The following is a 223,308-nucleotide window of genomic DNA, read 5'->3' as shown; positions in this document are numbered from 1 at the left end:
ATCGTGCGGAAGGGCAGTTCCAGCCGCACCGGCTGGACATGGCGCATGGCGCCGTGATGCGTCTGCGCGAACATGAAGCACAGGCCCGCCTGGGCGAGGCAGCGCGCGAGCGCCGGCGGCGGCAGGCCGATCTTCACGCCCAGGGCGGCGAGCACGTCCGCCGCGCCGGAGCGGGAGGTGGCGGCGCGGTTGCCGTGCTTGGCCACCGGCACGCCGCAGGCGGCGGTGACGATCGCGGCGAGCGTCGAGACGTTGTAGCTGCCCGAATGGTCCCCGCCGGTGCCGACGATGTCGATGGCCTCCTCCGGCGCCGCGACCGGCAGCATCCGCGCCCGCATGGCCGAGACCGCGCCGACGATCTCCTCCACGCCCTCGCCGCGCACCTTCAAGGCCGTGAGGAAGGCGCCGGCCTGGACCGGGGTGACCTCGCCGGAAAGCAGGTCGTCGAAGGCGGCCCGGGCTTCCGCGCGGCTGAGGGCGGCGCCGGTCGCGACCTTGGCGAGATGGGGCTTGAAGGAATCCATCGGATCAGGATCAACCGCGTGTTCCCCTCCCGCGGGGGAGGAGACGGAGGCGTCCTCAATGCACGCCGGGGGCGCCCTTGTCACGGGTGGCCCGCCAGGCGGCGGCGATGTCGAGGAAGTTCTTCAGAATCTGGCCGCCGTGGCGCGACAGGATGCTCTCGGGGTGGAACTGGACCCCGTGCACCGGCAGCGTGGCGTGCTGCAGCCCCATGATCAGCCCGTCGGCTTCCGCGGTGACCTGCAGCACCTCCGGGCAGGTGGCGCGGTCCACCACGAGGGAATGGTAGCGCGTCGCCTCGAAGCCGCCGTTGATGCCGCGGAAGATGCCCTTGGCCTCGTGCGCGATCGTCGAGATCTTGCCGTGCATGGGCGCGGGCGCGCGCACCACGTCGCCGCCGAAGGCCTGGCCGATGGTCTGGAGGCCGAGGCAGACGCCGAAGATCGGGATCTCGGATCCGAGCTCCTTCACCACGTCGAGGCAGATCCCGGCTTCCGTCGGCGTGCAGGGGCCGGGCGAGAGCACGATGGCGTCCGGCGCCCGCTCCCGGATGCCGTCGATCGTGATCGCGTCGTTGCGCTCCACCGCGATCGCGCCGGCGAGGGGCCCGATCAGATGGACGAGATTCCAGGTGAAGGAATCGTAGTTGTCGATGACGAGGACGTTGGACATTCGTTCGTTGCCGCGCGCCGGGCCGCCGGACCCTGCCGTGCTTCCGAGGGGGAGGCGGCGACCGGTCGTGGTGCCGATGGCGTGACGGCGGGGGCGCGGGAAGTCAAGCGGGCGCCCCGGCGCCCGCCGCCTCCCTGCCGCGTCCTCCGCCCGCTCCGTTCAGCCCGCGGCCGTCTCCAGCTCGCGCAGGATGGCGTCGCCCATCTGCCCGGTGCTCACCGGGGTCGCCCCCTCCCCCGCGATGTCGCGGGTGCGGACGCCCGCGGCCAGGGTGCGGGTGATGGCCCGCTCCACGAGATCGGCGGCCTCGCCGAGCCCGAAGGAATAGCGCAGGCACATGGCCAGCGAGCCGATCATCGCGATCGGGTTGGCGAAGCCCTTGCCGGCGATGTCCGGGGCGGAGCCGTGCACGGGCTCGTAGAGCGCCTTGCGGGTGCCCTTGGCGTCGACCGCGCCCAGGGAGGCCGAGGGCAGCATGCCCAGGGAGCCGGTGAGCATGGCCGCGACGTCCGAGAGCACGTCGCCGAACAGGTTGTCGGTCACCAGCACGTCGAACTGCTTGGGCCGGCGCACGAGCTGCATGGCGCAGTTGTCGGCGAGCACGTGCTCCAGCGCGACCTCCGGGTAATGGTCGGCATGGACCTTGGTGACGACCTCCTTCCAGAGGACGCCGGACTTCATCACGTTGTGCTTCTCCGCGGAGGCGACGCGGCCGGAGCGCTTCTTGGCGAGGTCGAAGGCGACATGCGCGATGCGCTCGATCTCGGCGGTGGTGTAGACCTGGGTGTCGACGGCGCGCTTCGAGCCGTCCGGCAGCGTGGTGATCTCCTTCGGCTCGCCGAAATAGACGCCGCCGGTGAGCTCGCGCACGATCATGATGTCGAGGCCCTCGACGAGGTCGCGCTTGAGCGCGGAGGCCTCGGCCAGCGCCGGGTAGCAGATCGCCGGGCGGAGATTGGCGAACAGGCCGAGATCCTTGCGCAGGCGCAGCAGGCCCGCCTCCGGGCGGATGTCGTAGGCGACGCCGTTCCATTTCGGGCCGCCGACGGCGCCGAGCAGGATCGCGTCGGCCGCATCGGCCTTGGCCAGGGTCGCATCGGCCAGCGGCTTGCCGTGCACGTCGATGGCGCTGCCGCCGACGAGGTCGGTCTCGGTCTCGAAGGTGGCGAGCCCGCGCCGGGACAGCCAGCCAAGGACCTTCTCGACCTCGGCCATCACCTCGGGGCCGATGCCGTCGCCGGGGAGGAGCAGGAGCTTGTAGGTGGTCATGGCGGCGTTCCGGCCCTGGGCGGCGTGTCGGGCGCCGGGGCCGCCGGGCGGCGCCCTGGATGGCGCGTCCCTCGGGATGTCACGCCTGACGGTTGCGATGCGAGGGGCGGGTGGCGATACCGCCGGGTCGGGGAGAGTTCAAGCGGGGTGGCGGGTCGGAGGCCGTTTCCATGATCGTCCGCCAGGAGGGAGGGAAGTCTTGGAACCGCCAATCCTCAGTGATCGGCGGTCGATCCCCCGTCGAAGGAGAGACCCGTCAGCGCGAAGCCGAGGGGGCGGAGGTCGAGGCCTCCGCCAGCAGGAAAAGATCCGGCCTGTATCTCATTAAGTGTTAAAAAATATTTTGATATAATTTGAGTTGTTATTCGGGTTTCATTTGAATGATGATGATTCGGTTTGTCTCTGGGTAGTGCTTTTGTACAATGGTCGCCAGCTCAATGGCTCTGAGCGATCCAATTTTGGCATTGGCCGTCTTGAAATCGTAGACGCAGACCGTGCCGGGTCTCGTCCGTTCGAGGACATCAAGGCGAACCGATCCTTTTTCCCCGTACCGTGCCTCTTGCCCGGGAAAGATGCCCCGTGCGGGATTGGGCTCGACGAACGAAGCCTCGGCTTTGAGATTGGGATCGCCTTTTTCTCTGATCCTTCGAGCGATGTCGGCATGTGTCAGAATGCCGAGTTCTGTGAGCGTGCGATACAGGCCGCTGGCCTTGAGGCGGGCATAGGAGTCGTTGGCGATGAACTGGATCTCCCCGTTGCGAGGGCAGGCCTGATCGAGGTCGGCTTGTTCGAGGCGTCCGGTCCACAGGGCCGAGGGGGCTTTGAAGTCGGCGCCGGGCACGATCTGATGCGCGGTCAGGCCGACCACAACCCGGCTGAAGCGGTCCTCGCGCCTGAAGCGGTCCTTGCGCGCGGCCAGGACGACGGCGAGCACGCCGATGAATTCGATCGTCGCCGGGACGAGGAGCGGAGCGGCGAAGAGGAAGGCCGGATCGACGACGGCCTCGGGCTCGGCGCCCCGGGGCGTGAAGGTGCTGCGGCCGAGGATCGCGCCGGTCGCGCCGTCGCGGATGGTCTGCGTCCAGCCGGCGGTCTCGACGATCCGGCTCTCGCCGTCCGGCGCGACGATGAGGTGTTGCTCGTCCCATTCGCGGGCGCCCGGGCGGACCCGGATCGTGAGGACGCGGGTGCCGTCCTCCGTCACCGTCTCCTGGCGTGTCTCGCCGTCGCCGGCCGCGGCGTCCTCGCCGCTCGCGGACGTGTCGGACGATCCTGCGCCGTCGCCCGGGATCCATTGGCCCCCGTTCGGCTCGCCGGCCGGCGCGCGGGGTTGGTCGGGAGAATATTTTCTTTGCACGCTCCGCTGCGCACGGATGAGCCTCAGACCGAAATTCGCCTCGGCGATCAGTCCTCCCGCTCGTAGGATCGCGTTTCCGAGGCTCTCGTTCGCTTGACCTTCGGGCTGCCGCATGCGCCGATTCCCTGGACGGTTTCAGGAAAATTTGCTTAGCGGCGACGATTAAGTTTGTCATCCTATTTATGTAGAAATTCCTATTTCTGTCGTGATCTCCAGGCGGCCTCCGGGTCGTTCGCGGGTCGAGGCTTGCCCATCGTCCCGCGCGATCCGGCCTGTCGGGCGTTCTTCGATGTCCCGCGCCGGTCCCGTCGCGAGTTTTCGCTTGCGATCTGCGCCACAGCCGATCAGCTATCGGTTCTCGTGGCCGACCGGGCCCGCGCGGGCAGGATCCTTCCGATGCAGACGACAGGCGAGCCGCCCGGTGCCGGGCATGTCTGCACGCATCACCGCTCGGAGGCGAGCTGTGCCGAGTGTCAGGTCCGCCTGGTGAGCGTCTGCGCCGCCCTCACCGGCGAGGAGCTCGGCCTGCTGGAGGCGCTGAGTCAGCAGATCCACCTCGATCCGCGGCACGCGCTGTTCCGCCAGGGCGACGACGCGAACGCGGTCTACAACGTGACCGAGGGCATGCTGCGCCTGTCGCGGCTGCTGCCGGACGGGCGACGGCACGTCATGGGCTTCGCGATGGTCGGAGACTTTCTCGGCCTCGCCCTCCCCGCGCGCTTCACCGTCACCGCGGAAGCCCTCGGCCCGGTGCGCCTCTGCCGGTTCGAGAAGCGCTCTTTCGCGGCCCTGGTCGCAGACAAGCCGCATCTGCTGCAGCGCCTGCACGAGCGGGCGGGCTACGAGCTCACCCTCGCGCAGGATCACATGATGCTGCTCGGCCGCCGCACCGCCGAGGAGAAGGTGGCGAGCTTCCTCCTGAGCCTGCGCGAGCGCTACGGCCATCTCGGCCAGACATCCGTGACCCTGGAACTGCCGATGGGGCGCCAGGACATCGCCGACCATCTGGGCCTCACCATCGAGACGGTCAGCCGCATGCTGACCCGCCTCGACCGGGAGAAGGCGATCCTCATCGTGCCCGGCGGCGTGCGCCTGCTCGACGGCGGCCGGCTGGAAAGCCTCGCCGCCGCCTGACGCCCCCCGTGCCGAGGGGGCCGCGCCCCCTCAATGGCACATCAGGCAGGGGATCGGGCTGCGCTGGAGGATGTCGCGGGTGACGCCCCCGAACAGCCATTCGCGCAGGCGCGCATGGCCGTAGGCGCCCATCACGATGAGGTCGGCGTCCTGCTTCTGGGCGAAGCGCAGCAATTCGTCGCCGTCGCTCACGATCGTGCGCAGGAGATGGGTCGTGACGGGCGCGCCGTGCCGGGCGAGATGGGCGGCCACGTCCTCCGCCCCCTCGTAGCGGGCGCCCTCGCCCGTGCTGGCGACGAAGACCTGATCCGCCTCGCGGATGAAGGGGAGCGCCGCGGAGACGGCCCGGCGCGCCTCGAGGCCGTCCTTCCAGGCCACGACGATGCGCGCGCCCCTGAGATGCTCGATGCAGGGCGGCACCACCAGCACCGGGCGGCCGGCCTCCATCAGGATCGGGCCGGGGGGCACCCCGAGCGCGCCGGGCGGTTCGTCCATGGGCCCCCGGCGGCCCACCACGACGAGGTCGGCGGCCCGCGCCTGCTCGACGAGATGCGTGATCGGCCCCGCGAAAGCCGGCCGCCAGTCGGTCCGGGTTCCCTCCTCGACGCAGCGGGCGAACAGGGCCTGGGCCTGTTCCAGCACCGCCCGCACCTCGTCCTCGTTGTCGCGCTCCTGCCGTTCCGCGTCCTGGACGTCCCGCACCAGGGTCGGGGCCGGCACCTTCTCGGCGGCGGCACCGGTCAGCGTCGCCGCGAAGCGCCGCGCGAGCCCCGCGGCGAGCCGGATCCGGTCGGCCGTCGCCCCGTCGAGATCGACCGAGACCAGGATGTTGGCGTAGCTCATGATTGCCTCCCGCAGCCGTGCCTGTCGAACGATGCGGCATCCTCGCCGCCGCGGGGTGCGGGTACCTTGATCCAGCGCAAGGATCGTGACGGTCCGCCGTCAGAGGGCGGGCGCATGCGTCGCGGGGGCCCGGGCGAGGCGCGCGTCGAACACGGCGGCGACGACCCGCACCAGGGGGCGCCCCGCCTCCGTCACGGCGATCCGTTCCCGGTCGCGGTGCGCCAGCCCGTCGCCGCAGAGGGCGTCGAGCCGGGCGAGCTCCGTCGCGAACAGGTCGGTGGCGACGCCGTGCTCCGCGCAGACCGCGTCGAGATCGACCGCGAAATCGCACATCAGCCGCTCGATCACGGCGCGGCGCAGGCGGTCCTCCGCGGTGAGGGCGAGGCCGCGCACGGTCGGCACCCGTCCGGCCTCGATCAGGCGGGCATAGGCCGGCACCGTGGCGGCGTTCTGCGCGTAGCCCTGCGGCAGGGCCGAGATCGCGGAGGCCCCGAAGCCGATCAGGGCCGGGGCCGCATCGGTGGTGTAGCCCTGGAAATTGCGCCGGAGCGCGCCGGCCTCCAGCGCCGCCACGAGCGGGTCGGCGGCCTTGGCGAAATGGTCGAGCCCGACCCGGACGTAGCCGGCCGCGGACAGGCAGGCCGCGGCGGCCTCGAACTGCGCGAGCCGGGCCGGCCCGTCCGGCAGGGCCTCGGCCGGCAGCAGGGCCTGATGCCGCTTCATCGCCGGGACATGGGCGTAGCCGAACAGCGAGACCCGGTCGGGATCGAGGGCGAGCGCCCGGGTCGTGGTCTCGGCCAGGCTCTCCGCGCTCTGGTGGGGCAGGCCGTACATCAGGTCGAGGTTGAGGCGGGCGATGCCCGCCGCCCGCAGGCGCTCCGCCGCCGCACGCGTCTGCGCGAAGGATTGCTCCCGGCCGATCGCAGCCTGGACCTTCGGATCGAAGCTCTGCACCCCGAGGCTCGCCCGGTTGACGCCGATCGCCGCGAGCGCGTCCACGTCGCCGGGGCTGCGCGGGTCGATCTCCACGGCGATCTCCGCAGCGTCCGCCAGCCTGAAATGGCGGCCGATCGCCCGCATGACGCGCCGCAGGTCGCCGCCGCTCAGCAGGGTCGGGGTGCCGCCGCCCCAGTGCAGGTGGGTGACCGGGCCGCGCGGCGCGCCCGCCGCCGCGGTCATCGCGATCTCCCGTACGAGGAGATCGGCATAGGCGGCCACGGGGTCGTAGCGGCGCACCACGGTGGTGTGGCAGCCGCAATAGAGGCACAGCGCCGCGCAGAAGGGGACGTGGAGATAGAGGGAGAGGTCCGTCTCCTCCGGCAGCGCGGCGAGCCAGGCGATCCGCGTGGCGCCGTCCACGGCCTCCGTGAAATGCGGGGCGGTGGGGTAGCTGGTGTAGCGGGGCAGTCGCAGCCCGTCGTAGCGGGCGAGAAGCTCGTCGTTCATGGGCCGCAGGGTGCGCCCCGCCCCGCGGCGACGCCTTGATTCAGCGCAAGGCCGCTCAGGCCCGGAGCCGGTCCATCGGCATCCGGCGGGCCGGGATGGCGAGGTCCGGGCTGTGGCTCGTCAGCACGACCACGCGGGTCTGCCATTGCGCCAGCAGGCGGCCGAGGATGCGCACGGCCTGATCCGCGCCGAGATGCTCGGCCGGCTCGTCGAGGAGGATCACCGGGGCGGGGCTCAGGGCGGCGCGGGCCAGGGCGAGGCGTTGCGCCTCCCCGAGCGACAGGACGCCCTCCGTGATCCAGGCCTCGAGGCCGCCGGCGGCGCGGATGCGGTCGTCGAGCTCGACCCGCGCCAGCGCGGCCCAGATCTCCCGGTCGGAGGCGCCGGGGGCGAACAGGTTCTCGCGCACGGTGTCGGCGAGGATGGCGGCGTCATGCAGGCCGAGATGGGTGCAGGCCTGCCGCTCCGCCGCCGGGACGCCGAGGCCGTCGAGGCGGATCACCTCGCCGGGCCGGTCCTCGCCCCAGCCCGCGAGGGTCTTGAGCAGGGAGGTCTTGCCGCAGCCGCTGGCGCCGACCAGCATCAGGGGCGTGCCCGGCGTCACGACGAGATCCGGCAGGGCGCCGAGATCGCGCCCGTCCGGGGCCCGCAGCCGCAGGTTCTGCAGGGCGAGGGCCCCCGCGGCACGGAAGCTGCGCGCCTCCGGGGCGACGCCCGCCCCGCCCCCCGCCGCGGCGGCGAGGTTGTCGCGGGCGAGCCGGGCCCGGGTTGCGCCGAGGAGCGCGCGGGCGAGGCCCAGCATCGGCTCGGCCAGGGCGATCCAGGCGAAGGCCAGGAAGGCGGCGGGCAGGAGCGCCGTGCCCCGTGCCCCCGCGCTCCAGGCGGACAGGAGCACCGCCAGGGCGGCCAGGGGGCCGGCCAGCGCCGGCAGGGCTTCGAGCCCGGCAAGGGCGCGCCGCCCGGCGGCCGCCGCCTGCTCCGCCTCCCGCAGTGAGTCGAGGGCGGCCCGCAGCGCCGGGCGGCGCCGGCCCTCCGCCGCCAGGGGGACGAGGCCGGCGAGCGCGGCCCCGAGCTCCGCCGCCCCGGCGCGGCGCAGGGCCCGCATCCGCGTCTCGGTGGCGGCGAGGCGCGCCGCCACGCGCCGGGCGAGCGGCACGGAGGCGAACGCCAGGGCGGCGAGGGCGGGCAGCGCGAGGGGCGTGAGGAATGCGGTCAGGGCCAGCAGGGCGAGCAGCGCCGCGCCGGCCGTCGCCAGCGGGAAGTTCGCGCGCAGCCGGGCGTAGTCCACATCCGCGACGTCGTCGATGTAGTCGGCCAGCCGCTCCGGGCGGCCGAGCTGCCAGCCGGCGCCCCGGCTCTCCGGCGCCCGCGCGAGGGCGGCGAACAGGCCGGCCCGCCGGCGGACCTGATCAGCCAGGGCGGCGCGGTGGCCGGCCATGCGCTCGCCGTAGCGCGCGCCCGTGCGCAGCAGCGCGAAGAGCCGCACCAGGGCGGCCGGGTGATGGAAGTTGAACGCGAGCGCCGCCGGCCCGGCTCCGGCGAGGGCCACCCCCGCGAGGAAGCTCACGGCGGTGCCGGCGAGGAGCAGGTTCGCCGCGAGCGCCAGGGCGGCGAGGAGGAAGGCGAGGCGCCACGCTCTGTTGCCCATCCCCTCGCCCTTTCCCCCGCCGCGCGGAAGCGGGAGGGCCAGGCCGATCGATCGCGCGCGCATCATGCGGCCTGCCTTTCGGAGGGGGGAAGCCCGAGGGTGATGTGCCGGTCGGCGAGGGCCACCAGCGCCGGATCGTGCGTCGCCACGAGGATCAGCCGGCGGCGGGCCGCCACCTGCAGGGTGCCGCACACCCAGGCGGCGTTGACGGGATCGAGCTTCGCCGTCGGCTCGTCGCAGAAGCCGATGCCGGGCCGCACGAGCAGCCGCGCCAGGGCGATCCGCACGCGCTGGCCGCCGGACAGGTTCTCGGCCCCGGCCCGCACGGGGGCCTCGAGGCCGCCGGGCCAGTGCGGATCGTCCAGCAGGCCGAGGAGCGCGGCGGCCTGCTGGACCCTCTCGGGCGTCGCGCCGTCCGTGCCCTCCGTGATCGCCCGGCCCAGGGTGCCGGCGGGGATGGGCGCGTCGAGGGAGACCCAGCTGCGCCCGGCCTCGTCCGGCAGCCGCACGCCGCCCGCCAGCGGCGCCTCGACCCCGGCAAGCACCCGCAGCAGCGTCGATTTGCCGATGCCGCTCGGCCCGGTGATGGCGACGAGCCCGGTCTCCGGCAGGTCGAAATCGGCGATGGCGCCGACATGGGGCAGGACGAGGCCGCGGGCGCCGGGCTCCGCCGGGATGGCCCGCGCGGCGACACCCTTCGCCTCCGTCTCGCCCGAAAACGCCCAGGCGAGCGCGACCGCCGCGGCCTCTCCCTCCGCCTTGGCGTGGTAGAGCTCGGCGTAGCGGCGGAACGGCGCGAAATAGTCCGGGGCGAGCAGCAGGATCAGCAGGCTCTGCCAGAGCGCGAGCTGCGCGAAGCCCGGCAGCGCGACGAGGCCGAGATGGCCGAGCCCGAGGAACACCGCCAGGATCGCGATGGCGAGGGAGGAGAAGAAGTCGAGCACCCCCGCATTGAGGAAGGCGACCGACAGCACGCCCATGGTGCCCTCGGCATAGGCCGCGAGCCGGCGGTCGAGCTTCTCGCGCTCCCGGGCGAGCCCGTGCCCGGCGAGGATGGTCGGCAGCGTCCGCACCCGGTCCGCGAACTGGGTGGCGAGGCACCCGAGCGCCGCCTCCTGCGCGGCGGCCCGGTCGCGGATCAGGCCGCCGACCAGGGCGAAGAACAGGATCATCGCCGGGGTGGCGAGCAGCAGGGCGAGCGCCGCCTGCCAGAAGACCAGGGCGACCGCGCCGGCGGTCAGGAACGGCCCGAGCGCCATCATGCGCCGCGCCGCGGCATGGCCGACGACGAGCCGGGCGAGCGCCCCCGGATGGCGCTGCAGCCCGCAGATCACCGCCCCCTGCGGCAGCTCGGCGGCGGCGCGGGCGGGCATGGCGGCGAGCCGCGCCTCGGCCGCCTCCAGCAGGTCTGTCGCCACCTTCGCCTCCAGGGCGGCGCTCCGCGTCTCGACCAGGCCGCCGAGCCCGGCGACGGCCAGCGCCGAGGCCGCGGCGAGGCCGAGGGCCAGGGGATCGAGGCGGCCCTCCTCGATGAGCGGGCCCGCCAGCCGGGCGAGCGCCACGGCGCCGGCGAGGCCCGCCGCGTGGCGCAGCACCTGGAGCGCGAGGAGGGGCCGCAGGCCGGGCCCAGCCGCGCCGCGGGCGACGGCCAGGGCTTCCGGCGCGGGGGCGGACTTGGCGGAGCCGGGCTTCGTTCTGCGGCGGATCATGCCCCTTTGTGCGGGTGCGGGGCCGGACGAGCCTTGATTTGCGTCAAGGCCCCCCGGGGCCGGCGGGACGAAACACGAGCCGGGACGAGAGCGTCGTACCCGGCCTGCCCGGCCGGGGGCGCCTCTCAGCCTTTGCTTTGACGCGCTCTCTCGCCGGACCGGCAGCCGCCGTGGTGCGGAGCGCTCCAGGAGGCCCTCGATGACCGACCCGCTGCTCGTCGATCTGTCGCGCCTGCAATTCGCGCTGACGGCGATGTACCACTTCCTGTTCGTGCCCCTGACATTGGGGCTCTCGATCCTCGTCGCCATGATGGAGACCGTCTACGTCATGACGCGCCGCAAGGTCTGGCGCGACATGACGAAGTTCTGGGGTCTCCTGTTCGGGATCAACTTCGCGCTGGGCGTCGCCACCGGCCTGACGATGGAATTCCAGTTCGGCATGAACTGGGCCTACTACTCCCACTACGTCGGCGACGTGTTCGGGGCCCCGCTCGCCATCGAGGGCCTGATGGCCTTCTTCCTGGAGGCGACCTTCGTCGGGCTGTTCTTCTTCGGCTGGGACAGGCTGAAGCCGCTCGCCCACTGCGTCGTCACCTGGCTGATGGCGCTGGGCACCAACTTCTCCGCGCTCTGGATCCTGATCGCCAATGGCTGGATGCAGAACCCGGTGGGCGCCGTCTTCAACCCCGACACGATGCGCATGGAGGTGACGGATTTCGCCGCGGTGATCTTCAATCCCGTCGCCCAGGCGAAGTTCGTCCACACGGTCTCGGCCGGCTATGTCTGCGGCGCCGTCTTCGTGCTCGGCGTCTCGGCCTTCTACATCCTGCGCCGGCGGCATCTGGAGCTGGCCAAGCGCTCCTTCGCCATCGCGGCGGCCTTCGGCCTCGCCTCGGCGCTCAGCGTCGTCGTGCTCGGCGACGAGAGCGGCTACGCCGTCACCGACCACCAGAAGATGAAGCTCGCCGCCATGGAGGCGATGTGGCACACGGAGGAGGCTCCCGCCGCCTTCACGGCGTTCGGCATCCCCGACCTCGAGACCCGCACCACCCGCCACGCCCTCCACATCCCGTGGGCGATGGGGCTCATCGGCACGCGCTCCTTCGACAAGGAGATCCCCGGCATCACGGAGCTGGTCGCCCACGCCAAGGCGCGCATCCGCAACGGGCTGGTGGCCTACGCGGCGCTGGAGCGGATCAAGGCGAACCGCAAGGACGAGGAGGCCCGCGCCACCTTCGCCCGGACGCAGGCCGATCTCGGCTACGCGCAGCTCCTGAAGCCGATCGTCGGCGACCCGCTCATGGCGAGCGATGCGGAGATCGACCGGGCGGCCTGGTCGACGGTGCCGCACGTGCCCTCGATCTTCTTCACCTTCCGGGCGATGGTGGCCTGCGGCTTCCTGCTGATCGCCCTGTTCGGCGCCGCGCTCTGGTACACGGCGCGGGAGGTCGAGGCGCCCCGCTGGCTGTTCCGGGCAGCGCTGCTGGCCCTGCCGCTCCCCTGGATCGCCATCGAGTTCGGCTGGTTCGTCGCCGAATTCGGCCGCCAGCCCTGGATCATCGAGGGCGTGCTGCCGACGGCCCTCGCCACCTCCGAGCTCGGCGTGACCTCCCTGCTCCTCACCCTCGCCGGCTTCACCCTCGTCTACGGCGTGCTGGCGGTGATCGAGGTGCAGCTGATGCTGCGGGCCATCGCCAAGGGGCCCGTCGCCCTCGTCGAGGATCCGGCCGCCCTCGTCCCCGGCCTCGGCACCGACCAGGGCGCCGGCCATGGCGGCCCGCGCCTCGTCCCGGCCGCGTGAACGCCCCCGCCCCCCGTCCATCCGGCGGCCCCGTTCGCTGAGGGCCGCCGCAGCCAAGGATCTCCCTCGATGCTCACCTTGCTTTCGGATTACGAGACGCTCCGCCTGGTCTGGTGGGTGCTCCTCGGCGTGCTGCTGATCGGCTTCGCGCTCACGGACGGCTTCGATCTCGGCGTCGGTGCCCTCCTGCCCTTCGTCGCCCGCACCGATGTCGAGCGGCGGATCGCGATCAACACGATCGCGGCGACCTGGGAAGGCAACCAGGTCTGGCTGGTGCTGGGCGGCGGCGCGATCTTCGCCGCCTGGCCGGCGCTCTACGCCCTCAGCTTCTCCGGCTTCTACCTCGCCATGTTCCTGGTTCTGTTCGCCCTGATCCTGCGGCCGGTGGCGTTCAAGTACCGCTCCAAGCGCGAGGGGGCGGCCTGGCGGGCGCGCTGGGACGCGGCGCTCTTCGTCGGCGGTGCCGTGCCGAGCCTGATCTTCGGCGTCGCGGTCGGCAACGTCCTCCAGGGCGTGCCCTTCCACTTCACGGGGGATCTGCGCCCGATCTACGAGGGCACGCTGTTCGGCCTCCTCAATCCGCTCGCCCTGTTCTGCGGCCTCGTCTCGGTGGCGATGCTCGTCATGCACGGCGCCGCCTGGCTCGCCTTCAAGGCGGAAGGCCCCGTCGCCGCGCGCGCCAACGCCATCGGCACGAAGAGCGCGCTCGCCACCGCGGGCCTGTTCGCCCTGGGGGGCATCCTGGTCGCGGCGGGCGCCTTCGGCGGCTATCAGGTCGTGAGCCCGCTCGCCGGGGACGGCCCCTCGAACCCGCTGGCCAAGGAGGTGGTCGCCGCCTCCGGCGCCTGGCTCGCGAATTTCCGGGCCCGCCCGGCGCTGCTCCTGGTGCCGCTCCTCGGCATCGCCGGGCCGCTGCTCGCCGCCGCGGGCTTCCAGGCCCGCCGGGAAGGCGCGACGCTGCTCGCCTCGAGCCTCGGCCTCGCCGGCATCATCGCGACGGTGGGCCTGTCGATGTTCCCGATCATCCTGCCCTCGAGCACGCATCCGGGCCACGCGCTCACCGTGTTCGACGCCTCCTCCAGCCGGGCCACCCTGCGCAACATGCTGGTGGCGACGGTGATCTTCCTGCCGCTGGTGCTGGCCTACACCGCCTGGGTCTACCGGGTGCTGCGGGGCCGCATCACCGCGCAGGACGTCACCGCCCCCGGCTCCCCCGCCTATTGAGGCCTTCCCGGAGCCCCGCCCGACGGGGCTCCCTCCCCCCAAGCTTTGAGGAGATGACGATGTGGTACTTCGCCTGGGTCCTCGGCCTCGGCCTCGCCGCCGCCGTGGGCGTGCTCAACGCCCTCTGGTACGAGCTGCGCTGCGTGCGCGAGACGCCGCCGGAGATCGCGCTGCCGCTGCCCACGCCCTGACGCGTCACTGGCACGAGGCGCGGGAGGTCCGCGGGCTGCCCGCGCTCAGATAGGCGAGGATCTCGCCCGCGGGCGCCGGGCGGACGAGGTGATAGCCCTGCATGAACAGGCAGCCGAGGGCCTGGAGCGTGACCAGGTCGTCGGCGGTCTCGACCCCCTCGGCGACCACCTCCAGCCCGAGGGCCCGGCCGAGGCCCAGCACCGCCTGGACGAGCCCCCGCTTGTCCTCGTCGGTCGACAGGCCGGTCACGAGGCTGCGGTCGATCTTGAGCCGGTTCGCGCGCAGCTGGCGCAGGGAGGCGAGCGAGGAATAGCCGATCCCGAAATCGTCGAGCGCCACCTTGATGCCGGCCCGGGACAGGGCGAGCAGCTTGTCGTGGACGGCCTCGATGTCGAGGGCGGTCTCCTCGGTGATCTCGATCTCCAGCCTATCCGCCGGCAGCTGGAGGGTGCGAAGCCGCTCCAGGACGATCTCGTCGACGGCCACCTGCGCCATCTCCCGCGGCGAGACGTTCAGGGCGACGGAGAGCCGTTCCAGGCCCTGGGCCCGCAGCGTGCACAGCATGCGGCAGACCGCCTCCAGGATGAAGCGGAGCAGGGACTCGGTCATGCCGGCCATCGCCGCGGTCGCGACCAGTTCGTTCGGCGGGATCCAGCCGTGGCTGGGGTGGCGCCAGCGCACCAGCGCCTCCAGGCTCGTCACCACCCGGCCGCCCTGGCCGAGGATCGGCTGGAACCAGACCTCGATGTCGCCCTCGGCCAGGGCGTGGGAGAGGTCGCGCTCGCAGTCGCGCCGGATCTCGAGGCGCGTGCTCAGCCCCTCGTCGAACAGGCGGACATGGTTGCGGCCGGCATGCTTGGCCGCGTAGAGCGCCTCGTCGGCGCAGCTCAGCAGATGCGTCAGGCTCTCCTGCGCCGGGGCGTCGCAGATGCCCACGCACATGCCGAGCCGGCCCGCGTCGAAGCCCTCGAAGGGGTGGGCGATGGTCCCGATCAGGCGCTCGGCCAGCGCCTCCGGCGCCTCCGGCACAGGAGCGCGGTCGAACACGACGGCGAATTCGTCGCCCCCCAGGCGGGCGAGGTGGCAGGCCGGCGGCAGGCTCGCCTCCAGGCGCCGCGCCACCTCGACGAGGACGCGGTCCCCCGTCGTGTGGCCGTAGACGTCGTTGACCGACTTGAAGCCGTCGAGGTCGAGCAGCATCAGGCAGAGCCTGGCGCGCGCGGCGAGCAGCTCCTCGGCCTTCTGGGTGAGGCCGGCCCGGTTGAGCAGGCCGGTCAGGGCGTCGTGCGTGGCCCGGCCGCGCATCTCCTCGGCGAGGGCGCTCGCCTTGGTATGGGCGGCCGCATGGGCGTCCGCCAGCGTGGTCGCCTCGTTCTTGAGGCGGCTCGTCTCGCGAAACCCCCGCTCGGTCGCGAGGGTGCTGCGGATCAGGGCGACGAGGTAGAGGAGGACCGTCGCGGCCAGGCAGTCCCGGTCGAAGCCGCCGGCATGGAACAGGCAGGCCGCCACGGAGAGGAGCGGCGGCGTGATGAAGCTGATCGGGATCCGGGCATAGGCCATGCCGTGGGTCACGGCGCCCGCGGTGATGCCGCACACCACGGTGAGGTAGAACAGCGTCTGCGCCGAGGTATAGGCCTCGCACAGGACCGGCACGCAGGCCCAGACCAGCCCGGAGGCGAGCGCTGCGAGGCAGGCGAGCCGCAGATGCCGGTCGATGGCCTGGGCGGCTTCGTCCGCCTGCTCCGCCGGGGTCTCCGGGGTGAGGCCCAGGCCGGGGTTCGGGGCGCGGCAGAGCCCGATCCGGACGAGATTGACCAGGGTGGAGGCCGCGAACCAGAGGCCCCCCGCCCGGCCGTGGCCGGCATGCAGCGCCACCAGGGCGCCCGTCAGTCCGAGCAGCATGTTGACCGGGATCGCATGCTGCACGCTCATGCGCACGGCTTCGAGCTGGTCGCGCCGGATCAGCCTTTCGAGCTGTGGCCCGGCGCTTCGGATAAGGCGCATGGCGAACGAGCCTGGATGGTCGGCCTCGGATGTGAGGCGCTCCCGTCTTATCCGAGAAGCCCCTACGAAGTGTTGAAGTGACGTGCCGGCTCATGACATAGCGCTGCTACGTTCAGCGATGGTTGATCGCATCGCACAGCACGCTTCGATCGGAATGTATCAAAACCCGACAGGAATGATAGCAGGTCACGCCGTATTCAAAGAAGCTCCTCATAATGCCGTGATCGAGACGATGAGGCATGACCTTCGGAATGCTCGTGGCTGCCCCTGGACGTTGGGGCGCTGCTTTCCTTCGTCTCTCAAATGGAATCTTTCTACGATTGCTCAATCACCTGCGCCTCGATGCAAGGCCCTCCCGGCTGGAGGCCCGGGCCGGGCGTTTCGCGGCCTGGCGCGGTGACCTTCCCCCGGCTCGGGGGTTTCCCGGGCATCGGGCCGCGCGGCGCGGCCGAGCAGGAGACCGCGATGCGGGACGATCCGAAGCCGCCCTTCCGCGAGCAGCAGCAGCCCATGCCGGGCTCCACCGGGGCCATGCAGCCGAGACCGGACCATGGGGAGGAGAGCTATCGCGGCTCCGGCCGGCTCGCGGGCAAGGCGGCGGTCATCACCGGCGGCGACAGCGGCATCGGGCGGGCGGTCGCCATCGCCTTCGCCCGGGAGGGCGCCGACGTGCTGATTTCCTATCTCGACGAGCACGGGGACGCCCAGGACACCGCCGACTGGGTCGAGAAGGCCGGGCGCAAGGCCGTGCTGGCACCGGGCGACCTCAAGGATCCCAAGCATTGCCGCGCCGTCGTCACCCAGGCGGTCGAGGCGTTCGGGCGCCTCGACATCCTCGTCAACAACGCGGCCCATCAGGCGACCTTCGCCGGCCCGGAGGAGATCAGCGACGAGGAGTGGGAGGTCACCTTCGCGACCAACATCCACGCGATGTTCTACCTGACGAAGGCGGCGCTCCCGCATCTGCGGGCGGGGAGCGCGATCATCAACACCACCTCGATCAATGCCGATCAGCCGAGCCCGCAGCTCCTGGCCTACGCGACCACGAAGGGGGCGATCCACACCTACACCGCCGGGCTCGCCCAGATCCTGGCGGACAAGGGCATCCGCGTGAACGCCGTCGCGCCGGGGCCGATCTGGACGCCGCTGATCCCCGCGACCATGCCCCCGGAGAAGGTGAAGAGCTTCGGCGGCAACACGCCGATGGGGCGGCCCGGCCAGCCGCGGGAACTCGCCCCGGTCTATGTCATGCTCGCCTCCGACGAGGCGAGCTACGTCACCGGCGCCACCGTTCCGGTCACGGGCGGCCGGCCGTTCCTGTGAGCGGGCACCGGCGGGCTCTCCCTCAGGGGGTGAGCCGCCCGATGCGGCTCGTCAGGGGGATCTGGATCAGGCAGCTCAGGCCGGTCTCCTCCCATTCGAGCTGGGCACGCGCCTGCAGGACATAGGCCAGCGTCTGCTTCAGGACCTCCGTGCCGAAGCCGTGATGGCACGGCCGCGGCAGGCCGCCCGGCCCCCGCTCCCGCCATTGGATCGCGAGCGTGGGCACGCCCTGCCCGTCGGGGGGCGAGACGGACCAGGTCACCCGCGCCTCGCCTTCGGGCGATCCCAAGGCGCCGTGCTCGACGGCATTCGCCGCCAGTTCGTGGATCGCGAGCGCCAGAAGCTCCGCAGATTTCGGCTGGAGCAGGATACGCGGCCCCGAGAGATGCAGCCGCTCGCCCTCGCGCACCAGATGCACGAGCAGCTCGTCGGCGATCAGGCTGTGCAGGTCGTGCTGGTCGCTGCCGGCATTGGAGGCCAGCTGATGGACGCGGGCCACGGCATCGACCCGGCCGATGAGATGCGTCGCGAAGTCGTCCGCCGAGCGGCTCGTGACGAGGGAGTGCCGGATGATGGCGCGGATCACCGCCAGCGTGTTGCGGAACGCCCGTTCCGACTCGGCGACCGACACCGCCTCCCCCTCCGAGGCGGCGAGATCCGCCTCCACCGCGGCGAGCCGGCCGCGCAGCGTTGCGTTCTCCGCCTCAAGCTCGACCAAGCGCGAGCGCTGGAACCGCTCTGTCATGCCGCCACGCCCTCGCCGCTGCCGAAGCTCAATTCGCGCGCATCAACACGTTCGAGTCCAGTTGCACGCTTTCGCGACCCTGGTGAAGGTAGGAAGGATCGAAGATGGCCAGCCTTTTCAAGGCTGTGAAATCGTGAATGGTCAATTGCCGGCCCCGGAGGGTGACAAGCCCGGAATCGCGCATGTCCCGCAAGGTCCGGTTGACGTGGACATTCGTGATGCCGAGCATCTCCGCGATGTCCTGCTGCGTCAGCGGCAGCTCGTATCCGGCTTCCGTCCCGAGCCCGACCGCTTGCAGGCGCAGGGACAGCTCGCAGAAGAAATGCGCCAGCCGCTCCGCTGCCGAGCGCTGGCCGAGGCTGACGATGCCTTCCCGGTGGATCGCGCTGGTGACGAGGCTGTCCCACCACAGGGCCGCCTGGAGCCGTGGGCTCCGCGTGATCGTGTCGATCGCTTCCTCGGACAGGCGCACGATGGAGATCGGGGTGATCGTCGCCAGCGAATGGTCCATCGAGCGCATCACGAAGATGTGCGGGTCGCAGAGGTCGCCCGGCACGAACAGGGAGATGATCTGCCGCCGCCCATCCGCGAACTGCTTGTAGCGGCAGGCCCAGCCGGCCAGGACGAGGTTGACGCAACGGGGCTCGTCGCCCTGCTGGACGATGTCGGTGCGGGCCTCCACGCGCCGGACATGGCGGCAGAGAACCTCGATGAGGTAACGTTCCTCATCGTTCAGCGCGCAGAAATTCTCCAGCTTGCGGATAAAAGGATTGGTCACGGCGCCTCTCCGACCACGTTCGGCACCCTAACCCAAGGTAAAATTCGCGAACTTACCCATGTTGTTGTTCGCCCTGTCTACGCTCATCAATCTGCTTTCAGGCGATGCCCCTTGATCATGGAACATCATCGGCGATGCTTGAGGTCCGGAAACCGCACCGCGTACTCGTTGCGGAAGACGAATATTTCATCGCCCGGGATCTCGTCCGCGCCCTCAGGGCGCTGGCGATCGATGTGGTCGGACCGGTGGCCGAGGTCCCCGAGGCCCTTCTCCTCGCCCGCACCGAAGCCGTCGATGCGGCGATCCTCGACATCAATCTGCACGGGCAGGAGATCTATCCCGTCGCCGACATTCTGCGCCGTCGCGGCGTGCGCCTCATCTTCGCGACCGGCTACGGCACGGCGGCGATCCCGCGGGCCTATCGGGCGGTGCCGCGCTGGGAGAAGCCCTTCGATCCGGACCGCCAGGCCAGGATGATCTTCGCCGCCGCCTGAGCGGCCCGCGCCGGCCCGGGCTGCGGCGGCGTCCCCGGTCCGCCGGGACGGGACACCACCTTCACGCAACTCTCCTTTTTGTCGAGGTCGGGTCTTTCTGGACGATCGAGCCCATGTTGACCGGATCGGACCGCCATCGAGGCCGGGCACCGAGAGGCCGCAGCAGGGCCGCACCGCCTCGGTCGCCCGGTCCCTTCTGCTCCCGTTGATCGGCTCGTCTCAGGCGGCGTGCTGGTTGACCTGCCGTTCGGCCAGCGCGGTGAGCGTCTGGTCGGCGGCCTTCTCCTCGTCGAGGTTCTGCTGGAGCACGCCCGCGCAATCGTCGCGGCCGAGGCGTCGGGCCCAGGCGATCAGGGTGCCGTAGCGGGTGATCTCGTAATGCTCGACGGCCTGGGCCGAGGCGACGAGCCCGGCATCGAGGACGTCCTTGTCGGCGATCTCGCCGGCGACCTCGTTGGCCTCCTCGATGATGCCGTTGATGGCCGGGCAGGTCACCGCCTTCGGCGAATGGCCGTGCATCTGGAAGACCTGCTCCAGGCGCTTGATCTGGTTCTCGGTCTCGGCAAGATGCTTCTTGAAGCCGTTCTTGAGCTCCGGGCTGGTCGCCTTGTCGATCATCTTCGGCAGAGCCTTGGTGATCTGATTTTCGGCGTAATAGATGTCCTGGAGCGTGTGGACGAAGAGATCGTCCAGCGTCTTGATGTCCCGCGTGAACAGGCCCATGGCTTCCTCCTGGAGTGGCGCGTGGTCTCCGGTGCCCGGAGGGCTTCCCCGGGATCCGACCGCCCTGCCGCGATGTCCGGTCGCGTCTCGCCGCCCGGGACACAGCCGGAGAACCTCTCCTCTCCGGCCTTGTTCCCGGCGCGGGCCGCCCCGACGCATCCCTGCAACAGGGAGCGGGCGGACCGCGCGCCGGGCCTGCGGACGCCCTCCTTCGGCGCGCGGCTTCTGCTAGGGACGGGGCATGACGAGCCTCCATCCGCAGGGCCGCGCTCCGGCGCCGCGCCGCTTGGTCGCCCTCCGCGGCGCGGGGACGGCGCGATGATCCGCGCGATCCTCTCCGTCGGCGGCTGGACGCTGGTCTCCCGGGTCACGGGCTTCGCCCGCGACGTGGTGACCGCGGCGGTGATGGGCGCGGGGCCGATCGCCGACGCCTTCGTCGTGGCCTTTCGCCTGCCCAACCACTTCCGGGCGATCTTCGGCGAGGGCGCCTTCAACACCGCCTTCGTGCCGGCCTATGCCCGGCTCGCCGAGGCGGGCGAGCCCGGGGCGGCGCGGCTCTTCTCCGGCCGTATCCTCGCGCTGATGCTGATCGTGCAGCTCGCCCTGCTGGCACTGGCCCTGCCGGCCATGCCCTGGGTGGTGCGCGCCCTCGCGCCGGGTTTCTCCGAGGATCCCGAGCGCTTCGCGTTGGCCGTCGCGCTCACCCGGATCACCTTCCCCTACCTGCTGTTCATGACGCTGGTGACGCTGTTCTCCGGCATCCTGAACGCGCAGCGGAAATTCGCCGCCGCCGCCGGTGCGCCGGTGCTGCTCAACCTCGCGATGCTGGCCGCCCTCGGCCTCGCCTTCCTGTTCCCGAACGCGGCCTATGCCGCCGCCTGGGGCGTGTCGGTCTCCGGCGTGCTGCAATTCCTGCTGGTCTGGGGGGCGGCCCGGCGCGGCGGCTTCAGCCCCGGGCTGATCCGGCCGAGTCTGCGCGATCCCGAGATCCGGCGCTTCTTCAAGGTGCTCGGGCCGGCGGTGATCGGCTCCGCCGGCTTCCAGATCGCCGCCTTCGCCGACACCATCATCGCGAGCTTCCTGCCCGTGGGCGCGGTCTCGGCGCTCTACTATGCCGACCGGCTCTACCAGCTGCCCTTCGGCGTCATCGCCATCGCCGCGGGCACGGTGCTGCTGCCGGAGATGAGCCGGCGCATCGCCGCCGGGGACGTGGCCGGCGCCCATGCGGCCCAGAACCGGGCGGCCGGCTTCTCGCTCGCCCTCTCCGCCCCCTTCGCCGTCGCCTTCCTGACGCTGCCCGGGCTGATCATGGCCGCCCTGTTCCAGCGCGGCGCCTTCACGGCGGAGGATGCCGCCCGGGCGGGCTCCGTGCTCGCCGCCTACGGCCTCGCCCTGCCCGCGGTGGTGCTGGTGCGCTCGGCGGTGGCGAGCTTCTACGCCCGCCAGGACACGGTGACGCCCCTCGTCGCCTCGCTCACCGGCATCGCGGTCAACGTGGCGCTGAAGATCGGGCTCACCGGCCCCTACGGCGTCACCGGCCTCGCCCTGGCCACCGCCATCGGCCAGTGGATCAACCTCGCGCTGCTCTACCTCCTGGCCCTGCGCCGGGGCTGGACGGCCCCGAGCCGGCCGCTCCTCGTCACCGTCGCCGGGGTGGTCGTGGCCTGCGGGCTGCTCGCCCTGGTCGCCCTCGCCGGCCAGCCTTTCGCGGAACGGCTGGTGCCGCCCCTGCCGCATGTCCGGGAGATCGCGGTGCTCGGGCTCCTCGGCCTCGCGGGCGCCCTCGCCTATGCCGGCGCGCTCCTGGCCTGCCTCGCCCTGTTCGGGGTGCGCCTGCGCCGCCGCTAGGGCCGCGATCGCCCCCGGCGGCCGCGCGCGTCGCGGGCGCGTTGGGGGATTGTTAAGCCTGTCGCGTCTTAGCTTCCGCGGATTCATCCGGAGTACGCGATCGTGCCTGCCTCCCTCCTCGGCCAAGCCCGGATCGGGCTCTGCGCGGCGCTCGTCGGCGCCGCCCTCGCCGCCGCCCCGGCCTCCGCCCGCGACGGCCGCAACGGCGCCCTGCTCGGCGCCGCCGCGGGCGTCGTCGGCGGCCTGGCCCTCGGCGCCATGCTGAACAGCCCGCCGCCGCCCCCGGCGCCCTACCGCCCGCGGCCGGTCTACGTGGAGGAGGAGGCGCCGCCGGTCTATGTGCGCCCGCGCCCGCCCGGCCCCGTCTGCCACTACGAGCGCCGCAAGGAGTGGTTGAACGACCTGGAATTCACCTATCGCCGCGTCGAGGTCTGCGAATAGGCGGGGGCGCCTCACGCCGCGACGGGTCCCTGTCCGCGGCGTGACCGCTGGGCTGCCCATTTTGCAACCGCTGCCTGAAAGGGGGCGGCGTGGCCGAAAACCTGTGCTCGTTCGGCTCCGGTGGGCGCGCTAGCGTCGGGTGGTCGTCCCGACCCGCCAGCGTTCCGCGTGCCCGATGCCCGAGTGCCTCGTCTTCCGTGTGCCGACCCGCCACCCGGCCGACACCGCCGGTCTGCTCGATCTGATCCGCTCCGGCGCCGTCGCCGCACAGGAGATCGTCGGCATCTTCGGCAAGACCGAGGGCAATGGCTGCGTCAACGATTTCACCCGGCCCCTCGCGGTGATGGCGATCGAGGCGGCGCTGGCCGGCTGCCTGGGCGTGACGCCGGAGGCGGTCGGCGCCCGCATCGCCCTGGTCATGTCCGGCGGCACGGAGGGCGGCCTCAGCCCGCATCTCCTCGTGGTCGCCCGCCGGGACGGGCCGCAGGCGGAGGGGTCGGCGCTCGCCGTCGGCACGGCCTTCACGCCGGATTTCGCGCCCGAGGAGATCGGCCGGATGGCGCAGGTCCGCGCCACCGCGGCGGCGGTGGCCGAGGCCATGGCGGCGGCGGGCATCACCGATCCGGACGACGTGCATTTCGTCCAGGTCAAATGCCCGCTCCTCACCAGCGCCCGCATCCACGAGGCGGCCGGCCGCGGCCACACGGTGGCGACCCACGACACCTACGCCTCCATGGGCCTGTCGCGGGGCGCCTCGGCCCTGGGCATCGGCCTCGCCCTCGGCGAGATCCCGGAGGCCGCCCTCGACGATGCGGCGATCGGGCAGCGGCGCGACCTCTGGTCCGGCCGTGCCAGCGCCTCGGCGGGCATCGAGCTGATGCGCAACGAGGTCATCGTCCTGGGCAACGCCCCCGGCTGGGGCGGCCCCCTGCGCATCGCCCACCGGGTGATGCGGGACGGGATCGACCTGCCCGCGATCCAGGGGGCGCTGGCCGATCTCGGCTTCGAGGCCGCCGGCCAGCTCTCCCCCGAGGCGGGGGCGCGGGTGCTGGCCCTGCTGGCCAAGGCCGAGCCGAGCCATGACGGCCTGATCCGCGGCAGCCGCCACATCATGAACGACGACAGCGACATCAACGCCACCCGGCATGCCCGGGCGCTGGTGGGCGGCGTGGCCGCCGCCGCCCTCGGGCGGACGGAGCTCTTCGTCTCCGGCGGCGCGGAGCACCAGGGGCCGGATGGCGGCGGCCCGGTCGCGATCATCGCCCGGGTGGCGGCGGCCTGAAGGGCCATTCCCCGACGACGCTTCGACCGAGGCAGGGCGTCTGGCCCACCTCTTGCGGCAGCCGTTGCGGGCATGCCGGCCGGGAGACACGCATGGATGTCGAGCTGATCCGACTGACCAAGCGCTATGGCGGCCAGGTCGCCGTCGACGGGATCGACCTGAAGATCCCCTCCGGCGCCTATTGCTGCCTGCTCGGCCCCTCCGGCTGCGGCAAGACCACGACCCTGCGCATGATCGGCGGCCACGAGGCCGCGACGAGCGGCGACGTGGTGATTGGCCCTCACGCGGTCGGCGATGCGCCGCCCGCCGAGCGCGGCACCGCGATGATGTTCCAGAGCTACGCCCTGTTCCCGCACCTCACCTGCCGGGACAACGTCGCCTTCTCCTTGCGCATGCGCGGCGTTTCGAAGGCCGCCCGGCACGCGAAGGCCGCCGCCATGCTCGACCTCGTGCAGATGGCCCATCTCGCCGACCGCCTGCCCGCGCAGCTCTCCGGCGGCCAGCGCCAGCGCGTCGCCCTGGCCCGCGCCCTGGTCAGCGATCCGAAGGTGCTGCTCCTCGACGAGCCGCTCTCGGCCCTCGATCCCTTCCTGCGGGTGCGGATGCGGGTCGAGCTGAAGCGGATCCAGGCCGAGCTCGGCCTCACCTTCATCCACGTCACCCACAGCCAGGAGGAGGCCATGGCGCTGTCCGACCTCGTGGTGGTGATGAATGCCGGCCGCATCGAGCAGGCGGCGGACCCGCGCACGGTGTTCGAGCGGCCGGCGACCGCCTTCGTGGCCCGCTTCATCGGCGGCCACAACGTGATCGCCCTGCCTGAGGGGCCGGTGGCGGTCCGCTCGGACCGGATGCGCCTCGGCCCCGCGGCCGGCCCCGCCGGCCGCCCGGCCCGGGTCGTCGCCGTCGAGTACCAGGGCGCGAGCGTCCATGTCGGCCTCGAAGCCGAGGGGCTCGGCGCCGCCTCCGAGACGGGATCCGCCCTGACCGCCGTGCTGAGCGACGGCGATTTCGCCGCGCATCCCCTGAGCCTTGGCGACGTCGTCGCCGTCGGCTGGGACGCGCAAGCGGCCCACCGCCTCAACGCCTGACCATCCCTCACCCAGAAAGGGACAGACATCGTGACGCGCGACTTCAAGCCGACCCGCCGGGGACTCCTGCAGGGCGCCGGTGCCGCCGGCCTCGCCCTGGGCGCCGGGCCGATCACCGGCTTTCCGGCGGTCATCGCCTCCGAGCCGGTGACCCTGCGCTATCTCGGCACCGCCGTGAACCAGTCCGCCGACATCGCCCGCAAGGTGAAGGAGGATCTCGGGATCACGCTGGAATACATCCCCGTCGTCACCGACGAGGTGACCAAGCGGGCCGTGACCCAGCCGAACTCGTTCGACATCCTCGACACCGAGTTCTTCAGCCTGAAGAAGATCATTCCCTCGGGCAACATCGTCGGCATGGATGCCCGGCGCATCAAGAACGCCGACAAGATCACCTCCGTCTTCACCAAGGGCGAGATCGAGGGCCGCAAGATCGGCGAGCAGGGCACCGCGCCCAAGAAGGTGTTCTACCTCGAGGGGCAGACGGCCAAGACCTTCGCCGGCGCGCCCACGGAATGGATCACGCTGATCCCGGTCACCTACAACGCCGACACCCTCGGCATCCGCCCGGACCTGATCAAGCGGCCGATCGAGAGCTGGAAGGAGCTGTTCAACCCGGAATTCAAGGGCAAGGCCTCGATCCTGAACATCCCCTCCATCGGCATCATGGACGCCGCCATGGCGATCGAGGCGGCGGGCGAATACACCTATCCCGACAAGGGCAACATGACGAAGGCCGAGATCGACCGCACCATCAAGGTGCTGATCGAGGCCAAGCGCGCCGGCCAGTTCCGCGCCTTCTGGCAGGACTTCAACGAATCCGTGAACCTGATGGCCTCGGGCGAGACCGTTATCCAGTCGATGTGGTCGCCCGCCGTCACCAAGGTGCGCAGCCAGGGCGTGCCCTGCATCTACCAGCCGATGAAGGAGGGCTACCGCGCCTGGGCGACGGGCTTCGGCCTGCCCAAGACCCTGACCGGCCGGAAGCTTGATGCCGCCTACGACTTCGTGAACTGGTTCCTGTCCGGCTGGGCCGGGGCCCATCTCAACCGCCAGGGCTACTATTCCGCGGTGCTGGACACGGCCAAGACCCAGATGGAGCCCTACGAATGGGCCTACTGGATGGAGGGCAAGCCCGCCGAGAAGGACATCAAGGGGCCGGACGGCTCCGTCCTCGAGAAGGCGGGCGCGGTGCGCGACGGCGGCTCCTTCGAGCAGCGCATGGGCGCGGTCGCCTGCTGGAACGCGGTGATGGACGAGAACACCTACATGGTCCGCAAGTGGAACGAGTTCATCGCGGCGTGAGCGGGGCCGAGGCCATCTCCGCGCCGGCGCTGCCCGTTCCGGCGGCGGCCGAACCCGCCACCTCCGCCCGGCCGACCAGGGCCGGGCGGGGGCGTCGGCTCGCCGCGCTCCAGGCGTCGCCCCTCGCCCTCGTGCTCCTGGCCTTCCTGGCCGTGCCCCTGCTGCTGATCCTGATGGTCAGCTTCTGGGAGTACAACGAATACGAGATCATCCCGGCCTTCACCCTGCAGAACTACGCGGACCTGTTCGAGGGCTGCCTCTCGGCCGATCTCTGCACCACGGTGCGGACCTATCTCTCGACCCTGAAGTTCTGCGCCCTGACCCTGGCCTTCACGCTGCTGATCGGCTTCACCGTCGCGTATTTCCTGGCCTTCCACGTGCGCTCGCGGGCGGTGCAGACGGCCCTGTTCCTCCTCTGCACGATCCCGTTCTGGACCTCCAACGTGATCCGGATGATCTCCTGGATCCCGCTGCTCGGCCGCAACGGGCTCGTCAACGAGACCCTGGGCGCCCTGGGGCTGATCGGAGCGCCGATCGAGGGGCTGCTCTATTCCGACTTCTCCGTCGTGCTCGCCTTCGTGCACCTCTACACGGTGTTCATGGTCGTGCCGATCTTCAACAGCATGGCCCGCATCGACCGCTCGCTGATCGAGGCCGCCCACGATGCCGGCGCCTCGGGCTGGCAGATCCTGCGGCACGTGGTGATCCCCCTCGCCAAGCCGGGCATCGCCATCGGGGTCATCTTCGTGCTGACCCTGGTGATGGGCGATTTCGTCACCGTCGGCGTCATGGGCGGCCAGCAGATCGCCTCCGTCGGCAAGGTCATCCAGGTGCAGATGTCCTACCTGCAATTCCCGGCGGCCGCGGCGAACGCGATCGTGCTGCTGGCGGCGGTGATGCTGATGATCTTCGGCCTGACCCGGATGATCGACCTGCGGCGCGAATTGTGAGGGCCCTGCCGTGAGCGACCGTCCCCGGCCCTGGAGCTTCTACCTGCTCGCCGCCTTCTTCGCGCTGTTCGTGCTGTTCCTCTACGGGCCGACCCTGGCGATCCTGGTGCTGAGCTTCCAGGGGCCGCAGGGGGGCCTGACCTTCCCGATGAACGGCGTCTCGACCCACTGGTTCGCCCGCCTCTGGGCGGGCGGGGGCGTGGTCGACATCTGGGCGGCCTTCGGGCGCTCCCTGCGCCTCGGGCTCGCGGTGATGCTGCTCACCGTGGTGATCGCCTTCTTCGCCGGGCTCGCCTTCCGCAAGGGCTTTGCCGGGGCGCGGGGGCTGTTCGTGCTGGCCATCGCCAGCCTGATCGTGCCCTCGATCGTGATCTCCCTCGGGATCGGGCTGGAATTCCGCCTGATCGACGACGGCCTCAAGGCGCTGGCGGCCGCCACCGGCTGGGGCTTCCTGCAGGATCACGGCACCCTGATGGGCCTGTGGACCTCCGCCCTGGGGGCGCATCTGACCTGGACGCTGCCCTTCGGGCTGCTCATCATGTTCGCGGTCTTCAACCGGTTCGATCCGGCCTACGAGGAGGCCGCCCGCGACCTCGGCGCCAGCGGCGCCCAGACCCTGCGCCACGTCGTCGTGCCGATCCTGGCGCCCTCCCTGGTCGGCGTCGCCCTGTTCGGCTTCACCCTGTCCTTCGACGAGCTCGCCCGCACCAGCCAGGCGGTCGGGAGCCGCAACACCCTGCCGCTCGAATTGCAGGGGCTCACCACCACCGTGACCACGCCGGAGATCTACGCGCTCGGCACCCTGACGACGGCGGTCTCGGCGAGCGTGATCCTGCTCGCTTTGCTGGCCGTTCTCCTCGTCCGCCGCCGCCGCGCCTCGGAGGCGTGAGGGCGCGGCTTCGGGGCGCCCCGGCGCCGCCCGGCCCTCAACCCCCTACGCCGCCTGGATCTCCGCGAAGCGCCGGCAATGGTCGAGGTACCCCACCTCATGCCGCCCCGCCAACTCAACCACGCTTGACCAAAGCCAATGGGGCGCATCTGCATCGGATCGACCTTCGGAGACCGTTCGGCGCCAATCGCGTCGGGTTGCATCCTCCATCTGACGTCCATGCGCCTTGCCCACCACGAAGGCGAGGTAATGTGCCGCTCGGATCGCCTCTGCGCGGCTGAACTGCTCGACGTCGAGCTTGAGATCTTGCGGAAGGAGTTCGCGCATGACCACCGGCTTGCCGAGCACATGAGTGGCCAACATGCGCTCGCCGAGATTTGGCGAGAGTGCTCTCGCCCCGTTTACCACGCGCTCGGCTTGATCCTTCGGCATCTGCGCGCCCGGGGCGGCAGGGGCAGCCGCTTCGACCGCCTCCTTCAGGTCGACGAGAGCGAGCCGCCTTTTCTTCTCCGTCCCGCTGATCCGGATGAGGGCGGCATAACGCAGGAAACCCAGAGAGCTGCATCCCTTCATCCAGTAGGCGGCATCAATGAGGCTTACCTTTGCCTCTCCGTCCCCGCCGTTCAGTGCAAGTACGAGGCGGCGTACGGCAGATTCCTGAAACAAGCTCTCGATCGAATCTCGTTCGTCTGGTGAAAGAGCCCAAAATTTTCGGCCGAGAGGGATGTTGGGTTCCACATCCTTCAAGCGTTCGCGGGCGAGCTGCTTCCAGCGGCGGCCGAGCGCGCGGCGGCGCACCGTCTGGACCACATCAGGCTCAGGTGGCGTCTCGTTTTCCTCCGGCCCCGTTAGACCAAGAGCATAGCCCCGGATCATCTGGTCCAGCATATGGGCGGTGACGACGCCCGGCAGGTTGGAGCCGCGCGCGGCGCTGGCCAGCGACAATCCAAGTCTGATGAGGTCATGGACTGGATTACCAATGACGGCTTGATCAAGATCTCGGATCTGGATGTCGACCCGGCCATCGGTATCGGCAAGCGGGCCAAGATTACCGAGATGGCAGTCGCCGCAGATCCAGATCGGCGGTCCCTCAGGCAGGGTGCCCCGGGAGAGGCCGTCGAGCCACTCGTAGAAGCGCAGCGTGTTGCCCCGGACATAGGCATGAGCCGATCGCGCCATCTTGAGTCTGCGCTGGTGCTCCAGCACCGCCGCTCGTTCGTTCGGCTCACACAGGCCGTCGTGACGCATTCCATGACCTTTTTACGCGACGCTGGTTGTGCCTGCGCAGCGAAGCCGTATCCGTTTCCAGTCGAGTGTGCAGGGCAGTAGGAGGCTCCGACACATCACGTTCCCGTCAGCCTGAGTAACAAGGTCCAGGCAACGGCATCGGCGCAGCTCCAGGTGGCACCGAACACATTGGTCTTACAATCGATTTCTCTTCAAAGATTTTTGGTGAGCGCGCTGGGACTCGAACCCAGACCTACAGATTAAATTAATTGTCGATCGGAAAAGCAATTATAAATCAATGATCTGTGTGTCCAAGACGGGCATGACAAACGAGCGAAATCCATATACGAGCGACCTGGGTTTGGACACAGCCTGAGCGCCTCGTAGAGGCCCCTCCCCTACAGGCCGATCCGGTGGCATGGGTCGCTCGCGCGGCGTCCGACATGCTGGGCGGGTTGGGCGCAGGTCAGATCCTGCTGGGTGATCGGGCCTACGACAGCGAGGCGTTGCGCGCCCAGATGGCTGAGCAGGGCGCGTAGGCTAACTTGAGGCCGATGCCCAACCGCAAGCAGGTGCCGGCTTTCAGCCTGTTCCCGTACAAGTACCGCAATCTCGTCGAGCGCTTCTTCAGCAAGATCAATCACTTCCGAGCCGTTGCGACGTGCTACGACAAGGATCCCGAGAACTTCCTGGCCAGCGTCAAGCTCGCAGCCGTGCGGGTCTGACTACGAACTTTATGAGTCCCTTAGCTATTCCACGACCTATGCAAATTTTCTGGCAGTGCCAGCTTGGTTGTCGAAGTCTCGGGGAGACAAAATGGCTCACGCTTCTCAAGAATTTGGCTATATTAAATTTGTATGTTTTGTATTTTTGCTTTCTGGGAAAATGCTTTCTGGAAAATTATTCTGATTATGTTCGGTCATTGTTGTGCATTGCAAAATCGAGATGATTTTTGTCGATATTGGTGGCTTTCGTGACGTTGCACACATCAATTGCGGGTCGAATGATTCAACTATAACGCGTTCGAGCTTAAGCCAGAAATTCGAACGCGTTATCAAAGGAAGAGGTGTTATGAATTATTTTTTAAATTCCCCAGAAGCTTTCGAAAATCTAAACGATGCGCAGCTCGATGGTATCGTGGGTGGATGGTCATTTTTCCATCGCCCAGATATTCACAGAATCGATTGGAAAGACGGAAAATATGTAACAACTGCCATTCATAAATACAAAGATGGTAAATATGAATTAGATAAAAGTGCGCTTGAAGATTTGAAGAAAATCAATGGAGGGATATATACTGGAGCCGTCGGGATATAGATTTTCTACAGAAATATAAGAATAAAAATAAAATATTTCCTGAGTTTGTGGCCTCAATTGTGCCTTGGATCGGGCTTAATGACAGGTTGCTGCATGTGCTAGCTGTAGCTTGCCAAATGGCTCGATCCGAAGGGGCTGCGGTCGACGCCTCGGCTCTCGCCCGATCCGTTATCGCGCGCCTGGAATCCACGACCGTTCAGCACGGGGCGGCCCTGCGCCGCGCCATCCTTGCCGCGCCGGTGGTCCGTAAGTGACGAACCGCCCGCCCAGCGCTTCGAGCGCGCTACATGAAGGATGCGGATCTGGCTTGCCGGAGCGCTATCGCAACCCAGGCCGGCCACTACCTCAATCCGCACCGTTTTGCTTCCGAGCCGTTCTGCGAGCGATGAAGCTCATCAATGCTCTGTGGGTCGGGCTTTTAAAACTTCTCCGAAGATATATCCAATCTCTATGAGTATTTTTCTCACCGGTTCTGCGAGTCATGAATAATTTTTATTTTGAGAAACATTTCGTAGTTCCACTGCTAAATCATGCAACTCAATCAGTGCTTGTTCTGTTTAATCATCTATAAAAAATTTTGAGGGCAGGGTTGTCTGCCTCGACTCGACTTCGCGGGTGGGATGCTGACGGATAAACTTTAATCAGTCCGCGAACTGCAGATTGCGCTCTTCCAGGCGCGCCCGACGATCTGCAAAGATCCATCCGGGAGCAGACATTGTAGAGCGGCTGCCTATGCTCAAGGTGCTCACCCGGGGCGTCGCGCTCGTCATCGGTGGTCAGGAGTACAGGTATCGCCTTCTTAGGGACTTGCCCTCCTCCCTGTTTGACTCCGTCGTCCGGAATATGTGGAGCTAGTCCGTCGTCTCGCAATCCTTGATCTTGCCGACTAAGGTCAAACTCTTGGGCAATGCCAGCTTTCAGCCGCTGTCGCTCTCGAAGCGTGCTTTATAGAGTAGCAGCCCGACGGAAGCGAACGCGTATCCATAAGAGTCTGTCACGATTGCAGTGTGATCAATCGGTCCGCGATCCGCTCGGCCATCTCCGCGTCATGCGTGACGAAGAGGATGGCGAGACCGTCACGCTCGCTTGCCTCGCGCAGCATCCCCGCAACCTGCATCTGGTTGATGGGATCGAGGCGCGACGTCGCCTCGTCCGCGAACAGAAAGACGGGATCGAGCAAGAGCACGCGTGCCAGGGCGAACCTCTGTAGTTCACCACCTGAGAGCTCACCGGGGCGCTGCTTTCGAAGACGAGGCGACAGCTTCAGGCGAGAGAGCAGCTCCTCGACACGCTCCAGGTCCAAGCCATGCCTTCGCGCCAGGTGGTCGAGCGCCTGTCCCATGTTCTGGTGCGGCACGAAAGCCGCCGGAGGATCCTGGTAGAGCTTCTGGAACCTGTTCGGTGCGGCACCCGGTGCGCGTTGGACCCAGCCGCGATCCGGCCTCTCGGTACCGACGAGGATGTTGCCGAGTGTGGTCTTGCCGCTGCCGCTCGGGCCGACCACGGCGACGATCTCGCCCGCACGGACTTGGATGCTCAGGTCCATGAACAGTCGCCGGCGCCCGAACGCTTTCGCCAAGCCCGTCCCATTGATCACGACGGAGCCTAGCTGCCGCGGCGCGCAGTGCGGCCAAGTGCTCGGGTCGGCGTCGATCAGCGCCCGCGTGTAGGGATGGACGGGCGCATCGAGGACCTCCGCCGTCGGCCCCGCCTCGACTGCATGCCCGTCGAGCATCACGCAGGTCGTCCCGCCAAGGGCACGGGCCAGCGCGATGTCGTGCGTGATCGTCAGGAGTAAGCGCCCGGCCGCGACCTCGCGCTGCAGCCGCGCGACGACGTCGCCACGCAAGACGCCGTCGAGGCCCTTGCTAGGCTCGTCGGCGAGAAGGATTGGGGCTTCCGCCGCGTGCGCCATGGCGAGTGCGAGGCGCTGGCACATGCCGCCCGACATCTGGAACGGGTAATGCCCATCCGCCTCGGTGAGGCCGACCTCGTCAAGCCCGGCGGCGGCGTGACGGTCCGCGTTGCGTCGACGGTGCACGTACCGGTGGACCTCGGCGAGTTGCCCCTTAGCCCGCATTGTCGGATCGAGAGCGGTCCAGGGCTCTTGGGGGAGGAGACCGATGCGCCGTCCCCACAGGTTCCGTCGCGCCGCGCCGTCGAGGCGCAGGAGATCCGCGCCATCGAGGAGGATACGGCCGCTCGCGACGAGACCCGGCGGCAAGGTCCCCATGATGGCCTGGGCCACGAGCGACTTGCCCGAACCGGACTCGCCGAGCAGTGTCAGCGGCTCGCCCCGCCCGACCGCAGCCGAGAAGCCGGAGACCAGAACCCGGCCTTCCGTGCGGATCGTGAGATCCTCGATGCGCAGGGCTGTCGTCACCGGACCGTGCCTCCGCGCGCGGTGAGCTGCAGGCCGAGCACCAGCAGGAAGATCAGGATCCCGGGCATCAGCACTGCCAGCGGCGCCTCGGCGTAGTAAGGCAGGAGCTCGACGATCATGCTGCCGAGCTCGGGCGTCGGTGGCTGCAGGCCGACGCTGATCGCCGACAGGGTCGAGATCGCCAGGATGGCCGTGCCCATCGCGAAGGAGGCCAGTGTCAGGAGGAGTGGCGTGATCTCCGGCAGCACGTGGTGGCGCAGGATGTAGAACGTGCCGAAGCCGAGCAGGCGCGAGGCCTCGATCCGCGGCTCGACGAGCAGACGCGCTGTGGTGGTGCGGGCGACGCGGAAGAACTCGACCCAGAGCGAGAGCGACAGGCCGAGGTAGAGCGGAAGGAAATGACCCGGCGCGAACGCCAGCAGGAGCAGCACGAGCAGCAGCCCCGGCAGGGCGAGGACGATGTCGGACAGGGCCACGAGGATCCGTTCCGTCACGCCGCCGCGCCAAGCCGCCAGCACGCCGAGCAGGAGCCCCGGCACCGCGGCGCTCAGCATGGTCAGCAGCGCTGTGCCGAAGGAGAGCCGGGCCCCGTGGGCGAGCCGCGCCAGCAGGCTGCGCCCGTAATGGTCGGCCCCGAGCAGGAAGTCGCCGCCGATCGGCGCCAGGCTCGCGGACAGGTCCTGGCGGGCGGGATCGGCGCTGACGAGGACCGGGCCCAGGAGCGCGAAGGCTGCGAGCAGGGTGAGCAGCCCGAGACCGACGCGGCGCGAGATCGGCCAAGGGTCCGAACGCAGAGGCGCCGTACCGGCGAGGTCCTGCATCTGGATCGTCATCGGGCGGCCCCCAGGCGCGGGTCGAGGAGCCGGCAGAGCAGGTCGACCCCGAGGTTCAGGAGGACGAACATCAGGCCCATGACGAGGGCGGCGCCCTGGACCATCGGCACGTCACGGGCGATGACTGCGTGCACCAGTGCGTGGCCGATGCCCGGATAGGCGAACAGCGACTCGACCACGACGACGCCCTCGATGAGGTAGACCGCCTGGAGGCCCAGGTAGGTGACGACCGGTATGGCGGCGTTGCGCAGCCCGTGCCGAACGAGCACCGCGCCCTCGGGCAGGCCCTTGAGCCGGGCGAAGCGGTAGTAGGTCGTGGCCCCGACCTCCGCGACGGCGTCGCGTGCCACGCGGCTCGACACGGCGGCGAGCCCGAGCGCCAGGGTCAGGCTGGGCAGCGCCATCTCGCGCCAGGTGCCGTAGCCGGCGGGCGGCAGCCATTCGAGCCGGATGCTGAAGACCAGCATCAGCATGAGGCCGAGGACGAAGGGGGGCAGCGCCCGCAACGCCACGGCTCCGATCAGCGCGAGGCGGTCGAGGCCCGATCCGGCCCGCAGGCCACTCACGAGGCCGAGCGGCAGGCCGATCAGCAGGGATAGGATGAGGGTGCAGGCGGCGAGCCACAAGCTGGGCCCGAGTTGGCTCGCGAGTTCTTCCGAGACCGACTCACCGCTGACCAGAGAGTTGCCGAGGTGTCCTCGGGCGAGTTCGCCGAACCAGCGCAGCAGCAGTTCCGGCCAGGGTCGATCGAGGCCAAGTTCCTGCCGGACGGCCTCCGCGGCCTGCCCAGTGAGCGCGTCCGGGCCGTAACGGTCGGCGGCGATGCGGAAGGCCGCGTCGCCGGGCAGAACCCTGACGAGGGCGAAGCACAAGCCGCCGACGACGAGCGCGACGAGCACGGCCTGGACCAGCCGCCCGAGGAGAAGGCGCGTCATGGTGTATTCCAGCGCATCCCGGCGAGCCCGTAGCTCCGTTCCAGGGGGTCGGCGCGCACGCCGGCCACGCGCCGGTTGGCGACCACTGCCAACTCGGCCCAGGTCACCGGGATGACCGGCAACTCGGCCTGTAGAATCTCCCCCAGCCTGCGCTGCAGTGGTGCGCGCTCGGCCGGATCAACGAGGACGGTGAGCCGGTCGAGAAGGGTGGCGGTTTCGGCGCTCGGCCAGTTCATCGCTCCCCAATCACCCCCGTCCGGCCCGAAATCTTGCAGTAGGGTGCCCAGCGGATCCGGGATCATCGCGAAGCTGCGAGAGACCAAGCCAAGATCCAGGCTGCCGTCGCGATGGCGGGCCGGGATGTCCGAGGTGTTGCCGATCGAGACGGCGAGATCGATGCCGACCTCGCGGGCCTGGGCCTGGATGGCTGCCGCCAGGGGCGGCAGCTCGGGCCACGCGGAATAGGTGCGCAAGGTGGCCGAGAATCGATGGCCGTCCCGCTCCAGGATGCCGTCCGGTCCTGGCCGCCAGCCAGCCTGGGCCAGGAGGAGACGCGCCTGGACGAGGTCGCGGGTCAGCGGCGGGAGTCTTTCAGCATGCCAGCCCGCGACGGCGGGCGGGAAGAGCTGGTCGGCCCCGAGGCCGGCGTTGCGCAGCAAGACCTTGGCGAGGCCGGCGCGGTCGAGGGCGAGGCTCAGCGCGTGCCGGGCGCGCGGGTCGGAGAAGAGCGGAGAGCCCGCGTTCAACTTCAGGAGCCGGGTCCGGGGTGGCGTGACCGTCTGCACCACGAGCTTCGGGTCGTGGCGCAGACGTGCGAGCGAGACTGGAAGGATCGAGACCACGACGTCAGCTTCGCCGCTTTCAGCCATCAGGGCGCGCGTCTCGCCCTGGCCGACCGCGAGGTAGCGCGCCCGCGCAATGGGGGGGCATCCGCCCCACCAGCCGTCGAAGCGCTCCAGCTCGATCCGGAGCGGCGGCGTGATCGCGGCGGCGCGATAGGGCCCCGTGCCGATCATGCGGACGACGCGTCCGCTCGGGTCGTAAGAGGCAGGTGCCAGGATGATCGTGGTGTGGTTCGCCAGGAAGGCCGGCAGCAGCGCGAATGGCCGCTCCAGGCTGACGACCACGACGTCGTCCTCGGCAGCGATCGCCGCGATGGGGACGCGGGACAGTGGGCCGACATTCGCCTGCGCGCGCCGCAGGCTCCCGGCCGCAGCATCCGCATTCAGGGGCGCGCCGTCGTGGAACCGGACGCCCATGCGGAGCGGGAAGCGCCACGTGAGACCGTCCGGCGAGACCGTCCAGCCGGTCGCGAGGCCAGGCGCGGGCGCGCCGGCGGCATCGACGCCGACTAGGGTCTCGGCCACCTGCAGGCGTGTGAAGGCGTACCCGTTGCTCGACGGATCGAGGCCCGCAACCTCCCAGGGGCCGACGACGATCAGCGTGCGCTCGGCTGTGTTCCGATCCTTGGCGGTGCCGGTGGCCGTGGGGACGGCAGCGAGGGCGAGAAAGCCGGCAAGCCGGAGCAGACCGCGGAGGACGACGCGGCGCTGCCGGTGCGAGAACATCATGCGGTTCGAGTCTCCACGACGGGAAGCGGGCTTCAGAACCTCGCAGCGACGCCGCCCATGATGGTGCGCGGCGTGCCGGGCGTGGCGTAACGGTTCTGCCAAGCGCGGTCGTAGTAGATTGTGTCGAAGACATTATCGACGTTGAGGTACACTCGCACGTCTGGCGTGATCCGATAGTACGAGATCAGGTTGAGGAGCGTGTACTCTGGCAGGTTGAACGTCGAGACTGCCGTTCCGGCGGCGCGCTGACCGACGAAGTTCACCCCTGCCCCTAGGCCGAGGCCGCGCAGGTCACCCCCCTGGAACTCGTAGACGCTCTGGAGTGCGAAGGCGTTCTCGGGCACGTTGGCGATGCGCGAACCGACCGGGATGGTGTTGTCGCGGGTCACGGCGGCGTCGGCGTAGGTGTAGGTTCCGATCACCCGCCAGCCCGGCGCGAGGTAGCCCGCAACGGTGAGGTCGAAGCCGCGGCTGCGGATCTCGCCCGCCGCGACGCTGAAGTTCTGGTCCACCGGATCGGTGGTCAGGACGTTGGTCCGCTTGATCTCGAACAGAGCGGCGGTGGCATTCAAGCGCCCGTCGAGCAGGTCGAACTTCGCGCCGACCTCGTAGCCCTCGCCCTCCTGGAAGGCGAAGGGCCGGAAGTTGCGGTCCGTGCCGGTGTTCGGCCGGAACGAGCGGGCATAGTTGCCGTAGACCGAGACCGCCTCAAGGAGGTCATAGACGAGGCCGAAGCGCGGCGTAGCGGCCGTGCCCTGCAGGCTCGTGGTGCGGTTGGTGATGTAGGAGGTCGAGACGAGGCCGATATCCTCGACGCGTACGCCGACGAGAGCATGCAGGCGTGGAGTGATGTCGATCTGGTCCTGAACGTAGCCGGCGTAGCTCTGTGTGTTCTCCAGAAGATTGCTGCCCGCCACGGTGAGCGGCGGCAGCACTTGGCCGTAGCGGGGCGCGAACAGATCGAGGAAGAACGGGTTGGTGGTGGGGTTCGAGCGGTTGATCACCTCACGGTAGCGGTAGCTGTCGTATTCAAGCCCGAGCAGCAGCGTGTGGCGGAACGGGCCGGTCTCGAACTTGCCCGCGAGGTTGACCTGGAGGTCGACGTCCGACCACGTCAGCTCGCGATGATCGAAAGTGCGCCGGAGCGTGCGCCCGTCCGGGAGGACACCCACGGTCTGCACGGCGTCGCCCGCGATGTTGCCGGCCAGCACCTGCGTGCCGGCGGTCAGCACCCAGTCGGGATCGAAGCGGTGCTCGATGCGCAACTGCCCGAGGGCATTGTCGTTGCGGAAGGGGGCAAGGCCGGGCTCTCCGATGTAGCGGGTCCGCGGCACGGCGCGCAGGTCGCCACGGAACGGGACGATGCCGCGGTCGAAGATCTGCCCGGCGCTGATCAGTTCGCCTTCGAGTGTGATCGTCGTGTCCGCCGTAGGCTTCCAGGCGATGGCGGGCGCGAGGTAGTAGCGGTCGCTCCTCCCGAAGTCACGGAAGCTGCCGTTGTCCTCCACGGCCCCCGTGATGCGGGCGAGCACCTGCCCGTTCTCGTCGAGGGCGCCGGTAGCGTCGACGGTGCTGCGCTTGGTATTGAAGCTGCCGTACTGCGTATCGACGGTGAAGGAGCGCTCGGCCAGCGGCTGCTTCGAGACGATGTTGAAGGTGCCGCCCGGATCACCCCGGCCGTAGAGGAAGGCGGAAGGACCCTTCAGAACCTCGACGCGCTCGATCGAGGCGATATCGGGCGAGTTCGGGTAGCCGCGGTTGATCGGGAAGCCGTTGCGGTAATACTCGCCTGTGGCGAAGCCGCGGATGGTGAACTCTGTCAGTCCAAGCCCGGCGAAATTGTTGGCCCGACCGACGCCGGCGAGGTTAAGGGCGGTGTCGATCCGGGTCGCGGCGGCGTCTTCGAGCACTTGGTTCGGGACGACGACGACCGCCTGAGGCACCTCTCGCAGGGGGGTATCGGTGCGGGTCGCGCTGACGCTCTGCTTCGCGAGATAGCCATCCGTGACGAGGCGAGGGCCGGATTTCCCTTGGACCGTGAGTTCGTCCAGCTGCACCTCCTGAGTCGCGTCGACGGCCAGTTGCGCAGACGCGGCGATCGGATCGAGGCCGACGGCAAGGTAGGCAGCCAGGGCGACAGTGCACGACCAGGCCTGCTTTCGACTGGGGCCGAACGCGGCAACATGATCGACCCGGCCGCTGGGCTTGCGAGCGGATGGAGATGATTCCGAGAGCGTGAGACCTGACCGGCGCGGCATCGTGGAAGCCCTTGATCGGACAAGGGCAGCTTCAGGCACGCGTGCGCGAGAGCGGGCGGTCAGCGCCTGCCACGGCCATGCGTTCCCTTCGGACACCCCGCCCGAGAAACGAAAACATCGCCAAGGCAGGTCTCCTGACTCGCGGGTCGTCGCCTCTGCCTGACCTTCCCGGCGCGGGGCACCAGTGGCCGTTCTCGGCAGCGGCTCGCCGCTCACAGTTGCGGGGGCAGCTCCGGCCTGACCCTGACGGGCTTCACCGGATTCCCTCTTAGCTCACGGCTACAGGGCCGTGAGAACCTTGACAGTCGCTCTCATCGGTCCTGCAAGGAGGGGAGTCAACCTATCGAACGCGGCTTATCGATACCTCGCGTTCCCGACTGAGGGGCGTCCGTTCCTGTTCGGCAACAAAGAGAGCCTTTGACTGCTGCGCCCCATTCATAAGTCGATACATCAACGGACAAATATCTAGAATGGTTTTTCGTTGATTATTTCCAGACTGCGACGGGATGCATTAGGAATATCAGCAGTATATCTGCGGATTTTATCCATGAAGATCAAAAGAGAACGCAGTGAGGGTCTTTGCCCCGATACCGCGGCTGCCTCCGCAACTGTGAGCGGTGAGCCTTCCGCCGCCAACGTCACTGCATGAGCCTGATCCGGGAAGACGGTGAGAGGGCAACGACCTGCGAGCTCGGAGGGGCGCCGAGGCCTCGTTCGCGGTGACGTGCCAATGCCGGAGGCTTGTCTCCCGTGTCCTTTGCCCTTCGATTCGCTCTGCGGAGCGCACTGGCGCTGTCCTATGCCGGCCCTGCTCGATTCGCCCGCTGTCCAGGCCCAGCAGGTCACCGCACCCTTCGCGAATGAACTGTGCGGCGGCGAGGCCGACGTCTCGCTCTCCGAGATCTCGGTCTCGGCCGAGACGGTTTGACCTGGTGTCGAGGCGCGATCAAATCCATTCATCGGGCACGTAAGCCGCCGACTTGGCAGGTGGCGTTCGCGGGATCGTTGTGAATCGGGATCGGCTGGGCCCGGGCCGCAGCAGGGCTGATAGGATGCAGCCAGTCACTCGCCTCCGCACTCGGCTGCGACTATCACGTGCTGCCCCTGTCCGGAGAAGATGTATGTTCACGCATGTCATGATCGGCAGCAACGACCTGGAACGGGCGCGAAGCTTCTACGATGCCACGTTCGCCGCGCTCGGAGGCAGGTCCGGCAAGATGGATGAGCGAGGTAGGCTGATCTACGCCCACGAGGGCGGCCGGTTGATGATCACGACGCCGATCGATGGCAATCCGGCGACCGCTGCAAACGGCGGGACCATCGGGATCGCCGCCGCCAGCCGCGACCACGTTCTCGCCTGGCATGCGGCCGGCACGAAGCACGGCGGCACTGCGATCGAGAGCCCGCCTTCCGAGCGACCGAACGGGGCTTTCGTGGCCTACCTCCGTGATCCAGACGGTAACAAACTCACCGCGCGGACCGTGCCGGCGAAGTGAGGAGCCCGGCCCTCCCTGCCGCGCCGGCCGTCCGTGCTATACTGCCAAGCAGCGTCGCACCCGATTCAGGCCGCGCGCCAGGCAGGACGAGCCCATGAAGGCGATCGCTCTTGCGGCTCTCACAGCCGCGCTCACGAGTGCAGCACCCGCTGCCGCGCAAACGACGGCCAGCCCCCACGGCTTCACGGTACAGGTCTCCCTCTCGCCCAAGGCGCTGAAGAAGCTGACCGACCTCTCCGAAAGCGTGACCGTGAGCTCGTTCTACTACTACGAGAGGGCTAGGAAGCCGACGCGCGCCGAGATCAAGCGTGCGCAGGCTGATGGCCAAGAGCCCGGCGCGTACGAGATCGCGGGCGACACGGTGACCATTCCGGCCGCCGGTGGCCTTGCCGAGATGCCCGGGTTTGGCGTCAACGCCGCGGATGCGACCTCGATCGACGAGAACCCAATCAAAGTGAACATCAACGTCTACTCCGCCCGCAAGGCGGCGCCGGACAACCTGCTCGACTGCGACCTTTTCTCGGACACAGTGACCGCCGCCAGGGCCAAGCCGATCAGCATCACCTGCCGACTGATCGGCGAGTCATAAGCACAGCCGGTTACTCAGCTCGACCACCTTCTCAGCACTCGCGTCGTGATCTCTTCTCGGGTGAGCTTGGTGCGCTGACAGAACACGCCGCAAGGCGCGTCTCGGTGCCCGTCCACCCGGATGGCCCGCTGCGCTTCCATCACCCTCACGGCCGCGGCCTCGGGATACCGAGGCAGAGGTGTCGGCGATCGTGGAAATGTCGGAGTAGATGGTCCGCCATTACTCGAAGGACGTGAACAAGCGCCGCCTCGCCATCAACGGCATGAAGAAGCTGGAGGAGGCCTGGAAGGAGACCCGCGCCAACCTTTTCGGCTCCCGGATCCGCCTCTCCGCATTGAGGGGTTTGGACACAGGTTGCGGGATCTTGGACACGCGCGGGGATTGGACATCGCCAATCGAAGGTCCAAGCCACTGTAGAACAAGGGTGATTTGGTGAGCGCGCTGGGACTCGAACCCAGGACCTACAGATTAAAAGTCCGTTGCTCTACCAGCTGAGCTACGCGCTCGCATCCCGTGGCACGGTCTCGTGGCCGCGTCGGTCGGGAGCGTGGCTCGCAATAGGGGCTGGGGGGGGACGGGTCAACTCGGGTTCTGTGGCTCCATGCCCGTTCCGTTGCCCTCTTCTTCACAAGGGGAGTTCGAGAGCCGCACGCCCTGCCTTGGCCTTGGTTTCATGGCAGCCGCGATCCTCATGGTGACTTCCGTTCTTAATCCACCCGATACCCCGCCTCTCTGGCGCGAATTCATCTGTATCTTTCTGGCAGGCGGTGGGGCGCTCGCACTCGCGGTGCTCGGCTTCATCGCGTTGCTCGATCCCTACGGCCTCCGGGCGGTGCGCCCGATCATGGATAGCGACCAGCGCTTCATGTATCCGCAAATCGCCCGTTCCGGCGCTTTCGACGGAGCCATATTTGGCACCTCGACCGCGCGGCTGATCGACCCGCGAGCCCTCGGGCCGGTGTTCGGCGCGCGCTTCGCCAATCTCGCGATCAACGCCGCGACGCCCTACGAGCAGATGCGGCTCGCCAAGCTTTATCTCGGTGCCACTGCGCCGAAGGCGGTGCTGTTCGCCCTCGACGGGACCTGGTGCGAGGCGGATGCGGACCGGCGCCGCTTCACCCAGTGGACGTTTCCGGCCTGGCTCTACGACGGCTCGCCCGTCGCGGTGCTGCGGCAGGCGAACTGGCAGGGGCTCGGCATCGCTGCGCAGGGCGCTCTCCACCGGCTCGGGCTCGTCCCGGAGCGCATCCGCGGAGACGGCTACGCCGTGTTCACGCCGCCGGAGGCGACCTACGATGCTGCCCGCGCCACCGCCCATATCCGGGCTGGCGCCGCGCCCGCGGACATCCCAGGCTTCGAGGTCGAGGCGCCGATGCCCGCGCTGGACTGGCTCGATGGGCTGCTCGCGGAAATGCCCCGCTCTGCCGTCGCGCTTATGACATTCATGCCTGTCCACGTGGCCGCCCAAGGCAAACCCGGAACCCGCCTCGGAGCGCGGGAAGCGATCTGCAAAGCCCGCGTCGCGGAGATCGGGCGCCGCTTCGGAGCCACGGTGGTGGATTTCCGCATCCCCTCCCCTGTCACGACGCAGGACACGAACTACTGGGATGCTCTGCATTACCGCTTGCCGGTGGCGGACCGCATCGTGGTGGGTCTCGCCGCGGCCCAGGCCACGGGCCGGGACGCGGAAGACGGCTTCTACCGCGTGCTCGCCCACCCTTGAGGCGACGTCACGCCTTCTGCGCCGCCTCCGCGCGGGCCCAGCCTTCCTTCGTGGCGCCGATGAAGTCGGCGAGCCGGCCCTCCGCGATGGCCGCCCGCAGGCCCGCCATCAGGTCCTGGTAGTAGGCGAGGTTGTTCCAGGTCAGCAGCATCATGCCGAGGATCTCGTCCGAGCGGACGAGGTGGTGCAGATAGGCGCGGGAATAGTCCCGCGCCGCCGGACAGGTGGAGGCCTCGTCGAGGGGCCGGGTGTCCTCGGCATGCCGGGCATTGCGCAGGTTGATGCGGCCGTGGCGGGTATAGGCGAGACCGTGGCGCCCGGCCCGGGTCGGCATCACGCAATCGAACATGTCGACCCCGCGCAGGACCGACTGCATCAGGTCGTCCGGCGTGCCGACGCCCATGAGGTAGCGCGGCTTCTCCGCCGGCAGGTAGGGCTCCACCGTCTCGATCATGGCGAGCATCACCGCCTGCGGCTCGCCCACCGCGAGGCCGCCGATGGCGTAGCCCTTGAGGTCGAGAGCGGCCAGCGCCTTCGCGCTTTCGATGCGCAGGTCCGGCAGGTCGCCGCCCTGCACAATGCCGAACAGGGCCTTGCCCGGCTGCTCGCCGAAGGCGACGCGGCAGCGCTCGGCCCAGCGCAGGGACAGGCGCATGCCCTTCTCGATGGTGGTGCGGTCGGCGGGCAGGCGCACGCATTCGTCGAGCTGCATCTGGATGTCGGAGCCGAGCAGCCCCTGGATCTCGATGGAACGCTCCGGGCTCATATGATGGGCGGTGCCGTCGATATGCGAGCGGAAGGTCACGCCCTGCTCGTCGATCTTCCGCAGGGCGGAGAGCGACATTACCTGGAAGCCGCCGGAATCGGTGAGGATCGGCCCGTCCCAGCGCATGAATTTGTGCAGGCCGCCGAGGCGCGCCATGCGCTCCGGCCCGGGGCGCAGCATCAGATGGTAGGTGTTGCCGAGCACCACGTCGGCGCCGAGGTCGCGCACTTGGTCGGCATACATCGCCTTCACGGTGGCGGCCGTGCCGACCGGCATGAAGGCCGGGGTGCGGATGGTGCCCCGGGGCATGGTGATGGCGCCGGTACGGGCTTGCCCGTCCCGGGCATGGACCGCGAAGGCGAAGTCGGAGGAAGGGGGCGTATCAGGCATCGTTTCGCGGGGATGGGATCGGAACGGCGTCGGCTCAGGCTTGAGGGCGAGGCGCCGATGCGATGATGAAATGCATGTAGGCGAGGGCGGCCCTGAGGCTCGCTTGGCTCGTGCGTTTTGGGCCGCCGTCGTGGATCGCAAGCGCCTCGTTCAGCACGCGATGCCACGACACGGGCGCCGTCCGAAGGCCGAAGCGGCCACCTTCCCTCTTCGAGACGATGTCGTCCGTCGCAAGCGTGCAGGCGCAGCGCCCGATGCCGAGAACGCCCCAGGCGAGCGCGGCAGCGTTGCAATCCTCGCCCGGCGCCTTGGCGGCGAGCGCGGTCTCTGCCTCGGCGATCCAGGAGCGCCAGTAGTCGTGCAGGTTCGCGATCTGGTGGGCCCGCAGGACGTCCGTATCGTCGGCGATGGCGAGTTCGGAGGGCGCCGGCCCCAGGATCCGACGCCCGTACCGGGCAAGGCAGCGCCAGACGGCGGGATTGAGCTCGCGGCAGAGTTCGCCGGTGCGGAAGCGGCCATCGACGCTGAACGGCATGACCGCCTCGCCCGGAGCCGGTTCGCGAAGCAGACGGGCGGGCAGATAGACGCCGTCGAAATGTGGGCTGCTGCCCGACCCGGCCAGACCCCCGTGAACGCGTGCGAGGCGTTCCGAGGTCTCGGTGGACGGCGTCTCGTCGAGGATGGCGACGAAATCGATGTCGCTCGCTCCCGGGCGGAAGTCGCCCAGGGCGATCGACCCGACCAGATAGAGACCGCGCGGAGCCGGGACGTGCTCCGCCGCCAGCCGCTCCAGATAGGTGGCGAGGACCGGCTCCGCCTCGGCGGGCAGGACGCCTGCGCGGCTCACCGGTCTTCTCCCGGGAACAGCAGGCTGGAATCGCCATAGGAATAGAAGCGGTACTGCGCTTCGATCGCGTGGGCGTAGGCGCGCCGCATCGTCTCCAGCCCGGAGAAGGCGGAGACCAGCATGAACAGGGTCGAGCGTGGCAGGTGGAAGTTCGTCATGAGGGCGTCAACCGCGCGGAAGCGGTAGCCCGGGGTGATGAAGATCTCGGTCGGTCCGGAAAAGGGGTGGATCCGGCCCTCGGCGTCGGTAGCGCTCTCCAGCAGCCGCAGGGCCGTGGTGCCCACCGCGACTAGGCGGCCGCCCTTCACCCGGATGGCGTTGAGCGCCTGCGCCGTCTCGGCGTCGATCTGGCCGATCTCCGCATGCATGCGGTGATCGTCCGTATCCTCCGCCTTCACGGGCAGGAAGGTACCGGCCCCGACATGCAAGGTGACGTGGCGCCGCGCGATGCCCGCGGCATCGAGGGCACCCAGGAGCGCATCTGAGAAGTGCAGGCCGGCGGTCGGGGCGGCGACAGCCCCGGGAGCGCGGGCATAGACGGTCTGGTAGTCGGTCGCATCCTGCGCGTCCGTCGGGCGCTTGCCCGCGATGTAGGGGGGCAGCGGAAGCGCGCCCAAGGCGGCGATGGCCTCGTCCAGGGCGGGGCCGGACAGGTCGAAGCGGAGGGTGACCTCGCCGCCCTCTCCCTTGGCTTCGAGGGTGGCCTCAAGGCTCGCCAGCCCGCAGGCCCCGCTCGTCTCCTCGCCGAAATGCAGGCGGTCGCCGACGGCGAGGCGCTTGCCCGGCCGGGCGAAGGCGCGCCAGCGATCCGGCGCCTCGCGCAGGTGCAGCATCACCTCTGTGCGCAGGCCTGCGGCGCCGGGGCGATGGCGGAGGCCGTTGAGCCGGGCCGGAATCACCCGCGTGTCGTTGAACACGAGCACGTCGCCCCGGCGCAGCAGCCCCGGCAGGTCACGCACGGCGCGATCCGCCAAGGCCTCCCCGGGCCGCACCACGAGCAGGCGGCTCGCATCCCGCGGGCTCGCGGGCCGCAGGGCGATCAGGCTTTCCGGCAGGTCGAAATCGAACGCATCCACGCGCATGCGCGCCCTCTGCACGGATTGGGGCGCCGAGGCAAATCGCGGGACCAGCCGACGACCATGGGAACGACGCCCGTGCGGGCGGTCAGAGCGCGGACGCGGCGCGACGATCCCTAGTCACAAACAGGGGGTCGGAAGGTGCGTCGCGCCTCGGCCACCTCCGCGCGGATCGCGCAGCCTTCCGCATGGTCGTTGATCAAGCCCATGGCCTGCATGAAGGCGTAGATCGTGGTCGGACCAATGAAGGCCCAGCCGCGCTTCTTGAGATCCTTCGACATCGCGATAGAGGCGGCCGAGACCGAGGCCGTCTGCGGCACCGCGAGAGCGTCGGCGAAGGGCTCGAACTGCCAGACATAGGCCGCCAGCGACCCATATTCCCGCACCAGATCCTGTGCCCGCCGGGCATTGTTGAGGACGGCCTGGATCTTTCCTCGGTGCCGAACGATGCCGGGCTCTCCGAGCAGCCGCTCGACATCGGCTTGGCTGAAGGCAGCGATCCGATCGATGTCGAAGTCGTGAAAGGCCGTGCGGAAAGCATCGCGCTTGGCGAGGATCGTGCGCCAGCTCAGGCCCGATTGAAACCCTTCCAGGCAGAGCTTTTCAAAGAGGCGGCGGTCATCCGCGACCGGGAAACCCCATTCCCGGTCGTGATATGCGGTGAATTCCGGCGCGGTGGCGCACCAGCGGCAGCGGGGCCGCCCATCCGGGCCTGTGAACGTCGGGAGCATCGCTCAGGCCTTCAGGAAGGCGAGCCGGTCGTCCGTCCGGCCCGGCGCGATCTCGATGATCTCGGCCCCGACCACGCCCTCCGCCACGAACGGGTCTTCGGCCAGCCGATCCTCCAGATCCGGACGGGTCAGGTTATGGGCGAGGATCGCGCCGCCCTCGGGCGGCCGCAGGCTCCCCGCGACAAGGAAGACGCCGTCCTCGAAGCCGCGCCGGATCCAGGCATTGTGCCCCTCCATGAGCGCCGCGGCCCCGTTCCGATGGGCGGAAAATCGCAGGATGACGACGAACATCGGACGGGTTCTCCTTCAGGTGTGGCGGGCATCGGTCCGCGCGGGAGCGGCCGGTGCCAGCGTGGCGAGCCAGGCCCGCATGTCGTCGACCTCCCGGCGGATGAAGCCTTCGTCGCGAAAGGCGGTGGCCAGGGTCGCGACGCCCTGGCTGCGCGCCAGGAGATGCAGGGCCAGCGCATCGGCATCCTCCGGGCGCCCGAGTTGCGCGAAGGCGCATGCAAGCCAGTCGCGGAAGAGCGTGAAGACCTGGTTCGCTCTGTCCTGGGCGATGTGGTCGAGCTTGGCGAGTTCGCTGCACAGGGTGCCGACCGGGCAGCCGTGGAGCATGATCTTCGCCCGGTTGGCGATCAGGATCTCGATGAAGCGACGGATCTTCTCCGACGGAGTGGCACTCTCGCTCTGCCACGCTTCCAGCATCGCTCGCGTCCCGGCGAGGCGGAAATCGATCACGGCGTCGAGAATGTCGTCCTTCGTTTTGAAATGATAATAGAAATTCCCGCGCGAAATCTTCACGGCCGAGGCGATGTCCGAGAACGACGTCGCGTCGAAGCCGCGTTCGTAGAAGAGGCGATCCGCAGCCTCGACGATGTGCTGGCGCGTCTCCATGCTTGTCCCGATCGCGTTGGCTGCCGGCGCGCCTCTCCCGCAATGGGGCTGCGGCGGGGAACGCACGACCTGTTTAGGGCAAGCGTCCTAGGTGCGTTTTTGGACGATCGTCCTAGAGAGGTCAAGCCTACCTTGGATCAGTCGGACGCGCAGGCTTGCGAGGGGCTGGCCGGGTGGGAGCGCTGCGCCAGATCAGAAGGACGAGGAAACCGAACCGGAAAGAACCGACGCACCATGAAATGGTACGCGCTGCGCCCCCGCGATCCCACCGATGCCCGGTGGCCTCTGCCCGATCGGCCGCAGGTGACTCTGAAGGCCGAAGACCCGGCGGATGCGCGCCGGCGCTTCCTGCAGGCCTACAAGAGCGAGCCTTTCGGCAACCCCGTCTCGCCGGTGCCCGATGCCGGCCGCGGCAGCTTCCTCGGAGACGAGGAGGCTCTTCTCGTCGAGGAGACGCATACGCCTGAAACGCCGAAGGCCTGAGTCACGTAGGAACCCGGGCGAACAGAGAGGTTTGGCGAATGACTACGGTTTCCAAGCCGCCGCACGAGACCCTGGACGCCCAGGTCGCCGCTTACTGGGAACGGGAGGCGGCCCGGCTCGACATTCTGGCAGCCCAGGCGAGCTTCGCCTGGATGATCCGGAGCTACGCCCGCAAGGCTGAGCGCGCCCGCAAGGTCGCAGCGCAGGCCCGCGGGCGGGAAGCGGCGCGCGGGCGCGGGCCTGCGGAGGGGGAGACGGCCGAGGGCGCATAGCCCGGGCTAAGACCTTTGCCGTGGCCTTGGGGCCGCTCGGGCGGTTAAGGGGCGGCCCCGCCGGCGCTTGAGCCGGCCTCGTCCCCGATTCCAGCAATGACCCGTACCGAGAAAGCGGCTCTCCTGAGCGCGGCCGTCGGCGCCCTCGTGACGGCGCTCAAGTTCGCAGCCTACTGGCTGACCGGGAGCCTAGCGCTCTATTCGGATGCCTTGGAGAGCATCATCAACGTGGTGGCGGCGGCCTGCGCCTTCGTCGCCCTGCGGGTCGCAGCCCAGCCGGCGGATGATCAGCATCCCTACGGTCACCACAAGGCCGAGTATTTCTCCGCCGTGATCGAGGGCACCCTCGTCATCGTCGCAGCACTCCTGATCCTGCGCGAGGCCTATCACGGCGTCCTCGATCCCAAGCCGCTCGACGCCCCGCTGATCGGTCTCGCAGTCAATGGTGTCGCCACGGTGATCAATGCGGGCTGGGCGTTCTGGCTGATGCGCCGGGGCCGGGTCTGGCGCTCGCCGGCGCTCATCGCCGACGCCAAGCACGTCTTCGCCGACGTCTTCACTTCCGGCGGCGTTCTCGTCGGCGTCGCCCTGGTGCTCCTCACCGGCAACTTGGTGCTCGATCCCGTGGTGGCGGGCCTCGTCGCCCTCAACATCCTGTGGTCCGGCTGGACCATGGTGCGCGACTCGGTGAACGGCCTGATGGACCAGGCCGCTTCCCCCGAGATGGTACAGAAGATCCGCGCACTCATCTCCGGCCACAGCGAGGGGGCACTTGAGGCGCACGACGTGCGCACGCGCCATGCCGGCAGCGCCACCTTCGTCGATTTCCACCTCGTCGTGCCCGGCGAGATGACGGTGGCCGAGTCACACGCCATCTGCGACCGGCTGGAGGCGGCCATCGAAGCTGAGATCGACGGCGCCGTGGTGGTCATCCACGTGGAGCCCGGCGACGAGGCCAAGCAGCGCGGCGTGCCGGTGATCTGAGAGGTTTACCCCTCCTCGTCCTGCGTCGTGCCGAAGATCGGCACGAAGGCGGCGCGCAGGGCCATGTCGACCTCCGGCATCGAGACGATCCGGCCGAGATCGGCCAGGCTCGTCACGCCGTGCCGGCTGATGCCGCAGGGCACGATGCCGGTGAAATGGGAGAGATCCGGCTCCACGTTGAGGCTGAGCCCGTGCAGGCTCACCCAGCGCTTCACCCGGATGCCGATCGCCGCGATCTTGTCCTCGACCGCCTCGCCTCTCTCCGGCCGTCGCACCCAGACGCCGACACGGTCCTCCCGCCGCTCGGCCCGCACGTTGAAGGCATCCAGCGTGGCGATGATCCAGGCCTCCAGGCTCGCCACGTAGGCGCGCAGATCCGCCCGGCGGCGGTTGAGGTCGAGCATCACGTAGGCGATGCGCTGGCCCGGGCCGTGATAGGTGTATTGCCCACCCCGCCCGGTGCGGTGGACGGGAAAGCGGTCCGGCTCGACGAGGTCGGCGGTCTTGGCCGAGGTTCCCGCGGTGTAGAGCGGGGGATGCTCCAGAAGCCAGACGAGCTCGCGGGCCTCGCCCCGCGCGATGGCCGAAGCCCGCGCCTCCATCGCCTCCACTGCCATCTCGTAATCGACGAGGGTGTCGCTCACCCGCCAGGCGACCGGCGGTGCGCCCGGGCGCGGCAAGAAGGTGGTGGGCGCCACCGCGAGCCGGGGCGAGGAGATCGGGCCGTCGTTTACCAAGGCTTCACCATCCACGAGGAATGCTGGCCCGATATCACAGGTGGCGTCCCGGGCGGCAGGCGTGGCGGTTCTCGAAGACCTCAAGGTCGATCTCAAGGTCGTTCTCGGCCGCAGCCAGATGCCGCTGCACATGTTGCTGCGCATGGGCCGCGGCGCGGTGATCGAGCTCGCCGCCACCGAGACGGACATGGTCGAGATCCTGGCCAACGATCACCCGATCGCCCGCGGGCAGATCGTGGTCACCGGCAACCGCATCTCCGTGGAGGTGACCGAGCTGATCCGCAAGGCTGAACTGGTGCGCACCCCCGGCGCGACGATCGGCGAGGAGGCCTCGGCCCTCGTCGGCGAGGTGCTGGCCTGAGCCGGCTGTCCCTGCCTCAGCCTGACAGGGCGGCCGCGAATAGATCTGGCCGGTAGAGCGCCGTCGCCCTCTGGGTGACATCTGCCGTCATCTCGATCTGGCCGCAGGCCGCCATCTGCTCCACCAGCCAGCGCGCCTGGTCGGGCTCGGGCCGGTGGGTCTCGGCGCCGAGGCGGAGATAGGCGGGTTCGGACCAAGTCGTGCCGCCCGCGTCAACGGTCAGCGCCCCCGCCAGCACCCGCGCGAGCAGCGCCGCGTCCGGGCCGAGGCCGGCCCTGTCGGCGAGGAGAGCGGCGAGTTCGGTGCGGTTGCCCGGATCGGCGCACCAGATGCCCGCCCGGTGGACCGCGCGCACCAGAGCGAGTCCCGCCTCCGCCTCCGAGGCGGGCAGGGCCAGAACCTTCTCCGCGCAATCCGGCACGATGGCACAGCCGAGCGCCGCGATCCGCCCGATCCCGGCCTCGACCGCGATGCTGTTCCAGGGGGCGCCGACGCAGAAGCCGTCGATGATGCCGCGCTTCAGTGCCTCCACGGTGTTGGGCGGTGGCACCACGACGAGGCGCAGGGCCCGGCGCAGGTCGAGCCCGCCCCGTTCGGCGAAGAGCCGGAGCTGGTAGGAGTGGCTCGAGAAGGGATGCACCGTGCCGATGGTGAGAGGGCGGCCCTCCTCCGCCCGCGCCCGGGCAATCCCGGCAAAGGCCTGCGCCACGTCGTCGAGGGATTCGCTCGCCGGCGCCATCTCCGCCCAGAGGGGATTCGACAGGGTGATGGCGTTGCCGTTGCGGTTGAGCGCCATCGGCACGCAGAGATCGGCCTGCGGCCCGGAGCGCCCCAGGGCGCTGGCGATGGCCAGAGGCGCGAGCATGTGGGCGGCATCGAGATGGCCGAGCGCCAGGCGGTCGCGCAGGGTGGCCCAGGACGGCTCCTGCGACAGGGTGATGGTGAGGCCCTCCGCCCGAGCGAAGCCGCGCTCCGCCGCGGCGATCACGGGCGCGGCGTCCGCGAGCGGGACGTATCCGACGACGAGGCTCATCCGAGCAGATCCGCCGCCGTGACGATGGCGCGGGCGATGTCCACGATCTTGCGCTTCTCGTTCATGGCCTGTTTGCGCAGGAGCTTGTAGGCGTCGTCCTCCGAGAGGCCCTTGCGGGTCATTAGGATCCCCTTGGCGCGCTCGATCAACTTGCGGTCGGCGAGCTCGGAGCGCGCCTCCTCCAATTCGCGCTGCAGCCGCGCGAAGGCGTTGAAGCGCAGGATCGCGATATCGAGGATTGGCCGGATGCGCTCGGAGCGCAGGCCGTCGACGACGTAGGCCGAGATCCCGGCATCGACTGCCGCCTGCATCATGCTCTGGTCGGAGCGGTCGACGAACATCGCCACCGGCCGCTCGACATGGCGACTGAGGCTCGACATCTGCTCCAGGATATCCCGGCTCGGGCTCTCCAGATGCATCACGACCACGTCGGGCTTGAGGGCGGCGACGCGGGCCTGCAGGTCGGTGCCGTCAGGAATGACCACGACGTTGCCGATGCCGGCCGCGCGCAGTCCCTCCTCAAGGATGGCCGCGCGGACGTGGCTCGGGTCGACGACGGCGACGGTGAGGCTGGTCTCGGTCATCGAGGCCGCAAGGCTCGGGGAAAGGGGCGTCCAGGGCGCGGTTAGCGTGCTGCGCCGCGTCCGCGCAAGGTGCCTGCTGCAAGCGATGTGCCCGGCCTGCGCATTCGTTACAAACAGCGACATAACGGCCCAGCTTCCGCCGCAAACGCGTCCCAACTCTTCCTGCACGCAAGGCCAGAGCGGAGGTGGGTACCGATGCGCAGTCCTGGATCGGATCGCTCCGTCACGGAGACGTTCTCGACGGGGCGCACGGCCGCCCTCCCCTTCCTGCCGACGCTGCTAAGCGCGGCGGTGATCGCCGGCCTGTCCTTCCTCTGTCAGGAACCCTCCCGGGAGGCCGGGATGCGCGAGCGGCCGCAGGTCAGCCCCGCTCCGAGCATGACGCTGACCGAGCCGGCTACCACGGGCGCCCTGGCCGAGGTGCCGATTCCGGCGGCAACTGCCTTCGCCCGGGCTTTTCCGGATCCGTCGCCGAGTCTCGCCGCGACGGCGGACGAGGCCGCGGCGCGTCCGGCGCCGGTGCGCACGGCCACGCGGCGCACCCGCCGCAACACCAATCTGGCCCGCGGCGCGGCTCCCAAACCTGCCGCCGAGCCGGCGGCCGAGCAACGCAGCCTCGCCGACAGCGAGCCCGGGCCCGATCTGCCGACGGGCGCCCTACCCTTCGCGCCGACCGCCAGCGCGGTCTGGAGCGCCGCCCGCTCCCTCGGCACCGGTGCGGTCAATCTCGGCAGCGCCGTGGTCGACTTGGTACCGAGCCTGCGCTGAGCAGGCCGATCGCCGCCCGTGACGGTGGTCGGTGTGCGCTAGCGCATTCCCCGCGCATCCGCACGGGAACGTCGCCGCATCCCACGTGTTGCGGCCAAGGCTTGCCGTGTCCGACACCCGTTGCGGCTCGCGGCGCTCCGGGAGACGTCATGGCGGGACGGATCGAGGATTACGCCCTGATCGGCGATTGCCGGACGGCAGCCCTGGTCGGCCGCGACGGCAGCATCGACTGGCTTTGCTGGCCGCGCTTCGACGCCTCGGCCCTGTTCGCCGCCCTGCTCGGAACCGAGGAACACGGCTTCTGGAAGCTCGCCCCGACCGCCAAGGCCGCCGAGCATTCCTGGCGCTACCGTAGCGGCACGTTGGTTCTGGAGACCTACCACAAGACCCACGAGGGCGAAGTCCGCGTCACGGACTACATGCCCGCCGGCGACGGCTCGCACCTGATCCGCCTCGTCGAGGGCCGGAAGGGCCAGGTCGCCATGCGCATGGATCTCGCCGTGCGCTTCGACTACGGCTCGGCCGTTCCCTGGGTCTCGCGCAACGAGCTCGGGGACCTGCGGGCCATCGCTGGGCCCCACAAGGTGGTCCTGCGCACCAATGCGCCCCTGCGTGGCGCAGGCCAGACCACGGTCTCCGAATTTACGGTGCATGAGGGCGAGACCGTCCGCTTCGTGCTGAGCTACGGTGCCTCCCACGAGGAGGATCCGCCCCCGATCGAGCCCCGCCGGGTGCTCGCCGACACGAACCGGTTCTGGCGCGACTGGTCGAACCACTGCGCCGGGGGCACGCCCTGGGACGACCTCCTCAAGCGCTCGCTGCTGACGCTCAAGGCGCTCACCTACATGCCGACCGGCGGCATCGTGGCGGCGCCGACCACCTCCCTGCCGGAGGATCTCGGCGGTGTGCGCAACTGGGACTACCGGTTCTGCTGGCTGCGCGATTCGACCTTCACCCTGCTGGCGCTGATGGATTCGGGCTTCCTGGACGAGGCGCGGGCTTGGCGCGACTGGCTGTTGCGGGCGGTGGCCGGCAACCCGGAACAGGCGCATATCCTCTACGGCATCGCTGGCGAGCGCCTGCTGCCCGAGATTGAGCTCGACTGGTTGCCGGGCTACGAGGGCTCGAAGCCGGTCCGCGTCGGCAATGCGGCGATCTCCCAGTTCCAGCTGGACGTGTATGGCGAGCTGTTCGATGCCCTCTACCAAGCCCGCATCCGCGGCATGCTCGGCGACAAGGATGGCTGGCGGGTGGGCCGCGCCCTGCTGCAGCACTTGGAAACGGCTTGGCGCGAGCCCGACGAGGGGATCTGGGAGGTGCGCGGCGGCCGCCGGCACTTCGTGCATTCCAAGGTGATGGCCTGGGTCGCCTTCGACCGGGCGATCCGCAGCCATAACGAGGACGAGGCGCCCAATGCCCCCGTGGGCCACTGGAAGCGCATCCGCGACGAGATCCATGCCGAAGTCTGCGAAAAAGGCTTCGATACGGAACTCAACAGCTTCGTGCAGAGCTACGGTTCCAAGGCCCTCGACGCGAGCCTGCTGCTCGTCGCCCATATGGGCTTCCTGCCGCAGGACGATCCCAAGGTGATCGGCACCGTCGAGGCGATCGGCCGCCAGCTCATGCGAGAAGGCTTCGTGCTCCGCTACGAGACCGAGAATTCCTCGACCGACGGCCTGCCGGGCAACGAGGGCGCCTTCCTGCCCTGCACGTTCTGGTACGCGGACAACCTGATCGGGCTCGGCCGCTGCGACGAGGCGCGGGCGATCATCGAGCGCCTGATCGGGGTCTGCAACGACCTCGGGCTCGCCTCCGAGGAGTACGACGTGCGCAAGAAACGCATGGTCGGTAATTATCCGCAGGCCTTCACGCACGTTGCCCTGGTGAACACGATCCTCAATTACAGCCGGGCGACAGGCCCCGCGAAGGAACGCGGCGGTGGAACCGACAAGACAGCCCAGGCTGCGGGGGTGTCGTGAAACGCGGGGCTGCGCTACAGGCGGCCCCAACGCCGTAAGGCAGGCGAAAGACGGATTTTATCGATGAGCGGTGCAGACACCCCCGCGAAGACGGGCCTCAACGAGGCCGATAAGCTGGCGATCGACACGATCCGGACGCTGGCGATCGATGCGGTGCAGAAGGCTAATTCCGGCCATGCCGGCGCGCCGATGGCGCTGGCGCCCGTGGCCTACACCCTTTGGAACCGCTACCTACGCTATGACCCGGCCCATCCGCACTGGCCGAATCGCGACCGCTTCGTGCTCTCGGCGGGCCACGCCTCGATGCTGCTCTACGGCCTGCTCCACCTCGCCAAGGTGGCGGAGAAGGACGGCGGCAACGCCCCGGCTGTGAGTCTCGACGACATCAAGCAGTTCCGCCAGATCGATAGCCGCACCCCCGGCCATCCCGAGTACCACTTCACCACCGGCGTCGAGACCACTACGGGCCCCCTCGGCCAGGGTGTGGCGAACTCCGTCGGCATGGCGATGGGCGGCCGCTTCCTCGGAGAGCGCTTGAACCGGCCCGATCTGCCGCTGTTCGACTACAACGTCTACGCCATCTGCTCGGACGGCGACCTGATGGAGGGCGTGGCCTCCGAGGCCGCCTCGATCGCCGGGCACCTGCGCCTGTCGAACCTGTGCTGGATCTACGACAACAACACCATCACCATCGAGGGCCACACCACGCTGGCCTTCTCGGAGGAGGTCGCGGCGCGCTTCCTCGCCTATGGCTGGCAGGTGCTGCGGGTCGCCGACGCCAACGACGTCGACGCGATCGCCGCTTCCCTGGAGACCTTCCTCCAATCCGCCGACCGACCGACCCTGATCATCGTCAACTCGATCATCGGCTACGGCGCGCCCAAGAAGCAGAACACGGCCAAAGCCCATTCCGACGCCCTCGGCGAGGACGAGGTGAAGGGCGCCAAGCGCGCCTATGGCTGGCCGGAGGATGCGCAGTTCCTGGTGCCAGACGGGGTCTACGACACCTTCGCCGAGGGCATCGGCAAGCGTGGCGCGGCTCTCTATGCGCAGTGGGACGGCTTCCTGACGGAGGCCAAGCAGGCCGATTCCGCCCTTGCGGAGGACCTCGATGCCTTCTTCGAGGGCCGCCTGCCGGCAGGTTGGGACAAGGACATCCCCGTCTTCGAGGCCGACGCCAAGGGCCTTGCCACCCGCGAATCATCGGGCAAGGTGCTCAACGCCATCGCCAAGCACGTGCCTTTCCTCCTGGGCGGCTCGGCGGATCTCGCGCCCTCGAACAAGTCGAACCTCACCTTCGAGGGGGCCGGCTCGCTCACGCCCTTCGAGCCGGGCGGGCGCAACATCCATTTCGGCGTGCGCGAGCATGCCATGGGATCGATCGTGAACGGGCTCGGGCTGGTGGGCCTGCGGGCCTATGGCGCGACCTTCCTGGTCTTCGCCGATTACATGCGGCCCCCGATCCGGCTCGCCTCGCTGATGGAGCTGCCGGTCTTCCACATTTTCACGCACGACTCGATCGGCGTGGGCGAGGACGGACCGACCCACCAGCCGGTGGAGCAGATCCTCTCCCTGCGGGCGATCCCCGGTCTGGTGACGCTCCGCCCGGCCGACGCCAACGAAGTGGCCGAGGCCTACCGGGTGATCTTCACGCTGAAGAACCAGCCCGCAGTGCTCGCGCTCTCGCGCCAGCCGCTTCCGACCTTCGACCGCTCGAAGTTTGGAAGTGCCGCGGGCGTGGCCAAGGGCGCCTACGTGCTCGCCGACTGCGAGGGCACGCCGGAGATCATTCTGATCGGTACCGGCTCCGAGGTGCAACTCTGCGTGGGGGCCTACGAGACTCTGAAGGCGGAGGGCGTGAAGGCCCGCGTGGTCTCGATGCCGTCCTGGGACCTGTTCGAGCGCCAGGACGAGGCCTACCGGAATTCCGTGCTGCCTCCGGAGGTGCTGGCCCGCGTCGCGGTCGAGCAGGGCAGCGTCATCGGCTGGGACCGCTACGCCGGTTCCTCCGGCGCGATTGTCGGCATGCACACCTTCGGCGCCTCGGCCCCGATCAAGGACCTGCTGACCAAGTTCGGCTTCACCGCCGAGAAGGTGCTGGAGGCGGCGCGCGACCAGCTCGCCCGGCACAGGAAATAGGACGCGCGAAAGGCCCTCCCCCTCCGCGGGGGAGGGCGATGCGCGGCGGTCCGCCCCTCTCTACGGGCGGGAAATGCAAGACACGATGCGAGGACGACCGAGATGAGTGCGTTGAAGGCCCTCTTCACCGAGCACGGACAGGCGGTCTGGCTCGATTTCGTGGCTCGCGGCTTCCTGGCTAAGGGGGAGCTGAAGGCGCTGGTCGAGAAGGACGGCCTGCGGGGCGTCACCTCCAACCCGGCGATCTTCGAGAAGGCGATCGGCCATACGGCCGAGTACGACGATGGCCTCAAGACCGTCCTCGATCAAGGCGATGCCCGGGTGATCGACCTCTATGAGGGGCTCGCCATCGAGGACATCCAGAACGCGGCCGATGTGCTCCGGCCCGTCTACGAGGCGAGCGACGGCGCGGACGGTTATGTCAGCCTGGAGGTCTCGCCCTACCTTGCCCTCGACACGCAGGCGACCCTCGACGAGGCGCGCCGGCTGCACGCGGCGGTGAAGCGCGACAACCTCATGGTCAAGGTGCCGGCCACGCCCGAAGGCCTGCCGGCGATCCGCCAGCTCACGGCGGAAGGCATCTCGATCAACATCACCCTGCTGTTCTCGCAGGAGACCTACGAAGAGGTCGCCAACGCATTCATCGACGGCCTCACCGAGTTTGCCGGCAAGGGCGGCGACGTTTCTCGGGTCGCGAGCGTGGCGAGCTTCTTCATCAGCCGCATCGATAGCCTCGTCGACAAGAAGCTCGACGAGAAGGGCGGCTTCGACGACCTCAGAGGCAAGGTCGCGATTGCCAACGCCAAGCTCGCTTACCAGCGCTACAAGCGCCTGTTCTCGGGCGAGCGCTGGGAGGCGCTGGCCGCCAAGGGCGCCAAGGCGCAACGCCTGCTCTGGGCCTCCACCGGCACCAAGAACAAGGCCTATTCCGATGTGCTCTACGTCGAGGAGCTGATCGGGCCCGACACCGTCAACACCATGCCGCCTGCGACCATGGATGCCTTCCGTGACCACGGCAAAGCCCGGGCCACGCTGGAAGAGGGCATCCCGGAAGCCGAGGCGGTGATGGCCCGACTGACGCACGCCGGCATCGACATCGAGGAGGTCGCCCGCCAACTCGTCGAGGAGGGCGTACAGCTTTTCGTGGACGCCGCCGACAAACTGCTCGGTGCGGTCTCCGACAAGCGCGCCGCCCTGCTCGGATCCCGCCTCGACAGCCAGGCGCTCGTGCTCCCCGAGCCGCTGCAGGCGGCGACCGACAAGGCCCTCGAATCCTGGCGCGAGAGCGGCGCGATCCGCCGTCTTTGGGCGCATGACACCTCGGTCTGGACTGGCCGCGACGAGGACAAGTGGCTCGGTTGGCTGCGCATCGTCGAGAACGAGCTGGAGAATGTCGGCGCGTACGAGACCTTCGCCGCCGAGATCAAGGCCGAGGGCTTCACCGACGCCGTGGTGCTCGGTATGGGCGGTTCCAGCCTCGGCCCGGACGTGATCGCCGCGACCTATGGCGCCCGCGAGGGCTTCCCCAAGCTCCGTATCCTCGACTCGACCGACCCGGACGAGGTCCGCGCTGTCGAAGCCGCGGTGAACCTGGAGACGACGCTCTTCATCGTCGCCTCGAAATCCGGCTCGACGCTGGAGCCTAACGTGTTCCGCGACTACTTCTTCGGCCGGATGAAGGATGTCGTCGGCGAGAAGGCCGGGCGCCATTTCGTCGCCGTGACCGACCCGGGTTCCGCCATGGAGATGGCAGCTAAGGACGACGGCTTCCGCCGCATCTTCTTCGGCGTGCCGCAGATCGGCGGGCGCTATTCCGTGCTCTCGGCCTTCGGGCTGGTGCCGGCGGCGGCGAGCGGCATCGAGATCCGAACGTTTCTGGAGACGGCGCGCGCGATGGTCCGCTCCTGCGGCCCCGCCGTGCCGCCCGCCCACAATCCCGGCGTGATCCTCGGCACCGCGCTCGGCACGGCCGCGGTCGAGCAGGGCCGCGACAAGGTGACGGTGATCGCCTCCCCCGGCATCGACAGCTTCGGCGCCTGGGCTGAGCAGCTCATTGCGGAATCGACTGGCAAGGAAGGCAAGGGCCTGATCCCGGTCGACGGCGAGCCCGTGGACGTTCCCGCCGTCTACGGTGAGGACCGCTTCTTCGTGTATCTGCGCCTCGACCGCCGGGCCGACGCCCGGCAGGACGAGGCCGTGAAGGGGCTGGAGCGCGAGGGCCATCCGGTCGTCACGATCAAGCTCGTCGACGAGGAGCAACTGCCGCAGGAATTCTTCCGCTTCGAAATCGCCACGGCGGTCGCGGGTGCGATCCTTGGCATCAATCCCTTCGACCAGCCCGACGTCGAGGCGAGCAAGGTCGAGACGAAGAAGCTCTTCGCAGCAGCCGAGGAGACCGGGGCGCTACCGCCCGAGACGCCGATCTTCGAGGACGAAACCATCGCCCTCTACGCGGACGCCGCCAATGCCGGTGCGCTCTCCCAGGCGTCGGAGGGGCTGGAGGCGGCCCTCGCCGCTCATCTCGCCCGGGTGAAGGCCGGGGATTATGTCGCGCTCCTCGCCTACGTGACCCGCAACGAGCGCCATGCCGGCATCCTGCAGGAGGCGCGCCTTGCCGTGCGCGATGCGAAGGCGGTGGCGACCTGTCTGGAATTTGGGCCGCGCTTTCTCCACTCGACTGGCCAAGCCTATAAGGGCGGCCCCGAGAGCGGTGTCTTCCTGCAGATCACCGCTGATCCGTCCAGCGACTTGCCGATCCCTAGGCGCAAGCTCGGCTTCGGCACGGTGATCGCGGCCCAGGCCCGCGGCGACTTCGCGGTGCTGGCCGAGCGCGGCCGCCGGGCCCTGCGCGCCCATATCAAGGGCGACGTGGAAGCCGGGCTGAGGCGCATCGCCGCCGCCATCAAGGAGGCCGTGGCGTAGCTTCACGCATCCCTCCCCGCCGCGGGGAGCGACCGAACAAGGCCCTCTGCATATCCGGACAGGAGCGAGACGCGATGCAACTCGGCATGATCGGCCTCGGCCGTATGGGCGGCAACATCGTCCGGCGTCTCTTGCGGGACGGGCACACGGCGGTGGTCTATGACCGCAATACCGAGGCGGTGGCGATGCTGGAGAAGGAGGGCGCTACCGCGGCCACGAGCCTTGAGGATCTCGTCGCCAAGTTGGAGACACCGCGTGCCGCCTGGGTGATGCTGCCCGCCGGTGCCATCACGGAGGAGACCGTCACGCAGCTCTCCGGCCTGATGGCCGAGGGCGACACGATCATCGACGGCGGCAATTCATTCTGGGGCGACGATGTGCGTCGGGCCGCCGCGCTGAAGGAAAAGGGCCTGCATTACGTCGATGTCGGCACCTCCGGCGGCGTCTGGGGCCTGGAGCGTGGCTATTGCATGATGATCGGTGGCGACAAGGAAGCCGTCGACCGGCTCGACCCGATCTTCCGGACCCTCGCACCCGGCCTCGGCGATGCGCCCCGCACCAAAGGCTGGGACAAGCACGACCCCCGTGCCGAACAGGGCTATATCCATGCCGGCCGCAGTGGCGCGGGCCATTTCGTGAAGATGGTCCATAACGGCATCGAATACGGGCTGATGCAGGCCTATGCGGAGGGCTTCGACATCCTGAAGAACGCGGCCAGTGAGGCTCTGCCCGAAGACCGCCGTTTCGACCTCAACGTGGCCGAGATCGCCGAGGTCTGGCGCCGAGGCAGCGTCGTCTCCTCCTGGCTCCTCGACCTGACCGCCGAAGCGCTGGCTGCGGATGGCGAACTGGAGCATTTCACCGGCAACGTCCAGGATTCCGGTGAGGGCCGCTGGACCATCAACGCCGCGGTCGAGGAGGCCGTACCGGCACCCGTGCTCTCGGCGGCGCTCTATGCTCGCTTCCGTTCCCGCGAGAAGGAGGTCTTCGCCGACAAGCTTCTCTCCGCGATGCGGAAGGGCTTCGGTGGCCATGTCGAGCCGAAATGAGGCCCGCATGATCCCCCTGCCCGAGAACACCCAACTCCTACCCGATGCCGAGGCGACGGCGCGGGAGGCGGCCGAGCGCCTGCTCGCCCTCTGCGTCAATGATGGCAGCGAACGCCTGTCGGTCTGCCTCTCCGGTGGCTCCACGCCCAAGCGTCTCTACCAATTGCTGGCGAGCCGGGAATTCCTCGGCCGGGTGCCTTGGCGCAAGATCGACTGGTTTTTCGGGGACGACCGGGTCGTGCCGTGGGACGACCCCCTGAGCAATGTCCGCATGGTGCGCGAGGCCTTCGGCTCGGGCGAGCCGGTCTCGGCGAGCCGCTTTCACTTCATCCTGACCGAGAAGGGAGCCGAGGCCGGCGCCCGCGCCTACGAAGGAACCCTTCGCGGCCATTACGGCGCCGACCGGCTCGATCCGCGACGCCCGCTCTTCGACCTCGTGCTGCTCGGCCTCGGCACGGATGGGCACACGGCTTCCCTGTTCCCCGGCAAGCCCGAGACGGAGGAGCGCGATGCCTGGGCTGTGGCCGTGCCCGAAGCCGGCATGGAACCCTTCGTGCCGCGCATCTCCCTCACCTTTCCGGCGCTCGCTTCGTCACGGGAGGTGCTGTTCCTCGTCAACGGAAAGGGCAAGCGCGAGACCCTGCGTCGCTTGGCTGAGGGCGAGGATCTCCCCGCCCGTCACGTCATGAGCCAGGGCAGGCTGACTTGGCTGATCGATCGGGATGCCGCGGACGCCTGAACAAGGACCGACGCCTCCCTGACGCACCTTTCGCACGGGACGCGATCCTGCCCTGGTGTGCTGCCCATCGAATCCGTCAGGCCGCATTCACTTCTCAGCTTTGAATTGCGGGGGAAACTCAAGGTCGAGGCTGGGTTGCCTCATTTTCGCCGCGGATCCTTCCAGCTCGTGAACGGCTTTCGGCGATTAGGAGGCCGGGCCATGGGCATCGGAGATGAGGAAGCCGCTCACGGGGGCGGAAGGCGGATCGGCGGCCTCCGTCTGACTCGTCGACGTGGCCTATACCCGGGGCCGCTGCGCTCCCTGGATGGAAGCGGAGCGATCCGGGCGAAGCGCTGGCTTGCTGCCCTGCTCGCGGTGACCGCGGCAACATCCAGCTTGCTGGTCGCCTTGCTGCTCCAGAGACAGCCTGTTCCCCGTTCGGCGGCCGCGATCCCGACCCCGAAGGTGGCGGTGGCGCCCATGCCCATGCGGATCGTGGCGCCCCCTCCCCCGGGGTACGAGATGTCCCTGGCCCCGATGCAGCCCGAGACTCCTGCCGCTCCGATATCGGTTCCTGCCCCCGTGGCTTCGGATCCTGCCGTGGCCGAACCCGCGGCGATCTCCGCGGAGCCGGCGAGGCCGTTCCAGCTGGAAACCCTTCCCGTCCTCGAGCAGGATCTCACTGAATTCGATCTCCAACGGCCCGAGACCGCTGTCGCGACGAAGAAGGCTGCCGCGCACAAGCGGCCGCAGCCGCCGGTATCGGTTCGCTAGAGGGGCCGGCGAAAAAGGCCGAAGCGCCGAAAGACGATGCATCGGGATGAGGATCCGACGCTACAGCCTGATGCGGCCGGACCGGATCGGCTCTCACCGCAGAAACGGGGTTGATCGGACCGCAGAGCATGCGCTCGCGCTGACCCAAAAGAGATTGCAGCCCCCTCGAAACTGGGCAAACTGACGCGTGTTTCGGACGGGGGAGTTCAATTTCGAATGGAGCGGTCGCTCACCGTCACGCGCAAGCCAAGAGTGCTGATCGTCGAGGATGCCGACCTGCTCCTGGAGGTCACGATCGCCGCTTTCGGAGATGCCGGTTACGAGACGGTCTCGGCGAGCGATGGGGAGCAGGCCCTCGCTCTCTTGAATGGGCCGACACCCATCGACCTCCTGCTCACCGATATCCGCCTCCCCGGTTCGATCGACGGCTGGGACATTGCCGAGCGGGCGCGGGAGGCCCGGCCCTCCCTGCCGGTGATCTATGTCACCGGCTATGACAACAAGGCGCCCCGCCCGGTCGAGAACAGCCTGCTCTTCCTGAAGCCCTGCCGCTCGATGAAGCTCCTCGACGGCGCGCGGAGCCTCGGCGTCGGCAATGGCTGGGAAGGCCTGAGCTGACGGGGATCACGGTGATGGCGGCTACGCTCGCCCTGGCTCCGCCATGCCACGTGCTCTAGCATCCGCCCGCGAGGAAACGGACCAGAGGCGGATGACGATCGGGATCGGAAAACGGGGCGGTCTGCGCTGCCTTTTGCCGGCGTATGCATGCGCCGCGATCCTGCTTGGCGACGAAGCTCCTCGCGCGGCGGAGGCCACGGACAGCGTAGGTACCGCCCTCGTCGTCTCGGTCGACGTCTCGGGCTCGGTGGACGAGACCCGCTACCGCCTGCAGATGGAGGGGATTGCTGGGGCTTTGGAGGACGCGCAGGTCCTGGCTTCGATCGAGGCGAGCGGCGGCATCGCCTTCGCCATGGTCGCCTGGGCCGACACCGCGAGGCTGGCCGTGGGCTGGCGCCGGATCGCCTCGAAGGCGGAGGCGCAAGCCGCCGCCCGGCTGGTGCGGGCGGTGCCGCGTCAGCCGGGGGAATTCACCTGCATCGGCCGGATGATGCGCACCGTCGCCGCGACGGTCCTGCCCGCCCTGCCGGTGCCCGCCGACCGCACCGTCGTCGACGTGTCCGGCGACGGCATCGACAACTGCACCGACACGGACGACATCCGCGAGCAGCGCCAGAGCCTGGTCCAGGCCGGCACCACCGTGAACGGCCTGCCGATCCTGGTGCCGGGGGAGAACGACGTGGTCGGCGTCGGCGCCTTCCGGGCGCCGGGCTATGGCCTGCGTGAACTCCCGAAGCAGGCCGATCGGGACGGCACCACCCTCGACGCCTGGTACCGCGAGCACGTGGTGGCGGGTCCCGGCGCCTTCCTGCTCGCCGCCCAGGGCTACGGCGATTTCGCCCGGGCGCTGCGCCAGAAATTCGTCCTGGAGATCAGCGGGCTTAAGATCGCCCCCGATCGCGGCCTCCCCCCGACCAACGTGGTGAGCCGCTGAGCGGCCGCGGGTCGCCGGGGAAGGAAACAGAGCTCGGGAGAGGCCGATGCCCCATGTGAACGTCGTCATCGCCGGAAAGACCTACCGCATGGCCTGCGGCGAGGGAGAGGAGGAGCACCTCGCGGCGCTCGCCGCCGGCTTCGATGCCCGGGTCGCCGAGATGCGCAAGGCCTTCGGCGAGATCGGCGACATGCGCCTGCACGTGATGGCGGCGCTCACCGTCTCGGACGAGCTGGCCGAGCTGAAGCGCCGGATGGCCGCCCTCGAGGCGGAGGCGAAGCATCTGCGCGGCGCCGCCAAGGCGGTCGAGGCGGCGCAGGAGGCCGAGCGGGCGAGCCTCGCCGAGGGGATCAGCGGCACGGCCGAGCGGATCGAGCGCCTTGCCCGGGCCCTCGGGCGGACACAGCCGGGAAATTCCGCCGCATGAGGCCCGCCGCCCCTGGCGCGGGACGGTCCGCGCGTCTACATCTGCCGGGCGGGGCTGCAGAGTTCGTCAGGAGAACTTTCCCCGGGGCCTTATCGACTCCCTAGGGAGCTGTACCTGGCCTCGTCCGTGGACTTGGCCAACACGGCGCCCACCTACTCTGTAGGTTTCCCGGGATCGACACTCCAACGGCTCACGTGGCTCCGCACACCACCTCCCCCCACCGTTCCCGCAAGGCCGAGCTGCGCAAGGCGGCGCTGGCCCGGCGCGATGCCCTCGATCCGGAGGCACGCGCGGCGGGCTCGGTCGCCGTCGCCGAGACGGTGATGACGATCCCCGCCCTGGCGGAGGCCGCGATCGTCGGCGCCTTCTGGCCGATCCGCTCCGAGATCGATCCCCGCCCCCTGATCGAGCGGCTTTTCGCCCGCGGCCAGCGGGTGGCGCTGCCCAAGGTGACGCCGGACGGCCTCGTCTTCCGCGAGTGGAAGGCCGGCGAGGCGCTGGTGCCCGGCGGCTTCGGCCTGAGCGAGCCGCGGGACGACCTGCCGCCCCTCGATCCCACCGCCCTGATCGTGCCCCTCGCCGCCTTCGACCGGCGCGGACAGCGCATCGGCTACGGCGCGGGCTATTACGACAAGGCGATCGCCCGCCTCTCCGGCAACGGGCCGGTGCTCACCATCGGCGTCGCCTTCTCCGTCCAGGAGATCGAACACGTGCCCGCCGAGCCGCATGACCGGCCCCTCGACCACATGATCACCGAGACCGGGCCCGTCCCGCTCCAGCGGGACTGATCCCATGCGCCTCCTCTTCCTCGGTGACGTCGTCGGCCGCCCCGGACGGCGGGTGGTGGCCGACCGCCTGCCCGCGCTGCGCGAGCGCTGGCGCCTCGACTGCGTGGTGGTGAACGGCGAGAACGCCGCCGGCGGCTTCGGCATCACGGAGGCGATCTGCGACGAGATCCTCCAGGCCGGCGCCGACGTGGTGACGCTGGGCAACCATTCCTTCGACCAGCGCGAGGCCCTCGTCTTCATCGAGCGCCAGCCGCACCTGATCCGCCCGGCCAATTACCCGCCCGGCACGCCCGGGCGCGGCGCGGCGGTGATCGAGACGGCCAAGGGCGCCCGGGTGCTCGTGGTCAACGCCATGGGCCGCATCTTCATCGATCCCCTGGACGACCCCTTCACCGCCGCCGACAAGGCGCTCTCCGCCTGCCCCCTGCGCGAGGCGGCGGATGCGGTGATCGTCGATTTCCACGCGGAGGCGACGAGCGAGAAGCAGGCCTTCGGCTATTTCCTCGACGGGCGGGCGAGCCTGGTGGTGGGCACGCATACCCATACCCCGACCGCCGACCACCGCATCCTGCCGGGCGGCACCGCCTATCTCTCGGATGCCGGCATGTGCGGGGACTACGATTCCGTGCTCGGCATGCAGAAGGACGAGCCGATTCGCCGCTTCCTGCAGAAGACGCCGGGCAGCCGGCTCGAGACCGCGCAGGGCGAAGGCACCCTCTGCGGCATCGCGGTCGAGACCGACGATTCCACGGGTCTCGCCAAGGCGGTCTGGCCTGTGCGCCTGGGGCCGCACCTCGCGGAAACCTGGCCGGAAGCCTGGGATTGAGCCTTCCCCGCGGCGATGCGGAAGGCCGGGTCGCTTGATCGGGCGGGAGGCACACGACAGAGTGCGCCCCGACCGAAACCAGGAGCGGCGGCTCCCCGCGAAGCGGCCCGGACGAGAGTAGCAACCCGATGGCGGCCCGTCCCGCGTCCTCGCCCCTCGCCAAACCCACGATCTATCTCGTGCGGATGCTGGTGTTCCTGATCCTGGTCGGGTTCCTGGCCTTCGTCCTGTTCAAGCAGATCACCCCGGCCTTCCTGGCCAATCCCGGCCTCAACGGCCTGATCCTGGGCGTGCTGCTCATCGCCGTCCTGCTCGCCTTCGGGCAGGTGGTCCGGCTCTATCGCGAGGTCGGCTACGTCAACGCCGTCGCTTCCGGCGCGCCCACCGACCGGGCGCGGCCGGCGCTGCTCGACCCGCTCAAGCCCGCGATCCTGGCGCGGCGCGAGGGCACCACGCTCACCGGCACGCGGGCGCTCCTCGACACCGCCCATGCGCGCCTCGACGAGGGCCGCGAGATCCTGCGCTACATCGCCGGCATCCTCATCCTGCTCGGCCTGCTCGGCACCTTCTGGGGCCTGATCGACACGCTCTCGGCGGTGGGCGGGGTCATCACCTCGATGCGCGGCGGCGGGGACGCCGCGGTGATGTTCGACGAACTCAAGAACGGCCTCGCCGTGCCCCTCTCCGGCATCGGCCTCGCCTTCTCCGCCTCGCTGTTCGGCCTGTCGAGCTCCCTGGTGGTCGGCTTCCTCGACCTGCAGGCGGGCCAGGCCCATGCCCGCTTCCACAACGAGCTCGAGGACTGGCTCGTCTCCGGCGAGCCGCAGGTCGCGCTCTCGGCCGGCGGCGGCGTCTCCGCCCAGGATCCGGAGGCGGCCCGCGCCCTCAAGGAGGCGGTGGACCGCCTCTCCGCCGTGGTGGCCGAGGGCACCGGCGGCCGGGCCGCGACCCAGGCCATGACCAACCTCGCCGAGGGCATCCAGGGGCTCGTGCAGCACATGCGGGCGGAGCAGCAGATGATCCGCGACTGGGTCGAGGCCCAGGCGACCCGCGAGCGCGAGCTGAAGCAGGTGCTCGACCGCCTCGCCCGCGAGAAGGTCGAGTAGCGCCCATGGCCTCCGCCCGCGCGCGCTCCCATCGCGGCCTGAACGTCTGGCCGGGCTATGTCGACGCGCTCGCTACGCTGCTGCTCTCGGTCGTGTTCCTGCTGACCATCTTCGTGGTCGGCCAGTTCTTCCTGTCGCAGGAGCTGACCGGGCGGGACGCGGTGCTGACCCGGCTCAACCGGCAGATCGCCGACCTCACCGATCTGCTCGCCCTGGAGCGCTCGAACCGGCGCGCCAAGGAGGACGAACTCGACCAGCTGCGCTCGACGCTGACCGGCACGGAGAACGAGCGCGACCGCCTGCAGGCCATGGCCGATGCGGCGAGCGCCGCCCAGGGCAGGTCCGAGGACGCGGACAAGCAGCTCGCCGCCGAGCGGGGCGCCACGACGCGGGCGCAGAACCAGATCGACGTGCTCAACGAGCAGATCCGGGCCCTGCGCCGGCAGCTCGCCGCCCTGGAGGACGCGCTGGCCGCCTCCGAGACCCGGGACCGGGAGAGCCAGGCCCGCATCGCCGAGCTCGGCAGCCGCCTGAACGTGGCGCTCGCCCAGCGGGTGCAGGAACTGGCCCGCTACCGCTCCGACTTCTTCGGGCGCCTGCGCCAGATCATCGGCAGCCGCTCGGACATCCGCGTCGTCGGCGACCGCTTCGTGCTGCAATCGGAGGTGCTGTTCGCGGTGGGCTCCGCGGCGCTGAAGCCGGAGGCCGGGCCGGAGCTCGACCGGATCGCCGGCGCCATCCTCGACATCGCCAAGGAGATCCCCGCGGACATCCCCTGGGTGCTGCGGGTCGACGGCCATACCGATGCCCGGCCGATCCAGTCGGCGCAGTTCCCCTCGAACTGGGCGCTCTCCGCCGCCCGCGCCATCGCCGTGGTGCAGTATCTGCGCGGCCGGGGCATCCCGCCCCAGCGCCTCCTGGTCGGCGCCTTCGGCGAGTTCCAGCCCCTCGACACCGGCACGACGGACGAGGCCTATGCCCGCAACCGCCGGATCGAGATGAAGCTCACCGAGCGCTGAGAGGGGTTCCGGGCGCCCGGAACAGTCGATCCGGGCTCCCTTACCCACGCGGCTCTCGGAGACGCGGATCTCCGCGCATGCCGGACGGGGCGCCTTTCCTCGCCCCCTGGCTGGGTGAGGGGGACCGCGCGAAGCTTGGTGGAGTGGGTGGGCCGAGGGCGATGCTGGGAGCCTCGCTGCCCTCTCCGTCCGCTTCGCGGCCACCTCTCCCAGGGGGAGAGGAAAGGCGCCGCGGACCTTGCCGATCGACTGGAAAGGCTACGAGCGCGCACGGCAGGGCCATGGGATCGACACCTGCCCGCGTGCGTGGGCATTATTCCCACACAATCGGGAAACAATCGGGCGGCAGAACGCGGGGATCGGAAGATCGGAATCGCTGCTGTGCCCGAGAAGAGCCCCTCGCCGCGCCCGCCCTCGCCGCGGGAAATCGCCGGGATCGTCGCGATCCTGATCTGGGTCGTCGCCGTGCTGACGATCGATCGCAGCCCACCCCTGGCGCCGCCGGCCGTGCCCTATGGCAAGAGCCCTGTCAGGATCGGCACCGAGACGGCGGCCCTGCGATGATCCGGATCAGGCCGCGTCCGAGGCGGATGATGCGTCTGCGCCGGGCGTGCCGGATATGGGCCCTCAGGGCCGACGGGCCGGCACCAGGGCGGCCAGGATCGCGAGCGCCCAGGCGAGCATCAGGATCACCCCGCCGCTGGGTGCCGCCATCGGAAAGAGCGGCGAACCGGAGAGCGCGCGCAGGGACAGGTCGCCCGAGAACAGGGCGAGGCCGAGGAGCAGGCCGGCCGCCGAAGCCCGGGCCAGGCCGGCCCTGACGGCACCGCCGGCGCCGAGCGCCACGAGGCCGATCACGGCCGGCGCATGGAACAGCAGGAACTGCGCGGCGGTGCGCAGGGTCTCGCCACCGGCCGTGTGGGCCGCCGCGGCGCTGGCCGCGACGCCGAGCAGCCCGGCGAGGCCGGCCAGGGCCAGGAGGGCGCGGTCGAGCCCGCTCATACGCCGCGCTCCGCCAGCAGCCGCGCCACGCTGGCCCGCAGCTCCGGGACGCCCAGATCCGTCCGGCTCGAGGTGAGCAGCACCTCGGGATAGGCGGCGGGCCGCTTGGCGAGCGCCGCCTTGATGCCGGCGATGCGGGCCTCCACCTCGGACTTCTTGAGGGCGTCGCCCTTGGTCAGCACGAGCTGGTAGGACACGGCCGCCTTGTCGAGGCCGTCGAGCAGATCGGTGTCGATGCCCTTCAGGCCGTGGCGCGAATCGACCAGCACGAAGACGCGGGCGAGATTGGCGCGGCCCTTCAGATAGGCGTGGACCAGCTTGGTCCAGGCCTCGACCTTGGCCTTCTCGACGGCGGCGTAGCCATAGCCCGGCATGTCCACCAGGGTCAGCCGGCTGCCGATGCGGAAGAAGTTGAGCTGCTGCGTCCGCCCCGGGGTGTGCGAGGTGCGCGCCAGGGTGTTGCGCCCGGTGAGCGCGTTGACGAGGCTCGACTTGCCGACATTGGAGCGCCCGGCGAAGGCGATCTCGACGCCCTCCATCGGCGGCAGGGCGCCGAGCGCCGGGGCGGCCGCGGTGAAGTCGGCGCTGCCCGCGAAGAGGAGGCGGCCGGCTTCGAGGAGATCGGGGGAAGGCGCGTCGGTGTCCGACAAGTTCATCACCGAACGGTTCGTCGACGCCTCGTCCCGGAGGGCGAGGCAGGATCGGGGGCTCAAACGAGGGAAAGGGGGCCGGGGCCCCCTCACCGTTTCACGCGGTTCCGGTGCGGGCTCTCGGCGTCAGCCTTTGGCCGCGGCGCTCTTCTCGTTGCGCTTGAAAGTGTTCCTGAGGTTGTCCCACAGCTCCACCTTCACCCCGTTGCGGCGCATGATCACGTATTGCTGCAGCACCGAGAGGGTGTTGTTCCAGGCCCAGTAGATCACCAGGCCGGCCGGGAACGAGCCGAGCATGAAGGTGAACAGGATCGGCATGAAGGTGAAGACCTGCGCCTGGACCGGGTCCGGCGGCGCGGGGTTCATCTTCATCTGGACGAACATCGTGATGCCCATGATGATCGGCCAGATGCCCAGGTGGATGAAATCGGGCGCCGCGAAGGGCAGCAGGCCGAACAGGTTGAGCAGGCTGGTCGGATCCGGCGCGGCGAGGTCCTGGATCCAGCCGAAGAACGGCGCGTGCCGCATCTCGATGGTGATGAACAGGACCTTGTAGAGCGCGAAGAAGACCGGGATCTGGATCAGCACCGGCCAGCAGCCGGCGACCGGATTGATCTTCTCCTTCTTGTACAGCTCCATCGTCGCCTGCTGCATCTTCAGCTTGTCGTCCTTGTACCGCTCGCGGATCGCGGCCTGTTCCGGCTGCACGGCCTTCATCTTGGCCATGGAGACGTAGGAGCGGTTGGCGATGGGCAGGAAGAAGATCTTCAGGATCAGGGTGACGACGAGGATCGAGACGCCGAAATTGCCGAACAGGTGGAAGAAGAAGTCCAGCGCGCGGAACATCGGCTTGGTGATGAAGTAGAACCAGCCCCAGTCGATCATCAGATCGAACTGCTTGATGCCGAGGTCGCGCTCGTAGGCGTTGATCTGGTTGACCTCCTTGGCGCCGGCGAACAGACGCTGGGTCGTGGCCGCGGAGGCGCCGGGCGCGACGGTCGCCGCCTCGCCGCGGATGCTGGTCTGGTAGACCTTGGTCGCGCCTTCGCTGCGCTCGGTGAAGGAGCCGGTATAGGGCTTGTCCTGGTCGGGGATCGCGGCCGCGGCCCAGTACTTGTCGGTGATGCCGACCCAGCCGCCGGTCACGTTCGCCCAGGCCTTGCCTTGGGTGTTCGCGCCGCCATAGGCGGGCTCCTTGGCGATCTTGTCGTAGGTGTATTCCTGCAGGCCGTCGCCGCCGAGCACGCCGATCAGGCCCTCGTGCAGCACGTAGTAGCCCTGGGTGACCGGCTTGCCCCAGCGCGAGACGAGCCCGTAGGGATAGAGCGTGACGGGGTTCGCGCCCTTGTTCTCGACCTCGTCGCGCACCGTGAACATGAACTTGTCGTCGACGGCGACGATGCGCTTGAAGACGAGGCCGGCGCCGTTGTCCCAGGTCAGGGTCGCGGGCTTGCCGGGGGCGAGCACGTCGGTATCGGCCTTCCACACGGTGTCGCCGTTGGGCAGCGGGCCGGCATTGGAGCCGACCCAGCCGAACTCCGCGTAATACGGGTTCGCGGTTCCGGTGGGGGAGAGCAGCACGATGCGCGGGCTCTCGTCGCTGACCGTCTCGTGGTAGTTCTTGAGGCTCACGTCGTCGATGCGCGCGCCCTTGAGCGCGAGCGAGCCGTAGAGGGCCGGCGTGTCGATGCGCAGGCGCGCCGAGCGGGCGAGCGCCTCGTCGCGGGAGACCGGGCCCTGGGCGCCGAGGCCGGGCAAGGTGCCGGGCGCGGGGGCGGCGGGGCCGCCCTCCTGCGGGCTCGGCGCGGGCATGCCGTCGGGACCGGCGGTCTGCCCGGCGGCGGCCTTGTTCTGGATCGCGGCCTGGCGCTGCTTCTCCGTCATCGGCGCGGCGACGAAGTAGTTCCAGCCGAGCAGGACCGCCAGCGACAGCGCGATCGCGACGAACATGTTCGTCTTGTCATTACCCATCGGTCGATCCGTGCGGCAGGTCTTGGGAACGGGCGGGGCGTCCGGAGGGACGCGTGGAAGCGCCGCGCACGCGGGGGGCGCGTGCACGGCTGCGGCCGGCATCGGAGCCGGGCTGATCCGAGGTTGAATGCGGCGCGGCCGGGCGGTCCTGCCGGCCGGCGGCCTTCGGCTTGGTGACGGCGCCGAAGGCGCGGCGCAGATCCTCGACGATGGCCGCGAAGGGCGCGTCGAGAAGCGGCCGGCGTCCGACGATCACCACGTCGGCGGGGAGCGTGGCCGCATCGAGGGCCGCGCGATCCACGGCGCCGCGGAGCCGGCGGCGGATGCGGTTGCGCTCGGTCGCGTGGCCGACGCGCTTCGTCACCGTGAAACCCACATGGAGACCCTCGGCGGTCTCGCCGCCGCGCGTCTCCTCGGGCGCACGGACACGGCCCTGCGCCGTCATCCGCTCGGTATGGAAGCGGCGCCCGGCGGCAGCCGCCAGGAAGTCGGGCCTGCGCTTGAGCCGCCGAACCTTCACGACCGCTCCGATCGGCCTCGAGACGGGATCAAAAGGCGCCGCGCGAGGCGACGCCCGACGGCCTCAGGCCGAGAGACGCTTGCGGCCGTGGGCGCGGCGGGCCGCGATCACCTTGCGGCCGCCGGCGGTGGCCATGCGGGCGCGGAAGCCGTGACGGCGCTTCCGGACGAGCTTGCTCGGCTGATAGGTTCTCTTCATCGTCAGTCTCCAACGGAGGGTGATCGGCCGGGCGGCGCTCGACGCGCCCAGACCTGCACCCCGCCTCTCGAAATGATTGCAATCACGAAGCGCGCGCGGGATCTCCGGCGGCGCATCACGTCGGCGCGGCTTATGGCGGATGGGCCCCGTCAAGTCAATTCGGAAGGCGGGGCGGAATGCGCCTCGGGTTAACCGGTCATTAACCTTTCCTGGTTACCAAGAAGACATGTCCAGGTTTCCTGGATGTCGAGTGGGATTGCTGTCCACTCTGTTTTGATGCCTCCCTGTTGACTCGGTCAAGCCGCCCTCCGGGGCGGCTTTTTTCTGGCCGCTGTCCGGCCCTCATCCTCCCCCTGCGCGGCCGCATCCTTACTGCCGCACGACGCAACCTTGACCGTTCTGGCGCATTCTAAAGGCCGGGTAAGGTTAACAGAACGTCAACGGCGCGCGGCCGTGGGATCGGCGCTAGGCTTGCGCCATCAATGCGGAAGACGCCGGCGCGGTCCTGATTCGGGACGGTTTCGCTCCAGGCGCGGCGCAGGAGGCAGGATGAGCGAGCTCGACGTTATGTTCCGGGACGAGCCGGACTGGGTGAATTTCGGGGCGACCTATGTCGGCTCCGAGGCTTTCCGGGCGCTGTTCAAGGAAGGCATGATGTTGGTGGAGGAGACTGCGGCCTATCTCGACGGCGACGGCCGCACCGAATCGCGGCTGGTCTCCCGGGACGCGTCCCTGGCCTATGCCAGCGAGAGCATGCGGCTCACCACGCGGCTGATGCAGATCGCCTCCTGGCTGCTCGTGCAGCGCGCCGTCTCGGAGGGCGAACTCACCCCCGGCCAGGCGCTGGAGGAGAAGACCCGGGTGAAGCTCAACGCCGCGGAGACCCCCTCCCCCATGGCCGACAGCTTCTCCCTGCTGCCCCTGCGGCTGCAGGAGCTGGTCCAGCGCTCCCGCCGTCTGCATGCCCGCATCCTGCATCTCGACACGCTGATCGCCGACGACCGCCCGGCGCCGATGGCCGCGCCGAGCCCCGTCGCCGCCCAGCACGGGCTGCTGATGAGCGCCTTCGGGCGCTGAACCAGAGCGGGACGGCGCCCCTCGCCGCGGGGGCTGTCCCGGTCTTTCCCCTGGACCCGCAAAGAAAAAGGCGGCGCCCGAAGGCGCCGCCTTTTCTCTATCTCGCGGCAGAACGCGGCGCGGGGCGCGCCGCCGATCTCACTTCTTGCCGAAGGCGAGGCCGCCGAAGCGGGAGTTGAAGCGGGACACGCGGCCGCCGCGATCCAGCATCTTCTGCTCGCCGCCGGTCCAGGCCGGGTGGGTGGTCGGGTCGATGTCCAGGTTGAGGACGTCGCCCTCCTTGCCGTAGGTCGAGCGGGTCATGTACTCGGTGCCGTCGGTCATGACGACCTTGATGAAGTGGTAGTCGGGGTGCTCGGTGCCCTTGGCCTTGGCGGCTGCGTCTTTTGCCATAACGAAATCCTTGCTCTAGCACGCCGAACGAGACGGGCCCGGCGGGCCGCGGCCATAGATCGCGCGAAATCGGATAAGGGCGGGCCTATACCCCAGGCCTGCGACACGAACAAGTGTAGGGACGAAACGGATGACGAGGGACGATGGCCGCGCGTGACAAGGCTCGCGGCGCCGGCCGCGATGGTGTCGAGAAAGCCCGGGGACGGGCGCCCCTCGGGGCCCTGAAGCCGCTGATTCCCTTCGCCAGCCGCTACCGCGGGCGCATCGCCGCCGCGCTGGTGGCGCTGGTGGCGGCCTCCGGCGCGACGCTGGTGGTGCCGGTGGCGATCCGCCGCGTGATCGACCACGGCTTCTCGCCGGAGGGACAGGCGCTCATCAACAGCTACTTCGTCGCCCTGCTCGGCGTCGTGGCCGTGCTCGCCCTCTCGAGCGCGGGCCGCTACTACACGGTGGTGACCCTGGGCGAGCGCGTGGTCGCGGACCTGCGCAGCGCCGTGTTCAAGCGCCTGACCCTCCTCGACCCCGCCTTCTTCGACCGGGCCCAGTCCGGCGAGATCGTCTCGCGCCTGACCGCCGACGCGATGCAGGTGAAGTCGGTCTTCGGCGTCTCGATCTCGATCCTCCTGCGCAACGCCTTCCTGTTCGTCGGCGCCGTGGCGATGATGGTCTGGACGAGCCCGAAGCTCTCGATCCTCGTGCTCGGCGCGATTCCCCTCATCGTCTTCCCGCTGATCCTCTCCGGCCGCGGCGTGCGCCGCCGCTCCCGCGCAGCGCAGGACAAGCTCGCCGAGGCCACCGCCTACGCTACCGAGGCCATCGGCGCGGTGCGCACGATGCAGGCCTTCGGCATGGGGGCGAGCACGGCGGCGCGCTTCGCCGGGGCGTCCGAGAACGCCTATCTCGCCGCCCGGGCCTCGATCACCGCCCGCGCCCTGCTCACGGGCGTGGCGATCTTCCTCATCTCCGCCAGCGTGGTGGGCGTGATGTGGTACGGCGCGCAGGGGGTGCTCGCGGGCACCATGAGCGCGGGTCAGCTCTCGCAATTCGTGCTCTACGCGGTGTTCGGCGCGAGCGCGCTGGGACAGCTCTCCGAGGTCTATGGCGAGCTCGCCCAGGCGGCCGGCGCCGCCGAGCGCCTCGGCGAGATCCTGGCCACCGAGCCGGCGATCCACGCTCCGGCCCAGCCCGTCGCCTTGCCGGAGCCGGCCCGCGGCGAGGTCGCCTTCGAGGAGGTGCGCTTCGCCTACCCGACCCGGCCCGAGCATCCGGCGCTCGCCGGCATCTCGTTCAAGGCGGAGCGGGGCGAGCGAATCGCCCTCGTCGGCCCCTCCGGCGCCGGCAAGACCACGGTGCTGCAGCTCCTCCTGCGCTTCTACGACGCGCAGGGCGGGCGCGTGCGGGTCGACGGGGTCGACGTCACCGCCGCCGATCCCGATTCGCTGCGCCGACGCCTCTCCCTGGTGCCGCAGGATCCGACGGTGTTCTCGGGAAGCGTGATCGACAACATCCGCTACGGCCGCCCCGAGGCGAACGAGGCGGAGGTGGTGCGGGCGGCGGAGCTCGCCCATGCCGACGGCTTCATCCGGGCCCTGCCCCAGGGCTACGCCACGGCGGTGGGGGAGCGCGGCATGACCCTCTCCGGCGGCCAGCGCCAGCGCATCGCCATCGCCCGCGCGATCCTGAAGGATGCGCCGATCCTGCTCCTCGACGAGGCGACCTCCGCCCTCGACGCGGAGAGCGAGCGGGCGGTGCAGGACGCCCTCGACCACCTGATGGAGGGGCGCACCACCCTGGTGATCGCCCATCGCCTCGCCACGATCCGGCAGGCGGACCGCATCCTCGTGTTCGACGAGGGCCGGATCGTCGAGGAAGGCACCCACGAGAGTCTGATCGCTCGCGGCACCCTCTATGCCCAGCTCGCCCGCCTTCAATTCACCGACGCGACGGACGAGGCCCTGCGCCCGCGCCCGAAGCTCGCGGCCCTTCCGGCGGAGTGAGGGCGCCCCGCATGCCCCGCGCGGCGACGGGGCATGCGGGAACCGGGCCGGCCCGGTGCGTCTTGATGCTGCACCGGCCGAGCTTGGCCGTGGGAGCGCCGCCATGACCATCACCGTCTCGCATCTCCAGCCGCTGATCGCGATCCTGGCCGGGATCCTGATCCTGATCGTGCCGCGGCTGCTCAACTACATCGTGGCGATCTACCTGATCGTCGTCGGGGTGATCGGGCTCGGGCTGTTCCGCGGCCTGTCCTGAGTGCGCGCCCGACCGGAACCGGCGTCGTCGCCGAGGGATCGACCGCTGCCCGGACGCGGCTCGCGGGCGATCCCGCGGGCTTCCAGGGGGCGGTCCCCTCGCGCACAATCGGCGATGACAGAATACAATCTCCGTCAGTACCCCCGCTTGCGGGAACGGATGTTCATCTTGCGTTGCGGTGCGGTATGTTCCACGCCCTGACGCAAGGGCTCTCGCCGGGTCGCCGGCCGCCATTTTCCCGTGAATGGAACGAGACAGATGACGAAGTGGGTCTACTCCTTCGGTGACGGAAAAGCCGAAGGCGAAGCCTCGATGCGCAACTTGCTCGGGGGCAAGGGCGCCAATCTCGCCGAGATGTCGAACCTCGGGCTGCCGGTACCGCCCGGCTTCACCATCACCACCGAGGTCTGCACCTACTATTACGACCACGAGAAGTCCTATCCGCCGGAGCTCCGGGCTCAGGTCGAGGAGGCGCTGAAGAAGGTCGGCGGCCTCACCGGCCGCAGCTTCGGCGACGCGACCAAGCCGCTCCTCGTCTCCGTGCGCTCCGGCGCCCGCGCCTCGATGCCGGGCATGATGGACACGGTGCTCAATCTCGGCCTGAACGACGAGACCGTCGAGGCCCTGGCCAAGGATGCCGGCGACCCGCGCTTCGCCTACGATTCCTACCGCCGCTTCATCACCATGTACTCGAACGTGGTGCTGGGCGTGGAGCACCACGCCTTCGAGGAGGCGCTGGAGCACTACAAGGAGGAGAAGGGGCTCAACCTCGACACCGAGCTGAAGGCCGAGGACTGGAAGCACCTGATCGGCGTCTACAAGGGCATCGTGCGCGCGGAGCACGGCGCCGACTTCCCGCAGAAGCCCGAGGACCAGCTCTGGGGTGCCATCGGCGCCGTGTTCAGCTCCTGGATGATCCCCCGCGCCAAGAAGTACCGCGAGCTCAACCGCATCCCCGAGAGCTGGGGCACGGCGGTGAACGTCCAGGCCATGGTGTTCGGCAATATGGGCGACACCTCGGCCACCGGCGTCGCCTTCACCCGCAACCCCTCCACCGGCGAGAGCGCGCTCTACGGCGAGTTCCTGATCAACGCCCAGGGCGAGGACGTGGTGGCGGGCATCCGCACCCCGCAGGACATCACCGAGAAGGCGCGGATCGAGGCGAAGTCGGACAAGCCGTCGATGGAGACGGCGATGCCCGAGAGCTTCGCCGAGCTGACGCGGATCTACGGGATCCTCGAAAAGCACTACCGCGACATGCAGGACATGGAGTTCACCATCGAGAATGGGAAGCTCTGGATGCTGCAGACCCGCAACGGCAAGCGCACGGCCAAGGCCGCCCTGCGCATCGCCGTGGAGCTCGCGGGCGAGGGCCTGATCTCCCGCGAGGAGGCGATCAAGCGCATCGAGCCGGCCGCCCTCGACCAGCTCCTGCACCCGACCATCGACCCCAAGGCCGCGCGCAAGGTGATCGCCACCGGCCTGCCCGCCTCTCCGGGCGCGGCGGTGGGCGCCATCGTGTTCTCCTCCGAGGAGGCCGAGGCGGCCCGCAAGGCCGAGCGCAAGTGCATCCTGGTGCGCATCGAGACCTCGCCCGAGGACATCCACGGCATGCATGCCGCCGAGGGCATCCTCACCACCCGCGGCGGTATGACCAGCCACGCGGCGGTGGTGGCCCGCGGCATGGGCAAGCCCTGCGTCTCCGGCGTCGGCTCGATCCGGATCGACTACAAGGCCAAGACCCTCTCCGTCGCCGGCAAGACCCTGAACGAGGGCGACGTCATCACCATCGACGGCGCCACCGGCCAGGTGATCGAGGGCGAGGTGAAGATGCTGGAGCCGGAGCTCTCCGGCGATTTCGCCACCCTGATGGGCTGGGCTGACGAGATCCGGCAGATGAAGGTCCGCACCAACGCGGAGACGCCGAACGATGCCCGCACGGCGCGCAACTTCGGCGCCGAGGGCATCGGGCTCTGCCGCACGGAGCACATGTTCTTCGAGGGCGACCGCATCGTCGCCGTGCGGGAGATGATCCTCTCCGACGACGCCGAGGGCCGCCGGGCGGCGCTGGCGAAGATCCTGCCCTACCAGCGCCAGGACTTCGTCGAGCTGTTCACGATCATGTCCGGCCTGCCGGTGACGATCCGCCTGCTCGACCCGCCGCTGCACGAGTTCCTGCCGCATGGCGAGGCCGAGCTGAAGGAGGTCGCCGATTCGACCGGCGTGCCGGAGGAGAAGCTGCGCCGCCGCCTCGCCGAGCTCGACGAGACCAACCCGATGCTGGGCTTCCGCGGCTGCCGCCTCGCCATCGCCTTCCCCGAGATCGCGGAGATGCAGGCCCGCGCCATCTTCGAGGCGGCGGTGCAGGCCGCCAAGGAGACCGGTGCCCCGGTGACCCCGGAGGTGATGGTGCCCCTCGTCTTCACGAAGAACGAGTTCGATCTCGTGAAGGCGCGCATCGACGCCATGGCCAAGGCGGTGGCGGAGGAGACCGGGGCCACGGTCGAGTATCAGGTCGGCACCATGATCGAGCTGCCGCGGGCGGCCCTGCGTGCCAAGGAGATCGCCGAGACGGCGGAGTTCTTCTCCTTCGGCACCAACGATCTGACCCAGACGGCGCTCGGCATCTCCCGCGACGATGCCGGCAGCTTCCTCGGGCCCTACACCCAGAAGGGCATCATCCCCTTCGACCCCTTCGTCACCATCGACCAGGAGGGCGTGGGCGAGCTCGTGCGCATCGGCGCGGAACGGGGGCGGGCGCAGCGGCCCAACCTCAAGCTCGGCATCTGCGGCGAGCATGGCGGCGATCCCGCGTCGATCGCCTTCTGCCAGGATGTGGGCCTCGACTACGTGTCCTGCTCGCCCTTCCGCGTGCCGATCGCCAAGCTCGCCGCGGCCCAGGCGGCGCTGGGCGTGACTCACGCCGGTGAAGGCTAGGACGGTCCTGGAGCGGCGCGGAACCACCGGTTCCGCGCCGCAACCGTTTCGGGCCGGAACGGCCGTTTTCCGTTCTGTGACGCGGTGCAAGAAACGAGAGGGTAGAATAATTTAAGTCCGACTCTCGCGAACCGTTGTCGTGCCCGGGCGTTCAATGATAGCGGAAGTCTGGAGCGCTCGGGGCGCTGCTGGTCGTCCGGCCAGGGTCCCAGCGGGATTTCACCGATGACCGATCCCAGCCCCTCTTCCGCTCTCCTCGTCGCGCGCGCGCCCTTCCTCGCCCAGCGGGCCGGCCAGCAGGCCCTGATTTGGATCGGGGCGGTTCTCTCCGTCTCCGTGACCATCGTGGCCGTGGCCTATGCGATTGCCCTGCGCAGCGACCGCGAGGCTGGGCGGATGATCATCGCCTCGCAGAACGGCAGCGGCTATGCGCGCATCGTCGTGAACGGACTGGCCCTGCGCCAGGCCCAGCCGCTGCCCTGAGACGCTGCACTCGCGGCGGCCTTAACGCCCCGGCAACCATACCGCGCGATACCTGAAGCCGTGCTCGTGCACGGCGTGTTTCCGCCATCCTGTGCCGCGAGCCTCTGGCATCGGGTACGGGTCGCGTGGCGTGAGGACGAACCGGATACGACGGAAACGGCGGTCGGGTCGCAGCCTGCGCTGGCTGGGGGCCGCGGTGGCGCCCTGGGCCGGGGCCCTGGGCCTCGTCATCTCCTTCACCGCCGATGCCGGCACCGAGAGCGCGATCGGCTCGAGCCTCGTGCGTGCGCTGGATGCGCGCATGGCGCCCCCCCTCCCCGCCGGCACGGTGCTGATCGGCGCCCTCGACGCCGAGGCCCTGGCCGCGCCCCTGCGGCTCGATGCGAGCCTGCTGCGGGACGATCTCAAATCCCATGCCCGGGTGTTTCCCGTGCCCGCCCGGGAGAGCAAGGGCGATGCGGCGGTCGCGATCGGTGCGAGTTTCGAGCGGGCCGCCGTCGCCCTGCGCGAGCAGCGCTCCGTCGGCCTGATCACTGGAGAGGGCGAGGGCATCGCGGGGGTGTTCAGCGCTGGCGCCGCCACCTGGAACCCGGATCTGGAGCCCGAGGGCTTCACCGCCGTGCCGGATCTCGGCCTCGGTCTCGCTCCCGGCGCCGAGGGCGACACCCCGGGCGAGGACGACCTCGCCGCCTCCGACGGCGCGACGCCGACGGTGCCCCGCGCGGTCGCCCTGTCTTCCACGACGCCGGCGCCGGCCGATGCCACCCCGATCGAGGTGGCCGCCGCGAGCTTGGCGCTGCCCGGCTATTCCCCGCGCCTCGATGCGGCCCCCTCCCCCGCCCTGCCGGAGAGCGCCCGCCACCGCTATGCCGACCTGATCGCCCCCGACGCCATGGACCGGGAGCAGCGCTGCCTCGCCGAGGCGGTCTATTTCGAGGCCCGCAGCGAGCCCGAGGAGGGCCAGGCCGCGGTGGCGCAGGTGGTGCTCAACCGCGTGAAGAGCGGGCTCTACCCGAGCAATGTCTGCGGCGTGGTCTACCAGAACCGCCACCGCTACATGGGCTGTCAGTTCTCCTTCGCCTGCGAGGGCAAGTCCCTGCGCATCACCGATGCCGGCTCCTGGCAGACCGCCACCCGCATCGCCAGCGCGGTCATCGAGGGCCGGACCTATCTCAGCGAGGTCGGCGGGGCGACGCATTACCATGCCGACTATGTCCGCCCCGGCTGGTCCCGCCGCCTGCGGAAGATGGACGTGATCGGCCGTCATATCTTCTATCAGCTGAAGCGCGGGCAGACCTGAGCGGGCGCAAGGCGTCCCCGGTTTCGCCGGGGGCGGGGAAGCGCATCATGAAGGGGCGTTTCCGGGACGAGGCTACGCCGGCCGAGCCGGGCCATCGTCCCGAGGGACCGACCCAGCCATCGTTACAAGGCCCCAGATCAAGATGATGTGCCGGCTTGTGCGGTGCCCTTTCACGGAAGTTATTCGACAACCACAGATTCGGCGATCACTATGCAATTCTGCGTAGTCTTAGTCATTGGTTAATTTTACCGTCTTCCCGAATACAGCTTGAACCATCGGCAACTTGACGGCCTCCTGCACGTCGAAGGAAGGCGCGCTGCCGGGCAGCCCGCGTCCCTGTCCGTGCAGCGTATCTTTCCGAGGACTCCCGTCATGACCGCGCCGGTCGCCCGAACCGCCTTCCTGTCCGCCACCCTTCTCGCGACCGCGTTCCTGGCGAGCCCCGCCCTGGCGGGCGGCGGCTGCTTCAGCAGCGAGTGCTATCGCCGCGTCACCACCCCGCCGGTGTTCGACACCGTTTCCGAGCAGCGCCTCGTGGCGCCGCCGCGCACGGTCTACCGCACCGTGCCGCCGGTCTACGACACGGTGTCGGAGCGGGTGCTCGTGGCCCCGGGGGGCCGCCGTTGGGAGACGCGTTACGACGCCTATGGCCAGCTCGTCGGCTGCTGGGTGACCATTCCGCCGCAATACGCTGTGCGCACCCGCCGGGTCCTCGTGCGTGAGGCTCAAGTGATCCCGGAGACGGTGCCTCCGGTCTATGCGAGCTATCAGCGCCGGGTGCTGGTGCAGCCCGCCCGTTCCGCGTGGGTGCCCGCCGGCCCCGCCTATGGCGGCCCGGGCCCGATCGGCGCGATCGGCGCCGGCATCGGCTCGATCCCCGACGCGATCGGCATCGCCGGCGCCTCCTCCGCGGATGTCGCCGTCGGCCTCGGCTTCTCCACGGGCAGCGTCTACGACGGCTACTGACAGCGACCGGACTTGTTCACGGCCCCGGAGGCAGCCGTCTCCGGGGCCGTCTTGATTCGAGGGGCCGCCGCCGTAGCTCACCCCGCAGAAAACGGGAGGATACGATGGCGACGTTCAAGGCCTGGGTGGTCGAGAAGGGCGAGGGCGGCCAGAGCCTGGCCTTCAAGGATTTCGACGAGGCCGACTTGATGGACGGCGACGTCACCGTCCGCGTCACCCATTCCGGCCTGAACTACAAGGACGGCCTGGCGATGACCGGCCGGATGCCGGTGGTGCGCCGCTTCCCGATGATCCCCGGCATCGACTTCGCCGGCGTGGTCGAGCGTTCCGAGCATCCCGATTACAAGTCGGGCGATGCGGTGGTGCTCACCGGCTGGGGCGTCGGCGAGACGCATCTCGGCGCCTATGCCGAGCGCGCCCGGGTCAAGGGCGACTGGCTCGTGCCCCTGCCGGAGGGCCTGAGCCCGGCCCAGGCCATGGCGATCGGCACGGCGGGCTATACGGCGATGCTCTGCGTGATCGCCCTCGAAGCGCACGGTCTTTCCCCCGAGGCCGGCCCCGCCGTGGTCAGCGGCGCGGCCGGCGGCGTCGGCTCGGTCGGCGTCTCCCTGCTGGCCAGGGCCGGCTGGCATGTCTTGGCGGTGACCGGACGTGGGGACGAGGCGGAATACCTGAAGGGCCTCGGCGCCGCCGAGATCCTCGACCGGGCGGAGCTTGCCGCCGATCCGAAGCCGCTCGCCAAGGAGCGCTGGGCGGCGGGCATCGACACGGTCGGCTCGAAGCCGCTCGCCAACTTGCTCGCCATGACTAAGGCCGGGGGGGCCATCGCGGCCTGCGGCAACGCCGCCGGCATGGACCTGCCCTCTTCCGTCGCCCCCTTCATCCTGCGGGGCGTCTCCCTCTTCGGCATCAACAGCGTGACCACGCCGCAGGGGCCGCGGCGGGCGGCCTGGGCACGGCTCGCCCGGGATCTCGACCTCGACGCCCTCGCCCGCATGACCACGACGGTGGGGCTGGAGGAGGTCGGCCGGCTCGGCGAGACGATCCTGGGCGGCAAGGTGCGCGGGCGCACGGTGGTCGCGATCGCTTGATCGGCACCGGCGCGCCCAAGCGGAACCGTTCTCCTAGCATCCGTGTTGCTCATCGTATGAGCATTGCATTCGTCCGTGAGAAAGAGGGTGGCGAGGCGTTCGAGGATCTGCCCGACCGCCCCCTCTCGCCGCACACCAATTTCGTGACCCGGGAGGGGCTCGCCCAGATCGAGGCGGAAGTTGCCCGCCTGGAAAAGGAGGCCTCGGCCCTCGACCCCGAGGACAAGGCGGAGAATGCCCGCGTCTCCCGCGATCTGCGCTACTGGTCCGCCCGCAAGAATTCCGCCCAGCTGGTCGAGGATGTCGAGGGCGATACCGTGCATTTCGGCGCGACCGTCACGGTGATCCGCGAGGACGAGACCGAGCAGACCTTCCGCATCGTCGGCGAGGACGAGGCCGATCCCGCCAAGGGCTCGATCTCCTACGTGGCGCCGCTGGCCCGGGCGATCACCGGCAAGAGCGTCGGCGACGTGGTCGAGGTGAACGGCCAGGAGGTCGAGATCACGGCGATCAAGCGGTAGGCTGCCGCCCCTCCAGGCGGCTGCGCAGGGGCACCATCGCCTCCGCGAAGACTTCCATGAAGGCCCGCACCCGCGCGGCGTGGCGCAGATCGGGGTGCGTGAGGATCCAGAGGCTCGAGGCGAGCTCCGGCAGGGGCTCCGAGAGCCGGCGCAGGCCCGGATGCCCGTCGCCGCTCATGCAGGGCAGCGGCCCGATGCCGAGGCCGGCCGCCACCGCCTCGCGCAGGCCCAGCACGGTGTTGGTGCGCAGCGCGATCCGCTCCGGCGGGGCCCGCCCCGTCACGAAGCGCCCGAAGGCGCCCCCGCCGACCCCCTCCCCCGGGCAGACCCAGTCCCGCCCCTCGACCGCAGGTCCGTCGGCCTCCCGGCCGTAGAGCGCCCAGGCGATGCCGGCGAGCCGCCGCCCGAACAGGGTCGGCGTCGGCTCGTTGGTGGCCCGGATCGCCACATCCGCGTCCCGCCGGGACAGGTTCAGGGCCTCCTCCGCCACGACGAGATCCACCTGCACCGCCGGGTAGAGGCTGCGGAAGCGGGCGAGAACCGGGATCAGCAGATCGGTGGCGAGGGTCGCCGCCGCGGTGACGCGCAGTTCGCCCGCCAGCGTCTGCGTCTTGCCGGCCAGCTCGCGGCCGAAGCCGACGACGTCGGCCTCCATCCGCGCGGCCGCCGCGATCATCGCCGCGCCGGCCGGCGTCGGCACGTAGCCGGAGCGGTGGCGCTCGAACAGGCGTGCATCGAGGGCCTCTTCGATCGCCGCAAGGCGCCGGAAGGCCGTGGAATGGTTGATGCCGAGATGGGCGGCCGCCTGGGTGAGGCCGCCGCGATCGGCCACCGCCTTCACGAGGCGGAAATCGTCCCAGGGCAGCGGCATGTCGGACCTTTGCAAAACGGCAAGGTCGTTCTTGCAGAGCGGGGCATTTTCGCAAGGCCCGAGAGAGGCGATGTTGCCGCCACAATCGTCTTCAAGGAGAGGCCACGATGGCGAAGATTCTGGTGCTGTACTACTCGTCCTGGGGCCATGTGGAGCAGCTCGCCTACGCCGCCGCCGAGGGCGCCCGCGAGACCGGCGCCGAGGTGGTGGTGAAGCGGGTGCCCGAGCTGGTGCCGGACGAGGTCGCCAAGCAGTTCCACTACAAGCTCGACCAGGGGGCCCCGATCGCCGACCCGAACGAGCTTGCCGAGTACGACGCGATCATCTTCGGCACGCCGACCCGCTTCGGCAACATGGCCTCCCAGATGAAGCAGTTCCTCGACCAGACCGGCGGCCTCTGGGCCAAGGGCGCCCTCGTGGGCAAGGTCGGCTCGGTCTTCACCTCGACCGCCTCCCAGCATGGCGGCCAGGAGACGACGCTGACGAGCTTCCACACCGTGCTCCTGCATCATGGCATGGTGATCGTCGGCCTGCCCTATTCCTTCCCCGGCCAGACCGGCCTGGAGCAGGTGAAGGGCGGCACCCCCTACGGCGCCACCACCATCTCCGATGCCGACGGCTCGCGGCAGCCCTCGCAGGTCGAGCTCGACGGGGCGAAGTTCCAGGGCCGCCACGTTGCCGGCATCGCCGCCAAGCTGGCCGGCTGAGCGGGGCATCCGCGCGGACAAGAAAAAAGGCTCGCATTGCTGCGAGCCTTGGAAGGAGAAAGGCCATTGGGGGCTGAACTGGCCTTCGTGATCGGACAACCCCCAGGCCCCTGACCGGTTCCACGGTCGATGCAAAAAAGTTCAGCGAGGCGCAGCGGCTCGGGCGAGCCGGTCGTTGATCGCCTCGCCGAGCCCCTCCGCCGGGATCGGCGCCACGGCGATGGTGCCGGCTCCGCTCGCATCGAGCCGCCGCAGGCTCTCGAAGAGTTGTGCTGCGGCCTCGGCGAGATCGCCGGAGGCGCTGAGATTCACGACGGCCCTGGCCTGATCGAGGCCGGGCAGGTCGGCCCGGCCGAACAGGAGCGCCGCCTCGCCCGGCCGGATCTCCTCCGCATCGAGCCGCACGTGCGCCTCCGGGGCGTAATGCGAAGCCAGGAGGCCCGGCCCGATCGGGCGTTCGCCGTCCCCGCCGCTCTCCACATCGCAGCCGAGCACCCGGGCGAGCGCCGCGCGGGTGACGCCCCCCGGGCGCAGCAGGCGGGGCGGGCCGCCAAGGCAGGCGACGACCGTCGATTCGACGCCGATGGCGCAGGCGCCCCCGTCGAGCACGGCGGCGATGCGGCCGTCGAGATCGCCGAGCACATGCGCGGGCGTGGTCGGACTCACCCGGCCGGAGCGGTTGGCCGAGGGGGCCGCGATCGGCCGCCCGGCCTTCGCGATCAGTGCCCGGGCGAGGTCGTGGCCCGGCACCCGCAGGGCCACGCTCGGAAGCCCGGCCCGGGCAAGGTCGCAGACCATCCCCGAGGCGAGGGCCGGCACCACCAGCGTCAGCGGCCCGGGCCAGAACGCCGCAGCGAGCCGCGTCGCATGCGCGTCGAAGGCGCCTTCACGGCGCGCCGCCGCCGCGTCGGGCAGATGGGCGATCAGCGGGTTGAAGCGAGGCCGCTCCTTGGCGGCATAGATGGCGGCGACAGCCTGCGGATCCGTCGCGTCGGCGCCGAGCCCGTAGACCGTCTCCGTCGGCAGCGCGACCAGGCGGCCGGAACGGAGCAGGCCGGCGGCCGTCTCGATGCCGTCCGCATCGGCGGTGAGCCGCAGGGTCGCTTCGCCTGCGGACGCGATTGACCCGGGTTCGTTCATATGTGAACTATCTTCCCTGACATCGGAGCGGGCGTAGCGAGGCGCCGACTTCGATCGTATGAAGCGGCAGGCCGTAGCCGTCCGTGCGACGCGCCGTCAAACGTCGGGGTCGCGCAGAAGTCCGCGGCACCCGCTTCATATCCTGGGGAGGATCGGATGACCTATCGCGCGCCCGTGGCGGAGATGGTCCACACCCTGCGCAACGTCGCGGGGCTCGACGCGATCCTCGCGCAGTCCGGCCAGGAGATGACCCCGGAGGACGTGATCGCGATCCTCGAGGAGGCGGGTAAGCTCGCGGGCGAGCGGATCGCGCCCCTCAATCGGGTCGGCGACCGCCACGGCACGCCCCTGAAGGACGGTGCGGTCACGACCCCGCCGGGCTGGAGCGAGGCCTATCACGCCTTCGTGGAGGGCGGCTGGAACGGCCTCGGCGCCCCGGTCGAGCAGGGCGGCCAGGGCCTGCCCCATCTCCTCGCCGCGGCCTGCACGGAGATGTGGAACGGGGCAAACCTCGCCTTCGGCCTCTGCCCGCTGCTCACCGCGGGCGGGATCGAGGCGCTCTCGGCCCACGGTTCGGAGGCGCTGAAGGACCGTTACCTCGAAAACCTCGTCACCGGCGAATGGACGGCGACCATGAACCTGACGGAGCCCAATGCCGGCTCCGACCTCTCCGGCATGCGCACGCGGGCCGAGCCGAACGGCGACGGCAGCTACCGCATCACGGGCAACAAGATTTTCATCACCTATGGCGAGCACGACCTCGCCGACAACATCGTCCACCTTGTCCTCGCCCGGCTGAAGGATGCGCCCGCGGGCACACGGGGCATCTCGCTCTTCGCCGTGCCGAAGATCCTGCCCGATGGCAGCCGCAACGACCTGCGCTGCTCGGGGATCGAGCACAAGCTCGGCATCCATGGCTCGCCGACCTGTTCCATGGCCTTCGGCGACCAGGGCGGTGCCATCGGCTGGCTGATCGGCGAGGAGAATCGCGGGCTCGCCTGCATGTTCACGATGATGAACTCGGCGCGCCTCAATGTCGGGCTGCAGGGCGTCGGCGTGGCCGAGGCCGCCACCCAGAAGGCCCTCGACTATGCCCGCGAGCGCCGCCAGGGCCGCGCGCCGGGCGCCTCGGAGCCGGTGAGCGCCATCGTGGCCCATGCGGACGTGCAGCGCACGCTCCTGACCATGAAGGCCTATACGGCGGCGGCCCGGGGCATCTGCTACCTCACCGCCGAGGCGCTCGATGCCGCGGAGGGGCCGGAGGGCAAGGCCGCCTTCGAGCGGGCTTCCCTGCTCACCCCCGTGGCCAAGGCCTTCTCCACCGACATCGCCAACGAGGTCACCTCCCTCGGCGTGCAGGTCCATGGCGGCATGGGCTTCGTCGAGGAGACCGGCGCGGCCCAGCTGATGCGCGATGCCCGCATCCTGGCGATCTACGAGGGCACCAACGGCATCCAGGCGATCGATCTCGTCACCCGCAAGCTGCCGCTGAGCGGCGGCGACACGGTGCGCCGGCAGATCGCCGGTTTGCGCCGGATCGCGGAGGCGCTCCTGAAGGAAGGCTCGCCCGCCTTCGGCCACGCCGCTCCGCGCCTGCGCGACGCCATCGGCAGCCTTGACCGGGCCACGAGCTACCTGCTCGGGGCGCTGGCCTCGAACCGTCCCGAGGAGGCGCTCCCCGGCGCCACGCCGTATCTGCGTCTGTTCGGCCTGGTGCAGGGCGCCGGCTGCCTCGCGACCGCCGGCCTCGCCTCGGCCGCGGCGCTGAAGGCGGGCGAGACCGAGCCGGCCCATGCCGCCCGGATCGCGCTTGCCCGCTTCTTCGCCGAGAATCTGCTGCCGGCCGCCTCTGGCCTGGAGCAGGCCATCCTGGAAGGCGGCGGCTTCGCGGACGAGGCCGCGACGGTGCTGGCGGTCTGAACCCGGCTCGGCGGCATCGGAGAGGGCGAGATCCGGTGACCGGCGGATCTCGGGTGAGGCGGATCGTTCGAGGGCCTGAACCATGACAGACGCGATCACCATCCAGGACGCCCCCGGCGGGGTCCGCCTGATCGGGTTCAACCGGCCCGAGAAGAAGAACGCCATTACCGGTGCCATGTACGACGCCATGCGGGCCGCGCTCGAAGAGGCGGATGCCTCCGAGGCCGTCGGCGCCGTGGTCTTCGCCGGGATGCCGGGGGTGTTCAGTGCGGGCAACGATCTCGCCGATTTCCTGGCGGGTGCCCGCGACAGCTTCCTCGACGCGCCGCCGCTGCAGTTCATCCGCCAGCTCGCCCGCACCCGCACGCCGATGGTGGCGGCGGTGGATGGCATCGCGGTCGGGATCGGCGCCACCCTGACCCTGCATTGCGATCTCGTCTTCGTCGGGTCCTCCGCGCGTTTCCGCATGCCCTTCGTCGAGCTCGGCCTCGTGCCGGAGGCCGCCTCCAGCTACCTGCTGCCGCGCCGGGTCGGCCGGCTCAAGGCCACGGAGCTGCTGCTGCTCTCCGAGCCCTACGATGCCGATGCGGCGGTGGCCCTCGGCCTCGCCAATGCCGTGATCCCCTCCGACATGCTGGTCGAGCATGCCCTCGCCCAGGCCGCCCGCCTCGCCGCCCTGCCCCGCGGCGCGCTCGCCGCCTCGCGGGCGCTGATCCGCGGGGATCAGGCCCAGGTCGAGGCCGCTCTGGAAGCGGAGGCGCAGGCCTTCGAGGCGCGGCTGCGCGCGCCCGAGGCGCAGGCGGCCTTCCGCAGCTTCCTCGCCCGCTCGGCCAAGCCGGGTTCCGCCGCGTGAGCCCGCCCGACCTGCGGGGAAAGGTCTGCCTCGTTGCCGGCGCCTCCCGCGGCGTCGGCCGCGGCATCGCCCGGGGGCTCGGCGAGGCGGGGGCCACGGTGATCGTCACCGCCCGCTCCAGCGAGACCGGGCCGCGCACGGAATCGCGCCCCGAGACCATCGAGGACACTGCCCGGGCGGTCGACGCGGCCGGGGGCGAGGGGCATCACTATCTCTGCGACCATGTCAGCGAGCGGGCCGTCGACGAGCTGGTCCGCTGGGTCCTGCGCCGCTTCGGCCGCATCGACGTCGCCGTGGCGAGCGTCTGGGGCGGCAACGAGGGCTATGACGGCGAGCGCTATCCCGACGGGGCCAGCTGGGGCGCCCCGTTCTGGCGCCGCTCGGCCGAGCCCTTCGCCGGCTTCCTCGGCGGTGGTCCCTATCCAGCCCTGCTGCTCGCCCGCGCGGTGGCGCCGGCCATGGTCTCGGCCCGGCGCGGGCTCCTCGCCTTCGTCTCCTTCGGGACGCAGGAGAGCTATCTCGGCGACATCTACTACGACCTCGCCAAGGCCACGACGAACCGGCTCGCCTTCGCCTGCGCGGCGGAGCTCGCACCTCACGGGGTCTGCGCCCTGAGCCTGTCGCCGGGCTTCGTCGCCACCGAGCGGGTGCGCGAGACCGGGCAGGAGGCGTTCGCCACCGAGAGCCCGCTCTATGCCGGCCGGGCCGCGGCGGCGCTCGCCGCCGACCCGGAGGCCCTGCGCCATGCCGGGCAGACGCTGCACGTCGCGGACCTCGCCCGCACCTACGGCTTCACCGACGCGGACGGCACGCAGCCGGAGCGGTTCCGGATCCAGGGGACATGACCATGGCCAAAGATCTTGCCGGCAAAACGCTGTTCATCACCGGCGCCTCCCGGGGCATCGGCCTCGCGATCGGCCTGCGGGCGGCCCGCGACGGCGCCAACGTCGCCATCGCCGCCAAGACCGCCGAGCCGCATCCCAAGCTGGAGGGCACGATCCACACCGCCGCGGCGGCGATCGAGGCGGCGGGGGGCAAGGCCCTGCCGATGGTCGTCGACGTGCGCGACGAGGAGGCGGTGAAGGCGGCCCTCGCCCGGACGGCCGAGACCTTCGGCGGCCTCGACATCGTCGTGAACAATGCGAGCGCGATCTCGCTGACGCCGACGCCGCAGACCGACATGAAGCGCTTCGACCTGATGCACGGGATCAATGCCCGCGGCACCTACATGGTCTCGAAATACGCGATCCCCTATCTCCAGAAGGCGGAGAACCCGCACATCCTGATGCTCTCCCCGCCCCTCGACATGGCGGAGAAATGGTTCGCGCCGCATCTCGCCTACACCATGGCGAAGTTCGGCATGTCGCTCTGCGTCCTCGGCCTCGCGGGCGAGCTGCGGCCCGCCGGCATCGCCGTCAACGCCCTGTGGCCACGCACCACCATCGCCACCGCGGCGGTGAAGAACCTGCTCGGTGGCGACGCGCTGATGCAGGCGAGCCGGACGCCGGAGATCATCGCCGATGCGGCCCATGCCGTCTTCGTGAAGCCCGCTCGCACGTTCACCGGCCAGTTTCTCATTGACGACAGCTTCCTGGCCGGGGAAGGCGTCACGGACTTTTCAAAATACCGCGTCACACCCGGCGTCGCTCTTGCGCCGGACTTCTTCGTGCCGGATGCGAGCATACCGCCGCGCGACGCTCTCGCGTAGCCTCTCCACCCGAGACTGCCTTTGATCTTCATCCACCAGCCCGTCGCCGGCGCCAGCCAGATGATCCTTGAGCGCCGTCCGCTCGAATTGCAGGAGGCCATCCCCGAGGATTCGATCTGGATCGACATGGTCCGGCCGACGCGGGAGGAGGATCTCAAGGTCGAATCCTTCCTCGGCATCACGGTGCCGACGCGGGAGGAGATGAAGGACATCGAGCCCTCCGAGCTGCTCTATGTCGAGGCGGGCGCCCGCTACATGACGGGTCGGGTGCTCTCCAAGGTGATCGATTCGGACGAGCCGGGGCTCGCCGGCATCACCTTCATCCTGCGCGAGAACCGCCTCGTCACCGTGCGCTACGAGGATCCGCAGGCCTTCCGGATGTATACCCAGCGGGCCGGGCGGGCGACGGGCAACGGCCCGGCCATCGCCGCCACCGGCGAGACCATCCTCGCCGGGCTGATCGAATCGGTGATCGACCGGGCGGCGGACGTGCTGCAGCTCCAGGGCGAGCGCATCGACCGGCTGTCGCGCAAGATCTTCGAGGAGAAGGGCGATCCGACCACCCGCAACACCGCCCTGCAGGAGACCCTGCGGGCCCTGGGCCGCCACGGCGACCTGATCTCGAAGCAGCGCGAGAGCCTGGTCTCGATGGAGCGCATCCTGCTCTCCCTCTCGGCGACCTACCGCACCAACAAGGCGCCGCGGGAGCTGCGCGAGGACATCCGCTCGACGCTGCGCGACCTCCAGTCCCTGGAGGAGCACGCCACTTTTCTCTCGGCGAAGATCCAGTTCCTGCTCGACGCGACGCTGGGCCTGGTCAATCTCGAGCAGAACAACATCATCAAGCTGTTCTCGGTCATGGCGGTGGTCTTCATGCCGCCGACCCTGATCGCCTCGATCTACGGCATGAACTTCAAGGCCATGCCGGAACTCGAATGGAGTTACGGCTACCCGCTCGCGGTCGGCATGATGGTGGTGGCCGCGGTGCTGCCTTACGTCTTCTTCCGCTGGAAGCGGTGGCTGTGAGTCGACCGTCGGAAATATAAAGCTAATACGACAGGCGCGGTGACCAAAAATTAAGCGAGACCCGGAAGGGTTGTACCGGAGCCGCCATAACGCGCGGCTGCGGATCGCTCCCTATGCGCCTCTCTCTCAAGGCCGTCCTCGTCGCTTCCATCGGCGTGCTCGCCCTGGCTGCCTCCGGCCAAGGCGTCGTCAGCATCGTCAAGCTGTCCGAGATCGAGGCCAATGCCTCGGCGGTCAAGGACAACTGGCTGCCCTCGGTCAGCGTGCTGGGGGCGATGAACACCGCCGTGCGCGACACCCGGGTCAAGCTCTACCGCCTGGTGACGGCCTCGGACGACGACCGGATCCTCGCCGAGAATCGCAAGGGGCTGGAGACCAGCCTCGGCAAGCTCGCCGCCCTGCGCGCGGCCTACGAGCCGCTGATCAACTCGCCGGAGGAGCGGGCGCTGTACAAGGACTTCTCGGAGGCCTGGGCGCTGTACGACAAGGGCCAGGCGCGGGTGGTGGCACTCATGCAGGCCGGCGACAAGGCGGCGGCCTTCGAGCTCCTGAAGAGCGCCGAAATGGCCCGTCTCAACAACGGCGCGATCCAGATCCTGCAGAAGGACGTGGACATCAACAGCCGGGGCGCGACGGCGACCATCGACGCCACCGTCAACGAGGCGATCACCGCGAAGTTCGCCGCCTATCTCGGCATGGCCATCGCCATGCTGGCGGCGCTCGGCGCCATGCTGTTCGCCTGGTTCGGCATTTCCCGGCCGATCGAGCGCATGACCGCCGCCATGGGGCGGCTTGCCGGGGGCGACGCCACGGTCGCGGTGCCCGGCCAGACCCGGCGCGACGAGATCGGCGCCATGGCCGCGGCGGTGCAGGTGTTCAAGGAGAATCTCCTGCGGACGCGCGCCCTTGAAGAGGAGACGGCACTGGCGCGGGCGGGTGCGGAGGCGCAGCGCAAGGCCGGGATGCAGGCCATGGCGGCGGGGTTCGAGGCGGCGGTGGGGGGCATCGTCGGGCAGGTCTCGTCGGCGGCGACGCAGCTTCAGGCGACCGCCCAGGCGATGACGGCGACCGCGACCCAGACCGCGGGCCAGTCCTCCAGCGTCGCGGCGGCGGCGGAGGAGGCGGCGGCCAACGTCAACACGGTGGCCGCGGCGGCCGAAGAGCTCGGCTCCTCGGTGCAGGAGATCGGCCGTCAGGTCGACGGCTCGGCGGCTCTGGCCCAGGCCGCGGTCGGCCAGGCCGACCAGACGGCGGCCCTGGTGCGCGAGCTCTCGGACGCCGCCGCCCGGATCGGCGACGTGGTCGGCCTGATCTCGACCATCGCCGGCCAGACCAACCTGCTGGCGCTGAACGCCACGATCGAGGCGGCCCGGGCCGGGGAGGCCGGCCGCGGCTTCGCGGTGGTGGCCGCCGAGGTCAAGGAGCTCGCCAGCCAGACCGCCCGGGCCACCGACGAGATCTCGGCCCAGATCGGCCGGATCCAGGGCTCGACCGACCAGGCGGTGGCGGCGATCGGCGGCATCGCCGACCGGATCCGCGAGATCAGCGGGGTCGCGACCTCGATCGCCGCGGCGGTGGAGCAGCAGGGCGCGGCCACGCAGGAGATCGTGCGCAACGTGGCCCAGGCCTCGACCGGCACGGCCGAGGTGACGACCAACATCAGCGGGGTGGCGAACGCGGCGGAGGAGACGGGCGCGGCGGCCAACCAGGTGCTGGGCGCCGCCTCCGAGCTCTCGCGCCAGTCCGAGCGCCTCTCATCCGAGGTCGCCCACTTCCTGGACACCGTGCGCGCCGCCTGAGCGCGGAAGAAACCCCTCCCGCTCTGCGCTCTCCGGCGCGTTCGGCAGAGCGCTTGAACTGCGCGGGACGGGCCCGCGCTTTCAAGCGCTACAACACCTTCGGCAGGGCCGATGCGAGCAGGGCGATGCCGGAAGCGGTCAGGAGGCCCAGGACGAGCTTGCGGAAGGTGGTGTCGCCGAGGCCGACATAGGCGCGGGTTCCGAGGAAAGTCGGGATCAGCATGGCGGGCAGCACCACCGCGAAGGCCGGCAGCATGGTCGGGGTGACGAGGCCCGTACCCAGATAGGTGAGCATCGTCACGAGGAGCATCGCGAGATTGAAGTTCTGGATGACCGCGCGCTGAACTTCCCGCTCGTAGCCGCGCAGGGTGCACCAGAGCGTCGGCAGCGTACCGGTGAAGCCGCCGAGGCCGCTGAGCAGGCCTCCGCCGAGCCCGACCAGCGAATCCGCCAGCCGGCCGCCGACGGTCAGTCGCGGACCATCCTTCGCGACGAGCATGGCCGGGCACCAGACGACGAGCAGGGTGCCGAGCATGACCTTGAACAGCTCGATGTCGAGCCGGGGCAGCAAGGCGACGCCCAGGGGAATCCCGGCCAGTCCGCCGAGCACGAAGGGGGCGAGGCGGCGCAGGTCGAACCCACGCCGCACGGTGAGCGCGGCGACGATCTGTCCGGTCAGGGCGCCCGACACGGCGAGGGGTGCCGCGAGCTTCGGGTCGATCACCCAGGCCCAGACCGACATGGCGACGAGGCCGAAGGCGAAACCCGAGAGGCCCTGGACGAAGCCGGCGAGCCCTGCCCCGAAGGCGAGGATCAGATAGTCCGAGAGGGACATGGACCCTGTTTCCGCTCGCGTGCCGTCCCGCTCAGATTCAGCCTCTCAGGCCGACTCGATGAGGTGAAATTCGGGGATCGGGCACGAAAAAGGGGCGCCCTGCGGCGCCCCTCTGGTTCGACCTCGACGGCGTCTCAGCCCTGAGGCTGCGGCTCCAGGCCGCCGTCGCTCTCCCGAGGCCGGCCGCGACCGGCGGAGGGGACGGGCGAGCCGCGGGCCGGGGTCGGCGGAACGTCGCCGGAATCGCGCACCGGAGGCTCGCCCTGGAGCAGCTTGCGGATCTCGTCGCCGGTCAGGGTCTCGTATTCGAGCAGACCCTGGGCCAGGGCCTCGAGATCCTCCTGATGCTCCCGCAGGATGCGGCGGGCATCCTCCAGGCCGGTCTCGACGAGGCGACGGACCTCGGCGTCGATCTTCTGGGCCGTCGACTCGGACACCGTCTGCTGGCGGCCCATCGACATGCCGAGGAAGACCTCGTCGTTGTTGTCGCCATAGGCCACGGTGCCGAGCTCGGGCGAGAAGCCCCAGCGGGTGACCATCATCTTGGCCAGACGGGTCGCCTGCTCGATGTCCGACTGGGCACCGGAGGTGACCTTGTCGGGGCCGAAGGTCATCTCCTCGGCCACGCGGCCGCCCATCATGATGGCGAGGCGCGAGGTCATCTGCTCAAAGGACATCGAGAGCTTGTCGCGCTCGGGCAGCTGCATGACCATGCCGAGGGCGCGGCCGCGGGGGATGATCGTCGCCTTGTGAACCGGATCGGTCGCCGGCACGTTGAGGGCGACGATGGCGTGGCCGCCCTCGTGATAGGCGGTGAGCCGCTTCTCGTCCTCGGTCATGACCAGGGTGCGCCGCTCGGCGCCCATCATGACCTTGTCCTTGGCATCCTCGAATTCGTGCATCGTGACGATGCGCTTGCCGCGCCGCGCCGCGAGCAGGGCGGATTCGTTGACGAGGTTCATCAGGTCGGCGCCGGAGAAGCCGGGGGTGCCGCGGGCGATGGTCTTGAGGTCGACGTCCGGGGCGAGCGGGACCTTGCGGACATGGACGCGCAGGATGCGCTCGCGGCCGGTCACGTCCGGGTTCGGCACCATGATCTGGCGGTCGAAGCGGCCGGGACGCAGCAGCGCCGGGTCGAGCACGTCGGGGCGGTTGGTCGCCGCGATGATGATGACGCCCTCGTTGGCCTCGAAGCCGTCCATCTCCACGAGGAGCTGGTTGAGGGTCTGCTCGCGCTCGTCGTTGCCGCCGCCGAGGCCGGCGCCGCGATGACGGCCGACCGCGTCGATCTCGTCGATGAAGATGATGCAGGGCGCGTTCTTCTTGGCCTGCTCGAACATGTCGCGCACGCGGCTGGCGCCGACGCCGACGAACATCTCGACGAAGTCCGAGCCGGAGATCGTGAAGAACGGCACGTTGGCCTCGCCGGCAACCGCGCGGGCGATCAGCGTCTTACCCGTGCCGGGGGGGCCGACGAGCAGCACGCCGCGGGGGATGCGGCCGCCCAGGCGCTGGAACTTCTGCGGATCGCGCAGGAACTCGACGATCTCCTGAAGGTCCTCCTTGGCCTCCTCGACGCCGGCGACGTCGTCGAAGGAGACGCGCCCATGCGCCTCGTTCAGGAGCTTGGCCTTCGACTTGCCGAAGCCCATGGCCCGGCCGGCGCCGGATTGCATCTGGCGCGAGAGGAAGATCCAGGCGCCGATGAAGACGAGGATCGGCAGCCAGCTCACGAGAAGCTGGATGAACCAGGGGGTGTTGTCGGAGGGCGGGCGCGCGGTGATCTGCACGCCCTTGCTCTGGAGCTTGGAGACCAGGCTCGGATCGTTCGGGATGTAGGACGTGAAATTGCCGCCGCCGACATAGGTGCCGCTGACGTCCTGCCCGGAGATCACGACAGACTGGATCTTGCCGGAATCCGCGTCGTTGAGGAGCTGGCTATAGGCGATCTCGCTTCCGCCGCCGCGGTGACCCGGATTCTGGAACAGGGTCACCAGGGCGAGAACCAGAAGGAAGATGACGACCCAGAGGGCAAAATTCCGGAAGTTCGGGTTCATCGATCGGTCCTGGGAGGCGTGCGAGCATCATCCCGCGGCTGCGGGTCGGCTCCACGCGCTCGTCGCCAATGTAGGCGTCGCCCAACCCCTTGCCAAGTAAATCGGGCGTTGCTGGGGCAATCTGGTCAACGCTCTTGGTTGCTGCGATGTGCCAGCGCACGTGCCCGGCGCGGCGGCGCCTGCGCGAGGCGGATCCGTCCGCTCGGGCCGAGGCTGACTAGGACGCCCCGCAGGGTCCGGCGCAGGGCCCGTCCGTCTTCGAGGGCCGGAAGCAGCTCCGCGAGGACGAGCTGCTCCAGGCGCTCCAGGCGGCGCGGCACCGGATCCGGCTCCCCCGATGCCACGGCTTCGAGCGCCCGGTCGAACAGGCGGAGCAGGATCGCGGCGGGCTGGCCGCGCAGGACAGCCCCGTCGAGTTCGAGGCGGCCTTCGAGGGGACGGCCGGCGGGCTGCCGCTCCGCCCGGGCGAGCAGGGCCGCGGCGGCCGTGCCCAGGGCGGCCTCGTCGCGGGCGAGGCGCTCGGCGAGGCGCGCGAGGCGGCTCGTGCTCAGGCCCTCGGCTGCGAGGGCCGGCATCAGGGTCCGGAGGCGGGCGCGGCCGAAGCGGGGATCGCTGTTGGAGGGATCGCGCAGGAAGGGCAGCGCCCAGGCCTCGCAATAGGCCACGAGATCGGCCTTCGCGATCCCGAGGAAGGGCCGGCCCAGGCCGATCCCCTCTCCCGCTGCTGCCCGCAGCGGGGCCATGCCGGCGAGCCCGGCCGGGCCGCTTCCGGCGAGGAGGCGCATCAGCACCGTCTCGGCCTGGTCGTCGCGGGTATGGGCCGTGAGGACGAGATCCGCCCCGATCGCGGTGGCCTGGGCGAAGAGCAGGCGGTAGCGCGCGGCACGGGCCGCCGCCTGGAGGCCGCCGCCCTCTGGGGGATCCTCCCAGACCAGCACCCGGTGCGGCAGGCCGAGGCTCGCGGCGAGGCGCCCGACCGCCTCGGCCTCGGCCGCCGCTTCGGGCCGCAGGCGGTGATCGACGGTGGCGACGTGGAGTTCGGCCGTGCCGCGATGGCGGGCGGCGGCCTGGAGGAGCGCGGTCGAATCCGGGCCGCCGGAGACGGCGAGCAGGATCGTCCGGGTGGTCAGGAAGGGCGCGAGGGCGCGGGCGAGCCGGGCGTCGAGATCCGGCGCCGCGCCGTTCACGTCGTGCAGCGCGCGCGCTTCTGCTCGCGCTCGACGCCCTGGCGCACGCCGGCGCCGGCGCTCGGGAACTTGCGCTCGACCTCGGCCAGGGTGGCGCAGGCCTGGGCCTTGGCGCCGAGCGCGGCCAGCGAGGCGCCGAGCTTCATCATCGCCTCCGGCGCGACGGGCGAATTGGCGTAGTCGGTCGAGACCTTCAGGAACTGCTCGGCCGCCTCGCGGTTGCGGTTGCGCTGCAGGTAGCTCTCGCCGAGCCAGTAGGTCGCCCTGGCGACGAGCTTGTCGCGGGGATGCGACTGGATGAACTGGCGCAGGCTCATCTCCGCCTGCTCGTATTGACGCTCGCGCACCAGGGTCGAGGCCGCCTCGAAATCGGCTTCCGCGTCGCCGCTGCCCGTGGCGGCGACGCTGGCCTTGGGCGGCGGCGGGCTGATCGCGCCGGTGGTCGGCACCCGGGCCGGGGGCGGCGACAGATCGACCGGGCCGCCGAGGCCCGGCGGGGGCAGATCGCCCTCTTCGTGCTCCGCATCGGGATCGGGCAGGGCGCCCTGCGGCAGGGGCTCGGCCCGGGCCACGGGCGTGGTCTCCAGCGGGGCGGAGGGCGTGGTGGTGCCGAGCTGGCGCGGGGCGCCGGGGGCACCGGGGTTCTGGCCGGGGTCGAAGGCGTCGCCGCGCTTGCCGGGCCGGCCCTCGCCGGGATTGGTGCCGTAGGGGGCGCCCCCCGAAGGCGAGGCCGCCGGGGCCGGCCCCTTGCGCGCACCGCCGCCGCCTTTGCTCTCCTGGAAGCGGAACTCGACATCCTCCTGGAACTTGCGCAGCTGTTCCTTGAGGGAGCGGTTCTCGTATTGCAGCTGCTCGATCTGGCCCGAGAGCTGGCGGGAGACGTTCTCCAGCCGATTCAGGCGCACGATCAGATCGGCGGCATCCTGGGCCGAGGCGGGGCTCAGGCTCGCCCATCCGAGGCAGGTGGTCAGCAGCAGGCGGCGCAGCATGGGCATTGGCACCGTGGATCGTCCGGGAAGGCGGGGCGTCGACCCGTCGCCCCTGCCCTAGCAAATGCCCGCACCGCAGCAAACCCGGTGCGGGCGGGTCGTTTCGGCCTCGGTCGCCGAGGCTTCAGGAGCCGGCGCCGCCGTCGAGGACGCTCACCGCGCGGCGGTTCTGCGACCAGCAGGAGATGTCGTTGCAGACCGCGACCGGGCGCTCCTTGCCGTAGGAGACGGTGCGGATCCGGCTCGCGGCGATGCCGCGGGAGGCGAGGTAGTCGTTGACCGCCTGCGCGCGGCGGGCGCCGAGGGAGAAGTTGTACTCGCGCGTGCCGCGCTCGTCGGCATGGCCCTCGATCAGGAAGGTGTAGCGCGGGTAGCGCTGCAGCCAGGAGGCCTGCTTGTCGAGGGTGGCGGTGGCGGTGGGCGTCAGGTCGGAGGAGTCCGACTCGAAGAAGACGCGGTCGCCGACATTCACCACGAAGTCCTGCGGGCTGCCCGGACGGGCGGCACCGCCGTTGGCCCCGAAGGCGGAGGCGTCGGCGAGGTCCTTGTCGTTGGAGCAGGCGGCGACGCTGAGCGCGGCGCAGAGCGCGGCCGCCAGGGCCATCGCACGGGCATGCGCGGGTCTCGACATGGGCTTCAATCTCCTGGAGGCGGCGGGCGCCGGAGAGGGCCGCCCCGTCACGTGTCTTCGTCCGCGGATTTCTAGTCTTGCACGGTTAAGCGAAGGTTCCGTCAACCTTGACGGTGCGGTGCCATCGCCCACCGGCGCGCTTCGCGAAGTGTTCCCGCACACCACGGTGCCGCCGGTCGCTCCTGTTCGCCCGGCAATTGGGGCGAGGCCGCGGCGGGAGCGGTTCGGGCCGGACGAAGGCTCGGCATCGTTGCGCTGCGGCAACAGCGCGGATCTCAGGCCGCGCGCAGATCCGCGATGGCCCAGGTCGCTGCCTCCGCAGCCGCGACGGCGGCCTCGAGCGGCGCGGACAGGTCGCCGCCGCGCAGGCAGGCGCGTTCGAGATCGGCGCAGGCCTGCGAGAGCGGCAGGAAGCCGAGGGAGCCGCTGACCGAGACCAGGGCATGGGCATCGGAGGAGAGCTGCGCCGTGTCCCGCGCGGCCGGCCGCAGGCGCCCGGCGATCTCGTGATCGAGCCGGGCGAGCAGGTCCATCAGCTTCGTGCGGCCGAACAGCTCTTCCAGCTCCGCCACGACCTCCCCGTCGAACACCGCGCCCTCGCGACGCATCGTCTGCTCCCGATTCCCGAAAGTCGGACTCAGGCGCGCGGGGCATTGAGAAAGGCTTAACCAATCCAGGTTGTGATCGATAAAATCACCTGCCTGCGGATCGTCGCATGTCCCCGCTCGCCAACGTCCTCGTGGTCGAAGACAATTATCTCCTGCTGGAGATGCTGACGATGCTGTGCGAACGGGAGGGCATCGCCGTGCTCTCGGCCTCCAGCGGCGAGGCGGCCCTGACCATGCTGCGCAAGCGCGGGGCCGAGATCGACTGGCTGTTCACCGACATCAACCTGCCGGGCCTGATCGACGGCTGGATGGTGGCCGATGCCTATCGGGCGATCCATCCCGACCGTCCGGTGATCTACGCCTCCACCGCCGCCCGGATGGACCGGCGGCCGGTGCCCGGCAGCATCTATGTCCGCAAGCCTTTCCAGATCCGCGAGATCGTCGAGCTCGCCCGGATGATGGCCGGGGAGGCCCAAGCGCCAGTGCGCCTCAGCGCGGCGGGCTGAGGGCGAGACCCAACCCGATCCTTGCCAAGCGATTCCACCCAGCGATTCCACGCGACCACGTCGCATCCTGCAATCGAGGGGATGGCCTGCTCGGGGCCCGGTGCGGGCCGGCTCTTCTACCGGCCCGAGGCCATGATGGGGTTCGGCGTCAGGGGCGAGCGCTCCATGACCAGCAGGGTCGGCCGCGTCCCCGTGGCTTCCATCGCCTTGAAGACCGCCTGCAGCTCCTCGGACGCCGCGGCGCGCTGGGCATCCTCGACCGTGTCGAATTCCGTGAAGCTGATCGTGTTGGGGCTGCCGGCCAGGGAACGGTAGCCCATGAAGGAGATGGCTCCTGGCATGGACAGGACCCGATCCAGCAAGCCCTGAACCTGCTGCACATAGGCCTCGTCCAGAGTATCCGGTTCGAATCGGTCGTAGAGCAGGACGCCGTAGGCCATGCCACCCTCCCGTAATAGATTCGGTGATTTTGATTTGGCGCGTGAAATCTAATTTGAATAGATTTGATGCACAAGCTTGGCGATTGATTTTTGAGAATTGTCTCGGTCCGTGCGGCGTCGATACGAAGTCATTTGAAAGTGTTCGTCGGTATTGTTTTCACTTTCGCGCCTCTGGGCGGCGTGCCCGGTAGCCCGGCCCATCGTGCCGGTTTGCAAGAGCCGCTGGCGGGCAGGTCGCCCTCCCCTCGCCACCGGCCATGCGCTAAGCCTTCCCGGCGGCCGCCGGGGCCGCTCTGGCACAGGCGTGACCGTGACGAATCCCTATTCCGGCCTGCCGGATGCGCGCTTCTGGCGCCGGGCCGTGGCCGGGCCGGCGCCCTTCGCTCTCGACCCTGCCGGGATCGGACCCTTCCCGATCACCCGGGAGGACCGCATCGCCACCGGCGGCAGCTGCTTCGCGCAGAACGTCGCTCGCGCCCTGCGGGACACAGGCTTCCACTACCACGTCACCGAGACGGCCCCGGAAGGCCTGACCGAGGCGGAGGCGGCGCGGCGCCAGTTCGGTACCTATTCGGCCCGCTACGGCAACCTCTATCACACCCGCCAACTCGTTCAGCTCTTCGACCGCGCCTATGATGCCTTCGCGCCGGAAGAGGCCGCCTGGGTAAGGCCGGATGGCCGCTTCGTCGATCCCTTCCGCCCCACGATCGAGCCCGAAGGCTTCGCGGATGCGGGGGCGGTGGCGGAGGCCGCGCGGGTGCATCTCGCGGCCGTGCGGACCCTCTTCGAGACCCTCGATGTGTTCGTCTTCACCCTCGGGCTGACGGAGGGCTGGCGGGCGCGGGGGGACGGCGCCGCCTATCCCCTCGCCCCCGGCGTGGCGGGCGGTGCCTTCGACCCGGAGCGGTACGCCTTCGTGAACGCCACCGTCTCGGAGACGGTGGCCGATCTCGACGGCTTCCTCGAACGCCTGCGCGGGGTGAACGCCCGGGCCCGGGTGATCCTGACCGTCTCGCCGGTACCGCTGATCGCGACCTACGAGGACCGGCATGTGCTGGTCTCCAGCACCTATTCCAAGGCGGTGCTCCGGGCCGCGGCCGGCGAGGTCGCGCAGAAGCACGCCAACGTCGCCTATTTCCCGGCCTACGAGATCGTCACCGGCGGCCCGAATGCCGGCCGCTACTTCGAGGAGGACCTGCGCTCCGTGACGCCGGCCGGCATCGCCCATGTGATGCGGGTGTTCCTCGCCGCCTATGTCGAGGCGGCCGCCGCCCCGGCACCGGTCGCGCCCGCGGCGCCGGCGGAATTCGCGAGCGTGGCCGGGGTGATCTGTGACGAGGAGGAGATCGAACGGAGCCTCGGCTGATCGGCGGCACGGATCCGCGGTCCCGTCACGAGGGTTGGCACTCCGATCCTGCCTTCCGGAGCCGAGCCGTGCCGCGTGCCCGCCTTCTCGCCCTCGCCCTCTGCTGCGCAAGCTCTCCGGCACTCGCGCGGATCTCGACCCTGGATCTGACCTGCGCTCAGGCCCGCGGGCTGCTGATGCGGGAGGGCGCGGCGGTGCTCGGGACCGGCGGTCAGACCTACGACCGCTTCGTGCGCGACGCGAGCTTCTGCCAGCCGACGGAGGTGGGCCGACGCGCCTTCGTCCCGGCACGCGACACGCGGGCCTGCTTAATCGGCTACACCTGCTACGAGCCGAGCGCGAACGACCGCTTCGGGGATTACTGATACCGAAGCCGGCAGACGCAAAAACGCCCCGGCCTGGCGGGCCGGGGCGCTCTCCTGAAAAGATCGGGCGATTAGGCCGCCTGCTGGACCGAACCCTCGATCGCCGGCTGGCTCGAGGCTCGGCCGGAGGCGATCTGGATCTGGCGCGGCTTCTTGGCCTCCGGGATCTCGCGGACGAGATCGACGTGGAGAAGCCCGTTCTCGAGCGTGGCGCCGGTGACCTGGACATGGTCCGCAAGCTGGAACCGGCGCTCGAAGGCGCGCGCGGCGATGCCCTGATGCAGGACTTCCACCGACTTGTTCTCCACGGGCTTGCGCTCGCCCTTGATCGTCAGCGCATTCTCCTTGACCTCGATGGAGAGGTCGGACTCGGTGAAGCCGGCAACCGCGACGGTGACGCGGTAGGTGGTCTCGCCGGTGCGCTCAATGTTGTAGGGCGGGTAGGTCGGTGCCTGCTCCGCGCTCACGAAGCCGTCGAGGGCGGCGAACAGCCGATCGAAGCCGACGGTGGAGCGATAGAGGGGAGCGAGGTCGAACTGACGCATGACATATCCTCCGTAAGAAGCAACATGTATCGAAGCTGGTCCGCCCTCGGGCCGGACCGTCGCGCCGCCGTATCGGCCGGCGCGTTGCTGATATCGGTCCGGGGAAAGACCTCCGCAAGAGCTTGGTGGCGTCTTCGGACGAAGTTTTTTCGCTTCCCCAATCCCTGCCTTCCCGTCCGGATCCGCCGCCGATGCTGACCTTGAGATCGACGCCCGACAATCCCGTACCGCCGGGCGGCACGCTGGTGCCGGTGCGGACGGCGGATGGTGTGTCGTTGCGGGCCGCGACCTGGCGGCCGACCACCCGCACCATCAAGGGAACCGTCTGCCTGCTGCAGGGCCGAGCCGAGTTCATCGAGAAATACTACGAGACGATCGCCGACCTGCGCCGCCGCGGTTTCTGCGTGGTGGCCTTCGACTGGCGCGGCCAGGGGGAATCGGGCCGGCAGGTGCGCGACCCCCACAAGGGGCATGTCCGCCGCTTCTCCGATTTCCGGCGCGACCTGACGGCGATCGAGGAGGCGGTTCTGGTGCCGCTCATGCCCGAGCCGTATTTCTGCCTGGCCCATTCCATGGGGGGCGCCGTGGCCCTGACCGGCGCCCTGGAGGGGTGGCTCCCGTTCAAGCGGCTCGTCACCGTGGCGCCGATGCTGTCGATCCGGATGGTGCGCTGGCCGACGGTCGCCGCTGTGCTCTCCCGCGGGCTGCATCGCCTCGGTTTCGGCCGCTGCTACATCCCGCTCGGCGGCCCCACCTCGATCGCGACGAAGCCCTTTGCCGGCAACCGCCTCTCGAGCGATCCGAAGCGCTATGCCCGCAACGCCGCGGCGGCGGCGAGCGTCGGCGCGGGCGCGGTGGGCGACCCGACCATCGCCTGGCTGGCCTCGGCCTTCCGGGCCATGCGGGTTTTGCGCGATCCCCGGGTGCCGCCGCGCATCACCCTGCCGGTGCTGGTGGTGGCGGCCGGCGCCGACCCGGTCTGCGGCACGCCGGTGACGGAGCGCTTCGCCAGCCGTCTCAAGGCCGGACATCTGATCGTGCTGCCGGGCGCCCGCCACGAGATCCTCACGGAATGCGACGCGATCCGCACCGATTTCTGGGCCGCCTTCGACGCCTTCATCCCCGGCAGCGAGGCCGCGGTGGAACGGCGGATGGAGCGGGTGGAGGCCTAAGGCCTCACGCCCTGCCGTTGAGCCGCGCCAGGGCCGCCTCGTGCAGGCGGCGGTTGCCGGCGGCGACGATGCGGCCGCCCCCCGTCGCCGGGCTGCCGTCCCAGGCGGTGACGATGCCGCCGGCGCCTTCCACGATCGGGATCAGGGCGACGATGTCGTAGGGCTTCAGCCCGGCCTCGACCACGAGGTCGATCTGGCCGGCGGCGAGCATGCAATAGGCGTAGCAATCGGCGCCGTAGCGCGACAGCCGCACCGCGTCCTCGACCGCGCGGAAGCCCTCCCGCTCCTCGCCCTCCGCGAAGAGCCGGGGATCGGTCGTCGCCAGGATCGCGTCCGCGAGGCGCTCGGTGATCCGGGCCTGCAGGCGGCGCTCTCCCTTGGGCGTGCGGACGCTGGCGGTCCGGCCGTCGCCGGTGAAACGCTCCTGGAGATAGGGCTGGTGCATCATGCCACGCACGGCCACGCCGTGATGGGTGAGCCCGATCAGGGTCCCCCAGGTCGGCAGCCCCGCGATGAAGGCACGGGTGCCGTCGATCGGGTCGAGCACCCAGACGCATTCCGCATCGGTGTTCTGGGCGCCGAACTCCTCGCCGAGGATGCCGTGGGTCGGGAAATGCGCGCGGATCATGTTGCGCATCACCGTCTCGGCGGCGCGGTCGGCCTCCGTGACCGGATCGAACGCGCCGGCCGAGCCCCGCGCCTTGTCGTCCATGCCGAAATGGCCGCGGAAGAAGGGCAGGATCGCTGCCCCGGACTGGGTCGCGAGATCCTCAACGAACCGGGCGAGATCGACGACGCTCATCGGATGGTCCCTGTCGCTTGACGGCGGCAGGAACGAAGGCTCTGCGGAAGCGCTCCCGTCAACCCGGCGAGGGTGACATTCGGCCCGCCGCGACCGGATCAGGCCGGCTCGGGAAGCGCCTGGCGCGGCGGCGTCGCCTCGACCGAGCGCGGGCCGGCTTCCGTGTCCGGTCCGACCGCCGAGCGGGTCGCCGCCAGCACGACCTCGATCGTGTCGCGCAGGGAGACCGTGTGCTCGTCCGCGCCGATCTCCCGGCGCCGGACCGAGTCGGACAGGATCGGATCGTCGAGCCGCCACAGGCCGACCGCGATCGGCACGCCGGGGACCCTCTGCTTCAGCCGGGCGACGAGGCGGCGGATATGGGTCGGCTCGCCACTGATCGCCAGCGAGACCACGCAGATCATCTTCACCGGGCCCGGCTCCCAATGGGCGATGTTGGCCCGCGCCACCTCGGCGAAGGGCACGATGCGGGTGCCGAAGCCGTGCTTGCGGAGGAGCTGCGCGACGATCGCCGTGCCCGGCTCGTCGAGGAAGCCGCGGCCGGCGATGCAGACCACCGCCCCGTCCCGGCGCCATTCCTCCGGCAGCGCCTCCGGATCGTTCTCGACCACCGGCTCGCCGTCACAGGAGGTGTCGCCGGCGCTGCCGGTGACGAGCCGGCGCGCGACGCCGGCGGGGGTGTTGGGCGCCCCGTCCGGCCGGTCCTCCAGATCCTCGATCAGGGCGGTGATGGAGGCGCGGATGTCGGCTTTCTGGTCGGGGGTCAGCACGCCGCGGGCGGCGTCCCGGGCGGCGAGTTCGAGCCCCTTCAGCACGACCTCGTCGTAATAGGCCGAGAGCGAGCATTCCCGCAGGATCAGCTCGGCATGTTCCTGCGCCTCCTCCGGGTCGTCGGCGAGCATGCGCTGGTAGAAGTTCTCCACCGGGGTCAGGGCCGGCCGGTCGCTGAACAGCACGTCGAGGAATTCGAGCCGGTCGACATGGCGGCCGAGCACGACGAGGCAGACGGTGAGCGGCGTCGAGAGCAGGAGGCCGACCGGTCCCCAGAGCCAGGTCCAGAACAGGGCCGAGATCAGCACCGCGAAGGGCGAGAGCCCGGTCGAGTGCCCGTAGACCAGGGGCTCGATGATCTGCCCGACCACGGGCTCGATCACCGCGAACAGGATGAGCGTGGCGATGACCATGCTCCAGCCGGGATCGACGGCGGCGGCGAGCGCGAGCGGCAGGATCGCGGAGAGGAAGGCCCCGATATACGGCACGAAGCGCATGACCGCGGAGAAGATGCCCCAGAGCACCGGGTTCGGCACACCGATGAACCAGAGCCCGACGCAGATCACCACGCCGAAGGCCGTGTTGAGGGCGAGCTGGCCGAGGAAGTAGCGGGACAGGCGCCGGGCCGCGTCGTCCATGGCCACGGTGGTGCGGTGCAGGTCGCTCGACCCGGCCAGCCGGATCAGCCGGTCGCGCAGGTCTTCCCGCTGCATCAGGATGAAGAGCAGCACCACGATCACGATGCCCGAGGTCGCCACCGGCTGCACCACCGGCGCGAGCACGGTGTTGGCGAGCTCGAAGGCGCTCGGCGGCCGGTCCTTCATCTCGACGAGGACGGGCTTGGGCGGCGGATTCGCGGCATCGCTGGGCTTCGGCGCGGGCTTCTGCTCCTTGTTCTCCTCGGGGCCCTGGTGGATCGCCCGGTTGATGTTGGTGATGTAGTCCATGGCGTGGCCGAGACTGCCCTGGCGCAGGTTCTCGATCTTCCGCTCGATCGTGTGCTGGTAGCGCGGCACGTCCCGCACGAGATCGGCCACCTGCACCCCGATCACGGTGGTGAGGGCGGCGATGATGCCGGTGGCCAGGATCACCGAGGCGATCACCGAGAGCAGCCGGCCGAGCTTCGCCTTGCGCAGCAGGTTCACCAGCGGCCCGAGTACGAAGGACAGGAGCACCGCGATGGCGATGGGGATCAGGACTTCCCGGCCGAGATAGAGCCCGGCGACGATCAGCGCTCCCACGATCAGCGAGGAGGCGAGCGGCCCCTTCGGCGTCTCGGCCGCCGGGATGCGGGTGGCACGGGGCGGGACGACGAGACCTTCTGCGCGGGGATTGGGCTTCATGGGGGGCGGCTACTCTCGACACGTCGTCCGGAACGGCTCCGCTTGGGCGCCGTTCGGTCGGGAAACCCCCAACCGCGCCAAAACGATCCCAGCCTGTATTCGTGATGCGAAAGCGTCCGGCTCAGGCGCCGCAGCAGGCTTCGACCGCGATTCCGGCCCGTTCCAGGCCCGCGCGCACCGCCCTCGCCGCGGTGAGGGCGCCGGGCGTGTCGCCATGCACGCAGACCGTGTCGATTCCGACCGGGAGCAGCTGGCCCGAGGCGGTGAGGACGCCTCCCTCCTCCACCATGCGCAGGACGCGGGCTGCGATCGCTTCGGCGTCATGGATGACGGCGCCAGGCGTCCCGCGGGGAGCGAGCTGGCCGTCCTCGGCATAGGCGCGGTCGGCGTAGATCTCGCGCAGGCTGCGCAGGCCGACCGACTCGGCCGCGCGCTCGGCGGCCAGGCCCGGCATCACCATGAGGGCGAGGCCGCGATCGACGCCGGCCACTGCCCGGGCGACGGCCTTGGCGATCTCCGGCTCCGCGTTGGCGAGATTGGCCAGGGCGCCATGCGCCTTCACGTAGCTGACCCGGTGGCCGGCCAGCGCGGCGCAGGCCTGCATCGCCCCGATCTGGTAGGCGACGTCCCGCTCGATCTCCCGCACCGGCTGGCGGATGACCTGGCGCCCGAAGCCGCGCAGATCGTGGAAGCCGGGATGCGCGCCGATAGCCACGCTGCGCGCCTTCGCGGCGGCGGCGGTCTCGACCATGATGGTGGGATCGCCGGCATGGAAGCCGCAGGCGATGCTGGCGGAGGTGACGACATCGAGGAGCGCCTCGTCCTCGCCGAGGCGCCAGGGGCCGTAGCCCTCGCCGAGGTCGGCGTTGAGGTCGATGCGGGCCGTGCTCATCGCTTCGCCCGCATGGATCTCGACGCCCCCTCCTCCGCCTCCGAATCGTCCGTCGCCTCCGTCTCGTCTCGGGGCTTGCCGCGCATCAGGACGCCGTAGCCCTCGTCCGCGTCGCCGATGAAGCGGATCCCCTCCCCTTCGAGCACCTTCCGAATCGAGGCCAGCGTCCTCTGGCGGGGCATCACCTGATCGCTCTCGATCATGTTGAGGGTGACGACGGAGACCGCCGCGCGACTCGCCAACACGCCCTGCGTCCATTTCAGGAGGCCGCGGCCGGCGCGGATCTGCGCGGAGGTGATGGTCGGTGTGGTCATGGGCGGGACATGGTCGAAACTGAAAGAATTTTCAAGTTTCGGGTTGGCGTGGCGCCAGGCTCGGCCTTATCCACACCCGCATCGCGACGCCGCCCCTCCTGGAAGCGGACGGCGTCGCTCTATCGGCGTGGGCCGGTTGGCACTCGGTTATCAACGGCCAGCGAAGCCCCGAGCGCAAATTTATGACACGCCCGCGTCTCCCCTCGGCCCCGTGCATCCGGTGCAGGCGCTGCGGACGTACCGGGAGAAGACAGGCATCGCCGCGAAGCTCGTGGTCGTGGGGCTCGTCTCCAACGGTTTCAGCATCGCCGATCCGGAGGATCCCGGCATGCTCGACGTGGTCGGCTTCGACACGGCGGCGCCGGCGCTGATCGCGGATTTCATCCGCGGTTGAATGACGAGAACGGACGGCGCCGGGTGAGAACCCCGGCGCCGTTTTCATGCGTCCGTACGAGAGGCATCTCGCCGCTCCGGACGCGCCGGGGCTTCTAGACCAGAACCGGCAGGGCCTCCTGGTCCTCCATCCCGAAGACGCGCCGGTAGCGCTCGATCTCGGCGGCCGGGCCCTGGGCCTTGGTGGGGTTGTCGGAGATCTTGACCGTGGGGCGGCCGTCGGCCTCGATCACCTTGCAGACGATGGAGATCGGATCGAGCCGTCCGTCCGGCACGAGGCCGCGGAAGTCGTTGGTGAGCAGGGTGCCCCAGCCGTAGCCGAGGCGCATGCGCCCGTGGAAATGGGCGTGGATCCGCTCGATGCCCTCGATGTCGAGGCCGTCGGAGAAGATCGCGAGCTTGCCCGCCGGGTCGCAGCCGCGGGCGCGCCAGAAGGCCATGGCCTCCTCGCCCCCGGCGATCGGCTCCTTCGAATCGATGCGGATGCCGGTCCAGGCGGTGAGCCAGTGGGGAGCGTTGGCGAGGAAGCCGCTGGTGCCGTAGGTGTCCGGCAGCGCCACCAGGAGGTTGCCTTCGTAGTCCTGCTGCCAGTCGGCCAGCACGGCGTAGGGTGCGCGGGCGAGCGCGGCATCGTCGTCGCCTGCGAGCGCCGCATAGACCATCGGCAGCTCGTGGGCGTTGGTGCCCACCGCCTCGACCTCGCGGCGCTGGGCGATGAGGCAGTTCGACGTGCCGAGAAACTTCGCGCCGAGGCCCTCGTTCATGGCCTGCACGCACCAGTCCTGCCACAGGAAGCCGTGGCGCCGCCGCGTGCCGAAATCGGCGATGGACAGGTCCGGCAGCCGGCGCAGGCGCTGGATCTTCTCCCAGACCCGGGTCATGGCCCTCGCATAGAGCACCTGCAGCTCGAAGCGGCCCATGTCGCGCAGGGTGGCACGGGAGCGCAGCTCGTTGAGGATGGCGAGGGCCGGCACCTCCCACATCGTGGTCTCGAGCCAGCGGCCGTGGAAGGTGAGGACGTATTGCCCGTCCCGCCGCGTCAGCTCGTAATCCGGCAGCTGGAAGGTCTCGAACCAGGCGACGAACTCCGCCGAGAACATCTGGCGCTTGCCGTAGAAGCTGTTGCCGCGCAGCCAAGTCGCCTCGCCGCGGCTGAGCCGGAGGGTGCGGGCGTGGTCGAGCTGCTCGCGCAACTGGCCCTCCTCGATCTCGTCGGCGATCCGGATCCGGCTGGTGCGGTTCTGGATGCCGAAGGTGACCGCGACCTCGGCATGCCGGCGCAGGATCGTCTGCGCCATCAGGAGCTTGTAGAAATCGGTGTCGAGGAGCGACCGCACGATCGGGTCGATGCGGAAATTGTGGTTGTAGACCCGCGTCGCGATGTCGAGCATCGATGCCGTCACGCCTCCCTCGGGCGCAGGGCCCTTCGGCGGCAGAGGCTCACGCGCCGCCCGCCCCTGTCAACCTTGGCGCTTACCCGCCGCCGCGGGCCCGGGGCGCCCTCAGCGCAGGGCTGCGGCGGCCGCGGCGGCCCGGCGGATCGCCTGGGCGTCGGGCGTGCCGGCCGGCACCACCCAGCTGCCGCCGACGCAGAGCACGGAGGGATGCGCGAGCCAGTCCGGCGCGGTGGCTTCGGTGATGCCGCCGGTCGGGCAGAAGCGGACGGCGCCGAACACGGCGGCGAGCGCCTTGAGCGCCTTGAGGCCGCCGGAGGCTTCCGCCGGGAAGAACTTGAAGCGGTCGAGCCCGTGGTCGAGGCCGCGCATGATGTCGGCGGCGTTGGCCACGCCCGGCAGGTAGGGCACGCTGCTGCGCTTGGCGGCATCGGTCAGCGGATCGGTCAGGCCGGGGCTGACGATGTACTGGGCGCCGGCCGAGAGGGCCGCGTCGAGATCCTTCGGATTGAGCACGGTGCCGGCGCCGACCACCGCGCCCTCGACCTTGGACATCTCGCGGATGACGTCGAGGGCGGCCGGCGTGCGCAGGGTCACCTCCAGGGCGGTGAGGCCGCCGCCGACCAGCGCCTCGGCGATGGGGGCGGCATGGGCCACGTCGTCGATCACCAGGACCGGGATCACGGGAACGGAGCGCATCAGCGCGTCGATGGTGCTCATGGCAATGTCCTCAGAGGCGGGCCCTCTCCCCCTTCGGGGAGGAGCGTGACCGGGATGTGTCGTGGGCGCTTCAGAGCCCGGCCGCGGCCAGCATGGCCGAGCCGCCCTGCTCGGCGCCGTCCGCGCCGCGGCGCATGAAGGCGAAGAGCTCGCGGCCGGTGCCGATCCCGTCCGGCGGCGGGGCGGCCAGAGGGCGCGCTTCCCACTCGGCCGGATCGACCTTGACCTCGAGCAGACCCTCCTCCGCCGAGAGCCGTACGATGTCGCCGTCGCGGAGGCGGGCGATGGGGCCGCCGCCGACGCCCTCCGGGCTCAGGTGGATCGCCGCCGGCACCTTGCCCGAGGCCCCCGACATGCGCCCGTCCGTCACCAGGGCGACCTTGTGGCCGCGGTCCTGCAGCACGCCGAGAGGCGGGGTGAGCTTGTGCAGCTCCGGCATGCCGTTGGCCTTCGGCCCCTGGAAGCGGACCACGACCACCACGTCGCGCTCCAGCTCCCCGGCCTTGAAGGCGGCCATGACCTCCTCCTGGTCGGAGAAGACGCGGGCCGGCGCCTCGATGGTGCGCCGCTCGGGATCGACCGCGCTGGTCTTGAAGGTGGCGCGGCCGAGATTGCCCCGGACGAGGCGCATGCCGCCGTCCTTCTGGAAGGGATTGGCCGGGCTGCGCAGCATCGCCTCGTCGAAGCTCTCCGCCGGGGCGTCCTCGAAGACGAGGTCGTCGCCCGACAGCTTCGGATCTTTCGCATGGTCGCGCAGCCGGGTGCCGGCGACCGTCAGGATGTCGTCGTGCAGCAGGCCCGCATCGATCAGGGAGGCGATGACGTAGGACATGCCGCCGGCGGCGTGGAAGTGGTTCACGTCCCCCGCCCCGTTCGGGTAGACGCGGGCGACCAGGGGCACCACCGCCGAGAGCCGGTCGAAATCCTCCCAGTCGATCACGATGCCCGCGGCCCGGGCGATGGCCGGCAGGTGGATGGCGTGGTTGGTCGAGCCGCCGGTGGCCAGGAGACCGACGATGGCATTGACGATCGCCTTCTCGTCGATGCAGCGGCCGAGCGGGCGGTAGTCGTTGCCGTTCCACCCGATCTCGGTGACGCGGTGGATCGCGGCGCGGGTCACCGCCTGGCGCAGCTTCGTGCCCGGGTTGATGAAGGAGGCGCCGGGCATGTGCAGGCCCATCACATCCATCATCATCTGGTTGGAATTGGCCGTGCCGTAGAAGGTGCAGGTGCCGGCCCCGTGATAGGAGGCGGACTCGCTCTCCAGAAGCTCGGCGCGGCCGACCTTGCCCTCGGCATAGAGCTGGCGGATGCGCTGCTTCTCCTTGTTGGCGAGCCCCGAGGGCATCGGCCCGCTCGGGATCAGGATCATCGGCAGGTGGCCGAAGCGCAGGGCTCCTATCAGCAGGCCGGGAACGATCTTGTCGCAGATGCCGAGCAGCACCGCGCTCTCGAACATGCCGTGGCTCAGGGCCACGGCGGTGGAGAGGGCGATGGTGTCGCGGGAGAACAGCGACAGCTCCATGCCGCGCTGGCCTTGCGTGACGCCGTCGCACATGGCGGGCGTACCGCCGGCGACCTGGGCGGTGGCGCCGACCTCGCGGGCGAAGAGCTTGATCTGCTCCGGATAGCGCCCGTAGGGCTGATGGGCCGAGAGCATGTCGTTGTAGGCGGTGACGATGCCGATATTCATGCCCTTGCCGGCGATGATCGCGGGCTTGTCGTCCCCGGAGGCGGCGAAGCCGTGGGCGAGGTTGCCGCAGGCGAGCATCGGCCGGTGCACGCCCTCGTCGCGCTCACGGGCGATCAGGTCGAGATAGGCCTGGCGGGTCGGCTTCGAGCGCGCGATCACGCGCTCGGTCACGGCGGCGATCTCGGGATGAAGCTCCGGCATGCGTGACGGCCTCGTTCGGATTCGGACGGTGCTGGCGCCCCGCAAGAACGGGGCCCGCCATGCCGCCTCTTAACATGGAGCGGTTCCAAAAGGGGATCCCGTCCGCCCGTGCGGGACCATCGGGCGCATGATATGGCGCGACCTCGACAAGCGCTCGTCCGCTCGCCATGTGGACGTCTCGCGAGCTTCCTGCAAACACAGATTGCAGATTCGACGCATCTCTGAATGTATTTTCAGTAGAATCATCGCGCAATAAAAAGTGTATGCGCGATCGAGATTGTGCGTCTTCTATGGATGGGTATGACTTGGCCTCGCTGAAGCGTCGCCACTCCAGTCGTGAAGGCTCGGGCACCGGGCTTGCGGCGGAATAGCCAACCGCCGCCGCCGAAAGGCTGAGCAGGCAGGCTGGAGAGGAGGTGAGTCCATGTGATCGGAATACCGATCCTGACCATCACCGTAACCAAAAACGCTACCGCGTGGTCTCTGACCATCACGGTAGCGCTCTGGTAATAGGCTCTTGAGCAGAGGGCCGACGGGGTGCCACCCGCCGGCCCTCACCACCAATCTAGTACAGTGCGGCCCGCTTGCAAATCTCCGCACGCATCGCGGAGCGTCCTCGCCTCACTCCGAGCGGGACGAGATCTCCGCCTCGACCTCCGCCGGGTCGAGAACGTAGCGCCGCGAGCAGAACTCGCAGGTGATGCCGATGCGGCCGTCATCAGCCACGAGGTCGCGCCGCTCCTGCGGGGAGAAGGAGCGGATCATGCCCATCACCCGCTCCCGCGAGCAGCGACAGGCCTCGATGATCGGCTGCGCCTCGAACACCCGCACTCCGCGCTCGTGGAAGAGCCGGTAGAGCAGCCGCTCGCTCGACACCGCCGGATCGACGAGTTCGTGATCGGCCACGGTGCCCACCAGGGAACGGGCCTCGACCCAGGCATCGTCCTCGGCAAGGCCCGCCTCGTCGAGGCGCGCATAGCCCTCCGGCGCATCGCCCGGCGGCAGATCGGCCTGGCGCATGCGTTCGGGCGAGGTCGGCAGGAACTGCACGAGCAGCCCCCCCGCGCGCCAGCGCGCCGCGCCCCCCTCCAGGGCTTCGGCCACGGCGAGGCGGACCTGCGTCGGGATCTGCTCCGACTGGCGGAAATACTGGTGGGCCGCCTCCTCCAGGTCCTGGCCCTCCAGGGCGACGACGCCCTGGTAGCGGCTCTGGGCGCTGCCCTGGTCGATGGTCATGGCGAGATGACCCTTGCCCATCAGGTCCGGCGCCCGGGCCCGCTCGCCGAGCGTCGCCACGGCCGCCGCGTCGAAGCGTGCGGTGGCGCGCAGGCGATCGGGGGCCTCGAAATCGACGACGATCATCTCGACCGGGCCGTCCGTCTTGGTCTGGAGCTGAAAGCGGCCCTGAAACTTCAGCGAGGCGCCGAGCAACGCCGTCAGGGCCGCCGCCTCGCCGAGCAGGCGCGCCACGGAATCGGGATAGCCGTGGCGCCGCAGGATGGTGTCGACGGAGGGGCCGAGCCGCACGGCGCGCCCGCGCACGTCGAGCGCCTCGACGGCGAAGGGCAGCACGGCATCGTCGCCGCCCTCGAAGGGGGCGACGGGTTCGCTGGGGCGGGTCTCGTGTCCGGAAGCCATGGAAACTCCGTGTCCGGCGCGAACAGGTTCGTCCGGGGCTTGAAACGGGGCCGCCACGCCGACCGCCCCCGCCCCGCTCGAGAGCGGGATAGCGGAGGGGGGCATGTGGGGGCAAATTCGGCGAAGCCCCGATATGGTGATCCCTCGCCGGTTCCGCGAGGGGAGCCCTCAGCCCTGGGCGTCGGCCTCCGCCAGCAGCCCGTCCACGAAGTCGGAGAGGCCGACCCGGCGGGTGCGCTTCAGGCGCTCGGCGGACAGAATGGCCTGAAGCGCCTTGAAGGCGTCCTGCAGGTCGTCGTTGACGAGGACGTAGTCGTACTCGGTCCAGCGCTGGATCTCGACCCGGGCATTGGCGAGGCGCTTCTCGATGGTCTCGGGCGAATCCTCGGCCCGGCGCTCCAGCCGGTGACGCAGTTCCGCGAAGCTCGGCGGCAGGATGAAGACCGTGACGACGTCGTCCTTGAGCTTGGAGCGGACCTGCCGCGTGCCCTGGTAGTCGATGTCGAAGATCATGTCCCGGCCGGCGGCGAGGGCCTTCTCCACGGGACGACGGGGCGTGCCGTAGAAATTGCCGTGCACCTCGGCCCATTCGAGCAGGTCGTCGCGGGCCCGCAGGTCCTGGAAGGCTTCCTGGTCGATGAAGTTGTAATGCTTGCCGTCGATCTCCGAGGGGCGGCGCTGGCGCGTCGTCACGGAGATCGACAGTTCGAGCCCCCAGCCGCCGTCATTGGCGATGGCCCGCGTCAGCGTCGTCTTGCCGGCGCCGGAGGGGGAGGACAGGATCAGGACCAGGCCGCGGCCCTTCACCTTGTCGCCGCGCAGGGGCGCGCCCGCAGACCCGCTCACCGCTTCACCCCACCCGTGTTCGTTGCATGCATCATCGGAAACATCGTCACTCGACGTTTTGAACCTGCTCGCGGAATTGCTCCACCACGGCCTTCAAGTCGAGTCCGATCCGCGAAAGGCTGATGTCGCCGGCCTTGGCGCAGAGGGTGTTCGATTCGCGGCCGAGCTCCTGGGCCAGGAAATCGAGCCGGCGGCCGATGGCGCCGCCCTTGGCCAGCAACTCGCGGGCGGCGTCGAGATGGGCGCGCAGCCGGTCGAGCTCCTCGCGGACATCGGCCTTGGCGGCGATCAGCACCGCCTCCTGGTGCAGCCGGTCGGGGTCGAGGCTGCCGCTCTCCGAAAGGGCCGCAACCGCGGCCGCCAGCCGGGCGCGCACCGCCTCCGGTTTGCGGGCGGGGTTCTCCTCGGCGGCCCGGGTCAGGCGCTCCATCTGCGCGATCTGGCCCTCGATCACCTCGCGCAGGGCCCGCCCCTCGGCCTGGCGAGCGGCCACCAGATCGGCAACCAGGCGCTCGGCGCCGGCGGCGAGGTCACGGGCCAGGATGTCGGGATCGGCGCCGGCTTCCTCCTCGGTCTCGATGACGCCGCGCACGGCGAGCAGGCCGTCGAGGGTGACGGGGCCGATCCCCGGCGGGAGCGGCACCCGCGCGGCGGCGGCGGCGAGGTCCGCGAGCAAGGCCTCGTTGACCCGCACCCGAGGGGTGGATTCGGGCTTGGACAGGGTCAGAGAGAGCTGGCACTGGCCGCGGGCGAGCGCCCTCTGCAGGGCGGCCCGGGCTGCCTCCCCGGCGCCGTCGAGGCCGCTCGGCACGCGCAGGCGGATGTCGAGCCCGCGCCCGTTCACGGAGCGGATCTCCCAGAGCCATTGCACCGGGCCGGTGCTGCCGGCGGCGCGGGCGAAGCCCGTCATGCTCGCGATCATGCGTCGATCCGTAACCTCTGAGGCGACCTGGCGCGCGGTATCACGTTTTCTCCGTCGCTGTCCCTAAGGGCGCTCGCCGTGGCCTGCGGGGGGAGATGCGTACACCCGGATGAGGGATCGGCCGGGACTGCGTTCGATCGGATGGCGCTCCTGTCGCGGAAGGCCCGTGCCGCGCCCGCTTCCCGGGTGAGCCGGCAGGCCCGCTATGCTAGGGCCGACCCATGACCACCCGCACCGCCACCGTGATCGGCTCCGGAGCCATCCTGCTCTGGTCGCTGCTCGCCCTGTTCACGGCCGCCTCCGGTGCGGTGCCGCCGTTCCAGCTCGCCGCCATGACCTTTCTGATCGGCGGTCTTCTCGGTTGCGCCAGCTGGATCGCCCGGCCCTCCGGGCTCTCGGCCCTGCGCCAACCCCTCGCGGTCTGGGCGCTGGGGATCGGCGGGCTGTTCGGCTACCACGCGCTCTATTTCGCGGCCCTGCGCCTCGCGCCGCCGGCGGAGGCCGGGCTCATCAACTATCTCTGGCCGCTCCTGATCGTGATGTTCTCCGCGCTGCTGTCGGGCGAGAGAGGCCTGCGCGCCGCCCATGTCGGCGGGGCCCTCCTCGGCCTCGCCGGGGTCGTCGCGCTGTTTCTCGGCCGCGGGACGCTGAGCTTCGAGGCGAGCGCCGTGCCGGGCTATCTCGCGGCCTTCGCCTGCGCCTTCGTCTGGTCGGGCTATTCGGTGCTGTCGCGCCGGGTCGGGGCGGTGCCGACGGACGCGGTGGCCGGCTTCTGCCTCGCCACGGCGGCGTTGAGCCTCGTCTGCCACCTCGCCTTCGAGCGCACGGTCTGGCCGGAGGGCTCGAGCCAATGGGCCGCGGTCGCGGCTCTGGGCCTCGGCCCGGTCGGGGCGGCGTTCTACCTCTGGGACATCGGCGTGAAGCGCGGTGACATCCGCCTCCTCGGCGTCGGCTCCTACGCCGCCCCGGTGTTCTCGACGCTGATCCTCGTCGCCGCCGGCTACGCCCCGGCGACTTGGCCGCTGGCGCTGGCCTGCGGGCTCATCGTGGCCGGTGCGCTGGTGGCGACGCGGGCCGGCGGGAGCCGCGAGGAGGCGGTCGCGGAAGGCGGGCGTTAGAGAATCTCGGTGACGGCGCCCGATCGGGCGGGGATGCGCTTCGTACCCCTGCCCGAGAACGCGGCCTGCCGTCACCGCCGAGAGCCGCCTCCGAAACCGGAGCCGCGCCCGATCCTATCGCAACGGTCTGCCGGATCAGGGATTCTTGAGCACCGGCACGGTCTTGGGCGAGCCCAGGTCGTAGGTCTTGTTGCGCAGGGGATCGAGCTTGGTGCCTTCGGAGGCGTCGAAGGCCTTCGGACGCGGGGCGTTCGGATCGGCCGGCGCGCCGTCATAGGCCATGGCCGAGTTGCCGCCCGGCGCGTAGGCCGGGGCGCGGCCCGGCGTCCCCGGCTGGGCCGCGGTCGGATCGGCGGTGTTGGGATCGACCTTGTCGACCGGGTTGGCGTCCGGCTGCTGAGCCTGCTGACGGGCCTTCTCGACCTGACGCCAACGGGTCACGTTGCGCTGGTGGGATTCGAGCGTGTCGGCGAAGGCGTGGCCGCCGGTGCCGTCCGCGACGAAGTAGAGGTCCTTGGTCCGCGAGGGATTGGCCACCGCCTCGAGGGCCGCGCGGCCCGGATTGGCGATGGGCCCCGGGGGCAGCCCCTCGATCACATAGGTGTTGTAGGGGGTCGCCCGCTCGATCTCGGAGCGCTGGATGCCGCGCCCGAGGGTGCCGCGGCCGCCGACGAGGCCGTAGACGATGGTCGGGTCGGATTGCAGGCGCATCCGCTTGTTCAGGCGGTTGATGAACACGCCGGCGACCCGCGGCCGCTCGTCCGCCCGGCCGGTCTCCTTCTCGACGATCGAGGCCAGGGTGACCATCTCCGCCGGGGTGCGGATCGGGATCTCGTTGTTCCGGCGCATCCAGATCTGGTTGAGCACCTCGCGCTGCTTGGTGCGCATCAGGTTGAGGATCTGCTGGCGGGTGGCGCCGCGCTCGAACTTGTAGGTGTCGGGCAGCAGCGAACCTTCCGGCGGGATCTCCGCGATCTCGCCGGAGAGCACGTCGTTGTCGTTGAGCCGCACCACGATCTGCTCGGAAGTGAGCCCCTCGGGGAAGGTGATCGAGTGCTGGACCTGCCGCCCGTTCACCAGCGTGTCGATGGCGTCGGTGATGCTGGCATGGGCCTTGAAATTGTACTCGCCATGCTTGAGCGGGCCCTTGCCGCCGAAGCGGGCCGCGAACTCGAACAGGGCGACGTGGTCGATCACGCCCTCCCGCTGCAGGATCTCGGCGATTTCGCTGGTGCCGCTGCGGTTGGGGATGACGACGACCTTGTCGTTCGCCAGCGGCCCGGGCTCATGCGTCTGCCGGTTGAACAGCGTCAGCGCGATCATGGCGCCGATGGCGGCCACGACGAACAGCGTGAAGAAGCCGCTGAGCCGCGCGAGCAGCCCGCCGCGGCTGCGCTCCGGTTTCTCCGGGGGCGGCGGGGCCGCGGTGGGCTTGATCGCCTCGCTCGGCGAGCGCGGGGAGAGGCGGCCGGGCAGCGCAGGCTCGTCCGAGGCGGTCGGCGTCGGCGGCGGCGTGGTGCGTCTGCGGAAGAGCATCGGGATCCTGTCGAGAGCCGAGGCGGCGTCGGTCGGCGGCGCGCACCGCATGGGCCGGGCGCCGAGAGCCTATCCAATTTTGTGGCAAAAATCGCGTGGTCGACGTCAGGGGACCCGCCAGAGGCGCAGGGGGCCGCCGGACGCCCCCACGGGTTCGAGCCAGGCGACGGCGGTTTGCCCCCGCGCGAGACGGGTCGCGAAGGGCGTTCTGTCGTCGAGGGAGGCGGGGGGCGTGGCGGCGCAGAGCGCGACATAGCGGACGCCCAGGGCTTCGACCTGGCGGCGCATCGCGTCCTCGTCCGCCCCGAAGGCCTCCAGCGATGCCTGCAGACCGGCGCTGGCGCGGTGATAGGGAGCCGCGACGATGGAATGCGGCGTGTTGAGGAGGATCGCCGGGCCGAGATCGATCGGGGCGAGGACGAGGCCCGGCGGCAGGCCGGCCAAAGTCCGGAAGGCTTCCGGCGCGGTGCAGGAGCCGGTCTGCGCCGGTGCCTCGGTGGGGGTCGATGGGGCGAGGGCTTTCGCCAGGCTGACCGGCAGGAGCCAGACCGGGCTCAGCAGGCAGAGCGCCGCCGCGACCGGGCCGAGGCGGTGCGCGGGCGGCCGCGTCGTGTCGCCGATCAGGGCGAAGGCCCGGTCGAGGGCCGCCCCCGCGACGAGGGGCACGAAGGCGATGGCGACGAAGAAGCCGCGGAACTGGAAGCCGCTCTGCGCCGCGCCCGTGGCGAGGAAGAGGGCGCAGAGCAGGAAGAGCCGGCGGGGGCCGGGGCCGCGCAGGGCGAAGAGGGCCGAAACGAGGGCCGCCGGCAGCAGCACGAACGCGTAGCCGAAGCCTTCGGCCGGCGCGTCGTGCAGGATGGCGGGAAGCGGCCGCATCTCGAAGATCTTGTGCAGCCAATGCGCGCGCACGACTTCCGGCATCCCCGGAAAGGGGCCGCCGAGGCAGTGCGGGAAGAGCCAGGCGAAGCCGGCAAGGGATACCGCTCCGCCGGCCGCCAGGAGGCCGAGGCGCGCGACAGGCGGCGCCCGCTCCGGCAGGAGCGCGGCGGCGAGGGCGAGGAGGCCCGCGCTGCCGGCGAGCCAGAGCCAGGGCGGCGAGAGGGCATCGCAGGCGCCGACGGCCCAGAGGGCGGGATCGGTCTGCAGGGCGAACAGGCCCCCCGCCCCCAGGCCGAGGGCGAGGCCGAAGCCGAGGAAGCGCGGGAGCGCGGTCCGGCCCGTCAGCCCCCAGGCTCCGAGGACGAACAGGCCGGCGACGGCGATGAGCGGAACCGCTTCGAGCCCGATCGCCAGGGACAGGGCGCAGAGGAAGCCGGCCAGGGCCGCGGGCGCGGCCCGGCGCGCCGGATCCATCAGGCAGAGGCCGACGCCGATCAGGCAGAGGATCTGGACGTTGTGGTGATCGATCCGGCCCGGGCGGAACTGGAGCACGAGGCCGAGGGTGAGGCTCGCGGCGAAGACGGCGAGGATGGCCGCCCGGCGTGAGAGCAGGCGTGCCGTTCCCCGGTAGAGGATGGCCAGGTAGAGCGCGAAGAGCAGGGGCGGCCACAGGGCCACGGTCAGCCCCTCCGCCAGGCGGGGGCCGACCCACGGGGTGAGCCCGGCGATCGCGGCGGCGAGGGGCGCATCGAGCAGGCGCGACCAGTGGCTCTGCACCCCCACGGGCGGCAGGAACCGGTGCTGGACGAGATCGAACCAGGGCTGGCCGTTCACGAGGTCGCGCACCTCGGCGAGCCGCATGGCGTCGTCGGTGTCGGGGAAATGCAGGCCGAGGGCCGCCACGAAGCCCTCCGGCGAGAAGGCGCAGGCAAGGCCGATTCCCGCGAGCAGCCAGAGCAGCGCCGGGCGTTCGAGGAGGCCGCCCGGAGCCGCCTTCGGCGCGGCAGCGAGCCAGGCCGAGCCGCGCATCAGATGTGCCCCGAGACGACTGCCGCGGCGGGCCCGCCGAGAACGGCCGGCCAGTGCGTGGCGATCCTGCGCAGCTGGAGGAGAAAGAGAGCGAGGAGCAACACCGGCGCGATGCCGAGGCCGACCATGTTGACCGGTATCGTCACGGCCGGAATGAGCCAAGCCGCCAGGAGCCAGGCCGAGGCAGCTTCGGGCTCCCGGTCGCAGAACCTCCACACGGCCACCGCCGCCAGCCCGGTGAGGTCGTAGTTGAAAGTATAGGGCGTCAGGAGCGGAACCGCGCAGACGACGATGGCTGCCCGCTGCCGCGGATCGACTGTACGCCGGACCGCCCAGATTGTCGCAGCGAGCACTGGCAGGGCGATGCAGGCTTGCAGCACCAGGGATGCCTGAAGCGGCAGCCCGACGGTGCGTGCCCCGGCATAAACCGAGGTCATCATAACGGGATAGAAGCCCTCGAAACGCTCGATCACAAGCCACTGATAGGCACGCGTCGTGGTCAAGTAGGCCTGCCAGGGCTCGATGCCGAACAAGGCCAGCGAGGCCGCGACGAGAAGCAGCGCGGCGATACAGGCTGAGCGTAGCGCCCGCCATGCCCCGAGCGCGATCAGGACGAAGGGCAAGGCCACGCCGAGTTGCGGCTTGAAGGACAGGAGGCCGAACAGAAACCCGGCAAGGACGGGGCGCCGGTCGAGCCAGAGCAGGCCGCCCAGGAGCAGACTGCCGGTGAGGAAGCCGTTCTGGCCCCCGGCGGTGTTGATCAGGCAGGCGGGCGCGACTGCGAGCAGCGCCAGGGCGCGCGGACGCGCCTCGGGCGCCACCACGCTCAAGGTCACGCCGGCAAAGGCGGCGAAGAGACCGAGGGTCCAGAGCGCCAGGGCTGGGAAATAGGGAAGCGCTCCGAAGGGGGCGATCAGCAACAGCGTCTGCGGCGGATAGCTCCAGACGTGGAACGGCAGGGGTTGCCCGAACAGCCGCCCGATGGATTCGGCATAGGCGGCGATGTCGAACAGCGCCGCGATCTGCCCGTCGAAGGCCAGTCTGGAGCCCGCCCAGACATTGATGAAGTCGCGCCCGATGGGATGGCCAGTGACGTCGAGGCCATCCCCCGCTGGCCGATAGAGGCGGAACAGAAGCGGAGCGGTCGCGATCAGCCCGAGGCTGGCCGCCAAGACCGCGGGCCGAAGCGGCGCCGCCATTTCCCTCCCCGACATCCACGCCCTCGAAGAACCGGCCGGGCGCTTCAGATTCTGAATGGCCGGCGCTCCCCAACTCTTAGAACGGCATGGTTAACGGATCGACGCGGACAGACCGTGCTTACGCGTCGGATGATCGGGACGGAGGTGCCTTGATCTCGGACAGGCCGGCGCCGAAAGGCATCGGAACCTGAAGAGCCCATGCGAGGGTGAGGAACGAGACGCCTCCAACCATGGCGCCCACGATGATGTCGGTCAGGTAGTGACTGCCCTGAACAGGCGTGGCGGCCAGCATCAGCCCATTCAGGGCGAGGGCAGGCCAGCGAAGTGCGGGCAATGACCACGCCGACATGATGAAAATGATGGCTGCGGCAGCATGCCATGAGGGGAAGGTGATCAGCCGAACGTCCCGAAATGGCGGCAGGACCGCTGGAAGTTGTTCCTGTCGAAGCCACAGCATCGGCTGAGTCATGCCATCGGCAAATTCCAAGGCAAGACCCGGATGTCGATCCGGTGTCATGCCATGAAACTGGTATGCACCGAGCGCGGGCATCAACGTAGCGACGATGCAGGTGAGGGCAAGTGATAATGAAAGCGACGTTTGCAGGATCATGAAATTCGGCAGATTTCTGCGCCACATATAGGCAATGAACAGGCAGACCGGTTGAATCCAGATCGATTGATATGCGTAATCAAATATTTGGAAAATAATTCTATGATTAACTGCCCATTCGAAGTATGATGTCCAATCGAATCCTGTATTCGCATCGATTGCGCCAAGATTGCTGTCTATGAAATCGAAGTGTCTGCCGATATAAAATATGACGAATTGTGTTCTGAGAACGGACGCTCCGCACCAGTAAAACAATCCTATCGATAGGATTGCCATGCCGGCTCTGATGTAGTCTCTTACAAAGATGCAGAATATTCCGGAGAAAACGAACGGTGCGCCTGTCAAAAACGCTTGAAGGCCCTCAAGGGCAGCAGCTTTCCCTCCGATAACATCCGGTAGATTGTAGCAAAGAGCGATCCTTCCAATCCCCATTATAACGATCGCACCTAAAGATAGCGCAAATGAATTTTTGCAACTCAAGGTTGAGTATTCGAAGGCCATGTGAAACGCCGGAAAATCAATAATTCCGGGATTGCTATCGGCGTCCTGCTTTCGGCCTGCTTAAGGCTGACTTATGCTCTCTTCCAGGGCGGAAGGGTGTTTCTCCTCGACCGGCCGCAGGTAGCCTTTGCGACCCGGGCTCCGACGCTCCTCCGGCGGTCGGCCTCAGCGCTTCCTTAACCTCGGCTGCGCGAGAGTGGCGCGAGCGGGCTTGGCCCGTCCTGCAGGTTCGATCCGCCGGAGTCGTAATGAGCCACCACACCGAGACCCTGGTGATCGGCGCCGGGCCGGCGGGGCTGACGGCGGGGTATCTTCTCTCCAAGGAGGGGCGCGACGTCACCGTTCTGGAGCGCGATCCGTCCCAGGTCGGAGGCATCAGCCGCACGGTTTCCCATCACGGCTATCTGTTCGACATCGGCGGGCACCGCTTCTTCTCGAAGTCCAAGGCGGTGGTGGATCTCTGGGACGAGATCCTGCCCAACGATTTCATCGACCGGCCGCGGCTGTCGCGGATCTATTACAAGGGCAAGTACTACGCCTATCCGCTGAAGGCCTTCGAGGCCCTGCGCAACCTGGGCCTGCTGCAGAGCGCGGCCTGCGTCGGCTCCTATCTGCGGGCGCGGGCCCGGCCGGTGCGCGAGCCGAAGACCTTCCACGAATGGGTGCGCAACCAGTTCGGCGAGCGGCTGTTTGCGATCTTCTTCAAGACCTACACCGAGAAGGTCTGGGGGATGTCCTGCGACGCGATTTCCGCCGATTGGGCGGCGCAGCGCATCAAGGGGCTCGATCTCGGCGCCGCGATCCGCGACGCGGTGGTGCGTTCGCTGGGCCTGCGCAAGAAGAAGCCGGCGGCGGGCGAGCCGGTGATCAAGACGCTGATCGAATCCTTCCGCTATCCCCGGCGTGGCCCCGGCATGATGTGGGAGGCCGCCGCCGAGAGGATCGCGGCGCAGGGGGGCAAGGTGCTGCTCGACCGCGGCGTCGACGGCCTGCGCTACGACGCGCGTACCGGGCTCTGGACCGTGACCGCGCTGCGCGGCGACGGCGCGCGGGAGACCTTCACCGCCCGCCACGTGATCTCCTCCGCACCGCTGCGCGAGCTGGTCGATGCCCTGCGCCCGACGCCCCTCTCGACCTTCAACGCCCGGGCGCTGGCCTATCGCGACTTCCTGACCGTGGCGCTGATCGCCAAGGCGCGGGAGGATTTCCCCGACAACTGGATCTATATCCACGACCCCGCGGTGCAGGTCGGCCGCGTGCAGAACTTCCGCTCCTGGTCGCCGGAGATGGTGCCGGACGAGCGCTTTACTTGTCTCGGCCTCGAATATTTCTGCTTCGAGGGCGACGGGCTGTGGAACGCCTCGGACGCGGAGCTGATCGCGCTCGCCAAGCGCGAGATCGGCCAGATCGGGCTGATCGCCCCCGAGGACGTGGTCGATGCCTGCGTGGTGCGCCAGCCGAAGGCCTATCCGGTCTACGACGAGGACTACAAGGCGCATGTCGCCACGATCCGGCGCGACCTGGAGAGTGCCTTCCCGAGCCTGCACCTCGTCGGGCGCAACGGCATGCACAAGTACAACAATCAGGACCACGCGATGATGACCGCGATGCTCACGGTCAAGAACATCCTCGCGGGCGAGCGGCTCTACGACACCTGGTGCGTGAACGAGGACGCCGAATACGCCGAGGCCGGCGTGTCGGGCGCGCAGGAGGCCCTCGCGAGCGAGCGGCTCGTGCCGCGCCGGGCGGCCTGAAGGGGCGCCCGCGGCTTCGAAGCGGCGGGCCCCCGGCTTCGGAGCCTCACCCCGCCTGCTCCGAAGCGCCTCCCAAGGCCGAGAAGATCCGGTCGGGTGCGAAGGGCGTCGCGCTGAGGCGCACCCCGGTCGCGTCGCGGATCGCGTTGGCGAGGGCGGCGGCGATCGGGTTGTAGGGCGCCTCGCTCATCGATTTCGCGCCGAGCGGCCCGACCGTGTCGTAGGTGTCGGCGAAGATCACCTGCGTCAGCGGCACGTCGGCGATGGCCGGGATGTGGTAGTTGCGGAAGGTCTGGGTGAGGACGCCGCCCTCCGCGTCGAGCTGCACCTCCTCGTAGAGCGCGGCACCCAGCGCCTGGGCCACGCCCCCCTCGATCTGGCCGCGGCACTGCATCGGGTTCATCACCCGGCCCGCATCGGCGGCGTGGACGCTGCGCAGGATGCGCACCTCGCCGGTGACCGGGTGCACGGCGACCCGGAAGGCCTGGACGTTGAAGGCCACCGAGCGCGGCGTGCCGTCCGAGAAGCCGGCCGCCTCGATCCCCTCCCCCGCCGCCAGGGCGGCCAGGGGAAGAATGCCCCCCGGCACGGCGACGTGATCGGCCGCGATCCGGCAGGATTCGGGGACCGTGCCCGCCCGAAGCGCGGCGGCGGCCCGGATCGCCTCGGCCAGCGCCTGCGCCGCCCGCATCGTCGCCTGCCCGGCCACCACCGTGCCGGTGCTGCCATAGGCGCCGGTATCGTGGCCGACCATATCGGTATCCGATTGCCGCAGGACGATGCGCTCGACGCTGGTGCCGAGGACCGAGGCCGCGATCTGCCGGTGCACGGTGCTGGTGCCGTTGCCGAACTCGGCGGTGCCGACGAACAGGGCGTAGGTCCCGTCCGGTTCGAGCCGGATGCGGGCATCCGCCCGGTGCCCGCGGGGCGGGATCGTGTCGATCATGCCCATGGCCATGCCGGTGCCGACCTGCCAGTCCGGGCCGGGGGACGGCAGGCCGGGATCCTCCGTCAGCGCGACCTGGACCGCGTCCAGGCACTGGTCGAGCCCGTAGCTGCCATACGCGACGTCGTGCGGCTCCAGGCTGGTCGAGACCATGGGATCGCCGGGGCGCACGGCGTTGATCCGGCGCATGGCGAAGGGATCGATCGCCAGGCTGCGGGCGAGCTCGTCGAGGGCGGATTCCATGGCGAAGATGGTCTGGCTCAGGCCGTAGCCCCGGAAGGCGCCGGACGGGACCGTGTGCGTGTAGACCGCATAGCCGTCGACCCGCTTGTTCGGGCAGCGATAGGCAGCGATCGACTCGTTGCAGCCGTGGTGGAGCACGCCGCCACCATGGTTGCCGTAGGCGCCGGTGTTGGAGACGACGTGGAGCTGGATGGCGGTGAGGGTGCCGTCGCGCTTCGCCCCGAGCTTCACCCGCACCCGCATGGGATGGCGGGTGGTCGAGGCGGCGAATTGCTCGGCGCGCGTCATCTCCCATTTGACCGGCCGGCCGGTCTTAAGGATCGCGAGGGCCACGAGGTCCTCGGTCAGCGTCTCCTGCTTGCCGCCGAAGCCGCCGCCGACCCGTTCGCAGAGCACCCGAACCCGGTCGCGGTCGAGGTCGAACAGGGCGCAGAGGGCATCGCGGGTCAGGAAGGGCACCTGCGTCGAGGAGCGGATGACGAGGCGCCCCTCCGCATCGAGCCAGCCCACGGCGCCGTGGGTCTCCAGATGGGCGTGCTGCACCCGCTGCGAGACGTAGGTGCCCTCGTGGATCGCGTCGGCCTCGGCGAAGCCCGCCTCCACATCGCCGATCCGGCCATGGGCCTCCCCGGCGAGATTGGGATGGGACAGGAGCGGCGGCGCGTCCTCGCCGGGGCGGTCGGAGCCGTCATGGACCCGCGGCGCCTCCGGCCGCATGGCGGCGTCCGGGTCGAACACGGCCGGCCGGGTCTCGTATTCGACCACGAGGGCGCGGCAGCCGGCCTCGGCCGCCGCCTCGCTCTCGGCGACGACGGCCGCGACCCGCTGGCCCTTGAAGCGCACGACCGCGTCGAGGATCAGCGTGTCCGCGGGATCGTCGTGGGGATTCTCGTGACGGCCGGTGGAGAAGCGGCGGGCGGGGACATCCTCGTGGGTGAGCACCGCGACGACGCCGGGCACGGCGAGGGCGTCGGCGCGGTCGATCCGCAGGATGCGGGCATGGGCGTGGGGGGCGCGCAGCACCTTGAGATGCAGCAGTCCGGGAATCGCGAGGTCGAAGGTATAGGGCGTGCGCCCGCTCACCACCCCGGGTCCCGCCGGCGCGGGCAGGCTGCGACCGACCGGATCGCCCGCCTCCGACTCGACATGGCCGATGCCGGCGATGGCGTCGCGGATGGCGCGGTAGCCGGTGCAGCGGCAGAGATTGCCCTTCAGCGCGGCGTCGAGATCCTGGCGGCGGCCCTGGTCCAGGGCGGCGGCGGTCATCACCATGCCCGGCGTGCAGAAGCCGCACTGGAAGCCCTGGGCGGCGAGGAAGGCCTCCTGCATCGGATGCATCGCCTCCGGCACCCCCTCCGAGAGGCTGCAGGGTCCGGCCAGCCCCTCGATCGTCGTCACCGCCCGGCCCTCGGCGCGGAAGGCCGGGAGCAGGCAGGAATGGACCGGCTCCCCGTCGAGATGGACGGTGCAGGCGCCGCAATCGCCGGCATCGCAGCCCTTCTTGACGCCGAACCAGCCGAGATCGCGCAGGAAGGTGCGCAGGCACTGGCCGGGGCGCGGCTCCGCCTCGAAGGCGCCCCCGTTCACGCTGAGCTGCATCAGGCGATCTCCCCGGAAAGCTCGGCCCGGATGTCGTGTGCGAGGTGATGGGTCACGCGTTCCCGCCAGTCCGGCGCGCCGTGGACGTCGTCGTACCAGAGGGAGGCGGGGATCGCGGCGGCGAGCGCCGCGGTCAAGGCATCGGCATCCGGGACCGTCGCGAAGGCGATCTTCACCGGACGGCGGGTCGAGGCGGTGACGGTGAGGGCGAAGGCCCCTGCGGCGTCCAGGGTCCCGATCAGGAGGGCGCCGGAGCGGCCGTTCGGGCTCAGGGAGATGCGGCGGAAGGCCGTGCGGCGGCGCAGGGCCGCCACCGGCAGCGCGATGCTGCGCAGGATCTCGCCGGGGGCGAGGGCCGTGCTCTGCGGCCCCGATACGAAGGCTTCGACGGCAAGCTGGCGCTCGCTGCCCTGCGGCGTCCACAGCGTGCAGACCCCGTCGAGGGCCGCCGTCAGCGCGATCATCGGCCCAGCGGGCAGCGCCATGCAGAGATTGCCGCCGACGGTCGCGAGGTTCCAGACCTTGAAGGAGCCGAGCAGCGCCCGGCAGCACTGGCCGACGAGGGGGGCCGCCGTCCAGGCGGGCGGCAGGTCCAGCCGCTCCAGGGCGGCGATGGTGCAGGTCGCCGCGAGGGTGAGCCCCGCCGCGTCGATGCGATGCGTCTCCCAGCCGAGCCCGGTCAGGTCGATCAGGCGGCGCAGGGAAGGCTGCGGCTCGGAGAAGAGCCAGGTTCCGCCCGCGAGCCAGGCGTCGCCCGGCTGCCAGCCCGGCAGATCCGCCTTGTCCCGTGGCTTCACCACCGTCTCGATCGTGTTGAGATCCATCGTCTTCCGGTCCGGCGCCCCTCGCCTCTCTGCACCCCACGCAAGAACGCTTCCAGCTCGGCCGTCGCCGTGGCGGAGCGCGTCATCCTGCGGCGGCCGGGCGAGGGCTGGCCATTTCGCAGGCGGTGTTTCGCGGATTGATGCGTCCGCGATCCCGATGCCGTCCCGGCCCCGCGGCGCTGCCGTCCCGGCCTCGTTCCGGGTCGCCGGGGACCGGCGCAGGGCGGCCAATGTTTGCCGCGCCCCAATCTTGCCTTGAGAAAACGCAGTTCCGCTCAGGATTCGTCAACCTGATGCCGTCACATCGAAGTTGATGGGATGGCCGATCCGGGGAGGCTCGGCGCCTGAACTTCGGGCTTTTCAGAAAATCGGCCGGTCCCGACGACCTGCCTGGCAAAAATGGTGTCCCAGTGAGCTTCATCGTCAATGCACGGACGGGCGCGGGCCAGGTCAGCTTCGAGCGGGATTCGATGCTCTCCGCCCTGGAACAGGCGCTGACCATGAGCGCGGCGGGCATGCAGGGCGTCGTGATCGTCGACAGCCTCGGTGCCCGTCACACGCCGGCCGAGGTAAGCCGCAGCCTTCTCGCCGCCTGGGGCGGTGGCAAGGGCGGCGACGCCATCCGTGTGAAGCGCGCCGCCTGACCGCGCGACCCGTGCCGCCGCGCTGCGGCGGCCGGACGTGGCGAGCTCATCCCATGGGGGCCGACCGTTCGCGGCCCGGTCGCGAGCCTCAGGCGTTCCCGGTGCTCCCGGCCAGCCGCCGCTCCGTGCGGACCGACCGGGCGGACCCGGCCGGCGCGAAGACGGCGCTGCAGGCGACGAGGACGATCGTCTCGGACAGGAGCAGGCCGAGGATCGACCAGGCCGGCGTCGAGACGACGAGGAGCAGCGTCACCGCCGCCATGCCGGCCGCCGCGCTCGCGGCCGAGAGGCCGGCCAGGAAGCGGAAATCCTGGGCCGTCTCCAGCAGCAGGCGCGGCGCCCCGTAGGCCAGGGAGACGGTCACCACCGCCCAGAGCAGGCCCGTGATCAGGGCGAGGGGCTCGTGGGCGTAGCGCCCCGCGAAGAGATGCGCGTCGATCACCGGCATGCCGAGGAGAAGCAGGCCGCCATAGGCGAGGCAGCCGGCGACGAGCAGGAGCGTGGCGCGGCGGGCGAGGCGTCGGGCGCCCGTGAGATCCCCCGAAGCGAGATGCGCGGCGATCTCGGGCTGGACCATGTTCCCGAGCGCCGAGGCGCCGAGGCGCAGGGGCGCGAACAGCACCAGGCAGGCGGCGATGGGGGCATAGGCGTCGGGCCCCGCGATCAGGGCGACCACCAGAACCTGACCCTGGCCCTGCAGCGTCGTGGTGGTGACGCCGAGGAGCGACCAGCCGAGTTTCCCGCGCAAAGCCCCGTAGCGCCGGCGGAACGGCGCGCCGAAGCTGACCCGCACCCGCTCGCGCAGGGCTGCGAGGGAGACCAGGATCCCCGCGGCATGGGCGCAGGCCAGGGCCACGAACACGCCCTCGATGCGCCGGGCATCGTCGCCATGCACCAGCAGGAGCGCCAGCCCCGTGCCGAGTAGGGCGAAGGTGAGGTCGCCGAGACCCGATTCCAGGGGGCGGCGCTTGGCGAAGAAGGCCAGCCGCAGGTAGCTGCGCAGGCACCAGAGCGCGACGAAGAGGCCGCCCGGCAGGGGATGCACCTGCGGCGTGAACAGGAGCGCCACGCAGACGCCGGCCCCGATCAGCACCGAGACGAGGAGCGCCCCGGAGCCGAAGGTCACCTCGATCGCCTTCGCCCCGGCGCGGCCGAGGCGCGGCGGCACGAAGGTGATGGCGGGCACGCCGGCGAGCGCCCGGACATAGGTGAGGCCGATGCCGCCCACCAGGAAGACGATGGAGAAGACGCCGTAATCGTACTGGGTGAGCGTGCGCACCAGCGCGATGTTGAGCGCGAAATGGAACGCACTCTGGACGAACTCGCCGCCGAGGATGAGGACGAAGCGCGCCAGCAGCCCCTTGTCCCGGGTCATCGGTACACCGCGCTGCCGGCCGGCGCCGGGGCGCGGCTCGCCCGCGCGCCGAGCACGCCCTCGAGGGCGGCGCTCAGCGCCTCCGCGCAGGCGCCCTGGGCGAAGATCCGCTCGTAGCGGGCCCGTGCGGCGGCGGGGTAACCGGACCAGGAATCCGGCTCGGCGATGATGGCGGCAAGCGCCTGGGCGAGCGCGTCCGCCCGGCCGGGGGGCACGATCCAGCCGGTGCGGCCATGCTCGACCACCTCCGGCAGGCCGCCGATCCGCGAGACTATCGGGGGAACGCCGTGGGCCATCGCCTCGATCGCCACGCGGCCGAGGGATTCGGGCAGGCGGGAGGGCACGGCGACGACATCCGCCCAGCGGAAATGCGCCCCCGGATCCGGCACGAAGGGCAGGCAGGTCACGGTTCCGGCAAGGCCGGAGGCGAGGATGGTCTCGGCGAGGGCCCGCTCCCGGGCCTCGTCCTCGAAGGCGCTGCCGACGATGCGCACCGCGATCCGGTGCTTGAGGGCCTCCGGCAGCTGCGCCAGGGCCTCCAGCAGCACGTCCTGGCCCTTGATGCGGCTGATCCGCCCGAGCATCAGCAGGCGCAGGGGGCGCGTGCCGTCATAGCCCATGCCCTTCGGGGCGCCGGGATCGGCGATGCCGTTATAGACGACGCGCTGGCCGATCCGCGCCGGCAGGGCGAAGGCGGCCTGCGTCGCCCGGGAATTGAACACGATCTCGGCCCGGCTCCCGCGCAGCAGGGCCCGCAGGCCCTGGCGCACCATGCCCTCCGGGATCTCGTGGACATGGACGATGGTGCGGCCCGGGCTCAGCCCGGCGGCGAGGAGGTAATCCGCCACGACGCAGGTGTTCACGTAGACGAGGTCGCTCCGGCGCAGCCGCCAGAGGGCGCGGCCGACGGCGAGGGGCAGGCGCAGCAGGCCGAGGGTGGCGAGGCGCGGCAGGTCGCGGCGGCGCAGCACCCAGAGCGGAACGATGGTGACCTTCGAGGCGAAGTCCCGCAGCGGGGCGACGATCGGTCCGTCGCTGGGCAGGAGGACTTCGATGAAGGCCTGTGGATAGGAGGCGCGGATCACGCGCACGCTTTCCACGAAGCTCCGGTCCGAGCCGTAAAGCTCGTAGCCCTGATGCACGCAGGTAATGCGGGTCATCCAGAGTTCCCTGTGCTCCCAATCGGCACGATTGACGACGTTGCAACCTGAGAAGGGCAAAAGCCGAGCCGGGTGCGAAGTTTGCTCAACCTTCCGTCGAGGTGGCACGGTGCTGCCGGAGCTGTGCGAAAATCCTTCCGGGATGATTGCGACATCCTTTCGTCATCCCGTTGCGAGACGCACGACGTTTCATTGTGAGACCAGGTATGACCCTGCCCCGACCTTCCGTCCTGATCCTCGGGACGCGCGGCATCCCGGCGGCCCATGGCGGCTTCGAGACCTTCGCGGAGCGGCTCGCGCTGTTCCTGGCCGGCCGCGGCTGGCAGGTGCGCGTCTATTGCCAGCGCGAGGTGGAGAGGGTCGCGCAGCGTTTCGCCACCGAGACGTGGCGGGGCGTCGAGCTGATCCATGTCGAGGTGGCCTCCAAGGGGCCCTGGGCCACCCTCGAATTCGACTATCATTGCGTCGTCGATGCGGCGCGGCGGGACGGCGTCTGCCTCGTGCTCGGCTATAACGGCGCGGTGTTCCTGCCGCTCCTGCGCCTGCGCGGCCGTCCGGTCCTCACCAACATGGACGGCATCGAGTGGCGCCGGCCGAAATGGATGTGGGCCGTGCGCACTTGGTTCTGGGTCAACGAGTGGATCGCCGCCTGGTCCTCGCACCGGCTGGTGGCGGACCATCCGGTCATCGCCGACCACCTCGCGACGCGGCGCCCCCGCAGCGCCATCGCCACGATTCCCTATGGCGGCGACCCGGTCACCGAGGCTCCGGACGCGCCGGTGCGGGCGCTCGGGCTGGAGCCCGGACGCTACCTGGTGTCGATCGCCCGCATCGAGCCCGACAACAACATCCTCACCTTCGTCGAGGCCTTCGCGCGGCGGCGGCGGAACGCGACCCTGGTGGTGCTGGGCAAGCTCGATCCCGCCAATCCCTACCATGTGCGCGTGAAGGCGGCCGCGGGCGACGAGGTGCTGTTCCCGGGCGCCATCTACGATGCCGGCACCGTGAAGGCGTTGCGCTTCCACGCCCGGGCCTATCTGCACGGCCATTCGGTCGGCGGCACGAATCCGTCCCTGGTCGAGGCGCTCTGGGCCGGCAGCCCGATCATCGCCCACGACAACGCCTATAACCGCGGCACCGCCGGCGAGGGACAGGCCTATTTCACGGATGCCGAATCCTGCGAGCGGCTGATCGTCGACATGCTCGAGAACGACGAGCGGGCCGGGGCCGCGCGCCGTGCGGCGCGGCGTCAGGCGAAGCGGTTCGACTGGACCGAAATCCTCGAAACCTACGAGGACGAGATCCGGGCGCTCGGCGGCTACGCGGCGGCACCGACCGGCGGCGGCGCGCCGGCTGCCCTCGGGATGGCGCAGCGCTCGCGATGAGCCCTCCGCCGAAGGACGCCCGCCCGACGCGCCGGGGGGCGATCGCCGGGGCCCTCGCCTGCGCCGCCCTGCCGGGCTCCTCGCCGGGCGCCTGCGCCGCGCCCGAGCCGATCGCCCTGCGCCGGGGCGTCAACCTCTGGCCCTGGTTCGCCCTGACCCGGGAATACCCGCCGCCGCGCACGGATTACGGCTGGCCCGCTTTCCAGCCGGAGCGGCCGGTGCCGAGGCGGCAGGATCTGGCGCGCCTCGCCGCGTCGGGGCTCGACTTCGTGCGGCTGCCGGTCGATCCCGGCCCCTTCCTCGCCTTCACGGACCGGCAGCGCGACGCGCTCTTCGCCGAACTGGACGGTGCGGTCGACGCGATCCTCGGGGCCGGCCTGTCCCTGGTCCTCAACGTCCATGCCAATGGCGCCACGCATCACTACAACCCCGCCGCGCTCTACGGCAGCGCCCGGGCCCCGCTCTGGCCGGACTACCGCGCCTTCGTGGCCGCCCTCGCCGCGCGCTTCGGCCGTCGGGGACGTGTCGCCCTCGAACCGGTGAACGAGCCGCCCCAAGGGTGCGGGGCGGCCGATTGGGACGCCCTGCAGCGAGACCTGCTCGCGGCGGCGCGGGCGGCCTCGTCCGGCCTCACCCTCGTCGCCACCGGGGCCTGCGGCAGCATGGTCCCGGGCCTGCTCGCCCTCGATCCGAAGCGGCTCGCCGCCTTCGCGCCGCTCCTCTACGACGTGCATTTCTACGAGCCTTACCTGTTCAGCCACCAGGGTGCCCCCTGGATGCGCGAGCCGGTCTACCGCGCCCTCAACGCGGTGCCCTGGCCGGGCTCGGCCGGCCGCCTCGACGAGACCCTTGCCGCGGTGCGGGCGCGGATGGCGGCGGATACCGGGCGGAGCCGGGCGGAGAAGGAGGCGGCCTACCGGATCACCGAAGCGAAGATGGCGGAGTATTTCGCCGCGAATCCGGACCGGCGCTTCCTCGACCGCTATCTCTCCGCTGTGAGGGGCTGGGCGGACACGCATGGCCTGCCGCCCGGGCGGATCCTGATGGGGGAGTTCGGGGCGCTGCGCAGCGATGCCCGCTACGTCGCGGCGAAGGCCGCCGACCGTGCCCGCTACGTGCGCGACGTGCGCGAGAGCGCCGAATCCTTCGGCTTCGCCTGGGCCTTCTGGAACCTGTTCGACGGCATGGGCCTGATCGACGACACGACCCGCGCGCCCGATGCGGCGATCTTCACGGCGCTCGGCCTGCGCGTGCCCTCCCCGCGCTGAATCTCCCGCGGTTCAGCGGCGGGCACCGGGGCGTTCGGGCAGGGGCCGATAGAGGGCGAGGAGCAGGATCGCGAATTTCGACAGCAGCGTCGTCTTTCCGCCCAGACTCTCGAAGGTCATGATCAGCATGAGGAAGGCGATCATCGGCAGGGCGATGCCCCGGCGGCAATGCCGGGCGACCTCGACCAAGAAGAGCGTCACGCCGATCATGAGCAGGCCGGTCATCAGCGCGCCCTGGTAGAGCAGCGTGCGGATCACCGGGTTCTCGATGCCCCATTCGAGGCCGTTGATGCGGCGCAGGCTCTCGACCAGGGCGGTGTCGGGGCCGAAGACGAGCTGACGCAGGGGCAGCTTGCCGAACAGCGCGAACATCTCGACGCGGGCATTGGCGCTGCCGCCATCCGAGGAGAAGCGCTGGAGCAGCGCGTCGAAGAAGCCGAAATAGGCGAGCGCGCCGATGCCGAGTGGCACGAGCGGCAGGGCGAACACGGCCGCGGCGGCGGCGAGCAGCGGGATCCGCCCGGCCATCAGGGTCCGGTGAAGCAGCAACAGGCCGTAGCCGCCGCCGAGCACCAGGGTGACGACCATGCCGGAGCGGCCGCCGAAGGTGACGAGGGCGGCCGATTGCAGCCCGATCATGCCGAGGCGCAGGAGCGGCGGCATCGATCCGCCCCCCGCGATGAGGGCGAGGACATAGACCGAGGTGAGCGTGGCGTTGCCGAGCGGGTGCCCCTGCAGGGAGGTCGAGCGCGTGTCGTTCCCGAACAATTCGCCGTCGAGGCGATAGGGGAAGAAGCGCTGGTTGGTGGCGAACTCGACGAGGCCGAGCCCGGCATTGGCGAGCATCACCGCGTGCACCATCCATTCCAGCCGGCGCAGGGTGCGCGCATCCGCGTCGGCAAGCAGGATGCCGACGAGGCCCGGCAGCATGAAGGTGTCGAGGGCGCCGGCCATGCCGGGGGCGCCGCGCAGGACGATGTGCAGGAAATAGACGAGGCCGATGATCGTCATCAGCGCGCTCGCCGGCCGGCGCGCGGCGGCGCTCGCGAGATAGGCGACCGGGTTGCCGGCCCGCAGCATCGCCACGGCGAAGAGGAGGCCGGACAGGTAGGTCGCGGGGTGCAGCTTGTGGATCGCCGAGCCGGTGAGCCCGTCGTAATTGATGCCGACGAGCCAGAGCATGCCGCCGGACACGCCCATGATGATCGCCGCCGTGAGGAGCAGCACCGGCTCCATGCTCAGCCGCAGGCCGCGCCGCCGCGGGGGCGCCCAGGCGGTCTGGCCGGACGGGATCATCGACCCGCCTTTCCGCCCTCGATCATGAGGGTGCCCGCGATCGGGCGCTGCAGCGTGGCGGCGACCTTGCCGAGGTCGATCAGGTCCTTCTGCCGGGTCAGGCCGCCGCGGGCGACCACGAGCAGCCGGTCGACCGAGGCCGCCAGGGCGCCGATGCGGAGATTCTCCGAGAGCGTGCCGCCGTCGAACAGCACCAGATCGTAGCGGCTGCCGATACCGGCGAGGAAGCGGCTGACATTCTCCCGCTCGAAGGCGTCGCGCACCGGCTTCTGGCCGTTGCCGACACCGAGCCGGCGGGCCCCCGTGGCGGTGTCTTCCGCCGAGACGGCATTGAGGCTCTGCTCGCCCCGCAGCACCTCCAAGAGGCCGCCCTCTCCGACCTGGCCGGCGCTGAGATCGGCCTCGATCACCAGGACCCGGTCGCCTCTCGCCGTCGCCACGGCGGCGAGGAGGTCGATGGCCGCCTTGCGCTCGCTCGCGTCGGAGGCGGCGGCCGTCACCATCACCGTGAGCGCCCGCTGGCCGCCCGGGGAGCTGTTCAGGCCGTAGAGCCCGTCCAGGGCGAAGGCGGCCGGGGCGCTCCCCTTGGCGAGGTGCCGGGCCCCGGGCAGCACCGCCAGGACCGGGGCGCCGAGGAGCCGTTCGAGCTGGCGGCGGGAGAGCAGCGTCGGATTCACGTATTCCCGCACCAGGGCGAGACCAGCGCCGCAGCCGAGGCCGCCGGCGAGGCCCGCGCCGATGACGAGCAGGCGCAGGGGCCAGCTCCGCTCCTCCGGCGGGCGCGCCCAGGTGATGACGCGGGCATTGGTGGGATCGACGCCGGCCTGCTCGCCGACCTCGCGGGAGCGCACCAGGAAGGCGTTGTAGACCGAGCGCGCGGCCTCGACCTCCCGCTCCAGCTCGCGCAGCTGCACGCTGGCCTTGCCGGTCTGGACGGACTCCGCCCGCAGGGCGTCGAGATTGCCGGTGAGCATGCGCTCGTTGGTCAGGGCGCGCTGATATTCGATCTCCGCGGCCTGGACGATGCGGTCGAGCTCGGCATCGATCAGCCGCTTCACGTCGGCCTTCTGCGTGCGCACCGCCTGGATGAAGGGATGGCGCGCCCCGAGCTGGGTGCGCAGATCCGCCTCCCGGCTGGTCAGATCGGCATATTGCGAGCGCAGCCGCTCGATCACCGCGGAGGAGATCGCCTCCGGGGCGGCGCCGGGATCGAAGGCCCGGCCGCGGGCGTCGCGCACTGCCTGGAGCCGGCTCTTGGCATCGGTGGTGCGGTTGCGGGCGGCCACGAGCCGGGCGTTGCTGTCGGTGATCTGCTGCTCGTTGACGATGCGGCCCGAGGAGGCGATCAGCCCGTTCTTGGCCTTGAAGGCCTCGAGCCGCGTCTCGGCCTTGTTCACGTCCGTGCGCAGGGCGTCGAGGCGCGCGCTCAGCTCGCCGGCGGCGCGCCGGGCCGCGTCGGCGCGGGCATCGGCCTGATCGGCGAGGTAGCCCTTCGCGATGGCGTTGACGATCCGCGCGGTCTTGTCAGGGTCGGAGGCGGTCACGATCACGTCGATGACGAAGACCTTGTCGGCGCGCTTGACCGCGAGCTTGCGGCGCAGGCTGCGCAGGGCCTTGGCCTTGGCCGCCTCCGGGCTCTCGTCGGCGCTGCCGGTGAAGCTCTGGACGAGGCGGCTCACCAGGCCCGTGCTCGGCCCGCCGAATTCCGGATCGGTCTCGAGGCCGACCTCGGCGATCGCCCGCAGCAGCACGCTGTCGGATTCGATGACGCGCACCTGGCTCTCGACCTGGGCGATGCCGCCATCCGGCGAGAGCGCGGAGGAATTCAGGTCGTTGGACACGACCTGCCGGTCCCGCGGGTCGATCAGGATCTGCGAGGTCGCCGTGTAGAGCGAGGGCGCGAGGAAGGCGTAGAGCAGGGACCCGGCCGTGACGAGCGCGGTGACGAGCAGGATCGTGCGGTAGCGCCGCGCCAGGATGCGCCAGAGATCGCCCACCTCGGCGGTGGTGTCCGGCGTCTCGCTCGCGCCGCGGTCCATGCCCGGGGACATGAGCCACTGCGTCTGGGGAAGATTGCGATCGATCCGTGCCACGCTCGGCCACTGTTGGTTCAAAACAGGTCTCCGTGCCGCCTGCACCGTCCGATCTGCAAGCCGCACGCCCCGGGCTGCTTATAGAGGTCCCGATCTGCGCAGGACACGGCCGCCGGCCGACCATGAACACGTGATCGGGAAGAAGAATTCCATTCGAGACAAGAAAGTAAACAGGGCCCGTCGCTGCGAGCAGGCGCATCGTTTCGTCATGCGGCCCGAGATGAGCCGACCGGATCGGATCCGCGCGGGGGCGAGAGGGCCGTCACGGGCCGGCCTGCTCCTGCGTCTCTTCGCCCGCGGTCCGGCCATCGTCGCGGGCGCGGTGGAGCACGAAGATCGCGATCACCATCGTCAGGATCAGGCCGGCCAGAACGCCGAGCTCGATCATCGAGGCCTGGAACAGCGCCTGCTTCTCCGGCGACCAGTCCTTGGCGTGGGTGATCTCCGAGGATTGCAGGGTGATCACCAGCACCCGTCGGATCGAGGCGATGAGCCCGACGATCAGGAACGGCTCGCAGGTCAGCTTGCCCGAGCGCATCGACACCCGCACCGTGTGCATGATCTCGATGAGCATCAGCAGGAACAGCAACCGGTCCACCACCTCGAGGATCTGGTCGGCGCCGCCCAGGGTGGTGAGCGCCGCCCAGGTCAGCCCGGCGGCATCGATCAGCGCGACGAGGGCGGTGAGGGCGAGCAGCGCGCCGAGCGCCGCGTAGATGGCATGCTCGGTGTGGAGGAAGATGAAGCTCGCCGCGCGCGTGAGCCGGCCCTGATCGTCCCCGTTGCTGGACATGGCGCGCCTTCCCCCCTCTGTCCGGGCGATCTGACAGGATCGGAGCCGACGCGTCCAGCGCCGCGGTGCGCACCCGGCTCGCGGCCCCGGTCCCGTGGCCCGGCTCGCCCTCTCGCTCGCCGCCGGCACCGCCGCCCAGGCTGCCCCCGGCGCCGTCGTCCGCGTGCAGCGTCATCGGCGGCCTCGCCCCATTCCGGCCTTGCTGTGGGCGTGTGGAGAGCCTCCCTCCGCACAAGGCCCGATTCGTGACGCGTCCCGAGACTTCCCGCCTGTCCGCAGCGTTCCGCGCATGAACGCGCCGCTTCCCGCCGCGCGGGCGCCCCTGAGCCAAGTCGAGATCCGCGCCATCGTGATCGGCCTCGTCGCGGCGATGCTGCTCGCGGCCCTCGACCAGACCATCGTGGCGACCGCCCTGCCGACGATCGGGCTCGATCTCGGGGATGCCGGCGACCTGCCCTGGATCGTCACCGCCTATCTGCTCGCCTCCACGGCGGTCACGCCGCTCTACGGCAAGCTCTCCGACATCCACGGCCGCCGCATCATGCTGCTGATCGCGATCGGCACCTTCAGCCTCGGCTCCCTGCTCTGCGCCCTGGCCCCGAGCATGGTGACGCTCGCCCTGGCGCGGGGGCTGCAGGGCATCGGCGGCGGCGGCCTCATCGCCCTCGCCCAGACCATCCTCGCCGACATCATGTCGCCCAAGGAGCGGGCGCGCTATCAGATCTACATCGCCGGCGTGTTCGCCCTCGCCTCGGTGGCGGGGCCGCTGCTGGGCGGCTTCCTCGCCGAGCATCTGCACTGGTCGGCGATCTTCTGGATCAACCTGCCGATCGGGCTCCTCGCCTTCGCCCTCACCAACGGGCAGCTGAAGCGCCTGCCCCGCAACGAGCGGCGCCACCGCGTCGACTATCCCGGCGCCCTGCTGCTGGTGCTGAGCTCCACGAGCCTGATGCTGGCACTGAGCTGGGGCGGCCTGCGCTATCCCTGGGGCTCGGCGCCCGTGCTCGGGCTCCTGGCCCTCGGCTTGGTCGTCGGCGCGCTCTTCGCGGCACGGCTCGCGACGGCGCCGGAGCCCCTGATCCCGACCAGCGTCCTGAAGGATCGGGTGGTGTACAGCGCGACGCTCGCCGCCTGCTTCGCCATGGGCACCCTGATCGGGCTCTCGATCTACGTGCCGATCTTCCTCGAAGGCGTCATCGGCCTCAGCGCCAGCCAGTCCGGCGCGGCGATGGTGCCCCTGATGGTCGGCACCGTGCTCGGCGCGACCGCCTCGGGCCGGGCGATGGTCTCTCTGCGGCACTACAAGCGCGTGCCCCTGGCGATGCTGCTGATCAGCATCGCCTGCTGCGCGGCGCTCGCCGCCGGGAGCCGGAGCCTGCCGCTCTGGCTCCTGGAGAGCCTGTTCGTGCTGCTCTCCATGGGGATCGGCACGGTGCTGCCCCTCTCGACGATCGCGATCCAGAACGCGGTCCCCCGGCATCAGCTCGGCATCGCGACGGCCTCGATGAACTTCTTCCGCTCCCTGGGCGGCGCCCTGATCGTGGCCGTGTTCGGGACGATCGTGCTGGGCGGCGCGATGGCTGGCGACGGTGCGGGCGTCCGGGACATGGAGAGCCTGATCCGCGGCGCCGAGGCGGGGCAGCTCGCCCTCACCTTCCGCTCCGTCTTCGCCGCCGCCTGCCTCGGCCTGATCCTGGCCTTCGGCTTCCTCGCCCTCATGGAGGAGCGTCCCTTGCGCGAACAGGCCGGCGGAAGCGATCAGCCATCCCGAGCGTCGTAACCGGTGCCTGGGCGACGAACTGAGCGTTGGCCTGTTCGGATCGGCCGGTTCGGCGTGATCGGCTCCGCCCGGCGTTGGCGGCCCGGCAAGGCCGGCCTTACCGGCCGTCGACGCACCGTCGGGCCGACATCTCGGCAGTCACGAGGACGCCGGGCTCATTCTTCGGTCTGTCGGACGCCTGTACCCGCGCCGACCAGAACGACTCCGACCGCATCAGCGGGACGACGGCCTCGGCTTTCAGATCGGCCTCGGCGGCGGCATCGAGCTGACGGGCGAATATCAGGCCTATGTCGGCGACCGCTTCCTGTCGCAAACCGGCACCGCGCGCCTCTCCGCACGGTTCTGAAGCAATCATTGTGAAGGCGAGAGGAACTGATCGTTCCGTGACTTCGCGGGGATGGGGTTCGCTCGCGGTTCATTCGGCCTGCTCGGGCGTGAGATAGCCGAGCGCTGAGTGGATGCGCTGCCGATTGTAGTAGCCTCTAGGCAGGGGACTCATACAACCAATTGCTGCTGCTCGCGTTTTCTTCCTGAGTTTGGAGTTTCCAGCGCAGGAGGATCGCGAGGGCACGGTTGTTCTGGCTCTCGGATGAGGCCTGGGCGCGGATCGAGCCGCACCTGCCGCATGGCCAACCGGGCAAACCTCGGGTCGACGACAGGCGGGTGATCAGCGGTATCCTGCACGTCCTGAAGGTCGGCTGCCGCTGGCAGGACACGCCCTCCACCTACAGCCCACACACGACGATCTACAACCGCTACAACAGGTGGTCTCAGCGCGGGATCTGGCAGCGGCTGTTTGCCAAGATCGCAGCCGCAGGCCCCGTTCCCAACGAGTTGATGCTCGACGCGTCTCACGTGAAGGCCCACCGCTCGGCCGCTGGCGGAAAAGGGGGCCTGGAGCCAGGCGATCGGCCGATCGCGCGGCGGCTTCACGAGCAAAGTCCACTGCTTGGCCGATGGTCGTGGCCGACCGGTTGCGTTCGTCCTGGCACCCGGCAACGTGGCCGACATCACCATGGCGCTGCCTCTGCTGCGCGCTGTGGTGCCGCCCAAGCGACTGATCGCCGACAAGGCCTATGACGCGCAGAGCTTGAGGGATTGGCTCAAGAGCCACCGGGTGATCGCCACCATCCCGTCCACGGCCACCCGGACAGTGCCCTACAAGCACGGCCGGATCGCCTACCGGCGGCGCAATCGGATCGAGCGCTTGTTCGGACACCTCAAAAACTGGCGGCGCGTCGCGACCCGCTACGAGCGCTTGGCCTGCAACCATCTGGCCGCCGTCGCGCTCGTTTCCTGTGTCATCGCATGGACCTGATCGAGCACCCTACCTAGCCGGGCGATGCGTTTGCGAGAATGCCGTTCCCCCTGCTCACGCAGTTCGGCGTGGACCCGTGGCACGCCATAGGTCTGGCGCGAGCCGAGATGGATGGTGCGGATGCGCTTCAGCAGCGCGGCGTCTGCCACAGCATGCGCCGAGGGCTGCCGGCTGGCCCAGGCGTAGTACCCGGCCTTCGACACGCCGAGCGTGCGCGCCATGACCGAAATCGGGAAGTCAGCCTGGTTGACGCGCATGAACCGGAAGACCCCTCAGGCAGAACCCCGGTCTCCCGCGCAAACCAGGCTTTCGCGCGAGAGAGGATGTCACGCTCCAGCTTCAGTTGCCGGTTCTCGCGCCGGAGCCTGACGAGTTCGTCGCGCTCGGCTGCCGTCAGGCCGGGATCGGCTGTCGACAGCTTGGTCTCTCGCCGGCCCTCGCTGCGGTCTGCCTCAGCGACCCAATTGCGGATGGCCTGCGCGGAGGGCTCGAACTCGCGGGCCAGATCGGTCGGATCGCGGCCAGCACGGACCCACTCGACCATCTGACGGCAGAACTCGGCCGGGTATGGGGGACGGCTCTTGGGCATCGGAAAAACACCTCACGCCAAAGCGCTCGCGGTGTCCACCAAACCGGGGCAATCCCATGAGTCCCCTACCTAGCTCCCTACGTACCGTGCCCCCTGAGACCGCCTGAAGCCTGAGGTCCCTGTAGGAGGCCACCAGTCCGGTGTGACACGTGTGACAGCCACCTGAGCCATAGGATGGGCTAGGAGGGTCTTGATACGTGATTGCTCTGACCGGCTGCTTCGCTTCTTCGGTATGACCTGGGCTTCATAGCGCCTTAGGAGATCACCGAGAGCACACCCTTAGCGGCCCGATTGCCTGCCGGGAGATGGCCACGGTCGATGTTGTGTTCCTGCTCTCGGCCCCAGGAGACCGCCTCAGCCTTGGCCGGGAATGACCGGGAGAGCGGGGGGGTATCCCTCACGCCTACCTGAGCCTGCCAGGAGCTTCCACGCTTACGAACGGTCGCCATGAGTCGCGCCTTCACTGTGACAGCGGCGTGACAGACGGACCTTTTGGAGACTGAGGGCTAAACCCTAGAAACCGAATCTGCCTTTATTGACAGTAGGTTAACTTGGCGCACCCGACACGATTCGAACGTGTGACCTTTGCCTTCGGAGGGCAACGCTCTATCCAGCTGAGCTACGGGTGCTAGCCGTGGGCGATGGAGTAGCCCAAGCGGGGCGTCGGCGCAATGGTGGCTGTGTGGGCCTTTTTGCTCAAAGGGATGGCTGCGTGGTCCTCCGATAGCAAAGGTCACACGTTCGAATCATGTCGAGGCGCAGGGACGGGCGGAGGAATGCGCGCGTTCCGGACGGTATGTCCGCGAATGCGGACGGCGTGCGGCGCTGTCCAGGGACGTGCGCCGCGATTGTGCCGCGCCTGCGCCGATGCTGGCTATGTCGCGCCCACCGGAATGCGGCGATCTGGATCGATCGGCACTCCCATTAGTCTCGCTGCTTGTTCAAGGCGCTGACGGACTTCGGCGGCTGCCGGGGTTACCATGTAGCCTGAGACCCGATCGCCGAGCATGATCGAGGCGTCTCGCGATGCTACGCGCCAGTGCAGGGCGATCAAGGCGCAGAGCACGGCGTCTAACCGGTCCTGATCTGCTTTTCTTGGCTCGGAAATCGTAGCCAACGCATCGGCCCACTCACCCAGCCTCTCGATGCCTTCGCTATCTGCACGGCGACGGACCGCATCGATCACACCCTGCCATCCGGCACGCGTGAACGTCTTCCGCCGAGCAGGATTATAGCGCGCTCCGAGCAGACGACCGCAGAAGAGGGGCTCGAGGGACGGCAGAGCGAGGGCCGGAAAGACCTCCATCAGGAAGAGGCCCTCCGTCGCCGCACGCGAGGCCTCCGGATCTTCGATCGCGTCAAGTCGGTCCTTGAACCACCAGATCGCGGCCGCGTCGTCGAACATGCCAACCTTCGATCGGTTGGCTGGCTGCACGCCGCCACCGAGCCAGGATATGAGTGAAGCGGCAACTCGATCCACCGGACGCATGCCGGTCGCGTTCGGCACAATCGTTGGCTGGTCAATGGCGACGATGCGTAAAGGGCTGACGACCACCTCCGCTGCGATTGCGACCAACGCTTGAGCGAACGTGACCAACATTGGCGGAATGAGCATGCGGCGACCTGCTGCGTCGAGCCGGATGATGCAGAGCGCACCCGGCGCCTTCGGGTTGTCCGTCCAGGCCGAGTCGAACCCGATGATGCTGACCGCGCCCATAGCCTTCACGCTCAACCTTCTTTCAAGATTGTTATCGCTCGAGCAGCACGTCGCCGAGACGCTTGCGGTCTGTCGTGCGGATCCAGTCCCCGTGTCCCGTTGAGATTGCCCCGTTTTTGTGGACGGTTGAGGGGGGTTGGCTGAGCAGAGTCTCGATTGGCGGTTTTGATCCGACCTCCTGCTCGTAGACGACCGGCGAGCGGTAGCCGAGCGCCGAGTGTCGGCGCAGCGGGTTGTAGAAGCCCTCAATGTAGCTGAAGACGGCCATGCGTGCCTCCGCCTGCGAGCGGAAGCGGCGGCGGGCGAGCACCTCGCATTCGAGGGGCAGGGCCTATGTCGCCGACACTCTGGTGCCTGCACTGAAGCCGGGTGACACCGTCATTCTGCACAACCTGGGCGCTCACAAGGTGGCCGGTGTGCGCGAGGCGATACAGGCAGCGGGAGCTAAGGTGCTCTACCTTCCGCCCTACTCGCCCGACTTCAACCCGATCGAGCAGATCTTCGCCAAGCTGAAGGCAGACCTGCACAAAACCGCCGCCCGCACGCTTCCCGACTTGAAAGCGGCCATCCGCTCAGCCTTCGACAGACTCACACCAAGGGCCTGCCGCAACTGCCTCGCCGCCGCTGGATACGACGCGTACGATCCAACCTGATCGGCAACAGCTCTAACTTGGATTGGCTTAGCAGCACTCCCTGCCAGAGAAGCAATCGAAGAGCCGGAGACTTCGCCGTTACATTCTTCGAAACGAACGAAGCTGTCTCACGCTGGTGCGTCGCACCAGATCCGGGCTCGGCTCGCGATGCCGGCGCGCCGGGTCAGGTCGGCGGCTGCCGCCTGAGCCCGGGCCCGCACTGCCCCCTCATCGGCGCTCAGCAGCTGACGATCGCGCATGACGAGGCGGCCGTCGATCAGGACGTGCCGTGTCTCGTGGCCGAGCGCTGCATACACGAGAGAGGAGACCGGGTCGTGGATCGGCGACGCAAAGGCGTCGCGCAGGTCGACTACGGCGAGGTCAGCTTTTTTGCCGAGCTCGATCGAACCGATTTCGGCCTCGAGTCCGACCGCGCGGGCGCCTCCGATTGTGGCCATCTCCAGGGCGTCCCGCGCCGTCATGATCTCGGGGTCGCGGTGGAAACCTTTTTGGGTGAGAGCAGCGAACTTCATCGCCTGGAACAGGCTGTGATTGTTGCTGCTCGCCGGGCCATCGCTGGCAAGGCCCACTGGTATCCCTGCCTTCCGCATGGCCGGGATCGGGGCGAGGCCCGAGGCGAGATACATGTTGCTGCAGGGATTGTGCGAGACCTTCGCGCCGTGGCGAGCGAGCAGGGCAATGTCTTCGCTGCCGCACTGGACGCAATGCACCGCCAGCACGTCCGGCTTCAGGAAGCCGATATCGCTCAGATAGGCTGTGTCGGTGCGGCCGTAGCGCTCGGCTGCGACCTCGATCTCGAAGGGAGTCTCGGCGACATGGATGGTCACGAGAACACCGAGCTCGTCGGCGAGCGCCCGCGTTGCATGCAGGCTCGCCTCGTCGAGGGACCAGATCATGCAGGGCGCGAGCCCCACCTGCACGCGGCCGCCGGGGCGGTTCTGCGCCAGGATCTGAGCGCGAGCATCAGCTAGGGCCGCCTGCACCGTCTCGATTAGCGGCTCCGGCACACCGTATTGAAGGCCATCCGTTAGGAAGCCGCGACAGACGAAGCCGCGCATGCCTGTGGCCTCGTAGGCCTCGACCACGGCGCGGGTCAGTCCGGGGCGCGGATGGGCATACATGAAGTCAACCAGGGTTGTGACCCCCGAGCGGATCGACTCCACGCACCCATGTGTCGCCGCCGCGCTCACATCCGCCTCCGTAAGGTTGCAGGCCGCCGGTCCGGTCATGCAGGCGAACCACTTCTTGAGCACCATGTCGTCGCCTGGCCCCTTGAGTAGGGTCTGAAACAGGTGCGTGTGCGTGTTCACCATGCCGGGAATCACGATCATCCCGGCGCAATCGAGGATCTCGGCCTCGGGAGCCCGGGCAGACAGGCTCGCCCGGCTGCCGATGCCGGCGATACGATCCGCTTCCACGAGCAGGCTCGCCCGCTCTAAGATCTCCCAATTCGGGTTCATGGTGACGAGACAAGCATCCGCGAGGATGAGGCTCATGCGGCATTGTCCTTAATCGCGTCCTTGGCGGAGGCCGCGGCCTCCCGGATCAGGCGGAGGAGGGTCGGAGGCGTGAACGGACCGTCGCCCTCGATGACGACACCCAGGGGGGCGAGCGCATCGGCCACGGCGCCGGTGATCGCGGCAACCGAGCCGGTGGTGCCACCCTCGCCCGCGCCCTTCATGCCGAAGGGGTTGAGCGGAGAGGGGCTCTCCATCGAACCGGTCCGGATCACCCGCGGCATGTCCGCCGCGGTAGGCAGCAGATAATCGGCGAAGCTCTGCGCTAGGGGGCGACCCTGCGCGTCGTAACGGATCTCCTCGAACAGGGTACCACCGAGCCCCTGGGCGAGGCCGCCGATCACCTGTCCCTCCACGATCATTGGGTTGATGACCGTGCCGCAATCGTGGATCACGGCATAGGTCGTTACCGCGAGTTCACCGGTGCGCGGGTCAATCTCGACCTCGCATAGGTGGGTGGCGTTAGCGAAGGCGATGCCGGTGACCTGATGGTGGGCCTCCCCGGCCAAGTTGAAGGACGTGAGGCCGTCCGGCATCGCGTTCCAGGCCGTGGCCCTCCCGGCAATCGCCGCAAGGCTGGCGCTGGCGCCGTTGGGCGCACGAGCCTCACCCTCGGCCCAGGTGAGATCCTCGGGTTTCGCCTGAAGCATCTCGGCGGCGACGTGCAGCGCCTTCTCGCGGACCTTGCGGGCAGCGAGCCGCGCGGCGGCGCCGGCGATGGCTCCACCGCGGCTCGCGAAGGTGCCGACGCCGTCGGGCAGCAGGTCGGTGTCACCGTGGCGCACGACTACCCGGTCGATGTCGATCTCGAGCTCTTCCGCCACCAATTGGGCGAGGGCCGTGGCGGTGCCCTGGCCGTGAGGCGAGGCGCCGGTGAGGACCGTCACCTTGCCCGAACCGTCGACCCTCACGTTGCCGGTCTCGTAGGGGCCGATCGCGGTCTCCTCCACGAAGCAGGCGAGGCCGACCCCGTGCAGCCGACCGCGGGCGCGCGCCGCCTCGGCCCGGGCGCCGCGGCTCTCCCACAGGCCGAGGGTGAGCGCTTGGTCGAGGGAGGCGGGATAGTCGCCGCTGTCGTAGACGACCTTGCCGGCGAGCACTATGGCCGTGCCGCGGTCGAGCGGCAACTCGGCGGGCGTTATCATGTTGCGGCGGCGCAGATCCACCCGGTCGAGGCCGGTGTCCCGGGCTATGTGGTCGAGCATCAGCTCCATGCAGAGCGTCGCCTGGGGATGCCCGGCGCCGCGATAGACCGCGAGCGGCGTCTTGTTCGTGACCACGGAATGCGACTCTGCCCGGTAGTTCGGGACGCGGTAGGGGCCGCGCAGCATGGCCGAGGAGATCGAGGCCGGAGTCACAGAGAGAGTGGCCGCCGCCGCGCCGTTATCGGTCAGCGAGTGCAGCGTCATGGCGGTGACGATACCATCCGCGTCCAGCGCCGCGCGGACACGGTGAACCTGCTCGCGGGCATGGGTCGTCGCCACGAAGTGCTCCGCTCGGCTCTCGATCCAACGGACCGGGCGCCCGAGGCGCCGGGCGGCCACCACGGCCAAGATCTCCTCAGGATAGAACTCGCACTTCACCCCGAAACCGCCGCCGACATCCGGAGCGACTACCCGCAGGTCCGCCTCGGGCAGGCCGAGCACGCCGGCGAGGAAGCCGCGCAGAAGATGCGGGAACTGGGTCGAGCTGTAGAGGGTAATGCGCTCGCCTTGGCCGGTCGGGTCGGCAAGCACGCCGCGGGTCTCCATCGGGGCGGCGACGTAGCGGTGGATGCGGAAGGTCTTTTCGAACACCCGGTCCGCCGCGGCGAAGGCGGCGTCCGGGTCACCGACCTCCTGCCGGCAGGTATGGATGACGTTGCAGCCGAGCCGCTCGTAGAGCAGGGCGGGGGGAGTGGCAGAGGCGGCGGCTTCCGCGTCGAGCACCACCGGCAGCGGCTGGTAGGCAATCTCGATCAGGGCAGCGGCGTCGGCAGCCATGAAGGGATCCTCGGCGACCACTACGGCGACCGGCTCGCCGACAAAGCGCACCCGGTCGGTGGCGAGCACTCGCTGGAGTGCGGCATTGCCCTCACCCGCGAGGTCGATCGATGGTAGGGGGCCGACGCTATCGGAGAGGTCCGCGCCTGTCAGGACGAGGCGAACACCGGCGGCCGAAGCAGCCGCGGTGATATCGATGCCTTTAATGAGGGCATGGGCGTGATCGGAGCGCACCACCGCCATATGCAGCATCCGCGGCAGGGCGATGTCGGCCACAAAGCGGGCTTGGCCGAGGAGGAGGCGGCGATCCTCCTTGCGGGGCACGGGGGTTCCGACAAGACGGCTGGCTGCCATGGCTCAGACCTCCGGATGCGCGGGAATGGCGAGGGTGGCCAGGGCCTCGGCGATGTTGCGGTAGCCGGTGCAGCGGCAGAGATGACCCTGCAGCATTGCGTCGAGCGCCTCCGGGGAGGGCTGCGGATCCTCCCGGAACAGGGACACCGCGGCCATCACGATCCCCGGGGTGCAGAAGCCGCATTGTAAGGCGTGATGATCCTGAAAGGCCTGCTGGACCGGATGCAGTCCCTCTGGGCCACCGACGCTCTCGATCGTCTCGATGGTCGCGCCATCCGCCTGCACAGCCAGCATCAGGCAAGCGCGCATCGGCGCCCCATCGACGAGCACGGTGCAACTGCCGCAGGCGCCGGTGCCGCAGCCGACATGGGTGCCAGTGAGCCCGAGCCGGTCGCGGAGAAGCTCGCTGAGCAGAAGGCGAGGCGGGACAGTTGCCTCCGCTGGCTCGCCGTTGACGGTGGCAGCGATCCGATGGAGCACCGGCTTGACTGCGGCTGGGAAGGTCGATCCGCTCATGCCGCGTCCTCCTGAAAGCGGTCGGCGAGGCGGGCGAGCGCCCGCTCGAGGAGAATTGGTAGGACGACCAGGGCATAGGCTGCCTCGGGCACGTCGGGATGCAGGGCCAATCCCTCATTGGACCAAGCGGGCACCGGCTCCCCGAGCCGTCGGCCCACCAGCGCAGCCTCGGCCACCGGACAGGAAGCTGGAACGCCGGTCACGCCGCCAACAACGATCCGGACGCCCGCAATCACGCCGTCGGGATCAAGGCTGGCGGCGACCGCCAGGCAGGCGAGAGGCGGTGCTCCGGCCCTCGGGGCGATCTCCTCGAAGGCACCAAGCAGTGCCGGAGCAGACGCAGGCACGGTAATCGCGGTGACGATCTCGCCGGGCGCGAGGGCGGTGCGATGAGGACCGACGAAGAAGTCCTGCGCCGGCAGGCTGCGTTTGCTGGAGCGGCTGCGCAGGGTCAGGGCCGCGTTGAGGGCAACCATCGCCACGGGCAATTCGCTGGTTGGGCTCGCCTGCACAAGGTTACCGGCAAGCGTCGCACGGTTGCGCACGGCCGGGCTCGCCACGGAGGAGAGCGCCTCCCTCAGGAGCGGCCAGGCAGAGAGGTCCGGGCAAGCCAGGATCCGCGACAGGCTCACGCCACTGCCGATCCGCAAACCGGTGGCATCCGCGGTGATCGTCCCGATTTCGGGAAGCCGGCCGATATCCACGACAAGCCCAGGACGCAGCGATCGCTCGTTCAGGAGAGGGATCAGGCTCTGGCCGCCTGCCATGGGGAGGGCGTTAGGGTCCTCGAGAAGGCTCAGCGCCTCGTCGAGGCTTGAGGGCCGCACGTATTCGAAGGACGCCGCTCGCATCAAAGGCTCCCGCTTCGCCCGGATCCATTCGCCCAGATCCTGATGACACAATCAGGATCTAGCATGCTCCATGCCAATGCGGGGATTTGCCGACGGGCTGGCGTTCCGGCGCGCGCCGATAGATGACACGCATGAGGGAACGGAAAGGAGAAGCGCATGGAGGCGACCCGTGCAGCGGCGGCCCAGGCGAAGGCAAGGATCCGGGCTCGCGCAGAGGAGCGGATCCTGGACGCGGCCGCCGAGATCTTCGCGCGGGAAGGACGTGCCGGCGCCACCATGGCTGCCATTGCTGACGCGGCGGCGATGGCAGCGGCCACAGTTCACTATTATTACGGCACCAAGGCTGCCCTCTACGACGCCGTTCTCGACCGAACTTTGAGTCTGTGGCTCACCGAACTCGCCTGCATCGACGAGGAAAAGGCACCAGCGGACGCGATCGCGGACTACATCCGCGCCAAGATGCGTGTGTCCCAGGCTCATTCCGCTGCCTCACGGATCGTGGCAGGGGAGGTCCTGAACGGTAGCCGGCGCATCGCTCAGTTCCTGGAGGAGGAGCTGAAACCAGTCTTGGAGCGCAAGCTCGGCCGCGTGCACACTTGGCAGTTAGGCGGCGCACTGGCACCCGTCGACGCGCGACACCTGTTCTTCCTGATCTGGGCAGCCACGGAGTTCTACGCCAACAGCGCCATCGAGGTCGCGACCGTGCTCGGCCATGGAGCAACCGAAGAGACGACGATGGAACAGGCGGCTTGGGACAGTGCTGCGGAGAGCATCATCCATATCGTGCTTCACGGCGTCAGACACCGGCCGTGATCCAAGGCTTTGCACTCTGATCCCGAGGCTCATCGAGCGCACTGATGAGCGCCACGATACCGAGCCTGCGCGATGTTCCAGGTCGAAGTTCTACGTCAAGCCCAGCAACTCACCGCAGCGCATGCCGGTCTCGACGACAAGTCCAATCATCGGATGAAGATAAGCCGCTTGGCCCCGGTCAGCGGCAGTGCGCGGTCGCTGTTCCTCGTCGCCTTCTATTCGCCCCGTGCGGCCCTTAGGCGGTGATGGTCGTCGCACGAACGCGCACTTGAGGCGCTCAGAGCTTTGGCCTGCTGCCGGTTTGGTAGACACCGTCCTAGGCCAATTGGGCACGGTTTTCGAACTCGACAGGGCTGAGGTAGCCCAAGGTCGAGTGCCGCCGCGCCGGGTTGTAGAAGCGCTCGATGTAATTGAACACGTCCGCGCGGGCCTCGTCCCGCGTCCGGTAGGTCCGTCGGGCCGTGCGCTCGGTCTTCAGCGAGGAGAAGAAGCTCTCCATTGCCGCGTTGTCCCACACGTTGCCGGAGCGGCTCACTTGCCCCTGCGCCAGATCGCCATGACGAGCGCATCCGTGACGAGTTGAGCCGTCATGCTGGCCTGCATCGACCGGCCTACGACACGGCGTGAGAACAGGTCGATGACGGCGGCAACGTAGAGCCAGCCCTCGGCGGTCCAAATATACGTGAAGTCGGCGATCCATTTCCGGTTTGGAGCGTCGGCCACGAACCGCCGCTCCAAGAGATTGGGCGAGGCGGCGGCCCGTTCCCCCTCATCCTTCTGCAACCCGCGTCGGCGCGACCGTGCCCGCAGGGCGTTCTCGCGCATGATCCGCTCGATGCGGTGCAGCCCGCACGAGACGCACTCGGCCAGCACGTCGCGCCAAACGCGCCTCGCGCCATAGGTGCGGTCGCTGGCCACGAAGCTCGTGCGGGCCTTGCCCAGAATCGCTTCATCGTCGCCTGCGCGTTGGCTGGGTTGGTGAGTGAGCCAAGCGTGGAAGCCGGAGCGGCTGTAACCGTAGTCGGAGAGCACGTCGATCACATCAGCAGCCTTCAGCTTACGAGCGACGCGGATCGCCAGACACTCGCGGCTGAACTCGTCGACCACGTTGAGGATCCGGAACCTGCGGCCATCGTGCGTGCGCACCTCGACGAAGTCGTAGGACCACACGTGGTCGCGTCGCTCCGGCCACAGCCGGAGGCAGGAGCCATCGCCGTCCCATAGCCGAATCTGCTTCGACTGGCGCGCCGGCACCTTCAGACCTTCGCGCCGCCAGATCCGCTCGACCCGCTTGTCGTTGACCAGCCCGCCCGCCGCCTTCAGCCGCGCACCGATCTTCCGGTAGCCGTAGCGCCGGTACCGGCGTGCCAGTTCCACGAGGTCGGCGGTCAGCGCGGTCTCGTCGTCTCTACCCCGCGGCCCCTTGCGCTGCGTCGAGCGATACTGGCCGAGCGCGCGGCAGGCGCGGCGCTCGGATACGTACAGGACGTCCATGACATGCGCGATGCAGGCGCGTCGGCGCACGGGGCTGGTCCGTTTCCCCGAGCGGCCTCCTGCAGGATCAGCGTGTCGAGGGTGAGATCCGCAACCGCCTTGCGCAGCCGCTGGTTCTCGGTCTCCAGGTCCTTCACCCGCCGGACCTGATCGCTCTTCAGGCTGCCGTACTCCTTACGCCAGCGATAGTAGGTCACTCCGTCACGCCGACCGCCCGGATCGCCTCGGATACGCTCTGGCCCTGCGAGACCAGAACGTCCACCTGCCGCCGCTTGGCGATCACATCCTCCGGCTTGTGCCGCTTCGTTCCCCTCTGTCCGTCCTCGTCCTGGCACGAAAGCCATACCTCAGGGCAGATCACTCCTCTGGGGGAGGATCACCGGACGGCAGATGTCTGGCTGGCCAAGGATTGCCCCGCCTCAATCGGTGTTGAACCTGACGACGCAGTGCGTTTCAGGGGAAATCAGGGCTCGCTGTCCGTCGCCGTTTCGAACCCCCAATGTCCATCGCGGAGGGCGGGGGCCGTTCGCCGCAAATTCAGCGCGCTGCGCGACAGGTTGATCGGCGTCCGCAGGCCTGGCTGCCCCTCGGGATCGATCCGCAGGCCTCGTGCCGCCACCTGCGGATCGGCCAGCGCCTCCGCCACGGTGTTGATCGGTCCGGCCGGAACCCCCGCCTGTTCCAGAGCCGTGATCAGCTCCCCCTTTCGCCAAGTCCGGGTTCGGCCCGCGATAAGCTCGGCCAGGGCGACGCGGTGGGCGACGCGGGTCTCGTTGGTGGCGTAGCGTGGATCCGTCGCGATCTCGGGACGATCGAGCAAGGTGCAGAGTGCGGCGAACTGGCGATCGTTGCCGCAGGCGATGATGAGATGACCATCGCGTGCCGGGAACACCTGATAAGGCACGATGTTGGGATGGGCGTTTCCCATGCGTCGCGGCACAGTGCCGTCGACGAGGTGGTTCATCGCCTGGTTGGCCAGGACCGCCACCCCCACATCGAGGAGCGACAGGTCGACATGCTGACCGAGGCCGGAACGCTGCCGCTCGGCAAGCGCGGCTTGGATGCCGATGACGCCGTAGAGCCCCGTGAAGATGTCGATCCAGGCGACCCCGACCTTCTGCGGCTCGCCGCCGGGCTCGCCGGTCAGATCCATGATGCCGCACAGGCCCTGGATCATGAAATCGTAGCCCGGCTGCTTCGCCCGCGGCCCGTTCTGTCCGAACCCCGTGACGGAACAATAGACCAAGCGGGGATGGGCCTTCGACAGACTCTCGAAATCGAGGCCGAACTTCCTGAGGCCTCCGACCTTGAAGTTCTCGACGACGACATCGGCCTCGGCGATCAGGCCCTTCAGCCGGGCGAGATCGGCTGGATCGTGAAAATCGCAGGTGACCGAGCGCTTGCCCCTGTTGGCCGCCAGGAAATAGGCGGCGGTCCGCTCGGTGCCGCCTTTCCCGTCCGGGCGCTCGACGAAGGGCGGGCCCCAGGTCCGGGTATCGTCCCCCTCCGGGCTTTCCACCTTGATGACCTCGGCGCCGAGATCGGCCAGCGTCTGGCCGATCCAGGGGCCCGCCAGGATGCGGGCCAGCTCGACCACCTTGAGCCCCGCGAGGGGGGCCTCCCCCTGAAAGGGCATCATCAGAAGGCCTGGAGACCGGTCTGAGCGCGGCCGAGAATGAGGGCATGGATGTCATGCGTGCCCTCGTAGGTATTCACCGTCTCCAGGTTCTGGGCATGGCGCATGACGTGGTATTCGATCTGGATACCGTTGCCGCCATGCATGTCGCGGGCGGTACGCGCGATCTCCAGCGCCTTGCCGCAATTGTTGCGCTTGATCAGCGAGATCATCTCCGGCTCGAAACGATCCTCGTTCATCAGTTCCCCGACCCGCAGGGAGGCCTGAAGACCGAGGGCGATCTCCGTCTGCATGTCGGCGAGCTTCTTCTGGAACAGCTGCGTCTGGGCGAGCGGGCGCCCGAACTGCCGGCGGTCGAGACCGTATTGCCGGGCGCGGTGCCAGCAATCCTCCGCCGCTCCCATCACGCCCCAGGCAATGCCGTACCGGGCCCGGTTGAGGCAGCCGAACGGTCCCCGTAGGCCCGACACGTTCGGCAGGAGCGCCCCTTCGCCGACCTCGACGCCGTCCAGCACGATCTCCCCCGTGACCGAGGCGCGCAGGGACAGCTTCCCGCCGATCTTCGGGGCCGACAGCCCCTTCATGCCCTTCTCCAGCACGAAGCCGCGGATCTTGCCGCCATGGGCCTCGGATTTGGCCCAGACGATGAAGACATCGGCGATCGGTGCGTTGGAAATCCAGGTCTTGGCGCCGCGCAGGCGGTAGCCGCCCGCGATCTTCTCGGCCCGGGTCGTCATGGAGCCGGGATCCGAGCCCGCATCCGGCTCGGTCAGGCCGAAGCAGCCGATCAATTCGCCCGACACGAGGCCGGGCAGATAGGTCCGGCGCTGCTCGTCAGACCCGTAGGCGAAGATCGGATGGATGACGAGCGAGGATTGAACGCTCATCATGGAACGGTAGCCGGAATCGACCCGCTCGACCTCGCGGGCGACGAGACCGTAGGCGATGTAAGAGGCGTTGGCCGCGCCGTATTCCTCCGGCAGGGTGACGCCGAGAAGGCCCGCCTGCCCCATCAGGCGGAACAGGCCGGGCTCGGTCCGCTCCTCGAGATAGGCTTCCTGCACACGGGGAGCGAGTTCGGCGGCGGCGAAGGCGGCGGCGGTGTCGCGGATCATCCGCTCTTCCTCGCTGAGCCGATCCTCCAGCAGGAAGGGATCGGCCCAGGCGAAGGCGCCGGTCCTGGGCGCGGCCGAAGCGGCGTCACGTACGATATCGCTCATGGCAGCGTCCCTGTCCTCCGCGGGAGATGGCGTGCCGGTTTTTTATTGCTGGATCCGCGCGCTCGCCAACGGTATTACGCTCTAAGTTTATGCATAAAATGCATCGATGATCGCATGCGTCCGCGTCGCTTCCTCCCTTCCGTCAGCCAACTCTCCGCCTTCGAATCCGTGCTGCGCACCGGATCGACGGCGGCGGCGGCCCGTGACATGAACCTGGCGCAGGGAACGGTCAGCCGGCTGGTGCAGTCCCTGGAAGGCCAGCTCGGGCGTGCGCTGTTCGTGCGCCGGAATCAGCGGCTCGTGGCGACGCCCGCCGCCCTCGCCTATGGCCGCGAGGTCTCCCGCGCCCTCGACATTCTGCAGCGCGCGAGCGTCGATCTGGCCTCCAATCCGGATGGAGGCGCCCTGTCGCTGGCCATCCTGCCCGCCTTCGGCACGCGCTGGCTCTCACCCCGGCTCAGCCGTTTCCTGGTCAAGCATCCGGGCGTCAGCATCCATCTCGGGACGCGCCTCAAGCGATTCGACTTCGATGCGGAAGCCTTCGACGCGGCGATCCACTTCGGCCACGACGACTGGCCGGAGACCGAGCGGATGGAATTGTTCAAGGAGGGGCTGACCGCCTGTGTCGCGCCGGACCTCCTGGCCCGCACGCCAATCCAATGCCTTGAAGACATGATGAAGCTGCCGCTCCTGCGGATCGAAACCCGCCCGACCGCGTGGCGGACATGGTTCGAGGCGCAGGGGGCGCCCCCACCGGCAATCACCGGCATGCTGTTCGACCAATTCGCTCCCATGACCCAGGCAGCGATCTACGGTCTGGGTGTCGCGCTCCTGCCGCACTACCTGGCGGAGGCGGAAATCGCCGAGGGCCGGCTGGTGCCGCTGTTTCGCCAAGCGGTCCCGGGCTCCGGATCGTATTGGCTGGTCTGGCCCCGGTCGCGGCCTCCCTCCCCTGCCCTCATCGCCCTGTTGGAATGGCTGCGCTCGGAAATCGGCGCGCAGACTTGACCGGGCCCCGAACCGCCGTTCCGACGGTGCCGGCTGTTCGAGCGCCTTACGGCACCCCGGCCGCAGCCCCATCGGCCCGCGGCGTGGCGACGGCATCGTCGGCGTCACGCCGGGCGGCAACCGAACCGGCAGACCCCGGCGTCAGGCGCCGTCGCAGGCGGCGGGGCGGCGGAAGATGAAGCAGGCCGGCCAGCAGACCCTGGGGCGCGAGCACCACGGTCGCCACGAACAGGAGCCCGAGCGCCAGCAGCCAGTAATCGGCAAGGGTCGCCGACATGACGTTCTCGGCCGAGCGCACCAGGAGGGCGCCGAGGAAGGCCGCCATCAGGACCGCGCGTCCCCCGACCGCCACCCAGATCAGCACCTCGGTGGACAAGGCGAACCCGACGAGGCTCGGCGACACGAAGTTGAACTGGACGGCGAAGAGCGCGCCCGCCAGCCCCGCGATCCCGCCGGAGACGGTGAAGACGAAGATCTTGTGGCTGCGGACATTGTAGCCGAGATGGGCGGTGCGGTTCTCGTCGTTGCGGATCGCCGCGAGCACCGTGCCGAGGGGCGAGCGGGTGATGGCGAGGCCGAGGAGATAGGCCGCCAGCGCCGCCGCCAGCGTGGCGTAGGCGGTGCCGATGCCCGACAGCGTGTCGCCCTCGAAGGGGAAGGCCAGAGGCGGCACGCCGAACAGGCCGTTGAAGCCGCCGATGAAGTCCCAGCGCCGCGCCGCCGTCTCGGCGACCACCGCCGCGCAGAGGGTGACGATGCCGAGTTGCGCCCCCGCCAAAGCGCGCCCGCGGAAGAGCAGCCAGCCGATCAGCGCCGCGGCCGCCGCCGGCAGGGCGAGGGCGAGGGCGAGACCGGTCCATTGGCTGGTGCCGAGGGCCGGGAGCTTGCCGAGGGTGACCAGGGCCATGCTGTAGGCGCCGATCCCGAAGAAGATGGCCTGCCCGAAGCACAGGATGCCGGCCGTGCCCCAGAGAAGGCCGAGGCTGAGGGCGAAGATGCCGTAGGTGACGTATTGGGCCAGCAGGCTGGCGTTCCAGTCGCCGAGCATCGGCGGCAGGATCGCGAGCATTGCCCAGCACAGGAGCGTCAGGAGGGTTCCACGAGCCACGCGCATCAGCGCCGACCTCCCGTCAGACCTTGAGGAAAGAAGCGGATCACCACGATGGCGAGCAGGAAGACCAGGATCTGCGCATCGGCCTGATCGAGCCGGGCCGAGAGCAATGTGGTCGTGCCGCCGATCACGCCCGAGCCGAGGGCGGCGCCGACCAGCGAGTTCACGCCGCCGACGAGGACGGCCAGGAAGGAGGGGACGAGGAAGCCCATCCCCATCTGCGGATCGACGCTCATGATCGGGGACATCACGGCCCCGGCGAAGCCGGCCAGCGCCGCGCCGGTGGCGAAGGTCGCCCAGTCCATGCGGCGGGTGTTGACGCCGAGCGAGGCGGCCATGGCCCGGTTGGCGATGACGCCGCGCGCCTGGAGGCCGAGGGAGGTGCGGAAGAACAGCCAGTAGGTGCCGAGGGCCAGCCCCAGACCCATAGCCATGATGAAGAGGCGGTAGGCCGGATAGGCGACGCCGATGAGGTCGATCGTGCCGGGGATCGGATTGGGCACGCTCTGCGAACCGGGGCCGAACAGGATGATCACCCCCTGCTTCAGGGCCAGCGAGAGGCCCCATGTGGCCAGGATCGTATCGATGAAGCGGCGGTAGATGTGACGCACGACCAGCCATTCGATCGCGAAGCCGAGCAGGGCGAGGAGGCAGGGGGCGAGCACCAGGCCGAGCCAGAACGAGCCACCGGCCCGCGTGATCGCCACCACCGCGTAGGCGCCGATCAGGAAGAATTCGCCATGCGCCATGTTGATGACGTTCATCATGCCGAAGATGACCACGAGACCGAGCGTCACCAGCAGCAGGGTCAGCGTGAACGAGAGCGTGTCGATCGAGAGCGCGATCACGGTGGCCATGGGCGCCTCAGATCGAAAGAAAGCGATGGACGAGGTCGGGATTGGAGCGCAGCTCGCCCACCCCGGCTTGCTCCGGCGCGATCCGGCCGTTCTCCATGAACAGGATCCGGCTCGCGAGCTGCTCCACGAAGTCGAGATTCTGCTCGACGATCAGCACGGTCAGCTTCCTCTCGCGGGCGATCCGGCCCAGGGTGACGGCGATCTCGTCGACGATCGAGGGCTGGATCCCTTCCGAGGGCTCATCGAGGAGAAGGAGCCGCGGCTGGCCCACCAGCGCCCGCATGATGGCGAGCTGCTGCTGCTGGCCGCCCGAGAGCGTGCCGGCGCGCTGGGCGCGACGCTCGCCGAGGATGGGGAAGATCTCGAAGGCTTCGGCCGGAACGCTCCGGGGCAGACCCGGCTTGCCGAGGGCCCCCAGCATCAGGTTTTCCTCGACCGTGAACTGCGCAAACACTTCCCGGCCCTGCGGCACGTAACCGATGCCCGCCCGGGCGAACTGGAAGGTCGGTTGGCCGCCGAGGCTGCGCCCTCCAAGCCGGATCGTGCCGGTCTGGAGCGGCAGCTGCCCGCACAGGGCGCGCATCAGCGTCGTCTTGCCCATGCCGTTGCGGCCGAGCAGGGCGACGATCTCGCCCTCCTTCAGCTCCAGCGCGACGCCGTCCAAGATGCGCCCGCCGGACGGATAGCCGGCCGCCAGGCCCTCGACATGCAGCATCATCGGACGCGTCCAAGGTAAGACTGGATGACCGCCGGGTCGCGGCTGACCTCGTCATAGCTGCCGCGGGCGATCACCTTGCCGCGGACCATGACCACGATCGGGCATCCGAGGGCGCGGACGAAGCCCATGTCGTGCTCGATCAGGAGCACCGCCCGGCCGTGCTTGTTCTGAAGCTCGGTCACGAGATCGCAGACCGCCTGCGTCTCCACGGTGGACATGCCGGCCGTGGGTTCGTCGAGCAGAAGGATCCGCGAGCCCCGCGCCAGCAGCATCGCGATCTCCAGGCGCTGGCGCTCGCCATGCGAGATGGTCGCGACCGCCTGCTCCGCCTTGGCGGCGAGGCCGCAGAGGTCGAGCAACTCGTCCCGGCGGGCCCGGCTCGCCGCCCCACCGCCGAGCCGCCGCAGGAGCGCGAGGGGGCCGTTTCCGGCCCCGCCCGCCATGAGCGGAACCTCGAGATTCTCGGCCACGGTCAGTTCGGGATAGATGCCGGGCACCTGGAATTTGCGCCCGACCCCCTTGCGCGAGATCTCGTGCGGAGCGAGCCCGCCCACCTCCGCGCCGTCGACCCGGATGGTTCCCCCGTCCGGCGTGAGGGCGCCGGTGATGAGGTTGAACAGGGTGGTCTTGCCACAACCGTTCGGGCCCAGGATGCAAGCCATGGCGCCGCGACCGAGCTGAAGATCCAGCCCGTCGAGGACGGTCAGCCCGCCGAAGCGCTTGGAGACGCCCGTCAGTTCGAGGGCGGGCGGGAGGCCGGGCTCGCTCATGGCTCTTCTCCGCAGCCGCGCCGCCTCAACCGCACTGGCTCGGGGTTTCGATCCGGCCGAGATCCTTGACGACCTTGAGCTTGCCGGCCTGGGCCTGGACGATCAGGACGTTGAGATCGGCATGCCGGTCGGAGGCGCGCATCACCACCTCGCCGTTGCCGGACATCAGGGGATGGCCGACCATCGCCTGGGCCACGGCCTGCTTGTCGACCGTGCCGGCCCGCTTCACGCCCTCGATGAAGAAACGCGTCAGCGTGTAGTGGGCATCGACGGTGTTGGAGACGACGGTCGACGCGCCGTAGCGCGCCCGCACCTTGGCGACGAAGGCCTGCGCCTCGGGCTTGTCGAGTGTCTGGACGAAGTTGGACGGGGCGACGATGCCCTCGGATTCCTCGGCGGACAGGCCGGCCATATAATTCTCGCCGAAGCCGAAGAAGATCATCCGGATCCGCTTGTTGAGCCCGGCGGCCGTGAACTGCTTGACGAAGGTGATCGCGTCCGCCCCGACGATGGAGACCACCACGACCTCGGCTCCCGAGCTCTCGATCTTGCGCAGGGTCGCCGAATAGTCCTTCGCGCCCCACGGCGTGTATTCCTCGCCGAGGACGCGGCCGCCGGCCTTCTCGGCCTGCGTGCGGAATGCGGCGTTCATCTTCTGCGGCCAGACATAGTCGGACCCGATGAGATAGAATGCCTTGCCGAGATTGGAGAGGGCGTAGGGAACCAGCGGGTTCACCCAATGCGCCGGCAGGGCGCTGTAGCAGAAGACCCGCGGATCGCAGACGCCGCCCTCGTAGTCGGTGGCGTAGAGCAGAAGCGACTGGAAACGACGGACGGTCGGCAGGATCGCGTCCCTGTTGGCGCTCGTCACCGGGCCGACGATCGCGGCGACCTCGTTCCGGCGAATCAGTTCGAGCGTCCGCTCCACGGCCGTTTTCGGATCGGTCCGGTCGTCGGCTCGGACGATCTCGAAGGGACGGCCGCCGAGCACGCCCCCGGCCTCGTTGGCCTCCAGCAATGCCAGCTCGGTCCCTTGCGCGCCCTGCGTGCCCAGAACCTCGAGACCGCCTGAGAAGGGCTGAAGGATGCCGACCCGAATCGGCTCGGCCGCGCGGGCCAGATAGGGCCGCCCGAGGCTGACGGCGAGGGCGCCGGCACTGCCGAGGATGAGGCCGCGGCGGGATATGGGCCGATGCGCGGAAGAGAGAATGCTCATTGTCCGTCCCCCTGTGCCTGAAGACGCGCGAGGCGGGCGGCTTGGCCGCATCCTCGCCTCGCGGCACGGACGCTGTTTGCGGCCATTCCCACCGATGCCCAGCGACGCCTGTTCGATCGTCGCTCCCGCAATCCGGCTCGAAGCGACCTCCGAAACCTAAAAGCGGCACACCAAAATTTGTTGGTGCTCGCATGAGATTATGAGTGGTCTAACAACCTGTCAATCGACTTGACCGGGTCTCCAAGACATGACCCGGCGCTCTTCGCCGGCAAGGATTTGATGGCGCCCCTTCGGCGATCCCTGCTTGACAGCAACCCGATGACAGATTTTGTTTGTGTACCAACGAAAGGGTCATGGAAGGCAGTGGGATGGCAACGCCAAGCGTTCGCAAGTTCGTGACGATCGTGGACGAGGTCTTCCACGAGAACGGTCCGCCCGCGTCGACGCCCCAGCGCCGCGGCGCGATCCTGGCGGTCATCGAGAATCCGTTCGCAGGCCGTTACGTGGAGGAGATCCAGCCCTTCATGACGGATCTGGAGCCCCTCGGCCTCGAGATGGCGCGGCGGCTGATCGAGGCCCTCGGCGGGGCGCCCGAAACCGTGGAGGCTTATGGCAAGGGGGCCATCGCCGGGACCGCCGGCGAGCTCGAACACGCCGCCCTCTGGCATGCGCCCGGGGGCTACGGCATGCGGGAGGCCCTCGGCGGCGCCAAGGCCATCGTCCCCTCTGCGAAGAAGGTGGGCGCACCGGGAACGCGCATCGACATCCCGATCGCGCACAAGGATGCCTCCTACGTCCGCAGCCATTTCGACGCCATGGAGGTCGGCATCAACGATGCGCCCCGGGCGAACGAGCTGGTGGTCGTGCTGGCCATGACGACGGGCGCCCGCGTCCATAGCCGCTCCGGCGGTCTGGAGGCCTCCGCCATCGAGGGCAAGGACGGCCTGCGATGAGCAAGGATATCCGCCGTATCGTCACGATCGTCGAAGAGACGCTGCAGGAAGGCGGACGGCCCGTTGCCTCCCCCATCCGGCGCTGCGCCGCGGTGGCGGTGATTCGCAACCCGTATGCCGGCCGCTTCGTCGAGGATCTGTCCGATCTCACCGCTATGGGCACGGAGCTCGGCCGGATCCTGCCCGAGCGGGCTCTGTCGGCGCTGAAGCTGCCCGGCGGTGCCGTGCAGAGCTTCGGGAAGGCCGCGCTCGTCGGCGCCGAGGGCGAGCTGGAGCATGCCGCCGCCCTCCTGCATCCGACGCTCGGCACGCCGTTTCGGGAGGTGCTCGGCAAGGGAGCGGCCCTGATCCCCTCCTCGAAGAAGCGGGGACGGCCCGGTGCCGCCTTCGACATCCCCCTCGGCCACAAGGACGCGGCCAAGGTGCGCAGCCATTTCGACGGCATGGAGGTCCTCGTGCCGGATGCGCCGCGGGAGGACGAGATCGCGGTCGCCATCGCCATCACGGATGGCGGCCGTCCGCATCCGCGCGTCGGCGGCCTTCGGCTGGAGGCGATCAAGGGCGAGGACGGCTTGGTCTGAGCCGGGCCGATCCTGATCGAATCGGGCCGGAGGTCCGGACAGAAAGTGAAACCCATGGCCTATCCGAACACCGGACTGCAGATCGGTGGCGCCTGGATCGCGGCGGAAGCCCGCGCGGCGCTCCCGGTCGTCAACCCGGCCACCGGCGCGGTGATCGGGGCGGTCGCCAAGGCCACCGCCGACGATCTCGACCATGCGCTGGCCGCGGCCAAGCGCGGCTTCGCGGCCTGGCGGGCCGTCTCCGCCCTCGAACGCGGGCTGATCCTGCGCCGGGCCGCCGATCTGCTGCGCGCGCGCGTCGAGACGATCGCCCGGCTGATGACCCTGGAACAGGGCAAGCCCCTGCGCGAGGCGCGGGTCGAGACGCTGGCCGCCGCCGACACCCTGGACTGGTTCGCCGAGGAGGGCCGGCGCGCCTATGGCCGGGTGATCCCGGCGCGGGCGGAAGGGGTGATGCAGACGGTGATCCGCGAGCCTGTCGGGCCGGTCGCCGCCTTCACGCCCTGGAACTTCCCGCTCAATCAGGCGGTGCGCAAGGTTGCCGCCGCCCTCTGCGTCGGCTGCAGCGTGATCCTGAAAGGGCCGGAGGATACGCCGGCGAGCTGCGCCGCGCTGGTGCAGGCGCTGCTCGATGCCGGCGTGCCGGGCGAGGCGCTCGGCCTGCTCTACGGCGATCCGGCCCCGATCTCGGCCTACCTGATCGCGGCGCCGGAGATCGCCAAGATCTCCTTCACCGGCTCGACCGCGGTCGGGAAGCTGCTCGCGACGCTGGCCGGCACCCACATGAAGCGGGTGACGATGGAGCTCGGCGGGCACGCTCCGGCGATCGTCTGCGCCGATGCCGATCTCGAACGGGCGGTCGAGATCCTGGCCGCCAACAAGTTCCGCAATGCCGGCCAGGTCTGCGTCGCGCCGACGCGCTTCCTCGTCGAGCGGCCGGTCTACGAGGACTTCGTCGAGCGCTTCGCCGCGCGGGCGGCGGCGATCACGGTCGGCGACGGCCTCGACGAGGCCACGCAGATGGGTCCGCTGATCCACGAGCGCCGCCGCCGCGCCGTGGAGGAGCTGATCGCCGAGGCCGAGGCCGCCGGCGGCCGGATCGTGACCGGGGGCCGCCGCCCGCACAACCAGGGCTTCTTCCTGGCACCGACGGTGCTCACCGAGGTGCCGACGACGGCCCGCATCCTGAACGAGGAGCCGTTCGGCCCGGTTGCGACGGTGGCGGCCTTCTCGGATCTGGACGAGGCGCTGGCCGAGGCCAACCGTCTGCCGTTCGGGCTGGCGGCCTATGCCTATACCCGGTCGAGCCGGACGGCGTCGCGGCTGGGGTCCGGCCTCGCCTGCGGCATGCTCGGCATCAACCATCACGGCCTGGGCCTGCCCGAGACGCCGTTCGGCGGGGTGGGCGATTCCGGCTACGGCAGCGAGGGCGGACCGGAGGCCCTGGAAGGCTACCTCGCGACGAAGTTCATCACGATGGCAGCGTAGGGCCGTTTCCGAAGCGGATACCGACTCTGGCCTCAACGGCGCGCCGAAACAGGGGGCGAGATCGGTGCAACCGGTCGAACCAAAGACACTCGGGCTCGTGCGTTCAGGCCCGATAAGCAGACTTGTGCTGTGGTGCAGTCTATCGTGAAGGCCGCACTTTTCATGATTAGTGTCAGATAGAGTACAAATCGTGTTTCCTGCGAAAAATCTACGGATCTATGCCTTTTCTATCTGATAAATAGACAATCAGTAGCTGACTTTGTAGTATGAGGCTGATTAAGATCAGTCGAGGATCCGCGATGGATGCGATTGTATCGAGCCGAAAGAAGCTCGACCTGTCTCAGGCAAATCGTGCCGAGGCGTAAAGGCTTCGGTCTCTACGATGTTGCCCGCTCTAGTTCTGCGGGGCCTCTGCTCTGAGGCAATCATCTCAGTTCGGATTAATTTTCCAAGAGAGACGCTGCGAAGTGATCAGGCCGCAGGTGCCTATGTGCACGTGTGGAGGTGATGTTTCGTGGCTCTATGGGAGGGGGAAATGAGGGTAAATTGGAAGTCTTCTATCCAATTGCTTGCGGCTTCTGCTGGTTTCCTATCAGCCGCCGCTTCGGCGGCTGAGTTTGCGACCCCACTCCTCCCCGGCGCGACCAGTGGCATCCCGGTCGGCGCAGCTGCTCCGGCGGGCCTCTATGTCTCCCTGACGAATTTCTACTGGCAATCCCGGCTCACGAACGAGGCCGGGCAGGATAACCCGCTCCGCGTCAACTTCTTCGAGACCATTCCCACGTTTCTCGTCGTGCCCGGCGTGAAGCTGTTCGGAGCCGATTACAGCTTCCTCGTCTCGCAGGGAATCAGCACGAGCTCGAACAACATCTTCGGGCAGAAGACCGGCGCGGTCGGTGCGTTCAACACCTTCCTCAGCCCCTTCAACCTGTCCTGGGCCCTGACGGACAGCGTCTTCGTCAGCGCCGGCCTGTCCGTCTACCTGCCGACGGGGAGCTTCCGCCTCAACGGAACCTCGAACGGCAATGGGTTCTATTCCTGGGCGCCGACGTTTGCCGCCACCTATCTCCGCGACGGCTGGAACCTGACGGCGCGGCTGGAACTCAATCTGAACACCAAGAACGACGCGACGAACTACCAGTCGGGCAACGTCTACGGCGTCGACTTCACCGCCACGAAGTCGTTCGGGCCCTGGACGGTCGGATTGCAGGGATACTACGTCAATCAGTTCGAGCCCGATCGCCTCAACGGCGCGGTGGTGCCAGCCACGCTCTATAACGGACGCGGCAACAAGATCGAGCAGTTCGCTCTCGGTCCCTATATTGCCTACGACTTCGGAAGCTTCGCGATCTCGGCCTGGTACGACCAGCATATCAGGACGTGGAATGCGGCGGCCGCCAACATCGCCTGGCTGAGGGTTTCGGTGCCTCTCGGCAATCCCTTCACCGCGGAGCCTCAGGCTCCGCCGGTCACCCTGCCGGACCGAAAGGTTCCGTAGCAGACGTCATCCGACTGGGGCATTTTCCGTGATCCGATGATCATCGGAAATGCTCCAGGCGCCCGCCGGCCCCGGCCGGCTCGCGGAGACGGGGCGGCCGCAGCGGTTTGGGGCAGCGATCCTTGACTTCCAGCCGCTTCAGTTTGTATGTGTACGAACAATCTCAAACCGCGCGGGGGAGTCTGCCTTGGTCGAGATGCGAGATGCCGAGCCGCTGTCGGACCAGGCCGGCTCCTCCCCGGATGTGTTCTCCGCCAACCGGTTGCGGGAAACCGTCCGCCTCGATGCGGCCCGGACGGCGGTGGTCGTGATCGACATGGTCAACGACTTCTGCAAGCCGGGCGGCGCGATGGTCCTGCCGGGATACGAGCGTCTCGTCGGCCCTCAACGCGCGATCATCGAAGCGGCCCGCTCCGTCGGTGCGCCGGTGGTCTGGGTGCACGATTCCCATCGCCGGAACCTGCGTCGGGACCGTGAGTGGCTGAAGCGCACGCCGCATTGCGTCGAGGGCACCTGGGGCGTCGAGGTCATCACGGATCTGAACGCCCGCGACGACGAGATCCATGTCGTCAAGCATCGCTACTCGGCCTTCTTCAACACCGACCTCGATGTGACGATGAAGGACATGCTCGTGGACCAGCTGGTCGTGATGGGCGTGGTCACCAATATCTGCGTGCGCTCGACCGTCCATGACGGCTTCTTCCTCGGCTACGAGATCGTCGTGCCCGAGGATGCCTGCGCGGCCACCGGCCCGCGCGAGCAGGCAAGTTCCCTCTACGACATCGCGACCCATTTCGGCGTGGTGAGCGACGCTGCCAGCGTCGCGCACGCCCTGGTGAACGGAGCCGAGATCAGCAGCCGCGCCGATCTCGGAGCCTGACATGCGCCCCGATCACGCAGCGCACGACGCGTTGGCGAACGATCCGCGCTCCCAGGGGGTGGGCGAGCCTACCCGGCGCGAGGAGGCCTTGGCGGTCTTCGCGAAGGTCGGCTACGACTTGGAGCGCCATCCCGCGCATGTGATCCGCCGCGTCCATCAGCGGGCGACATCCTGCTTCCAGCAGGTCATGGCGGGGGAGACGCTGTCCCCGACGCAGTTCGCGGCCCTCGCCACGATCCTGAAGCACGGGGAAATCTCCCAGAACCATCTCGGCCGGCTGACGGCGATGGACCCGTCGACCACCAGCCTCGTGGTGCGCAAGCTCGTCAAGGACGGGCTGATCTCGCGCAGCACCTCCAAGGCAGATCAGCGGCTCACGATCATCCGGCTGACCGACGAGGGGCTGCGATACACCGCCAACCGCCTGGAGCGCAGCCTGGAGGTCGGCCGGCGGCTGCTCAGCCCCCTGAAGCCGAGCGAGCAGAAAGTCTTCCTCGCGTTGCTCGAACGCATCGCGAACGACGAGACCCCGCTTTGAGCGCGCGCCGAAACGCCACCCCCTTCGGCGGAGAGCGCGCCATCGCGTCCCGCCCCTCTCGATGATCTGAAGGACGAGTCATGGCTGCCCCCAGCGCGGAAATCCGGCAACAGGGCCAGATTGCGATCCGCAATATCGGCCTGCTTCTCAGCGGCGACATCTCCCGGCCGATCCTCGACGCCGATACGATCCTGATCGAGGACGGGCTCATCAAGGCGGTCGGCCGGGCCGATGCGATCGATCTCGCAGCCGCCCATACCGTGACCGATGCCTGCGGTGCGGTCGTCACGCCGGGCCTCATCGACAACCACGTCCATACGACGGCAGGCGACTGGACGCCGCGCCAGAACCAGCTCGGCTGGATCGAGGCGAGCATGCATGGCGGCGTCACCACCATGATTTCGGCGGGTGAGGCGCATTATCCCGGTCGGCCGCGCGATCGCGTGGGCATCAAGGCGCTGGCGATCGCCGCGCAGCGCAGCTACGCCAACTTCCGTCCCGGCGGCGTGAAGGTCATCGCCGGCGCGCCGGTGCTCGAGCCGGGCTTCACGGAGGCGGATTTCCGCGAGTTGGCCGAGGCGGGAGTCTCGCTCATCGGCGAAATCGGCCTCGGCGGCATCAATGACGGCCCCCGGGGACGGCAGATGATCGCCTGGGCCCGCGCCCACGGAATGACCTCCATGACCCATACCGGCGGCCCGTCGATTCCCGGCTCCAGCCGGATCGGGGCCGACACGGTGATCGAGGTGGATGCCGACATCGCGGCCCACATCAATGGCGGGCCGACGGCCCTGCCCTTCGAGGAACTCGACCGCATCGTCGACGAGAGCGATCAAGCGCTCGAGATCGTCCACAACGGCAATCTGCGGGCCGGTCTCCACGTGCTCGAGCGGGCGGCGCGGCGCGGTGCGCTCGACCGCATCCTCCTCGGCACGGACGGCCCCGCGGGCTCGGGTGTGCAGCCCCTCGGCATCCTTCGGATGATCGTGATGTTGGCCTCGCTGAGCGAGATTCCCGTGGAGACGGTCTTCTGCTTCGCGACGGGCAACGTCGCCCGCGTGCGCAAGCTGTCCGACCGCGGCGTGATCGAGCCCGGCCGTGCCGCCGACCTGATCGTCATGGATCGCGCCGCGGGCGGCGCCGGGACGACGTTCCGGGAAAGCCTCGCGCTTGGAAACATCCCGGGCATCAGCATGGTGCTGATCGATGGCGTGACGCGAACCACGCGAAGCCGCAACACCCCCCCGGCCGACAAAGTGCCGTCGACCACAATCCCCATAACCTAACTGGCTGGTTTCGGTTCAAGCTCATTAAGGGTTTTAATCAGAGCGATCCGAAAACGATGGAATCACAGTGCGGGCGACCACACTATCCCGGCCGATTTACACTGAGTGGTAGAAGATCCACTTCCGGCTGCCGCAAAGCTACGACTTATGGCGATCATTTGTGAGCATGAGAACTTCTTGCATCCTCCGGTCAGGTGTGAAGAGTCGCTATCGTTCTTCTAGGGTGTCTCTGCAAAGGGGTTTACAGGACGGGTGAGGGGCCTGATGTGGGCGTGATGCGACGCTTTGAACTGACTGACGCGCAGTGGGAGCAGATCGCTCCGCTGCTGCCAGCGCAAAAGCCTGAGAGTCCGTCCGAGAAGTCAGGTTGATCGGGCGAGGCGTCGGACGAGGATCATGACGGCTGCGGCGTAGAGGAAGGCTCGTGCGGAGGCGAGGGTGGCTTCCGGATCCTTCCAGAGGCGTCGGTTGCGACTGATCCAGGCGAAGAACCGTTCAACGACCCAACGGCGTGGATGAACAGCAAAGCCAACCTGATCCGGCGGCTTGCGCACGATTTCGACGGCGATGATCGTGGCGGTCGCTGGCTTGTCGCCGGCATAGCCGGCGTCGGCGAAGGCCTTGGTGATGAACGGGAAGGTCCGGCGCGACAGGCGTAGCACCGGAACGGCTCCGTCCCGGTCCTGCACGTCGGCAGGCTGCGGATCGAGGACGAGCGCACGCCCGTCCGTGTCGACCAGCGCTTGGCGTTTGCGGCCTTTGACCTTCTTACCGGCATCGTAGCCGCGCGGCCCGCCGCTCTCCATCGTTTTGACGCTCTGGCTGTCGAGCACGGCTGCGGACGGCGAGGCTTCTCGTCCGACACGCTCGCGATCGGCCATGACGAGGTGGTGGTTGATCCGGCCGAACAGCCCTGTGTCGCGCCAGCGGCTGAAGGAGCCGAACGTTGTCGAACGCGGCGGCAGATCCTTGGGGATCATCCGCCATGCGATGCCGCCGCGCAGAACGTAAAAGATCGCGTTCAGGATCTCCCGCGGCGTCCAGATCGAAGGTTGTCCGCGCGGCTCAGGCCTCGGCATCAGTGGCGCGATCACCGCCCACTCAGCGTCGGTCAGGTCGGTTTCATAGCGTAGGCCCGTGCGGCTATGCTGCCGCCGGGTGGTCGGGGTCCACATGGCGCTTCCAGGTCAGGCTTCAGCACCCTCCTGGAAGCATCGCCATCCCGGCCACTCAACCCCGCCTCAGATCCTTATCGGACGGGCTCTGAGACGGAGCGACCGGCCGAAGATCACCGTCGGATCCTCAACGGCATGCTCTGGATCCTGCGCACAGGCGCACCCTGGGAGGATCTGCCGTCGCGCTACGGTCCGGTCGGCACGGTGTCGAGCCGGTTCTACCGCTGGCGCAAGGCCGGGGTGTTCGATCGGATCCTGCGGCAGTTTCAGGCACGGGCCGACGCCCGAGGCGAGCTCGATTGGGATCTGCACTTCGTGGACGCCACGGTGGTGCGCGCCCACCAGCACGCTGCCGGCACACGCCGATCTGGCGCCATCGGGGGGGTGAGGGCACGGTCGAGGGCGTGGGCGAGGCACTCGGGCGCAGCCAGGGTGGCTTCTCGACCAAGCTGCCTCTGCGCGCGGAGGGCGGCGGCAAGCCGATCGCCGCGGTGCTGACGGCGAGCGAGCGGCACGAGCAGTTCGCCTTGGACGCGCTGATGGACAAGGGCGCGGTGCGGCGCCGGGGACGCGGCCGTCCGCGCCTGCGTCTGCGCAGAACGGCGGGAGGCCGAGGCTACGCCAGTCCGCCAGCCCGGCGCCGCCTCAAGCAGCGCCGGATTGCGCCGGTGATCCCGACCCGCAAGGATCCGCCGCGTCAGCCTGACTTCGACAAGGCCGCCTACCGCGAGCGCAACAAGGTCGAACGGCTGATCAACCGCCTCAAGCCGTATCGCCGCATCGCCACCCGCTACGAGAAACGCGCCGCCAACTACCTCGCCATGCTCACCCTCGGCAGAACCATGCTCTGGCTCACATGACTTTGCAGAGACGACTTGGTCATTGCACCAAGGCTGAGGCTGCCGCATTGGGCTGACCGGCGCTCACTGCGGGCAACGTTCGTGCAGGGGTGGCTCTGCTCCGCCGCTCGCTTCGCCGGCCAAGGCTGGCGCGAAAAACCTTGGGGATGGGCCGCGGCTGGTTTCGCTCTACGGGCGCATGCCTTCCGTCACGATGCCTGCGACCGCGCCGAGGGATGTGTAGCTGTCCCGCTGGCGCTCGGCCGGGTCGGCGAAGGAGCCGCTCCAGAGGCCTTCGCGCCTGGCCCAGGCCGGGAGTTCGGCTGTTGCGTAGGGACGGTCTCCGGTCCGCTCCGCCATGGCGTGGCCATGCGAGACCATCCAGGCGTTCAGGTCCTCCTCGTCCTTGTGGCAGATGGAGAGCGCGCGGCCCGCGGCATCGATCCCCTGCACGATCTGACAGTGGAGGGTCGCGCCGCGCACGTGGTGTTCGAGCGCCTGGGCCGATTGGAGACCGCACCGGTAAGGAAGGCCCTTCCCGTTCAGGCAGGTTTCCTGGAGGCCTGGCGCGGCGAGCCCGTAGAGGCCGATCACGCGGCCGCCGACGAGAAGCGTATCCCCTTCGAGGACCGTCGCCTTGCCGGTGACGGTCTCGCCGGCCTGGGCCGCACCGGACAAGGCCAGGGCGACGAGACCCAGGCTCCCCCATCCTACGCGCTTCATGAGGCTGGCGCCCTCGCATCGTTGCTGGTCATCGCCGCAGGAGCATGTCTCGTGCCGTTTTCGCGATCGCGCCCCCTTCAGCCCCGGAAAGGGCGCCGGTCTCGGGGGCTCTCAGGTATGGAACAGCCCGTGATCCTGGAAGTGGAAGTCGTCGGCCGTCAGGGAGGCGGCCTTCACGTTCTTCAGCAGGATCGTGTCCGTCGCGCTCAGCTTGATCAGCGTGTCGCTCCCCGAGGCGGTGATCATGTGGCGCGCCTGCAGGTCGGCGAAGCTGGCGGCCTGGGACGCGTCGAGCACGAGCAGGTCGTGTCCGGTCTCGGCGCCGCTCTGGAATCCGGTCACCGTGTCCTTCCCGAAGCCGGCGGCGAAGACGAAGGTGTCGCCGCCCGCACTCTTGAACAGATCCGTCACGCCCGCCGTCGACGTGAGTGTGACGCCGGCTTTGTAGGCCGTCTGTGAGTGGGACTGATCGAGATTCGTCCGATCGAGGAGGACGACCTTGCCGCCGCCGTCGAGGACGCTGTGCTCGGCCGTGTAGCTCTGGCCGGTGATGCCGCTCTTATAGATGTCCTTGGACTTGTCGGCATGGATCTGCGTCTGCGTGACAAGGCCGTTGCTGCCGTAGGCCACGGTGTCCGAGCTGCCATCGGCCTTGACCACCCCATGCGACGTGAGCGTGCCCGCGGCGTCGTAGAGATCGGTGATCTTCGTGCCCGTCGCCGGATCGTAGCTGTAGCCGTAGGCGGGGCTGCCATCGGCATGGGCGCGGGTGATCGCGGTCAGGTTGCCCTTGGCGTCGTAGACGAGATGCTCGTCCGTGTAGTTCTGGCCGGTGATGCCGGTCTTGTCGACGATTTTGGACTTGTCGGCATGGATCTGCGTCTGCGTGACGAGGCCGTTGCTGCCATAGGCGACGGTGTTCGAGCTTCCATCGGCCTTCACCACGGCGTGCGACACCAGAGAGAGGTCCGGTGCGGTTTCCGCCCGGAGCAGCGAGGCGCCGCCGGTGCCGCTGCGGGCATAGCTGAACGTCTCCGAGCTACCATCGGCCTTGACCACCGCGTGGGACGTGAGCGTGCCCGCTGCGTCGTAGAGATCGGTGATCTTCGTGCCCGTCGCCGGATCGTAGCTGTAGCCGTAGGCGGGGCTGCCATCGGCATGGGCGCGGCTGATCGCGGTCAGGTTGCCCTTGGTGTCGTAGACGAGATGCTCGTCCGTGTAGTTCTGGCCGGTGATGCCGGTCTTGTCGATGTCCTTGGAGCCGTCGGCGTGAACCCGCGTCATCGACGACAGGGTTCCGTCGGCCGCGATCACGACCGTCTGCGCGAGGGAGGCCTTGCCCAGGTTGCCCGCGGCATCCTGCGCCCGGGCGGTCAGAACATGCGTGCCCGCCGCGAGCGCGGGAAGGTTTCCGAAGCTGTAGACCCCCGTCACCGCGTTCGCCGTGGTCGTCGCAAGCGCCTTCGTGCCGTCGTAGAGCGTCACCGTGGCGCCGGGCTCCGCCGTGCCGGCGGCCAGCGGGTTCGGCACGGCCTTGCCGATCGGGCCCGCCAATTCGAGGAACGGCGCGGCCGGAGCCACGGTGTCGAGGACGATCGTCACCGCCTTGCTGGTGCCGGTATTGCCGTTGCTGTCCGTGTCCTTCGCCGTCAGCGTATGCTTGCCTTCGCCGGTGAGGGTGACCTTGGCGCTCCAGCTGCCATCGGACTTGACCGTCGTGGTGCCGATCACCTTTCCGCCGTCGAGGATCGAGACGGTGGTCCCGGCATAGGCGGTGCCGACGGTGCCGGTGAGGGTCTGGGTGGCCTTGTTCGTCGTGCCGCCGGAGGTCGTCACGGTCACGACCGGAAGAACGGGTGCGCTGGCCGAGCGCGCCTCGTAGGCCCGGAAATAGTCGACGTAGAGCGACACGTCCTTGAGGTTGGGATCGATCGGCCAGCCGCCGCCTGCGGCGAGGTTGATCATGAACATCAGATTGCTGTCGAGGGTCGCGGGCGTCGCGATCGACCAGTAGGCCCGGTCGTCGAAATAGAACGTCATCCGCTCGGGCGTGATCTCGACGCCGTAGGTGTGCCAGCCCGAGGAGACGACCCCGGCCCCCGGTGTCGCGCGGGCATATTGCTTGGTTTCGCCCTCGAGCGTCTTCCCGGCCCAGTTCCAGTCATGCACCACGCTGGAGAACTGCGTCGGGATCGCCGTGCCGTAATTCTCCATCACGTCGACTTCGACGACATGGTCGCGGTCCGCGGAGAGCCGCTCCGACTCGATCCCCCAGAAGGCCGGCCAGATGCCGGTTCCCTGGGGCAGCCACATCCGGGCTTCGTAATAGCCGTAGGGGTTTCCGTCCTGCGGCGTCTTGCTGGTGCCGTCCGGGAAGGTGTTGGAGATCAGACCGCTCTGCAATTGGCCGCTGGCATCGCGGGTCATGTTGATGCGTAAAGCGGATTCCCCGCCCTGCTTGACGATGGAGAAGGGCGAATTGCTCGCGCTGGCCGACACGAAGCGGGCCTCGCCGAAGCTGCCGCCCCAGGGTTGACCACTGTACCAGTTCGCATCCGCCGTCCGGCTTGCCGAGACGCTCAGGGTGCTGAACTCGTCCGCAAAAACCAGATTGTATCCTGCCGGGGCCGTCATGCCGTTGCCCAATCATCAGAAGATCGTGCGAACAGCAGGATGTATCCAAAATAATAAAACGTGAATTTCGATCTGTTCAGGAATGTTCTCGCGATAAATAGGCGAAGGGGGATTACGAATTTCGAATCACTAACGACAAATATTGCCCGATTTTATAACTGAATATTCATCATGCCTTGAGCGTGCCCTTTGCCTTGGAGAGGATGCCGAGGTGGCGCGAAAGACCGTGACGCAGCAAAGGCTTGAGGGAGGGGCGCTGAGGATCCGATCGGAGGGGCCGTCACCCCGGCGGTCGGCCGGGTTGGCCGCCCGATAGGCGCCGAGACCCCGGCCTTCGTGGCGCTTTCTCGGCTCGCTGAGGTGGCGCCGTTTGACTGCGCGAGAGGGCCCCGTCCGTCCGCGCCCGCAGCCGTCACGGCAACGAGCTGTGCCGTCTGGCTCGTCTCCGAAAAGCTTCCTGGCCTCTCGGTTTTCGCGACCCGACCGCGCGAGGGACGCGAACCGGTTCGGCCGCGGTCCGGAGGCTGCCGGCGGGTTTGCGGGAAGCGTCCCACACAGTCCGTCCTTGGGCGCGAGACCTCCAACGGGAGGGAAATGCCAACGCGGGAGGCGAAATCAAACTATGCCGGTCGCAATGTCAGGATCGACAGATATCAGCGAGTTTTTGCGCGAGGAAAATTTGTACTCGGATCATAATTGCGGCAATGGGCGACTTGGTTCTTCAAGGATTAAAAACGGAATGAAAATGGTTTTCGCGCGTCTTCGGACGTTCCTGAATCCGTCGTGGACGGCGGAGTGTCCAACTGACTTGCGTAGTTCCCCGCTCTTTGCTCGACGGACGAACGCATCAACGAGAGGCGGCTTGTTTTGATGCGCCGCACCATGGGAATCTTGGCATTCTTGTATCGAAAGAGCTTGATCCGATTCGAATGAATACCTGAGAAGGCACGCTTTCTCGAGGGCCGAGAACAATATCTCTACGACTGGTTGCAGGATTGCTCAAGCACGCCACGGGCGGCAAAATTGTGCATATTTTCTGAACGCTCCGTTCTGCTCGATTCTACCTACGTAATACGAAATTACGTCAGGAAGTTCACTATTGCTCTCGTGGTTGGCCTCGAAGGGGGAAATAATAAGCCAGCTTGCCTATTTTTTTGGCTTTTCTTGTGCGCTGCAAACTGGAACACTGAGTTAACGCGTGGTAAATGTCTCGACTAAAGGTTGTGGCGAAAGGGGGACTGAGTGTCGAATCCAAATCTTTTTGCCTTCGGCATGCGTCTCAAGGGGGCTGCCCCCAACGTTCCGAGCCGGACCGCTTTCGCGGCGCGGCGAACGGTCGACCGGGCTTTCAAGCGGAGCTTCGATTTCAGCCTCGCGTTCTCGGTCCTCGCGATCCTGCTGCCGCTCTTCGCCCTTGTTGCGCTGTCCATCTGGATCGTCGATGGCGGCTCTCCCTTCTTCCGCCATGCCCGCCTCGGTCGGGGGCGTTCGAGCTTCGGCTGCCTCAAGTTCCGCACCATTCGCATCGATGGCCAGGAGGTGCTCGCCCGCCATCTTGCCGAGAATCCGGATGCGCTGGTCGAGTGGAACCGGACGCGCAAGCTGAAGGATGATCCGCGCGTCACGCCGATCGGCCGCGTGCTGCGCAAGACGAGCCTCGACGAACTGCCGCAGCTCATCAATATCCTCCGCGGCGAGATGAGCGTCGTCGGTCCGCGTCCGATCGTGGAGGAGGAGGTCGAGCGGTATGGTGATGCGGCGCAGGCCTATTTCGCGGTCCGCCCCGGTCTGACCGGTGCCTGGCAGGTGAGCGGCCGCTCCGACACGACCTACGCGGAGCGTGTCCGGCTCGACCGTCAGTATGTCGAGACCTGGAGCTTCCTGAGCGATCTGAAGATCATCCTCCGGACCATTCCGGTCGTGTTCTTCGTCAAGGGCGCCTACTGACCGCGATCGGGATGCGCGCGATGCGGCTCTCTGGAGTGGCGTCGTCGGTTTTTTGCTGAGGCGCCCTTCGGGCAGGAGCTGGGTTCTGCGCCCGGCCGATGCTCGATGTCCCCTCCCTGAGCGTCGCGGTCCGTAGGGTGGCCGCGCGCCTCGCGGGCGAGGGCCGCGAGGCGTCGGACCGTGCCGATTGCCGAGGCCGGAGGAGTATCATGCGCGTTGCGATCATCCATTACTGGCTCGTCGGCATGCGGGGCGGCGAGAAGGTCCTCGAAGCCCTCGGCCGGATGTATCCGGAGGCCGACATCTTCACGCATGTGGTGGTGCCCGAGGCCCTGTCCGAGGATCTGCGCCGGCACCGGATCCGGACCTCTTTCATCGCGAAGCTGCCCCGCGCGGCGCGGAACTACAAATCCTATCTGCCGCTGATGCCCCTCGCCTTGGAGCAGCTCGATCTCAGCGGATACGATCTGATCATCAGCAGCGAGTCCGGGCCCGCAAAGGGAATCATCCCGCCCGAGGGGGCGGTGCATGTCTGCTACTGCCACTCGCCGATGCGCTACATCTGGAACATGTACCACGATTACCGGCGCACGGCCGGGCGCGTGGCCAAGGCGGCGATGCCGCTCATGACGCATTACCTGCGCACCTGGGACGAGAGCTCGGCGGCGCGGGTTGACCACTTCGTCGCCAATTCCCGCACCGTGGCCTCGCGGATCCGCCGCTATTACCGGCGCGAGTCCGACATCGTGCACCCGCCCGTGGATGTCGGCGCCTTCGCGCCCGTCGGGCCGGAGGAGGTCGGCGACTACTACCTGATGGTCGGCGAACTCGTCCGCTACAAGAGGCCGGACATCGCCGTGCAGACCTTCAACGCCCTCGGCCGCCGCCTGGTGGTGATCGGAGGCGGAGAGATGCTGGCGGAGTTGCGCGCGCTCGCCGGCCCGACCGTGCAGGTGCTGGGCGCTCAGCCCTTCGAACAACTGCGCCATCACTACGCGCGGGCACGCGGGCTGATCTTTCCGGGCGAGGAGGATTTCGGGATCGTGCCCGTCGAGGCCATGGCGAGCGGCCGTCCGGTCATCGCCTACAATCGCGGCGGCGCGACCGAGACGGTGGTGGACGGGCGCACCGGCACCTTCTTCGAGGAGCAGAGCATGGACTCGCTCGTCGACGCGGTCGAGCGCCTGGAGGGTATGCCGCTCGATTCGGCCGAGATCGTCCGGCACGCGCGGCAGTTCAATCCCGAGCGCTTCGAGCAGCGCATGCGCGAGGCCGTCGCGGTGGCCTGGGCGCAGGTTCACGGTCGGCGCCCGCCCACGGAGGCGCTCGAGGATTCGGCGCAACCGCTCCGGTTCGGAAGCCGCCGAGTGGCCTATGCCTGATGCCGTCGGCGGAGGGAGGGGCACCTGCGATGAGGATCACCCGCCAGTTTGAGCGGCCGTCCTCCCGCCCGATCTGGGGCGGGGATCGCCCGGTCGCGGACGCGACGCGGGGGCTCAAGGAGACGCTCCACCTGCTGCGCCGGAACCTGCCGTTCCTGGCCGTCTGGGTATCGGTCTGGTTCGCCGGCGGGCTCCTCTACGTGAAGCGTCTCGCGCCCGAATTCGTGGCCAGCACCCAGGTGCTGCTGCAGCCGCGCCTGATCGTCAACGACGGTCCCGAGGACGTGCGCCACTTCCATCAGTTCACGGTCGACGGCGACCAATGCGAGACGGAGCTGCGGGTGCTGCGCTCGGAGCAGCTGCTCTACCGCGTGTTCAAGATGCTCGATCTTGCGGATTCGCCGGAGAGCCGCAGCGGGCCCAACGGTCTGTGGGCGTTCCTCGCGGCGCAGGCCCACCGTCTCGAAAGAAACAGCCAGCCTTCCGATGCCGACATCGAGGCGTTCTACGCCTTCGCCGATCGGGTGAGAGCGCGCCGGCTCGGCCTCTCCTACGTGATCGAGATCTCCTACCGGGCGCAGAGCGCGGCGCAGGCCGCCCGCGTCGCCAATGCGATCGCGGTCGCCTATGCCGCGCATCGCCTGCGGGGCGTGCTTGCCCGCGAACAGCGGCGCGGCGTCTATCTGGAGAGCCGGCTGAAGGGCCTCTACAGCCAGATCCTGGCCGCCGATGCGGGCGTGCGCTTCGGGACGATCCCCGACGCACGCATGCCCGATGCCGATGTGCGCCTGCTCGGCCCCGCCAGCGTGCCCCTGCGCAGCTCCTACCCGAAGAGCGGCCCGTTCCTTCTCATGATGGCGGGGCTCGGCACCTTGAGCGGCCTGCTGATCATCCTTCTGCCCGGGCGTGCGCCGCTCCGGCCCGCCGCTCGGCGGGGCACTCTTCCGAACTTCCTTCAACGCATGAGGCTCGCGTGATGCGTTATCCCTTCCGTCTGCCTCTGGCCTTTCTCTCCCTCCTCGTCGCCGCCGCTCCCCTCAGGGCCGAGGATGGCTATCGGCTCGGCCCTCAGGACCAGCTCCAGGTCAAGGTGTCGGATCTGCGCGCTGGCACCGGCGAGGCCTATCAGTGGCAGGCCTTCACCGGCGAGTTCACCGTGGCCCCCTCCGGGAAGGTGGCGCTTCCGGTCGTGGGCGAGATCGATGCGAGCGGGCGCACCACCACCGACATCGCCGCCGACCTCGCGGCGCGGCTTCAAGCCAAGGCGGGCCTCGCCGCCAAGCCGGACGCTTCGGTGCAGATCGTCAAGTTCCGGCCCTTCTACGTCATGGGCAGCGTCGAGAAGCCCGGCGAGTACGAGTTCCGGCCCAATCTCAACGTCCTGCAGGCGGTGAGCATCGCCGGGGGGCTTCAGCGGGTCCCGACCGACGTGCTCCTGAACTTCGTCCGGGATGCGGTACAGTCACGCGGCGAGATCAAGGAGCTGAGCGCGACCCGCCTCGCCCTGATCGCCCGCCAGACGCGGCTGGACGCGGAGATCAAGGACATCCCCCTGACCTTCCCGGCCGAGCTGGAGGTCCGTGCCCAGGAGCCCGAGATCGCCCGGATCCTGAGGGAGGAGCGCCTCGCCCTGGTCACGCGGCAGAACGCGGTGAACTCGCAGATCACGAACCTGACGCAGTACAAGGAATTCCTTGGGGAGCAGATCAACTCCCTGACGGCCAAGGACGCCAATACGGCCACGCAGCTCGACCTCATGAAGAAGGAGCTCGAGCGCATCACCAGCCTGGTGACGAGGGGATTGTCGGCGATCCCGCGTCAGCTGGAAGCCTCCGCGACGACCGCGCAGCTCGAATCGAACCGGCTGGATGCGCAGATCGCGATGATCCGGGCGCGCCAGGACATCTCGAAAGCCGATCGTGACATCCTCGACCTGCGGGACCAGCGCCGGAACACGGCGTTGCAGGAGGCTGCCGAGACCCGGATCAAGCTGAACGAGACGGAGGCGAAGCTCGAGGCCGCCAACAACCTGCTCTATCAGGCCGAGATGCGGTCGCCGATGACGGTGCTTGCCAACAGCGAGGCTTACGCCAAGCCCGAATACGTCATCTTCCGCCGTCGCTACGGGAAGGCCGAGACGCTGCCCGCGAGCGAGGACGATCTGCTGCAGCCGGGCGACGTGGTGCGCGTGCGTCCTCGTCTGGCCGCACCGTCTGGCGCGCCGGTTGCAGGCAACGGCAATGCCCGCGCCGCCGCGCAGGCGACCGACTTCTGAGGGTGGCCCGATGCGAGGGGCGGGCACAGGCACGATGCCAGGGGAGACACGCCCGTGAGCTGGCCGGCTGTCGTCCTGTGGCTGCTCCTCTTCGCGGCTACCTTTTCGAGCGGCCCGGGGCTCCTCTACCTGCTGATGGCCTGCGGCGCGCTCGGCTCGTTGCAGATGCTGCCGGGCGACGGAGGCGGCGCGAACCTGCTGCCCCAATCGGCCTGCGCCGCCCTGTTGGTCTGCAAGGTTCTGCTCCAGCGCGGCAACGTCCTGCGGGGGCTTGAGGCCGCGCTCGATCCGCAGCGACTCGTCCTGTTCTCGGCGTTCCTCGTCTACGCCGCCTTCGGCGCCCTGGTGCTGCCGCGCCTCTTCTCGGGGATGATGGAAGTCGTCCCGGTCTCGGCTTTCCGCTTCGGTACGGACGTCCTGAAACCGAGCTCGGGCAACATCACGCAGACCTGCTACATGGCCCTGTCATACGCGACGACCCTCGTCTTCGCGGTGATCGGTGCGACGCAGGCAACGCGCCACCACTACGCGCAGGCCGTGCTGGTGGCCGCCTACGTGCTGATCGCGACCGGCGTGATCGACCTCGTCACCTACACGCTCGGCATCGGGGCCGTGCTCGACCCCTTCCGCACCGCGACCTACGCGATGCTGACCGATGTCGAGGCGGAGGGCGCCAAGCGGGTCGTCGGATTGATGCCCGAGGCGTCCAGTTACGGATCCGCCTGCGTCGGCATGGTCGCCGCGCTCACCTTCATGCGGCACATCTACGGAAAAGGGACGCAGCAGTTGGTGGTGGCCCTGGCCATCGGTCTGCTGACCGTGATGATCCTGCTCTCCACCTCCTCCACCGCCTATGTCGGCTTCGCCGTGTTCGGAGCGGTCTACGGGATGGACCTCATGGTGCGGATGCTCAATCGGCAGAGCCTGCGCCGCGACTACGTCACGCTCGAACTCACGTTGATCGCGTTCGCGGCGCTCGGGGTTTTCGCGGCCTTCGTCATCAAGCCGGACCTTTTCGATCCCATCGTGCAGATGGTCGACAAGATGGTCTTTCAGAAGACGGCCTCCGCCTCCTATGTCGAGCGCAGCTTGTGGACCCGGGTCGGCTGGCATGCCTTCCTCGATTCCGGGGGGCTTGGCGCGGGTCTCGGCTCGATCCGTGTGTCGAACTGGGCGGTGTCCATTCTGGGCAGCACCGGTGTCGTCGGCGCGCTGCTGATGTTCGGCTTCGTGACCCAGATGATCGTCGCGGCGCCCCGCGAGGCGTCGCCTGAAGCCCTTGTCTTCGCGACCGTGACCAAGCTCAGTCTTCTGCCCGTGCTCGTCATGTACCAGCTCTCGGGCACCATTCCCGATATCGGGATCGCCGCCTCCGCCGCATTGGGCCTGATCGCGGCGACGCATATGCCAGGCCTCCGTAGGGATCGGCGGGTCCGGCCGGAGCGCGGCTCGCACGCGCCGCTCGGGCTGTCGGCTCCCCTGTCCGAGGCGCGCCGATGACTGGTCAAGCGCCGTCGGCCCGATCCAAGGCCATTCTTGTGTGCAGTCTGTACAAGTCTATCTACTTAGATCGGCCCGACCCTGTTGCGGACTCTTCCAAGAGGATTGAAACTTGCCGTCATGGGCGCACCGCAATCCTCGTTTGTGGCGAAACGACGCGGTCCGCGTTTCTTCAGGGAGGGGCCGATGGCCCAGGCCGCCGGGCCTCCGTTCGCCGCCAGCACACTCGTGAGACCTTCGACCACGCAGCTTCCGGCACCAGCCTTCTCCATCAATGGTCGTTTCTATACGCAGCCCGTGACGGGGGTGCAGCGTTACGCCCGGGAGATCGTCCGCGAGATCGACGGGCTGCTCGTGCAGCAGGAAAAACACGCGCGCGTGATTTTGCCGCCGGTCACCTCCGGCCTCCCGCCCTTCGGCGCGATCGAGTCTCAGGTCGCCGGAGGAGCCTCGGGCCATACCTGGGAGCAGGCGGTGCTCCCGGCCCGGGCCGAGGCGCCGATTCTCAACCTGTGCAACACGGGCCCGCTGCTGGCCCGGCGTCAGATCGTGTGCATGCACGACGAGAACGTGTTCGTGGAGGCGGACAGTTACAGTTTTGTCTTCCGCGCCCTCTATCGTCTGCTTCTGCCGGGGCTGGCGCGTCGGGGCGCGATCGTCACCACGGTCTCGCATTACTCCGCCCGGCAACTGGCCAGGCATCTCGCGATCGAGCCGGGCGACATCACGGTGATCCACAACGGTCACGAGCACGCGCTGCGCTGGGATGCGGGAGCCTCGTTCCTGCCGGAACGGATGCCGCTGGACCGGCCGTTCGTGTTGCTGCTGGGCAGCCGCGCGCGCCACAAGAACGCGGCCTTCATTCTTCGCCAGGCGGAAGTGCTCGACGGATTGGGACTCGACCTCGTGGTGGCGGGCGGCTCGGCACCGATCTTCGCACGTACGGAGATGGTCGAGGCGCGCAACATCCGCCGGCTCGGCTTCGTCACGGACCACGATCTGGCGTGGCTCTACGCGAACGCGCTCTGCCTCGCCTTTCCGTCCCGGGCGGAGGGATTCGGATTGCCGGTGGTCGAAGCGATGGCGCTGGGCTGCCCGGTGGTGTCCTCCGATCGCACCTGCCTTCCGGAGATCTGCGGCGGTGCGGCCCTGTTGGCGGGACCGGACGACGCCGCGGCCTGGCAAGGGCATTTCCAGGCCCTTCTGGCCTCGTCGACGCTTCGGGCCGACCTGCGCGGGCGCGGCCGGGAACGCGCGGCGACCTTTTCCTGGCGGGCCTCGGCCCAGGCCTATCTCGACCTCATCGCGCGCCTGTGACGTGGCGCCGTTTCGTTGGCGCGATGCCGGAGACTTCACGATGACCCTCACGCCTTCCCCTCGCACCGGCGGGGCAACCCCGCGCGTCTGCGTCGGCATCGCGACCCGCGGCCGCCCGGAGCAGCTTGCCGCGATGATCGACAATCTCCGCTTCCAGACCCTGGCGCCGGAATCGATCATCGTCTGCTGCACGGGGCCGCAGGATGTGGGGGCGGCGACCGCCCGCCCGGGGGTGCGCGTGATCTACGAGCAGCCGGGCCTGGCCCGGCAGCGCAACGGCGTCCTGCGGGCCCTCCCGGAGGGCACCGATTTCCTCGTGTTCTTCGATGACGATTTCTACCCGCATCCGCGTTGGATCGAGACCGTCGTGGACGCCTTCCAGAAGGACCCGGTGCTGGCCTGCGTGACCGGCCACGTGGTGGCGGACGGGATCCTCGGCCCCGGCCTGACCCGGGAGGAGGCGCTGGCCGCCATCGCCGCCCATGATCCGGCCGCGAGCGACTGGGTGGTCGAGGGGTACAGCCCCTACGGCTGCAACATGGCCTTCCGTTGCGCGACCATCGCCGGACTGACCTTCGACGAGCGGCTGGTGCTCTACGGTTGGCTCGAGGATCGCGATTTCGGTGCGGCGGTGGCGCAGCGCGGCGGTCGACTGATCAAGCTCGGAACCGCCGTCGGCGTCCATCTCGGCGTGAAGGGCGGCCGTGTCTCGGGACGCAAGCTCGGCTATTCGCAGGTGATGAACCCGGTCTACATGCACCGCAAGAGCACGATGACGACGGCTCAGGTGCTTCGGCAGATCGCGCGCAACATCGCGGCCAACCTCACCAAATCCATCCGGCCAGAGCCGTATGTGGATCGTCGCGGCCGACTTCTCGGCAACCTGATCGCCGCGCTCGACCTCCTCCGCCTGCGCCTGACCCCTGAACGGGCGGCCTCCCTATGAACTACTCGGCGCCTCTCTTCCGCACGGACGGTTCCGGCAGCACGAGTCCTGTGCCGGAGTTTGACTTGGCGAATTCGCGTCTTCCCGAGTTGGACGAGCCGGCGGGTTCGTTGATCGGCGACCTGATCGCGGCGGTGCGACGCAACGTCGTCGGCCTGCTTGTCTGGATCCTCGTCTGCGTCGCCGGTGCGGTCGGCTACGTGGTCACGGCTCAGCCGGAGTTTCTCGCGTCGGCCCAGATCGCGCTGGAGCCGCGCCTTCGCCTGCCGCCCGGGGCCGACGCCGCGGCTGCGGCCGCGGCCACCGCGCCCACCCTCGACAGCGCCCAGGCCGAGAGCCAGCTCCAGGTCATCCGCTCCGTGCGCAACCTGCGCTACGTGTTCGACACCCTGAAGCTCGACGCGGATCCGGCCTATGCGGATGCGGGCCCGGGCATGATCGGACGGATCCTCGGGGCGGTGGGGAGGCTCCTGCCGTTCGGAGGCGGCTCGTCGCTCTCGCCCGAGGAGGCCGCGGCCCGCGCCCGTGAGATCGCCTTCCAGAACTTCTCGGACCGGGTACAGGTCCGCCGCCTCGGGCAGTCCTACGTGCTGGAGGTGTCCTTCCGGGGCCTCACGGCGCGCGACGCCGCCCGGATCACCAACGGGATCGCGGCCTCCTACATCCGCGATCAGGTGTTGGTCCGCGCCGCCTCCGATCAGCGCGGAAGCGAGTTCCTGCAGGGGCGCATCGCCACGATCCAGGCGGAGAAGAAAGCTGCGGACGAGGCGGTCGCCAGCGGTGTGATCCAGCCGGATGTCCAGTTCCCGGATTCGGATGCGCGCATTGTAGGCGCGGCCCTGGAGCCGCTCACCACCGCCTATCCGCGGACGAAGCTCATCCTGCTGCTGGCCGGGCTCTTCGGCATCGCCAGCGGGATCGGCGCCATCGCGGTCCTGCACAGCTTCGACCGGGTCGTCCGCACGCCCGGACAGGTCCGGCAGACCCTCGGCGTCGATTGCCTCGCCGTCGTGCCCCGTCTGCGCCACGGCGCGGCGCGGCTGCCGGATACCGCGGCCTTGGATCATCCGACTTCCGACTTCGCCCAGGCGCTCCGGCTCCTGCGGGCCGTTCTGTTCACCGCGGGAAATGATAGCCAGCCGGTCTCGGTCGGTTTCGTCTCATGCCTGCCGGACGAGGGCCGCAGCGCGCTCTCGATCAACCTGGCCTGCCTGCTGGCGGCTTCGAGCGACCGGGTGGTGCTCATCGATGCCGACCTCCAGAACCCCGATCTCAGCCGGCGTCTCGCGCCCAGGGCCGAGGCGGGGCTCGACGAATTCCTGAGAGCGCACCGGTCGGGCGCGGATCTGCCGGAGGTGCCCCTGGCGGGGACGCTCAGCTTCGTGCCGGCCGCCGCCGAAGGGCGCACCGCCCATCCCAACACCTTCCTCGGCGCCAGCCCCATGCGCGAGGCCCTGACACGCTTCGACGGGCGCCGAGATCTGATCCTCGACCTGCCGGCTCTCAGCCGCTCGTCCGACGTCCAGGCGATCGGCGACCTGCTCTCGGGCGTCGTCCTCGTCGCCGCCCTGAATCGAACCACGCTCGACCAGCTGACGGAGGCCAGGCGTTCGCTGCACGCCGCCAATATCCGCGTGCTCGGCGTCGTGCTCAACGAGCCCGACGCCCTTCGTAAATCGAGGAGATCCGTCTTTGCATCAGCCCTTGCCGCGGTGCGACAGTAGCCCGGTCCGGCCTTCGCGGCCGGAGGGACTTCGCGTCGGCTTGTTCAACGTCAAGTACAGCCCCAACCTGGGGGATGGCCTGCTCTCGGAGTGCCTGGAGGCGGAGCTCGTCCGCATTGTCCCCGGCCTCACGGTCGAGTCCTTCGATCTCGCCGGGCGCGACCGCTACGAGGCGGGCGGTCGTCTGCGCGGCGTTGCCCTGGGCGTTCTCCAGAGTAGCCCGACTCCCGTGCGGCACAGGCTCGCCCGCGTTCTGCTCGGCCGGTCCCTGCAGCGGATCCGGCCGTCGTGGCGGGCGCGGCTCGGGAGCATCGACGTGGCCGTGACCGGCGGCGGCAACCTGTTCAGCGACGCGGATCTCAACTTTCCGCTCAAGATCGATGCCGCCTGGGGGGAGTTGCGGGCGGCCGGTATCCCGAGCGCCGTTTTCGCCGTGGGCGTTTCGGACAACTGGTCCGAGACCGGCGCCGCGCTGTTCCGGCGGGCGTTTGCCGGCACGCAGGTGCCCTACGCGTCGGTGCGGGATGCGCGCTCGGCCGAGATCTGGAATCGACGGCTCGGACCCCATGGGGTGCCGCGCGCCCGGGTGGTGCACGATCCGGGGCTGCTCGTGGCCAGGCACGTCCCGCAGGAGCGCACGGGGGCTGAGCGGCCCCTGATCGGCCTGGGCCTCACCCATCCGACGGCGCTTCGCTACCATTCGGACGGGGAATCGCCGAGCGAGCGCAGCCTGACCCAATGGTATGTCGAGCTGGTGCGCGGGTGCCGCGCCCGTGGCTGGCACGTCCACGTCTTCACGAACGGCAGCCCGGAGGACGAAGCCTATCTGCGCCGCGTCTATCCGCTCCTGGCGGAAGGCGACTCCGCGGCGGGACTCCAGTTTGCCCCCCGCTTCGCCAACCCGACCGAACTCGCGACCTTCGTCTCCGGCCTCGACCTGCTGATGGCGCATCGGCTGCACGCCAACATCGCCGCCTATTCCTATGCCGTGCCGCAGATCGGCTTCTCGTGGGATGTGAAACTGGCGAGCTTCCTGACCCAGATCGGGCGGAGCGATTACATCTGCCGGGCGGGCTCCGATGCGACGGACGATGTGCTGGCGCTCGCGGATCGTGCGATGCGGGAGGGGATCGATCGCCCCCGGCATCAGCAGATCGTCGAGGCGGCTTCCGCCGATGTCGCGGTCCTCGCCGAGGCCTTGAAGGTCGGAGCCGGGTTGAGCGCGTCCCCCTCCCGCGAGGCGCAGGCGTGAGCGCGGCCGTTCTCCCCCGACCGGCGTCCAGGCGGATGCCGAGCCGCGTCGTGGTCATCAACGACCGGTCGCTCGCCTTCGGGGGCGCCACCGGGCTGGCCCTGCTCAGCGCGTCGCTGCTGCGTCGGCGAGGTCTTCCGGTCCGCCTGGTGGTGGGCGATTCCGGCGAGAACCCGGCCCTGGCGGATGAGGGCATCCCCGTGCATGCGCTCGGAGGCGCCCGGCTGCTCGACGGGGGCGCCATGGCGGGTCTGCGGGGCCTCTACGAGCCGCGCACCCTCGATCTGCTCGGCGCGGTGATCCGCGAGCACGACGATCCCGACACGGTCTATCACCTCCACACCTGGAGCCAGATCCTCTCGCCTTCGGTGTTCCGGGCACTGGCCCCGGTGCGCGAGCGTCTGTTCGTGAGCGCGCACGATTTCTTCCTCACCTGCCCGAACGGGGCCTACGCTCTCTTCCGCCAGGGGGAGACCTGCCCGCATGTGCCGCTCGGGCTCGCGTGCCTCACCACGCAATGCGACCGACGCAGCTATGCTCACAAGCTCTGGCGCGTCGCCCGGCAGACCGTGCAGGCGGGGACCCTGCGCTATGGCGCGGGTGGCCCGGGAATCCTCGCGATCCACGCGGCCATGCGGCCGCTGCTGGTCCGCGGCGGAGTGCCCGACAGGGCGATCCGGACCTTGCCGAACCCGATCCGCCCCTGGAGTGCCGATCGGATCGCGGCGGAGCGGAACCGCGAATTCGTTTTCGTCGGCCGCCTCAACGAGGAGAAGGGGCCGGACCTCGCGCTCGCGGCGGCGCGGCAGGCCGGCGTGCCGCTCCACGTGATCGGTGATGGACCGCTGCTCGAGACGCTGCGGCAGGCCTATCCGGAAATGCGCTTCTCGGGCCGCCAGCCGGCCGAGACCGTCGCGCAACTCGTGCGCGGGGCGCGTGCCCTGGTGATGCCCTCGCGCTATCCGGAGCCCTATGGTCTCGTCGCCGGGGAGGCGCTGTGGAGTGGTCTTCCGGTGATCCTCACCGATCAGGCGCTGCTCGCGGCCGACATCGTCGCCCGCGAGGCGGGGCTCGCCTGCGATCCGCGCGAGGTGGACGCGCTGTCCGCGGCGATGGGACGACTCGCGTCCGACGATGCGCTGACCGAGCGGATGAGCCGCAACGCCTTCACCCGGACGGTCGATCTCGGCCACAGCGCCGAGGGCTGGATCGATGCGCTGCTCGACGCCTATGCCGGCGCGCTTCCGGCGCTGACCACGAGCCGGGTCGCGGCTCCGGTGTGAGGCCGGAGCCGGTCGTGCCGACCGGATCCTGGAACGCGCTTCATCGGGAAAGGATCATGGCGCGGCGAAGCGCCCGCCTCAACGGGACGCGGCGGGGCATCGTGCGGCCTGCCCGTCCGGATCGGGCGCGTAGACATGCACGTAATCCACGTACAGCACGGAGGGATTGGGCGTCCGGTCGATCGGGAAGCCGGAGCCCAAGGCGAGATTGACGAGCGGAAAGAGCGGCTTGTCGAGTTCGGCCGGCGTCGGCTTCTCCCAGACCGGCTTGCGGTCGAGGTAGTAGGTGATCGTCTCGGGCGTGACCCGCACGCCGTAGGTGTGGAAGCTGTCGAGCAGCGAGCCTGACGGCACGGGGACCTTGTGCACCGTATGGGTGCTGCGCTTCTCGTCCGCGCCCTTGTACCAGACATGCAGGGCCGCCGAGTAGGCGGCATCCGCGTGGCCGTAATACTCGATCACGTCGATCTCGATGCTGGGTGTCTTGTCGGTGTTCGGGCGCTTGGTGCCGAGCCAGAACGCGGGCCAGGTGCCGGCACCCGGCGGCAGGCGCATGCGGGCTTCGAAGTAGCCGTAGCGCACGCCGAAGCCGGCGCCGGTGCCGTCCGAAGCCGCAAGCAGGCCCGAACGCCACTTCCCCGCCTCGTCCCTGCGCGCGGTGATGCGCAGAACGCCGTTCTCGATCGAGAACGGGCCGGCCGGCGCGTCGTCGGCGAAACGGGCATCGCCGAAATCCCCGTTCCAGGGCGTATGCGCGATCCAGCGCGCGGATCCGAGCACCCGCGAGGCGACGCTGAGGCTGTCGAAATCCTCCGTGAAGACCGGCTTGTAGCCGCACAGGTCGAGGGTCGGTTCCGCGGCGCGGGCGGGAAGGACCGACGAGCCCAGAAGGGCCGTGAGAAGGACGGCTTGCGGCTTGGGCAGGGTGATCATGAAGATAGCATCTCGCGGCTGATATCGACGTGGCGTTGGATGAAACTCTCCGCTCCCAGCCCGGACTCCGCCATGTGGGCCTGGGCGCGGAGCGCCCGGGTGCGGGCGGCTTCCGGATTCTCGGCGATGTCGAGCAGGGCTGCGCGAAGGGCTTCGGGATCGCCCGGCGGCACGTAGCGGATCGCATCCGGCCCGAAATAGCCGTCGAGTCCGCCGGTCGCCGTCGCGACGACGGGCACGCCGGCGAGCACGGCCTCCTGGACCACCGTGATGCCGCTGGCATGGAGGTTCGGCTTGAGCGGCACGCAGACGACGCTCGCCGTAGAGAGATGCTCCGAGAGCTCCGGATTGGAGCGGGCCCGCGTGATGCGCAGGTTCGGCCGGCCCCGGGCGAGCGCGCGCGGCGCCGTCCCGGACAGGATCGTGGCCGTGGCCTCCGGCAGGCCGTCGAGCGCGGCCGCGAGGGTCGCCCAGTCGCGATGCCGGTCGCTGCCGGGCGCCAGGATTCGCAGCGGTCGCGCCGTGCGCAGGACCGGCGGCGTGACCCGTTCGGCCGGGATGCCGAAGGGCACGAACCGGACCGGTTTCTCGGGGAACAGGGCGGCGGCGACGGCCCGATTTTCCGCGGAAAGCACCGTCAGCACGTCCACGCGCCGGATCAGCCGACGGTAGAGCAGCCGGTGGAGCGGCGAGATCCGGCTCCAGCGGTCGAACAGCCAGACACTCTGCCCGAGCAGCTTCGGCCGCCTCTTGCGGAAGGCGAGAGCCGCCGCCACCGCGAGATACTGTGATTCCGTGTGCGTCCACACGACATCCGCCTCGCGCAGGGATTCGCCCTGGCGGAGCGCGTGCAGCAGATCGAAGCCGATGAGGACCCGCAGGCCGAGCCGCAGAAATTTCTCGGCCGGGTTTTCGGGATGCGCATGCGAGAACGAAAGAGCACAACCCATCCGCTCGGCGCGCCCGTAACCGTAGGGTGTCTCGTCGTTGACGCCGACGAGTGTGCCCGCCTGCCAGGCTTGCCGCCAGGCCTCGGCGTCCTTGTCCCGCGCCAGATGCACGAAGACGCGCAGAGGCCGGGCCACGCCTCGGTCGCGGTCAGCCGGAAGCGAAGCGGGAGCCACGGGCGCGCTTACCTGCAAAGATGCCTCCTTGAGGCTCGTCCGTAGCGGCGGTCTCGCCCTGCGCGCAGAGCCCGATGGACAGAAGGCCGCTTGTCGATGCGACCGTGCATGAATTTTGCGATGCACTATCCGTAAGACTACTGCATGATGCAAGACATGGCCGGCCGATAGAACTCGACATGCAAGCCAGTTCGGATCACCTCCCTGTGTGTTTCAGCGGCGCTCGGTATTTCCACACGTGTATCCATTTTGTTGCGGTGCCAAAAATACCGTGTTCCGCCTAGAGGCGCCCGTCCGGGCATGGCAAAATTTCTGATCGATTCGACGCACTCTGATGGTCGGCTCCGTCGCGCAGACATTCGTGATGCGATGCCCAACAAGAAGCGACCCGCGATGGAGGCTGCCGCGATATGAGGGAAGACAGCGAGCGTTCCGGTCGCGGTGATGGACCCGAATCGCAGGGCGACGTGCCATCGGATGCGGGCGCCAAGCTTCCGCTCGGGACCGGAGCCCAGCCTGGGGTGGATGGGACGACGACGGCGGAACTCGCCGCCGTGGCCCAGGTGCCCGCGCGGGGTGAGACGCGCCGTCTCGCGGTGAACGTCCTGGCGGGGGGAGGCGCGAACCTGATCAAGATCGGCGTGCAGCTCTTGATGCTGCCGCTGATGGCGCATCTCCTGGGCCCGGCCGAGTTCGGCGTCTACGGACTTGCCCTGCCCACCGTCGCCTTCTTCATGACGCTCGCGGATGGCGGCCTCGGCGCCTCCCTGGCCCGGGAGCAGACTCAGTCGCGCGAGGTCTGGTCCACGGCGTTCTGGCTGATCCTGATGGTGGGCGTCGGGCTCGCGGCCCTTGTTGCCTGCTGGGGCCTGGTGCTGGCCCAACTCTCGCACGAGCCGGAAGTCGCCAGCGTGATGGCGCTCCTCTCGATCAGCTTCATCCTGCTGACCGCGGCGGTTCTGCCCTATGCGCGGTTGACCCGCGCGCGCCGCCTCGTGGTCATTTCCGGAGCGGATGTCGGCGGCAACCTCGTCGGGGCTGCGGTCGCGGTGGCGCTCGCCATGAGAGGCGCGGGGGCCATGAGCCTGGCGGCGCAGTACGTCACCGCCTACCTCGTGCGAGCGATCGTGCTCAACGCCGCCGCCTTCGTGCGGCCGAGCTTCGTTTTCCGCCCGTCAGCGCTGAAGTCGCATGTCTCCACCGGCAGCTCCCTCGTCTGCAGCCGGCTGGCGGACTTTTCGGGCCGGCTCATGGAGAACCTCGTCTTCGGGCGCAGTTTCGGCGCGGCTGCCCTCGGCACCTTCACCTTCGCCAACCAGGTGCCGCGCTTCCTCTGCGAGGCGGCATCCGGTCCGCTCTGGGCTGCGCTCTACGCCCACAGCCTGCGCGAGGACGACGCGCATATCGCGCAGCTTCACACCAAGCTCGTGCACATCCTCGCGCTGCTCCTGTCGCCCGTTGCCTTCCTGACGGCCGCCACCGTGCCGGGCCTGATCCATCTGATCCTCGGGCCGGCCTGGTCTCAGGCGGCAACGCTGATGAGCATCCTCATCCCGTTCTACGTGCTCAACGCCATCGCGCATCAGAGCGGTGCCATCCTCCTCGCGAAGGGCGCGGGCTGGACCGTGTTCCGGCTGTCCGCGCTGCTCGTCGTCACGCGCGTGGCGGCGGTGGCGGCCGGCCCCTGGATCGGACCGACCGGCGTGGCCTGGGGCATCGGCCTCGCACAGGTGCTCTTCATCGGTCTGATGCTGTGCGCCCCGAGCCGGATCGGCCTGTCGCCGGTCGGACCGCTGCTGCGCGGCCTCCTCGCCCCGACGCTCGCCGGCATCTGCGCAGGTCTCGCCTGCCACTTCATCGTACAAGCCGCACCCGCCGATATCCTGCGCATCCTGATCGGTCTGGCGGCCGGCGTCGGATGCTACCTCGTGGCGCTTCTCCTGCTCGAAGGTCGCCGGCTCCGCCAGGATGTGATGGCGATGCGGCGGCTCGTGCGCCCATGACGGCTCCCCATCAGGCGGATCGCCCCCGATGATGTGGCTGTCGGGCACAACTTCGAGTCTTCGTCTCGTCGCGCTCTCCCGTGCCGAAGGGGCCATGTTTTCGGCCGAGGGCGTCCAGCTTCAAGGGATAATTGTGCGATGATCACCGCCGCCATCCTCGATGCGATCTGGCAGAGGCCCGCCCTGTGGGAGAAGTTGCGCGTCCTCGTGCGCCGCACGGGGTACGACACGACCGATTGGCTTCGCTCGGCGATGTACAAGGACTGCTTCGCGTTCATTCGGTCCTTGGGTCCCGAAAACCTCGACGTGCTGGAGATCTCGGGCGGAAACCAGTGGACGCGCGATTTCGCGTTCAAAAGCTACGAGAATACCGAATATCCCGGGTTCGACATCTGCGCCGAGACCCTGCCGCGGCAATACGATCTCATCATCGCCGATCAGGTGTTCGAGCACCTGCCTTGGCCCTACCGCGCCGGCCGCAATGTCTGGTCGATGCTGAAGCCCGGTGGCCATCTCGTGATCGCCACACCCTTCCTGGTCCGCATCCACCGCGTGCCGATCGACTGCTCCCGCTGGACGCCGGACGGGCTGAGCTATCTGCTGCAGGAATGCGGCTTCGCCGCCGAGGACATCACCACGAAGGCCTGGGGCAACCGCGCTTGCGTGGTCGGCAATTTCCGCAAGTGGCGCAAGCGCGGCTTCTTCGGGTCACTCACCAACGAGCCGGATTTTCCGGTGATGGTCTGGGCCTTCGCCCGCAAAGCGACCGATGCCTGAGACGTACAAACGGAGGAGCATGCCAACATGCTCCTCTCTCACAGGCCCCCACCTCATGATCAAAACAATCGGGGGCTGCTTAATCGCCTGCGCGCCCCGGAAGGTCCGGTGGCTTGATCGAGCCGAGAATGGAAGACGCGGCTCTGCTATCGGCGGCTAATCGTGCTTCATATGCAGGTCGCCCTCGACCTGCCGGGGATCTTTGGTCGACAGCCGGGTGAAATGACCGACGAGGGCGTTGAGAATGACGGACACGAAGTAGCCGACCTGAAGCGCGACAAACGCACCGACCAGCATCAACGCAGTCAGCGGACCGCTCAGCAGGAAATTGACGGCACCGATCGCGAGTATCACCAGAAGTCCGGTCAGGATGAAACCGACAACCGAAACGTACCAGCCGCAGATCGCTCCGAAGACGGCAAACAGTCCCCAAAGTCCGATGGTACCCATCAAATCTCTCCGTGCTCCGGAAACGTATCGACACCGTTAATCCGGCTTTCGAGGTTCGATGTTCCGGTGGGACTGACTTTCTTGCTGCCCATTATGTGGGCCAAGCGTGAACGAATCTTTCTCGAACCGTTGCGATCGAGTCGCCCGGTCTCGGTACACGCGACAAGCCCCACAGTCAGGTAACCGTGTTGTGAGGGGCTATCGTCGCCCGAAAGGGTGCAACGTCGCGTCCCGTCGATGCCGATCGCTCCCGAGAGAAGGCGCCGAGGATGCCGCTTTCGCGGGCGATCCATGATGTGAGACATACGCTCCACGATTACCTCGGTTCCCTCCCCGGGGGCGGCTTGCCTTATCCTTGCTTGATTTCCGGCCGCTTCAAGTAGCGAAAGAGTGGATCCCTCGTTTTCTTCCGGATGGCGCTCGGGAGAGCGCGCAAGCCTGCTAGGCCGACGAAAACAAAAGCTACGGACCTCAACGCGAAACTCGGCTCTTCGCCGGGTTCGACTCTGTCGTACCAGAGTGGATCGTGATCCTGTGCCATGGACCTCTCGCACGGTCTCGGACATGACGAGGCCGTTACGATTCGTTTACCAAAGGCCGAAGCCGTAGACCATCTCGTGTCACGACAGACCGACGCCGTTGTCTTCGGTCGGCCGCAACGCGGCAAAAAAGGCCCGACGGCCGGAGCCCGGCGCTCGCGCCCGCGGCCAACCCGTCATCGATGGGCCGGTAGGCCCGTCTCGATGATGCGCGCCCAAAGCGAGGCGCCGTAGGGCGCGGCCTCGTCGTTGAAGTCGTATTCGGGGTGGTGGAGGCCCGCCGAGGGGCCGTTGCCCATGAAGATGTAGGCGCCCGGACGATGCGCGAGCATGTAGGAGAAATCCTCTGCCGCCATCATCGGCGCCACGGCCCGGTCGACCTTGTCCTCGCCCACGATCGCCGTTGCTACGTCCGCGATGAAATGGGTCTCGGCGGGGTGGTTTTCCGTGGCGGGATAACCGCTTGCGAAATCGATCTCCGCGCGCGCTCCGAAGCCGGCTGCGACGTTGCGGGCGATGGCTTCGAGGCGTTCTCGCAGGAGCGCACGGACCTGGGGCGTCAGCGCCCGCATGGTGCCGCGCAGCTCCGCGCTCTGCGGCAGCACGTTGAAGGCCTCCCCCGCATCGACCGCGCAGACCGAGACCACGGCGGATTCCAGCGGATCGACGGAACGGGACACGATCGATTGCAGGGCGACGACGATGTGGCTCGCCACCAGCACGGTGTCGATGGCCGCCTGCGGCAGGGCGGCGTGCCCGCCCCGGCCCTGCACGGTGATGGTGAAACGGTCGGTCGAGGCCATGATCGGGCCGGGGCGGATCGCGAAGGTGCCGACCGCCTGGTTCGGGATGTTGTGCAGGCCGTAGACCGCCTCGACCCCGAAGCGCTCCATCATCCCGTCCTTCACCATGGCCTCGCCCCCTCCCCCGCCCTCCTCGGCGGGCTGGAAGATCAGGACGGCGCTTCCGTCGAAATCGCGGGTCTCGGCGAGGTACTTGGCGGCGCCGAGCAGCATGGCGGTGTGCCCGTCATGACCGCAGGCATGCATCTTCCCCGGCACGGTCGAGCGGTAGGGAAGATCGCGCACCTCCTGGATCGGCAAGGCATCCATGTCGGCTCGCAGGCCGATCGCCCGGTTGGAGCCGTGCGAGCGCCCGCGGATCACGCCGACCACGCCGGTGCGGCCGATCCCCTCCGCCACCTCGTCGCAGCCAAAGGCGCGCAGCTTGTCGGCCACGAAGCCCGCCGTGCGATGCACGTCGTATTGCAGCTCCGGATGCGCGTGGAGATCGTGCCGCCAGGCGGCGATCTCGTCGGCGAAACCGCGGATGCGGTCGATCACGGGCATGGGGAACTCTTCGCGGCTCGGGCTGTCTCGTTGGAGGGATACCAGCAAACAGAAGGCCAAAGGGCGGGTCAACGGCCGAGCTTGGCCGATCTCCTATGCGGATCCGTCCGGCCCGCCCGCGAGGTCGTCGAGGATCGGGCAATCGGGCCGGTCGTCGCCGCAACAGCGCCGGGCGAGATCCTCCAGGGTGCGGGCCATGCCCTCGAGCTCGGCGATGCGCCGGCGCAGGTCGCCGACATGGGCGAGGGCCACGGCCTTCACCCCAGCGCTCGCGCGGGAGCGATCGTGCCAGAGGGCGAGCAGCTCGGTGATCTCCGTCATGGAGAAGCCGAGGTCGCGCGCCCGGCGCACGAAACGCAGGGCATGGAGATCCGCCGGCGCGTAGAGCCGGTAACCGGCCGCGGTCCGCTCGGCCGGGGCGATGAGCCCGGTCTCCTCGTAGTAGCGGATCATCTTGGCCGAGACGCCGGTGGCGCGGGCGGCCTCGCCGATGGTGACGTGGCCCGTCACGTCGCCGCTCCCGCCCGGCGCAGGCGCAGGGCGTTGCCGAGGACGAACAGGCTGGAGAGCGCCATGGCCCCCGCGGCGAGCGCCGGCGAGAAGAGCGGGCCCCCAAGGGCCGCGGGCAGCCCGGCCGCGACCGGGATCAGGGCGACGTTGTAGGCAAAGGCCCAGAACAGGTTCTGGCGGATATTGGCCATCACCGCCCGGGAGAGGGCCAGCGCCTCGGCCACGCCGGTGGTGCGGCCGGTCATCAGCACCACATCCGCGCTCTCGACCGCGATGTCCGTGCCCGTCCCCATGGCGATGCCGACATCCGCTTCCGCCAAGGCGGGCGCATCGTTGATGCCGTCGCCGACGAAGGCGACCGGCCCATGGGCGCTGCGCAGGGACTTGAGCGCCTCGACCTTGCCGCCGGGCAGGACCTCGGCGACGATGTCCTCGATGCCGAGTTCGCGCGCCACGGCTTCCGCGGTGGCGCGGCCGTCGCCCGTGATCAGGGCGACACGCCGCCCGCCGGCCCGGATCGCGGTGACGGCTCCCCGTGCCTCCGCCTTGATCGGATCGGCGACGGCGAACAGCGCGGCGATCTTGCCGTCCAAGGCCAGATAGAGCGGGCTGCGGCCCTGCCGGGCCAGGTCGTCCGACGCCGCGGCGAAGCCTTCGGTGGCGATGCCGAGCCGTTCCATAAAGCGCCGGGCGCCGATGGCGACGCTGCGCCCGTCGATCCGCCCGGAGACGCCGAAGCCAGCCTCCGCCGCAAATGCCTCGACCGGCGGCAGCGTGATCGCCTCGTCCCGTGCGGCCGCGACGACGGCCCGCGCGATCGGATGCTCGGAGCGGCTCTCGATCGCGCCGGCGAGGGCGAGGGCCTGTGCCCGCGTGACGCCCTCGGCGAGGATCAGATCCGTAAGGCGTGGATGTCCCTCGGTCAGGGTCCCGGTCTTGTCGAAGGCGACGACCTTCACGTCTTGCAGCGCCTGGAGCGCCGTCCCCTCGCGAAACAGGACGCCCCGTTCCGCAGCCCGGCCGGTGCCGACCAGGATGGAGGTCGGCGTGGCGAGCCCCATGGCGCAGGGGCACGCGACGATCAGCACGGCCACGGCCGCGACCAGGGCCTGGCCGAGCGCCGGGCTCGGGCCGAAGGCGAGCCAGGCCAGGACGGTGAGCGCCGAAACCGCCATCACCGCCGGCACGAACCAGAGCGTGACCCGATCGACCAGGGCCTGGATCGGCAGCTTGCCCCCCTGTGCCGCCTCGACCATGCGCACGATTTGGGCGAGCATGGTGTCGGCGCCGGTCCTGTCGACGCGCAGATCGAGGCTGCCGCTCGTGTTGAGCGTGCCGCCGATGGTGCGGTCGCCGGGTTTCTTGCCGACCGGCACCGGCTCGCCGCTGACCATGCTTTCGTCGACATAGCTCGCCCCCGCCACGACGATGCCGTCCGCGGCGACGCGTTCGCCGGGACGAACCCGGACGATGTCGCCGAGCCTGAGCTCCGTGATCGGCACGTCCTGCTCGGTCGCGCCGCGCAGGACGCGGGCGGTCTTGGGGGTGAGGTCGATCAGGCGGGTGATGGCAGCCCCGGTTTGGCCCTTCGTGCGGGCTTCCAGCAGGCGTCCGAGCAGGATCAGCGTGACGATGACCGCGCTGGCTTCGAAGTAGAGATGCGCCGTCCCCGGAGGCAGCCAATCGGGCGCGATAGTCGAGACCAGGGAATAGAGATAGGCCGCGCCGGAGCCGAGGGCGACGAGGGCGTTCATGTCCGGATGCCCGCGCAGCAGCCCGGGCAGGCCGGCGGCGAAGAAGCGCCGGCCGGGGATGGCGAGCACCAGCGTCGCCAGCAGCGCCTGGAGCACGGCGCCCCCCTCCCCCAGCCGCTGGCCCACGAGCTCATGGAAGCCGGGGACGAGGTGGCCGCCCATGTCGAGCACGACGATGGGCAGGGTGAGGAGCGCCGCGACCAGGGTGTCCCGGCGCAGGTGCTGGGCCTCGCGGGCCTGACGCGCGGCCCGGTCGTCGGAGGAGCCCTCCTCGACCGCCCGCGGCTCGTAGCCGGCCGCGCGGATGGCGGCTTCGATGGCCTCTCGGCTCGGAAAGCCGCCGGCGTGGCGGATCTCCGCCCGGCCGGTCGTCAGGTTGACGGCGGCCTGCGTCACGCCGGGCAGCCCGTTCAGCACCCGCTCCACGCGCGCGGAGCAGGAGGCGCAGCTCATGCCCTCGATGCCGATCCGGGTGACGGTTTCCGGGACGTCGTACCCCGCCGCGCGGATCGTCTCCGGCACCGCGGCCGGGTCCGCCGCTTCGGGCAGACGGAGGGAGGCCGTGCCCGTGGCGAGATTGACCGCGACGTCGCGCGCGCCCGGCAGGGCCGCGAGCGCCCGTTCGACGCGGCCGACACAGGAGGCGCAGCTCATGCCCTCGACGGGCAGGACGAGGTGCCGCAGCGGCCCCGTCGCAGCGGGGGCCTCGGCGGCTTCGGCCGGCATGGGGGAAAGATCGCTTCGAGGGTCCATGCCCGTTCAGATAGGGCTTCCCATCATGGGAAGGTCAAGGGCTGGCGGGGCGCCGCGCCTGCGGCCCTCTGCACCGTGCCTCTCGAAATCGCCGTGAGCGATGGTTTGGGGGCGGTGTCGCGTCCGGGAAGGGAGCGCTTTGGATTGCTCCGGCTCCGCCTCACGATGACGAGGGAGAGGGGCTGATCGATGGCAGGACGCTGTGATGAGGATTTTATCTGGTCGCCCCCTATCACGATTGTCGTGCTTGCATAAAACAACCTGTAATTGTTATTCAATGCGATAAATTCTGAAATTACTGTGCGGGCGTGCGTGTTGGCGCTCGCGTAAATTAGTCATTTGGAAATCGGATTTCAGGGAATGCGTCGAAAAACTGCATTCCATGATTGCATTTCCGTAGATGGCTTCGGGTCTCGTCTTGCTTGATGCGGGTTCTCCCCGCATGAGGCCAGGGCCGCCAACGTATGCGGCCTTGGGGGAACGACATGTCCATTGTGAAACTGTCCTCGGCCGCTCTGCTGGCCGTATCGCTCTGCGCTTGCGGAAGCGTGGTGCGCGGGACCAGCGAGAGCATCGCCTTCGTCTCCGAACCGTCCGGGGCGGCGATGACCACGAATTCGAAATATGCCTGCCCGGCCACCCCCTGCACCCTGCAGGTCGAGCGCTCCGACGAGTTCGACGCGACCTTCACGCTGCCGGGCCATCGGCCGGAGACGATCCCCGTGCGGACCAAGGTCGTCGCGGGCGGCGCCGCGGGCTTTGCCGGAAACGTGCTGGCCGGCGGCCTGATCGGCATGGGCGTGGATGCCTATACCGGCGCGGCCCTGGACCACTCCCCGAACCCGGTCTTCGCGCGGCTCACCCCGCTCACTCCCCCCGTGCTCCACAAGCGCGGCCGCGCGCCCCGTGCCGGCGAACCGGGCATGTAGGACCGCACGGAGCCGGTCCCGGCTCGGTCGGGACCGGCCTCGCGCTCAGACCGGGGGCGGCTCGGGCGGGCGCTCCCGGTGTTCCGGCAGGATCGCGCTGACCGTGGTGCCGTGGCCGACCTCGCTCTCGATGACGAGCCGGCCGCGGTGGCGGTTGAGGACGTGCTTGACGATGGCGAGACCGAGCCCTGTGCCGCCCTGCTGGCGGCTCGAGGCTACGTCGACCCGGTAGAAGCGCTCGGTGAGCCGCGGGATGTGCTCCGGCGCGATCCCCGGGCCCTCGTCGCGCACCTTCAGCCGTATGGGCGCCGGCTTCCCGCCCTCCGCCTCGCCCCGCTCCAGGGTCACCGCGACGAGGCCGCCCTCGCTGCCGTATTTGAGGGCGTTCTCGACCAGGTTCTCGACCACGCGCTGTAGCTCGTCGCGCTCGCCCAGCACGAGGCAGGCATGCTCCGGCCCCTCGAAGGTGATGGCGACGCCGCGCTCGCGGGCGAGGGGGGCCTGGATCTCCACCATCTGCCGGGTGAGCGCACAGAAATCGACCGCTTGGGTCGGAGCCATGTGCTCGCGCAGCTCGATCCGCGAGAGGGAGAGCAGGTCGTCGATCAGCCGCGTCATGCGCTGGGCCTGGGTGCGCATGATCCCGAGGAAGGTCTCCCGCGCCTTCGCGTCGTCCCGGGCCGGCCCCTGAAGGGTCTCGATGAAGCCGAGGAGCGAGGCGAGCGGCGTGCGCAGCTCGTGGCTGGCATTGGCCACGAAATCCACCCGCATGGCCTCAAGGCGCCGGGCGGAGGTGAGGTCGCGCAGGAACAGCACGACATTGGGCGCGCCGCCGCCATTCGCGTCCGGCATGGGCAGGGCGCCGATCTGGACCTCGAAGGCGCGCTCGTGCGGCACGCGGGTGGCGTAGCCGGTCTTGAGCGGTTGGCCGTTGCGCAGGACGGCATCGATGGCGTCCAGCACGTCCGGCGACCGCAGGGCGAAGGAGAGCGGGTGGCGCAGCTTGAGGGCGGGCAGCAGAGCCCGGGCTGCCGGATTGGCTTCGATCACCACCGCGCGGCGATCGACCAGGATGACCGGATCGGGGATGTTGGCGAGCAGCGCCTCCGCGATGGCGTGGCGCTCGGCCATGGGCCGCTCCTCGGCCTTCCGCAGCATGGGCTGGCGGGCCGCCCGGGCCGCGAAGGCTCCAATCGCCACCGCGACGAGGCAGGCGAGCAGGAATTCGAGATCCAGGCGTCCGCGCAGGGCCGCGACGAGGGCGAGGACGCTCGCGGCGACGGCCGCGCCGAACCACGCGGGGGGAGAGCCGGCGGTGCCGAGCATCGCGTCCGTCAGGGATCGTTGGCGGCGCGGCGCCGGTGCAGGCGCCGGGCGCCCTGATGCAGCCCCAGCAGGGCGAGCGCCAGGGCGAAAGGCACGAGATAGTAGCAGACCCGGAAGAGGAGCAGCGAGCCGAGCACCTCGTCCCGCGGCAGGCTCGACAGGGCGAGCAGGATGGTCGCCTCGAACACGCCGAGGCCGCCGGGGGCGTTGGAGGCGATGCCGAGCATCGCGGCGAGCACGTAGATCGCGACGAAGGTGGTGAAGCCGAGGTTCAGCTCATGGGGTAGCAGGACGTAGAGCACCGCCGCCGCCGAGCAGACGTCGCCGATGCCGACGAGCATCTGGCTGAAGGAGACGGTGGCCCCGGGCAGTTCGAGCTGCCAGTGCCGCACCTTGATGTAGCGGCGCTTCACCGAGACCCAGACGAGGTAGCCGAGCACCAGCAGCAGCGCCCCGAAGCCGAGGCCCTGGTTCAGCTCGATGCTGGTGAAGGTGAGGCTCGCGAGCTGGCCGGCCTCCACGATCAGGCTGAGCCCGAGCACCACGCCCATGCCGAGCCAGAAAGTGAAGCCGGCGATCACCGTGAGGGCCGCGATCTTGGCCGCGGAGAGGCCGCGGCTCGAATAGATCCAGTAGCGGACGGTGCCCGCCGTGAAGAGCGGGAAGCCCAGGGTGAAGCTCACCGCGTAGCTCGTGAAGGAGGCGAGCGCGGTGATGCGGTAGGGCATCTTCAGCCGCAACTGCTTGAGCGCCAGGGCGTCGTAGCAGGTGAGGAACAGGTAGCTCACGCCGACGAAGAGGAAGGCGAGCCAGAGCTGGCCGCCGGTCACGCTCGTGAAGGCGCTGTGCAGCTCGGCCCAGGTGATCTCTTCCGAGAGCTTCCAGAGAACGAACAGCGAGATCGCGATGAGCACGAGGCTCGCCACCGTGCCGATCCAGGCATAGCGTCCCCGGAAGCTGCCCTGGCGCGCCGCCGCTCTGTCGCCGGCCTGGTCCGGCTTCACCGGCTCGGCCTGCGAAAGGTCCTTCCGCTTACCCGCGAAGTTCATCTGAAACGGCGTCTGCTCCCGCTGATCGCGTTAATCGGCGCCCGCTCCGCGATCCGGGGATCCGCGGAACACGCCCCGAGCGTCCGGTCTTGCGCATGTCCTTCACGCGGGCCGGGAGACACCTCGCTCGAACATGTGCCGAGGGCCGGCCGCGACGAGACCGGCCCGGGCGATACCGGTGCCGGCCCACCCGCCGCATGTAGGCCGTTACCCGGGCAAACGCCAGCGAGGGCGACGACTTCGCCCGTCTCCGACGGATTCTACACGGGATCGTGCGTCAGGCGGGCCGCGGCCTCGCGCAGGCCGGCCCGGATCCGCTCTGCCACGCTCGGCGAGGTGCAGACATAGGTCGGGCTCGGATGCGGCACGGCGATCACCGGGAGCGTCGGGCGCAGGGCGCCGAGGGGCGCCGCCGCCCGAGCGGCGAAGCGGCCTGCCGTCACCACCACTGCGAGACGGGGCAGGAGATCGAGGAGAGGCGCGAGATAGGCCGCCCCGGCCAGGGCCTCGGCTCGGGTGGGCGCCCGGTTGTGCGCGCCCTCCGCGTGGATCACCCAGGGTACGGCGTTCCAGATCAGGGTGTCGGCCCGGGCGATGCCGGCCTCGGCGAGGAAGCGGAACAGGTTCGCGGCGGTGCCGGTGGCGTTGTCGCGGGAGACGAGGCCGGTGCCGAAGATCGCGGGACCCGGTGTCTCGAGGAGCAGGAGCAGCCGCGCGCCGGTTCCACCATCGAGGGGATCCGGGTCCGGCACTGGCGCCCGACGCTCCGCTGCGATGCGCCGGGCGAAGGCCCCGAGCGGGGCGACGTGGGGGGCGTCGCGCAAGGTCAGGCGCGCCGCGAGCACAGCGGGATCGCGGAAGCTCTTGGGCGCGGCCGGCTCAGGCGGCCGCGACATCGAGGCCGGCGACGGCCGGGGCGCGGCCGGACAGGCGGAAGCGCTCGGTGCGCTCCTCGGCGGCGAGCCGCCGGGCCAGGCCGTCGGGGCCGCCGAACTGGAAGCCGATCTGGCTGGCATAGGCCGCGCAGGCGGCTTCCTTGCGCGCCTCCGTCCCCGCGCCGAAGCGCAGGGTCGCCACCGGCAGGCGGGCGAAGCGCGTGCGGCACGGCTCCTTCGGCGCGGGGACGCGCACGGTGTAGGGGAAGTCGCGCCACCACAGCGCCGTGCTCCGGCGGCAGACCGCCTGGAGGGCGCGCACGACATGGACATGGTCGACATGGCCGCCGATGGCCTGGGGCGCCAGCACCAGATCCGGCTCCATGTCGGGAATCAGCCGCTCGAAGGCGTCCGCGAGGCCGAGCTCGATCCGGTCGTCGGGCCGGATGCCGTCGAACAGCGCCGGGGCCGACTCGTAGCCGCGGTGGGGCGCCTCGCGGAAGGGCAGGTGCACCGGCTCGGCGACGCCGAGCGCCCGCATGGCCGCCGCATCCTCCTGCCGGCGCAGGGCCATGTAGTCGGTCTCCGCGGACAGCCCCTTGTCGAGCTGGCAGGCCAGGGCGAAGCCCTGGGGGTGGGGCACCGAGGCCGTGAAGACGGTGGCGACTACCACCTCCCAGCCCGCGGCGGCCAGATGCGCGAGCAGGCCCCCGGCGGAGAAGGCGGCGTCGTCGAGATGGGGCGAGATGGCGAGCGCGGTCGGCATCAGAGCAGATGCGGCTCCTTGCGGAATCGGCAGGCGGGATCGTGCGGCAGGAGGTCTGAAAAGCCCGTCCGGGGCGCTTCGTTCCGGATGGCGGCGTAGACCTCCATGATCTGCCGGCCCACCGCCCTCCAGGAATAGACCCGGCGGCACTCGTCGAGGCCGTCGCGGGCGAGGCGGCGGCGCAGGGGTTCGTCCGCGATCACCCGCACGAGCGCCCCGGCCAGGGCCGTCACGTCGCCCGGCTCGACGAGGAGGCCGTTCTCGCCGTCGCGCAGGCAATCCGACACGCCGACGGAATGGGTCGAGACCACGGCGAGACCGGCGGCCATGGCTTCGAGGATCGTGTTGGAGAAGCCCTCGGCATAGGTCGGCGAGACGAAGACATCCGCCGCCCGGTAGAGCTCGGGCACGGTGTCGTACGCGGCATAGCCGGTGAAGCGCACCTCGTCCGTGGAGAAGCCGAGGGCCTGCGCCTTCTCCTGCGACGGCGCGACGTCCGGGCCGATGCCGGAGATCGTGGCGGCGAAGGGCGTGCCCCGCTGCTTCAGAAGGGCCAGGGCGTCGAGGAAGTCGAGCACGCCTTTCCGGCGGTCGACGCGGCCGTGATAGAGCAGGCGCACCGGGCCGGCACGATCCCCCTCCCCCGGCGTGAACCGGGCGGTGTCGACGGCGCCGGGCACGATGGTGAAACGGTCCGGGTCCGAGCCGAGGCGGTCGCAGACCTCCTTCACGAAGGATCGGCCGCCGATCAGCAGGGCATTGGCCTCGGCCAGAACCGTGCACATCGCGACGCGGTGCGTCTCGCAGCAGGAGCCGACCCAGTGGCCGTCCCCGCCCTGGATCGAGACCACGCTCGGCACGCCGATCCGCTTGGCCGCGAGCAGCACCGCCCAGCCGGTCGGGTAGCCGTATTGCGCGTGCAGGATGTCGAAGGGCCTCCGCGCGTGCTCGGCGCGGATCGTGGCGACCATGGTGTCGATATCGCGCTCGAAATCGCCGCCGTCCTGCTCGCCGCGCTGCTCCAGGCCGATCACCCGCACGCCGGGCACCGCCGGGGGCGGCCCGCCGCCATAGACCCGCGTGCCGAAGGCGTCGCCGCGATATTGCGAGATCATCGTGACGTCGTGACCCGCGGCGACGAGCTCGCGCAGCAGGTTCTGCGCGTAGACGCTCATGCCGGATATCGCCGGGAAGTAGCGGCGGCTGACGAAGCAGATCCTCATGCGGTCGGCAATCCCGGGATCGGGGTTTCGCGGGGTGTCGCGTCCGGCGGTGGCAGGCCGGGACCCGGCCGGCGGCAGCTGCGCAGGTGGTCGAGGGCCTGGGCCACCATCACGTCGGCCCGGTGGCTCTCGCGGGACAGCTCGACGCAGACGAGCTTCCGGAAGTCCACCGCCTCCAGGGCGTCGAGCACGGCAGGAACGTCCATGTCGCCCTCGCCGAAGGGGAGGTGCACATGCACGCCCCGCTTCATGTCCTCGATCGCCACCGTGCCGAGCCGGGGGGCGAATTCGTATATGGCCGCGGCCGGATCGCGCTCGCCGGTGACGAGGCAATGGCCGGTATCGAGGGCGAGCGTCAGGCCGGGCAGGTCGAGGGCGGCGAAATCGTCGAGCGTCTCGATCAGCATGCCGGGCTCCGGCTCCAGGGCCGCGACCACGCCCTTCTCGGCGGCAAAGCCGGCGACCTCCGTCAGCCCCTCGATCAGCCAGCGCCGCGCCTCGGACCGGTCGATGCCGGGCTTGAGCACGCCGGCCCAGAAGGAGACCGCCTCCGCCTCCAAGATCCCGCCGATCTCGATGGCCCGCTTGAGGAAGCCGACCCGCCGGGCGCGGCCGGCGGCGTCCGCGGTGACGAGCGTCGGCTCGTGCTTGGCGGTGGGGTCGAGGAGGAAGCGGGCGCCCGTCTCGATGACGCAGCCGAGTTCCAGCCGCTTCAGGATGCTGGCGATGCGGTCCGCCTCGACCACCCAGTTCTCGGCGAAGGGATCGAGGTGGTGGATGTCGGGGGTCAGAGCGACGCCGTCATAGCCCGCATCCTTGATGAGGCGGATCGCATCCTCGATGCGATGGTGGGCGGTGCCGTTGGTGTTGTAGGCGAAGCGCAGGGTCATGCGCGCCTCCGTTCAGCCCGGCACCCCTGCCGCTCGTAGCGGAAGGGCGCGTGGTGGGATTCCGGCTCGCGATAGAGGGGATAATGCGAGCCCATGATCTTCTCGGCCAGCGCCACGTCGAAGAGCGGCTGGCCGCCGAAGCGCTCCAGGGCTTCCGGCGTCAGACGAACCGGCTTCAGGGTCTCCGTCGGCGCTCCGAAGCGGATCAGGGGATGGTCGCGTTCGATCAGCTTGCGGGCGTTGCGCTCGCCGATGCGGTAGTAGCTCATGGTCTCGACCTCGAGACCGGGCACGATCGCCTTCACCGTGCCGATGCCGGAGCCGGTCGGGGCGCAATCGACATAGAGCACGTCGAAGCCCTCCGCCTCCAGGCGCTCCCGGGCGATGCGGCCGCGGGCCTGCCCGTCCGGCGCCTCGGTGGTGGGCAGCGTCGAGAAGGCTTTGGTCGAGCGCTGGGCGTAGACCGTGTCCGCCAGCACGTCCCGCAGCTCGGTCTTGGATAGCTCGATCCAGGCGAGCATGGCCTGGAGGGCCCGGCTCTCCTCCAGGTCGAGGCTCGGCAGGGCCTTGTCGATGAAGGCCTGGACGTAGCCCGGCGGCGCCACCGTGTCGGCCAGCGTGAGCGGGCCGTGGCCGAAGGTCTTGCGCACCCGCGCGGCCTGGAATTCGAGGAGCGCCTTGCGCAGGGCCCGCTCCCGGTCCGGGTCGCAGGCCTCGCCGCAGGCCGAGAGGGCGATCGGGGCGGGGGCGTCGTCCGGGTTCTCGTCGTAGCCCACGACGTAGAGATTGGTCAGGCCGAACTGGTCGGTGGCGAATTTCGGCAGCGCCCGGATGCCGAGGGCGGCGAGGCGGTCGAGCATGCCCCGGGTCTCGGGGCCGATGCCGTCGAGGTCGAGCATCACCCCCTGGTCGAGGGCGCGGAAGAGCAGGCCGTTGCCGTCGCGCTGCAGCAGTTCGAGCAGGCCGTGGCCGAGGGCGAAGGCGGTGTCCGGCCCTGCGCCGAGGCCGTTGGTGATGAGGTTGGTGAAGGGGGTGTAGCCCGGGCGCAGCTCGAAATAGTCGGTCGCGGCGATGTCGAGGGGCACCAGAACGGTCTCGCCGGTGCAGGCGCGGATCGCTGGCGCCCAATCGAGGGGCGTGTCGCGTCCGACCGGCGAGCCCGCCGGCAGGCAGAGGGTCAGCGGGTCGGCCACCGATGAGGCGCCGTGCACCCGCACCAGGTCGTGATAGGCGATCCCGGTCTCGTAGCGTTTCGCCCGCTCCGGGAAGCTGACGGAGGACATCAGGTTCTCGGCGATCTCGGCGACGGCACCGATCAGGGCTTCGTCGTCGGTGGCGCCGTAGCCGATCCCCGAAGGCATGGCGCCCACGAAGAAGGGGTCGTCGAGGAACAAGGCCACGAACCAGACCGGGATGCCGGTGCGGTCGAGGGGCGCGATGTTGAACCCGACGATGCGGCCCTCGGGCAGCACGTCGAGATAGGCGCGCACCGCATCCGGCAGCCGCTCGGGCAGGCCCTCGATCCGGCGGGGGGCGCCGTAGCGGTACCGCCGCGGGGCCTTCAGGCTGGCGTGGCGAGCCCGGTCGTCCTGGTCGAGCGCGGTCGTGGTCATGGCGTTCCGGTCCTTGCTCGAACGGTTCCCGTCCCGCTGGGGCGCCCCTCCCCGGCTCGGGACGGTGCGGCCTCGCGGTCCGGTCTCCTCCCCGTGTCGTCGTTCAGGCCGCTCCCGCATAGGCGCGGGCGACGAGGCGCATGGTGTGCAGGTCGCGCTCGGCCGAGTAGGCGGCGCGGCCCTCCGGGTCCCGCAGGGCAGCGCTGAAGCTGCGCACCTGCTGCACGAAGGGCGAAAGAGTCTCGTCAAAGGCGACCGGCTCGGACAGGCCGGTCTCGCCCCCGGTGAAGCTGAGGCGGCCCCCCGCCGTCTGGCCCATCGTGTCCTCGGCGGTGAGGAGGGCTGCGGTGCCGACGACTTCCAGGCGCCGCCGGGGCAGCGGGTCGGGGCAGTTATAGGCGACATGGAGCTGGGCGAGCGCCCCCGATCCCGTCCGCCCGACGAGCACGGCGCCGTCGTCGACCGCGTAATCCTGGGCGCGGGCCTGGGTCAGGGCGGCGATGTCGCGGAGCGGCTCGTCGAGTAGGAAGTCGACCAAGTCGATCCCGTGGGGGGCGAGGTCGATCAGAGCGCCGCCGCCGGCCCGGCCGGCGTCGATGCGCCAATTGTCCTGGCCCTGGAAAGCGGCCCAGTCCCGCCCGAGCCAGCAGGCATAGACGATGCGCACGCTCGTCACCGTGCCGAGCCGCCCCGCCCGGATCGCCTCGCGCATGGCGATATGGGCCGGGTGGTGCCGCTGGTCGAAGGCGGTGCCGTAGAAGGCGCCAGCCCGCCAGACCGCCGCCGTGATCGCCTCGGCATCGGCCAGGGAGGCCGCCATCGGCTTCTCGCAGAGCACGGCCTTGCCGCTGGCGGCAAGCGCCTCCACGGCCTCACGATGCAGGTGGTTCGGGGTCGCGACATAGACCGCCTCGACCTCGTCCTCCGCGATCAGGTCTGCGAGATCGGCATGGGCGCGGGCGCCGTCCGCCTCCGCCTTCGCCCGTGCCCGCGGATCGAGATCGGCGACGGCGACGAGGCGGTGCCCCGCCGCGGCGATTGCCGGCATCATGTAGTCGCGCGCGACCCATCCGTAGCCGACGATGCCCCAGCCGACGCGGTCGCCCATCACCAACGCTCCGGCAGATCGACGAATTCGCGCCGGCGGATCCGCTCGGCCTCGGCCGCCTGGAGGTCGCCGTCCCAGATGATCGCGTCCGGACCGTGGGAGCGGAGTGGATAGGTCACGCGGTCTGCGTATTCGGCCTCGTAGCGCTCGGAGGGCCAGCGGATCGCGAAGCCGCCGCCGGAGTCCGGCACGTAGAGCGGGTTGAGGCGCAGATGCGCATCCGCCGGCGGCAGGGTGATGCCGTCGAGCACGGCGCGGGGCGCCGGGCGCATGCCGGGGCCGGCAACGAGGGAGAAGGCTTCGCAGGTCTTGAGCGCGTTGGGCTCGCGCGGATGCGGGGCCCGCGCCTCGACCAGGGCCTGGGTCAGCTCCGCGTCGTCGTAGACGAGGCCGTCCGGGAACAGCTCCTCGATCTCCGAGGCCGAGACCGCCTTGCCCGCCGAGAAGCCCGGGCAGCCGCTGTTGTGGATGTGGCTGAGGGCCAGCCAGCCCTCCTCCCCCGCGGTGTGGCGCAGGCATTCGAGCACCCGGGCCTTGTCGTCGAGGAAGTAGAAGGCGTCGTTGCAGAGCGCGAGGTCGACGGAGGCCGCCGGCACCGGCCAGTGCGGCGAGGCGGCATCGAAGCAGAGCAACTGCGCATCCGGCCCGACCACCCAGTTGCGGGCGACCCAGAGCTTGCCGAAGACCACGTCGCCGCCCGCCACCTTGCAGCCGCGCCGGAGCATCTCGCGCAGGTAATGCCCGATGCCGCAGGCGAGCTCGAACACGCAGGCCGGCTCGTTCCAATGGGCCTCGAGCAGGCTGAGCCCGGCGAGATAGGTCGGGTCGGTCCAGCGGTTGACGAAGTAGTCGCCCACCCGGCCCCAGCCGAGCAGGTCCACCGCCTCGCGCAGCGTCGCCCGGGTCCGGTCCGCGACGAGGCGGTGCAGGGAATCCGGGTCGGCGGCCGGCCCGTTCCACCAATCGTCCTGATCGGCGAGCAGGCCGATCAGGGCCTCCTCGGTCGCGCCCTTGTCGATGGCGGCGAGTGTGTGGGCGACGAGCTCGTCGCGCCCCACCCGCAGATAGGGAATGCCGTCGATCACGGGCCAGCGCTCGCCGGTCCCCCCATCCTTCAGGATGTGGGGGCCGTCGGCCTTCAGCCGGTTGCCGGTCGTCGGCGAGAGGGGATCGAACGGGATCATGGGCAGGACAGATAAGGCCCGAGCGCGATCATGGGATATGCATGTCGCGCAGGACGCGATCCTGAAACCCCTTCACGGGGCCGGCATGGACCAGCTCCATCTCCCCGAGCACCGTCTCCATGGTGAGGGAGGCCGCCCGCAGGTGCTGGGCGATCTGCAGCACGCGGTCGATCGAATCCGCCGCGTGGAAGGCGCGCCCCTCGGCTGTGGAATCGTCCGGCAGGACGGCGCGGGCGCGGGCGACCGTCTCGCGCAGCGGCGCGTCGAGTTCGTTCAGCGCGCGCTCGGAGAGGCGGCCGACGATGGGCCAGAGATGGTCGCCGAGCAGCATCTCCCCGGTGAAGCCGGCATCCGGCATCTCCGCATTGTGGACGTGATGCGCCAGGGCGGCGAGGAAGACGGTGGTGGGGTCGGCCCGGTAGAACGGGCTGAGGCAGACGCCGTAGACCGCGACGACCAGGCAATGCTCGGCGTGGTTCTCCGGCGGCTCCAGCAGGATGCGCGGCTTGCCGGGGCAGGTGACGCCGGCCCGAGGCTGGCAGGCGAGCGCCGGCACGAAGCGCGGCAGCGCGCCGGCAGGCAGCGGCGCGGCGTGTCGCAGATGCGCCCGCAGACGGGAGCGCAGCGGTTCTTCCACGGCCCCCGTCACGGCGTCGAAGCCGGCCACGAGGATCTCCGCCGCCTGGGCCTCGTCGAGGCCGGCCGAGGCGAGGAACGGTTCGTCGATGTCGCAGAGGCGCGTCGCGGCCAATGCGTTCGCCGTGATCCGGAGGGCCACCGTCTCGGGTTCCGCGCCGCCGGTGAGGGCGACCCAGCCCTGGGCGAAGAGCCGTTCGGCGATGGAGCCGTCGCGCCCGGCGGAGCGGACCCGTTTCAGGTCGCCGAGTTCCACCAGGAGGTCCCGCAGCGCCAGGGGCGCCGCGGGCGAGGCCTCGAAGTCCATCAATGCACGCCGCCGAGCCAGTCGAGCAGCATGGCCTGCTGCTTGCCGAAATCATGCTCAGGCCCGTGCCCGTTCCGGACCATGGGCGCCTTGAAGAAGCTCGAGAGCTGCTCCTGCACGCCGCCCTCGCCCCGGGCCTTGGCGAGATCGAGGACGCGGGCGATCTCGATGACGAGGGGCGCGGCCAGAATGGAGTCCTTGCAGAGGAAGTTCACCTTGATCTGCATGCGCTGGCCCAGGAAGCCGGTGACGTCGATGTTGTCCCAGGCTTCCTTGTCGTCGCCGCGGGGGCGGTAATAGTGGATGTGCACGAGGTGGTCCTCGACCGGGTAGCCGAGGATCGAATCGAGCACGCTGCCCTTGGTGTTGATCTTCGATTGCAGCGAGGACGGGTCGTTGAGGGCGAGCCCGTCGCGGTTGCCGAGGATGTTGGTCGAGAACCAGCCGTCGACATGCAGCGCCCGGGCCTTCAGGGCCGGGGCGAGTACGGTCTTCATCATGGTCTGGCCGGTCTTGCCGTCCTTGCCGGCGACGGGGACGTTCATCTGCCGGGCGAGGTCGAGCAGGGCGGGCACGTCGGCGGCGACGCTCGGAGTGAAATTCGCGTAGGGCACGCCGCTCTTGATGGCGGCATAGGCGTAGAGCATCGCCGGGCTGATCGACTCGTCGCTCGTGTCGAGCCCCTTCTCGAAGGCGTCGACCGAGTTCAGCACGGGGGCCGAGAGGTCGGGCCAGCGCTCGGTCGAGGCGAGGTTGACCATCACCACCTCGTCGAGATTGCTCTCGGCCCGGAAGCGGCGCAGGTCGTTGGCGATGATCGAGACCGTCTCGCGATGGTCCTTGGCGACGATGCGGTTGGCGCCGTCGATGTTCTTGCAGAACTGGGCGCTGCCGACCGCGGGCCAGGGGGTGATGCCCTTGAGCACCTGGGCGCCGTTCTCGATGTCCTGCTTCGTCAGAACGCCGTGGCCGGCGGCGGCGGCGGCGAGGTCGTCCCCGTTGAGGTCCCAGCCGCCGAAGCTGAGGTCCTTGTAATCCGCGAGTCCCTGGACCGAGAGCGCGGCGAGCGGCAGGCCGTCGAGCCGGTTGGAGCCGGACTTGATCATCTCGATGCCGGCGATGGCGGTGGTGGCGACAGCCCCCCCCATGCCGACGAAGGCGACGCCGACGCGGCGACCGGTCTGCTTGCTCATCGGAACTGGACTTTCTGCTGTGGCTGGGACGCGCGGTACGGGTCGTTTCGGAGCCTGCCCGAGCGTCGAAGACCGGTTCCCGTTGCGGAACCGTGCCGGTGCTGCGCCCGCCGCGGCGCCCGTCCTCCGCGGCCCTAGACAACTGTGGCCGAGATGGAGCGTTCCAAGGCGGCCCCTGCCACTTTTGGTTGGACAAAACCGCGCGCCGCGCCGCAAAAAACCTTAAAATATCGTTAAAACAATGGGTTAACCAGAGCTTAACCGCGCCGCGATTGGATCACGGGGTGGTCCCATTGTGGTCACACCGGGCGGCGAGACCTCCGCCCGCTCAAAAACACGCTGCACCACAACAAACGGGCGGCGCGCGACAAAAGGAAGACTGATGGGGGTTCATCCGGAGCCGGCGCGCTGCGCCGACGACGTGAGCCGACTCGTGTCCGGCGGGTCGCTGGTTCGAAACAACACCGCGGGCGCGACGCCGCGGCACGACGCTTCCGCCGCGAAGCGCTCTCCGTCCTCGGTGCGCCGGACGCGCCGGATCCTCGCCTCCCTGGCCCTCGGGCTCTCCATCGGCGGGGCCCTGCCGCAGGGCGCCCTCGCCCCGGCCGCGTCCGCCCATGACGGCGGCGACGCGATCGTTCGGGCCGCCGCCGAGACGCATGCGGTGCTGCGCCCTGAGGGCGCTCCCGCGGATTGGGGCGGCGTGCCGCTGCTCGACCAGGAGCCCGCGACCCTGTCGATCATCGAGAGCGACCTCGCTGGGCTCACTCAGAAGAACGTCGACGAGGACGCGCTGCGCTTCGGCGACATGAGCGTGTCGCGCGGTCTCGTGGAGACGATCCTGCGGGCCGCCGCCGATACCGGGGTCGACCCGGTCTACATGATGGCGCTCGCCGACAAGGAATCGAGCTTCGACACGGATGTGAAGTCCTCCGCCTCCTCGGCCCAGGGGCTGTTCCAGTTCGTGACGGGGACCTGGCTGGAGCTGGTCCGCAGCTACGGCGCCAGATACGGCCTGGCCGCCGAGGCCGCGGCGGTGAAGGGCCAGGGCGGCGGCATCACCATCGCCGACCCGGCCCTGCGCAAGCGCGTGCTCGACCTGCGCAACGATCCCTACGTCTCCGGCCTGATGGCGGGCGAGCTGATCAAGCGCGACCGCGCCCGGATCGAGGCCCGGATCGGCCGCGAGCTCAAGACCACGGAGCTCTACCTCGCGCATTTCCTCGGCACGGCCAGCGCGGGCAAGTTCCTGTCGCTGTCGGCGGAGGATCCGGAGAAGGTCGCCAAGCAGGTCTTCGGCCGGGCGGCGCGGGCGAACCGCAGCATCTTCACGGAGAAGGACGGCAAGAAGCGCCGGGCCCTCACCGTGGCCGAGGTGCATGAGCGGCTGGATGCGATGATCGACCGCCGCATGAGCCAGTACGAGGGCATCACCGCCCTCGCCAGCCAGCCCCAGGACGGGCGTGCCGCCGACGCCCCGGTGCTCGACGCCCGCCTGCGCAGCGGCGAGGTCCCCACCGCGATCCCGACGGTTCAGTGACCGGCGGGGGCCGCGCCCCCGTCCCGCTTCACGCTCTTGAGGATCAGCGCCAGCGGCACCGCCGAGAAGGCGACGAGGGCGAGCACCTTGAACACGTCGATATAGGCCCAGTACGCCACCTGGGTCTGGAGCTGCTGGCCGATCCAGGCGACGGCCTGGTTCTGCGCATCCGGCCCGGCATAGCCCTGCTGCGAGAAGTAGCGTGTCGCCTGGGCCAGGGTCTCCCGATAGGCGGGCTCCACCGGCGAGATGTGCTCGACGAGCCGGGTCTGGTGGAATTGCTGCCGGTAGGCCAGCATGTTCTGGGCGAGCGACACGCCCATCGATCCGCCGACGTTGCGCGCCACGTTGATGAGCGCCGAGGCCTGATCCGTTTGCGACTTGTCGATGCCTTCGTAGGAGGCCGAGGTGATCGAGAGGAAGATCATCGGCAGGCCCATGCCGATATAGACCCGCGACCAGACGAAATAGGAAAAGCTCGAATCCGGGTTGAGCCGCGTCAGGTCGAGCATGCCGGCGCCGACGATGGCCGCGCCGAGGGCGATCAGCCATTTCGGCTGCACGTGACCCGAGAGGCGCCCGACCAGGAACATCATCACCACGGTGACCACGCCGCCGGGGCCGAGGACCTCGCCGGAGAGCGTGGCGGTGTAGCCGTAATAGTCCTGCGTGAGCTGGGGCAGGAACTGCGTGGTCGCGATCAGGATCGCGCCCGTGAACAGCATCACCACGAAGCAGGAGCCGAACTGGCGCCTGCCGAGCAGGCTCAGGTCCACGACCGGATTGCGGTGCCGGAGCAGCCAGGGGATCATCGCCACGAAGGCGAGGACCATCAGGCAGGCGAAGGTGACGATCAGGTTCGAGCCGAGCCAATCCTTGCGCTGACCCTCGTCGAGGACGACCTCGAGCGAGCCGAGGAAGGTGGCCACCAGCAGGAAGCCGACGATGTCGAAACGCACGCCCGACTTCCGCAGGCGCTTGCGCTCGGCCACTGCCTGGGGCGGGTCCTCGATCAGGATGTACATCAGCGTCAGGGCGAACAGGCCGACCGGCCCGTTGATCAGGAAGCACCAGTGCCAGGAGGCGTTGTCGGAGAGCCAGCCACCGAGCGTCGGGCCGATCGCCGGCGCCACGACGATGGCGACGCCGTAGAGGGCGAAGGCTTGGCCGCGCTTCTCCGGGGGGAAGGAATCCGCGAGGATCGACTGGGCGAGCGGCGCCATGCCCCCGCCGCCGAGCCCCTGCAGCACCCGGAAGAACAGCAGGGATTCGAGGCTCCAGGCGAAGCCGCACAGGATCGAGGAGAGCGTGAACAGGGCCACGCTCCACATGAAGAAGGCCTTCCGGCCGTAGCGCTTGGCGAGGAAGCTCGAGGCGACGAGGGTGACGGCATTGGCCACGAGGTAGCTCGTCACCACCCAGGCCGCTTCGTCGGGCCCGACCGCGAGGCCGCCGGAGATGTAGCGCAGGGCCACGTTGGCGATGGTGGTGTCGAGCACCTCCATGAAGGTGGCGAGCGCCACCACGAGGGCGATCACCCAGGGATTGCGCCCGCCCGCCGCCGTGGCGGCCTTGCCGCCGGAAGCCTTTCCGGTGGACCTGCCCCCCTCCCCGGCCGTCGCCGCCCCGGCGCTCACCGGACCCGCACCGTCGGGACGATCGACATGCCCGGGCCGATCGAGACGTCCTTCGGCCAATCGTCGACCACGATCTTCACGGGGATGCGCTGCGTGACCTTCACGTAGTTGCCGGTGGCGTTCTGGGCCGGTAGCAGGCTGAAGGCGGTGCCCGATCCCGGCTGTACGCTGTCGACGCGGCCGTGGATCTTGCGATCCGGATAGGCGTCGATCTCGACATCGACGCTCTGCCCCGGCCGCATGTCGGTGATCTGCGTCTCCTTGTAGTTGGCGGTCACCCAGATGTCGTCGGGCACGAACATCGACAGGCTCTGGCCGGCCTGGGCGTATTCGCCCCGGGCGCCGGTGAGGCGCACGACGCGACCGGCCTGGGCGGCCGTGACCGTCGTGTAGCCGAGATTGAGCCGGGCCTGGTCGCGCTGGGCCTTCGCTTGGCCGAGCTGCGCCTCGGCGCTTGCCCGCTGCGCCTGCAGCGAGCCGATCTGCTTCTCGGCCGCCACCACGCCGGCCTGGGCGCGGGTGAGGTTCGCCTGCTGCTGCTGCAGGTTCGAGGTCGAGGATTGCGATTGCTGGATGGTGCCCGCGCCCTTCTGGGCGAGCGTCCGGTACCGGTCGGCGTCCTCCTCGGCGAATTTGAGGGCGGCCTTGGCCTGCTCGACCTGGGCCTCGGCCACCACGACCTGCGCCTTCTGCGCCTCGATCTGCGCGTCGATGTTGCTGATCGAGGCTTCGGCCGCCTGGACCTGGGCCTGCGCCTGATCGAGGGCGATCTGGTAGTCGCGCTGGTCGATCTGAAAGAGGACCGTGCCCGCCTCGACATGCTGGTTGTCGGTGACCGGCACGTCGACGACGTAGCCGCCGACCTTCGGCGCTAGTGCGAATTGGCGCGAATCGACGAAGGCGTCGTCCGTCGTCTCGTAGGGATGGACGTAGAGGCTCCAGTAGAAGAATCCGGCGACCCCGAGGGCGACGAGGGCGATGGCCCCGATGGCGAACCAGAACGGGTGCCGCCGGAGCAAGCCTGGCCGCTTTTCGTCCTCCCCGGGCGAGGCGGATTCCGCCTGATCCTCGTCATTCTCGGCGGGAGAGGGCCTGTCCGCGCGATCCTGGCGCAGGGCATGGGCCTGCTTTCGGGAATGTCCAGCGGAGTGCTCGTCTACGGTGGGCGCGCGCTCCCCCGCACGCTGCTGATCGTCCAGCATCGTTCGTCCGATCCGATAGGAGCGCAGGTTCGACAGAGGGCCGCCCGCGCGCAGCGCCCACCTCGCGGGATTAAAAGGTTTCGCGGGCCGTGGTTCCGTCCCGTGCATCGAAGCCTGGGGATCGGGCGGAACGGCCCGCAGCGCGGCACGTTTGGCTCTTGCGGAAGCCTGGCCGCCGGCTCCGCAGGAGCGAGGCAGGTTCGCCATGAGCACAGGCATCCATCCGAGTAATCTCCCGCCGGTCTCGGCCAGTGGCGTCCCCCTTGTCGGGGCGGCGCGCCTCGACGCCATGAGCGCCGTGCTCGCGCGCAACTGGTGGCTGGTGGCCCTGCGTGGGCTGCTCGCCATCCTGTTCGGCGTCATCGCCTTCGTCGCGCCCGGCGCCTTCGTGCTGTCGCTGGTGCTGTTCTTCGCGGCCTACATGCTGGTGGACGGCGTCTTCGCCATCGGCTCGGCGATCCGCGCCGCCGAGAAGAGCCAGCGCTGGGGCTTCCTGCTCGTCGAAGGGCTCCTCGACATCGCCGTCGGCATCGCCGCCTTCCTGGTTCCGGCCGCGGCGGTCTGGGCCTTCGTCCTGCTCGTCGCCGCCTGGGCTCTGGTGACCGGCGGTCTGATGATCGCCGCCGCCTTCAGCCTGCACACGCATTATGGCCGCTGGTGGCTGGTGCTGGGTGGCGCGATCTCGGTGCTGTTCGGCCTCGCCCTGATGATCAACCCGGGCATGTCCGCGCTGGTGCTGACCTGGTGGCTGGGCGGCTACGCCATCGCCTTCGGGATCCTGCTGCTGATCCTCGGGATCTCGCTGCGGGGGCGACATGTGGCCGGACCGGCCGCTCTCACATCGAAGAACCGTTCTGCTGCGTGAGATCGGCGATCATCGCGTCGATGACCGGGCCAGTGCGGGCAGGTGCTCCGCCAGAATGTTCCACAGCACCCGAGCATCGACGGCGAAATAGTCGTGCCGCAGAATGTTGCCGATGCCCTTGATATCGTTCCATCGGGGGCCTGGATGTCGCTCGAGAAGGTCGGCCGGTAGGGTGCGTACCGCCTTCGAGACGATGAGAATCGCGTGCTCCGTGGTTCTGCGCAGCACATAGGACGCGTGGAAGGTTTCGTAAGAAATTCCGTCGGTTGCCGATCGAAGCGCGGCGATCTCGTCCCGAATGTGATGCAGGCGAAGCAGTGGGTTGCCGCTCGCTCCCATCAGAAGATCCGGACTGCTTCGCGCTCGACCTCCGGCCTGATATGCTTCGAAAGCCCGTCCCAGGTGCTGTAGCCGATCTCGCGATCCGGGAATGCCATGCGCAGGCGCTCGTAAGCGCCCACGTAGTTCGCGAGCGTGTAGAACTCGGATGCGGCCGGCTCCACAAAGATGTCGATGTCCGAAGTCGGTGTCGCCTCGTCCCGGGCTACGGAGCCGAAAAGGAACAGGCGGCCGATCCCGAGTGCCCGCATATCGGGCTCGACGGCTTTCAGGCGCGAAATGGCTTCCTGGCGACGCATGGATGAAATCTAGCCTGTCGACTCCTCCGGCGCCACAGGGACGCGCCTGTGTCCCCGAGGCCACCGCCGCGGTGGCCGGCGCCCTCCATCGCCACGGCGCATAGCGCGGCCCACACGCTCCGGGCTAATCTTACAACCGTGGATGCCCGATTTCCGGGCGTGAGGGCGAGGTTCGATTGGCTCCGCGTGGTTCGGATGGGCGACCCGGTGGTGGCCTGCGGGACGAAGGCGATACGCGTGCGGCCGCCCGCGAAGCGGCCCGGGCTGCGGGCCTGCTGGCAAAGCAGCTCGGCCGGCTCGCGGACAGCGCCGGACGGACCCTGTGGCAGCGGGGACGGGCGGCCGCGCGCCGGGCGCCTCTGGCCGGAGGAAGGCCGAGGGGGGCGGGAGCGCAGAACGTCTCCGCGATCCGGGCCAGCCCATCCGGAGCGACGCCGCAGGGCCTGTCCTGGGCGCGGATCCGCCGATATCCTTGGTTCGCGGCGCTGCTCGCCCTCGTCGCGCTGCCGGTCCTGATCCTCTTTTTCGTGATCCTACAGGCCTTTGCCACCCTGCCGCCGCTCGGCGGCGTGGTGCCGGAGGCGGGGCAACGGGCGATGACCGTGGAGGCCGATGACGGCCGGCCTTTCGCCACCCGCGGCGCCTTCCGCGGTGAGAAGCTGACGGCGGCCGAGATGCCGCCCCATCTCGCCCAGGCCATCACCGCCATCGAGGACCGGCGCTTCTACAGCCACTGGGGCATCGACCTGCGCGGGCTTGCCCGCGCGGCCTGGCGCAACGCGACCGGCGGTGGCGTGCGCGAAGGCGGCTCCACCATCACGCAGCAATATGCCCGGCTGACCTCGCTCAGCCAGGAGAAGACGCTCCGCCGCAAGCTCCAGGAGGCGCTCCTCGCCCTACGGCTCGAGAGCACGATGTCCAAGGAGGATATCCTGCTCGGCTACCTCAACACCGCCTATTTCGGGGCCGGCGCCTACGGCATCGACGCGGCGGCGCGGCGCTATTTCGGGCATGGCGCCAAGGCGCTCACCCTGCCGGAGGCGGCGATGCTCGCGGGCCTCGTGCGCGCGCCCTCCCAGCTCGCACCGACGCGCAATTTCGGCGGCGCCAAGGAGCGGGCCGACCTCGTGCTCCAGGCCATGGTCGAGACCGGGGCCATCACCCAGCCGCAGGCCGACAAGGCGCGGGGGGAAAAGCTCGTGCTGCGTACGCCGCCGGAGACGCCGCCGGGCACCAATTACTTTCTCGACCTGGTGGCCGGCGACGTGAAGCGGCTCGCGGGCGATGCCGGCGACGTCACCGTGCGCACCACCCTCAACCTCGACTTGCAGAGCCTCGCCGAGGGGGTGCTCGCCCGCCGTCTCGATACGGAGGGTGCGAAGAAGAAGGTTGGCCAGGGGGCGCTCGTCGCCCTCTCCAAGGACGGGGCGATCCTCGCCATGGTCGGAGGCCGCGACTACGAGGACAGCCAGTTCAACCGCGCGGTGCAGGCCAAGCGGCAGGCCGGCTCCCTGTTCAAGCTGTTCGTCTATCTCGCCGCCTACGAGAAGGGATATTCGCCCGAGAGCGTGCTGGTCGACCGGCCGACCCAGATCGGCGAATGGGAGCCGCAGAACGCCAACAACCGCTTCCGCGGGGCCTTGCCCCTGCGCAACGCCTTCGCGCTCTCCGTCAACACGATCGCTGCCCAACTCGGCGAGGAGGTCGGCATCCCGGCGGTGATCGCGGCCGCGCGCCGGCTCGGCGTGCAGTCGGACCTGCCGAACGTACCGAGCCTGGCGCTCGGCTCCGCCGACGTGACGCTGCTGGAAATGACCCGCGCCTATGCCGGCGTGCTCAACGGCGCACTGCCGGTCGAGCCCTATTCGATCCACGTGATCCGGGGGAACGCCCCGAAGCCGCTCTATCTCCACGGCGAGCCGCCTTCGACCGGGGCGCTCGGCCGCGAGGAGCAGACGATGCTGCTCGACTCGCTCCAGGCGGTGGTGGATTTCGGGACGGGCAAGGCGGCCCGCGTCTCCGGCCCGCCCATCGGCGGCAAGACCGGCACCAGTCAGGACTACCGCGATGCCTGGTTCGTCGGGCTGACGCCGGACATGATCGTCGGGATCTGGGTCGGCAACGACGACAATGCCCCGATGAACAAGGTCACGGGCGGCGACATCCCGGCCCGGATCTTCCACGACTTCATCGAGCGCAGCCACAAGGCTCTGCGCGGCCGCAAGCGGCCGGCGCCCGCCCTCGCCCGCGCGCCGGCAGCCCAGCCGGCGGCGGTTCCCCTACCGCCCGGCGAGATCTCGACGACGCCGATGGCCGCCGCGCCGGCGGGCGGCGATCTGCGCGGCGTGCCGGAGGTGATCGACACCGGGACGCTCGCGATCCGCGGGCAGCGGGTGCGGCTCCTCGGCGTCTCGGGCGAGGGCGGCGCGCTCGCCCGCCAGCTCGCCCGCTACCTGCGCCGCCGCGAGGTCGCCTGCGGTGGCGACCCGGCGAGCGTCGGGCAGCGCTGCCAGATCGACGGCGAGGATCTCTCCGCCCTCATCATCGGCGCCGGCGGCGCCCGCGCGAGCGACGACGCGCCGCCGGACTTGGTCGAGGCGGAAGACCAGGCACGGGCGGAGCGGGCGGGACTGTGGAGCCGGGAGCGGTAGGGACGTTCCGGCCAGTCTGGATAATGCCCCACCCTCATCGCGGGATGAGACGTCAGCAATCCGGTGGAGCGGCTTGGCCGAGCGAGACTCGACCTCAGCGCTGACACGCGGCTGACACGCGCGCGAGGGCGAAGCAGCCTCAGCCGCGATGGAAGGCGCCCACAACCGCATCGTAACGCCGGTTTGGGCGCGTCTGGCCGCAACGCTTGGCGTGAGGCAAGCCTTGGCGTTGTTTCCAAGAAAGGTTCGAGCTTTATTGACGATGTTGAGTTGTATAAAATATCGCAAGAATTTCATCTAGTTGTATGTCGAGATTTGTTAAAAGATTTTCCTTGTCATCAGATCAGCGTGGTGAGATGGAGCCGCTTCTAGAGACTTGCGGAGATGTCGGCGATGGAGCGGCGTACGTTTCTCAAGGCCCTGTCCGCGCTGGGGGCCTGTCCGCTCTGCCCGACGGCGGGCTTCACGGCCGAAGCGCTGCATTGGGGCTATGAAGGAGAGGCGGCCGCAGATCATTGGGCGTCTCTCAGTCCCGATAACAAGGTCTGCGCGGTTGGAACACAGCAATCGCCGATCGACATCACGACAGCGACCAAAGCCGATCTGCCTCCGGTCGCGGTCGATTGGAAGAACGCCGGTGGGACGATTGTCAACAACGGCCACACGATCCAGGTCAACCTACCCGCGGGCAGCACGCTTATGGCTGGCGGCGAGACCTACGAATTGGTCCAGTATCACTTCCATACGCCAAGCGAGCATCTTGTCGGGCACAAGAGCTACGCGATGGAGGTGCACTTCGTGCACAAGAACAAGACCAGCGGTGGTTTCGGCGTACTGGGGGTCTTCATGGAGGCCGGGAAGGTCCATCCTGCCTTCGCGAAGCTCGCGGCAGCCATGCCCAGGCAGATCGCAGGCGAGGCCTCCGGAGACGGGATCGACCCGAAGTCCTTCCTTCCCGATTCCCTCGCACATTGGATTTATGAGGGATCGTTGACGACGCCGCCCTGCAACGAGGTGGTCGACTGGATGGTCTGCGTCAATCCGATCCAGGTCGCGCAGGCGGATATCGACAGGTTCAAATCTCTCTACCCGATGAATGCGCGGCCGGTTCAGAGCACGAACCGTCGCTTCGTCCTCCTGGGCGAGTGAAGCTGACTCTGATGAGCCGGGTACGGCCTTGGGCTGGCCCTATCCGGCTCACGATGACGCGCCCTACCGGAACGGCGGCTCGTCGAAGCTCCGCAATTTCCTCGAATGCAGCCCGGCCCGGTCGGCGCGCAGATTGTCCAGGGCGGCGAGGCCGATCAGCAGGTGCTCGGCCACCGCCCGCTCGTAGAAGGCATTGGCCGCCCCCGGCAGCTTGATCTCGCCGTGCAGCGGCTTGTCGGAGACGCAGAGCAGCGTGCCGTAGGGGACCCGCAGACGGTAGCCCTGCGCGGCGATGGTGCCGCTCTCCATGTCGACGGCGATGGCGCGGGACAGGTTGATCCGCCGCCGCTCCTGGCTGAAGCGCAGCTCCCAATTGCGGTCGTCGTAGGTCACGACCGTGCCCGTGCGCAGGCGGCGCTTCAGGGCCTCGGCCCGCTCGCCGGTCACGGAGGCGGCGGCGTTCTGCAGGGCGATCTGCACCTCGGCCAAGGCCGGCACCGGGATTTCCGGGGGCACGAGGTCGTCGAGGATGCGGTCGCGGCGCAGGTAGCCGTGGGCGAGCACGTAGTCGCCGATGGTCTGCGACTGGCGCAGGCCGCCGCAATGGCCGACCATCAGCCAGCAATGCGGCCGCAGAACCGCGAGATGGTCGGTGATGGTCTTCGCGTTGGAAGGGCCGACGCCGATATTGACCAGCGTCGTGCCCCGCGCTGCCCCGTCCGGTCCCTTCGCCACGAGGTGGTAGGCCGGCATCTGGAACCGGTGCCAAGGCGAGGCCGCGATCAGCGCTGCCGGATCGGCGGAGGCGGCCTCCGCCCGGGTCACGCTGATCCCGCCGGGCAGGACCAGCCGCTCGAAGCCTTCCTCGCCCGAGGCCAGCCGTTCGAGGCCGTGGCGCACGAAGCCGTCCACGTAGCGGTGATAGTTGGTGAGCAGGATCCAGGGCTGGATCTCGCGCCAATCCGAGCCCGTGTAATGCACGAGGCGGCGCAGGGAGTAGTCGGTGCGCACGCCGTCGAACAGGGCGAGCGGGCGCGGCTCGTCCGGGTGCTCCAGCCAAAGCCCGTCGGCGATCTCGTCGCCCACCACGGAGAGGCGCGGCGTCGGGAAGAAGGCGGCGAGGTCCGCCGTCGTGGTGCCACCCCGGGTCAGGTCGGCGCCCGGCTCGATCACGTAGGGATACGGGATCTCCTGAGCGCTCAGCCCCACCTCCAGGCTTGCTTCGTAATCGTGCAGCAGAGGCTTGAGCTGCTCCAGAAGATAGCCGCGGAAATGGGCGGGCTGCGTCACCGTCGTGGCATAGATGCCCGGTGCCTGGAGCTTCGCCGTGGCTCGGTTCAGCCGAGGCATCGGCTTGTCGGGATGATAGGTCAGGCGCAGTTCGGGATAGCGGAAGCGCAGGCGCTCGGCGGCATCGGGGGGCGGCCCCCCCTGGAGATAGCGCTCCAAGGCCGCGCAGAGGGAGCGGGTCGCGCCGTCGAACAGGGTTTCGAGCCGATCCACCGCCGTCTCCGCGTCGGCGATCGCCTCCATCGGCCGCAACTCGTCGATGCCCATCGCGAAACCCCTGCCCTCGTTTCCCGCGCTCTACACCGGCGCAGCGGGCCTGGCGACCGATCCCGGCGGGCGATCCTTTCGAGAGACCGTCCCTTGTGACGCCGCCACGGATCGACGACATCCGGCCGACCGCGTTGGCACGACACGCAAGGGCAAGGCCGGGAGAAGCGAGCGATGAGCGAGGATTTCGGCAGGCGTGCCGGCGAGGTTGGCATCGTGCTGCCCGATCGCTTCGACGCGGGAGTCTATTTCGTCGGCCGCATCCGCACGCCCTGGGCACTGCGGGCGGAATGCCCGAAGAACGGCACCCAGTCGGACGCGGTCTGCACCCTGGTGGTCGATCCGCTTTTCGTGCCCGCGCTCCAGAACGTCGAGGGCGCGAGCCATCTGGTGGTGCTCTACTGGATGGATCGCGCGGTGCGCGACCTCGTGATCCAGCAGCCGCGCCACGCGGAGGCGGGCCGCGGCACCTTCTCCCTGCGCTCGCCGGCCCGGCCCAACCCCATCGCCATGGCCGTGGTCGAGCGCCTCTCCATCGAGGGGGGCGAGGTGCGGGTGCGCGGGCTCGACTGCCTCGACGGCACCCCGCTCCTCGATATCAAGCCCTATTACGTCTCGACCGATTGCCGCCCGCAGGCGCAGGTCGACCGTTCGGGCAAGGCGTCCCGGGCATGAGGCGCCTCGTTCTCGCGGGGATCGCGCTCTGTCTCGCTGCGGGCGGCGCGGCGCTCGGCTGGTGGCTGAGCAAGCCGGAGTTCAATGCGCAGCTCTACGGTCAATTGCGGCTCGTCTCGGTGCAGGCGCAACTGGACGAGGCCAAGCCCGGCTACATCCTGATCGCCGGGGATTCCCAGGCCGAGATGCACAACCCCTCCGGTCCGCTCTGCGGGGCGGAGATTGTCAATGCGGGGACCGGCGGCGCGACCGCGGAGGCCTATGCCCGGCTGCTGCCGCAGCTGAAGCTCGACCCCAAGCCCGGCGCGGCGATCCTCACGATCGGCAGCAACGATCTCAACCGCAAGCACAAGCCGAATTCGGAGGCGAGTGCCCGGGCGTTCGGGGAGGCGGTCTCCAGGATCGTGCTCCTGCTCCGGCAGGCGACCCCCCGCGTCGTGGTCACGGCGGTGCCGCCCATCGGCCGGTCCGTCGGCGATCGGCTCGAGGCCTCCGCCGTCGGTCCTTACTCGCGCGTCATCCGCGAGGCCTGCGAGCGCCTCGGCTGCCTTTACGCCGATCCGTTCGCGGCCTTGCGGGATGGGGACAGCGGCTTTGCACTAAAAGGTGCATTGCGCGATGGACTGCATCTTGCACGTTTTAGGCCTGTGCAGGCCGCGCTCGCCCCCCTTCTCTGTGGCGCGGGGGAGAATGGTCCAAGCACTAACGTGCGTTAATGCAGAATAACAGGAAGTACCTTCGGTATCGTCAGGCGAAACCTCGGGGCTGCGACGCCTTTGCCATCGGATGCCATTTTCGGAGGATCTTAACCTTGATTTTTTTTTATAGGGAAGTGCTTCGCCGTTCTGGAACTTGACGGGGCAAATTGATGGGGCAGATGACCCGCAAGAATCGCGACGAGGATCTAGGAATCGGGGATTTCCTCAACAGCGAGAGTCTCCTCGACAACGACGTCTACGTTCCTGCTTTGCTGACGACTCTGTCCAACACGCTGACGGCGGATGGATCGAGCTTCTATCGTCGGAATTTCGGCATTGGCATCACCGACTGGCGTCTATTGCGGACCCTCGCCTCCGAGCCCTGGATCAGTGCCCAGCGCGTTTGCATGGCGACCGGCCTCGACAAGGGCGTGGTCAGCCGCAGCGTGGCCTGGCTCGAGGAGAGCGGGCTGATTCTGGTCCGCGGCGATGAACGGGATGCCCGGGTCCGGCTGCTCGCCCTGTCGCGGGAGGGGGCCGAGCTGCACGAGCGGATGACCAGCGTCGCCCGGGCCCGCGAGCGCAATTTCCTCGAAGTGCTCAGCGCCCACGAGATCACCCAGCTCGTGGGGCTGCTCGGGCGGCTCGCGCGCAATATGGGCGCGTTCTCCAAGCCGGTGCCGATCCCGCCCTCGCGGGCCGGCCACCCGGCGAAGGAGATGCCGCCGCGGGAGAGCAAGCGGCCGGCGAAGGGCGCTCGGCCGATCGAGGGCGAGTGACCCGGCGAAAGCCCTGAGGATCAGGCGAAGCCGGCCATCGTCTCGAACACGATGGCGTGGCGGGCGGCGAGGGCGTCCACGTCATTGTCGTAGCCCCCGCCGATGACGGCGACGAGGGGCACGCCCCGGCTGCGGACGGCCTGCAGGACCAGGGTGTCACGGGCGCGCAGTCCGTCGTCGGTCAGCGTCAGCCGCCCCAGGCGGTCCGCCGCGTGCGGGTCGACACCGGCATTGTAGAAGACGAGGTCGGGGGAGAGCGCATCGACGAGACGCGGCAGATGCGCGGACAGTGCCGCGAGATAGGCGTCGTCCCCGAGCCCGTCCGCCAGCCCGACATCGAGATCGCCCGGTATCTTGCGCGACGGATAATTGCGTTCGCAATGCATGGAGAAGGTGAACAGGTCGGGATCGTCGTGCAGGCAATCGGCGGTGCCGTCGCCCTGATGCACGTCGAGATCGATCACCAGGGCGCGTCGGATCGTGCCGGCCCAGCGCAGCGCCCGTGCGGCGACGGCCACGTCGTTGAAAATGCAGAAGCCCGCCCCGCTCTCTCGCCGCGCGTGATGGCTGCCCCCCGCCGTGCTCCCGGCGAGCCCTTCTCCCAGGGCGAGGCGGGCCGCGAGCAGGGTGCCGCCGGACGAGGCCCGGGAGCGGTCGGCGACGCTCTCCGTCACCGGCAGGCCGATCTCCTTCTCGATCGCCCGCGGCACGGCCAAAGCCAGAACGGCATCGACATAGGCCGCATCATGGGCGCCGCAGAGAAGCGC

At 69.3% G+C, this 223,308-nt stretch carries 198 protein-coding genes, 2 tRNA genes, 1 other RNA gene, 7 pseudogenes and 2 riboswitches (2 of these 210 cut by a window edge); of the genes and pseudogenes, 99 read left to right on the top strand and 109 right to left on the bottom strand.

Annotated elements, in window-relative coordinates; translation table 11 throughout:
- From trpD to MMB17_RS15695, 4 genes are all read right to left on the bottom strand, one after another.
- A protein-coding gene (gene trpD / locus MMB17_RS15710; RefSeq protein ID WP_238312866.1) for an anthranilate phosphoribosyltransferase crosses the window boundary here: on the bottom strand, positions 1–524 show its 5' portion. 502 nt of this gene lie to the left of the window's left edge; the window shows 524 of its 1,026 coding nt (coding positions 1–524); its start codon is at positions 522–524; its stop codon lies beyond the left edge, outside the window.
- A 55-nt stretch (positions 525–579) separates the two neighbouring features.
- A complete protein-coding gene (locus MMB17_RS15705) occupies positions 580–1,194 on the bottom strand; it encodes an anthranilate synthase component II (protein ID WP_241099472.1) in 615 nt (204 codons plus the stop codon).
- A 159-nt stretch (positions 1,195–1,353) separates the two neighbouring features.
- A complete protein-coding gene (leuB, locus tag MMB17_RS15700) occupies positions 1,354–2,463 on the bottom strand; it encodes a 3-isopropylmalate dehydrogenase (protein WP_238312869.1) in 1,110 nt (369 codons plus the stop codon).
- 361 nt (positions 2,464–2,824) lie between these two features.
- Positions 2,825–3,934 carry a hypothetical protein gene (locus tag MMB17_RS15695; RefSeq protein ID WP_241099471.1) on the bottom strand — a complete coding sequence of 370 codons (1,110 nt, stop codon included), beginning with the start codon at positions 3,932–3,934 and terminating at the stop codon, positions 2,825–2,827.
- Positions 3,935–4,216: 282 nt separating this feature from the next.
- On the opposite strand from MMB17_RS15695, the gene MMB17_RS15690 reads away from it, so the two are divergent.
- Positions 4,217–4,954 (top strand): Crp/Fnr family transcriptional regulator, encoded by a 738-nt coding sequence (locus MMB17_RS15690; RefSeq protein ID WP_241099470.1) that lies wholly within the window; start codon positions 4,217–4,219, stop codon positions 4,952–4,954.
- Between the two features lie 30 nt (positions 4,955–4,984).
- Here the strand turns inward: MMB17_RS15690 and MMB17_RS15685 are convergent, their stop codons facing one another.
- The 4 genes from MMB17_RS15685 to MMB17_RS15670 all read right to left on the bottom strand — a co-directional run bounded on the left by MMB17_RS15685 (position 4,985) and on the right by MMB17_RS15670 (position 10,600).
- Positions 4,985–5,797 carry a universal stress protein gene (locus MMB17_RS15685; RefSeq protein WP_241099469.1) on the bottom strand — a complete coding sequence of 271 codons (813 nt, stop codon included), beginning with the start codon at positions 5,795–5,797 and terminating at the stop codon, positions 4,985–4,987.
- A gap of 99 nt (positions 5,798–5,896) precedes the next feature.
- The gene (gene hemN, locus MMB17_RS15680; RefSeq protein ID WP_241099468.1) at positions 5,897–7,243 is read right to left on the bottom strand and encodes an oxygen-independent coproporphyrinogen III oxidase; all 1,347 of its coding nucleotides are present in this window, start codon (positions 7,241–7,243) and stop codon (positions 5,897–5,899) included.
- Positions 7,244–7,298: 55 nt separating this feature from the next.
- Positions 7,299–8,957, bottom strand: a complete 1,659-nt coding sequence (locus tag MMB17_RS15675) for an ATP-binding cassette domain-containing protein (protein WP_420847275.1) — start codon at positions 8,955–8,957, stop codon at positions 7,299–7,301.
- Complete coding sequence (locus MMB17_RS15670; protein ID WP_241099461.1) at positions 8,954–10,600, bottom strand: ATP-binding cassette domain-containing protein; 1,647 nt, start codon at positions 10,598–10,600, stop codon at positions 8,954–8,956. Before MMB17_RS15670 ends, MMB17_RS15675 begins: the two co-directional genes overlap by 4 nt.
- Positions 10,601–10,799: 199 nt before the next feature.
- On the opposite strand from MMB17_RS15670, the gene MMB17_RS15665 reads away from it, so the two are divergent.
- The 3 genes from MMB17_RS15665 (at position 10,800) to cydX (ending at position 13,816) form a co-directional block, all read left to right on the top strand.
- Positions 10,800–12,401 carry a cytochrome ubiquinol oxidase subunit I gene (locus MMB17_RS15665; protein WP_241099460.1) on the top strand — a complete coding sequence of 534 codons (1,602 nt, stop codon included), beginning with the start codon at positions 10,800–10,802 and terminating at the stop codon, positions 12,399–12,401.
- Positions 12,402–12,470: 69 nt separating this feature from the next.
- Complete coding sequence (gene cydB / locus MMB17_RS15660) at positions 12,471–13,625, top strand: cytochrome d ubiquinol oxidase subunit II (protein WP_241099458.1); 1,155 nt, start codon at positions 12,471–12,473, stop codon at positions 13,623–13,625.
- A 59-nt stretch (positions 13,626–13,684) separates the two neighbouring features.
- Positions 13,685–13,816, top strand: coding sequence for a cytochrome bd-I oxidase subunit CydX (gene cydX / locus MMB17_RS15655; protein WP_241099456.1), 132 nt, complete (start codon positions 13,685–13,687; stop codon positions 13,814–13,816).
- A gap of 4 nt (positions 13,817–13,820) precedes the next feature.
- Here cydX and MMB17_RS15650 read toward each other — a convergent pair whose 3' ends face one another.
- Positions 13,821–15,821, bottom strand: a complete 2,001-nt coding sequence (locus MMB17_RS15650) for a putative bifunctional diguanylate cyclase/phosphodiesterase (RefSeq protein ID WP_241099455.1) — start codon at positions 15,819–15,821, stop codon at positions 13,821–13,823.
- 465 nt (positions 15,822–16,286) lie between these two features.
- Between MMB17_RS15650 and MMB17_RS15645 the strand changes: the two genes are divergently transcribed.
- The gene (locus tag MMB17_RS15645) at positions 16,287–17,144 is read left to right on the top strand and encodes an SDR family oxidoreductase (RefSeq protein ID WP_241099453.1); all 858 of its coding nucleotides are present in this window, start codon (positions 16,287–16,289) and stop codon (positions 17,142–17,144) included.
- A 22-nt stretch (positions 17,145–17,166) separates the two neighbouring features.
- On the opposite strand, the gene MMB17_RS15640 is transcribed toward MMB17_RS15645, so the two are convergent.
- Together MMB17_RS15640 and MMB17_RS15635 are read right to left on the bottom strand one after the other, a co-directional pair.
- Positions 17,167–17,889, bottom strand: a complete 723-nt coding sequence (locus tag MMB17_RS15640; RefSeq protein WP_241099451.1) for a sensor histidine kinase — start codon at positions 17,887–17,889, stop codon at positions 17,167–17,169.
- Between the two features lie 28 nt (positions 17,890–17,917).
- Positions 17,918–18,667 (bottom strand): Crp/Fnr family transcriptional regulator, encoded by a 750-nt coding sequence (locus MMB17_RS15635; protein ID WP_238312899.1) that lies wholly within the window; start codon positions 18,665–18,667, stop codon positions 17,918–17,920.
- Positions 18,668–18,801: 134 nt separating this feature from the next.
- On the opposite strand from MMB17_RS15635, the gene MMB17_RS15630 reads away from it, so the two are divergent.
- Complete coding sequence (locus tag MMB17_RS15630) at positions 18,802–19,161, top strand: response regulator (protein ID WP_241099449.1); 360 nt, start codon at positions 18,802–18,804, stop codon at positions 19,159–19,161.
- A gap of 219 nt (positions 19,162–19,380) precedes the next feature.
- Here MMB17_RS15630 and MMB17_RS15625 read toward each other — a convergent pair whose 3' ends face one another.
- Positions 19,381–19,884, bottom strand: a complete 504-nt coding sequence (locus tag MMB17_RS15625; protein WP_238312903.1) for a YciE/YciF ferroxidase family protein — start codon at positions 19,882–19,884, stop codon at positions 19,381–19,383.
- Between the two features lie 318 nt (positions 19,885–20,202).
- On the opposite strand from MMB17_RS15625, the gene murJ reads away from it, so the two are divergent.
- The 7 genes from murJ to MMB17_RS15590 all read left to right on the top strand — a co-directional run bounded on the left by murJ (position 20,203) and on the right by MMB17_RS15590 (position 27,687).
- Positions 20,203–21,732 carry a murein biosynthesis integral membrane protein MurJ gene (murJ, locus tag MMB17_RS15620; RefSeq protein WP_241099447.1) on the top strand — a complete coding sequence of 510 codons (1,530 nt, stop codon included), beginning with the start codon at positions 20,203–20,205 and terminating at the stop codon, positions 21,730–21,732.
- A gap of 102 nt (positions 21,733–21,834) precedes the next feature.
- Positions 21,835–22,173, top strand: a complete 339-nt coding sequence (locus MMB17_RS15615; RefSeq protein ID WP_241099446.1) for a hypothetical protein — start codon at positions 21,835–21,837, stop codon at positions 22,171–22,173.
- A gap of 175 nt (positions 22,174–22,348) precedes the next feature.
- Positions 22,349–23,455, top strand: coding sequence for a cyanuric acid amidohydrolase (gene atzD, locus MMB17_RS15610; RefSeq protein WP_238312909.1), 1,107 nt, complete (start codon positions 22,349–22,351; stop codon positions 23,453–23,455).
- Between the two features lie 92 nt (positions 23,456–23,547).
- A complete protein-coding gene (locus MMB17_RS15605; RefSeq protein ID WP_238312911.1) occupies positions 23,548–24,543 on the top strand; it encodes an ABC transporter ATP-binding protein in 996 nt (331 codons plus the stop codon).
- A gap of 27 nt (positions 24,544–24,570) precedes the next feature.
- Positions 24,571–25,848: an ABC transporter substrate-binding protein gene (locus MMB17_RS15600; protein ID WP_373325056.1), complete on the top strand. Its 1,278-nt coding sequence runs from the start codon at positions 24,571–24,573 to the stop codon at positions 25,846–25,848.
- A 14-nt stretch (positions 25,849–25,862) separates the two neighbouring features.
- Positions 25,863–26,798, top strand: coding sequence for an ABC transporter permease (locus tag MMB17_RS15595; protein WP_373325057.1), 936 nt, complete (start codon positions 25,863–25,865; stop codon positions 26,796–26,798).
- A 10-nt stretch (positions 26,799–26,808) separates the two neighbouring features.
- Positions 26,809–27,687 (top strand): ABC transporter permease, encoded by an 879-nt coding sequence (locus MMB17_RS15590; RefSeq protein ID WP_241099445.1) that lies wholly within the window; start codon positions 26,809–26,811, stop codon positions 27,685–27,687.
- 45 nt (positions 27,688–27,732) lie between these two features.
- Here MMB17_RS15590 and MMB17_RS15585 read toward each other — a convergent pair whose 3' ends face one another.
- Positions 27,733–28,935, bottom strand: coding sequence for a DUF2252 family protein (locus MMB17_RS15585; protein ID WP_241099444.1), 1,203 nt, complete (start codon positions 28,933–28,935; stop codon positions 27,733–27,735).
- A gap of 407 nt (positions 28,936–29,342) precedes the next feature.
- Between MMB17_RS15585 and MMB17_RS15580 the strand changes: the two are divergent.
- Together MMB17_RS15580 and MMB17_RS15575 are read left to right on the top strand one after the other, a co-directional pair.
- A pseudogene (locus MMB17_RS15580) lies at positions 29,343–29,639 on the top strand (transposase family protein); the annotation flags it as partial.
- A gap of 220 nt (positions 29,640–29,859) precedes the next feature.
- Complete coding sequence (locus MMB17_RS15575; protein ID WP_241099443.1) at positions 29,860–30,231, top strand: hypothetical protein; 372 nt, start codon at positions 29,860–29,862, stop codon at positions 30,229–30,231.
- Positions 30,232–31,225: 994 nt separating this feature from the next.
- Here the strand turns inward: MMB17_RS15575 and MMB17_RS15570 are convergent.
- The 5 genes from MMB17_RS15570 to MMB17_RS15550 are packed head-to-tail and all read right to left on the bottom strand — an operon-like array spanning position 31,226 to position 38,211.
- Positions 31,226–32,614 (bottom strand): ABC transporter ATP-binding protein, encoded by a 1,389-nt coding sequence (locus MMB17_RS15570; RefSeq protein ID WP_241099442.1) that lies wholly within the window; start codon positions 32,612–32,614, stop codon positions 31,226–31,228.
- Positions 32,611–33,447: an ABC transporter permease gene (locus MMB17_RS15565; RefSeq protein ID WP_241099441.1), complete on the bottom strand. Its 837-nt coding sequence runs from the start codon at positions 33,445–33,447 to the stop codon at positions 32,611–32,613. The genes MMB17_RS15570 and MMB17_RS15565 overlap by 4 nt, the downstream gene beginning before the upstream one ends.
- A complete protein-coding gene (locus MMB17_RS15560; protein ID WP_241099440.1) occupies positions 33,444–34,382 on the bottom strand; it encodes an ABC transporter permease in 939 nt (312 codons plus the stop codon). Before MMB17_RS15560 ends, MMB17_RS15565 begins: the two co-directional genes overlap by 4 nt.
- Positions 34,379–35,953, bottom strand: a complete 1,575-nt coding sequence (locus MMB17_RS15555) for an ABC transporter substrate-binding protein (protein WP_241099439.1) — start codon at positions 35,951–35,953, stop codon at positions 34,379–34,381. The genes MMB17_RS15560 and MMB17_RS15555 overlap by 4 nt, the downstream gene beginning before the upstream one ends.
- Before the next feature lie 32 nt (positions 35,954–35,985).
- The gene (locus tag MMB17_RS15550) at positions 35,986–38,211 is read right to left on the bottom strand and encodes a TonB-dependent siderophore receptor (protein ID WP_241099438.1); all 2,226 of its coding nucleotides are present in this window, start codon (positions 38,209–38,211) and stop codon (positions 35,986–35,988) included.
- A 107-nt stretch (positions 38,212–38,318) separates the two neighbouring features.
- A riboswitch (cobalamin riboswitch) is annotated at positions 38,319–38,527 on the bottom strand.
- Between the two features lie 202 nt (positions 38,528–38,729).
- Positions 38,730–38,932: riboswitch (cobalamin riboswitch) on the top strand.
- A 78-nt stretch (positions 38,933–39,010) separates the two neighbouring features.
- Here MMB17_RS15550 and MMB17_RS25275 point away from each other — a divergent pair.
- The 3 genes from MMB17_RS25275 (at position 39,011) to MMB17_RS15540 (ending at position 40,296) form a co-directional block, all read left to right on the top strand.
- Complete coding sequence (locus MMB17_RS25275; RefSeq protein ID WP_276518038.1) at positions 39,011–39,139, top strand: hypothetical protein; 129 nt, start codon at positions 39,011–39,013, stop codon at positions 39,137–39,139.
- Positions 39,140–39,332: 193 nt separating this feature from the next.
- On the top strand, positions 39,333–39,707 hold the full coding sequence (locus MMB17_RS15545) for a VOC family protein (RefSeq protein ID WP_241099437.1): 375 nt from the start codon (positions 39,333–39,335) through the stop codon (positions 39,705–39,707).
- 94 nt (positions 39,708–39,801) lie between these two features.
- The gene (locus tag MMB17_RS15540; RefSeq protein WP_241099435.1) at positions 39,802–40,296 is read left to right on the top strand and encodes a hypothetical protein; all 495 of its coding nucleotides are present in this window, start codon (positions 39,802–39,804) and stop codon (positions 40,294–40,296) included.
- A 430-nt stretch (positions 40,297–40,726) separates the two neighbouring features.
- On the opposite strand, the gene MMB17_RS15535 is transcribed toward MMB17_RS15540, so the two are convergent.
- A tRNA-Lys gene (locus MMB17_RS15535) sits at positions 40,727–40,802 on the bottom strand.
- A gap of 167 nt (positions 40,803–40,969) precedes the next feature.
- Between MMB17_RS15535 and MMB17_RS15530 the strand changes: the two genes are divergently transcribed.
- Entirely contained in the window at positions 40,970–42,019 is a 1,050-nt protein-coding gene (locus tag MMB17_RS15530) for a hypothetical protein (RefSeq protein WP_241099434.1), read from the top strand.
- Between the two features lie 7 nt (positions 42,020–42,026).
- On the opposite strand, the gene tgt is transcribed toward MMB17_RS15530, so the two are convergent.
- From tgt to MMB17_RS15500, 6 genes are all read right to left on the bottom strand, one after another.
- A complete protein-coding gene (tgt, locus tag MMB17_RS15525) occupies positions 42,027–43,175 on the bottom strand; it encodes a tRNA guanosine(34) transglycosylase Tgt (protein WP_241099433.1) in 1,149 nt (382 codons plus the stop codon).
- Positions 43,176–43,209: 34 nt separating this feature from the next.
- Entirely contained in the window at positions 43,210–44,022 is an 813-nt protein-coding gene (locus tag MMB17_RS15520; RefSeq protein WP_241099431.1) for a nucleotidyltransferase domain-containing protein, read from the bottom strand.
- Entirely contained in the window at positions 44,019–45,104 is a 1,086-nt protein-coding gene (gene queA / locus MMB17_RS15515) for a tRNA preQ1(34) S-adenosylmethionine ribosyltransferase-isomerase QueA (protein WP_241099429.1), read from the bottom strand. The genes MMB17_RS15520 and queA overlap by 4 nt, the downstream gene beginning before the upstream one ends.
- A gap of 110 nt (positions 45,105–45,214) precedes the next feature.
- Positions 45,215–45,829: a DNA-3-methyladenine glycosylase I gene (locus MMB17_RS15510; protein ID WP_241099427.1), complete on the bottom strand. Its 615-nt coding sequence runs from the start codon at positions 45,827–45,829 to the stop codon at positions 45,215–45,217.
- Between the two features lie 3 nt (positions 45,830–45,832).
- Complete coding sequence (locus MMB17_RS15505; RefSeq protein WP_241099425.1) at positions 45,833–46,120, bottom strand: YciI family protein; 288 nt, start codon at positions 46,118–46,120, stop codon at positions 45,833–45,835.
- Between the two features lie 15 nt (positions 46,121–46,135).
- On the bottom strand, positions 46,136–46,726 hold the full coding sequence (locus tag MMB17_RS15500) for a TetR/AcrR family transcriptional regulator (protein ID WP_241099423.1): 591 nt from the start codon (positions 46,724–46,726) through the stop codon (positions 46,136–46,138).
- 234 nt (positions 46,727–46,960) lie between these two features.
- On the opposite strand from MMB17_RS15500, the gene MMB17_RS15495 reads away from it, so the two are divergent.
- From MMB17_RS15495 to MMB17_RS15485, 3 genes are all read left to right on the top strand, one after another.
- Positions 46,961–47,209 (top strand): hypothetical protein, encoded by a 249-nt coding sequence (locus MMB17_RS15495; RefSeq protein ID WP_241099422.1) that lies wholly within the window; start codon positions 46,961–46,963, stop codon positions 47,207–47,209.
- A 38-nt stretch (positions 47,210–47,247) separates the two neighbouring features.
- Positions 47,248–47,481 (top strand): hypothetical protein, encoded by a 234-nt coding sequence (locus MMB17_RS15490; protein WP_241099420.1) that lies wholly within the window; start codon positions 47,248–47,250, stop codon positions 47,479–47,481.
- 96 nt (positions 47,482–47,577) lie between these two features.
- Positions 47,578–48,465 carry a cation diffusion facilitator family transporter gene (locus tag MMB17_RS15485; RefSeq protein ID WP_238312944.1) on the top strand — a complete coding sequence of 296 codons (888 nt, stop codon included), beginning with the start codon at positions 47,578–47,580 and terminating at the stop codon, positions 48,463–48,465.
- A 5-nt stretch (positions 48,466–48,470) separates the two neighbouring features.
- Here MMB17_RS15485 and lipB read toward each other — a convergent pair whose 3' ends face one another.
- Positions 48,471–49,082, bottom strand: a complete 612-nt coding sequence (gene lipB / locus MMB17_RS15480; protein WP_241102210.1) for a lipoyl(octanoyl) transferase LipB — start codon at positions 49,080–49,082, stop codon at positions 48,471–48,473.
- Between the two features lie 181 nt (positions 49,083–49,263).
- On the opposite strand from lipB, the gene MMB17_RS15475 reads away from it, so the two are divergent.
- Positions 49,264–49,563 carry a FliM/FliN family flagellar motor switch protein gene (locus MMB17_RS15475; RefSeq protein WP_238312946.1) on the top strand — a complete coding sequence of 100 codons (300 nt, stop codon included), beginning with the start codon at positions 49,264–49,266 and terminating at the stop codon, positions 49,561–49,563.
- Between the two features lie 16 nt (positions 49,564–49,579).
- Here MMB17_RS15475 and MMB17_RS15470 read toward each other — a convergent pair whose 3' ends face one another.
- Together MMB17_RS15470 and MMB17_RS15465 are read right to left on the bottom strand one after the other, a co-directional pair.
- Positions 49,580–50,596 carry a CmpA/NrtA family ABC transporter substrate-binding protein gene (locus MMB17_RS15470; RefSeq protein WP_241099419.1) on the bottom strand — a complete coding sequence of 339 codons (1,017 nt, stop codon included), beginning with the start codon at positions 50,594–50,596 and terminating at the stop codon, positions 49,580–49,582.
- The gene (locus MMB17_RS15465; RefSeq protein ID WP_238312949.1) at positions 50,593–51,180 is read right to left on the bottom strand and encodes an ANTAR domain-containing response regulator; all 588 of its coding nucleotides are present in this window, start codon (positions 51,178–51,180) and stop codon (positions 50,593–50,595) included. Before MMB17_RS15465 ends, MMB17_RS15470 begins: the two co-directional genes overlap by 4 nt.
- A gap of 195 nt (positions 51,181–51,375) precedes the next feature.
- Between MMB17_RS15465 and MMB17_RS15460 the strand changes: the two genes are divergently transcribed.
- The 16 genes from MMB17_RS15460 (at position 51,376) to MMB17_RS15385 (ending at position 67,814) form a co-directional block, all read left to right on the top strand.
- Positions 51,376–51,948, top strand: a complete 573-nt coding sequence (locus MMB17_RS15460; protein WP_241099418.1) for a hypothetical protein — start codon at positions 51,376–51,378, stop codon at positions 51,946–51,948.
- A 149-nt stretch (positions 51,949–52,097) separates the two neighbouring features.
- On the top strand, positions 52,098–53,927 hold the full coding sequence (locus MMB17_RS15455) for a glycoside hydrolase family 15 protein (protein WP_241099416.1): 1,830 nt from the start codon (positions 52,098–52,100) through the stop codon (positions 53,925–53,927).
- A gap of 63 nt (positions 53,928–53,990) precedes the next feature.
- A complete protein-coding gene (gene tkt, locus MMB17_RS15450; RefSeq protein WP_241099414.1) occupies positions 53,991–56,066 on the top strand; it encodes a transketolase in 2,076 nt (691 codons plus the stop codon).
- A gap of 102 nt (positions 56,067–56,168) precedes the next feature.
- Positions 56,169–58,988 carry a bifunctional transaldolase/phosoglucose isomerase gene (locus MMB17_RS15445; protein WP_241099413.1) on the top strand — a complete coding sequence of 940 codons (2,820 nt, stop codon included), beginning with the start codon at positions 56,169–56,171 and terminating at the stop codon, positions 58,986–58,988.
- A gap of 74 nt (positions 58,989–59,062) precedes the next feature.
- The gene (gnd, locus tag MMB17_RS15440; RefSeq protein ID WP_241099412.1) at positions 59,063–60,037 is read left to right on the top strand and encodes a phosphogluconate dehydrogenase (NAD(+)-dependent, decarboxylating); all 975 of its coding nucleotides are present in this window, start codon (positions 59,063–59,065) and stop codon (positions 60,035–60,037) included.
- A 7-nt stretch (positions 60,038–60,044) separates the two neighbouring features.
- Positions 60,045–60,776: a 6-phosphogluconolactonase gene (pgl, locus tag MMB17_RS15435; RefSeq protein ID WP_241099410.1), complete on the top strand. Its 732-nt coding sequence runs from the start codon at positions 60,045–60,047 to the stop codon at positions 60,774–60,776.
- A 582-nt stretch (positions 60,777–61,358) separates the two neighbouring features.
- Positions 61,359–61,532, top strand: a complete 174-nt coding sequence (locus MMB17_RS15430; protein ID WP_241099409.1) for a hypothetical protein — start codon at positions 61,359–61,361, stop codon at positions 61,530–61,532.
- 216 nt (positions 61,533–61,748) lie between these two features.
- Positions 61,749–62,150, top strand: coding sequence for a response regulator (locus MMB17_RS15425; protein WP_241099407.1), 402 nt, complete (start codon positions 61,749–61,751; stop codon positions 62,148–62,150).
- A 91-nt stretch (positions 62,151–62,241) separates the two neighbouring features.
- A complete protein-coding gene (locus tag MMB17_RS15420; RefSeq protein WP_241099405.1) occupies positions 62,242–63,084 on the top strand; it encodes a DUF1194 domain-containing protein in 843 nt (280 codons plus the stop codon).
- A 46-nt stretch (positions 63,085–63,130) separates the two neighbouring features.
- On the top strand, positions 63,131–63,511 hold the full coding sequence (locus tag MMB17_RS15415) for a cell division protein ZapA (protein ID WP_238312969.1): 381 nt from the start codon (positions 63,131–63,133) through the stop codon (positions 63,509–63,511).
- Between the two features lie 48 nt (positions 63,512–63,559).
- Positions 63,560–63,716, top strand: a non-coding RNA gene (gene ssrS, locus MMB17_RS15410) — 6S RNA.
- Complete coding sequence (locus MMB17_RS15405) at positions 63,706–64,299, top strand: 5-formyltetrahydrofolate cyclo-ligase (RefSeq protein WP_241099404.1); 594 nt, start codon at positions 63,706–63,708, stop codon at positions 64,297–64,299. Before ssrS ends, MMB17_RS15405 begins: the two co-directional genes overlap by 11 nt.
- 4 nt (positions 64,300–64,303) lie before the next feature.
- On the top strand, positions 64,304–65,125 hold the full coding sequence (locus MMB17_RS15400) for a TIGR00282 family metallophosphoesterase (protein WP_238312973.1): 822 nt from the start codon (positions 64,304–64,306) through the stop codon (positions 65,123–65,125).
- A gap of 128 nt (positions 65,126–65,253) precedes the next feature.
- Positions 65,254–66,231 (top strand): MotA/TolQ/ExbB proton channel family protein, encoded by a 978-nt coding sequence (locus tag MMB17_RS15395; protein ID WP_238312975.1) that lies wholly within the window; start codon positions 65,254–65,256, stop codon positions 66,229–66,231.
- A gap of 5 nt (positions 66,232–66,236) precedes the next feature.
- A complete protein-coding gene (locus tag MMB17_RS15390; protein ID WP_241099402.1) occupies positions 66,237–67,250 on the top strand; it encodes a peptidoglycan -binding protein in 1,014 nt (337 codons plus the stop codon).
- 381 nt (positions 67,251–67,631) lie between these two features.
- Positions 67,632–67,814: a hypothetical protein gene (locus MMB17_RS15385; protein WP_241099400.1), complete on the top strand. Its 183-nt coding sequence runs from the start codon at positions 67,632–67,634 to the stop codon at positions 67,812–67,814.
- Positions 67,815–67,877: 63 nt separating this feature from the next.
- Here MMB17_RS15385 and MMB17_RS15380 read toward each other — a convergent pair whose 3' ends face one another.
- The 5 genes from MMB17_RS15380 to rpmH all read right to left on the bottom strand — a co-directional run bounded on the left by MMB17_RS15380 (position 67,878) and on the right by rpmH (position 71,591).
- Positions 67,878–68,252 (bottom strand): DUF423 domain-containing protein, encoded by a 375-nt coding sequence (locus tag MMB17_RS15380; RefSeq protein WP_241099398.1) that lies wholly within the window; start codon positions 68,250–68,252, stop codon positions 67,878–67,880.
- A complete protein-coding gene (gene yihA / locus MMB17_RS15375; RefSeq protein WP_241099397.1) occupies positions 68,249–68,908 on the bottom strand; it encodes a ribosome biogenesis GTP-binding protein YihA/YsxC in 660 nt (219 codons plus the stop codon). The genes MMB17_RS15380 and yihA overlap by 4 nt, the downstream gene beginning before the upstream one ends.
- 120 nt (positions 68,909–69,028) lie before the next feature.
- Entirely contained in the window at positions 69,029–70,873 is a 1,845-nt protein-coding gene (yidC, locus tag MMB17_RS15370) for a membrane protein insertase YidC (protein ID WP_241099394.1), read from the bottom strand.
- The gene (gene rnpA / locus MMB17_RS15365; RefSeq protein WP_241099393.1) at positions 70,866–71,393 is read right to left on the bottom strand and encodes a ribonuclease P protein component; all 528 of its coding nucleotides are present in this window, start codon (positions 71,391–71,393) and stop codon (positions 70,866–70,868) included. Before rnpA ends, yidC begins: the two co-directional genes overlap by 8 nt.
- Positions 71,394–71,456: 63 nt before the next feature.
- Positions 71,457–71,591 carry a 50S ribosomal protein L34 gene (gene rpmH, locus MMB17_RS15360; protein WP_012253788.1) on the bottom strand — a complete coding sequence of 45 codons (135 nt, stop codon included), beginning with the start codon at positions 71,589–71,591 and terminating at the stop codon, positions 71,457–71,459.
- 549 nt (positions 71,592–72,140) lie between these two features.
- Between rpmH and rcdA the strand changes: the two genes are divergently transcribed.
- Positions 72,141–72,668, top strand: a complete 528-nt coding sequence (gene rcdA, locus MMB17_RS15355) for a protease adaptor protein RcdA (RefSeq protein ID WP_241099391.1) — start codon at positions 72,141–72,143, stop codon at positions 72,666–72,668.
- 138 nt (positions 72,669–72,806) lie between these two features.
- On the opposite strand, the gene rpmE is transcribed toward rcdA, so the two are convergent.
- Positions 72,807–73,061, bottom strand: a complete 255-nt coding sequence (gene rpmE, locus MMB17_RS15350; protein WP_147047842.1) for a 50S ribosomal protein L31 — start codon at positions 73,059–73,061, stop codon at positions 72,807–72,809.
- Positions 73,062–73,204: 143 nt separating this feature from the next.
- Here rpmE and MMB17_RS15345 point away from each other — a divergent pair, with 143 nt between their 5' ends.
- The 8 genes from MMB17_RS15345 to greA all read left to right on the top strand — a co-directional run bounded on the left by MMB17_RS15345 (position 73,205) and on the right by greA (position 82,612).
- Positions 73,205–75,058 (top strand): ABC transporter transmembrane domain-containing protein, encoded by a 1,854-nt coding sequence (locus tag MMB17_RS15345; RefSeq protein ID WP_241099389.1) that lies wholly within the window; start codon positions 73,205–73,207, stop codon positions 75,056–75,058.
- Between the two features lie 103 nt (positions 75,059–75,161).
- A complete protein-coding gene (locus MMB17_RS15340; protein WP_238312991.1) occupies positions 75,162–75,314 on the top strand; it encodes a DUF3096 domain-containing protein in 153 nt (50 codons plus the stop codon).
- A gap of 258 nt (positions 75,315–75,572) precedes the next feature.
- Positions 75,573–78,251 (top strand): pyruvate, phosphate dikinase, encoded by a 2,679-nt coding sequence (gene ppdK, locus MMB17_RS15335; protein ID WP_241099385.1) that lies wholly within the window; start codon positions 75,573–75,575, stop codon positions 78,249–78,251.
- Between the two features lie 225 nt (positions 78,252–78,476).
- Positions 78,477–78,734, top strand: coding sequence for a hypothetical protein (locus tag MMB17_RS15330; RefSeq protein ID WP_241099384.1), 258 nt, complete (start codon positions 78,477–78,479; stop codon positions 78,732–78,734).
- Positions 78,735–78,930: 196 nt separating this feature from the next.
- A complete protein-coding gene (locus MMB17_RS15325; protein WP_241099382.1) occupies positions 78,931–80,034 on the top strand; it encodes a cell wall hydrolase in 1,104 nt (367 codons plus the stop codon).
- Between the two features lie 372 nt (positions 80,035–80,406).
- Complete coding sequence (locus MMB17_RS15320) at positions 80,407–81,000, top strand: hypothetical protein (protein ID WP_238313000.1); 594 nt, start codon at positions 80,407–80,409, stop codon at positions 80,998–81,000.
- A 104-nt stretch (positions 81,001–81,104) separates the two neighbouring features.
- Entirely contained in the window at positions 81,105–82,091 is a 987-nt protein-coding gene (acuI, locus tag MMB17_RS15315) for an acrylyl-CoA reductase (NADPH) (RefSeq protein ID WP_241099381.1), read from the top strand.
- A gap of 56 nt (positions 82,092–82,147) precedes the next feature.
- Positions 82,148–82,612 carry a transcription elongation factor GreA gene (greA, locus tag MMB17_RS15310; protein ID WP_238313004.1) on the top strand — a complete coding sequence of 155 codons (465 nt, stop codon included), beginning with the start codon at positions 82,148–82,150 and terminating at the stop codon, positions 82,610–82,612.
- On the opposite strand, the gene MMB17_RS15305 is transcribed toward greA, so the two are convergent.
- Positions 82,602–83,483 (bottom strand): LysR family transcriptional regulator, encoded by an 882-nt coding sequence (locus MMB17_RS15305; protein WP_238313005.1) that lies wholly within the window; start codon positions 83,481–83,483, stop codon positions 82,602–82,604. The two genes, greA and MMB17_RS15305, sit on opposite strands and share 11 nt — an antisense overlap.
- A 107-nt stretch (positions 83,484–83,590) precedes the next feature.
- Here MMB17_RS15305 and wrbA point away from each other — a divergent pair, with 107 nt between their 5' ends.
- A complete protein-coding gene (gene wrbA, locus MMB17_RS15300; protein WP_241099380.1) occupies positions 83,591–84,190 on the top strand; it encodes an NAD(P)H:quinone oxidoreductase in 600 nt (199 codons plus the stop codon).
- Between the two features lie 141 nt (positions 84,191–84,331).
- Here the strand turns inward: wrbA and MMB17_RS15295 are convergent, their stop codons facing one another.
- Positions 84,332–85,330 (bottom strand): L-threonylcarbamoyladenylate synthase, encoded by a 999-nt coding sequence (locus tag MMB17_RS15295; protein ID WP_241099378.1) that lies wholly within the window; start codon positions 85,328–85,330, stop codon positions 84,332–84,334.
- 156 nt (positions 85,331–85,486) lie between these two features.
- Between MMB17_RS15295 and MMB17_RS15290 the strand changes: the two genes are divergently transcribed.
- The 6 genes from MMB17_RS15290 to MMB17_RS15265 all read left to right on the top strand — a co-directional run bounded on the left by MMB17_RS15290 (position 85,487) and on the right by MMB17_RS15265 (position 92,636).
- Positions 85,487–87,250 (top strand): acyl-CoA dehydrogenase family protein, encoded by a 1,764-nt coding sequence (locus MMB17_RS15290; protein WP_241099377.1) that lies wholly within the window; start codon positions 85,487–85,489, stop codon positions 87,248–87,250.
- 82 nt (positions 87,251–87,332) lie between these two features.
- Positions 87,333–88,103: an enoyl-CoA hydratase-related protein gene (locus tag MMB17_RS15285; RefSeq protein WP_241099376.1), complete on the top strand. Its 771-nt coding sequence runs from the start codon at positions 87,333–87,335 to the stop codon at positions 88,101–88,103.
- On the top strand, positions 88,100–88,948 hold the full coding sequence (locus MMB17_RS15280) for an SDR family NAD(P)-dependent oxidoreductase (protein ID WP_241099374.1): 849 nt from the start codon (positions 88,100–88,102) through the stop codon (positions 88,946–88,948). The genes MMB17_RS15285 and MMB17_RS15280 overlap by 4 nt, the downstream gene beginning before the upstream one ends.
- The gene (locus MMB17_RS15275) at positions 88,945–89,811 is read left to right on the top strand and encodes an SDR family oxidoreductase (RefSeq protein ID WP_241099373.1); all 867 of its coding nucleotides are present in this window, start codon (positions 88,945–88,947) and stop codon (positions 89,809–89,811) included. Before MMB17_RS15280 ends, MMB17_RS15275 begins: the two co-directional genes overlap by 4 nt.
- Positions 89,812–89,832: 21 nt before the next feature.
- The gene (locus MMB17_RS15270) at positions 89,833–90,837 is read left to right on the top strand and encodes a magnesium transporter CorA family protein (RefSeq protein ID WP_238313020.1); all 1,005 of its coding nucleotides are present in this window, start codon (positions 89,833–89,835) and stop codon (positions 90,835–90,837) included.
- A 113-nt stretch (positions 90,838–90,950) separates the two neighbouring features.
- Positions 90,951–92,636 carry a methyl-accepting chemotaxis protein gene (locus MMB17_RS15265; protein ID WP_241099372.1) on the top strand — a complete coding sequence of 562 codons (1,686 nt, stop codon included), beginning with the start codon at positions 90,951–90,953 and terminating at the stop codon, positions 92,634–92,636.
- 88 nt (positions 92,637–92,724) lie between these two features.
- Here the strand turns inward: MMB17_RS15265 and MMB17_RS15260 are convergent, their stop codons facing one another.
- From MMB17_RS15260 to MMB17_RS15235, 6 genes are all read right to left on the bottom strand, one after another.
- Positions 92,725–93,471: a sulfite exporter TauE/SafE family protein gene (locus tag MMB17_RS15260; RefSeq protein ID WP_241099370.1), complete on the bottom strand. Its 747-nt coding sequence runs from the start codon at positions 93,469–93,471 to the stop codon at positions 92,725–92,727.
- A 134-nt stretch (positions 93,472–93,605) separates the two neighbouring features.
- A complete protein-coding gene (gene ftsH, locus MMB17_RS15255; RefSeq protein ID WP_241099369.1) occupies positions 93,606–95,528 on the bottom strand; it encodes an ATP-dependent zinc metalloprotease FtsH in 1,923 nt (640 codons plus the stop codon).
- A gap of 125 nt (positions 95,529–95,653) precedes the next feature.
- Entirely contained in the window at positions 95,654–96,715 is a 1,062-nt protein-coding gene (tilS, locus tag MMB17_RS15250; RefSeq protein ID WP_241099368.1) for a tRNA lysidine(34) synthetase TilS, read from the bottom strand.
- A complete protein-coding gene (gene ybgF, locus MMB17_RS15245) occupies positions 96,712–97,704 on the bottom strand; it encodes a tol-pal system protein YbgF (protein ID WP_241099362.1) in 993 nt (330 codons plus the stop codon). Before ybgF ends, tilS begins: the two co-directional genes overlap by 4 nt.
- A gap of 124 nt (positions 97,705–97,828) precedes the next feature.
- On the bottom strand, positions 97,829–98,335 hold the full coding sequence (gene pal / locus MMB17_RS15240; RefSeq protein WP_238312355.1) for a peptidoglycan-associated lipoprotein Pal: 507 nt from the start codon (positions 98,333–98,335) through the stop codon (positions 97,829–97,831).
- Positions 98,336–98,610: 275 nt separating this feature from the next.
- Positions 98,611–98,943 (bottom strand): Hpt domain-containing protein, encoded by a 333-nt coding sequence (locus MMB17_RS15235; protein ID WP_241099361.1) that lies wholly within the window; start codon positions 98,941–98,943, stop codon positions 98,611–98,613.
- Positions 98,944–99,050: 107 nt separating this feature from the next.
- On the opposite strand from MMB17_RS15235, the gene MMB17_RS15230 reads away from it, so the two are divergent.
- Positions 99,051–99,449 (top strand): response regulator, encoded by a 399-nt coding sequence (locus MMB17_RS15230; RefSeq protein WP_241099357.1) that lies wholly within the window; start codon positions 99,051–99,053, stop codon positions 99,447–99,449.
- Between the two features lie 116 nt (positions 99,450–99,565).
- Here the strand turns inward: MMB17_RS15230 and MMB17_RS15225 are convergent, their stop codons facing one another.
- Complete coding sequence (locus MMB17_RS15225; protein WP_241099355.1) at positions 99,566–99,889, bottom strand: hypothetical protein; 324 nt, start codon at positions 99,887–99,889, stop codon at positions 99,566–99,568.
- A 310-nt stretch (positions 99,890–100,199) separates the two neighbouring features.
- Here MMB17_RS15225 and MMB17_RS15220 point away from each other — a divergent pair, with 310 nt between their 5' ends.
- Together MMB17_RS15220 and MMB17_RS15215 are read left to right on the top strand one after the other, a co-directional pair.
- Positions 100,200–101,255, top strand: coding sequence for a GSCFA domain-containing protein (locus tag MMB17_RS15220; protein WP_420847378.1), 1,056 nt, complete (start codon positions 100,200–100,202; stop codon positions 101,253–101,255).
- Between the two features lie 68 nt (positions 101,256–101,323).
- Complete coding sequence (locus MMB17_RS15215) at positions 101,324–101,620, top strand: hypothetical protein (RefSeq protein WP_241099351.1); 297 nt, start codon at positions 101,324–101,326, stop codon at positions 101,618–101,620.
- Positions 101,621–101,691: 71 nt separating this feature from the next.
- Here MMB17_RS15215 and MMB17_RS15210 read toward each other — a convergent pair whose 3' ends face one another.
- The gene (locus MMB17_RS15210) at positions 101,692–102,165 is read right to left on the bottom strand and encodes an Hsp20 family protein (protein WP_238312361.1); all 474 of its coding nucleotides are present in this window, start codon (positions 102,163–102,165) and stop codon (positions 101,692–101,694) included.
- Positions 102,166–102,356: 191 nt separating this feature from the next.
- Between MMB17_RS15210 and MMB17_RS15205 the strand changes: the two genes are divergently transcribed.
- Complete coding sequence (locus MMB17_RS15205; RefSeq protein ID WP_241099349.1) at positions 102,357–103,337, top strand: alpha/beta fold hydrolase; 981 nt, start codon at positions 102,357–102,359, stop codon at positions 103,335–103,337.
- A 4-nt stretch (positions 103,338–103,341) separates the two neighbouring features.
- On the opposite strand, the gene hisN is transcribed toward MMB17_RS15205, so the two are convergent.
- From hisN to MMB17_RS15185, 4 genes are all read right to left on the bottom strand, one after another.
- Positions 103,342–104,139, bottom strand: a complete 798-nt coding sequence (hisN, locus tag MMB17_RS15200; RefSeq protein WP_241099348.1) for a histidinol-phosphatase — start codon at positions 104,137–104,139, stop codon at positions 103,342–103,344.
- Between the two features lie 98 nt (positions 104,140–104,237).
- Positions 104,238–106,253 (bottom strand): AI-2E family transporter, encoded by a 2,016-nt coding sequence (locus tag MMB17_RS15195; protein ID WP_241099347.1) that lies wholly within the window; start codon positions 106,251–106,253, stop codon positions 104,238–104,240.
- Positions 106,254–106,374: 121 nt separating this feature from the next.
- Complete coding sequence (locus MMB17_RS15190) at positions 106,375–107,145, bottom strand: LamB/YcsF family protein (protein WP_241099345.1); 771 nt, start codon at positions 107,143–107,145, stop codon at positions 106,375–106,377.
- Complete coding sequence (locus tag MMB17_RS15185) at positions 107,142–107,459, bottom strand: helix-turn-helix domain-containing protein (RefSeq protein WP_241099344.1); 318 nt, start codon at positions 107,457–107,459, stop codon at positions 107,142–107,144. Before MMB17_RS15185 ends, MMB17_RS15190 begins: the two co-directional genes overlap by 4 nt.
- On the opposite strand from MMB17_RS15185, the gene MMB17_RS15180 reads away from it, so the two are divergent.
- Positions 107,443–107,853 carry a hypothetical protein gene (locus MMB17_RS15180; protein ID WP_241099343.1) on the top strand — a complete coding sequence of 137 codons (411 nt, stop codon included), beginning with the start codon at positions 107,443–107,445 and terminating at the stop codon, positions 107,851–107,853. The two genes, MMB17_RS15185 and MMB17_RS15180, sit on opposite strands and share 17 nt — an antisense overlap.
- A 94-nt stretch (positions 107,854–107,947) precedes the next feature.
- On the opposite strand, the gene MMB17_RS15175 is transcribed toward MMB17_RS15180, so the two are convergent.
- From MMB17_RS15175 to MMB17_RS15150, 6 genes are all read right to left on the bottom strand, one after another.
- Positions 107,948–109,243 carry a nicotinate phosphoribosyltransferase gene (locus MMB17_RS15175; protein ID WP_241102209.1) on the bottom strand — a complete coding sequence of 432 codons (1,296 nt, stop codon included), beginning with the start codon at positions 109,241–109,243 and terminating at the stop codon, positions 107,948–107,950.
- A gap of 111 nt (positions 109,244–109,354) precedes the next feature.
- Positions 109,355–109,966, bottom strand: coding sequence for a bifunctional 4-hydroxy-2-oxoglutarate aldolase/2-dehydro-3-deoxy-phosphogluconate aldolase (eda, locus tag MMB17_RS15170; protein WP_241099341.1), 612 nt, complete (start codon positions 109,964–109,966; stop codon positions 109,355–109,357).
- A 70-nt stretch (positions 109,967–110,036) separates the two neighbouring features.
- The gene (gene edd / locus MMB17_RS15165; RefSeq protein WP_238312369.1) at positions 110,037–111,860 is read right to left on the bottom strand and encodes a phosphogluconate dehydratase; all 1,824 of its coding nucleotides are present in this window, start codon (positions 111,858–111,860) and stop codon (positions 110,037–110,039) included.
- Between the two features lie 621 nt (positions 111,861–112,481).
- On the bottom strand, positions 112,482–113,498 hold the full coding sequence (locus MMB17_RS15160) for an Hsp33 family molecular chaperone (protein ID WP_241099340.1): 1,017 nt from the start codon (positions 113,496–113,498) through the stop codon (positions 112,482–112,484).
- A 168-nt stretch (positions 113,499–113,666) separates the two neighbouring features.
- Positions 113,667–114,344 carry a guanylate kinase gene (gene gmk, locus MMB17_RS15155; RefSeq protein WP_238312371.1) on the bottom strand — a complete coding sequence of 226 codons (678 nt, stop codon included), beginning with the start codon at positions 114,342–114,344 and terminating at the stop codon, positions 113,667–113,669.
- Positions 114,345–114,390: 46 nt separating this feature from the next.
- Positions 114,391–115,266 carry a YicC/YloC family endoribonuclease gene (locus tag MMB17_RS15150; RefSeq protein ID WP_238312372.1) on the bottom strand — a complete coding sequence of 292 codons (876 nt, stop codon included), beginning with the start codon at positions 115,264–115,266 and terminating at the stop codon, positions 114,391–114,393.
- A 221-nt stretch (positions 115,267–115,487) separates the two neighbouring features.
- On the opposite strand from MMB17_RS15150, the gene yddG reads away from it, so the two are divergent.
- Positions 115,488–116,384 (top strand): aromatic amino acid exporter YddG, encoded by an 897-nt coding sequence (gene yddG, locus MMB17_RS15145; protein ID WP_241099339.1) that lies wholly within the window; start codon positions 115,488–115,490, stop codon positions 116,382–116,384.
- A 135-nt stretch (positions 116,385–116,519) separates the two neighbouring features.
- Here yddG and mltG read toward each other — a convergent pair whose 3' ends face one another.
- The 4 genes from mltG to MMB17_RS15125 form a co-directional block, all read right to left on the bottom strand.
- A complete protein-coding gene (gene mltG / locus MMB17_RS15140) occupies positions 116,520–117,920 on the bottom strand; it encodes an endolytic transglycosylase MltG (RefSeq protein WP_241099335.1) in 1,401 nt (466 codons plus the stop codon).
- Positions 117,921–118,025: 105 nt separating this feature from the next.
- A complete protein-coding gene (locus MMB17_RS15135) occupies positions 118,026–119,828 on the bottom strand; it encodes a hypothetical protein (protein ID WP_241099334.1) in 1,803 nt (600 codons plus the stop codon).
- Positions 119,828–121,027 (bottom strand): glycosyltransferase family 87 protein, encoded by a 1,200-nt coding sequence (locus MMB17_RS15130; protein ID WP_241099333.1) that lies wholly within the window; start codon positions 121,025–121,027, stop codon positions 119,828–119,830. The genes MMB17_RS15135 and MMB17_RS15130 overlap by 1 nt, the downstream gene beginning before the upstream one ends.
- Positions 121,028–121,145: 118 nt before the next feature.
- Positions 121,146–122,138, bottom strand: coding sequence for a phosphatase PAP2 family protein (locus MMB17_RS15125; protein WP_241099332.1), 993 nt, complete (start codon positions 122,136–122,138; stop codon positions 121,146–121,148).
- Positions 122,139–122,386: 248 nt separating this feature from the next.
- Here MMB17_RS15125 and MMB17_RS15120 point away from each other — a divergent pair, with 248 nt between their 5' ends.
- Positions 122,387–123,892, top strand: a complete 1,506-nt coding sequence (locus tag MMB17_RS15120) for an NAD(P)/FAD-dependent oxidoreductase (RefSeq protein WP_241099331.1) — start codon at positions 122,387–122,389, stop codon at positions 123,890–123,892.
- 46 nt (positions 123,893–123,938) lie between these two features.
- Here MMB17_RS15120 and MMB17_RS15115 read toward each other — a convergent pair whose 3' ends face one another.
- Together MMB17_RS15115 and MMB17_RS15110 are read right to left on the bottom strand one after the other, a co-directional pair.
- Entirely contained in the window at positions 123,939–126,680 is a 2,742-nt protein-coding gene (locus MMB17_RS15115; protein ID WP_241099330.1) for a molybdopterin-dependent oxidoreductase, read from the bottom strand.
- Positions 126,680–127,504, bottom strand: a complete 825-nt coding sequence (locus MMB17_RS15110) for an FAD binding domain-containing protein (protein WP_241099329.1) — start codon at positions 127,502–127,504, stop codon at positions 126,680–126,682. Before MMB17_RS15110 ends, MMB17_RS15115 begins: the two co-directional genes overlap by 1 nt.
- Before the next feature lie 410 nt (positions 127,505–127,914).
- On the opposite strand from MMB17_RS15110, the gene MMB17_RS15105 reads away from it, so the two are divergent.
- Entirely contained in the window at positions 127,915–128,148 is a 234-nt protein-coding gene (locus tag MMB17_RS15105; protein ID WP_238312382.1) for a hypothetical protein, read from the top strand.
- Positions 128,149–128,236: 88 nt separating this feature from the next.
- Here the strand turns inward: MMB17_RS15105 and MMB17_RS15100 are convergent, their stop codons facing one another.
- Both MMB17_RS15100 and MMB17_RS15095 read right to left on the bottom strand, forming a co-directional pair.
- Complete coding sequence (locus MMB17_RS15100) at positions 128,237–129,523, bottom strand: polysaccharide biosynthesis protein (RefSeq protein WP_241099327.1); 1,287 nt, start codon at positions 129,521–129,523, stop codon at positions 128,237–128,239.
- Complete coding sequence (locus tag MMB17_RS15095) at positions 129,520–130,683, bottom strand: glycosyltransferase family 4 protein (protein WP_241099326.1); 1,164 nt, start codon at positions 130,681–130,683, stop codon at positions 129,520–129,522. The genes MMB17_RS15100 and MMB17_RS15095 overlap by 4 nt, the downstream gene beginning before the upstream one ends.
- Before the next feature lie 206 nt (positions 130,684–130,889).
- Here MMB17_RS15095 and MMB17_RS15090 point away from each other — a divergent pair, with 206 nt between their 5' ends.
- Together MMB17_RS15090 and MMB17_RS15085 are read left to right on the top strand one after the other, a co-directional pair.
- Positions 130,890–132,068, top strand: coding sequence for a DUF1972 domain-containing protein (locus MMB17_RS15090; protein WP_241099324.1), 1,179 nt, complete (start codon positions 130,890–130,892; stop codon positions 132,066–132,068).
- Positions 132,065–133,336 (top strand): glycoside hydrolase family 5 protein, encoded by a 1,272-nt coding sequence (locus MMB17_RS15085; protein WP_241099323.1) that lies wholly within the window; start codon positions 132,065–132,067, stop codon positions 133,334–133,336. The genes MMB17_RS15090 and MMB17_RS15085 overlap by 4 nt, the downstream gene beginning before the upstream one ends.
- A gap of 12 nt (positions 133,337–133,348) precedes the next feature.
- Here the strand turns inward: MMB17_RS15085 and MMB17_RS15080 are convergent, their stop codons facing one another.
- The 3 genes from MMB17_RS15080 to MMB17_RS15070 form a co-directional block, all read right to left on the bottom strand.
- A complete protein-coding gene (locus MMB17_RS15080) occupies positions 133,349–134,632 on the bottom strand; it encodes a VpsF family polysaccharide biosynthesis protein (protein ID WP_241099322.1) in 1,284 nt (427 codons plus the stop codon).
- Positions 134,629–136,683 carry a GumC family protein gene (locus tag MMB17_RS15075; RefSeq protein ID WP_241099320.1) on the bottom strand — a complete coding sequence of 685 codons (2,055 nt, stop codon included), beginning with the start codon at positions 136,681–136,683 and terminating at the stop codon, positions 134,629–134,631. Before MMB17_RS15075 ends, MMB17_RS15080 begins: the two co-directional genes overlap by 4 nt.
- A 304-nt stretch (positions 136,684–136,987) precedes the next feature.
- Positions 136,988–137,518, bottom strand: coding sequence for a phosphate-starvation-inducible PsiE family protein (locus MMB17_RS15070; RefSeq protein WP_241099319.1), 531 nt, complete (start codon positions 137,516–137,518; stop codon positions 136,988–136,990).
- 289 nt (positions 137,519–137,807) lie between these two features.
- On the opposite strand from MMB17_RS15070, the gene MMB17_RS15065 reads away from it, so the two are divergent.
- Positions 137,808–139,298: an MDR family MFS transporter gene (locus MMB17_RS15065; RefSeq protein ID WP_241099318.1), complete on the top strand. Its 1,491-nt coding sequence runs from the start codon at positions 137,808–137,810 to the stop codon at positions 139,296–139,298.
- A 558-nt stretch (positions 139,299–139,856) separates the two neighbouring features.
- Positions 139,857–140,616, top strand: a protein-coding gene (locus MMB17_RS15060) for an IS5 family transposase (protein ID WP_241102208.1) whose coding sequence is annotated in 2 segments (ribosomal slippage) — positions 139,857–140,194 and positions 140,193–140,616 — 762 coding nt in all. Because the reading frame shifts where the segments join, the coding sequence is not laid out codon by codon here.
- Here the strand turns inward: MMB17_RS15060 and MMB17_RS15055 are convergent.
- The 5 genes and pseudogenes from MMB17_RS15055 to MMB17_RS15040 all read right to left on the bottom strand — a co-directional run.
- On the bottom strand, positions 140,547–140,873 hold the full coding sequence (locus MMB17_RS15055; protein ID WP_241099317.1) for an IS3 family transposase: 327 nt from the start codon (positions 140,871–140,873) through the stop codon (positions 140,547–140,549). The two genes, MMB17_RS15060 and MMB17_RS15055, sit on opposite strands and share 70 nt — an antisense overlap.
- 140 nt (positions 140,874–141,013) lie before the next feature.
- Positions 141,014–141,160 (bottom strand): annotated as a pseudogene (locus tag MMB17_RS25420) (hypothetical protein); the annotation flags it as partial.
- Positions 141,161–141,757: 597 nt separating this feature from the next.
- Positions 141,758–141,834 (bottom strand) — tRNA-Arg (locus MMB17_RS15050).
- 245 nt (positions 141,835–142,079) lie between these two features.
- A complete protein-coding gene (locus MMB17_RS15045; RefSeq protein WP_241102207.1) occupies positions 142,080–142,922 on the bottom strand; it encodes a DUF429 domain-containing protein in 843 nt (280 codons plus the stop codon).
- A gap of 172 nt (positions 142,923–143,094) precedes the next feature.
- Positions 143,095–143,244, bottom strand: a pseudogene (locus MMB17_RS15040) (IS3 family transposase); the annotation flags it as partial.
- On the opposite strand from MMB17_RS15040, the pseudogene MMB17_RS15035 reads away from it, so the two are divergent.
- A pseudogene (locus tag MMB17_RS15035) lies at positions 143,243–143,575 on the top strand (transposase); the annotation flags it as partial. The pseudogenes MMB17_RS15040 and MMB17_RS15035 overlap by 2 nt on opposite strands.
- A 107-nt stretch (positions 143,576–143,682) precedes the next feature.
- Here the strand turns inward: MMB17_RS15035 and MMB17_RS15030 are convergent.
- Genes MMB17_RS15030 through MMB17_RS15015 form a run of 4 tightly spaced genes read right to left on the bottom strand, consistent with a single transcriptional unit; the run spans position 143,683 to position 148,795 of the window.
- The gene (locus MMB17_RS15030) at positions 143,683–145,071 is read right to left on the bottom strand and encodes an amidohydrolase family protein (RefSeq protein ID WP_241099315.1); all 1,389 of its coding nucleotides are present in this window, start codon (positions 145,069–145,071) and stop codon (positions 143,683–143,685) included.
- Positions 145,068–147,428, bottom strand: coding sequence for a xanthine dehydrogenase family protein molybdopterin-binding subunit (locus tag MMB17_RS15025; protein WP_241099314.1), 2,361 nt, complete (start codon positions 147,426–147,428; stop codon positions 145,068–145,070). The genes MMB17_RS15030 and MMB17_RS15025 overlap by 4 nt, the downstream gene beginning before the upstream one ends.
- A 3-nt stretch (positions 147,429–147,431) precedes the next feature.
- Positions 147,432–147,944 (bottom strand): (2Fe-2S)-binding protein, encoded by a 513-nt coding sequence (locus tag MMB17_RS15020; RefSeq protein WP_241099313.1) that lies wholly within the window; start codon positions 147,942–147,944, stop codon positions 147,432–147,434.
- Positions 147,941–148,795, bottom strand: a complete 855-nt coding sequence (locus MMB17_RS15015; protein WP_241099312.1) for an FAD binding domain-containing protein — start codon at positions 148,793–148,795, stop codon at positions 147,941–147,943. Before MMB17_RS15015 ends, MMB17_RS15020 begins: the two co-directional genes overlap by 4 nt.
- Positions 148,796–148,951: 156 nt before the next feature.
- On the opposite strand from MMB17_RS15015, the gene MMB17_RS15010 reads away from it, so the two are divergent.
- Both MMB17_RS15010 and MMB17_RS15005 read left to right on the top strand, forming a co-directional pair.
- Complete coding sequence (locus MMB17_RS15010; protein WP_238309325.1) at positions 148,952–149,608, top strand: TetR family transcriptional regulator C-terminal domain-containing protein; 657 nt, start codon at positions 148,952–148,954, stop codon at positions 149,606–149,608.
- Positions 149,609–149,680: 72 nt separating this feature from the next.
- A complete protein-coding gene (locus MMB17_RS15005) occupies positions 149,681–149,854 on the top strand; it encodes a hypothetical protein (protein WP_241099311.1) in 174 nt (57 codons plus the stop codon).
- Between the two features lie 70 nt (positions 149,855–149,924).
- Here MMB17_RS15005 and MMB17_RS15000 read toward each other — a convergent pair.
- The 4 genes and pseudogenes from MMB17_RS15000 to MMB17_RS14985 form a co-directional block, all read right to left on the bottom strand.
- Positions 149,925–150,625, bottom strand: a pseudogene (locus MMB17_RS15000) (IS3 family transposase); the annotation flags it as partial.
- 3 nt (positions 150,626–150,628) lie between these two features.
- Positions 150,629–151,460, bottom strand: a pseudogene (locus tag MMB17_RS14995) (IS3 family transposase); the annotation flags it as partial.
- A gap of 105 nt (positions 151,461–151,565) precedes the next feature.
- Positions 151,566–152,738: a CaiB/BaiF CoA transferase family protein gene (locus tag MMB17_RS14990; RefSeq protein WP_241102206.1), complete on the bottom strand. Its 1,173-nt coding sequence runs from the start codon at positions 152,736–152,738 to the stop codon at positions 151,566–151,568.
- A gap of 2 nt (positions 152,739–152,740) precedes the next feature.
- Entirely contained in the window at positions 152,741–153,958 is a 1,218-nt protein-coding gene (locus MMB17_RS14985) for an acyl-CoA dehydrogenase (protein ID WP_238311432.1), read from the bottom strand.
- Between the two features lie 114 nt (positions 153,959–154,072).
- On the opposite strand from MMB17_RS14985, the gene MMB17_RS14980 reads away from it, so the two are divergent.
- Complete coding sequence (locus MMB17_RS14980; protein WP_241099310.1) at positions 154,073–154,966, top strand: LysR family transcriptional regulator; 894 nt, start codon at positions 154,073–154,075, stop codon at positions 154,964–154,966.
- 46 nt (positions 154,967–155,012) lie between these two features.
- Here MMB17_RS14980 and MMB17_RS14975 read toward each other — a convergent pair whose 3' ends face one another.
- Genes MMB17_RS14975 through MMB17_RS14955 form a run of 5 tightly spaced genes read right to left on the bottom strand, consistent with a single transcriptional unit; the run spans position 155,013 to position 159,638 of the window.
- A complete protein-coding gene (locus tag MMB17_RS14975; RefSeq protein WP_238311433.1) occupies positions 155,013–156,080 on the bottom strand; it encodes a branched-chain amino acid ABC transporter permease in 1,068 nt (355 codons plus the stop codon).
- On the bottom strand, positions 156,080–156,934 hold the full coding sequence (locus MMB17_RS14970) for a branched-chain amino acid ABC transporter permease (protein WP_241099309.1): 855 nt from the start codon (positions 156,932–156,934) through the stop codon (positions 156,080–156,082). The genes MMB17_RS14975 and MMB17_RS14970 overlap by 1 nt, the downstream gene beginning before the upstream one ends.
- Before the next feature lie 7 nt (positions 156,935–156,941).
- Positions 156,942–157,652 carry an ABC transporter ATP-binding protein gene (locus MMB17_RS14965; RefSeq protein WP_241099308.1) on the bottom strand — a complete coding sequence of 237 codons (711 nt, stop codon included), beginning with the start codon at positions 157,650–157,652 and terminating at the stop codon, positions 156,942–156,944.
- On the bottom strand, positions 157,649–158,422 hold the full coding sequence (locus MMB17_RS14960; RefSeq protein WP_241099307.1) for an ABC transporter ATP-binding protein: 774 nt from the start codon (positions 158,420–158,422) through the stop codon (positions 157,649–157,651). Before MMB17_RS14960 ends, MMB17_RS14965 begins: the two co-directional genes overlap by 4 nt.
- 25 nt (positions 158,423–158,447) lie before the next feature.
- Positions 158,448–159,638 carry a substrate-binding protein gene (locus MMB17_RS14955; RefSeq protein WP_241099306.1) on the bottom strand — a complete coding sequence of 397 codons (1,191 nt, stop codon included), beginning with the start codon at positions 159,636–159,638 and terminating at the stop codon, positions 158,448–158,450.
- A 368-nt stretch (positions 159,639–160,006) separates the two neighbouring features.
- On the opposite strand from MMB17_RS14955, the gene MMB17_RS14950 reads away from it, so the two are divergent.
- From MMB17_RS14950 to MMB17_RS14920, 7 genes are all read left to right on the top strand, one after another.
- Positions 160,007–160,591, top strand: a complete 585-nt coding sequence (locus MMB17_RS14950; protein ID WP_238311438.1) for an amino acid synthesis family protein — start codon at positions 160,007–160,009, stop codon at positions 160,589–160,591.
- A complete protein-coding gene (locus tag MMB17_RS14945; protein WP_241099303.1) occupies positions 160,588–161,172 on the top strand; it encodes an amino acid synthesis family protein in 585 nt (194 codons plus the stop codon). Before MMB17_RS14950 ends, MMB17_RS14945 begins: the two co-directional genes overlap by 4 nt.
- A gap of 54 nt (positions 161,173–161,226) precedes the next feature.
- Positions 161,227–162,660, top strand: coding sequence for an NAD-dependent succinate-semialdehyde dehydrogenase (locus tag MMB17_RS14940; protein ID WP_241099302.1), 1,434 nt, complete (start codon positions 161,227–161,229; stop codon positions 162,658–162,660).
- 565 nt (positions 162,661–163,225) lie between these two features.
- Complete coding sequence (locus MMB17_RS14935) at positions 163,226–164,158, top strand: SphA family protein (RefSeq protein ID WP_241099301.1); 933 nt, start codon at positions 163,226–163,228, stop codon at positions 164,156–164,158.
- Between the two features lie 196 nt (positions 164,159–164,354).
- Positions 164,355–165,038, top strand: coding sequence for a cysteine hydrolase family protein (locus tag MMB17_RS14930; RefSeq protein ID WP_241102205.1), 684 nt, complete (start codon positions 164,355–164,357; stop codon positions 165,036–165,038).
- A gap of 1 nt (position 165,039) precedes the next feature.
- Positions 165,040–165,576: a MarR family winged helix-turn-helix transcriptional regulator gene (locus MMB17_RS14925; RefSeq protein ID WP_241099299.1), complete on the top strand. Its 537-nt coding sequence runs from the start codon at positions 165,040–165,042 to the stop codon at positions 165,574–165,576.
- 80 nt (positions 165,577–165,656) lie between these two features.
- Entirely contained in the window at positions 165,657–166,862 is a 1,206-nt protein-coding gene (locus tag MMB17_RS14920; RefSeq protein ID WP_241099297.1) for an amidohydrolase family protein, read from the top strand.
- 362 nt (positions 166,863–167,224) lie between these two features.
- Here MMB17_RS14920 and MMB17_RS14915 read toward each other — a convergent pair whose 3' ends face one another.
- Complete coding sequence (locus MMB17_RS14915; protein ID WP_241099295.1) at positions 167,225–168,037, bottom strand: IS5 family transposase; 813 nt, start codon at positions 168,035–168,037, stop codon at positions 167,225–167,227.
- A gap of 78 nt (positions 168,038–168,115) precedes the next feature.
- On the opposite strand from MMB17_RS14915, the pseudogene MMB17_RS14910 reads away from it, so the two are divergent.
- Positions 168,116–168,897, top strand: a pseudogene (locus MMB17_RS14910) (IS5 family transposase); the annotation flags it as partial.
- 168 nt (positions 168,898–169,065) lie between these two features.
- Here MMB17_RS14910 and MMB17_RS14905 read toward each other — a convergent pair.
- Together MMB17_RS14905 and MMB17_RS14900 are read right to left on the bottom strand one after the other, a co-directional pair.
- Positions 169,066–169,599 (bottom strand): thermonuclease family protein, encoded by a 534-nt coding sequence (locus MMB17_RS14905; protein WP_241099294.1) that lies wholly within the window; start codon positions 169,597–169,599, stop codon positions 169,066–169,068.
- Positions 169,600–169,710: 111 nt separating this feature from the next.
- Positions 169,711–172,233 carry a glycoside hydrolase family 16 protein gene (locus tag MMB17_RS14900; RefSeq protein WP_241099292.1) on the bottom strand — a complete coding sequence of 841 codons (2,523 nt, stop codon included), beginning with the start codon at positions 172,231–172,233 and terminating at the stop codon, positions 169,711–169,713.
- A 1,272-nt stretch (positions 172,234–173,505) separates the two neighbouring features.
- Here MMB17_RS14900 and MMB17_RS14895 point away from each other — a divergent pair.
- The 10 genes from MMB17_RS14895 to MMB17_RS14850 all read left to right on the top strand — a co-directional run bounded on the left by MMB17_RS14895 (position 173,506) and on the right by MMB17_RS14850 (position 185,859).
- The gene (locus MMB17_RS14895) at positions 173,506–174,180 is read left to right on the top strand and encodes a sugar transferase (RefSeq protein WP_241099291.1); all 675 of its coding nucleotides are present in this window, start codon (positions 173,506–173,508) and stop codon (positions 174,178–174,180) included.
- 209 nt (positions 174,181–174,389) lie between these two features.
- Entirely contained in the window at positions 174,390–175,562 is a 1,173-nt protein-coding gene (locus MMB17_RS14890) for a glycosyltransferase (RefSeq protein WP_241099289.1), read from the top strand.
- Between the two features lie 29 nt (positions 175,563–175,591).
- On the top strand, positions 175,592–176,539 hold the full coding sequence (locus MMB17_RS14885) for a GumC domain-containing protein (RefSeq protein WP_241099288.1): 948 nt from the start codon (positions 175,592–175,594) through the stop codon (positions 176,537–176,539).
- Entirely contained in the window at positions 176,539–177,837 is a 1,299-nt protein-coding gene (locus MMB17_RS14880) for a polysaccharide biosynthesis/export family protein (protein ID WP_241102204.1), read from the top strand. The genes MMB17_RS14885 and MMB17_RS14880 overlap by 1 nt, the downstream gene beginning before the upstream one ends.
- Before the next feature lie 54 nt (positions 177,838–177,891).
- On the top strand, positions 177,892–179,337 hold the full coding sequence (locus MMB17_RS14875) for a hypothetical protein (RefSeq protein WP_241099287.1): 1,446 nt from the start codon (positions 177,892–177,894) through the stop codon (positions 179,335–179,337).
- A gap of 186 nt (positions 179,338–179,523) precedes the next feature.
- The gene (locus MMB17_RS14870) at positions 179,524–180,654 is read left to right on the top strand and encodes a glycosyltransferase family 4 protein (protein WP_241099286.1); all 1,131 of its coding nucleotides are present in this window, start codon (positions 179,524–179,526) and stop codon (positions 180,652–180,654) included.
- Positions 180,655–180,694: 40 nt separating this feature from the next.
- A complete protein-coding gene (locus tag MMB17_RS14865) occupies positions 180,695–181,600 on the top strand; it encodes a glycosyltransferase family 2 protein (protein ID WP_238312399.1) in 906 nt (301 codons plus the stop codon).
- A gap of 65 nt (positions 181,601–181,665) precedes the next feature.
- Positions 181,666–183,324 carry a nucleotide-binding protein gene (locus MMB17_RS14860; protein ID WP_241099284.1) on the top strand — a complete coding sequence of 553 codons (1,659 nt, stop codon included), beginning with the start codon at positions 181,666–181,668 and terminating at the stop codon, positions 183,322–183,324.
- 40 nt (positions 183,325–183,364) lie between these two features.
- The gene (locus MMB17_RS14855) at positions 183,365–184,576 is read left to right on the top strand and encodes a polysaccharide pyruvyl transferase family protein (protein ID WP_241099282.1); all 1,212 of its coding nucleotides are present in this window, start codon (positions 183,365–183,367) and stop codon (positions 184,574–184,576) included.
- 35 nt (positions 184,577–184,611) lie between these two features.
- Complete coding sequence (locus MMB17_RS14850; RefSeq protein WP_241099281.1) at positions 184,612–185,859, top strand: glycosyltransferase family 4 protein; 1,248 nt, start codon at positions 184,612–184,614, stop codon at positions 185,857–185,859.
- A gap of 78 nt (positions 185,860–185,937) precedes the next feature.
- On the opposite strand, the gene MMB17_RS14845 is transcribed toward MMB17_RS14850, so the two are convergent.
- Together MMB17_RS14845 and MMB17_RS14840 are read right to left on the bottom strand one after the other, a co-directional pair.
- On the bottom strand, positions 185,938–186,792 hold the full coding sequence (locus tag MMB17_RS14845) for a glycoside hydrolase family 16 protein (RefSeq protein WP_241099280.1): 855 nt from the start codon (positions 186,790–186,792) through the stop codon (positions 185,938–185,940).
- The gene (locus tag MMB17_RS14840; protein WP_241099279.1) at positions 186,789–187,877 is read right to left on the bottom strand and encodes a glycosyltransferase family 4 protein; all 1,089 of its coding nucleotides are present in this window, start codon (positions 187,875–187,877) and stop codon (positions 186,789–186,791) included. Before MMB17_RS14840 ends, MMB17_RS14845 begins: the two co-directional genes overlap by 4 nt.
- A 560-nt stretch (positions 187,878–188,437) precedes the next feature.
- On the opposite strand from MMB17_RS14840, the gene MMB17_RS14835 reads away from it, so the two are divergent.
- Both MMB17_RS14835 and MMB17_RS14830 read left to right on the top strand, forming a co-directional pair.
- Positions 188,438–189,919: an oligosaccharide flippase family protein gene (locus MMB17_RS14835; protein WP_241099278.1), complete on the top strand. Its 1,482-nt coding sequence runs from the start codon at positions 188,438–188,440 to the stop codon at positions 189,917–189,919.
- Between the two features lie 138 nt (positions 189,920–190,057).
- Positions 190,058–190,696, top strand: a complete 639-nt coding sequence (locus MMB17_RS14830) for a class I SAM-dependent methyltransferase (RefSeq protein ID WP_241099277.1) — start codon at positions 190,058–190,060, stop codon at positions 190,694–190,696.
- Positions 190,697–190,852: 156 nt separating this feature from the next.
- On the opposite strand, the gene MMB17_RS14825 is transcribed toward MMB17_RS14830, so the two are convergent.
- The 4 genes from MMB17_RS14825 to MMB17_RS14810 all read right to left on the bottom strand — a co-directional run bounded on the left by MMB17_RS14825 (position 190,853) and on the right by MMB17_RS14810 (position 196,024).
- The gene (locus MMB17_RS14825; RefSeq protein WP_241099275.1) at positions 190,853–191,146 is read right to left on the bottom strand and encodes a hypothetical protein; all 294 of its coding nucleotides are present in this window, start codon (positions 191,144–191,146) and stop codon (positions 190,853–190,855) included.
- A gap of 715 nt (positions 191,147–191,861) precedes the next feature.
- Positions 191,862–193,034, bottom strand: a complete 1,173-nt coding sequence (locus MMB17_RS14820) for a M20 aminoacylase family protein (protein ID WP_241099273.1) — start codon at positions 193,032–193,034, stop codon at positions 191,862–191,864.
- Between the two features lie 93 nt (positions 193,035–193,127).
- Positions 193,128–193,487: a MerR family DNA-binding protein gene (locus MMB17_RS14815; protein WP_241102203.1), complete on the bottom strand. Its 360-nt coding sequence runs from the start codon at positions 193,485–193,487 to the stop codon at positions 193,128–193,130.
- Between the two features lie 53 nt (positions 193,488–193,540).
- A complete protein-coding gene (locus MMB17_RS14810; RefSeq protein WP_241099272.1) occupies positions 193,541–196,024 on the bottom strand; it encodes a heavy metal translocating P-type ATPase in 2,484 nt (827 codons plus the stop codon).
- 512 nt (positions 196,025–196,536) lie between these two features.
- On the opposite strand from MMB17_RS14810, the gene MMB17_RS14805 reads away from it, so the two are divergent.
- Entirely contained in the window at positions 196,537–196,980 is a 444-nt protein-coding gene (locus MMB17_RS14805) for a translation initiation factor 2 (RefSeq protein ID WP_238312410.1), read from the top strand.
- A gap of 45 nt (positions 196,981–197,025) precedes the next feature.
- Here the strand turns inward: MMB17_RS14805 and MMB17_RS14800 are convergent, their stop codons facing one another.
- The 11 genes from MMB17_RS14800 to MMB17_RS14750 all read right to left on the bottom strand — a co-directional run bounded on the left by MMB17_RS14800 (position 197,026) and on the right by MMB17_RS14750 (position 209,150).
- Positions 197,026–198,306, bottom strand: a complete 1,281-nt coding sequence (locus MMB17_RS14800; RefSeq protein WP_241099270.1) for an ATP-binding protein — start codon at positions 198,304–198,306, stop codon at positions 197,026–197,028.
- An 8-nt stretch (positions 198,307–198,314) separates the two neighbouring features.
- The gene (locus MMB17_RS14795) at positions 198,315–199,355 is read right to left on the bottom strand and encodes a lysylphosphatidylglycerol synthase domain-containing protein (protein ID WP_241099268.1); all 1,041 of its coding nucleotides are present in this window, start codon (positions 199,353–199,355) and stop codon (positions 198,315–198,317) included.
- 260 nt (positions 199,356–199,615) lie between these two features.
- Positions 199,616–200,251 carry a uracil-DNA glycosylase gene (locus MMB17_RS14790; RefSeq protein ID WP_241099267.1) on the bottom strand — a complete coding sequence of 212 codons (636 nt, stop codon included), beginning with the start codon at positions 200,249–200,251 and terminating at the stop codon, positions 199,616–199,618.
- On the bottom strand, positions 200,235–200,999 hold the full coding sequence (locus MMB17_RS14785; RefSeq protein ID WP_238312539.1) for a PIG-L deacetylase family protein: 765 nt from the start codon (positions 200,997–200,999) through the stop codon (positions 200,235–200,237). Before MMB17_RS14785 ends, MMB17_RS14790 begins: the two co-directional genes overlap by 17 nt.
- Entirely contained in the window at positions 200,996–202,219 is a 1,224-nt protein-coding gene (locus MMB17_RS14780; protein WP_241099266.1) for a glycosyltransferase family 4 protein, read from the bottom strand. Before MMB17_RS14780 ends, MMB17_RS14785 begins: the two co-directional genes overlap by 4 nt.
- Entirely contained in the window at positions 202,216–203,109 is an 894-nt protein-coding gene (locus tag MMB17_RS14775) for a sugar phosphate isomerase/epimerase family protein (RefSeq protein WP_241099265.1), read from the bottom strand. Before MMB17_RS14775 ends, MMB17_RS14780 begins: the two co-directional genes overlap by 4 nt.
- Positions 203,106–204,722, bottom strand: a complete 1,617-nt coding sequence (locus tag MMB17_RS14770) for a YcaO-like family protein (RefSeq protein WP_241099264.1) — start codon at positions 204,720–204,722, stop codon at positions 203,106–203,108. The genes MMB17_RS14775 and MMB17_RS14770 overlap by 4 nt, the downstream gene beginning before the upstream one ends.
- A 103-nt stretch (positions 204,723–204,825) precedes the next feature.
- On the bottom strand, positions 204,826–205,830 hold the full coding sequence (locus MMB17_RS14765; protein WP_241099263.1) for a Gfo/Idh/MocA family protein: 1,005 nt from the start codon (positions 205,828–205,830) through the stop codon (positions 204,826–204,828).
- The gene (locus tag MMB17_RS14760) at positions 205,830–207,014 is read right to left on the bottom strand and encodes a class I SAM-dependent methyltransferase (protein ID WP_241099262.1); all 1,185 of its coding nucleotides are present in this window, start codon (positions 207,012–207,014) and stop codon (positions 205,830–205,832) included. The genes MMB17_RS14765 and MMB17_RS14760 overlap by 1 nt, the downstream gene beginning before the upstream one ends.
- A 28-nt stretch (positions 207,015–207,042) precedes the next feature.
- A complete protein-coding gene (locus MMB17_RS14755) occupies positions 207,043–207,957 on the bottom strand; it encodes an HD domain-containing protein (RefSeq protein ID WP_241099260.1) in 915 nt (304 codons plus the stop codon).
- Complete coding sequence (locus MMB17_RS14750) at positions 207,957–209,150, bottom strand: inositol-3-phosphate synthase (protein ID WP_241099258.1); 1,194 nt, start codon at positions 209,148–209,150, stop codon at positions 207,957–207,959. Before MMB17_RS14750 ends, MMB17_RS14755 begins: the two co-directional genes overlap by 1 nt.
- Positions 209,151–209,532: 382 nt before the next feature.
- On the opposite strand from MMB17_RS14750, the gene MMB17_RS14745 reads away from it, so the two are divergent.
- Positions 209,533–210,690 carry a transglycosylase SLT domain-containing protein gene (locus tag MMB17_RS14745; protein WP_241099257.1) on the top strand — a complete coding sequence of 386 codons (1,158 nt, stop codon included), beginning with the start codon at positions 209,533–209,535 and terminating at the stop codon, positions 210,688–210,690.
- On the opposite strand, the gene MMB17_RS14740 is transcribed toward MMB17_RS14745, so the two are convergent.
- Together MMB17_RS14740 and MMB17_RS14735 are read right to left on the bottom strand one after the other, a co-directional pair.
- Entirely contained in the window at positions 210,684–212,327 is a 1,644-nt protein-coding gene (locus MMB17_RS14740) for a DHA2 family efflux MFS transporter permease subunit (RefSeq protein ID WP_241099255.1), read from the bottom strand. The two genes, MMB17_RS14745 and MMB17_RS14740, sit on opposite strands and share 7 nt — an antisense overlap.
- A complete protein-coding gene (locus MMB17_RS14735) occupies positions 212,324–213,529 on the bottom strand; it encodes an HlyD family secretion protein (protein ID WP_420847272.1) in 1,206 nt (401 codons plus the stop codon). The genes MMB17_RS14740 and MMB17_RS14735 overlap by 4 nt, the downstream gene beginning before the upstream one ends.
- A gap of 205 nt (positions 213,530–213,734) precedes the next feature.
- Between MMB17_RS14735 and MMB17_RS14730 the strand changes: the two genes are divergently transcribed.
- Positions 213,735–214,394: an HdeD family acid-resistance protein gene (locus MMB17_RS14730; RefSeq protein WP_420847271.1), complete on the top strand. Its 660-nt coding sequence runs from the start codon at positions 213,735–213,737 to the stop codon at positions 214,392–214,394.
- A gap of 9 nt (positions 214,395–214,403) precedes the next feature.
- On the opposite strand, the gene MMB17_RS14725 is transcribed toward MMB17_RS14730, so the two are convergent.
- Together MMB17_RS14725 and MMB17_RS14720 are read right to left on the bottom strand one after the other, a co-directional pair.
- Positions 214,404–214,733 carry a HepT-like ribonuclease domain-containing protein gene (locus MMB17_RS14725; protein ID WP_241099254.1) on the bottom strand — a complete coding sequence of 110 codons (330 nt, stop codon included), beginning with the start codon at positions 214,731–214,733 and terminating at the stop codon, positions 214,404–214,406.
- The gene (locus tag MMB17_RS14720; protein ID WP_241099252.1) at positions 214,733–215,032 is read right to left on the bottom strand and encodes a nucleotidyltransferase family protein; all 300 of its coding nucleotides are present in this window, start codon (positions 215,030–215,032) and stop codon (positions 214,733–214,735) included. Before MMB17_RS14720 ends, MMB17_RS14725 begins: the two co-directional genes overlap by 1 nt.
- A gap of 176 nt (positions 215,033–215,208) precedes the next feature.
- Between MMB17_RS14720 and MMB17_RS14715 the strand changes: the two genes are divergently transcribed.
- Together MMB17_RS14715 and MMB17_RS14710 are read left to right on the top strand one after the other, a co-directional pair.
- Positions 215,209–217,683: a PBP1A family penicillin-binding protein gene (locus MMB17_RS14715; protein WP_241099251.1), complete on the top strand. Its 2,475-nt coding sequence runs from the start codon at positions 215,209–215,211 to the stop codon at positions 217,681–217,683.
- Positions 217,684–218,076: 393 nt separating this feature from the next.
- Entirely contained in the window at positions 218,077–218,832 is a 756-nt protein-coding gene (locus tag MMB17_RS14710) for a carbonic anhydrase (protein ID WP_241099250.1), read from the top strand.
- Between the two features lie 63 nt (positions 218,833–218,895).
- On the opposite strand, the gene MMB17_RS14705 is transcribed toward MMB17_RS14710, so the two are convergent.
- Positions 218,896–220,389, bottom strand: coding sequence for an AMP nucleosidase (locus MMB17_RS14705; protein WP_241099249.1), 1,494 nt, complete (start codon positions 220,387–220,389; stop codon positions 218,896–218,898).
- Between the two features lie 174 nt (positions 220,390–220,563).
- On the opposite strand from MMB17_RS14705, the gene tsaA reads away from it, so the two are divergent.
- From tsaA to MMB17_RS14690, 3 genes are all read left to right on the top strand, one after another.
- Entirely contained in the window at positions 220,564–221,064 is a 501-nt protein-coding gene (gene tsaA, locus MMB17_RS14700) for a tRNA (N6-threonylcarbamoyladenosine(37)-N6)-methyltransferase TrmO (protein ID WP_241099248.1), read from the top strand.
- Positions 221,061–221,780 carry an SGNH/GDSL hydrolase family protein gene (locus MMB17_RS14695; protein WP_241099247.1) on the top strand — a complete coding sequence of 240 codons (720 nt, stop codon included), beginning with the start codon at positions 221,061–221,063 and terminating at the stop codon, positions 221,778–221,780. Before tsaA ends, MMB17_RS14695 begins: the two co-directional genes overlap by 4 nt.
- A gap of 161 nt (positions 221,781–221,941) precedes the next feature.
- Positions 221,942–222,541, top strand: a complete 600-nt coding sequence (locus MMB17_RS14690) for a MarR family winged helix-turn-helix transcriptional regulator (protein ID WP_241099246.1) — start codon at positions 221,942–221,944, stop codon at positions 222,539–222,541.
- Positions 222,542–222,561: 20 nt separating this feature from the next.
- Here the strand turns inward: MMB17_RS14690 and MMB17_RS14685 are convergent, their stop codons facing one another.
- Positions 222,562–223,308, bottom strand: partial view of a histone deacetylase family protein gene (locus MMB17_RS14685; protein ID WP_241102200.1) — the 3' portion only. The gene runs 87 nt beyond the window's last position; the window shows 747 of its 834 coding nt (coding positions 88–834); the start codon falls outside the window, past its right edge; the stop codon is at positions 222,562–222,564.

It is taken from the genome of Methylobacterium organophilum, from assembly GCF_022533465.1.
GTDB lineage: Bacteria > Pseudomonadota > Alphaproteobacteria > Rhizobiales > Beijerinckiaceae > Methylobacterium > Methylobacterium organophilum.
This window is presented reverse-complemented; position numbering and strand designations above follow the sequence as displayed.

Excerpts from the sequence above, each read along its gene's own strand:
- MMB17_RS15395 (WP_238312975.1), top strand. The coding sequence starts at position 65,254 with ATGGCGGCCCGTCCCGCGTCCTCGCCCCTCGCCAAACCCACGATCTAT.
- MMB17_RS15075 (WP_241099320.1), bottom strand. The coding sequence starts at position 136,683 with ATGTCCCCGGGCATGGACCGCGGCGCGAGCGAGACGCCGGACACCACC.
- MMB17_RS14930 (WP_241102205.1), top strand. The coding sequence starts at position 164,355 with ATGCGAGATGCCGAGCCGCTGTCGGACCAGGCCGGCTCCTCCCCGGAT.
- pgl (WP_241099410.1), top strand. The coding sequence starts at position 60,045 with ATGATCCCCCTGCCCGAGAACACCCAACTCCTACCCGATGCCGAGGCG.
- MMB17_RS15130 (WP_241099333.1), bottom strand. The coding sequence starts at position 121,027 with ATGGCGGCGCCGCTTCGGCCCGCGGTCTTGGCGGCCAGCCTCGGGCTG.
- MMB17_RS14830 (WP_241099277.1), top strand. The coding sequence starts at position 190,058 with ATGATCACCGCCGCCATCCTCGATGCGATCTGGCAGAGGCCCGCCCTG.
- MMB17_RS14815 (WP_241102203.1), bottom strand. The coding sequence starts at position 193,487 with ATGATCCGCTACTACGAGGAGACCGGGCTCATCGCCCCGGCCGAGCGG.
- MMB17_RS15115 (WP_241099330.1), bottom strand. The coding sequence starts at position 126,680 with ATGCAGCTCAGCGTGAACGGGGGCGCCTTCGAGGCGGAGCCGCGCCCC.
- MMB17_RS15340 (WP_238312991.1), top strand. The coding sequence starts at position 75,162 with ATGACCATCACCGTCTCGCATCTCCAGCCGCTGATCGCGATCCTGGCC.
- MMB17_RS15190 (WP_241099345.1), bottom strand. The coding sequence starts at position 107,145 with ATGAGCACGGCCCGCATCGACCTCAACGCCGACCTCGGCGAGGGCTAC.
- MMB17_RS14895 (WP_241099291.1), top strand. The coding sequence starts at position 173,506 with ATGCGTCTCAAGGGGGCTGCCCCCAACGTTCCGAGCCGGACCGCTTTC.
- MMB17_RS14780 (WP_241099266.1), bottom strand. The coding sequence starts at position 202,219 with ATGAGGATCTGCTTCGTCAGCCGCCGCTACTTCCCGGCGATATCCGGC.
- wrbA (WP_241099380.1), top strand. The coding sequence starts at position 83,591 with ATGGCGAAGATTCTGGTGCTGTACTACTCGTCCTGGGGCCATGTGGAG.
- queA (WP_241099429.1), bottom strand. The coding sequence starts at position 45,104 with ATGCGCGTGGATGCGTTCGATTTCGACCTGCCGGAAAGCCTGATCGCC.
- MMB17_RS15135 (WP_241099334.1), bottom strand. The coding sequence starts at position 119,828 with ATGCGCGGCTCGGCCTGGCTCGCTGCCGCGCCGAAGGCGGCTCCGGGC.
- rpmH (WP_012253788.1), bottom strand. The coding sequence starts at position 71,591 with ATGAAGAGAACCTATCAGCCGAGCAAGCTCGTCCGGAAGCGCCGTCAC.
- MMB17_RS15015 (WP_241099312.1), bottom strand. The coding sequence starts at position 148,795 with ATGCGAGCGGCGTCCTTCGAATACGTGCGGCCCTCAAGCCTCGACGAG.
- MMB17_RS15705 (WP_241099472.1), bottom strand. The coding sequence starts at position 1,194 with ATGTCCAACGTCCTCGTCATCGACAACTACGATTCCTTCACCTGGAAT.
- MMB17_RS15695 (WP_241099471.1), bottom strand. The coding sequence starts at position 3,934 with ATGCGGCAGCCCGAAGGTCAAGCGAACGAGAGCCTCGGAAACGCGATC.
- MMB17_RS15100 (WP_241099327.1), bottom strand. The coding sequence starts at position 129,523 with ATGACCCGGGACAAGGGGCTGCTGGCGCGCTTCGTCCTCATCCTCGGC.
- MMB17_RS14820 (WP_241099273.1), bottom strand. The coding sequence starts at position 193,034 with ATGCCCGTGATCGACCGCATCCGCGGTTTCGCCGACGAGATCGCCGCC.
- greA (WP_238313004.1), top strand. The coding sequence starts at position 82,148 with ATGAGCATTGCATTCGTCCGTGAGAAAGAGGGTGGCGAGGCGTTCGAG.
- MMB17_RS15400 (WP_238312973.1), top strand. The coding sequence starts at position 64,304 with ATGCGCCTCCTCTTCCTCGGTGACGTCGTCGGCCGCCCCGGACGGCGG.
- MMB17_RS14725 (WP_241099254.1), bottom strand. The coding sequence starts at position 214,733 with ATGGGAGCGAGCGGCAACCCACTGCTTCGCCTGCATCACATTCGGGAC.
- tsaA (WP_241099248.1), top strand. The coding sequence starts at position 220,564 with ATGAGCGAGGATTTCGGCAGGCGTGCCGGCGAGGTTGGCATCGTGCTG.
- MMB17_RS15065 (WP_241099318.1), top strand. The coding sequence starts at position 137,808 with ATGAACGCGCCGCTTCCCGCCGCGCGGGCGCCCCTGAGCCAAGTCGAG.
- MMB17_RS15345 (WP_241099389.1), top strand. The coding sequence starts at position 73,205 with ATGGCCGCGCGTGACAAGGCTCGCGGCGCCGGCCGCGATGGTGTCGAG.
- MMB17_RS14765 (WP_241099263.1), bottom strand. The coding sequence starts at position 205,830 with ATGGGCGACCGCGTCGGCTGGGGCATCGTCGGCTACGGATGGGTCGCG.
- MMB17_RS14775 (WP_241099265.1), bottom strand. The coding sequence starts at position 203,109 with ATGACCCTGCGCTTCGCCTACAACACCAACGGCACCGCCCACCATCGC.
- ppdK (WP_241099385.1), top strand. The coding sequence starts at position 75,573 with ATGACGAAGTGGGTCTACTCCTTCGGTGACGGAAAAGCCGAAGGCGAA.
- MMB17_RS15260 (WP_241099370.1), bottom strand. The coding sequence starts at position 93,471 with ATGTCCCTCTCGGACTATCTGATCCTCGCCTTCGGGGCAGGGCTCGCC.
- MMB17_RS15195 (WP_241099347.1), bottom strand. The coding sequence starts at position 106,253 with ATGAAGCCCAATCCCCGCGCAGAAGGTCTCGTCGTCCCGCCCCGTGCC.
- MMB17_RS14865 (WP_238312399.1), top strand. The coding sequence starts at position 180,695 with ATGACCCTCACGCCTTCCCCTCGCACCGGCGGGGCAACCCCGCGCGTC.
- MMB17_RS15690 (WP_241099470.1), top strand. The coding sequence starts at position 4,217 with ATGCAGACGACAGGCGAGCCGCCCGGTGCCGGGCATGTCTGCACGCAT.
- MMB17_RS14735 (WP_420847272.1), bottom strand. The coding sequence starts at position 213,529 with ATGCTGGACGATCAGCAGCGTGCGGGGGAGCGCGCGCCCACCGTAGAC.
- MMB17_RS15160 (WP_241099340.1), bottom strand. The coding sequence starts at position 113,498 with ATGGCTTCCGGACACGAGACCCGCCCCAGCGAACCCGTCGCCCCCTTC.
- MMB17_RS14985 (WP_238311432.1), bottom strand. The coding sequence starts at position 153,958 with ATGAGCGATATCGTACGTGACGCCGCTTCGGCCGCGCCCAGGACCGGC.
- MMB17_RS14975 (WP_238311433.1), bottom strand. The coding sequence starts at position 156,080 with ATGCGCGTGGCTCGTGGAACCCTCCTGACGCTCCTGTGCTGGGCAATG.
- MMB17_RS15290 (WP_241099377.1), top strand. The coding sequence starts at position 85,487 with ATGACCTATCGCGCGCCCGTGGCGGAGATGGTCCACACCCTGCGCAAC.
- ybgF (WP_241099362.1), bottom strand. The coding sequence starts at position 97,704 with ATGCTGCGCCGCCTGCTGCTGACCACCTGCCTCGGATGGGCGAGCCTG.
- MMB17_RS15470 (WP_241099419.1), bottom strand. The coding sequence starts at position 50,596 with ATGAGCCTCGTCGTCGGATACGTCCCGCTCGCGGACGCCGCGCCCGTG.
- MMB17_RS14980 (WP_241099310.1), top strand. The coding sequence starts at position 154,073 with ATGCGTCCGCGTCGCTTCCTCCCTTCCGTCAGCCAACTCTCCGCCTTC.
- MMB17_RS15055 (WP_241099317.1), bottom strand. The coding sequence starts at position 140,873 with ATGCGCGTCAACCAGGCTGACTTCCCGATTTCGGTCATGGCGCGCACG.
- MMB17_RS14690 (WP_241099246.1), top strand. The coding sequence starts at position 221,942 with ATGACCCGCAAGAATCGCGACGAGGATCTAGGAATCGGGGATTTCCTC.
- MMB17_RS15330 (WP_241099384.1), top strand. The coding sequence starts at position 78,477 with ATGACCGATCCCAGCCCCTCTTCCGCTCTCCTCGTCGCGCGCGCGCCC.
- ftsH (WP_241099369.1), bottom strand. The coding sequence starts at position 95,528 with ATGAACCCGAACTTCCGGAATTTTGCCCTCTGGGTCGTCATCTTCCTT.
- yidC (WP_241099394.1), bottom strand. The coding sequence starts at position 70,873 with ATGGGTAATGACAAGACGAACATGTTCGTCGCGATCGCGCTGTCGCTG.
- acuI (WP_241099381.1), top strand. The coding sequence starts at position 81,105 with ATGGCGACGTTCAAGGCCTGGGTGGTCGAGAAGGGCGAGGGCGGCCAG.
- MMB17_RS15045 (WP_241102207.1), bottom strand. The coding sequence starts at position 142,922 with ATGGGCGCGGTCAGCATCATCGGGTTCGACTCGGCCTGGACGGACAAC.
- MMB17_RS15510 (WP_241099427.1), bottom strand. The coding sequence starts at position 45,829 with ATGCTCCCGACGTTCACAGGCCCGGATGGGCGGCCCCGCTGCCGCTGG.
- rcdA (WP_241099391.1), top strand. The coding sequence starts at position 72,141 with ATGAGCGAGCTCGACGTTATGTTCCGGGACGAGCCGGACTGGGTGAAT.
- gnd (WP_241099412.1), top strand. The coding sequence starts at position 59,063 with ATGCAACTCGGCATGATCGGCCTCGGCCGTATGGGCGGCAACATCGTC.
- MMB17_RS14870 (WP_241099286.1), top strand. The coding sequence starts at position 179,524 with ATGGCCCAGGCCGCCGGGCCTCCGTTCGCCGCCAGCACACTCGTGAGA.
- MMB17_RS14850 (WP_241099281.1), top strand. The coding sequence starts at position 184,612 with ATGCCGAGCCGCGTCGTGGTCATCAACGACCGGTCGCTCGCCTTCGGG.
- MMB17_RS15090 (WP_241099324.1), top strand. The coding sequence starts at position 130,890 with ATGACCCTGCCCCGACCTTCCGTCCTGATCCTCGGGACGCGCGGCATC.
- MMB17_RS15550 (WP_241099438.1), bottom strand. The coding sequence starts at position 38,211 with ATGCCGCGCCGGTCAGGTCTCACGCTCTCGGAATCATCTCCATCCGCT.
- MMB17_RS14965 (WP_241099308.1), bottom strand. The coding sequence starts at position 157,652 with ATGATGCTGCATGTCGAGGGCCTGGCGGCCGGCTATCCGTCCGGCGGG.
- MMB17_RS14880 (WP_241102204.1), top strand. The coding sequence starts at position 176,539 with ATGCGTTATCCCTTCCGTCTGCCTCTGGCCTTTCTCTCCCTCCTCGTC.
- MMB17_RS15390 (WP_241099402.1), top strand. The coding sequence starts at position 66,237 with ATGGCCTCCGCCCGCGCGCGCTCCCATCGCGGCCTGAACGTCTGGCCG.
- rpmE (WP_147047842.1), bottom strand. The coding sequence starts at position 73,061 with ATGGCAAAAGACGCAGCCGCCAAGGCCAAGGGCACCGAGCACCCCGAC.
- MMB17_RS15070 (WP_241099319.1), bottom strand. The coding sequence starts at position 137,518 with ATGTCCAGCAACGGGGACGATCAGGGCCGGCTCACGCGCGCGGCGAGC.
- MMB17_RS15445 (WP_241099413.1), top strand. The coding sequence starts at position 56,169 with ATGAGTGCGTTGAAGGCCCTCTTCACCGAGCACGGACAGGCGGTCTGG.
- MMB17_RS15530 (WP_241099434.1), top strand. The coding sequence starts at position 40,970 with ATGGCAGCCGCGATCCTCATGGTGACTTCCGTTCTTAATCCACCCGAT.
- hisN (WP_241099348.1), bottom strand. The coding sequence starts at position 104,139 with ATGAGCGTCGTCGATCTCGCCCGGTTCGTTGAGGATCTCGCGACCCAG.
- yihA (WP_241099397.1), bottom strand. The coding sequence starts at position 68,908 with ATGAACTTGTCGGACACCGACGCGCCTTCCCCCGATCTCCTCGAAGCC.
- MMB17_RS15125 (WP_241099332.1), bottom strand. The coding sequence starts at position 122,138 with ATGGCCTTCGAATACTCAACCTTGAGTTGCAAAAATTCATTTGCGCTA.
- MMB17_RS15110 (WP_241099329.1), bottom strand. The coding sequence starts at position 127,504 with ATGGATCTCAACACGATCGAGACGGTGGTGAAGCCACGGGACAAGGCG.
- MMB17_RS14760 (WP_241099262.1), bottom strand. The coding sequence starts at position 207,014 with ATGATCCCGTTCGATCCCCTCTCGCCGACGACCGGCAACCGGCTGAAG.
- MMB17_RS15230 (WP_241099357.1), top strand. The coding sequence starts at position 99,051 with ATGTCCCCGCTCGCCAACGTCCTCGTGGTCGAAGACAATTATCTCCTG.
- tkt (WP_241099414.1), top strand. The coding sequence starts at position 53,991 with ATGAGCGGTGCAGACACCCCCGCGAAGACGGGCCTCAACGAGGCCGAT.
- MMB17_RS14805 (WP_238312410.1), top strand. The coding sequence starts at position 196,537 with ATGTCCATTGTGAAACTGTCCTCGGCCGCTCTGCTGGCCGTATCGCTC.
- MMB17_RS15675 (WP_420847275.1), bottom strand. The coding sequence starts at position 8,957 with ATGATGCGCGCGCGATCGATCGGCCTGGCCCTCCCGCTTCCGCGCGGC.
- MMB17_RS15625 (WP_238312903.1), bottom strand. The coding sequence starts at position 19,884 with ATGGGCCTGTTCACGCGGGACATCAAGACGCTGGACGATCTCTTCGTC.
- MMB17_RS14945 (WP_241099303.1), top strand. The coding sequence starts at position 160,588 with ATGAGCAAGGATATCCGCCGTATCGTCACGATCGTCGAAGAGACGCTG.
- cydB (WP_241099458.1), top strand. The coding sequence starts at position 12,471 with ATGCTCACCTTGCTTTCGGATTACGAGACGCTCCGCCTGGTCTGGTGG.
- MMB17_RS15175 (WP_241102209.1), bottom strand. The coding sequence starts at position 109,243 with ATGCTCGACATCGCGACGCGGGTCTACAACCACAATTTCCGCATCGAC.
- MMB17_RS15460 (WP_241099418.1), top strand. The coding sequence starts at position 51,376 with ATGCGCAGTCCTGGATCGGATCGCTCCGTCACGGAGACGTTCTCGACG.
- MMB17_RS15465 (WP_238312949.1), bottom strand. The coding sequence starts at position 51,180 with ATGACCGAGACCAGCCTCACCGTCGCCGTCGTCGACCCGAGCCACGTC.
- MMB17_RS15415 (WP_238312969.1), top strand. The coding sequence starts at position 63,131 with ATGCCCCATGTGAACGTCGTCATCGCCGGAAAGACCTACCGCATGGCC.
- MMB17_RS15295 (WP_241099378.1), bottom strand. The coding sequence starts at position 85,330 with ATGAACGAACCCGGGTCAATCGCGTCCGCAGGCGAAGCGACCCTGCGG.
- MMB17_RS15630 (WP_241099449.1), top strand. The coding sequence starts at position 18,802 with ATGCTTGAGGTCCGGAAACCGCACCGCGTACTCGTTGCGGAAGACGAA.
- MMB17_RS14795 (WP_241099268.1), bottom strand. The coding sequence starts at position 199,355 with ATGAACTTCGCGGGTAAGCGGAAGGACCTTTCGCAGGCCGAGCCGGTG.
- MMB17_RS15585 (WP_241099444.1), bottom strand. The coding sequence starts at position 28,935 with ATGCGTCACGACGGCCTGTGTGAGCCGAACGAACGAGCGGCGGTGCTG.
- MMB17_RS15505 (WP_241099425.1), bottom strand. The coding sequence starts at position 46,120 with ATGTTCGTCGTCATCCTGCGATTTTCCGCCCATCGGAACGGGGCCGCG.
- MMB17_RS14925 (WP_241099299.1), top strand. The coding sequence starts at position 165,040 with ATGCGCCCCGATCACGCAGCGCACGACGCGTTGGCGAACGATCCGCGC.
- MMB17_RS15010 (WP_238309325.1), top strand. The coding sequence starts at position 148,952 with ATGGAGGCGACCCGTGCAGCGGCGGCCCAGGCGAAGGCAAGGATCCGG.
- MMB17_RS15560 (WP_241099440.1), bottom strand. The coding sequence starts at position 34,382 with ATGACGCGCCTTCTCCTCGGGCGGCTGGTCCAGGCCGTGCTCGTCGCG.
- MMB17_RS15265 (WP_241099372.1), top strand. The coding sequence starts at position 90,951 with ATGCGCCTCTCTCTCAAGGCCGTCCTCGTCGCTTCCATCGGCGTGCTC.
- MMB17_RS14705 (WP_241099249.1), bottom strand. The coding sequence starts at position 220,389 with ATGGGCATCGACGAGTTGCGGCCGATGGAGGCGATCGCCGACGCGGAG.
- lipB (WP_241102210.1), bottom strand. The coding sequence starts at position 49,082 with ATGGCAGTGGAGGCGATGGAGGCGCGGGCTTCGGCCATCGCGCGGGGC.
- MMB17_RS15455 (WP_241099416.1), top strand. The coding sequence starts at position 52,098 with ATGGCGGGACGGATCGAGGATTACGCCCTGATCGGCGATTGCCGGACG.
- MMB17_RS15640 (WP_241099451.1), bottom strand. The coding sequence starts at position 17,889 with ATGACAGAGCGGTTCCAGCGCTCGCGCTTGGTCGAGCTTGAGGCGGAG.
- atzD (WP_238312909.1), top strand. The coding sequence starts at position 22,349 with ATGCCCGAGTGCCTCGTCTTCCGTGTGCCGACCCGCCACCCGGCCGAC.
- MMB17_RS14825 (WP_241099275.1), bottom strand. The coding sequence starts at position 191,146 with ATGGGTACCATCGGACTTTGGGGACTGTTTGCCGTCTTCGGAGCGATC.
- MMB17_RS14915 (WP_241099295.1), bottom strand. The coding sequence starts at position 168,037 with ATGTGGACCCCGACCACCCGGCGGCAGCATAGCCGCACGGGCCTACGC.
- MMB17_RS15665 (WP_241099460.1), top strand. The coding sequence starts at position 10,800 with ATGACCGACCCGCTGCTCGTCGATCTGTCGCGCCTGCAATTCGCGCTG.
- MMB17_RS15120 (WP_241099331.1), top strand. The coding sequence starts at position 122,387 with ATGAGCCACCACACCGAGACCCTGGTGATCGGCGCCGGGCCGGCGGGG.
- tgt (WP_241099433.1), bottom strand. The coding sequence starts at position 43,175 with ATGCCTGATACGCCCCCTTCCTCCGACTTCGCCTTCGCGGTCCATGCC.
- MMB17_RS14920 (WP_241099297.1), top strand. The coding sequence starts at position 165,657 with ATGGCTGCCCCCAGCGCGGAAATCCGGCAACAGGGCCAGATTGCGATC.
- MMB17_RS14730 (WP_420847271.1), top strand. The coding sequence starts at position 213,735 with ATGAGCACAGGCATCCATCCGAGTAATCTCCCGCCGGTCTCGGCCAGT.
- MMB17_RS15020 (WP_241099313.1), bottom strand. The coding sequence starts at position 147,944 with ATGAGCGGATCGACCTTCCCAGCCGCAGTCAAGCCGGTGCTCCATCGG.
- MMB17_RS15425 (WP_241099407.1), top strand. The coding sequence starts at position 61,749 with ATGGAGCGGTCGCTCACCGTCACGCGCAAGCCAAGAGTGCTGATCGTC.
- MMB17_RS14955 (WP_241099306.1), bottom strand. The coding sequence starts at position 159,638 with ATGAGCATTCTCTCTTCCGCGCATCGGCCCATATCCCGCCGCGGCCTC.
- edd (WP_238312369.1), bottom strand. The coding sequence starts at position 111,860 with ATGCCGGAGCTTCATCCCGAGATCGCCGCCGTGACCGAGCGCGTGATC.
- MMB17_RS15030 (WP_241099315.1), bottom strand. The coding sequence starts at position 145,071 with ATGAGCCTCATCCTCGCGGATGCTTGTCTCGTCACCATGAACCCGAAT.
- MMB17_RS14810 (WP_241099272.1), bottom strand. The coding sequence starts at position 196,024 with ATGCCGGCCGAAGCCGCCGAGGCCCCCGCTGCGACGGGGCCGCTGCGG.
- MMB17_RS15180 (WP_241099343.1), top strand. The coding sequence starts at position 107,443 with ATGGTCGGTGTGGTCATGGGCGGGACATGGTCGAAACTGAAAGAATTT.
- MMB17_RS15670 (WP_241099461.1), bottom strand. The coding sequence starts at position 10,600 with ATGATCCGCCGCAGAACGAAGCCCGGCTCCGCCAAGTCCGCCCCCGCG.
- eda (WP_241099341.1), bottom strand. The coding sequence starts at position 109,966 with ATGAGCACCATCGACGCGCTGATGCGCTCCGTTCCCGTGATCCCGGTC.
- MMB17_RS15380 (WP_241099398.1), bottom strand. The coding sequence starts at position 68,252 with ATGAGCGGGCTCGACCGCGCCCTCCTGGCCCTGGCCGGCCTCGCCGGG.
- MMB17_RS14900 (WP_241099292.1), bottom strand. The coding sequence starts at position 172,233 with ATGACGGCCCCGGCAGGATACAATCTGGTTTTTGCGGACGAGTTCAGC.
- MMB17_RS14885 (WP_241099288.1), top strand. The coding sequence starts at position 175,592 with ATGAGGATCACCCGCCAGTTTGAGCGGCCGTCCTCCCGCCCGATCTGG.
- MMB17_RS14970 (WP_241099309.1), bottom strand. The coding sequence starts at position 156,934 with ATGGCCACCGTGATCGCGCTCTCGATCGACACGCTCTCGTTCACGCTG.
- MMB17_RS15685 (WP_241099469.1), bottom strand. The coding sequence starts at position 5,797 with ATGAGCTACGCCAACATCCTGGTCTCGGTCGATCTCGACGGGGCGACG.
- MMB17_RS14710 (WP_241099250.1), top strand. The coding sequence starts at position 218,077 with ATGGAGCGGCGTACGTTTCTCAAGGCCCTGTCCGCGCTGGGGGCCTGT.
- MMB17_RS15545 (WP_241099437.1), top strand. The coding sequence starts at position 39,333 with ATGTTCACGCATGTCATGATCGGCAGCAACGACCTGGAACGGGCGCGA.
- MMB17_RS15500 (WP_241099423.1), bottom strand. The coding sequence starts at position 46,726 with ATGGAGACGCGCCAGCACATCGTCGAGGCTGCGGATCGCCTCTTCTAC.
- MMB17_RS14905 (WP_241099294.1), bottom strand. The coding sequence starts at position 169,599 with ATGAAGCGCGTAGGATGGGGGAGCCTGGGTCTCGTCGCCCTGGCCTTG.
- MMB17_RS14695 (WP_241099247.1), top strand. The coding sequence starts at position 221,061 with ATGAGGCGCCTCGTTCTCGCGGGGATCGCGCTCTGTCTCGCTGCGGGC.
- MMB17_RS14990 (WP_241102206.1), bottom strand. The coding sequence starts at position 152,738 with ATGCCCTTTCAGGGGGAGGCCCCCCTCGCGGGGCTCAAGGTGGTCGAG.
- MMB17_RS15575 (WP_241099443.1), top strand. The coding sequence starts at position 29,860 with ATGATTTTTGTCGATATTGGTGGCTTTCGTGACGTTGCACACATCAAT.
- MMB17_RS15210 (WP_238312361.1), bottom strand. The coding sequence starts at position 102,165 with ATGCGTCAGTTCGACCTCGCTCCCCTCTATCGCTCCACCGTCGGCTTC.
- MMB17_RS15305 (WP_238313005.1), bottom strand. The coding sequence starts at position 83,483 with ATGCCGCTGCCCTGGGACGATTTCCGCCTCGTGAAGGCGGTGGCCGAT.
- MMB17_RS15235 (WP_241099361.1), bottom strand. The coding sequence starts at position 98,943 with ATGCGTCGCGAGGGCGCGGTGTTCGACGGGGAGGTCGTGGCGGAGCTG.
- MMB17_RS15085 (WP_241099323.1), top strand. The coding sequence starts at position 132,065 with ATGAGCCCTCCGCCGAAGGACGCCCGCCCGACGCGCCGGGGGGCGATC.
- MMB17_RS15540 (WP_241099435.1), top strand. The coding sequence starts at position 39,802 with ATGAAGGCGATCGCTCTTGCGGCTCTCACAGCCGCGCTCACGAGTGCA.
- MMB17_RS15185 (WP_241099344.1), bottom strand. The coding sequence starts at position 107,459 with ATGACCACACCGACCATCACCTCCGCGCAGATCCGCGCCGGCCGCGGC.
- MMB17_RS14720 (WP_241099252.1), bottom strand. The coding sequence starts at position 215,032 with ATGCGTCGCCAGGAAGCCATTTCGCGCCTGAAAGCCGTCGAGCCCGAT.
- MMB17_RS15150 (WP_238312372.1), bottom strand. The coding sequence starts at position 115,266 with ATGATCGCGAGCATGACGGGCTTCGCCCGCGCCGCCGGCAGCACCGGC.
- MMB17_RS14940 (WP_241099302.1), top strand. The coding sequence starts at position 161,227 with ATGGCCTATCCGAACACCGGACTGCAGATCGGTGGCGCCTGGATCGCG.
- MMB17_RS15645 (WP_241099453.1), top strand. The coding sequence starts at position 16,287 with ATGCGGGACGATCCGAAGCCGCCCTTCCGCGAGCAGCAGCAGCCCATG.
- MMB17_RS15485 (WP_238312944.1), top strand. The coding sequence starts at position 47,578 with ATGACCCGTACCGAGAAAGCGGCTCTCCTGAGCGCGGCCGTCGGCGCC.
- MMB17_RS15565 (WP_241099441.1), bottom strand. The coding sequence starts at position 33,447 with ATGACGATCCAGATGCAGGACCTCGCCGGTACGGCGCCTCTGCGTTCG.
- MMB17_RS15275 (WP_241099373.1), top strand. The coding sequence starts at position 88,945 with ATGACCATGGCCAAAGATCTTGCCGGCAAAACGCTGTTCATCACCGGC.
- MMB17_RS14950 (WP_238311438.1), top strand. The coding sequence starts at position 160,007 with ATGGCAACGCCAAGCGTTCGCAAGTTCGTGACGATCGTGGACGAGGTC.
- MMB17_RS14890 (WP_241099289.1), top strand. The coding sequence starts at position 174,390 with ATGCGCGTTGCGATCATCCATTACTGGCTCGTCGGCATGCGGGGCGGC.
- pal (WP_238312355.1), bottom strand. The coding sequence starts at position 98,335 with ATGTCGAGACCCGCGCATGCCCGTGCGATGGCCCTGGCGGCCGCGCTC.
- MMB17_RS15495 (WP_241099422.1), top strand. The coding sequence starts at position 46,961 with ATGAAATGGTACGCGCTGCGCCCCCGCGATCCCACCGATGCCCGGTGG.
- MMB17_RS15490 (WP_241099420.1), top strand. The coding sequence starts at position 47,248 with ATGACTACGGTTTCCAAGCCGCCGCACGAGACCCTGGACGCCCAGGTC.
- MMB17_RS15005 (WP_241099311.1), top strand. The coding sequence starts at position 149,681 with ATGTTCCAGGTCGAAGTTCTACGTCAAGCCCAGCAACTCACCGCAGCG.
- MMB17_RS14755 (WP_241099260.1), bottom strand. The coding sequence starts at position 207,957 with ATGGACTTCGAGGCCTCGCCCGCGGCGCCCCTGGCGCTGCGGGACCTC.
- MMB17_RS15205 (WP_241099349.1), top strand. The coding sequence starts at position 102,357 with ATGCTGACCTTGAGATCGACGCCCGACAATCCCGTACCGCCGGGCGGC.
- leuB (WP_238312869.1), bottom strand. The coding sequence starts at position 2,463 with ATGACCACCTACAAGCTCCTGCTCCTCCCCGGCGACGGCATCGGCCCC.
- MMB17_RS15285 (WP_241099376.1), top strand. The coding sequence starts at position 87,333 with ATGACAGACGCGATCACCATCCAGGACGCCCCCGGCGGGGTCCGCCTG.
- MMB17_RS14960 (WP_241099307.1), bottom strand. The coding sequence starts at position 158,422 with ATGAGCGAGCCCGGCCTCCCGCCCGCCCTCGAACTGACGGGCGTCTCC.
- MMB17_RS14750 (WP_241099258.1), bottom strand. The coding sequence starts at position 209,150 with ATGAGCAAGCAGACCGGTCGCCGCGTCGGCGTCGCCTTCGTCGGCATG.
- hemN (WP_241099468.1), bottom strand. The coding sequence starts at position 7,243 with ATGAACGACGAGCTTCTCGCCCGCTACGACGGGCTGCGACTGCCCCGC.
- MMB17_RS15605 (WP_238312911.1), top strand. The coding sequence starts at position 23,548 with ATGGATGTCGAGCTGATCCGACTGACCAAGCGCTATGGCGGCCAGGTC.
- MMB17_RS14790 (WP_241099267.1), bottom strand. The coding sequence starts at position 200,251 with ATGTCGCGGCCGCCTGAGCCGGCCGCGCCCAAGAGCTTCCGCGATCCC.
- MMB17_RS15025 (WP_241099314.1), bottom strand. The coding sequence starts at position 147,428 with ATGGCAGCCAGCCGTCTTGTCGGAACCCCCGTGCCCCGCAAGGAGGAT.
- mltG (WP_241099335.1), bottom strand. The coding sequence starts at position 117,920 with ATGCTCTTCCGCAGACGCACCACGCCGCCGCCGACGCCGACCGCCTCG.
- MMB17_RS25275 (WP_276518038.1), top strand. The coding sequence starts at position 39,011 with ATGCCGGCCCTGCTCGATTCGCCCGCTGTCCAGGCCCAGCAGGTCACC.
- MMB17_RS15650 (WP_241099455.1), bottom strand. The coding sequence starts at position 15,821 with ATGCGCCTTATCCGAAGCGCCGGGCCACAGCTCGAAAGGCTGATCCGG.
- MMB17_RS14845 (WP_241099280.1), bottom strand. The coding sequence starts at position 186,792 with ATGATCACCCTGCCCAAGCCGCAAGCCGTCCTTCTCACGGCCCTTCTG.
- MMB17_RS14770 (WP_241099264.1), bottom strand. The coding sequence starts at position 204,722 with ATGACCACGACCGCGCTCGACCAGGACGACCGGGCTCGCCACGCCAGC.
- MMB17_RS15095 (WP_241099326.1), bottom strand. The coding sequence starts at position 130,683 with ATGACCCGCATTACCTGCGTGCATCAGGGCTACGAGCTTTACGGCTCG.
- murJ (WP_241099447.1), top strand. The coding sequence starts at position 20,203 with ATGATCCGCGCGATCCTCTCCGTCGGCGGCTGGACGCTGGTCTCCCGG.
- yddG (WP_241099339.1), top strand. The coding sequence starts at position 115,488 with ATGACCACCCGCACCGCCACCGTGATCGGCTCCGGAGCCATCCTGCTC.
- MMB17_RS15225 (WP_241099355.1), bottom strand. The coding sequence starts at position 99,889 with ATGGCCTACGGCGTCCTGCTCTACGACCGATTCGAACCGGATACTCTG.
- MMB17_RS15080 (WP_241099322.1), bottom strand. The coding sequence starts at position 134,632 with ATGATCCCGTCCGGCCAGACCGCCTGGGCGCCCCCGCGGCGGCGCGGC.
- MMB17_RS15555 (WP_241099439.1), bottom strand. The coding sequence starts at position 35,953 with ATGATGTTCTCGCACCGGCAGCGCCGCGTCGTCCTCCGCGGTCTGCTC.
- MMB17_RS15320 (WP_238313000.1), top strand. The coding sequence starts at position 80,407 with ATGACCGCGCCGGTCGCCCGAACCGCCTTCCTGTCCGCCACCCTTCTC.
- MMB17_RS14800 (WP_241099270.1), bottom strand. The coding sequence starts at position 198,306 with ATGCTCGGCACCGCCGGCTCTCCCCCCGCGTGGTTCGGCGCGGCCGTC.
- cydX (WP_241099456.1), top strand. The coding sequence starts at position 13,685 with ATGTGGTACTTCGCCTGGGTCCTCGGCCTCGGCCTCGCCGCCGCCGTG.
- MMB17_RS15420 (WP_241099405.1), top strand. The coding sequence starts at position 62,242 with ATGACGATCGGGATCGGAAAACGGGGCGGTCTGCGCTGCCTTTTGCCG.
- MMB17_RS14745 (WP_241099257.1), top strand. The coding sequence starts at position 209,533 with ATGGGGGTTCATCCGGAGCCGGCGCGCTGCGCCGACGACGTGAGCCGA.